Here is a 221,856-nt window from a genome sequence, read left to right on the forward strand (position 1 = left end):
CCGGACCGCCACAAGGTTCGGATGAAGGACATGTGGGAGTACCAGAAGGACCACATGCAGCTGGTGTCCCCGCTGAACCGTCGCAAGTTTAAGGTGCTCGTTGTTGGTACTGGCTTGGCTGCCGGTGCTTCTGCCGCCGCGTTGGGCGAGCTGGGCTACCAGGTACAGGTCTTCACGTACCATGACGCTCCTCGTCGTGCACACTCCATTGCAGCGCAGGGTGGCGTCAACGCTGCTCGCGGCAAGAAGGTTGATAACGACGGCGCGTACCGCCACGTGAAGGACACTGTCAAGGGTGGCGACTACCGCTGCCGTGAGGCTGACTGCTGGCGCCTGGCCGTCGAGTCGGTCCGCGTGATTGACCACATGAACGCGATTGGTGCTCCGTTCGCGCGTGAGTACGGTGGCTCCCTGGCTACCCGTTCCTTCGGTGGTGTGCAGGTCTCCCGTACCTACTACACCCGTGGCCAAACGGGCCAGCAGCTGCAGCTGTCCACCGCTTCGGCGCTGCAGCGTCAGATCCACCTGGGCAACGTTGAGATCTTCACGCACAACGACCTGATCGATCTGATCATTACTGAGGAAGACGGCAAGAAGCGTTGCCGCGGTATTGTTACCCGCAACCTGATTGACGGCTCCCTGACCCCGTTCACCGGCCATGCTGTTGTGCTGGGTACCGGTGGTTACGGCAACGTGTACCACAAGACCACGTTGGCGAAGAACTCGAACTCCTCCGCGATGATGCGTGCGCACGAGCTTGGTGCGTACTTGGCGTCGCCGGCGTTCATTCAGTTCCACCCGACCGGCCTGCCGCTGAACGCGAGCTGGCAGTCGAAGACGACGCTGATGTCCGAGTCCCTGCGTAACGACGGCCGCATTTGGACCCCGAAGGAAAAGGGTGACGACCGCGACCCGAACACCATTCCAGAGGACGAGCGCGATTACTTCCTGGAGCGTCGTTACCCGGCGTTCGGTAACCTCGTGCCGCGTGACGTTGCGTCTCGTGCTATTTCGCAGCAGCTTAACGCCGGTTTCGGTGTTGGCCCGCTGCACAACTCGGCGTACCTGGACTTCAAGGATTCCATCGAGCGCCTTGGTGAGGACACTATCCGCGAGCGTTACGGCAACCTCTTCGAGATGTACGAAGACTCCACCGGCGAGAACCCATACAAGGCCCCGATGCGTATTGCGCCGACGGTGCACTTCTCCATGGGTGGCCTGTGGACCGACTTCAACGAGATGACGTCTATCGACGGCCTCTTCGCAGCCGGCGAGTGCTCCTGGACCTACCACGGTGCGAACCGCCTGGGCGCGAACTCGCTGCTGTCCGCATCGGTTGACGGCTGGTTCACCATTCCGTTCACGGTGCCGAACTACCTGGCAGACCACCTGAACGAGCCGGTGTACGCAGAGGATGCACCTGCATCCGTTGAGGCTGTACAGCGTGCGCAGCAGCGCATCGACAGCCTGATGAACATCAAGGGCTCCGACCCGCACGGCCCGGAGTACTTCCACATCAAGCTTGGCGAGATCCTCTACCTGCACTGTGGCGTGGCACGTACCGCCGACAGCCTGCGCGAGGGCATCGACAAGATCCGTGCCCTGCGTGATGACTTCTGGGCGAACCTCCACATCCCAGGCCGCGCTGATGAGATGAACCAGGTGCTCGAGGCTGCGCTTCGACTGGTTGACTACATCAACCTCGGCGAGCTGATGTGCATTGACGCACTTGACCGCGACGAGTCCTGTGGCGCTCACTACCGCATGGACCACCTCACCGAAGACGGCGAGGCCCGCCGTGACGACGAGAACTGGTGCTTCGTCTCCGCATGGGAGACCGTGGGCAACGACCAGTTCGTGCGTCACGCCGAGCCACTGTACTTCGATTCGATCCCACTGATGACGAGGAACTACAAGTAATGAAACTGACACTTGAGATCTGGCGTCAGGCCGGACCCGAAACTGAAGGCCACTTCGAAACCGTCGAGGTGCCGGACGCAGTTGAGCAGATGTCTATCCTGGAGCTGCTTGACCACGTCAACAACCAATTTGTTGAGGAAGGCAAGGAGCCTTTCACCTACGCTTCTGACTGCCGCGAGGGCATCTGCGGTACCTGTGGCCTGACCATCAACGGTCGCCCGCACGGTGCGGACCAGAACGTCCCTGCATGCCTGCAGCGCCTGGTGAACTACAACGACGGCGACACCCTCAAGATCGAGCCGTTCCGTTCCGCTGTGTTCCCGGTCATCAAGGACCTCGTGGTTGACCGCTCCGCGCTCGACCGCGTGATGCAGCAGGGCGGCTACATCTCCGTCTTCCCGGGTACCGCCCCAGACGCAGACACCCTGTCCGTCAACCACCACGACTCCGAGCTTGCGCTCGACTACGCAGCCTGCATCGGCTGTGGCGCTTGTGTGGCTGCGTGCCCGAATGGCGCCGCGCACCTGTTCACTGGTGCTAAGCTGAAGCACTTGAAGCTGCTGCCACTGGGCAAGCTGGAGCGTAGCCGTCGTGCACGCAAGATGATCGACGAGTTGGAAACCAACTTCGGTCCTTGCTCCCTGTACGGCGAGTGCGCAGACGTCTGCCCTGCAGGCATCCCGCTGGACGCGGTTGGCGCGATTAACGCCGAGCGTGTCCGCGCGGCCGCCCGCGGCGGCGACGACTAAACAGAGAATAAAACGAGGAAGGAAACAACGATGGCGTCCCAACATGCTGTAGCTGATATCCGCAGTGAATCGTTCCCTGAGTATGAGGGCAAGATTCAGGACCTGTACGTCGAAGGCTACGACCCGGTGTCGTACTCCGCGCCGCACTCTTCGCTGCTGCGCTACTCCACGTGGGTAGCGATGGGCCTGATCTTGGCGTCACTGTTCGGTATGGGGCTTGCCATCTGGGGCGCAACTGTTGGCACGTACGGGTATGGTGCGTCTGCTGAGGTCAGCAGCCAGCTCATCCTGTACGGCCTCGTAGAGGCGGTTGTGACGTTAGTGCTCGGCGCGTTCCTTATCGTGAAGGGTCGCGCGGCCTACCGTCAGTACCGCGAGCAAACCGGTCGCGTCAACTAGCGGCTACCTCCAGGTCTCCCCGTCACCACGCTCAATATGGTGGCGGGGAGATTTTTGCTTTAATCAAGTGCATGGCTACACACGCGTTAATGGAGCTCACCGAGGCGGACGAACAGCGCCGCAGGACACTGCGGAAGTACAAGATCGGGGTGACGGCCCTGCTGGGGCTGATGGCCGTGATCTTCCTGACGTGTTCGTGGTGGCAGTCGCAGGGCACCGCGCCGTTGTGGGTGGGGTACGTGCGCGCGGCGGCGGAGGCCGGGATGGTTGGCGGGCTGGCGGACTGGTTCGCGGTCGCGGCGATCTTTAAGCACCCGATGGGGCTGCCTATCCCGCACACGGCGCTGGTGCCGAACAAGAAGGACCAGGTGGCTGACGCGCTGAGTGACTTCGTGAGTGAGAACTTCCTCAACGCGGAGACCATCACCGAGAAGGTGATGGCGGCGGGCATCCCGGAGCGTGCCGGAAGGTGGTTGTCGCTTGAGAAGAACGCGAAGCGGGTGTCGGAGGAGGTCGGCAAGTTTACGGTCAAAGCCGTCGAGGCGGTCGACCCTGCGGAGGCTGAGGAGTTCCTCAACTCGCAGGTCATTGACCGGTTCGCGGAGCCGATCTGGGGCCCGCCGATCGGGCGCGCGCTGGAGGGCTTCATCGCGGACGGCAAGATCGAGCCGGTGGTCGACGACATCGTCGCCTGGGGCAACGAGCGCCTCGCCGGCATGGAGGACGCTATCGTCCGCACCATCGATGAGCGCATGCCCGCTTGGGCGCCGAAGTTCGCCAAGGACCTGGTCGGTGCGAAGGTCTATAACGAGCTGGTGGCGTTCATGGCGGACGTCGATAAGGACAAGGACCACGAGGCTCGCCGAGCTATTCGACGCCAAATCAACCAGTTCGCGCAGGACCTGCAGTTCGACGGTGCCATGATTACGCGAGTGGAGGAGCTGAAGGCGGATGTGATGGCGTCGAATGCGGTGCAGAACGCGGCCGCGGGGCTGTGGGGGCAGGTGTCGGCGGCGATTATTGAGTCGGCGTCGGATCCGGAGAGTTTGGTGCGTCGAAAGATAGCCCTGACGGTGCACGAGTGGGGCGAGAAGCTAGTCAACGAGCCGGCGACGCGTGAGGCGGCCGAGCGCAACCTGCAGAAGTGGACGCACTTCGCTGCGGAGAACGGTGCGGGGCAGATCGTCGGCATTATTTCGGAGACTATTCAGAAGTGGGACGGGCAGGAAGCCGCCGACAAGATCGAGCTGATGGTGGGCAAGGACCTGCAGTACATCCGCGTGAACGGCACGATCGTGGGTGCATTGGCCGGACTTGTTATATACGCTGTGTCACAGTTGCTGTTTTTCTAAAAGGAGAATGATGATGTCTGAGAACAATTCTGGTTTGCGCGATATTGCGGATGCGTTGCTGGTTGCTGGGCAGTCGGTCGGGGAGGCCGTCGGCAAGCTTGGTGGCGATGTGACTGAGCAGCTGAAGCAGGCTGTGGACAACGCTCGTAGCACGTTTGACGGTGCGGGCGACGACAAGGAGCTGAAGGACGCTGTGTCCTCCTTTGCGAGCGACGCCGAGTCCATCGTGCGCAACATCGGCGACTCCGCCGAGGCCGGCGAGGCGAAGGATGCGTTCAAGCTGGTCGCTGAGGAGATCCGCGACGCGTTCGGCAACATTGACGCTGATGACGCGAAGCAGCGCATCGAGTCCGTGGTTGCGCGTGTGCAGGAGCGCATCGCTGACCTGGGCGGCAAGAAGTAATGTCCCTCACTGCTGAGCAGCTGATCATGTCGCTGCCCGTGATGGCGAACGCGCTGCTGTTTTGGGTGCTGGCCATCGCGGGCATTGTGGCGGCGGTGATGGCGGCGTCGACGCGCCCGGACGCGTTTGAGGCGGCGGGGCGTCAGTCGAAGGGCACGTGGGTGGCCATTCTGGCTGGTTCCGCGTTCGCTTGCATGCTGTCGTTGCCGTTCGTGGCGTGGATTGGCGCGGTCGCCATCGGTGTGTACTACTTCGATGTGCGGCCGCAGATCAACAACATTTTGCGGGGGAATTACGGCTGGTAAGCAGGCCTACTGCTGGTAGGCCTGGAGTTCGGCGAAGTCCACGTTGTGGCCCTGCATGGTAACGCGGAGGCCGCCAGGGACGACGTCGAAGCCGGTGATGCGCATCGTCTGGTCGGTGTACTCGGCCACGCCGTTGGTGAGTGCCTCGGTAATCGCGGAGGAGATCTCATCCGGCAGCGTGTTGCCGAACAGCGAGGTGTCGACGGCCTGGACGGAGAATCCGCCGGCGTCGTCAATTTCGGGGCGAAGTGAAACCGCAGCGGCGCCACCGCTGAACTCGACGGTGAAGGTGCCGTCCTCGGGGGAGGTGGTCACCTCGGACACGTTGATGAGCGCGGAGAGGAAATCGCTGCCGATGTTCTGCTGCAGCTGCGTGTTCAGCATCGCGCGCACGAACTCGCTCGGAACCTCGGTGGTGGCGGTCAGGGTGTCCGCGACGGACTTGCCGCTGGCGTCGACCTTGATGGAGTCCATCTCCACGGTGGAAGCCGGCTGGCCGGTGGTTTCGTCGCCGTTCACCACCAGCGTGGAAGGCGTGGTCACCGTGATGTGGGGGATGGTGCCACTCAACATGCCGAGCGTCAGTGGGGAAGCGCCGAAGGAAACCTCGGTGCCCTCCGGGGCTTGGTCACGCATCTGGCTGCCGATGTAGGCGCGTGAGCCGGCTTCGGCGGCGATGAACAGGACCAGGATGGCGGCGAGGATGCCGATCAGGACTTTCCAGACGGTTTTCATGCGCACTAGTGTAGCGACTCACCTTTGGGCGCCACAGCCGCCCAGTCGACGGTGACGGTGTTGTCGCTGAGCCGACGGCGCACCGGGGCGATCGGCCAGTCGCGGGCAAGGGCCTCGCGGGCGTGGCGCCACCGCACCCGGGGGCCGTGCGGCTCCCACCCGGCGGCGTGTTCCCAGGCGGAGTCGGCGTCGCGAAGAAAGTCGTGGATGGGCTCGCCCGGAACGTTGCGGTGGATGAGCGCCTTCGGCAGGCGTTCGGCCAGATCGCTTGGCGTGGCAACGTCGAATGGGTCCCAGGACAGGGTGAGGGTTTGGGGGCCGGTGGCGTCGAGAAGCACCCAGGTGCTGCGGCGGCCGAGCTCGTCGCAGGTGCCCTCGATGAAGAGACCTCCGGGGGCGAGCTTGGAGGTGACGGTGCGCCACACGTCGGGGACTTCCGCGACGTCGTACTGGCGCAGCACGTTGAACGCGCGCACAAGCTGCGGCTGGTAGCCGGCGAGCTCAAACCCGCCGAGCTCGAAGCGGACGCCGTCGCGCGGCGGGAGGACCCGCTCGGGGTTGATCTCGAGGCCCACGACCTCGACGTCGGGGTTGATGCGCCGCAGCCAGCCCGCCCACTCGCAGGTGGTGGTGTGGGAGGCGCCGTAGCCGACGTCGAGTGCTAGTGGGGTTCCTTCGCGCAAAAGCGAAATGACCCGCGCGTTGTGGCGGGTCCATCGATCGCAGCGCCGCAGCCGGTTGATGCCAGTCGTCCCCCGGGTGATGACCCCGTAGGGCTGCCCGTGGCCCGCCTGCGAGCGCAGATTGTGGTGGTGCTTAGAGATTGTTGGAGATCCATTCCTCGGTGAGCTTCGCCTCGTTCTCGACGATCTCCTCGAGCGCCTCAGCAACCTTCGGCTCCAGCGCAGCGCCCATGAACGGGATGTCTACCTTGGCCTCGTTGTCGTAGGCCAGGGAGGTGGTGTCGCCGTTGTCGGTCAGCGTGATCTCGCCGCCGAAATCGACCGGAGTGCCCTTGACGTCACCGGTGAAGGTGATCGGGTCCGTGCCGGTGTTGACGGTGCGCTTCAGCTTCAGGTCCTGCGAAATCATGGCCTGCGCTGCCTCAGGCAGGATGGACTTCGGCAGGATCTCGAAGAGGACGGCAGTGGAGCCGTCGAACTCGTGGAGCTCGCCCGGTTCGGGGGAGAGCTTCTCCGCGATGAACGCCCAGTAATCCTTGCTTGCAAAGGCGTCGCGCACCTTCTGGGCAGGATGGTTGATGGTTACGGTGATTTCACTACGTGCAGTCATAGTGAACAGACTACCGTTGATGGGGTGTCTGATACATCTTTTGCCTCAATGACAACTCTGCGCGTCGGCGGCACCCCCGCTGATGTGATCCGCTGCGACACCGCAGAGGACCTCGCTGCGACGGTCGCGCGTCTCGACGCCGCAGGCGCGCCGCTGCTCGTCGTGGGCGGCGGCTCCAACTTGGTGGTCGCCGACGGCCCGCAGGCAGTCACTGCTGTGCTCGTGCGCAACGCCGGCATCGAACTTATCGACGCCACCACCCTCCGCGTCGGCGCCGGCACCGTGTGGGACGACGTGGTTGCCTACGCCGTGGAGCACGGCCTGGCGGGCATTGAGGCCCTGTCCGGCATCCCCGGCTCCGCTGGGGCCACCCCGGTGCAGAACGTGGGGGCCTACGGCGCCGAGATCGCTGACGTGCTGCACCGCGTCCGCCTGTGGAACCGAGAGACCGGCGTGGACGAGTGGGTCACCCCGGAGTCGTTGGAGCTGGCGTACCGCTACTCCAACCTGAAGTTCACCCACCGTGCTGTGGTCCTCGAGATCGAGCTGAAGCTGACCGAGTCGGACCTGTCGGCGCCGCTGCGCCACCTCGGCGGAAAGCGGGTCCCACTCGCGGAGGCACGCGCATCCGTCCTGGAGACGCGCCGGTCAAAGGGCATGGTGCTCGACCCGGCCGACCACGACACCTGGTCCGCGGGCTCCTTCTTCACCAACCCGGTGGTGGACGCCTCGGTGGCGGACGCAATCGGTATTGAGGGGATGCCGCGCTACCCACAGGAGGACGGCCGCGTGAAGCTCTCCGCCGCCTGGCTCATCGAGCGCGCCGGGTTCCCACGCGGCTACCCCGGCGAGCACGCCCCGGCCCGCCTGTCCACCAAGCACACCCTGGCGCTGACGAACCGGGGCAACGCCAAGGCCGACGACATCGTGGCCCTGGCCCGCGACGTGCAAGCCGGTGTGGAGCGCGCATTCGGCGTCCGGCTGGTGCCGGAGCCGGTGTGGGTCGGGATGTCGATCTAATCACCTACAGGCGGGACAGGAGCTCCTCCTGCACCTTGCGGCGCGACAGCTTGCCCAGCTGGTCCTTCGGCAGTTCCTCGAAGTGGTAGAAGGTGCGCGGCACCTTGTAGCGGGTGAGGTTCTTGCGGGCGAAGTCCTTCAGGCCCTCCGGGTCGAGTGGGGCGCCGTCGCGAAGCGTGACGCAGGCAACGACGTCCTCGGAGCCGTCCTCGCGTGGGCGGCCGACGACGGCGACGTCGACAACATCGGGATGGGTGCGCATGACCGTTTCCACCTCGGCGGGGTAGACGTTGAAGCCGCCGGTGATGATGAGCTCCTTGAGGCGGGAAACGAGCTTGATGAAGCCGTCCTCCTCCATGACGCCGAGGTCGCCGGTGCAGAACCAGCCGTCGTGGAAGGCCTGCTCGGTGGCTTCAGGGTTGTTGAGGTAGCCCGCGAAGACCTGGGGGCCGCGGGCGAGGATTTCGCCGGGCTCGCCATAGGGCATGTCCTCGTCCAGGTTGTCGGGGTTGACGATGCGGATCTCGGTGTCGGGGAAGGGGATGCCGATGTAGCCCGCGCGGCGGTCCGCGGTGCCCGGGTTACCGATCAGGATCGGGGAGGTCTCGGTCAGGCCGTAGCCTTCGACGAGGTGGCCGTGGGTGACGCGCTCCCACGCCTCGATCGTCTCGACGGGCAGGGAGGCCGCGCCCGAAAACCCGGTGTTGACGCCGTCGATGTTGAGGCCTTCGTTGTTGGCGGCGTCGATAATTCGCTCGAACACGGTGGGCACGCCGGGGATGAAGGTGGGCTTGAACTTCTTGATGGAGCTCATGATGAGGTCCATCTTTGGTGCGGGCAGCAGGTCAACCTCGGAGCCGATGAGCACCGTGAGCGTGAGCGAGAACGTCAGGCCGTAGGCGTGGAAGAACGGCAGGGTGGCCAGCATGCGCTGCTGCGAATCGGACTGCAGATCCTTGACCCAGGCGACGCCCTGCCACGCGTTGGCGTGCAGGTTCTTGTGCGTGAGCACCGCGCCCTTGGGCTCGCCGGTGGTGCCGGAGGTGTAGAGGATGAGTGCTGGGTCGTCGGGGGTAATGTCCGCCTCGGTGGCCAGGTCGTTGCCCTCGCCGCCGATCGCGGAGCCGAGCAGCGTCTCCCACGGCACCGTCTTGAGTACGGTGTTGGAGCTTTGCACAGTGAGCTGCTCACGCGCCTTGCGGATCTTCGCGATCGGGATGCGCAGCGCGAGCTGCTGCAGCTTCGGCATCGCCTTGGTCATGTCGACGGAGATGACCGTCTCCAAGTCCGTGGTGGTGCGCAGCGCCTCGAGGGTGTCGGCCGCCTTGTCCCAGGCGATGGCCACGCGGGCGCCGTGGTTTTTAAACTGCGGGCGAAGCTCGTTCGCGGTGTAGAGCGGGTTGTGCTCGACGACGACGCCCCCAAGCTTCTGCACCGCGAAGAACGCGATGACGTGCTGCGGGCAGTTCGGCAGCAGGATGGCTACGCGGTCACCCTTGCGTACGCCGAAGGCCTTGAGCCCGGCGGCGGCGCGGCGGACTTCCTTGTCCAGCTCGGCGTAGGTCATGGAACGGCCGAAGAACCTGGTCGCTGGCTTGTCGGCGTTGCGTTCCAGGTTGTCGTCGTAGATGCCTGGCAGCGTGGTGAACCCGTACTCGAGCGAGTGCGCGGTCCACTCCGGGTAGTACTGCAGCCATGGCTTTGTGGTGTTTGCGTCCAAGGTCATGGCCCTACCCTACGCTACCGTAACCTATTGTGTGGACTGCAGCATGGCGACCAGTTCCTGCTGGACCGCGCGGCGTCGGATCTTGCCGGTCTGGTCCCGGTTCAAGTCCTCGAAATGGTAGAAGGTGCGCGGCACCTTGTAGCGGGTCAGGCGCTGGCGAGCGTGCTCCTTCAACCCTTCCGGGTCGAGCGGGGCGCCGTCGCGAAGTGTGACGCACGCGACGACGTCCTCGGAGCCGTCCTCGCGCGGGCGGCCGACGACGGCGACGTCCTCGACGTCTGGGTGCGTGCGCACCGCCTCCTCGACCTCGTCCGGGTAGACGTTGAATCCGCCGGTGATGATGATTTCCTTGATGCGCGCCACCAGGCGGATGAAGCCGTCGGGCTCCATGACGGCCATGTCGCCGGTGCGGAACCAGCCGTCGTGGAAGGCCTGCTCGGTGGCCTCTGGGTTGTTGAGGTAGCCGGAGAACACCTGCGGGCCGCGCGCGAGCAGCTCGCCGGGTTCGCCGTCGGGCATGGTCTCGCTGGGGTTGTCCGGGTTGGCGATGCGGATCTCGGTGTTCGGGAATGGTACACCGATGTAGCCGGGGCGCCGGTTGCCGTCGAGCGGGTTGCCGCACAGGATCGGGGAGGTTTCGGTGAGGCCGTAGCCTTCGATGAGCTGCCCGCCGGTCACGCGTTCCCACAGCTCAATGGTGCTTTGCGGCAGCGTTGCGGCGCCGGAGATCGCGCTGTGGAAGGAGGAGAGGTCCACATGCTTTTCGACGGCCCACTGCGCAATCCGCTCGTACAGCAGCGGCACGCCGGGCAGCAGGGTCGGGCGAGTCTTCAGGATGGCCTGCTGGTAGAGCTTCGGCTTCGGTGCCGGGACGAACACCATCTGGCCTGCGACGGTCAGGGGGAACCCGTAGTTCAGGGCCAGACCGTAGATGTGGAACATCGGCAAGATGGCGAGCACCTTCTCGTTGACGGCGCCCCAGTCCTTGACCCACTGTGCGCCGGCGACCAGGACGGAGAGCACGTTGGCGTGCGTCAGCGGCACGCCCTTGGGGGTGCCGGTGGTGCCGGAGGTGTACAGGATGAACGCGGTGTCGGACTGCGCGATGGTCGGCAGGTTCGTTGGTGTGGCGGGCTTCGCCACGAGGGATTCCCACGAGATCGCCTTTGGTGCGGGCTTGTGCAGTTCCTCGCGCTGGCTGCGCACCGACCCGAGCGGCACCTGCAGGGCGAGCTGCAGGTGGCGGGGCATGGCGTCGATAAGGTTGACGGCGATGACGGTCTCGAGCGCCGTCGTTTCCTGCAGCGTGTGGAAGGTGTCGGCCTCCCGGTCGAACACGATGGCCACGCGCGCGCCGTGGTCCAGGAACTGTTTCTCCAGCTCGTAGGCGGTGTAGAGCGGGTTGTGCTCGATGGCGACGGCCCCGATGCGCAGGATCGCGGTGATGGCGATGACGTGCTGCGGGCAGTTCGGCAGCGCGATGACAACGCGGTCGCCTGGTGCGACGCCGAGTCGCTGCAGGGCGGCAGCGAGGCGGTTGACCTGCTCGTTGAGGGCTTGGTAGGTGAGTGTTTTGCCCATGAACCAGGTGGCGGTGCGGCCCGGGTGGGTGGTTGCGGCGGTATTGAACAGGCTGACGAGGGTGTCGCTGCCGACGATCGGGTGCGGGTCGGTCCATTCGGGGTAGTGCGTAAGCCAGGCTTTGGTTTCGTAGGCTCCCATAAACACTCCTTTTGTTAGCTAGTCGAAAGTAGGTGAGGGAAAGTATAACCTACGGTTTGGTAGGTTTTGCTAGTTTTCCACATCAGGTACGCTCGTGAGCCACTGGGGAAACACAAGGGGGGATTCCATTGACCACATTTTTCGACGCCACCACCGACCTCACACCGCCAACCGGCCTCGACCAAAGCAACTTGGTCGATCCCGTGAAAGCGCCGCCAAAACAGGGCTGGCGCAAACTCGTCCACAGCGCCAGCCGCGGCCGCATCAACCCTGGGCGCTCCCGCGCCCAAGCCGAACGCGACGAACTCATCGACGCCATCCGCGCACCCCTGCGCGGCGACTACCGGATTGCCGTCATGTCGCTGAAAGGGGGCGTCGGCAAGACAACAACAACCATTGCTCTCGGCGGTGTCTTCGCCGAAACCCGTGGCGACCGCGTCATCGCCATCGACGCCAACCCGGACCTCGGCACGCTCGCGCAACGCGCCACCGCCAACTCACCCGCCACCATCCGCGACCTCCTGCTCGCGCAGGACACCTCGCGGTACCCGCAGGTCCGGGCATTTACCAACCAGGCCAGCTCCCGCCTCGAAGTCATCGGCTCCGAACGCGACCCGGCCGTCAGCGAAGCCTTCTCCGAACTCGACTACCGCAAAGCCATCGACATCCTGCAACACCACTACAACGTCATCCTCACCGACTGCGGCACCGGACTCATGCACTCCGCCATGGCCGGCGTCCTCGACCTGGCCAACGCGCTCGTCCTGGTCACCTCGCCAGCCCTCGACGGCGCCCAATCAGCCGCAGCCACCCTCGACTGGCTCAGCCTCCACGGCTACGACCAGCTCGCCTCCAACGCGGTCGTCGTCATTAGCGCGGGCGCGCCGGGCAAACCCACCATCGATATGGAGCGGCTCACCGAGCACTTCGCTGCCCGCACCCGCGCCGTCCACGCCATCCCATACGACCGCCACCTGGCCGAAGGTGCCGTCGTCGATATGGACCGCCTCGCACCCGACACCCTGCGCGCCTACCAGCAACTCGCCGCGACCGTCGCAGCCGACTTCGGGTCGTGGCACCGCCACGCCGTGATGTAATACGCTGGCGAGCATGCGCGTCGCCATGATTTCAATGCACACCTCGCCCCTCGAGCAGCCCGGCATCGGGGACGCCGGGGGGATGAACGTGTACATCCTCAACATCGCCCAACAGCTCGCGCGCCAAGGCATCGAAGTCGACGTGTTCACCCGCGCCACCCGCCCCAGCCAGCCACAAATCGTTGAAGTCGAGCCGGGCTTCCGGGTCATCCACATCGTCGCCGGCCCCTACGAAGGACTGCCCAAAGAGGAACTGCCCACGCAGCTCGCCACGTTCGCCGGCGGCATCGTGCAATTCTGCCGAATTTACGACGCCCACTACGACATCATCCACGCCCACTACTGGCTCTCCGGCCAGGTTGGCTGGCTGCTTGCCGAATTGAGCGACGTCCCCCTCATCTACACCGGCCACACCTGGGCCGCCGTCAAAAACGCCTACGCGTCCGGCGCCGAAAGCTCCGAAAGCGAAGCCCGCCGCATCTGCGAACAACAACTCGTGGACAACGCCGACCGCCTCGTCGTCAACACCAACGACGAAATCACCGAACTGTCCCGCCACTACGACGTCGACGCGGACAAAATCGCCGTGGTCACCCCCGGCGCCGACACCGAGCTCTACACCCCCGGCACCAACCGCAACACCGAAATGTCACGCCGCCACCTCGGCATCCCCGTCCACGCCAAAGTGGTCGCCTTCGTCGGCCGCCTCCAAGAATTCAAAGGTCCGCAGGTGCTCATCCGGGCCATCGGCCAACTCGTTCGCGACGGCGTCGACTACCCCCTGCGCGTCCTTATCTGCGGCGGCGCCTCCGGTGGCGGAGTGAGCGTCGATACGTATCAGCGCCTCGCCGAAGAGGAAGGCGTGGGCCACATCGTGCGTTTCCTCGGGCCGCGGCCGCCCCAAGAACTCGTGAACGTCTACCAAGCCGCCGACATCGTCGCCGTGCCCAGCTACAACGAATCCTTCGGCCTCGTCGCCGTCGAAGCCCAAGCCACCGGCACTCCTGTCGTCGCGGCAGCCGTCGGCGGCCTGCCGATCGTCATCGCCGATGGCGAAACCGGCACCCTCGTCCCCAGCCACGACCCCGCCGACTGGGCCAACGCCATCGGTGAGCTCCTCGGTGACGACGACACCCGCATCGCCATGGGCCAAGCCGCCGTCGCGCAAGCCAGCAAGTTCAGCTGGCGCGAAAGCGCCCACGACCTGACCGGCATCTACCAGGACACCCTCGACCACTTCGACCGCGGCCTCTGCGACCGGAAAGCCATCGGGAGCTAGTCGCGTGTTTTTTGGGGGGGTGCGCACCAAATTCGATGTTTTCGTTCTAGTGCTGGCGCGTTTCCCCAGTTCACCGGCGCTGCGTGAAGGAATGTGGTGTCACCCCAGCAGACCCGAGTGCCAAAGGACGCAACCCACTTTTCGCGACCTGGGCGTTTGCCGGAATCGGCGGACAGGATTGCGTCCTTTGGCACTGGCTCCCCAATCTATGCACCAAATTCGATGTTTTCGTTTTAGCGTTGGTGCGTTGTCCCAGGTCGCCGACGTTGCGTGAAGGAATGTGGTGTCCCCCAGCCGCCCCGGATTACCGCCCGATCGCCTCCACTGCCGCGGCCGCGCCCCACTTGCCGAGCTGCTGCGCGTGGTGGTCGACCGCACCTGAGACGTCGGCGGCGAGGCGTTGCGCCTGCTCAACGGTGCGGACCTGGCCGGCGCGCTGGGCGGCAACTTCGGCGTCACGTTGGGCGGCGGCGACGGCCTCGTCGAAGCCCTGCTTGCCGGTCTTGCTCGGTTTCAGTTCGGGGTTGTCCTGCATGATCTGGCCCATCAATGCCCCTTGCTCCTGGTTGAGTGGGGTGAAGTTGCCGTGGGGCGCGGTGGAGTCGGGGAGGGTGAAGGCTTCGTTGACTTTGCCGTCGGGGACGTTGAAGGCGTCTTCGATGATGCGGTCGGCACGCTGGGCTTTGCCGAGGGGTCCTATGCCCATGGAGCTGACGCCGAGGACGGCGCCGTCGCGGGGGTCGTAGTTGATGCCGCCGGAGTCGCCGTGTTCGTAGCGCAGGCCCCAGGAGTAGATGCTGTTGCGGGAACGCGCGAGTTGGTGGCCGCAGGTGCGGCCGGTGGTGGCGCCGTCTTTGCAGATGGGCTGGCCGAAGTTGGAGGTGTCGAAATAGTTGTAGGGCAGGTTGCGGGTGTCCTGGATGTAGCGCAGTTCGCGGGGTGCGCCGTGGGCGTGGCCGTTGGCGTCGCGGGAAAAGGACATGCGGGTGGCTGGGGTGTCGGGGGCGGCGGTGACGACGCCCCAATCCGGGGTGTTGACGGTGTCCCAGAAGAACTGTGAGGGGAGGTAGACGTCGGCGTAGTCGGTGGAGGGTTTGAGGTTGGTTGGGGTGCCGATGGGGCGGTAGCTGGCGTCGATAGGCACTTCGACGCGGTGGGTGCGCATGACGTCGGTGGGCTCGTTGTCGACACCCTCGGAGAGATCGAAGCAGTGGCCGGCGGTGAGCATGACGAGCTGGCCGTTGATGGTGCCGCTGAAGCCTTGGGAGCAGGACGCGGCGCTGGCGTGTTCGGGGATGGAAATTGTGTGATTGCCCACTCGCATTGTGGTCGGCGGCTGCTCCGGGAGGACGCGAAATGGCGCTCCAGGTGCGAGAAGTGCGGCAGTGAGCGCGGCGGCGACGGCGTTGGCGTAGATCATGAGACCCAACCTTAAAGAAAAATCATACGATTCGTGGCATGATTGGTGCCATGACGAATGGAAAGTTGATTCTTGTCCGTCACGGACAAAGTGAATGGAACAAGTCCAACCAGTTCACCGGCTGGGTCGATGTCAATCTGACCGAGCAGGGTGAGCAGGAAGCCGTCAACGCCGGTAAGTTGATGGCAGAAAAGGGCGTGCTGCCGGACATCGTGTTCACGTCGCTGCTGCGTCGTGCGATCCGCACCGCGAACATCGCGTTGAACGCTGCGGACCGTCACTGGATCCCAGTTGTGCGTAACTGGCGCCTCAACGAGCGTCACTACGGCAAACTGCAGGGCCTGAACAAGGCAGAGATCCGTGAGAAGTACGGCGAGGACCAGTTCATGAGCTGGCGCCGTTCCTACGACACTCCGCCACCAGAAATCGACGCCGACAACGAGTACTCCCAGACCGACGACGTGCGTTACGCGTTCCTCCCAGAGGTGCCACGCACGGAGTGCCTGAAGGACGTTGTGGAGCGCTTCCTGCCGTACTACATCGACGTCATCCTGCCTGAGGTTCTCGACGGCAAGACGGTCATGCTGGCTGCGCACGGTAACTCGCTGCGCGCCCTGGTGAAGTACCTGGACAACATCTCCGACGATGACATCGCTGCCCTGAACATCCCGACCGGCATGCCGCTGGTCTACGAGATTGACAGCAAGGGCAAGGTGCTCAACCCAGGCGGCACGTACCTCGATCCGGAGGCGGCTGCGGCAGGTGCTGCTGCGGTTGCGAACCAGGGCCAGAAGTAAGTAGTCGCATTGTCCCCGCTACTGGCGTTTTTAGGGGGCGTAGTTCTCGCAGCGCTTGCTGCACCGTTGGTGCGGCGGGCGCTGCGTTGGCGTTTACGCAACCGGGTTGATGGCGGTTCGGATTCCCGCAGGGCGGCCACGATTAGTGAGGTGCTGCAGTTGGCGGTGCAGGGCTCGCCGACGGGGATTGCGGTGATGAACCAGGAGGGCAAGGTGCTGCTCTCGAATGCGAGGGCGCACGATATGTCGCTGGTGTATGACCGCACGGTGCAGCCGGAGGTGTGGGACACCGCACAGCAGGTCTTTGAGGATCAGGAGACGCACGTCCTTGACCTTGACCTGCCGATTCGCGCGACGGGGTCCCGCATTCGGAACGTGCGCGTGGTGGTCAAACCGCTGACGCTGACGGAGAACTCCTACGTGATTGCGTACAGCACGGACGAGTCGGAGAACGTGCGGATGGAGCATGCGCGCCGCGACTTCGTGGCGAACGTCTCGCACGAGCTGAAGACGCCGGTGGGCGGGATGGCGCTGCTCGCGGAGGCGCTGCTGCAGGACCCGGATGACCCGGAGATGGTGGACTACTTCGGCACGAAGGTGCTGAAGGAGGCCCACCGGATGGGCGACATGATCACGGACCTGATTTCGCTGTCGAAGCTGCAGGGTGCGGAGGCTTTGCCTGAAATGTCACCGGTGAGCCTCGACGAGGTGATTGACGACGCCATCACCCGCAACCACGTCACCGCCGAGGGCCGCAACATCGACCTGATCCGTGGGGAACCCACCGGGATTACGGTGATGGGGGACCAGTCGCTGCTGACGTCCGCGGTGAGCAACCTGGTGTCGAACGCCATTAACTACTCGCCGGACGGCCAGCCGGTGAGTATTACGCAGCAGGTGCGTATGTCCGGGAAGCAGAAGGTGGCGCTTGTGCGCGTCACTGATCGCGGGATCGGGATTGCGCTGGAGGATCAGAAGCGCGTGTTTGAGCGTTTTTACCGCGTCGATAAGGCGAGGTCCCGCTCGACTGGGGGGACTGGCTTGGGTTTGGCCATCGTGAAGCACGTGGCGCAAAATCACGGGGGTACTATCAGAGTGTGGTCGCGCCCGGGGACCGGGTCGACTTTCACGCTCGAGTTGCCGATGTAGCTTTTGCAGGAGGGTTTCCCTAACCGTGTCTACGAAGATCCTGATCGTTGAAGATGAAGAGTCCCTGGCGGATCCGCTGTCGTATCTGCTGGAAAAGGAGGGCTTTTCCACGGTGTGGGCGGCCGACGGCCCCGCGGCGCTTGAGGCGTTCGAGGCCAACGACGTCGACCTTGTCCTGTTGGACCTGATGCTGCCGGGCATGAGCGGCACGGATGTGTGCCGGAAGCTGCGCGCGAGTTCGTCGGTGCCGATCATTATGGTCACGGCGCGCGATTCGGAGATCGATAAGGTGGTGGGCCTCGAGCTCGGCGCGGATGACTACGTGACCAAGCCGTACTCTACCCGCGAGCTCATCGCGCGCATCCGGGCGGTGCTGCGCCGCGGCGGGGAGTCGGCGGCGGAGGAAAAGGACGAGCCGAGCCGCGACGTACTCATCGGCGGCCGCGTCACCATGGACGTCGAGCGCCACAGCGTGCTTGTCGACGGCCAACCAGTCCGCATGCCGCTCAAGGAGTTCGACCTCCTGGAGTACCTGATGCGCAACGCCGGCCGGGTGCTTACGCGTTCCCAGCTCATCGACATGATCTGGGGCGCGGACTACGTCGGCGACACCAAGACCCTGGACGTGCACGTCAAACGGTTGCGTTCGAAGATTGAGGAGGAGCCGTCGAAGCCGAAGCAGCTGGTGACGGTGCGCGGCCTGGGCTACAAGTTCGAGGCCTGATCGCTAGCCGGGTGCGTGGTCTTCGCCTCACGCGGGAGTTTCGCGCGGGCGGCGCAGTGCGCGGCGAGGACCTCGTAGGGCTTCTCGCCAATGAGCTGCTGTAGCTCCTGCTTCATCGACTGCCACACGGGTGTACCGCCGGTGTGGCAGGCGGGCGCGTCGGTGCACCACCAGTCGAAGTCTTCGCCGCCGCCACCCCACTGGCGCCGGTCGTACTCGCCGATGGTGGTGCGCAGGATCTCTTGGCCGTCGGCGCGTTCCTCCCAGGAGTCCTCCCGGGAAAACGGCACTTGCCAGCACACTTCCGGCTTGGAGCCGATGATGTTGCGGCCCTCCGCCATCGCCCACTGGTGCAGGGAGCAGCCCGGGCCGGTCTCGGCGCCGTTGCGGTTGGCGAAGATGCAGGCGCCATCCACCACGCGCGTCTTGATGTGTGGGCCGTCGTCCTCTTCTTCGGTGTCGTCCCATTCCAGCCAGGGCTCCAGGATGGTGGGGTCGGCGGCCGCGATGTAGGAATCGACGTCGCGGGGGCGCAGCTGCCAGTACTTCGCAGGCATCTCGGCGACCGCATTATAGAGGTCATCCCGGTCCGTTTCGTCGGAGAGGTACGCGCCGTGGATGCAGCAGCCGACAACGGAGAAGTCCTCATCAATCCCGTGGCACTGCGGGGTGCCAAACCGGCAGGACCAGGTGGATTCCACCCACGTCAGGTCGATGCTGAAGTAGTGCAGCGGGTCCTCCGGGTGCATGAACACGAACCATTCGCGGGGGAAGTCGGTGGGCACTTCGCGTCCCGCGAGGATCGAGCGGCCGGCGGGGGATTCGGCGGGGAATCCGAGAAAAACTGGTTGATTCACACCAACACACCGTAGACGCACTACGCTGAGGGTGTGCGATTAGGTGTATTAGACGTAGGCAGTAATACGGTGCATCTCGTGGGGGTAGATGCCCGCAGCGGTGGCCGCCCCACCCCGATGAGTGACTGGAAGCAGCCGCTCCGGCTCGTCGAACTCCTCGACGACGAGGGCAATATTGAACCTCGGGGCGTCGACAAGCTTGTCGACGCCGTGGGGGAAGCCGCAGGTCTAAGCAGCAAGCTGAAGTGCGAAGAGTTCCTCGCCTTTGCGACGTCCGCCGTGCGCTCGGCAACGAACTCCGAGGAAGTGCTCAAGAAGGTTGAGAAGAAAACCGGCGTGCGCCTCGAAGTCCTCTCCGGCGAGGAGGAGGCGCGGCTGACGTTCCTCGCGGTGCGCCGCTGGTACGGGTGGTCCGCCGGGCGCATCACCAACCTGGACATCGGCGGCGGCTCCCTGGAGATGTCCACCGGCACCGAAGAAAGCCCCGACCTGGCCGTGTCCCTCGACCTGGGCGCCGGGCGGCTCACCCACGAGTGGTTCGAATCCGACCCGCCCGAGCGCAAAAAGATCAACCTTTTGCGCGACTACATCGACGCTGAACTCGCCGGGCCCGCCCGCGAGTTCCACGCGCTGGGGGAGGCGGGGCTGGCCGTCGGCACCTCGAAGACGTTCCGCTCCCTCGCTCGGCTAACCGGCGCTGCACCCTCCTCAGCTGGGCCTTTCGTGAAGCGAACCCTCACCGCGCCGGGCCTGCGCCAGCTCATCGCGTTCATCTCCCGCATGACCGCAGCCGACCGTGCGGAGCTCGAAGGCATCAGCGCCGACCGCTCCCACCAGATCGTTGCGGGTGCCCTAGTTGCAGAGGCTGCCATGCGAGCGCTTAAGCTTGATAAGTTAGAGATCTGTCCATGGGCGCTACGAGAAGGCGTGATCCTCCGTTGGATCGACCAAGGGCATGACTTAGGAGATGACGAAGGAGACAACGACTGATGTCTGAGGACAAGCAGCTGACGGTTGCGGAGCTCCTCGCCCGGGCCCAGAAAACCAACCCGGACGTGGGTAAGCGTCCCCGCCGACGCCGCAGCTTGGAGGAAGGCGGCGTCTCGGTCGCGGAGCTGACCGGCTCCTTCAAGGCTGTCGACGCCCGCCCGGCCGAAGCGAAGCACTCCAGCGTGCCACTCGACGCACCAGCCGAACCCGCACCGGCGAAGCCTGAGCCTGCTGCAGAGAAGCCTGCTGCCGAGAAACCTGCGGCTGCAAAGCCTGCGGCCGAGAAGCCGGTTGACCCGCCCGCGCCTGCGCCTGCCGCGCAGAAGGCCAGCCCTTCCGAGGACGAAACGACGCAGATCCGCGTCGTCGAGGACACCAAGGAGCCAGCGCAGCGCACCAAGGCTGAGCCTGCTGAGAAACCCGCCGAGGAAGACAGCCTCGACCTCTTCGACGATGAGCATGCTGAGGATGTGGACGTCGAAAAGGCTGAAGCCGCCGAGGTCGCCGAAATCGATGACGACGGCGCCGTCAACCCCATCATGCTGGTGCTCTTCGTGTTCATCGGCGTGGTTCTGGGCGTGCTCGGGTTCATGCTGTTCAGCTGGATCTGGGCGAACCTGGCAACCGCACTCGCAGCCATCCTGGGCGCCGCCGCTGTTGCGGGCGTCGTCTTCGGTGTGCGCGCGATGCACACTGGCCGCGATGGTCTGACCATGACGCTCGCGGGCGTTGCCGCCCTGGTCATGGCGTTCGGCCCGGCCCTGCTCTAAGGGCGTTTTCCACCACAGTGCCCCCGTGGCGCTAGTGTGTGGTGCATGGAAAAAATCGCAATCATTGGCGTTGGCAATATCGGCGAGGCCCTGCTGCAGGGGCTGATCGCCTCCCAGGTCGAACCGCACCACCTCATTGCCACCTGCCGCTCCGAAGAGCGCGTGGCGGCGCTCGCCGAGCGCTACGCCATCCAGGCCACGACGGACAACGTCGAGGCCGCCGCCGACGCCGACGTTGTCTTCCTGTGCGTCAAACCCAACCAGATCATTGACGTGATCGGGGAGATCGCGGAGACCGTCGCGAGCAACTCGGTGCCCACCGTGCTCGTCTCGATGGCAGCCGGCGTCGACATCGCCGACATGGAAGAGGCCATCTCGTCCGCGGGCACCCCCATCATGCGCGTGATGCCCAATACCCCGATGCTCGTGGGCAAGGGCGTGCTCGCCGTCTCCGCCGGCCGCTATGTGGAAGACGAGCAGCGGGAGGCCGTCGAAAAGCTGTTGACGTCCGCGGGCCGCGTCGTCGCCGTCCCCGAAAAGGCAATGCACGCTGTCACCGCGCTCTCGGGCTCGGGGCCCGCCTACTACTTCCTGCTCACCGAAGCACTTATCGACGCCGGCGTTGCCCTCGGACTGCCCCGGGACCTCGCTACGGAACTGGCCACCCAAACCTGCGCCGGCGCCGGAGCGCTCCTGGACCAGCACCCCGACCCCGTTGGCCTGCGTGCCGCCGTCTCCTCACCGGGCGGCACCACCGTCGCCGCAATCCGGGAACTCGAGGAGTCCGGCCTGCGCGCCGCGATCTACCGCGCCACCGACGCCTGCGCGACGCGCTCCGAAGCCTACTGAGCCGGTTGCGTTGATTGTGCCGGTTGTGCCACAGCAGTCACCGCTTTCACACCAGATACGGGGTGTTTCTCCAGGCACTTTGAAAAATTATCGGCACATGAGTCGCATTAGGCCCAGTGTTCACGATAAGGTTGTTTGAAGCACGTGCGTGTTTCGTCCTGCAGGAGGGGAAGCCTGCAGCGCGACCGTGCTGAAGGGTTTATGAATTAATGGCAAATGAAGATAAAGGCAAGTTCTTAACCGTCGCTGAAGTCGCCGAAATTATGCGCGTCTCCAAGATGACGGTCTACCGCTTGTTGCACTCGGGTGAGCTGCCGGCAGTACGCGTCGGCCGTTCCTTCCGCGTCAACGAAACGGCGGTCAGTGAGTACCTTGAATCCTCCGTGTACGACGTCGGATAAATAGCACTCACCTTGCCCGAACCTTTTTGAGTGCCAAACACCTTGGTTGTATGCTTACACCCATTGCGTGCACCCCGGGTGGATGCCGGCACGTCAAGAACGTACTACGAAGAAACGAGGAAGCCTTATGGGTTCAGTGATTAAGAAGCGCCGCAAGCGTATGTCCAAGAAGAAGCACCGCAAGATGCTTCGCCGCACGCGTGTTCAGCGTCGTAAGCTTGGCAAGTAAGCCTTTGCAGCGCCCGCACCACATGGTTGGAGCGGGCGTTTTTTCATGCGTGTGGCTCGCGCTCCATACCGGTGAGCGAGCGAATTAGCCTGGGGAAATGCGGTTGTGGGCGTGGCTAAAACCCAAATGGTAGTAACAGGATTGTAGTAATCCCCGTTTTGGCCCCCTTTTCGAGGATTACTACATTCCTGTTACTACACTTTGCAGGTCAGGCGGGTGTTCGGGCGGGTGGAGTACCCCGAAATTGCGAAAAGTTCCTCGGATTTCTGTGATCGCGGGAACTTTTTGATGTGGGTGGAGGTTGGGGCACGAAACACCTGAACGGTGTTCAATTGCGGTCTACACTGATGCGTACTTACAACACGTCCCCGCACTGAACGGAGCGCATTACCATGACCGACATCCTCGACATCGCACGCGAAAAAGCCCTTGAGCGGGGCGAAGGCCTGAACAAGGAAGAGCTCCTGCAGATCCTCACCATCGAGGACGATCGCCTGACGGAACTGCTCGACCTTGCCCATCAGGTTCGCATCAAGCACTGTGGTGTCGACGTCTCCCTTGAGGGCATCATCTCCCTGAAGACTGGCGGCTGCCCCGAGGACTGCCACTTCTGCTCCCAGTCCGGCCTGTTTGAGTCCCCGGTCCGTGCCGTCACCCTGAATATCGACGAGCTCGTGGAGGCCGCGAAGCAGTCCGAGAAGATGGGCGCCTCCGAGTTCTGCATCGTCGCCGCCGTGAAGGGCCCGACGCAGGACCTGCTGGACCAGGTCGCGGCGGCAGTGACTGCTATTCGGGAGGAGGTGGACATCTCTATTTCTGCCTCGCTTGGCATTCTGACCCGTGAACAGGCGCGCCAACTCGCGCAGATGGGCGTGTCCCGCTATAACCACAACTTCGAAACCGCTGAATCCTTCTTCCCGAACGTGGTCACCACCCACACCTGGCAGGAACGCAAGGACACTCTCGAGCACGTGCTCGCTGAGGGGATGGAGACCTGCTGTGGCGGGATCATTGGTCTGGGGGAGACGATTGAGCAGCGGGCTGAGTTCGCCACGCAGCTTGCCGAGATCCAGCCACACGAAGTGCCGATGAACTTCCTCGACCCACGTCCCGGCACCCCGTTCGCCGACCGGCCACTCGTCCCGCAGGGGGAGGCGCTTCGTGCCGTTGCGGCGTTCCGCCTGGCCATGCCCACAACCCAGCTCCGTTTTGCCGGTGGCACGGAGCTCGCGCTTGGCGACGACGGCACCGAAGCCGGCCTGATGGGCGGCGCGAACGCCATCATCGGCGGTAATTACCTGACCACGTTTGGCCGTCCGATAGAGGAGGACCGCGACGCCGTGGACCGCGTCCTCGACGGGAGCTCCCGGCCGCGCATCAACCTGGGCATTACACCCGTCGGCCAGAAGGTGAACTCCGGCCACGGCATCCTCTACGACACGATCAAGTCACTCTGATGCGCATTCCAGACAACACCGATCTTGCCGACGCCATCCTCTCTGGCGACATCGCCTGGCCTCTCGACCCGGCCCGCCCCTACGACGCGCCACGTATCTGCCCGCTGTGTCAGCGGCGGATGGTGGTGAAGATTTCGCCGATGGCGTGGTCGGCGGCGTGTTCCCGCCACGGATTGCTGCGTTCGGAGTGGCTTGAGCGGTGATGCCCGCACCAAAAAACTATCGACGACGCAGCGCCACCACGCCAGCCGCGACACCGGCAGCGAGCGCGCCGCCCGCCAGAGCGCCGAGGGCCGGGAGCATGTACCGGCGTAGGGAGCGGTAGTCCTCGATGGTCCAGCCTTGGCCGGTCGCGTAGCGGCGCAGCGCACGGTCAGGGTTGATGGCGACGGGGTTGCCGACCATGGACAGCATCGGCAGGTCGTTGATGCTGTCGGAGTAGGCGGTGCACTTTTCCAGGTCGAGCTTCTGAATCGCGGCCAGTGCCGCCACGGCGTGCTGCTTGCCGGGGCCGTGGAGGATGTCGCCGACGAGGCGACCGGTGAACTTGCCGTCTTCCTCTTCGGCGACGGTGCCGAGTGCACCGGTGAAGCCGAGGCGTTCCGCGAGCGCCTGGCCGATTTGGACCGGGGTGGCGGAGACCAGCCAGACTTGTTGGCCTTGGGCGATGTGGCGGGACGCGGCGTCGATAGTTGATTGGTAGGTCTTGTCGAGCATTTGGCGGTCGACGATTTCGGCGCAGAGCTCTTTGAGCTGCGAAACGTTCTTGCCCTTGACTAACTGGAGGGCCTGCTCGCGGCCTTTGGCGATGTCTTTGGCGCTTTCGGAGCCGGAGACGCGGTAGCGGATTTGCTTGGTCAGGGCGGGCAGGAGCTCGCGAAGGGTGATGAAGCGCTGCTTGGCCAAGCCTTTGGCCAGCAGGATGAGCGAGGAGCCCTGGATGAGGGTGTTGTCGATGTCGAAGAACGCGGCCGCCTCGGTGTCTTGGGGGACGTCGGGGTCGGGCTGGGTGATTTTCTCCCGGCCGGCGGTTTTGAAGGCGCCGCCGACGGAGTCGACGCCGGTGGCGAATTCTTCGATGCTGATGCCGAAGGTTTCTTCGATGGCGGCGGCTGCGGCGGCGTTACCAGCGGTGCGCTGGGATTCGGCGTCGAGAGGTGGGAGGGCAACTTCTTCGAGGAAGCGGCGAAGGTTGCCTTGGGTGAGTGACCATTGGGCCAGGAGTTCTTTGTGGTCGGACATTGCCAGCGAGCCTTTCACCGTGTGGCAGACGTGATAGTTTGTATCGTAAACAAGATTGGCGGAGAGATGAAACAGGTTGAACTGATGGTGCGCGCGACCTGCGGGTCGTGCGAGCGGGTGGCTGCGCAGATCGCCCCGGTGGTCGAGCAGTGCGGCGCGCAGCTCACGCTTGTAGATGTCGACGCCTCTCCGTCGCTCAACGCCGAGTTCGGGGATCGTGTCCCGGTTGTAGTGATTGATGGGGACGAGTTCGCGTGTTGGGAAGTGGATAACGCGGACCTGGCCGAGGCGCTGTCAGAGTGACGCGCTATCCTTTGGTTTGATTCACGGCTGACTGGAGGGATTGAGTGAGTGTTCTCGTTGTAGGGATGTCGCACCGCTCGGCGCCCGTTGCGTTGTTGGAACGCTTGAGTATGGATGATGCGGTGCAGCATTCGGCGGCGTCGGCGCTGGTGGAGCGCCCGTCGTTGTCTGAGGCGATGATCATTTCGACGTGTAACCGGCTGGAGGTGTACACGGTTGCCAACGCGTTCCATGCGGGTGTGCAGGATGTGTTGGCGGTGCTGGCGGAGGTCTCCGGGGTGAGTGAGGCGGAGCTGCGCGGCTACCTGTACGTGCGGTATTCGGACGCGGCTGCGGAGCACTTGTTGACGGTCGCCTCCGGCCTGGATTCCATGGTGGTGGGGGAGCAGCAGATCATTGGGCAGGTGCGGACTGCGTATACGCACGCGGCGGAGCAGGGCACGGTGGGCCCGGCGTTGCATTCGTTGGCGCAGTCGGCGTTGCATACGGGCAAGCGTGTGCATACGGAGACGTCGATTGATGATGCCGGCGGCTCGATGGTGACTTTCGCGCTGGATACGGCGATGGAGACGATGGGGGTAGACACGCTGGAGGGCCAGACTGCGCTGGTGTTGGGGGCTGGTGCGATGAGCTCGTTGGCGGCGACGCATTTGGGCAAGAGGGGCGTCGATAAGTTGATTATTGCGAACCGCACTCGCTCGCGCGCGGAGCGGTTGGCGGAGCATGCCCGGGAGGCCGGGGTGGCTGCGGAGGTCGTGGACTTTAATGCGCGCGCGGGGGCGTTGGGGCGTGTGGATATTACGGTGTCGGCGACGGCGTCAGATGGGTTCACCATTTCGGGCGAGGACATCTCGGGGCCGACGATGCTGATTGATTTGTCGCTGCCGCGCGATATTGACAATTCGGTACTGGAGCACGAGGGCGTGCACTTGATCAACATCGAGTACCTGCACGAGCAGCTGCACAACGCGGACTCGGAGGACTCGAAGGCGCTGCAGGCCGCGGAGGCGATCGTGGCCGAGGAGGTGCAGGCGTTTAGCTCCGAGCAGCGGATGCGTGATGTGGGGCCGGCGGTGGCGCAGCTGCGCCGGGTTGGCGCGGAGATTTCGCAGGAGGAGCTGGCGCGGTTGCGCAAGCGCCTTCCCGACATGGATGAGCAGGATTTTGAGCAGGTTGCCCGTTCGGTGAAGCGTGTGGTGGATAAGCTGCTGCATAAGCCGACAGTGAAGATTAAGGAGCTGGCGGCGAGCTCGGACTCGATTAGCCTGGAGACCGCCGTTGAGGAGCTGTTTGGGGTGCGCCCCGTGTCGGCTGCTACTGATATGGACCGGTTGCCGAGTCCCGACGAGTTGAAGTTGAAGGAGTCGTAATTTACATGCTGAAAATTGGTACGCGGGGTTCGCACTTGGCCACGACGCAGGCGGGGCATATGCGTGACGCGCTGATTGCGCACGGTTACCCGTCTGAGCTGCATATTGTGAAGACTGCCGGGGATGTCTCCCACGCGCCGGTGGAGCGCATTGGCGTGGGCGTGTTCACGTCTGCGCTTCGCGACGCCCTCTTCGACGGCGAGGTGGACGTCGCCGTGCACTCCTTCAAAGACTTGCCGACGGCCCCAGAGCCCCGCACCTACCTGATCGTTCCGGAGCGCGAAGATCACCGCGAGGCACTCATCGCCCGCGACGGCCTGACGCTGGACACGCTGCCGAAGGGCGCGAAGGTGGGCACCTCGGCGCCGCGCCGTGTTTCCCAGCTGCGCGCGCTGCGCCCTGACCTTGAGATCCTCCCGCTGCGAGGCAACATTGAGACGCGCATGGGCCGGGTGGAAAGCGGCGAGATGGACGCGATTGTCCTGGCGTATGCGGGCTTGGTCCGTGGTGGGTTCGCGGACCGCGCCACCCAAGTCTTCGATGCTGAGGTGTTCATGCCCGCCCCGGCGCAGGGTGCGCTGGCGGTGGAGTGCCGCGTCGACGACACCGCGCTGCGTGAGGGCCTGGACAAGCTGTTGGACGCGGATTCTTTTGCGTGCGCGGCGGCGGAGCGTCAGGTGCTGGCGACTTTGGAGGCAGGCTGCACGGCCCCGGTTGCGGCGCACGCGACCATCGCTGACGGCACCATTACCTTGCGGGCGGGGGTATTCGCCCTGGATGGCTCCAAGCAGCTGATTGAGGAGGCTTCTGGTAAGGACGCCCGTGAGCTGGGAACACAGCTTGCGCAGACGCTGATTGGGCGCGGGGCGGCAGAGATTATGCAGTAAGTTTTCAGACTGGTTTTGAAACAGGTTTTGAAACACGGCGTATGCAAATTAAGGTGTAACTACCATACGTCCAATCGTCTCGGTGTATAGGGGTCCCTTTGGGGCTCGCTGTACGCCGGGACACTTCTTTACGCCTTATACAAGACCAGAAAAGACCATTTTGATGACACTGCCCTCAATCACGCCCCAGCCGGGGAAGGTGATCTTCGTCGGTGCCGGACCTGGCAATCCCGATTTGCTGACGATTCGCGCTCGCCAGGTGATGGAACGCAATTCTATCGCGTTGGTGGAACCGGATGTTCTTGAGGGTGTCCGAAATGTTCTTGCCGCAGCGTGCGCGGTGCCGCAGGAGAAGATCGACGCTGCTGAGGCGCAGTACGAGGCGATGTGTGCGGAGGCGAAGGCCTCGGGGGCGCGGCGCCGCCCGCCGAAGCCTGCGGACCCGACCGCGGCTGAGGTTGAAGAGGTGCCGCTTGGCACGGACGATATTGTTGCGCGGTTGCGCTCGGCGCTGCAGGCGGCGGCCGAGGTGATCCGCAAGGGGGATGACGGTGACGGGGATGTGATCCGTCTGGTCAGCGGGAACCCGCTGACGCGCGATGCCGTGCGGGAGGAGATCGCCGCGGTGGCGGCCGCCGGCCTGGAGTTCCAGATTGTGCCGGGGATGTCGCTGCCGTCGACGGTGCCGTCCTTTGCGGGTATCGCGCTTGGTTCAACGTATACGGAAGCAGATCTGGCGAACGGGCCGGTGGACTGGGACCAGTTGTCGCAGGCGCCGCAGCCGTTGGTGTTGCAGGCGGTGCGCGAGCAGCTGCCGGAGATGGCGTCGCAGTTGATGCAGCGCGGGTTCCCGGGTGAGCTGGCGTGCAGCGTCACGGCCAACGGAACGACGCGGCTGCAGCGCACTGTCGATGCGACCCTGGAGACCCTGGCAACCATGGACTCGGTGACGGCGGATCTGCCTGGTTCTTTGGTGGTGACGCTCGGTACTGTGAATGATGATCGATCGAAGTTTTCGTGGTGGGAAAACCGTCCTTTGTACGGGTGGCGAGTGCTGGTGCCGCGTGCGAAGGAGCAGGCGGAGGCGATGAGCAGCCGCCTGGCGTCGTACGGGGCGATCCCGCAGTCGGTGCCGACGATTTCTCTGGAGCCGCCGCGCAACCCGGCGCAGATGGACCGCGCGATTAAGGGGATCGTGGAGGGTCGCTACCAGTGGGTGGTGTTCACCTCGACGAACGCTGTGCACGCGGTGTGGAAGAAGTTCGAGCAGCTTGGCTTGGACGCCCGCGCGTTCGCGGGTGTGCACCTGGCGGCGGTCGGCCGCAAGACGGCGGAGGCGCTGCGCGCGCTAGGGATGAGCCCGGAGCTGCTGCCGCACCGCACGAAACAGAACGCCGCTGGCCTGGTGGAGGTGTTCCCCGAGTACGTCGAGGACATCGACCCGGTCTCGCGGGTGCTGCTGCCGCGGGCGGACATCGGAACGAACGTGCTGGTGGATGGCCTGATTGAGAAGGGCTGGGATGTCGAGGACGTCGTGGCCTACCGCACGGTGCGCGCGGCCCCGCCAGCTCCTGAGGTGCGCGACATGATCAAGACCGGCGGGTTTGACGCAGTCTGCTTCACGTCCGGCTCGACGGTGCGCAATCTGGTTGGCATCGCGGGTAAGCCGCACCAGCGCACGATCATCGCGTGCATCGGCCCAATGGCGGCTGAGGCAGCGCGCGAGCAGGGGCTGCGTGTCGACGTCGTACCAGAGGTTGCGGACGTGCCGTCGCTGGTGGACGCGCTTGCCGAGCACGTCGCTGCCCTGCGGGCAGCTGGGGAGCTGCCGCCGCCGCGGAAGAAGCGGAGGGCGCGTCGGAAACCGGCGTTATGATGTAGCACATGACTACATATCATCTTCCACGCCGTCCACGTCGCCTCCGCCAGAATCCTGCGATTCGGCAGCTCACCGCGGAGACGCGACTGGCTCCGGCCGATTTTATTTTGCCGTTGTTCGTGGCTGATGGCATCACCGAACGCCGAGAGATTGCCTCCATGCCGGGGGTGTACCAGCACACCACGGACACCCTGAAGGCGATCTGCCACGAGGCACTCGAGGAAGGCGTCCGCTGCGTTGACCTCTTCGGCGTGCCACTCGACGAGGATAAGGACGCCACGGGTTCCGTCGCGTGGGACCCGGAGGGCATCCTGAACCGGAACGTGCGCGCACTGCGCGAGGAGTTCGGCGAGGATCTGCTGATTATGGCCGACACCTGCCTGGATGAGTTCACGGACCACGGGCACTGTGGCGTAGTGGGCGTCGATAAGTATGGCAACCAGGTGGTGGATAACGATGCCACCTTGGACCTCTACCGCGATATGGCGCTGTCGCAGGCTGCCGCGGGCGCGCACATCGTGAGCCCGTCGGGGATGATGGACGGGCAGATCGGTGTGATCCGCGAGGCACTCGACGCCGAGGGCTACCAGGACGTGGCCATCATGGCGTACTCGGCGAAGTACGCGTCGAAGTTCTTCGGGCCGTTCCGCGACGCGGTCGGCTCCTCCCTGAAGGGCGACCGCCGCACGTACCAGCAGGACCCGGCGAACGTGCGCGAGTCCCTGCTCGAGACCGAGCTCGATATTGAGGAAGGCGCGGACTTCGTCATGGTCAAGCCTGCGCTGCCGTACCTGGATGTGCTCAGCCGCGTGGCGGACATGTCGCCGGTGCCGGTGGCGGCGTACCAGGTTTCGGGCGAGTACGCGATGATGGTGGCCGCTGGTCAAAACGGTTGGATCGACTTCGAGGCGACCATGATGGAGTCGCTGACCTCTATCAAGCGTGCTGGCGCGGACCAGATTTTGACGTACTACGCAATCGAGGGCGCGCGTGCGCTGAAGGAGCTTCATGGCTAACACACCTCCCGCGGCGCAGGCTCCGGCCCCGACGACGCACCGGAAGGACGAGCCGCCCACCAAACACCCCGAGGCGGTGCGCTACCTCCTCGGCGCGTGGGCAGTGATGATCCTCGGTGAGCTGCTGCACCAAATCCTCTCGGTGGTGGTGACGGTGCTGGACCCGGCCGCGCTGCGTGAGGCGGCGAACCAGGCCGCGAAGAACCAGTCGGAGGCGATCCCGGAGAACATGATGCAGGCGAGCATGTACGCCACGGTTGTGCTGATGGCGCTGCTGCAGCTGGGTATCATCGTGGTGTTTGTCCTGGCGCTGCGCTCGGTGCAGCGCCACGGGAAGTGGATGCTCAACGCCACGCGGGTGCTGCAGGTCTTCTCTGTCTTCTTCGCGGTGCGCGTGCTCACGCTCTTCTTGATGACGCCCGCTGCGACTAAAGTGCCGGTCGCGCTGTTCGCCGTCGACGGTGCGGTGCAGATCGTGGTCGGTGTGGCGGGAGCATTGGGGCTGTTCTATGCTTCCCGGAAGGAATCGCAGGACTACCTGCGTCCGGCTGAGCAGTAGCAGCAGTAGGGAAGAAGTGGAGTAACGGCGCATGGCTGATAATGTGACGCGCTCAATTGACGACGCCCGCCTGGCGGCCAAGGACGCCGGCTTCGACCCGGATTCGAGCCACTCCGAGGACGGCAACGGCAATCCGCTGCGCCCCCACGCTTCCTACGCGTTCGAGCTCGAGGGCCTGGAGGACGGCGCGCAGCTGCGCGACATCGAGGAGGCCCTGGAGGAGCTGCCGGGCGTGCAGGCACGCCTGGTGTACCCGACGAAGATGGCGTGGGTGACCGCGCCGGACACCACGGCCCCGCACACGATCGCCGAGGTGATGCAGCGCTTCGGGGTGGAGGTGCAGCTGACGGATTCGACGCTGCGCCGCCGCGCCCAGGGGCATTCGGTGGTGGATCACACGCTGCCGCGGCGCGGCACGCGCGGCATGTCCGGCCGGATGCGCCGGATGAAGGAACACGAGCAGCGCTCCCTGCGCACGGCGCGCGCGAGCGGGTTCGTGCGCACTGCCCGACGGCGCCGCGGCATGATGCGTGGCCAGGACGTACTGTTTACCGCCCGCGACTTGGTCACGCCGCTTCGCATGTGGATCGCTATTGTGCTGAGCATCCCGGTCGTCCTGATGGCGTACGTGCCGCAGTTCCAGTTCCCGGGCTGGCAGTGGTGTTCGTTGGCGTTGTCCACGCCGGTCGCACTGTGGTGCGCGTTCCCGTTCCACCGCGCGATGCTCGGCGGCGTGCGCCGCGGGATTTCCGCGCTGGACGGCGCGAGCTCGATCGCGATTTTGGCCGCTTGGCTGTGGTCGCTGGTCGCGGTGGTGCTGACGTCCGCTGGGCAGATCGGCTGGACTACCAGTAGTGGCTGGGTGCCGCACCAGATGGGCCACGACGTTGAGATCTTCTTCGAGGTCTCCTGCGCCGTGACCACGTTGTTGCTGGTGGGACGCTACTTCACCATGCGCGCTCGCCCCCGCCTCATGGAGGATTTGCAGGCCCGCAACCCTGATCCGGACGCGGTGTACAAGGTGGTGCGTCGTTCGCGGGCGGGCAACGTGACGGAGGAAGACTTCCCGGCAGTCGAGCTGAACAAGGGGGATGACGTCTACGTCCACGCCGGCGAGATCATCCCTGCCGACGGCGAGGTGGTTGGCGGCTCTGGCGTGTTGAACCCCCAGATTATCGACGCCCGCGAGCCCTCCGAGGTGAAAGTCGGCTCAACGGTGCGCGCCGGGTCGGTGCTGCGCAGCGGCAAGATCAAGATGCGCGTGGAACGCGTCGGACACACCACCCGCCTGGGCGCGGTGGAGCGCTGGGTGGACGCGGTGCTGCGCCACCAGAACGAGGCCACGTTGATGTCCACGCGCGCGGCGGGCCTGCTCATCCCGGCGGCCTATGCGCTGGCTATCTTAGATTTTGGGCTGTGGGTGCTGCTGACCGGCAACTACAATGCTGGCTTTTCCACGGCGTTGGCCATCTTGGTGGTGGTGGCGCCGGTGGCGCTGGCGATTTCGCCTTCGCTGGCGATCCGCCTCGGCATTGAGTCGGCGGTGCGAAACGGCATCCTGATCCGCGACGGCGAAACCTTCCGCGCGCTGGAGTCGACGGACACGGCTGTGTTCAACCGCGTGGGCACCCTTGTCAAGCCGCAGATGACGGTGGAGACCGTCACCGCGGAGCGCGGCGAAAGCCCGGAGATGGTGATGCGCGTGGCGGGTGCGCTGTCGGTGGAGTCCAACCACCCGTCGGCACGCGCAATGGTGAAGGCGGCGCGTGAGGCGCGCGATGGGCGCACGAAGAGCGCCGATGTGCCGTCGTGGATCGAGATGAGCAACGAGGAAATCACGCCCGGCGGCGAGTTCCGCGGCCGCCTCACCTTGACCTACGGCGACGAGGACGAGGACCGCACCGAGTCCTTCGACGCCTGCCTGTGGCGCCCCACGAACCTGTCCCAGCTGCACGGCCGCCTCGCGATGGCCGCGACCGCCGGAGGCACCCCTGTAGTGGTGCGCTGGCGCGGCAAGGACCGCGGCGTGATCACCCTCTACGACCCCGCGAAGGACGACGCCCACGAGGCCATCAACCGCCTGGAACAGATGGGCGTAGAGACGGTGATGCTCACCCGCGATACCTACCCGGTTGCCCGCCGCTTTGCCGACTTTTTGGGTATGTCCAACGTGCTCGCCGGCATTACCGCGCCGGACAAGCCGGGGGCGGTTCGTGCCATCCACACGAAGGGCGCCACGGTGGCCATGATCGGCGACGCCACCGCGCTTCCCACTATCAAGGTGGCGGACGTCGGCCTGCTCTACGCCACCGACGACCTTATCGACGCCCAGTCCTCCACCATCGCCCGTGCCTGCAACGCCGTGCTGATCCGCGACGACGTCTCTGCCGTCCCGCAGCTCATCGCGCACGCGCGCCGGGTGTGCCACATCATTGACTACAACATGATCTTCGCCTGGGCGTACAACTCCACCGCGATTGTGCTTGCCGCGATCGGCGTGCTGCCACCGGTGGGGGCCACGCTGCTCATGCTGGGCAGCTCGCTCGTGATTGAGGCGCACTCCTCGCGGGCAAATCATTTTCCCTCCTAAACCGCAACGGCGGTAGGGTGGGGGACTATGACCAGACGCGACCTTTCTTCTGCCCCGCTCATTGAGGCCGCCAACGGCCGCACGCCCTCACGCACCCCGGTGTGGTTTATGCGCCAGGCCGGGCGCTCGCTGCCGGAATACCGCAAAGTCCGTGAAGGCATCTCCATGCTGGACTCCTGCTTCATGCCGGAGCTCCTCGCGGAGATCACGATGCAGCCGGTGCGCCGCCACGACATGGATGCGGCGATCCTCTTTTCCGATATCGTTGTGCCGCTGAAGGCAGCGGGCATCGGCGTGGAGATCGTGCCGGGCCGCGGCCCAGTGATGGAGAAAGCGATTAGGACGCGAGAAGACGTCGATAATTTGCCGGTGCTGGACCACAACGTTGAGGAAGTGGCGAAGGGCATCGAGATTATTCTCGACGAGCTCACCGATACCCAGGCCCTGATCGGCTTTGTCGGCGCACCGTTTACGCTGGCCAGCTACCTCATCGAGGGCGGGCCGAGCAAGAATCACGAGAAGACGAAGGCCATGATGCACGGCGACCCGGACACGTGGCACGCCCTGATGCGCCGCCTCGTGCCGACCATCAGCGCGTTCCTGCGCACGCAGGTCGACGCCGGCATCGACGCCATGCAGCTCTTCGACTCCTGGGCGGGCTTCCTCACAGAGGCCGACTACCGCGAGCACGTCCTGCCGTACTCCGCCGAGATCCTGAAGGAGGTCGAGGGCGTGATCCCGCGCATCCACTTCGGTGTGGCCACGGGTGAGCTGCTCGGCGCGATGTCCGAGGCCGGTTCTGAGGTGATGGGCGTCGATTGGCGCGTGCCGCTCGACGTCGCCGCGAAGCGCTTTGCGTCCCCGCGTGTGCTGCAGGGCAACCTTGACCCGGCGATGCTCTTCGCCGGCCCCGCCGTGGTGCAGGAAGAAGTGCGCCGCATCAAGGCCGAGGCCGCCCGAGCTATCGACGCCGGCACCGCCACCGGCCACATCTTCAACCTCGGGCACGGCGTCTTGCCGACCACCGATGCAGGCGCCATCACCGACGCCGTCGCAATGATCCACGAAGCATAACGAAGGAGATCCCCATTGAATATCGCCATTGTCGGTGCAGGGCTTGCCGGGCTGACCGCAGCGTTTGAGCTGCGCAACTCCGGCCACACCGTCGACGTCTACGAAGGCAACGACCGCATCGGCGGCAAGCTGTACACCGTTGCGTTCGACGGCGGCCCCACCGATATGGGAGCAGAAGCCTTCATTGCGCGCCGCCCGGAAGCAAAGCAGCTCGTCGAAGAGCTGGGCCTGCAAGACTCGCTGGTCTCCCCATCGGGGATGCGCTCCCTGCTGTACGTCGACGGCGAAACCCGCGCTATGCCGGCAGGCGGCATGATGGGGATCCCTTCCACCTCCGAGCCGGTCGCGCACCTGGTCAGTGAGGAGACCGCGCGGCGCATCGACACCGAGGCGGAGCGCGAGGGCTTCGAGTGGACCGTCGGCGGCGACATGAGCGTCGGCGCCCTGGTTCGCGAGCGCTACGGCGACGACGTCGTGGACAACATCGTTTCCTCCCTGCTTGGCGGGGTGTACTCCTGCACCGCCGATGAACTGGGCGTTCGTGCTACCGTGCCGCAGCTCGCCGCCGAGTTCGACCGCCTGGCCGCCGACGGCCCGGTGCACCTGTCCACCGCGGTCGCGAACCTGGAGGCGGCTCGGAAGAAGCCCTCGAAGCCTTCGAAACCGGCACCCATTTTCGCGTCCTTCCGCGAGGGCTACCAGGAGCTCTACGAGGCGCTCGCCGAGCAGTCCGGAGCGAACATCTACGTCGACGCGTTCATCCCGTCCATCAGCCGCGAGGGCGAGGGGTTCCGCCTCAAGGGGGGCGAGGACACCGTCTACGACCGCGTGCTGTTGGCCACCCCGGCGCCGACGACCGCGCTGCTGCTTCGCGGCATCGCCCCCGAGGCCTCCGAGGCGCTTCGCTCTGTTGAGCTGGCAAACTCCGCCGTGGTGGGTCTGCGCTTCGCCACCGATGAGGGCCTGCCAGAGAACTCCGGCGTGCTGGTCAGTACCGATGCGAAGGACGTGCACGCCAAGGCGTTCACGCTTTCGTCGCGTAAGTGGCCGCACCTCGCCGAGCGCGGCGGCGCCCTTGTACGCGCCAGCTTCGGCCGCTACGGCGACAACGTCGCCTTGACCGCCAGCGAGGACGACCTCGTGGACTGGGCCCTCGACGACCTGCAGACCATCACCGGCTTCGACGGCCGCGCCGCCGGCGTCGAGGAGATCTTCGTCCAGCGCTGGCTCGGTGGCCTCCCGCGTTACGACGCCACCCACCTCGCCACCGTGGCCAAGGTCCAGGACGCCCTTGCCGGTATCGACGGCGTTGGTGTGACCGGCGCCTGGGTTGCCGGGGTTGGGGTCCCGGCCGTGATCGGCAACGCGCGTCAGGCCGCGAAAGACCTGCTTTAAGTGGAAACGCGCACCAAATTCCGAGAAAACTTTTGGTGACCTGGGGAAACACGCCGGGTTATTTTCAAAAAGAGGGAATTTGGTGCGCGTGTCCAGTTAAAGGAGCACTTTGCCCTTCTGTTCCGGCAGGACGAACGCCGCCACGGCGGCCACGGTGAACGCTACCGCGAAGACCGCGAACACGCTGGCGTGGCCGCCGAAGGCCAAAACCGGCGGCACAATGAGCGGTGCCAGGATGGAGCCGACACGCCCGAAGGCGGCCGCGGCGCCGGTGCCGGTGGCGCGGATCTGGGTGGGGTAGAGCTCGGGGCCGATGGCGTAGAGGGCACCCCAGGCGCCCAGGTTGAACAGGGAGAGCAGGCAGCCTGCGGCGATGATCTGCCAGGGCGCGGTGGCGAACCCGTAGAGCCCAGCCGACACCGCCGACCCGGCCAGGAAGACGGCGAGGGTGGTGCGGCGCCCCCAGACCTCAATGAGCCAGCCGGCCAGGGCGTACCCGGGCAGCTGGGCCAGCGTGATGATCAGCGTGAAGCTGAAGGAGCGCACGAGGCTGAAGCCTTGGTCCACAAGCAGGGAAGGGATCCAGGTGAACGCGCCGTAGTAGGCGAGGGAGACGCAGAACCAGACTGTCCAGAAGGCGGCGGTGCGGGCGCGCAGTTCGGGGCCCCAGATGTGGGTGCCTTTGCCAGCACTTGCTTCGGGATCGTTGTTGGTGGCGATGGGGGCGTCGATAAGTAGTTCGGGTGGGACTTGCTCCTCGAAGCTGCGGACCACTGCCTCTGCTTCCTCGTCGCGGCCGCGCGCCTCCAGGAAGCGGACCGATTCGGGCAGCTGCATGCGCACATACAGCGCGTAGAGCGCAGGCACGGCGCCGAGCGCAAGCCCCCAACGCCAGCCGTTTTCGCCCTCGGCGACGACGAACGTGCCGATGACCGCCGCCAGAATCCAGCCCGCCGCCCAAAACGCCTCGAGCCAGACCACCATCCGCCCGCGCACCTTCAGCGGCGCGAACTCGCTGACCAGCGTGGACGCGACGGGCAACTCCGCGCCGAGGCCCAGGCCGGTGAGGAACCGGAAGACGAGCAGGACAGCGACCGACCCGGCGAGCGCCGAAGCGCCCGTGGCCACGCCGTAGATCAGGAGCGTGAGGGCGAAGACCTGGCGGCGCCCCAGCTTGTCCGCGAGCAGCCCGCCGAGGGAGGCGCCGACCGCCATCCCGATGAACCCCACGGACGCGATCCAGCTCGTGGTGGTTTTCTCAAGGTCCCAGTGCACGGCCAGCGCCGCGATGACGAAGGAGACCAGCCCGACATCCATCGCGTCGAGCGCCCACCCCACCCCCGATCCGACGAGGAGCTTCTTGTGTTTCGGGGTAACCGGCAGCCTATCGAGGCGCTGCGTGCGGGTCAGTGCTGTTTTCATGGGCAAAACCTTAGAACAATTCTGGCTTTTATTTGGGAAAAGTACGAAAGTTTCCTGCTAATCTGCCGGTATGAAGAAGCAGCTCGGACTCATGCTCGTTACTACCTGCTCAGCGGCCATGTTGGTGGCCCCGCAGGCCATGGCGGAGGACACCGCCCAGCTCACGGAGGCTCGTTGCGTGGCGCTTGTCGACGCGGTCAAGGACGCCACCGCGAAGCAGCGCGATGCGCAGGACCGCGAGCGCGCCACGCAGCAGACGCTCGATGCGGCGCAGCGCGACGTCGCCGCCGCCCAGGAAGAACTCAAGGCAGCAAAGGGCATGGTCGCCGCCGCCCAACGCCTTCTTGACGACGCCACCACCGACCGCACCGCGAAACAGTCCGCAGTGCCCGCCGGCGTGACGGCGGAATCTGCACAGCAGGCGCTCGAGGACTCGAAGGCGCGGGCCGCCGAAGCGGCCGCCGCCCTCGAAGCCAGCAAGGCCGAGGCGCAACAGCAGTTCGACCGCGGCTCCCTCGGCTTCTTCGAAGCCATGGGCGCAACCGACGCCGTCGCCGAACTGAACACCGACTTCCGCTTCAAAGAAGAAGACCCGGTGGCTGGGCAGACGGGCTACCGCATCGCGGACGACACCCACATCGGTGAGACCGACGACGCCACCCACCTGGACAACATGAAGGCAGCCATCGGCTGGCTGCCCGAGGCCAACGAGCTCCGCGAAAGCGACGGCCAGCCCGCCCTGCCCGTCTCCGACTTCCTGATGGCGCAGGCCCAGGTAAACGTGAACTGGTCGCACCAGCTGCCGCGCGGGCACTCCGGCAACGGCTGGGACAACCTGTCCTGGAACTACGAGAACCCGTTCAAGGGCTGGTTCCACGAGGAGCGCGTCGCGTACTTCGAGGCACTCGAGAAGGGCGAGGAGCCATTCGCGGCGGGCGCTGGCCACTACATGGCGATCGTCAATCCGGACATGCGCGCCACCGGCTTCGCCGTGAACACCAAAGCCTTCCGGTACCAGGGGTACCCGTGGCGTGTCGCGCACGCGCAGACCTTCGCCACCCACTGGATGAAGCAGGGCACGCCACTGTTCACCGTCGACGAGTACACCGAGCGCTTCAATACCTACTACGACGGCCTCAAGCACGCCATCGAGTTTGGCGACGCCACCAAGCGTCAAACGCTCGAGGAGCGCGAAGGGGACGTCGACAAGGCGGAGCGGACCCTGGAAGCCGCACGCGCGCTGCAGGCCGCGGAGGAGCTCGTGGCAAAGCGTGAGCAGGAGCTTTCCGCCGCCAAGGAGGCGCAGCCTGCCCGACAGGCCGCAGCCGAGGAAGCGCTGAAGGCCGCGAAGCAAGCGCAGGAGGATGCGGCTGCTGCCGCTGCGGCCGCCAAGGCAGCCGCAGCCGAGGCCCGCGCAAACACCGAGCGCGCCGAAGCCGAATACCAACCCGTCAAAGCCGACTGCGACAAGCTGACCGGCGCCGACAAGGAAGGCTCCTCCACCGGCGGCATCATCGCCGGCGTAGTACTCGGGCTGCTGGCAATCATCGGAATCGTGGTGGCCACCAACCCGGGAATCTTAAATATGTTCTAGCTAGGTACACTCTCTGCTTATGCAAAGCGAGGAGCAGATCACACCCGAACCAGAATGGTGGGAGCAACCAGGCATGCCCTGGAACAGCAAACCAACCAAGGCCGACTACTGGTGCCTTGGCTGGTTCGGCTTCGTAGGCCTCTTCGGCCTTGCGATGATCCCACTTCGCGCCTGGCTGCTTGGGCTGCACCCGCCCATCATGCTGGCCATTACCGGTTCCCGGATTGGAGCGGCGTCGACGGGCGCGCTCGCCGCCGTCGGCGAGGTGCAGCACTGGCTGGGCTACCTGCTCATCGGCACGCTGATGGCCATCAAGTTCGACTGGATCTACTGGTGGGCCGGCAAACTGTGGGGGCGCGGAATCCTTGACGTGCAGGCGCAGAACTCCAAGCGCAGCGCCCGCAACATCGAACGCGTGGAAAAGTGGGCCCTCAAACTCGGCTGGCTGGGAATCTTCCTCGCCTACGTACCGATCCCACTTCCCATCGCCTTCGTCGTCTTCGTCCTGATGGGCATGACCGGCATGCCGCTGTGGAAGTTCATGGTGCTGGACTTCATCTCGAAAACCCTGTGGTCACTTGGGTACTTCGCCCTCGGATGGTGGATCGGGGAGCCCGTGGTGTACGTGCTGGAGCAGTACGCGAAGGTGGCCAACTGGATCGCCATCGGCCTGATCGTGGTCATCATGTTCGGCGCGTTTAGGAGGCAAGCGAAGAAAGCGTAGGCGGGTGCGCGCACCAAATTCCCTCACGCAGTTTGCGCGACCTGGGCTTTTCCAAACCGCCGCGCGAAAATCCAGGAAATTGGTGCCGTCTCAACCGTGCCAGTGCCAAAGGACGCAACCCCCTTTTCACGACCTGGGCTTTTTCGTCCTCCCCGAACAAGAATTGCGTCCTTTGGCACTCGCTCCCCAGAAAATTAGCGGTACACCACCACTGAGGAGAAGTCCTCGTCCCCGTGGCCCTTCTTCTGCTGCTCCTGCAGGGAGGCAACCGCGGCTGCCACGGCGGGCAGCTCCTTGCCGGCGGCCTCGGCGGTGGCGAGCATCAAACGCGCGTCCTTCTCGATGGCGTCGGTGGAGAAGTCGCCGGGGTTGGTGTCGCGTTCGCCGAGGAGGAAGGGGGACTTCATGTTCACGATGAACTCGAGGCCGGTGGAGGCGAGCATGTCGACGATGGTGGCGTCATCAAGTCCTTGGGCGTTGCCGATGTGCAGTGCTTCCTTGAAACCCTGCATGGTCACCGCGAGGGCGAGGTTGGCGATGAGCTTGCCCGTCGCGGCCTGGGCGGCGGTGTCGACGACCTTGAGGCGTTCCGGGTTCGCGGCGGACCACGGTGCGACGACCTCGGCGACTTCATTGCGGCGCTGCTCGGTGGCGCCGCCGACGTAGACGCCGAGCTTTCCGGCGCGCGCCGGGATGAGTGAGCCGACTACGGGGGTGTGGACGAAGGTGGGGACGGCGGCGGCGAAGGAGTCGGCGTCGGCGGGGGAGATGGTGGTGGCGTCGGCCCAGGTGACGCCGTCGGGGATGAGGCCGGGTTCGATGACGACTTCGCGGACGGTGTCGGGGCCGAACAGGGAGGTGATGACCATGTCGGCGCCTTTGACGGCGTCTGCGGGGGTGTCGGCGGCGGTGGCGCCGCGCTCCACGAGCGGGGCGGGTTTTTGCTGCGGTGCGGTTCCAGACCGTGAGGTCGTGGTCACTGACAAGCTTGAGTGCTAATTCGGTACCCATACGGCCGAGGCCTAAAAATGCAATCTTCATATCGCCTAGGATAGGCAACTATGACGAAGACGAACCTGACTTCAGAAAATACTGCTCGTTCTGCTGAGTTGTTTGCGCGCGCTCAGCGGGTCACGCCGGGTGGGGTGAACTCGCCGGTGCGCGCGTTTGGCTCGGTGGGTGGGCAGACGCGCTTTATTGAGAAGGCGTTCGGCAGCACGCTTGTAGATGTCGACGGCAACTCCTACGTGGACCTGGTGGATTCGTGGGGTCCGATGATCCACGGGAATGCGCACCCGGCGATCCTGGAGGCCGTCGAGAAGGCGCTGGTGAACGGGTTGAGCTTCGGCGCGCCGACTGAGGCCGAGGTGGAGATCGCGGAGATGATCACGCAGCGTACGTCCGTGGAGGAGGTGCGCATGGTCAACTCGGGTACTGAGGCGACGATGTCGGCGGTGCGCCTGGCGCGCGGGTATACGCAGCGCCCGAAGATTATTAAGTTTGATGGCTGCTACCACGGCCATGTGGACGCTCTGTTGGCGTCGGCAGGCTCCGGCATTGCGACGTTCTCGCTGCCGGATTCGCCAGGGGTGACCGGCGCGCAGGCGGCGGACACGATCGTGGTGCCGTACAACGACATCGAGGCTGTGAAGCGCGCGTTCGCGGAGAACGAGGGCCAGATTGCCGCCGTGATCGCGGAGGCGGCCGCCGGCAATATGGGCACGGTGGCGCCGCAGGACAACTTCAACGCGAAGCTGAAGGAGGTCTGCCACGCTAACGGTGCCCTGCTCATCCTGGACGAGGTGATGACGGGCTTCCGCACCTCCTACTCCGGCTGGTACGGGGTTGACGGTGTTGCGGGTGATCTGACGACCTTCGGCAAGGTCATCTCGGGTGGGTTGCCGGCGGCGGCCTTTGGTGGGCGTCGAGAAGTGATGGAGAAGCTGGCGCCGAACGGGCCGGTGTACCAGGCGGGCACCCTGTCCGGAAACCCGGTGGCGATGGCGGCTGGCATGGCGTCGTTGCGCCTGGCCAGCGAGGATATTTACCCGGTGCTGCACCGCAACGCGGACAGGCTGGAAGATTTGGTCAGCTCAGCGTTGACGCGTGAGGGCGTGGCGCACCACATCCAGCGCGCGTCGACGATGCTGTCGGTGCGCTTCGCGGAGGGCGAAGGCCACAACTTCGACGACATGAAGGCGGCGGACACGTTCCGCTACGCGCCGTTCTTCCACGCGCTGCTGGACCACGGCGTGCACGCGTCCCCGAGCCCGTTCGAGACCTGGTTCGTCTCCACGGCGCTGACTGACGACGACTTCGCCACCATCGAGGCCGCGCTCGTCCCGGCTGCGAAGGCCGCAGCCGCCGCGACCCCGGAGGGCCAGTAAATGACGCGAACTGTTGTCCACCTGGTGCGCCACGGTGAAGTGTTCAACCCGAAGAAGATCCTTTACGGGCGTCTGCCGGGCTACCACTTGAGCTCCCGTGGCTACTCGATGGCGGCTGCGACCTCGAAGTTTTTCGAGGGCCGCGACGTCACCTACCTGGCGGCCAGCCCGCTGCTGCGCGCGCAGGAGACCGCGCAGCCTATTGCGGAGGTCACCGGTCTGGAGATCGATACGCGGGAGGAGATCCTGGAGGCCGGCAACACCTTTGAGGGGCTGCGCACCAAGGGGTGGCGCTCTCAGCTGTGGAATCCGATCCGGTGGCGCCACATGCTCAAGCCCTGGGAGCCGAGCTGGGGCGAGTCCTACGAGGACATCTTTGCTCGCATGGACGTCGCGATTGAGGATGCCCGCCAGCGCGCCGAGGGCCACGAGGCCGTGTTGGTGAGCCACCAGCTGCCGATCGTGACGGTGCAGCGCTACGTGCAGGGCAAGCCCTTCGCGCACGCGAGCCGTCGCTGCGAGCTGGCCAGCGTGACGTCACTTGTGTTCGACGACGACGTTGTTGTTGACTGGTCATACTCAACCCCCGCATCCGCGATCTAACCTGGAAGGACCCTATGACCGTGCGCCGCAGCCTTGTCCCATTCGTTGCCGCAGCCGTGCTGCTGAGCGGGTGCTCGAGCGCCAGCGACAACGGTGGGTCCTTCGCGTTCCACTCGCCGGGCGGGCAGGTGGAACTGTTCTACCCGCAGGAGGAGCGTAAGCCGCTTCCGGACTTTTCCGGCGATTCCCTCATGGAGCCGGGCAGCGAGATCTCGCTCAGCGACTTCGACGGCAAGGTCGTGGTGCTCAACGCGTGGGGCCAGTGGTGCGCGCCGTGCCGTGCGGAGGTCGACGACCTCCAGGAGGTGCAGGAGTCCATCGAGGGCTTCGGCACCGTGCTGGGCATTAACGTGCGTGACCACAACGCGGACATTGCGCGCGACTTCATGAAGGACAACGGGGTGACCTACCCATCCATCTACGACCCGCCGTTTAAGACCGCCGCGTTCTTGGGCGGCGTGCCCAGCTCCGTGATCCCGACGACGATCGTGCTGGACACCCAGCACCGCCCGGCGGCGGTGTTCCTGCGGGAGGTCAACGCCCAGGAGATCATTGACCTGGCGAAGACGCTGCACCAGGAGGCGGAGGCCTAAGTGGGGGAGGCGTTATCGGAGCTGGTCTCCCAGGGGCCGCTGCTGCTGGGAATGCTGGCGGCTGCGCTGGCCGGGTTGGCGTCCTTCGCCTCGCCGTGCGTGGTGCCGCTGGTGCCGGGCTACATGTCGTACCTGACGGGCATCGTGGGCGGGGAGCTCAACGTGGATGAGCACGGGGTATCTGTGACGCGGCGCCGCTGGGCCGTCGCCGGCGCGGCGGGCCTGTTCATCCTCGGGTTCACCGTGGTGTTCCTGCTGGCCACCGTGACCGTCTTCGGCGCGGTGAGCGCGGTGGCGCTCAACGCGGAGACCCTCATGCGTGCGGGTGGGGTGGTCACGATTGCGATGGGCCTGGTGTTCGCCGGTTGGGTGCCGGCGCTGCAAAACGACACGCGGCTGCAGCCAAAGAAGTGGACCACGCTGTTGGGCGCGCCGCTGCTCGGCGGGGTGTTCGCGCTCGGGTGGACGCCGTGCTTGGGGCCGACGCTCGCCGCGATTGTCTCCGTCTCTGTGGGGACGGCAGGCATGACCGCGGCGCGCGGCGTGCTGCTGGTCATCGCGTACTGCCTCGGGCTGGGGCTGCCGTTCTTGCTGGTGGCGCTTGGCTCGGCGAAAGCGGTGCGTAGCATCGAGGTGCTGCGAAAGCACTCGCGCACCATCCAGGTGATCGGCGGGGTAGCGATGGTCATCGTCGGCCTGCTGCTGCTGACCGGGGCCTGGAACGTGTTTATCGGCTGGACGCGCCAGCTCGTCTTCGGATATGGAGCAACGGTGATTTAAATGAGCACTGCATGGACGTGGCTACGCAGGTCGTGGCACTGGCTGACCAGTATGCGCACCGCGCTGCTGCTCCTGTTCTTACTTTCGCTCGCCTCCATACCGGGCGCGCTGTTGCCACAGCGCACGGTCTCCGCGACGCTGGTAGACGACTACCTGCGCGCCAACCCAACCATGGGGCCCATCTACGACAAGCTGCAGCTTTTCGACGTCTTCGATTCCACCTGGTTCGTCGCCATCGTCACGCTGCTGATGGTGTCGCTGGTCGGGTGCATCATCCCGCGCTCGATTGACCACTGGCGCGCGTACCGGGCCACGCCGACCCGGGCACCGAAGTACCTGTCCAGGATGCCGCTGCATGCGGAAGGGGACGTCGATACGCCGAAGGAAGAGCTGGAGGCGAAGGCGCGCGCAGTGCTGCGCAAGTGGCACGTGGCTTCCTACCAGCCGGAGGAGGACCGCGCCGGGGTGTTCTCCATCTCGGCGGAGCGCGGCTACTCCCGCGAGCTGATGAACCTGCTGTTCCACATCGGGCTGGTGGGCATGATTGTGGCGTTCGCGGCGGGCCGCATGGTCTTCTACGAGGGCCAGGTCATCATGGTGACCGAGTCCGAGTCGCAGTACGCGGTGCCTGTGGAGCAGCCGCGCCAGTTCTGTAATACGTCGCCTGCGAACTTCGACGTCTTCCGCGCCGGCCCGCTTTTCGACGGCACTGGCCTGCACCCGTTCTGCATCGAGTCGAAGAACTTCCGCGCCGAGTACCTCAACACTGGACAGGCGAACGGGTTCTGGTCGGACGTGGCCTACACCCCGGACGTGGCCGCCCCGCGCGAGCAGTGGCAGGACTTCACGCTGCAGGTCAACCACCCGCTGCGCGTGGACGGCAACCGCGTCTACCTGCAGGGGCACGGCTTTGCCCCCCAGGTGACCATCACCTGGCCGAACGGGGAGTCGCGCACCCAGATGGTGCAGTTTAGGCCCACGGACGTGCAGAACTTCCTGTCCGCCGGCGTGATGCGCTTCGACCCGCCGGCCGGCATGTACCCGGACCTCACCGAGCGCCGCGAGCACCAGATCGCCATCGAGGGCAACTTCGCGCCCACCGCCCAGTGGACCGGCGTGAACGGCGACATGCTGCAGTCCGGCTTCCCTGCGATGCAGGACCCGGCGATGGCAGTAGACATCTACGTCGGCGACGCCGGCCTGGACACCGGCCGCCCGCAGAACATCTTCGTGCTGGACCAGAACCTGATCGCCGAGGGGCGCCTGCAGAAGGTGGAGCGCGTCAACCTGGTGCCGGGGGAGGAAACCACCCTTGAGGGCGGCATCCGCGTGCGCTTCGATGGCGCAGCCGAGTACGCCAACTACCAAATCTCCCACGACCCGACCCAGGGCTGGATGCTGGCCACCTCGGTGCTCATGCTGGCCGCGCTGGCCGGCTCGCTGACCATCAAGCGCCGCCGCCTGTGGATCCGCCTGACCCCGACGGCCACCGGCACTCACGTGGAGCTCGCCGGCCTGGCGCGCACGGACCGCGCCGGGTGGGGCGCCGAGTTCGACGAAATCGTGGAGGAAATCCTGGGCGTTTCGGAGGAGGAGAACCCCTCCTTCGAGGTTGATGACCTTGGCTAACCTGCGATGACGCGGTAGATTGTTCCCCATGCTTGTCGATTCCACGATGGCGGACCTTTCAGACCTCACGTTCCGCACCGCGTTCATCCTGTACCTGGCTGCGCTGATCATGTCCTGTATCTACTACGGGCGCATGTTCGGCGTGCTCGACATGCGCCGCGAGCGCGCCCGCATGGATCAAAAAGTCGCCGTGGGGGCCGGGGGCGGCTCCGAGCTTATCGACGCCCCCTCCGACTCCTTCGACCAGGCAGAGTACGACCGCCGCGTCGCCGGCGCTCGCAAGTGGGCGAACATGACGCAGGCGCTGATCTGGTTCGGCATCGTGCTGCACGTGGCGTCCTTCATTACGCGCGGGCTGGCGGCGAAGCGCTTCCCGCTCGGCAACCTGTACGAGTACATCCTGGCCATGACGGCCGTCGTGATGGTCGCAGCCGCGATCGTGGTGCAGCGCAAGAACTGGCACACCATCTGGCCGTGGCTGCTCGCCCCGATGGCGATCGCGATGTTCTTGAACTCCACGGTGTTCCACATGCACGTGGCGCCGGTGGTGCCGGCGCTGCAGTCCTACTGGCTGCCGGTGCACGTTTCGTCGGTGTCGGTGGGGGCGTCGATAGGTATTGTGTCGGGCATCTTTGCGCTGCTGTACTTGCTGCGCATGTGGCAGCCGCGCGGCGAGGAGCATGGGTTTTTCGGCGCGATTGCGAAGCCACTGCCGAGCGCGAAGACGCTCGACCAGATCACCTACAAGACGGCGATTATTACGCTGCCGCTGTTCGGAATCGGCATTGTGTTTGGCGCGATCTGGGCTGAGGTCGCCTGGGGTCGCCCGTGGGGCTGGGACGCGAAGGAAACCGTGTCCATGATCACGTGGATTCTGTACGCCGCCTACCTCCACGCGCGCGCCACCGCCGGCTGGAAGAACTCGAAGGCCGCGTGGATCAACGTTTTTGCCTTGGCCATGACCATCTTTAACATGACCTATGTAAATACTGTCATTGCTGGACTTCACTCGTACGCAGGATTGAACTAATGAAAACACTGATTACAGGAGGGGCCGGCTACATCGGCTCCACAATTGCATCGTGCTGCTCCGACGCAGGCATCACCCCGGTCATCTTGGATGACTACTCCACTGGCCTGCGCGTCTTCGCAGAGCGCTTCGACCACTACGAGGGCGACATCGCCGACACCGAGCTGCTCAACAAAATTTTCGACGACCACCCCGACATCGAAGCCGTCATCCACTGCGCGGCCAAGATCATCGTGCCGGAGTCCGTCGCGCAGCCGCTCGAGTACTACGACGTCAACGTCGGCCGCGCAACCAAGATGCTGCAGGTCCTTCGCGACCGCGGCGTCAAGCGCGTCATGCTCAGCTCGACCGCCGCAATGTACCAGGCGGACGAGGACTTCACCGTCAACGAGTCCTCCGTTGTGGCGCCAACCAGCCCGTACGCCGCGTCGAAGTGGATGCTGGAGCGCGTCATGGCTGACGCCGCTGCCGCCGGCCAGATCCAGGCTGTGGCCCTGCGCTACTTCAACCCGATCGGCGCCGACCCACAGCTGCGCACCGGCCTGCAGAACCCGCTGCCGTCCCACGCGCTGGGCAAGATGATCACCGCCCACCAGAGGGGTGAGGCGTTCACGGTCACCGGCGTCGACTGGCCAACCCGCGACGGCTCCGGCCTGCGCGACTACGTCCACGTTTGGGACCTGGCCCGCGCCCACGTCGCCGCCCTCAAGGCCGACCTCGCCCCATACGAGGTCATCAACCTAGGCACCGGCACCGGCACCACCGTCTTCGAGCTCGCGGAGGCGTTCAAGTCCGCCAGCGGCTCCGACATGGAGGTCACCACCGCACCACCACGCGAGGGCGACGTCGCCGGTTGCGCACCGCGCATCGACAAGGCGCGCGAGGTACTCGGCTGGTCCCCAGAACTCACCATCGAGCAGGGCGTCCGCGACTCCCTGGCCTGGGCAGAGAAGCTGCCCGAGGTCCTCGCCGAGGAAGCAACGCGCAGCTAGTCTTCGCCGCGCTTCCTCCGACGCTCCTCCTCTTCACGACGCCGGCGCTCCGCCTCCTCGCGGGCCCGGCGTTCTTTAAACCTATTCTTCTCGATCTCCCACAGGAACTCCTCATCATCATCCGGCCCCTTAATAACCGGTGGCTGTTCCTGCTGCTGCACCCCGTACCCTCCATACCGTGCATTCGACCCCGGGCCGAACGCGCGCCACATCAAGTACACAGCCAGAATGATCAGAGCGATGAGTAGAAGCCTTCCCATGCCCTCTAACATACTGGTCCACCTTTGCGTTAGGCTAAGTCCCCATGGCCCCCATGAGTGAAGCACCCGAAGTTGACCCGAGCGCGAAGCGTCGCGCAAACAAAGCCGCCGCCATCTACGGGTTGTACCGGCTCCTCCTCTTCATCGTCCTCACCGTGGTGATCCAGCTGCTAGCCGTCGCGGTTGGGGCGCCCGTCCCGCTGATCATGTCGGCCCTGCTGGCCCTCATCGTGGCGTTCCCGCTGTCCATGCTGGTGTTCAAGAAGCAGCGCATTGAGGCCGTCCAGGCGCTTGCACATTGGAAGGAGCAGCGCCAGGCCCGCAAGGCGTGGATCGAGGCCGAGCTGGCCGAGCGTTAGTTCTCTCGTGGGACGGTGTGCACCACATTCCTGCATTTTGGCGTCGTGGGTTCGCAAAGCCCAGGTCGCCTGTTCTGCGCGAGGGAATTTGGTGTCAGGCAGGTCGGTTCGAGTGCCAAAAGACGCAATCGAATAAGGTCTATTGCTTCAAAGTTGCTGGCAAAAAATGTGCTAGACAACAAACGATGTCAGATTTGGCACTGGTGCCCACTCCACAGCCACTCAGGGACAAGAAAACCCTTGCCACCCGCACCCCGCTGGCGTAATGTTCCGCTGGTGCCTGCTGACATTCGGCACCGCCAGCTCAATAGCGCGGCGGTGATCTTGTTCGGCTTCCTGGTAGCCCTGTTCGTGGGCACCGTGTTGCTGATGCTTCCGGCTTCCACTGTGAATCCGGGTGGGTTGCCGCTGTTGCCGGCGTTGTTTACGGCGACGTCCGCGCTGTGTGTAACCGGCCTAGCCATTGTGGATACGGCGACGTATTGGACTACGTTCGGCAAGGTGGTCATTGCCGTGTTGATCCAGGTTGGCGGGTTCGGGGTGATGAGCTTCGCGACGATTCTGGGTCAGGCGGTGGTCCGCAAAGCGAATTTGAGTGCGAATGTGATTTCGGCGGTGGAGCGTCGTACGGCGGTGGGCGGGATCGCGCCGCTGTTGAGGCGGGTCTTGCTGGTGAGCATCGTGGTGGAGGCGTTGGTCGCGCTGGCGTTGACGGCGCGGTTCGTGGCGTTGGGCTACCCATTGCCGCGCGCGTTGGGGCATGGGGTGTTTCATGCGGTGTCGGCGTTTAACAATGCGGGGTTCGCGCTCTATTCGGACAACATGACCAGTTTCGTGGGGGACTGGTGGGTCTGCGTGCCCATCATGGCGGCGATCATTATTGGTGGTTTGGGGTTTCCGGTGCTGTTTCAGTTTCGGCGGGACGTGTTTCACCTGCACCGCTGGACGTTGAATACGCGCATGGTGGTTGCCGGTACGCTCTTCCTTCTTTGCTTTTCGACGGCCACCATCCTCGCCATGGAGTGGAACAACCTGCGCACGCTGGGTGGGTTGCCGTCGTCGGATGCGGTGTTGGCGGGGCTGTTCCAGGCGGTGCAGACCCGCACGAGCGGGTTCAACTCTGTCGATATTGGCGGGATGCACGAGCCGACGCTGTTTGCGATGGACCTGTTCATGTTCGTGGGGGCGGGCCCGGCTGGCACGGCGGGTGGCGTGAAGATTACGACGGTGTTGGTGCTGGTGGCGGCGGTGTCGGCGGTGGTGCGGGGACGCACGCAGCCGGTCATGCTGGGCAAGGGCGTCCCGGTGGAGGTGGTGCACCAGGCGATCACGGTGGTGATGCTCAGTGGCGCGCTGGTGGTGGCGGCGACGTTCGCGTTGTTGGCACTGACGCCGTTTCACCTGTCGGAGGTGTTGTTTGAGGTGCTGTCGGCGTTTGGCACGGTGGGGTTGTCCACGGGTATTACGCCTCATCTGGATGCGCCTTCGTTGTTGGTCATTATTTTTATGATGATTGTTGGCAGGTTGGGTCCGATAACTGTGGCGACGGCGTTCGCGTTTGCGGAGCCGGCGTCGAAAATTTTGCTTCCTTATGAAAGGCCGATCATTGGTTAAGTTTGCAACGCCCACGTACGCGGTACTTGGGCTGGGTAGGTTCGGCTCGGCGGTGGGCAGGGAGCTCATGTTTGACGACGCCACCGTCGTTGGCGTCGATCTGGAAGAGGCTGCCGTGAAGCGCAATAACGGGCTGCTGTCGAAGGTGGTGCAGGCGGACTGCACGGACGTGGCCACGATTGATGAGCTGGGCATTTCGGAGTTCGACGGCGTCGTGGTGGCGATCGGCGGGGCGCACGTGGAGGCGTCGATTTTGACGTGTTCGTTGTTGGTGGATGTGGGCGTCGAGAATTTGTGGGCGAAGTCTTCCGGCAATGCACACGGGCGCATCCTGGACCAGATTGGGGTGCCGCATACGGTGCACCCGGAGGAGGCGATGGGGCGGCGTGTGGCGCACCTGGTGCGTGGCGCGAACCTCGACTATGTGGAGTTGTCCTCGGGCACGGCGATTGTGCACACGGTGGTGCCGACGCACATGGCGGGCCCGCTCGACGAGCAGGCGTTGTGGCAGAGCCACGGCGTGAAGGTGATTGCCGTGCGCCGGGAGGACCGCTGGCAGCCCGTCCTCGGGCACATGGCTTTGGAGGCTGGCGAGCAGGTGCAGATCTATGGGGATTCGCGCCGGGTGGAAAAGTTCAGCCGCATGGCGGCACGGCGGCGCTAACCTGGGCTGCATGTCAGTACAGCACGCTTTCGACACTGCACGCGCGGCACAGCGCGCCTGGGCGACGACACCTCTTCGCCAGCGCAGCCGCATCTTTCTCCGCTACCACGACCTGGTGTTGGCGCACCGCGATGAATTGGTGGACCTGATCCAGCAGGAGACAGGTAAGGCGAAACACAACGCGTTCGACGAGGTCATGGACGTTGCGATTACCGCCCGCCACTACGCGTACCGTGCGAAGGCGCTGCTGACGCCAGCCCGAGTGCGGGGCGCTATGCCGGTGGTAACACGGACCGAGGTGCACCGGGCACCGAAAGGCGTGGTGGGAGTGATTGCACCTTGGAACTACCCGCTCTCGTTGGCGGTGTCGGATGCGGTGGTGGCACTGATTGCGGGCAACGCCGTGGTACTGAAGCCGGATACGCAAACCCCGCGCACCGCGCAGCGCGCCCACCAGCTGTTGGTGCAGGCTGGGCTGCCAGCCGACCTGTTCCAGGTTGTGGAAGGAAGTGGGCGGACGGTGGGGCAGGAGATCGTGAAGCGATGCGATTTCCTCATGTTCACAGGGTCCACCGCCACCGGCAGGAAGCTTGCCGCGCAGGCCGGGGAGCGTCTGATTGGGTTCTCCGCCGAGCTGGGCGGGAAGAACCCGCTGCTGGTTCTGGCTAGCGCGGACCCCGAGACGGCGGCGCGCGGCGCCGTTGACGCCTGCTTCAGCAATACCGGTCAGCTGTGCATCTCCGTGGAGCGGATCTACGTGGACCGCGCCGTGGCGGACGAGTTCCTTGCGTGCTTTGTGGCGTTGACGAAACGCCTGCGCATCGGGTACGGGTGGGGTGATGATGTTGGCTCGTTGATTTCTGCGGAGCACCTCTCACGCATCGACGCCTACGTCCACGACGCCGTGGACAAAGGCGCCACCGTCCTGGCTGGTGGGGAGGCGTTACCCCAGCTCGGGGATACGTTCTACGCACCGACCATCCTCGTGGACGTCCCGGAGGACGCCGATCTGTACCGCGAGGAAGTGTTCGGGCCGGTCGTCTACGTGGAGGTGGTGGATGGGCCGGAGGTGGGCGTCGAGAAGATGAATGACACCGACTACGGGCTCAACGCCTCGATTTGGGGCGCGGAGGACGAGGCGCGCGTGGTCGCGGGGCACGTGCACGCCGGGACCGTGAACATTAATGAGGGGTACGCGGCCGCATGGGCATCGATGGACGCGCCGATGGGCGGGTGGAAACAGTCAGGCGTGGGGCGACGCCACGGTGATGAGGGCCTGCTGAAGTACACCGAGGCGAGAACGGTGGCGGCGCAGCGCTATGTGCCGCTCGGCGGGGTCGGCGCTGGCGGTGGGAAGCCGGTCGCGGACGCGATGGCGCTCGCGCTGCGGTTGGGCAAGCGTCTGCTGCGCTAGGCCCGGCTAGGACGAGCTCTCGTCGCCGTGGCCGGTGGCGTGCGCGATGGCATCGGCGAGCCACTGTGCCAGGCCAGGTTGGCGTTCTTCGTAGTAGCGCTTGAAGCGTTCATCGGCGATGTAGCCTCGCGAGATCTGAAACTGCATCTCCGGGGTGACGTCGAAGAACTGCGCGATCACCTTCCGGTGTTCCTCGACGAGTTCGGCTGCCTCCGCGCTGTCAGTGGGCACGTCGCGGCGAACAGCGTCGGCGAGTTTGGCATCGATGGCGTCGAAACGCTGCTTGCTGTCCTCCCAGTCGCTCGCGCCCCAGTTATCGGTGCGGTCCTGGTACTGCGCCCAGCCAGCTGTGTCGCCGTAGGCTTCTTGCGCCTCGGCTTGGTGTTCGGTGTGGTTCGGGTCGCCGAGGATCTCGCCGATTTCTTCAAGGGTTGGCTTGTGATTGTTCATCGCTTGCTCCAATAACTTTTCGACGGCCACCACCATCCCATCGATCCGCGAGCGCTCCTCAAGCAGGCGTTCGTGTTGCCTGCGCAGGTGCTCCCGGTTCGAGGTGGGGTGGGAGAGTACTTTTTTGATTTCAGACAGTTTCATACCGGTGGTCCGGTAGACCAGGATGTGCTGGATGCGCTCCAGGTCATCTGGCGTGTACAGCCTGTAGTTTGACCAGCTACGATACACAGGTTCGACGAGGCCGGCCTGCTCCCAGTGGTGCAGGGTTCGCACCGTGATCCCGAATGCGTTGGCCACTTCGCCGACTGTGTAAAGCTCTTCGTTGTTGGTCATGGCAGTCATTGTGCAGCCTGACGTTACGTCAGAGTCAAGCCTTGCTCTCGTCGATCTTGGAAAGCAGCTCGTCCGGGCCATACAGCGCGGTGATGTCGGCGGGAATGAAGAAGTCTTCGGTGAAGAACTGACCCTTGGATGCGAATTCTCTGTTCACCCACGCGCCGAATGCATCCACTGGGATGAGTGGTAAGCCGTACTGGCTGGCGGTCAGGTCGTCGGTGATGAGGGCGTCGCAAAGTGAGATGGGGATTTCCGGGCTGTACACGAGGCCGAGCTCGTCGCACAGGAGCGCCATGCGTGCACCGTCGGTGATGTGGATCCCGTTGATGACGATCGATCCGAGGAACGCCACCTGGTGGCCTTCCTCGAGGATGTCCGCGAGGAAGGTCTCGTAGGGCGAACCCGTGTAGTACCTATGCCAGTCCTCAAAATCGGCGAACGAGACGATCGGGATGCCCAGCTCCCTGGCGGTTCTTGCCTTGCGTGACATGGATGCCGGGTCCCACGCTACGAGGACATCGCACGTGATCTCAGAGACGCTGTCTTCGAAGATGAGCCCGCACGACTCGCAGGCGGAGATGAGCTGTTCTTCGCCGTCGTAAAAGCTGATGGCTTCGCGGCAGCCCGTAAACACCACCCTCATGCCTGGGGAGAGCAGCGCAGCAATGTCGATGTTTTGCTCTTCGCCTTCCGGGAGGGACACCTGCGTCAGCCCTGTCATGATGGCGCGTTTGCGCACCTCCTCTTCGGCCCGCTTCGTCCAAACACCGCGAGACATCCCCCAGGAAGAAAGCCGCAGGGCAGTCTGTTGGAGCATGCGCTGGTCGCCGACTTCCACGCCGGAGCCGGAGAAGGCTGCCCAGGCATTATCGGAGTCGGTCGCGCGGGTCTGATCGAGCTTGAGCGGGACAGCGGGTGCCCAAAACGGCTGGAAGAGCGCGCCTTCTTGCGTATCGGATGCGTCGGGTACCGGCCGCACGTAGGGGATCTCGACGTCCCCTGAGAGGAAATCGAGCGCCATGGAGTGCGCGCGCTCGACGACGGTGCTCCCCTCAACAACGATGTCGAGTGCTTCGGCGTCGATACCGTCCCCGAGCTCCATGTCGAGGCCTCGTGCCTGGTAGCGGCCGGCGTCCTGGGCCCTCTCGAGCCGATCGCCGACGACAATGCCACCCGCAGCCTGCCGTAGCAGCAGCGGCCAAAAGTCCTCGAGCTGCGGCGCGATAGCAACCCCACCCGGAGGAACTTCGTTGTCGAGGCCGAACTGCCCCAAGTCAGACATCGGGTTGAGCCACGTGCCAAAGTCCGCAACGACCTGGCCACGCTCCACAACCACCGCGTGAACGCGAACCACGTGGTAGCTCACATTAAAACTGACACCGTCAAAGGAGAGGAACACGTAACGCTCGGGATCCTGCCTTGCCTCCTCCAGCATCATCTCCAGCGGTGAGTCGGGCCCAGCCAATTCTCCCGCAGCGATGAGTTGCACGCCCCCAAACGGTTCGTTGTTCTTTCGCACGCGCTGCAGGGCGACGCTCATCATCAACAGGAGCTCGGTGTTGAGGTTGTGGGCGTCGTCGATAATTAATGTCTCAGCCAAGCTGAGCAGCAGCTTGGCATCGTTGATGTCCCAGGAACCGCCAGGCAGGACGTCGTCGAGCGTCATGAAGGGATCGAAATTGAATGCAGAGTCGATCGTCAGCCCGCTGATGCCGTTCGCCGCGCCCTCGAGCAGCGCGACGGGCAGCACCCGTTTGCGCTGGCTATCGGGTAGTGCGTCGTTCACCTCCATGAACGTGCGCAGCAGCGTGGACTTGCCGGTGCCGGGCGCGCCGTCGATCACAACGCTCTCGCCGTTGAGCATCGACGCGAGCGCATGCTCGAAGTCCTGCGGCATCGAAATCGCCATGACCTGCACCTTTCACATCAACTATCACTTGTTGACTTCATTGAAGCATGCAGCCCCGACATTGCACGGGCGATGTTCGAACGGGGGTTCGCGGTGCTATTACGTGGTGCAGGGGCGTGCAGCGATTAGCCTGGGAACATCGCTGTTTTCTGCTAGCCAGGCGGCCAACTTCGGGTCAAGCATCCTGGCAAGCTTCAGGGTCTCCTCGTGTGCCTCCGTGCAGGTCATACGGTGAGGCTGTCCAGGCATCGGGAAACCTCTGATGAGCGGTTCATGGTGGGCTACACGGTTTCGAATGCTATTGACTCGCTTGCAAATCCCGTGCACCCAATCTCTGGTGAAACCAGCATGTTGCTGTCTTGCTACGTTTCTTCCTTCAGGGAAAGCATGACGTAGGGCGGCTTCCCAGTTGTGCTCGTAATTGACGCGGACCCGTCTGGGAGACTTGCCTGTATGTCCTCCTTTGTCAAAGAGGTTCGTCCAAAAACCAAATGTACAGTTAGCGAAAAGACGCCCGGGAACATCACCATCGTTTGGACGCTCACGTACCCTCCTGGAAAGTTGCGACCAAGCCACCGCAAGATTCTGCTCTGACCGTTCATCCAACGGGATATCGAGGTACCAGTGGCTGCCCCATTTTGCAGCTGCCGCTTTATTGATCGATTCCCGTAGTGCAACTTCCAAAATGGCAATATCCGCTAGAAATGCAGTAGATAGCTTGATGTTCCATATATAGAGCTCGAGGGCTTCGTCTATGTTGCCGTTCGGCGATTCGCTAAGAAAACTGGCTAAACGAGCGGGCGGGAGAGAACCCCAAAGCAAGGCTGCATTTGTCGAAGGCAGTTGTGTAGGAAACGTCATTGCTATAGGCTAGCCAATGTAGTCCCCCGGATCCGGACCATAGTTAAATGTCTATGGTTCCCGGGGGTTTATTATTCTGAAACGCTTATCGGGTGGTAGCCGGGATGATGACGTTGCGCGGGGTCGCGGTGCCGAAATAATACGAGAGCCCCGGGTGCATGCTTTCGCAGAGGCGCCTCGGGGCGTTCGGGAGTATCCTATCGCGTAAACATGAATGGGGAAAGCATGAATGTAAACGATGAGGTGTTGCGGGGATTTCCGATACCTCGACTGCGGCCATTTTTTGAAGCAGACCGTGGGAATGAAACAGTGGCGTTAGAGCTATACCACCCAACAAGCCTGGATCAGGGTGTTCGCTTGCTGCCCGTGGCGGGGGGTGATGGTGCAAGATTCCCGCGGATTCATCCTTCGCGGCAGCCCCGAATGCTTGCTGCTCGAAGTGGCCATTACCGCGACGAAGCCCTAGAGGCCTCTGTCTATCGATGGGCCTTCGGCGGTTCACGCTAGGCTCATGGCTCGAAATGTGACGGTCGAGGTCTCGGGCTGTAGGCGGGTTTCCAGTCAGAGTGCCAGCAGTGTTCCAAGCTAATCGACATACTCGGGGCGCTTACCTGTTCGATCGTTTCCCTGAGGATTGTCGGTTCGGATTCTATGCTCAGATATGTCGAATCAAGAAATGAGCTGAAAGGAACACCATGGGTTTTCAAACTCCCATGTACACGCTGGAGAAGTACCTCGAACGTACGACGACTGGCGAGATTCAATTGCCGGATTTCCAGCGCGGCTACAAGTGGGATGAGGAACGTGTCCGTCAGCTTTTGGTCACAGTGCTGCGTGGCCATCCGATGGGGGTAGTCATGCTCTTGGAAACGGGCAATGACCAAGTCCGCTTTAAGCCGCGTCCGGTTGAGGGCACACAGGTGAAGGATAAGGAACCGAGCTTTTTGCTTCTCGATGGACAGCAGCGCCTTACCTCGCTTACTCAGGCGTTGACAGGGGCGGGAATCGTGCACACGAAGGACTCTCGTGGCAAGTTGCTTGACCGTAAGTTCTTCATCAACGTCGAAGCTGCGCTGGCAGATCCGGATCGGGTGGAGGAGTCTGTGATTTCGGTCCCGGCTGACGGGAAACTGAAGGCGAACTTCAACCGTGATGTCGTGCTGGACCTCAGTACCACGGAAGCACAGTATGAGAATGGGTATTTCCCTGTAGCTCTGCTGTACAACCCGAATGAATCGTTTCAGTGGATGATGGGCTATCCAGATAGCACAGTATCCATGCAGTTCCACAAAACATATGTGCAGCCTGCCTCTCAGTACCAGCTTCCTGCGATCGAACTAGATAAGGAAACTGACAAGGCGGCAGTGGCCACCGTGTTTGAGAAGGTCAATATCGGCGGCCTTCCTCTTAACGTCTTCGAGCTTCTCACTGCAGTATTCGCTGGGGATGGCTCCTATTACGCGAAAACAGGACAGGACTTCCGGCTTAATGATGATTGGTTGGAGACCAAAAAATTTTGGGAGGACTATCCGGTTCTCACTTCTGTGGAGAACACGGACTTCCTCCAGGCAATTACGATGCTTGCCAGTCTGAAGAAACAGCAGTCGGCGACAGGGGAGGGACGAAAGGGGGCTGTGACCGCGAAACGCGAAGACGTGCTTCGCCTGACTCTCGACGATTATCTCGAGTGGCGCGATCCGCTGCGTGATGCTTTTGTTTGGGCCTCGCAATTTCTCGCAGATTTGCATGTGTTCACTGCCCGAGACATCCCGTACCAGAAACAACTGGTGCCGTTGGCGGCGATCAAGGTGATCCTTGGGAAGGACGCAGACCTGTATTCAATCAAGGCTCGGCTTACTCGCTGGTACTGGTCAGGTGTGTTCGGTGAGCTTTATGGGAGCGCGATCGAGACGCGGTTCGCCCGCGACCTCGAACAGGTGCCAGTGTGGTGCAAAGATGAAACCGCGACTGTGCCACGTACTGTTGTGGACGCAAACTTTGTTGAGTCCCGCCTGCACTCCATGCGTACCCGAAACTCCGCTGCGTACAAGGGCGTGATGGCCTTGCTTATGGCTAATAATTCGAAGGACTGGATGGAAAACAAGACCTTCGGTGCAGTGCAGTACAAAGACATGAATGTCGATATCCACCACATTTTCCCGCAAGCGTGGTGCCACAAGAACGGCATTGACGATGAACATCGTGAGTCCATCGTGAACAAAACCATGCTCAGTGCACGAACTAACCGCGTGATTGGAGGGGTGGCACCTTCGAACTACGTTGGCAAGATCGAACGCAACGCGCAGATCTCTCCGGAGGACCTCAACGCGTTGGTGCGCCCACACCTCGTAGATCCGGAAGCAATGCGGACCGACGACTTCGATGCGTTTTTCACTGCACGCCGTGAAGCTCTGTGTCAGTTGGTCGAGGGGGTCATCGGAAAACCGGTGCAGCGCGACATCTCTGCAGGTCAGGGAGAAGAAGACTCGTCCCACTTTGACCAGGAGGAGATGTAAATGACTGGAAGAAAGCTTCCGACTTTTGACGATTACTTCATCCCTGTCCTGCGAGTGTTGGCTGACGGTGAGGTACGGAAGCGCCGTGACATTGTGGAAGCAGCAACGAGAGCGTTTGGACTTTCGGAGGAACAGCGTGGACAAACAATTCCTTCCGGTGAGCCGGTGTATCTCAACCGAGGAAATTGGGCGATTACTCACTTGAACAAAGCTGGCGCGATCGAGTCTCCGAAACGGGCTCACTGGGTAATCACCGAAGTCGGGAGTGCTTTGCTGGAACGTCACCCGGACGGTATCAATTTCGGTGATTTTAAGCGTCAGATGAGCGGTGGGCAGTATCAAGCGTTTCTCGCGCCGGCCGCTGGTGACGTTTTGCCTGAAGAACATTCTTTGCCCGAGGAGCTAGCCACCCTGACCCCATTTGAGCTGGTGGAGGCTGGTCAACAGCGCCACGAGGCGATGGTTCGAGAGCAGCTTTTAACGCGGCTCCGTCAGAACGACCCGGCGTTCTTCGAAGATGCTGTTCTCGAGCTGCTCATTGCTATGGGGTATGGCGGTTCGTTGGGCAAAGCGACCCGCACTCAGCTTTCCAATGATGGCGGTATCGACGGCGTTATCGACCAAGATGCACTCGGACTCTCAAGGATTTATGTACAGGCGAAGAGATACGCTTCTGGCAATTCTGTCGGTCGCCCTGAGATACAAGCATTCGTCGGTGCGCTACACGGTGCTCAGGCAAATCAGGGCGTTTTTCTGACGACCTCCTCGTATACGCCAAATGCGATAGCCTATGCGGCTTCTGTACCGACTCGGGTCGTGCTTATTGACGGCCCGCTGCTGACCCAACTCATGATTAAGCATGGCGTCGGCGTACAGGTGAAGCGAACAGTCCAGATGGTCGAGATCGATGAGGACTTCTTTGAATAATGACCAGAATGCAGCTGCCAAAGGGAAGAACCATCGATGTGCGCGATCTCGATTCGCTCCGCCCAGCGTTTAAGAAGGGGGAGTCCACATGTGGGGTCTACCGGCTGCATTTTGAAAACGGGGAAGCGTATCCGGGCAAGTCCAAGGATGTGGTGAGGCGCTTTGCGAGTCACCGGCGACGCTGGCCAGACATCGTTGCCGTCGATTTCTTCCCGATGCCGGAAGACCAAATCACGGCCGCGGAGCAATTTTTGATCACCGAGACTGAAGCTCAATACTCGGTGCGAAACATCATGCTTACGAACCGTCCGCGTGGAAATGATCCTGCTGAGATCGTGACTTCAACCGGATCAACCATCACGCTGCCGTGGGAGCGAGAACGAGCGAAAACCGCAACCCAGTCCTATACAGATGAAGTGGACAAAAAGGTGCCAAAGTTGTTGAGACACCCACTTTTCCCGGAGGTACGAGACCTCCTCGGCTGGTACATTTCTACCACCGTGCAAGATCCTGCACGGACTGCGAAGCAGCTGTGGACAGTGTCCTGCATGCCCTCCACGAACCGCACCAAAACCGAGCACCGCCTGCTCACATTGTCCTGTGGCAACTTGGAAACGTTGTTTATTGTCGCGAGCACATCTCACGATTATGCGAACGACCCCAACGCGTTTGTCTACGTAAACATGAACACCGCGCTACTCGACGATGAATCGCGTTTTCGGGATCCTGCGGGAAGATGGGCGGTCGGCCGTCTCGGCTACCGGGGTGAGACCGTTTCGAGTCTCCAGCTCGACCTCGGCACCTTCCTCGCGGTCATTTACGGGCATATTGATTTTCCACACTTCGATGAGCTGGTTGATGCCGCGTTCAATCTGAATACTCGCCTCATGCGCCGTGGCTCCACGATGTACTCGCGCTTCCATAACGAGAAGCTCGCGGACCTGCTTCTCGCGGAAGCAGTGGTTTGGGAGGAGTAGGACCTATCCCTCCACACAACACAATTCTTGGATGGAGGGTTTCTCATGCCCCAGAAGTCAACGGTTAACCGATGGGCATCACGGCTTTGGCAGCTACCACCAACAAAAACGTCTACGGAAAAACCAAACAACACGTCAATACGGAGAAATGGGCCGATTTTTTGATGCAGCAGAAGCATCATTTTTAAATCTTTAGTCCGACGATTCCCCGTCCCCGGCGATACCGTCGTCTGATTCTCCAGTTCGGTCATAAAGCGATATAGCCAGCTCAGACAAGGTAAGTTACGCTGTAGGTTTATCGCTCACGCCGGGAGGTGGACAACATGAAAAGTCTTCAGCTGAAGCTTGACGGTCAACCAGGTGAAATTGATGCCGCAGCTCTGGCAAAGGCACTCGACCATACCGTCAGACTGCTTCGATCGGTGTCAGAAGACCCTATCGACTGCAAAATTGGGGAGCTGCGGGTGGGCAGCGCCTGCGTGGGGGTGTTGGCTTCAGAGAGCAAAGTTGACTCGGTGCTTGATGGACTTAAACAGTTAGAGAATGGTGGCGCTCTTCCCGACGAGTGGGACAGCTCCTCGATAGAAGCCGTGCTCGAAATAGGTAAAATCGCGCGGGACCAGGGGGGGTAACCGATGTCAGCCTCGGCGCGAAGGGTGGCAGGATGTACGTCCTCGAACACCGACTCCTCGACAACGCGCGCGCGACTCTTCGAGAACGCGACGATGCAATGGCCTCATATGGTTCTGTGTCAGGCCGTCTGTATTCTTACTCGCGCAGAAACGAAGAAGTGAAGGCCAGACTTGAAGATGCTCGAACCAGAGCGTCTGTGCAGCTGGATGTGCCGCTTGAACTGCAGGAGCAGTCACGAGTTCACGTCGATCGAAACGTCACGATTTGGGGGCGTGTCAGCAGATCCTCGGACACAAACGCCGTCGTTCGGGTCGAAGTGCTTGAAATTGAATCGGTGGAGCATGCATCGCCGGGGAAAGATCCGAGTCGTTTTATGGGGGTATTGAAAGACTATTGGCCCAGTGCTCTTGATCCCGTTGAGGCGGTGAGGGAGTTCCGTGGCTAAAGCAGAACCACCGTTTATTGTCTTAGATATCTGCCTTGCTTATATGCACAAAGCGTGTCAAGCGTGAGAGTGAGTAGAGCTTCCGGCTCGAGTGCACTCCAGTAGAAGGAACCTCGCCCGAGTACAGACGAGGCGTCGAAGCGTCAGGAGGGGTTCCTTCGTTTATGTCCGGTCAAAGCCTCTGCTCACAACCCCTCGACCGCCCCGAGGAACCCCGCGATGATCTCGCGGTACGTACCGTGCAGGTCTACGGTGGCGAAGCGGAACGGGTGGCCCTGGATCACGACAGTTTCGTTCACCGCCTTGCCGATGACCGGGTGCAACAGCACACCCCGGGTGTGTGGCCCGAAGCCTGGGTTGGCCTGCTGACTCATCACGTAGGAGTAAATCTGATACAGGTAGCCCGAGCGGAACTTGCCGGCGTGGTATTGGGTGGGCTGCAGGATCTCGTTGAACTTGGTGTCGAGAATGATTGGGGGCGCGCCGGGCGGGCGCAGGATGATGTCGGTGATCATGCCGGGCAGCAGGGTAGTGCCTTCGCCGCCAGTGGAAGAAAGGTCCCACCGAAGATGTTTGCCGCCCTTGATATCCCAGGTTGGGAGGTTGGCGGTGTAGGCGCCGAGGGCGGCAGCCTCGAAGAGGAGGCGCATCTGGGGGTCGCTAATGTCGGAAGATAACGTGCGCAGCGATCCAGCTTGGGTGGTCGGCACGGCGAGGTCGTGGATGAGTTTCGCGGCGGCGATCATGCGCAGGTCGGCGGAGGCGTTGCGGTCATGCTCGAGGGCGGCGACGGCACGGCCATCCGGCTTCTGACCGCCAACACCGGCGGCGCCGAACTGATCGGCAAGGTGGTGGCAGCGGGGGTCCGCGTCGGGGAAGCGGGTCGCACGAATGAGCGCGGAGCGGACCAGCCTGTTGGTCGGAGTATCGAGGGAGAGCTCGTCGAAGTGGCAGCGGATGCGGCCACGTGTGAGGAGCTGGTCGCGCGCGGTGCCAAGCAGGTCGATCTTGCTTCGTACACGGCGGATGTCCGCGGTGTGACGCTCGAATCCGACGCGCAGTCCGTTGCGGAGGCGGTGCTGGGTGGCGTCGGCAAGGATGGTTGAGACCAGCTCAATAACATCCTTATCGACGAGCTCCGCGCCGGACAACGCGATCCCACCATCGCGGTACAACTTCGACGCCAGCAGCTGTAGCAGCCAGACGTTGCGGACAGGGATGGGCGTCACGCTTGCGTGCTTCCCGTGTGTAGTGCAGCCGAAAGCTGGGACTCCGCTTTCGCTACTTTGTCGCGATCATCAAACCAGTATTCCTCGAGTAGTGGCAGGATCTCGGTGTCGGTGACTACCTGCAGCCAGGCGCGGGTTTTCGCGAGGGCGTCCACCTTGGCTTGGGTGTCGATGCGTTCGGTGGGCACGACGTAGCTGTGGCCGATTTGGTACTCGGGGCCCAGCAGCTGGTCGTCGTGGATGTCCTGGTTCAGGTCGGCGAGGGCAGCGCGGTAGGCGTCGGCGATACTCGCGTCGTAGCCGAGCTGCGTGACGTACTCCAACCAGCGGTTGTTGATCTGGGGGTAGAGGTTGGTGAAGGCGAAGCGGCGTCGAAAAGCCATGTCGACGAGTGCGAGCGAGCGATCCGCGAGGTTCATCGTGCCAATGATGTAGAGATTCGGCGGGAGGTAGAACTGCTCGTCGGTCCGCGGGTAGATGAGCTGCATCGCGGCGGCGGGGACACGCTTAGTGTTCTCCATGAGGGTGAGCATCTCGCCGAAGATCTGGGCGGGGTTGCCGCGGTTGATCTCCTCGATGATCATGACATAGCGGGTGTCCTGGTCTGCGCGGGCCCGTTCGGCGAGGGTGAGGAGGGGGCCGTCGATAAGCTCGAGGCTGCCGGTCGGCGATGGGCGGTACCCGCGGACGAAATCCTCGTAGCTCATGGAGGGGTGGAACTGCATGACCGTGAGCGAATCCGTGTTTTTCTCCCCGATGAGCGCGTACGCGAGGCGGCGGGCGAGCCAGGTTTTGCCCGTGCCGGGAGGGCCCTGGAGGATGAGGTTCTTTTTCGTTTCCAGGCTGTGCAACATGCTGGTTAGCTGGGCTTCTTCGAGGAAGCAGCCGTCGTCGATGATTTGGCTGACGTCGTAGCTGTTGTCGGTGGACTCGGCAGCGGGCTCGTCCTCGATGATGGTGGCTGGCTCCACGCGGTGCACGAACGCCTCGTGGGAAAGCTCCACGATGGTGCTTGGGCTTTCGGCACTCTCGCTGATCCAGTCGGTGACGCTGTCGAGCGTTGCGACGTACTCGTCGCCAGTCATTGCACGGTTGAGGTTGAGCGTTTCTGGGTTGGGGTACTGCTGGTTGAGGTAGCGCACATTCTGCGAATCGACGGCCACGAACTTTCGTGGGCGCAGGTAGAACAAGCCCATCGTGGTTTTGACGACGGAGTTGCGCCGGGCCGCATCAAACGTAGCGACGAAAGCCTCTTCGGCCGCGTCTGTCCCCGAGTCCGCGTAGCGGACAGCCGCCTCGGCGAGATCCCACAACTGCTCCACGTTGCTTTCGGAATCATCGGCGTTTTCGGCAGGGAAGTGCATGAACCACGAGTTGAGGTTGTTCAGGAGCGGGACGCCGCTAAACCCAGTCGGCGCCGGGGCCTCGATGCCAAAGACCTGCTTGTATGCCTCCGCGATGCGGAGGCGGTTGGCATCGATGATGCTCCGGTTGAACGGGGCAAAGACCGTAAACGGATCAATATCGCGGACCCGAGTGCCGTCGCTGTAGCGCTCGTTGGAGGGAAGTAGGAACTTGAACAGGTCGGGCTTGCCGCTGACCGTCCCGCACTCCAGCACCTTATCCAGCAGTTCAGTGCGGCTAGTTCTGTACGTGAGCACGGTATTGGCGAGCTCTTCGTAGAACGGCACCCAATCAAACACCGGTTGCTTGGTCGCAGGGTTGACGCCTCTGAGCAGATCAAGGATTTCCTGCCTGCCGTTTCGCACTTCAAAGAAGGACATCCCAGACCCGAGCGTGTTCAGCGTTGACTGGGACAGGTTGGCACGCGGGATGTCGATGTGCTTCCACTCCACAGGCAACCGGTGCGGCGCTGTCGGGCCCTGTTCCTCGAAGTAGTACGGCCCGGTAACCACGCCGATGCTCAGCGTTTTGTTTTCCCGGTTGCTCAGTACAACCACGTCACCGACCTGTGCCTGGCGTGAAAAGCGGTAAAGTACTCCGACGACCTGACCACTTTCGAAGGCAGTCTTGTCGGGGAACCATTCACTGTAGGCGTCCCTGAGCGCGTCTTTGGAGGCGAAGCTTCGCAGGTCAACCGGAAATCTGTAACTGACGCCGACGCAGCCATGTGCAATCGGATCAAAATCCGTCTTGTTATTGTGGGCTCCCCACACGTGCTGGGCCATAGCTCTCCTTCGACGTCCGCTGAAGCGTGTTGCCTTTACATTAGCGGGCCGGGCGCCCCAGGTGCGGGGTGCAAGGTTCCGGTCGACCTGCTCGCGTCGACCAACCCTGGTCAGTACGAAATCGGCAAAATCGCACCAAAAAGGCCCAAAACGTCGTGACCTGCGTTGGTCGACCGGAAGAGGTCGACGGGAACGGAAGCGACGGGAACGAACGCCCCAGAAACGCCTCAAAATCTGCCCGGAAACCTTTACTCCAAACCATATATTGCACTAAGGTAAGGCAAGCCTAATATTTCTACGAGGAGGGTGAACCTTATGAAGAAGTCCCAACGCAGGATCTACGCCACGCTGCCAGTGCTGCCCGCGGTTGTGCTCGCGGCAAGTCTCGCCGTCGCGCCGCTGGCCGTCCCTGCCCAAGCACAGGAGGCTGACACTACGGCCGCCGCGTCCGTCGCCGCGGCTCAGCCAGCTGGGTCAACACCGCTTGCTGACGCCCAATCCCAAACCCTGGAGTGGGAACTGAGCAAACGCGCCCTGCTGTGGGACGCCGCAGTGGAAGGGGAGGGAGTCTCCGTCGTCCCGGTGGACGAGTCCGAGCCGAACAATGGGAGCCTGAAGCTGACGAAGGCGACCGGCTGGGTCGACGAGGACACCAAAGCGCTGTCGGTGCAGTGGACCGGCCAGGTGACCTACACGATTAACGGCGCGCAAACGATCACGTTCAAGGACTTCGCACTCGAAGTCGATGTGGAGGGTGCAGGTAAGATTACGGCGGTCGTGAGTTCGGCGGACCCGAACCAGGCAGCAAATAATAAGGAAGCGAAGCGGGTCACCGTCGCGACGTTCAAGGGTGCCAACGTTGCCGTCGATGGCAAGACAGTGACGGTGGGGGCGACGCCGGAGTACGAAGGGGTCGTCTATAAGCGGGATGAGGACATTTCCTACCCGGATGCATGGCCGACTGAGCTGGTGAACAACGTGACGGACTCGGTGCGGTCGTGGTTCTACAACTCCGGGAGCAGGTGGGAGGACCAGAAGAAGCCGGCGCCGTTTGCTGTGACGCTGGAGCTCGGCGAGAAGCCCGAGAAGCCTGCCGAGCCGGAACCGGCACCAGTGCCAGGGCAGCAGCCAGAAGGCGGCATCCGCGATGCCTCGATTAACCGTGACGGCCACCTGATCCTGACCTTCACCAACGGCACGACCAAGGACCTCGGCAAAGTGGTGGGGAAGGACGGCAAGGACGGCCGCAACGGTGCTGATGGTAAGGACGGTCACGATGGTCGTGACGGCCGCGACGCGCCTGCCGGTCGAGACGGTAAGGATGGACGCGACGGTACCGCAGGAAAAGACGGCGCCCCAGGCAAGGAAGGCGCCGCAGGCACAAATGGCAACAACGGCAAGGACGGTCGCGGTATCGCGTCGGTGAAGACGGATAAGGACGGCAAGCTCGTCGTGACGCTGACGGATGGGACGGTGCTGCCGCCGGTCGAGATGCCGTCGGTGCAGCAGCAGGGCATGGCCCCGGAGTCGATTGTGGCGATTGTGCTGGGGGTCATCGCCACGCTGTTGGGTGGGTTCGCCGCGTTGCATACGCTCGCGGCGAGCATCCTGCCGAAGATCTAACGCTGCAGGTGCTTCAGTAGCGCCGCGATCACGGGGGACTGGGTAGCCAGGCCAGCAACGACGGCGAGTAGGGCCACCCCGCCCGCGATCAGCACCGCGCCCCAAGCCGGGAACTTGGTAGGGGCAGCAGGGGTAGTGGGCTCTGCAGGCTCAGCAGGTACGGTAGGCGCTGCAGGCGCAGTGGTCGTCGAAGTTGGGGTGGTCGGAGTGGTCGTCGGCGCCTCCTTGGCCTCTGCAACTTCGACCTGCACGGGGTTGGTCGGCATGGTGAAGCGCAGCGCCTGCGTCGCGGGGTCGACTGTGTAGTCCTTCACCCCGGTCACCGACCATTTCGCCTTCGTGTTCAGGGGGCTCGCCAGGGTGACATCGGTGCCGGGCGCCACGTATTCGCCGTACTCGTGCGCGATGCCCGCCGCGTACAGTCGCTGGCTGATTGGTTTATCGACGTCCCCTACGACAAAGCGCGTCGACGTCCCGAAGTCCGTGGTGACGAATGTGCCGTTGACCCATCGGCTGGCGTTGACGGAGGCTTGGTAGACGCCGGGGTCGGCGTCGTCGAACTTGGCGGTGCGGGCGTTGGGGTCGGAAAGGTCGAGGCTGCGTAGGGTTTTGGCGCTGGTGCAGTGTTCGACGCACTCGATCTGGGCGCGCCACGCGGTGCCGGGGACGGACTCGTAGTAGTCCCACGCGACGGTGACGTTGTGCTGCTGGTCGATCTCGCCGCGGACGTTGGATGGCGTCGCTACGTGGTCTGTTGTTACCGACGGCACCTTGAACGTGACGCCGCGATCGAAGTAGCGCTCGCTGAGTGCCAGGGCGTGCGCCGCCATGATCCCGACCGTGTAGGTTTGCCCCGGTTGCAGCGTGTTTGCCTCCACAAGCAGGTCGAGGTCCAGCTTCCCGCCGTTGTCTTCCATCACGGCGGCGGGGATCCAGCGAGCGACGAGCGCGTCGCCGTCGCCGGTCATGGTGGAGCAGTGGTTGAGGCGCCACACCCGCGTCGGCGTGAGCACGACGTAGACGCCGTTGGACGCCCCAGGCGTCGACGCCGGGTTGATCCCCGACCCCTTCAACTTGAACGTGATGTCCTTGGTTGGGTCGATGGTGTCGGGGCCGGTGACGTCGAACTGCACGCCGAGGTTCGGGTGCCGCGTGTCGAGTTCGCCGGTGCAGCCGGGGGCGGTGGCGGCGTCGATAGTTGGGAAGGCGTGCGCGACCGCAACGTTGGGGCTGAGCAGGGCGAATAGTGCAGCGCCCGTTGTGGCGCGGCGCCGTGTGGATACGTTCAAGATGAGACTCCCCTCATTGGTTAACTTAGGTTAGCCTTATCTTAAATGTCTATCGCTATTGTGTGCAACGGTTTGCACGCTTTTCGACGCCCACTCCTGCGCTGGAGCCGCTTCTAGAACGGCAGCGCCTGCGCAACCTGCGGGGGCAGTACGCCGACGGCCTTCGCGCCGTAGCCGATGGCTCCCAGGTCCGCTGTAGCAACGGCGATCCAGGTTAGGATCCAACCGACCTGCGTGGCCCGGTAGGCCTCCTCGGCGGAGGAACCGTTCTCCACGGAACCGTACACCCAGTCGCGGGTGGCCTGGGTATCTGGTGCGGCGCCGGTGCCCTTTTCTTGCAGGATCTCCCGGAGCTCGAAGCGCTCGGCTTTCGTGCGGATCTTCTTTTCGACCTCCTGCACCTTGCCATCAAACTTATCCAGCGTGTCGAGGATGTCTGGGTTCTCTTCTGCCTGCGTGGTCGGGGCGACGGCGAGGGAAAGTGCGGTAGCGCCAGCCAGGGCTGCGGCTGTAATGCGACGCTTCATGGGAACGCCTTCAAACGTATAAACAAAAGGTATGGGAATCGGCATACGATTAGATGGTTCCGAGCGTAGCAGCCATGTTGGGTTGGCGCGAGAATAGCTGGATCCTCCGCGATTTTTGCAAATGGGAGTAACAGGATGGTAGTAATCCCCATTTAGCAAGCATTTTCGAGGATTACTACCATCCTGTTACTACAATCTAGGTTTTAGTAGCGTGAAATCGCGCAGAATATCGCAAACCTCAGTGAATTCCAGCCCTACGCGTACGGCACGACCATCCCGCCGAACGCCAGCGCAACAGCCGTGAGCACGGCCCAGGCCAGCATGGCCTTGCCGTTGAGTCCAAGGACCGGGATGAGGGCGGTGCCGGTCGCGCCGCTGCGAACCTTCAAGATGGCGGCGATCGCCAGGGGGAGCGCCACCAGTCCGACCAGGGCCGGCGCGTACACCAGGGCCAACAGCACGCTGACTACGAACGGGACGCAGGTCAGGACGGTGAACAGGGTGCGGGCGCGGCTGTCGCCGAGGCGGACCGCGATGGTCTGCTTGCCGGAGGCGGAGTCGGTGGGGATGTCGCGGATGTTGTTGACTAGGTTCACGGAGGCGGAGATCGCGCCCACCGCCACCGCGACCAGCAGGCCTTCCCAGGACAGGAACCCGGTCTGGACGAACTCGGTGCCCATCACGGCGACGAGGCCGAAGAAGATGAAGACGCTGACCTCGCCAAGTCCGATGTAGCCGTAGGGGTTGTTGCCGCCGGTGTAGAACCAGGCGGCCGCGATGCAGGCCGCGCCGACCAGGATTAGCCACCACGCCCCGGCCAACGCGGACAGGATGATGCCGAGCAGCCCGGCGACTCCGAACGCGACGAAGGCGGCCAGCTTCACATCTTTCGGCTCGGCAAGTCCGCTGGCGGTGATGCGTGTGGGGCCGGAGCGGTCGTCGTCGGTGCCGCGGATGCCGTCGGAGTAGTCGTTGGCAAAGTTCACGCCGATGATCAGCGCCCACGCCACGAGCAGCGCAAGCAGGGCGCGGCCCAGGTGGGCCTGCGCGGTAAAGGCGGCGACGCCGGTGCCGGCGATGACGGGCGCGAATGCGTTCGGCCAGGTATGCGGGCGGGAGGCTTCCCACCACGCGTGCAGGTTGGGTTGTGCGTTCATGGTTTCCATCATGCCCCGTGTCGGGCCTGTCGGCTAAAGTGGTGCGCCATGTGGGTCGATTATGCGGCGCGGCAGGCGGTGGCGTCGATAGGCGCGGTGGCGCGTTTGCCCTCGTTACGGTTGGCGGTGCGCTCTGGGCGTCTGGAGTTTCCCGCCGCGGGGCATACCGTGATCAGCCTGACCTCGCACGGCACCCGCTTATCGACGGTCCACCACACCCTCGCATCGCTGTTGGTGGGGACTCGCCGCGTGCCCACCATCCTGTGGCTCGACGCCGTCGACTACCACGCGCCCTGGCCCGAGCCGCTGCAGGAGCTGGTGCAGTGCGGCCTGCAGGTGCGGCGTTCCGACGGACACTACGGCCCGCACACCAAGTACTACGGTACGTTCCGGCAGCTCGCGGGTACGGGGACGAGCGTGATCACGGTGGATGATGACGTGTTGTACCCGAGGTGGTTCGTCGAGAAGCTGGTGGTGGACCCGTTGGCGGTGACAGCTTACCGTGCCCACGAGATCGCGCTGGTGGGCGAGGGGTTTGCGCCGTATACGCAGTGGCGCAGTGTGCGCACTACCGCGCCGAGCCCGCGGCACTTCGCCACCGGCGTGTCCGGGGTGGCGTACCCGCCCGCGATGGTGGACTTCGTGGCCGCCCAGGGTGACGCCTTCCTGCGCGCAGCCCCCAGCGCCGACGACGTCTGGCTCAACATGTGCGCGGTGCGCTCGGGACACTATGTGCGCCAGGTCTTCGACAAACCGAAGGAGTTTCCGCTGGTGCCGGGCTCGCAGTCGGTGGCGCTGGTGCGCAAAAACCTGCGCGGGGGCAACGACGCCCAGCTCGCCGCGAGCTACAGCGCCGAGGACATCCGCGCCGTGGTCGGTGCGCGCTAGAACAACTCGCGCACTGCAGCCCGGTCGACCTTGCCCGGCCCCAGCAACGGCAGCGCCGCGACGCGCTTGAGCTCCTTCGGCACCTGCCAACGCGGCACATCCTGCAGCGCATCCATCACGTCCGGCACCTGCGCCTCACCCGCGAACGCGGCGCAGATCCGCTGCCCGAAACGCTCGTCCGGCACGCCGACCACGCACACATCCGCAACGCCGGGCACACCCAGCAAGAACCGTTCCAGCACCTCCGGTTGCAGCTTCAACCCGCCCGAGTCAATCACATTATCGACGCGCCCTTCGACCGTCAGGTGGCCGTCGTGAAGCTGGCCTGCATCTGAGGTGCGGAACCACCCCGGTTCGGCGAAGTCGGGGTGCGCGGGCTGGTTGCGGTAGCCGCGCGCCACCATGGGCCCGCCCAACCAGATGCGGCCGTCCCGGATGCGCACATTCGCCCCGGCGATGGGAGTGCCGTCGTAGACGCAGCCGCCGGAGGTCTCCGAGGAACCGTAGGTCGTGACAACGTTGATGCGCAGCTTCGCCGCCGAATCCAGCAGCGTCGGGTTCGTCGCCGCCCCGCCGACGAGCACCGCGTCAAAACTGCGCAGCGCGTCAATCCCGGTGAGCGTGGACATCGCCTTATCCAGCTGCAGCGGGGTCAGCGCGGTGTAGCAGCGGTCCCCGGTCGTCGCGATTTCCGCGGTGCGCGCCGCGAACTCATCAACGTGGAACCCGTGGGTTAGGTCCACGAAGGCGGGTTCGACACCCGCGACCATGCTGCGCACCAACACCTGGATGCCCGCGATGAACGCGGCCGGCATCGCCAACAGCCACTGGCCCGGCCCGCCCAACGCCTGGTGGGTGGCGTCCGCGCTGGCAATCAGGTTCGTCGGGGTCAGCAGCGCACCCTTCGGGGTGCCCGTAGACCCGGAGGTTGCTACCACGAGGGCGACGTCGTCGTCGATCGGCTCACCCACACCCTGTGCGTTGCGCAGCAGGTTGGCGCGCGCCGGGTCGTTCGTCGGCACCGGCAGCAGGGCGCGCTGGCCGGTCAGGGCCTCCTCGAGGGCAGGCAGGATCGCCAACGGATCGGCAGGGTTAACGGGCAGGAGTTCCAGCAGCTTCGTCACGAAGCGTTAGTCTAGCGCCCCGCCCGCAAGCACCTCGATGGCGTCGCGCCACATGACGTTGCCGGTGTCGGGGGCGAAGCGATCCGTCGTTACAAGGATGCAGCGGGATCCGGCGGGCAGTGTGTCGAACGGCGCGAGTTCGCGCGCGAGCGTTGTGGGTTCGGTAACCGTGAGCGCCACCTGGATGTAGAGTGTGCGCTGTCCATCATTGGCGATGAAATCGATCTCCCCACCGGGCACCTTGCCGGTGGAAACCTGGTAGCCGCGGCGGCGAAGCTCCAGGTAGAACATATTTTCCAAGTCGTGGCCGAAGTTAAAAGCGCGAGAGCCCAGCAGGGCTGTGCGCAGACCTGGATCGACGAAGTAGAACTTACCGTTCGTACTCAGCCATCGCTTGCCCTTCGTGTCGTAGTCCCGGCACTGATAAATAAGGTGCGCGTCCGACATCAGGCCGAGGTAGCGGTCGACCGTCTCGCTCGACGCCTTGAGCCCCTCGTGCTTGAGGTGGCCCACGATGCGATTCGTAGACACCGGGTTACCTGCATTATCGAAGAGGAAACGGGCCACACGTAGGAAAGCGTCGGTGTCGCGGATCTGGCCGCGCAGCGAAATGTCGCGGGTAAAGATGGAATCGAAGAGGGAGGAGTTCGCCTGACGAATCACCACCGGGTCCGCGAGCTGCACCGTGGCGGGGAAGCCGCCGATAGTGACCCACTCCTGAAATGCGTGATCAAGCCCAGGGCGTGCGTCCGCTGGGTAGCGGAACTCCATGAATTCCGCCAGGGAAAGTGGCAGCATCGGGATCTCGATGTAGCGCCCCGCTAGATAGGTCAGCGACTCGCCAACGAACAGGGAGGCGTTGGAGCCGGTGACGCAGATCTCCAGCTGCTCGTTGAGCCGCAGTGAGTTGATCACGCGCGCCCAGTCCTTCAGCTCCTGCACCTCGTCAACGTGGAGGTAGCGCAGCCCCTGTGCGAGCCGTTGCGTAACGGTGTCGTGGAAGGTGGTCGGGTTCCGCAGTGTGGCGTTGGCCTGATCCTCGAAGTTGACCACCATGATGGCGTCTTCCGGGGTGCCGTGCTCGCGCAGGTGGCGGCGGTACAACTCCAGGAGGGTCGACTTCCCGCAGCGGCGCACGCCGGTGATGATGCGTACGAAATCGTTATCGGTGACTGCCAGCAGGTTATCCAGGTACTGCTGCCTCGGGTGCAGGACTCTCATGAGTTTCGAGTATACCGGAAACTATCTCCAAAACAGGCAAGAGTTTCAGATATACTTGAAACCGCGCAGCTGCCCGCGCAGCTACCGGCCCAGTTCGTGGCTCAGCGCCTCGAGCTCCCCGCCGCCAGCGATGGCGCCTCCGCCTGTCGGCGAGCATTCGCCCAACACCGCCACAACAAGGCATAACACCGAAACGACCGCCTTCCTGGACTTCTTCATTGCCAAAGTGTGAACCACCGCATTCGGGTGCGTCAAGCGGACTAGACGTATTGACCGGAGGTTGTAATTAATTTGTCGGGATCCGCCACGCTGGGTAAGCTCTGCCTCATGTATTCAGGCATCGCTTCCATGAAGCTGCGTTCCGCCCGCTGACGGCGGCGGGACCCCTTCTGACCTCTCGTCTGCCGTCCTGGCCATCTGCCGGGCGGTCATTTAGTGCTGCCCGGCTCCATGACGAGCTGAGAGTACGAAATGCCAATTACACCAACCTTGCGGTCATGTGTGTGGAATGGAACGCCCCGCGGGCCAGTCGCACACATCCGTGCCGAATCAATCCACATCACCTTGGGAGACAGGCACCTCCTGAACGGGCTGGATGTCACCGTCTCCGCCGGCTCACGCCTGGCGATCGTCGGCGACAACGGCCGTGGTAAGACCACCTTGCTCCATATCTTGGCGGGGCTCCTGACCCCTGACTCGGGAGTAGTGACCCAGATGGGTTCCCTCGTCCTGGTCAAGCAGGACATGCCCACTGAGGGCAACCGCACCGTCGGCGATCTCATCGCCGAAGCGACAGCTCCCTCCAGGGCTGCACTTGAGGCACTCGACGTGGCGAGCGCAGCACTCGCCGCAGGAAACGACGCGGCCGATGCCTATTCCGCAGCGCTCGAGACCGCCACGCTATTGGATGCCTGGGATGCAGAAAGGCGCGTGGACATCGCACTTGCAGGCTTTGACGCTTGCAGCGACCGCGCCCGCAAACTGTCGACCTTGTCGGTCGGGCAACGGTACCGGGTCCGGCTTGCCGTCGCACTTGGATCGACCCCTGACCTGCTCCTGCTGGACGAGCCCACGAACCACCTCGACGCTGCAGGACTGTCCTTCCTAACCGAACGACTGCGTGATCACCCCGGTGGTCTGGCTCTGGTCAGTCACGACCGCGCCCTGCTGTGTGATGTGGCGACCACCTTCCTGGATCTCGACCCGACCCGAGATGCCGTGCCGCGAACCTACTCGGGTGGCTACCAAGGCTGGATTGAAGGTCGCCGACGAGAACGCCTCGTGTGGGAACAGGACCACGCCGCCCAGGTCGCCCGGCACAAGGAACTGACACGCGCTGCAGCCGAGGCACGCTCCCGCCTGTCTCAGGGGGGATGGAGACCTGACAAGGGCACAGGCAAGCACCAACGCGCCACACGCGCTGCTGGAGTGGTTCAAGCCTTCAACCGACGTATAGAAGACCTGGAACGTCATGAGATCGACGTGCCGGCACCGCCACTGCGTCTAGCGTGGCCCGCCTCGACAACTCGTGCCGGACAGAGCATCATGAACGCCACCGAAGTTACTGTGAAGGACCGGTTGGACACTCCGGTGTCGGTTGACGTGGACGGCGGTGACCGGTTGGTGGTCACCGGACCAAACGGCGCGGGAAAGTCCACCTTGTTGGCAGTTCTTGCACAGCGTCTGGCCCCCACCACGGGACATGTGCGAGTGAACCCGACAGCGCGCATCGCTCTGCTGTCTCAAGAGGTCTCCGACTGGGATCACTCCAGCTCCGCACACGAGGTCTACGAGGCGTACCTAACAAAGCTGGGCCGCCGATCTCAGGCGCCTACTCTCGGCTCGCTCGGGCTGCTCGAGGCCTCTGCAACCAACACGCCCGTGGGGCGCCTGTCGCAAGGACAGCAACGCCGACTTCACCTGGCCATGTGTCTGGCCCAGGACCCAGACCTGCTGCTCCTGGACGAACCCACCAATCATCTGTCATCGAACCTCGTCGACGACATCACCACCGAGCTTCAACAGGCCTCCTGCGCGGTGATCGTCGCCACCCATGACCGGCAGATGCTCCGCGACTTTACCGACTGGCCCCATCTGAACCTTGACTTGAAGGAGATGCTATGAACCCGCTTCACCCCTTGACCATCCCCACGTACCGCCAGTTGTTCGTAGCGATGGTGCTGACCATCTTCGCCCAGGGCGCCTGGGCCCTCTACCTGACCATGCAGACCCTCGACCTGGGCGCCACGCCCGCCACCCTGTCGGGTGTCGTGGCCTGGAGCGGCATCGGCCTGCTTGTGGGATCCCTCCCAGCTGGCGTAATTGCCGACCGGATCCCCAACAAGTCCGTCATCGTGGGTGTGTTCGCCCTGAACCTCGCCATCGCGACCGCGACGTCCACAGCAGCAATCCTCGACTTTGTCACCTTCTGGATGCTCGCGGTCTCCGCATTCATCATTGGCGCTTCAACCGCCTTCTTCTTCCCCGCCTACACGGCACTGGTGCCAGTCCTGGTGGATAGCGACGACCTCATGGCCGTCAACGGCCTCGAAGGCGCCACCCGTCCCTTGGTCGGACAGGCACTTGCGCCCGCCGTCGTCGGAGCGGTCATCGGCGCAAGCATGCCCGCCGCTGGCGGGTACCTCATCGCAGCAGCAATCGGACTTGGCCTGCTCGCGGCCCTGCGGCTTCCCACCCCCACCCGTGCCGAAACGGAGGCCGATGCTGACGCTGCGGCCGACTCACCGATCACCGACCTGCTCGATGGCTTCCGCTACGTTTCCCGCACACGCTGGGTCCGCTCCAGTGTCCTGTTCGCGGCCGTTATGGGACTGGTCGTGACCGGACCACTCGAAGTCCTCCTACCCGCTCTTATGCGCTCCTCGCATGACAATGGACCTGCTCTCTACGGGGCCGTCCTGGCTGCCCTCGGCGCGGGCGGGTTGGTGGGCTCCCTGCTGGCGGGGTCGTGGCGCACACCGGAACGCTTCCTGCCCGCAATGGTCGGCGTTTGGGCGCTCGGATGTCTGTTCTTGTCCATTCCGGCGCTCACCAGCAATCCATGGGCCATCGGTGCAGGACTCGCGTTCTACGGGGCGCTGATCGGGATCGGGATGGTCATCTGGGGAACAGTGCTCCAAGAGCACGTCCCCTTGGAGATGCTCGGCAGGGTCGCCAGCCTCGACTTCTTCATTTCCATCGCCTTCATGCCTTTGTCCATCGCTCTCACCGGACTCTTCAGCCGCTTCATCGACTCCAGGACTCTGTTCATCACCGCCGGCCTGGTGCCACTGGCCATGGCAGCACTGCTCCTAGCCCTGGGTCAACTCAAGATGCCGCAGAAGACGCTGGCCGAGGCATGAGAGACCTAAGACACACGAACATCATCCTCACACCTCTCCACCGCTTTGCTACCGCGGCGAGCTCGGCGGCTGGTTGCACTGGGTTTTCACGATTGACCAACGTTTGAGGTCAGTACAGCTAGAACACCTCGGCGATCAGCAGCATGGCCGGCAGCGCCAGGAAGATGGTCAAAAACACGGTGTCGCGGTAGTGGGTGGCGGAGGGGGAGGTTGCTTGGCGACGATCCTTCGGCCTGCGCCAGCAACCCACAAATAAACACGTCCACGAGCCATGCCCGGCTACGGGCGAACACCTCCTCTGCCATGTCTGGCAGCAGGGTGCGCTGGCCCGCAAGCACCCCGATGGCGTCGCGCCACGTGACGTTGCCGATGTCGGGGGCGAAGCGATCCGTGTCAGAAAAAGTCGTTACCGCTACCGGCCCAGCTCGTGGCTCAGCGCCTCGAGCTCCCCGCCGCCAGCCATCTGGTGCGTCAACTCCTCCAAGGTGACCTCGGCCCGTGGGGCGTCGAGCTCCTGGCGGCCCAGCTTCAAAATGGTGAAGTGGTCACCGACCAGGAACGCGTGGTGCGGGTTGTGGGTGACCAGGACGACGGCGATGCCGCGGTCGCGGGCGGCGGCGACAAAGCGCAGCACCACGCCGGACTGCTTCACGCCAAGCGCCGCGGTCGGCTCGTCCAGGATGAGCACGCGGGCGCCGAAGTACACCGCGCGTGCGATGGCCACGACCTGGCGCTGGCCGCCGGAAAGGTTCCCGGCGTCCACCTCGACGTCGGGGATGTCGATGCCCATCTCGCGCAGCTGCTCGGCGCAGATGCGTTTCATCTCGGCGTCGCGGAGGACGCCGAAGCGGCCGGTGAGCTCCTGGCCGAGGAAGAAGTTGCGCCACACGCTGAGCTCATCCACGATCGCCAGCGTCTGGTGCACCGTTGCGATGCCGGTATCGATCGAATCTCGGGGGGAGGTGAAGGTGGTTGGCTGGCCGTCGATAAGCACTTCGCCCGAGGTCGGCTGGTGCAGGCCAGCGAGAATCTTGATCAACGTGGACTTGCCGGCGCCGTTGTCGCCGAGCACGCAAGTGACCTCCCCTTCACACACTGCGAGGTTCACCCCGCGCAGCGCATCGAAGCTGCCGTAGGACTTGGTGATGTTCTTCAGTTCAATGACAGCCACTTAGCGCCCCTTGGTGTACTTAGCGAAGGACATATTCGTAAACACGGCGACCAGCAGTGTTGCGCCGAGGAAGAACTTGAACCAGTCAGGGTTCCAGCCGGCGTAGACGATGCCCTGGTTCGTCAGGCCGAAAATCAGCGCGCCGATCGCGGTACCCACCGCGGTGCCGCGCCCGCCCGTCATAGCGCAGCCGCCGATGACGGCAGCGATGATGTAGAGAAACTCGTTGCCCACGCCCTGGCCTGCCTGGATGGAGTCGAAGGCGAACAGGGTGTGCATGCCCACGAACCAGGCCGCGAAGCCCACGCCCATGAACAGCAGAATCTTCACCCGACGCACCGGCACGCCCACGGCACGCGCGGCGTTTTGGTCCCCGCCGACCGCCGTGATCCAGTTGCCGAACTTCGTGCGGAACAGCACAAACGAGGCAATCGCGACGAGCAGCAACCACCACAGCACCGTCACATTCAAGGTGACGCCGCCAATGTCGAAGGTGCCCGCGAACACCACGTGCGCCGACGGGAAACCCTCCATGTCGGAGATGATCGGTGTCGCCACCTGGCCGGTCACCAGCTTGGTCACCGCTAGGTTGAGGCCCTGCAGCATCAAAAACGCCGCCAGCGTAATCAGGAAGCTATCGATGCCCGTGCGGGTGACCAGGTAGCCGTTCAGCGCGCCGATCGCCAGCGAGATCCCGAGCGCCATGAACGCGCCAACCCACGAGTTGAGGTGCAGGTTGTAATTCAGCATCGTCGCGGCCAACGCGGCCGTGGTCACGGCGACGCCGGAGGAAAGATCGAACTCGCCGCCGATCATCAGCAGCCCCACCGCGAGCGCCACGATGCCCAGCGTCGAGGACGCGTACAAGGTGGTCGCGAGCGCCTCAAAGGAGCGGAACGCGGGGGCGACGGTCAGGAAGAACGCAAAGATCGCGATGAAGCCCAGCATCGAAGCGAACTCGGGGCGCCGGATGAGCTTGGAAAAGCCAGTGTGCGTTCGTAGCCGGTCATCGCTTGTCGACGCCCCTTCGCTCACTGCCGCGCTCATCGCATGCCCGCCTTCGCTGCCTCGGCGACCTTGTCCACGTTGTCCTTATCTACGAAGCTCGGGCCTGTGTAGACGGGGCGGCCGCCGCCTAGGGTGCCGCCGTTGCGCTTCGCGATCCACAGTGAGTCGACGGCCAGGTAGCCCTGCAGGTACGGCTGCTGGTCGACGGCGAAGGCGACACGGCCGTCGGCGATGGCGTCGACAAGCTCGGCGTTGGTGTCAAACGTGGCGACCTGCGCCTTGGACCCGGACTGCTTCACGGACTCCGTCGCGCGCATCGCCACCGGCGCCTGGAGGGCGAAGACGGTGTCGAAGCTCTTGTCCTGCGACAGTTTCGAGGTGATGGTGGACTGCACGGACGTCAGATCCTGGCCGTTGACGTAGAGCAGTTCGACGTTGCCATCGAGGCCCTTGCGGACGCCGTCGCAGCGCGCTTCCTGGGAGGAGTTGCCCTGCTCGTGGATGACGCACAGGACGTTCGACTTGCCTTCCTCCTTGAGGCGCTCGCCAGCGGCGTTGCCCGCCACCGACTCGTCCTGGCCGAAGAAGCCGGTCATCCCGTAGTCCTGGTACTTGCCCATACCGGCGTTCAGGCCGACGACGGGGATGCCGCGGTCGACAGCGTTGCGCGCCGCAGGGCCGATTGCCTCGGCGTTCGGCATGGTCACGGCGATGCCGTCGACGCCAGCGTCCACCGCCGAGCGCACCAGGTTCGCCTGGTTCGGCGCCTGCGGGTCGGAGGAGTAGCGCAGCTCGATGTTGTCCTTCTTCGCCGCGTCCTCCGCGCCCTTGCGCACGAGGTCCCAGTAGGTGTCGCCCGGCGCACCGTGCGTGACCATGGCCACCACGTACCTCGGCGTATCGACGCCACCAGCGGTCCCTTCAGTGTTCTCGGAGCGGGGTGCGCCGCCTGTTGAAGAGCACCCAACAAGCAGCGCCGCAGCCATCAGTGCTGCGGCAAAAAATGTAGTCCGTGTCTTAGCCATTGTACGAGTGTGATCCACCGCACCATGTTTGTCAAGGCTAGAACACCCCCGCGATCAATAACATCGCAGGCAGTGACAGGAACGTGGTGAGGAAGACGGTGTCCCGGCAGATCACCTCCCCCGAGCGGTACGTCGCCGCGTAGTTGTACACGTTCTGCGCCGTCGGCAGCGCGCACAGGATGAGGGCCGCGTACATATCGGAGCCGGTCAGGCCCAGAAGCGACGCCACTACCCACGCTACGGCCGGCATGCCGATCAGCTTGAGGATGGTAGCGGTGGTCGTCGCTAAGCGCTGGCTCTGCAGCACCTTCTCCCCGGTGAGCGAGGCGCCGAAGCTCATGAGGATCATCGGGATGGACGCGCCACCCAGAATCTGCAGCGGGGCGAGCACCGGCTCCGGCACCGTCCACGACGACGCCGACACCGCAAACCCCGCAAACGCCGCAACCACCACCGGCGCCTTCAACCCCGCAATCACTGACTTCAGCACCCCCGACGCCCCACGGTCCAGGCCAGCGATCACGATGGGGGAGAGCACCGCCATCTGCAACACCAGCGCCGGAATCACGTACGTCGGATCCCCCAGCACATAGGTGGCGATGGGCAATCCGATATTGACCGAGTTGTAATAACTCGACGACGCCGCCCCCGCCATCGTCTCCGCAGCATCCTGCTTGAACCACACCGCACTGATCGCCCAATAAATCAGCATCGTGGTCACCGTCGCGATCGCGATCACCAGGATCACCGGGGAGAAGAACGCATCCGTGTCCGAGACCGCCACCGACGAAAAAATCAACGACGGCGTTGCCACATGAAACGCGATGCGGTTGAGCTGCAGCCGCTGCTCACCCGGGCCGATCACCTTCTTCTGGGCAAGCCACCAGCCCGCCGCGATCACGGTGAAGATGATGGCGAAACCAGTCAGAACGTCAAGCATGCCGACTGAGTGTAGTGGCTACGCGCCTGTGAAACTGGCGCCTAGTCCATCTGAAGGACGGTGCGCAGTTCCGCGAAGGGAGCCGGGCAGATTTCGTGCGTGACGGTTCGGCCTGTTCGGGACTTTTTGAGTAGTCCGGCTTCGGCAAGCTTCTTGAGGTGGTGGGAGACCGTCGGTTGGCTGAGCCCGGAATACTCGGTAAGCGCGGTCACGCTCATCGGCTCGCACCCTTCTGCGGCGAGGCGGGAGAGGAGGCGCAGCCGGGCGGGATCTGCCAGCACTTTGAACAGGGCCGCGTAGCGCTCGGCGTCTTCTGGGGGGAGTGGGCCGGAGCCGAGTGAGCAGCAGTCTGGGGCGGGGGATTGTTCGTGCATGACTTCTACCTTCTCATATTGACAGCGGTCTATGCGGCCCTCTGTTTTCACATATTGATAATTATCGATATGTGAGGTGATTAGATGACCAACCCAGAGCCGACCCCCGTTCGAATGTCGTTCCTCGACAGATTCCTACCAGTGTGGATCATCTTGGCGATGGCATTCGGTCTGCTGCTGGGCCGCGCCGTTCCAGGACTCCGCAGCACGCTTGAGCGTTTTGAAGTCGGCGGTATTTCGCTGCCGATCGCGCTGGGCCTTTTGGTGATGATGTACCCGCCGCTGGCCAAAGTCCGCTACGACAAGACCCGCGAGATCGCCACCGACAAACGGCTCATGACCGTCTCCATCATCTTGAACTGGATCGTCGGCCCCGCGTTCATGTTCGCCCTGGCCTGGCTGTTTCTGCCGGACCAGCCAGAGCTACGCACAGGCCTCATCATCGTCGGACTGGCGCGCTGCATCGCCATGGTGCTGGTGTGGTCCGACCTGTCCTGCGCCGACCGGGAAGCCACGGCCGTCCTGGTCGCCATCAACTCAGTATTCCAGGTGCTCATGTTCGGCGTGCTCGGATGGTTCTACCTGCAGATCCTGCCGAGCTGGCTGGGCCTGGAGACCACCTCTGTGGAGTTCTCCTTCTTCTCCATCGTCACCGCAGTACTGGTGTTTCTCGGTATCCCGCTACTTGCCGGAGTGCTCTCCCGCATCATCGGTGAGCGAGTGAAGGGCCGTGCGTGGTACGAAGAGACCTTCCTGCCCGCGGTTTCCCCGCTTGCGCTCGTGGGGTTGCTGTACACGATCGTGCTGCTGTTCTCCCTGCAAGGCGAGCAGATTACATCTCAACCGTGGACCGTTGCCCGAGTCGCCCTGCCACTGCTGGGGTACTTCGTGGGCATGTTCCTGATCGCCCTGGTGGTGTCGAAGGCGTCGGGGATGGGCTACGCCCAATCCGCCTCCGTGTCCTTTACCGCCGCGGGCAACAACTTCGAGTTGGCCATCGCGGTGGCGATCGGCACGTTCGGCGCTACCTCGGCCCAAGCGCTGGCCGGTACGATCGGTCCGCTCATCGAAATCCCCGTCCTCGTCGGACTTGTCTACCTCATGCGCGGCATCGGGCAGAGACTCTTCCCAGGCGATCCCACCCTGCCAGCTGCAAGGAGCCGTTAATGAACCCCAGTGTCTTGTTCGTCTGCGTCAGCAACGGCGGTAAATCACAAATGGCGGCGGCGCTTGCGCGACACTACGCAGGCGACCAGGTCAGCGTCTTCTCCGCTGGCACGAAACCGGGCACGAAGCTGAACCAAGAATCCGTCGCCGCAATTGCAGAACTCGGTGCCGACATGTCGCGCGGCACACCAAAACCCATCGACCCAGAACTGCTGCGCACAGTCGACCGAGTAGTAATAATTGGCGACGCCGCCCAGCTCAACATGCCAGCCGACGCCGCCGGCACCCTGGAACGCTGGCACACCGACGAGCCGTCCACCCGTGGCATCGAAGGCATGGAACGGATGCGCCTCGTACGCGACGATATCGACGCCCGCGTGCGCGCCCTCCTGCGCGAGCTGCATCGCACGCTTTGAATCCCACGCTTTGAGCGGTTTGGGGCGCTACGCGCGGGCCCGGCGGGCGAGTGTGTTGCCCAATGATTGGATGGCTTGCACCACGATAATCAGGATGATCACGGTGGTGAGCATTGCTACGGAGTCGAACTGCTGGTAGCCGTAGGCAATCGCAAGGTCGCCCACGCCGCCACCGCCAATCGTTCCGGCCATCGCGGTCGCGGAGATAAGACCCACGGTTGCCGTCGTGATCGCGAGGATGATGGAGGATTTCGCCTCCGGCAGGAGGAAGTGGCGGATGGTCTGCCACATGTTCGCCCCCATCGATTCGGCGGCCTCGGTGATACCGGGGTTGACCTCGAGCAGGGACTGCTCGATGAGGCGGGCGATGAACGGGGCGATGTACAGGGTGAGCGGTACCAGCGCGGCCGTCGTGCCTATTGAGGTGCCCACAATAGAGCGGGTGAACGGCGAAATCGCGACGAGCAAGATGATGAACGGCAGGGAACGGATGATGTTGACCACCACGTTGAGCACCCCGTACACCAGCCGGTTCGGGCGCAGACCGCCCGGGCGGGTGATTACCAGCGCCAGCGCCAGCGGAATGCCAACCAGAGCGCCAATGAACAGCGCGCCCCCCACCATGTACACGGTCTCCCCGAAGGAATCGAGGTACATCGACGGAGTCACGCGCGAGCCCGTCAGGTCGCGCCACCAAGAGTTCAGCGGTTCCATTTACGCCTCCACCTCATTCACAGTTACGCCTTCCAGGGAGGACAGCCACGCCACCGCGCCGTCCGCCTCGCCGCCATGCAGGCCGACGATGGTGGTGCCCACGGTGGTCTTCGCAAGCTCAGTACTTGACGACGCCAGCAGCCGCGCATCCACACCAAACTTGCCAACGAGCTGCGTGAACACCTCTTGAGCAGCCCCTCCCGTGTGGACGAGCTGCACCGCGCGGTCAAACCTTCCTTCGCGGATGGTCTCGCGCACGTGCTCAGGGACCTTGCGCTGGATGACCGTCTCCACGAACCGCTGCGTCAACGGGTGCTGCGGATCGGCGAACACCTCGGCGACGGGGCCCGACTCCACCAGGTGCCCCTCGGACAGCACCGCGACCTCGTCCGCGAGGCGTGCCACTACGTCCATCTGGTGTGTGATCAGCAAAATGGTCACGCCGAGCTCCGCATTGATCTTTCGGAGTAGCTCCAGGATTTGTGTTGTGGTGAGCGGATCCAGGGCGGATGTGGGCTCGTCGCAAAGCAAGATGCTCGGATTGGTCACGAGCGCACGAGCGATGCCGACGCGCTGCCGCTGACCGCCCGAAAGCTGGCGTGGCTTGTGACTTGCGCGGTCGGCCAGCCCCACCATTTCGAGGGCCTCCGCGACACGGCGCTGGATCTCCGCCTTCGGCGTCTTCGACAACAGCAGGGGCGTGGCCACATTCTCCGCAACCGTCTTGGTCTCTAGCAAGTTGTAGTTCTGGAACACCATCGACACCTTGCGCCGCAGGTCACGCAGCTGCTTCGCGTTCAGCTTCGCGGGCTCCTCGCCGAGTACCGACACCGAGCCCGACGTCGGCACCTCCAGCCCATTGACGGTACGAATCAGCGTGGACTTGCCAGCACCAGACGTCCCCACCACGCCGGAAATCCCGCCCGCGGGTACCGCGAACGAGATGTCCTCGAGTGCAGTAAAGCTTGTGTCCCCGGTGTCGAACACCTTGGTCACACCGTCGAATATGACGGCGTTGCCGCTGCCGGTTGCGATGGTCATGCGAGCCTTTCTAGCGCTTTGTCTCCTTCAGAGAATCCGGAAGGAACCAGTAGTTGTTCTCGTTGTGCTCGTCGAAGTACTGCTTGAACTCCTCCGAGCGGTACGCGTCCGCGACCGCCTTCGCCCACGGCTGATCCTTCTTGTCCTCGGTGGTCACCGCTACAAGAATCAGCTCCGGACGCAGCGTCTCCTGGAACACCTGCAACTTCGGGTCCAACCCGGCGGAATACGACATGGAGCCAGGGATCACCGCCCAGTCAAAGTCCGGCAGCGTACGTGACAGGTTGCCCGAATCAATGGAGACGATCTCCAGGTTGTGGGGGTTGTCCTTAATATCTGACTCCGCGACCAGCGTCGCATCCGGGTCCTGCAACGTGATCCAGCCAGCATCTACCAGCAGGTGCAGCGCGCGGGACTTATTCGACCCATCCAGCGGGATACCAACCTTGTGGCCGTCAGCAACCTCGGTGAGCTGCGTGTACTTATCGGAGTACAACCCAGCCGGCACCGTCGGCACCTCAGTAATGGAAGCGAGGTTGCCGCCCTTCTCCTCATTAAAGACGTTCAGCCAGGCAGTGTGCTGGTCAACGTTCAAGTCCGCGGACCCCTCGTTGAGTGCTGTATCTGCCTGGGTCAGGTCAGTAAACGACTGGTACTCCACCTCGTAACCCTGCCCCTCCAGGATGGGGCCAACCGCATCCGTGAACAGCTCCGAGTACGGGCCAGGCGAAGTAGCGACGCGGATCGTCTGCAAGTCGCCGTCCGGGGTAGCGGTGGCGTCGGTGGAATCGCCGGAGCAAGCGGTGAGGCCAAGCGTTAACGCGGCAGCCGCGGTGATGGCAGTGAGTTTCTTCAGCACGATGTTTCCTTTCAAGTTTTTTCAAGCTGTACCGAAGATTAAACCACTCGGTTTGTTATTGCAAGACTGATCGGTCTAGTTTGTTGGGGCGCGAGGTGGTCGGGGCGGTCTGGTTTGGGCTTGTGCTGGGTTGGGGTGGGGCTGGGGTTGGGTGGCCGGGGGCTAGGGGTGATCGCCTAAAAGTGAGTAAAAGGATTGTAGTATTCCGCTTTTCGCAAAGAATTTCGAGGATTACTACAATCCACCTACTACAGTTTGGAATTTTTTGGGGCTCGCGCCGCTGTTTTCGGGCGCGCGGCATGGTGGCGAGTGTGTTCCTAGAGCTGCGGTAAACGTGCAGCTCACGGGTGGCGTACCCGTTTCTGCAACGATTTCGCACCCGCTTTTGCAACGGTTTTATACCCGCTTTTGCAATTTGCGGACTGTGAGTGGCGGCGCGGACGCGCTTCTTTGTGGAAGCGGCTGGTCTCGACCGTAAGGAAGGGGGTGAGATGAATGCCTCAAGCTGATTCCGGTAACCAGCCGGACAAACCCAACTGAATATCAGACACGCACAAGGCCTGGCGCTCTATCTCCGCAACTTGCCGATCAATGCCATCACGCCCGAGACCCCCGCTGTCAGCATTCCGGCCAACGTGGCCAGAGCGAGCATCCCGGCGATGAAGGACTCGGCCTCCGGGTCGAACGTTTCCAGGCACAGACCGAAGAGCACAAACGACACCACGGTGATGATCACCGACCGCTTGAATACCTTCCCGGACTTGGAGCGTCGCTTCGGGGCAGTAGCAGGCGTGACCAGCGCGGGATCGTACGGTGTCGATTGGGCAGGAACCGGTGCGTGCAGCGGGGCATACGCTGCGGCAAGCAGCTCCTCAGGTGTCAGTTCATTGGTGGCAGGTCGGGGCTTTGTGGCTGCAGGGCGTGGCGCTGGAGCAGGCTGCGCCTCCGCAACAATCTCCGGAGCGACCTCCTCAACAACCGCCGCCTCCACCTCGGCCGTCTCCTCGACGCCGTCGACGGCGAGGTCCACCACCATCTCCACGAGCTGGCTGCACCGCTTCGGGCCGACGCCGTGCAGGTCAAGTAGGTCGTCGGCGCTGGCGTTGAGCATCTCCGGGTGCTCGAGGCTCCACATGGCGAGGTAACGATCGATGCCGCGTCCGGTCGCTTCGGGGACGTGGTGGGGTTTGAGGTTGTCGGCGATCTCGTGCAGTGGGCGGTCCGGGTGTTGCTCGATCCACGCGGCGGCGATGCGCGCACTCGACGCGCCAACAGCGTGCGACTGCTCGGCGGTCAGCCAAGAGAACTGCTCCGGAGCTGAAACAGGCGCAGCGGCATCAGGGGCAACAACCGGTGCGTCCTCGGTCGAATCCTCCACGGCCTTCAGTAGTTGGGCGAAGTGGGTCTCGCTGATGATCGGCACGTTGTTCTCGCGTGCTTGCTTCGCTTTCCCGCTCATCGAGTCCGGGTTCGCCGCAACAAGGACGGCGCACGTGCGGGTCACGCCACCGACGTCGAGGCCTGCGGCGGTGGCGCGGTCGGTCCAGACATCGCGAGGGATGTCGAGGGCTCCGGTGAACGCGACGCGGTCGCCCGGGCGCAGGGCGAAGGTGGCGGGGGTGGGGCCGGAGGTGGGCTCGTCGAGAAGCGAGCGGACGAGCTGCGCATCGACGTTGAGCGCCTCGGCGATGTCGAGCAGCGGGGCGCGCTCCTCATCGGTGATGACGCCATCGGCCCAGGCTTCGACAGCGAGCTGGCGCGTGAACTCCTCGTTGATGGCGTCGACGTCGTCGGCGCTGAGGCCCGCGGCGATGGCGGTGGATTCGAGGCGGCGCATCTCGGTGCGGGAGATGGCGCGGTCCACAAGTGCGCAGGTCAGCTCGGCGCGGTAGTCGGCTTCGTTCTTGGTGGTGGCCGTCGGCAAGGTGCGCGAAAGCTGTCCCGCCCAGGAGGGCTCGCCGCCGCGGGGGAGGCACGGGGCCTCGGCTGCGGGGGCGGTGAACGTCGCCGTCGGATACTTCTCGACGTCCACTCCGTTGCCCACGCACAAGTAACGGAGGAGCTCGGCGGTCGCCTCCGCGTCCGCGAGCGCCGAGTGCGCAAACCGGTTCCGAATCCTCGCGATATCCAGCGCTTCACTTAACTTGCCTACGCCCATGTACTGTTTCGTCAACCGCATCGTGTCCAGCCACTCGCACAAGCCGTCCTCCGCGCCGGCGCGCGCGAACTCGTTGGTCAGGAAGCGGTGCTCAAACGACGCATTGTGCGCCACCAGCGTGCGGCCATTGAGCAGCGAGCCCAGGTACGGAGCGACGTCGCAAAATAATGGTGCATCCACCACATCGGTCGCCGTGATCTTATGGATGTAACTATTCGGAATGTCGCGTTCCGGCTGGATCAGTGTCTCCCACGTGCGCTCCACCGTGAAATCGGGGCGCAGCAGCACCACGCCGATCTCCACAATGCGGTCCTGGTTGCTCAGCCCTGTCGTCTCCAAATCGATGACCGCAAACCCATTCCGGCCCATTCCTGCTCCTTTGTTCATCCGTGTTGGGGGCGTCAACAAATATATGACACTCCCCCGACACACCAGGGACGGAGTCGGTCGGATGTTCGATGGAACCGGCGGGGGAGTTGTGGTCGCCGCGTAACGCCCGGCACCGTCTGTGCCGATTACATGGGCATGAAGAAGATCATCGCATCGGCCGTCGCTGCGGCGACCGCCTTTACCGCCCTCGCCACGACCCCGGCCCACGCCGCCCACCTGGACCGCACCGACAGCGGCCAGTGCCGCGTCGTTCTCAACGACGCCGAGCGCGGCCCCGCCTGGCAGGCCGAACGCATCGCAAAAACGCTCACGCACGGCATGTACGCCACCGCCGTCGCCGAAGCATTCGAGGCAACCTTCGAGGGGCTCAAACCACTTGGCGACGCCCACCTCGACCAACCAGCCATCATCTCCTACCAGCAACTCCGCCTGGAAGGGCAGGAGCCCGGCGAGCGTCCCGACTACGACGCCGCCCGCGCCGCCACTAAGGAAAAACTGGCCAAGCTAGGCCTGGTTTCCACCGACGCCGACTTCTACCTGGACATGAAGCAGGGCGCCCAGATCCCGCTTTCGCCAGCGGGCAAGGCGCTGCAGGGATCGGCGCGCTGGTACATCGGTATCGACGGCTCCGTGCCGGAGGTGGCCAGCCTCGGGGAGAACTACGTGTTTGGCCGTACCGGCGACAACACTGCTCGGTTCCTGAACCACGTCCAGGACTGGAAGCGCGCCGCGTTTGCCTCGAACATGTCCGATACTTACTTTGCCAAGGCCACCGACTCGCTCGAGTCCCGGTACTACTACCTGCTTAAGCAGGCGCAACAGTGCAGTGACAATCCACCGCTGATCTTCAGCACCCAGAACGCAGACCTGCCAGCCCCGCCGGTACTGAAGAACGCCCTGCCGGGCCAATCAGCAGACCCTTCCACACCCGAAGCGCCGACCCCGGAGCAGCCCACGCCGGAGCCGGAGCAGCCGCAGAACTTCGATGCAAAGCTCGGCCAGATCATCGGCATCATTGCCGCGGTCCTGGCAGCGCTGGGCGGGTTGTTCGCGCTGCTCAAGAACGCCGGCATCAACGTGCCGGAGCTTCCGAAGATTCCGGGGCTGAACAAGTAGATCTCCTCCCCTGGGAGGAGGCGCGTGTTCGGTGTTGCCGATAGGCTTACGCCCATGCGCTACAAACCGGGTGACCTTGCGCTCGCGGTCGCTGTTGCCATCTTGGCGGCGGTGTACACCGCGAGCGCATGTACCCAACCCACACATGCCGCAGGCTGGGGACAGGCCGCCCTGTCGTGGGGGTTCGTCGTGGTGTGCGCGGTGCTCACGAGCAAACCGAAGTGCTCCTCGATTGCGCTTATCGTGCTGAATGTTGCCTGGTCTGCGTTGTGGCTGGCAGCGCCGATCAACCTTGGCTTTTCGCCGTGGGTGTTGGCGGTCCCGGTGGCCACCTTTATCGCCGGGCGGTTCACCGAGAAGCGCTTCGCGTTGGGCGTCCTCACCGCCGCGTGCGGGTGGGCGCTGCTGTCGCCGTTCATGTGGACGTGGGACGACAACTTCGTGTTGTTCTACCGGAACGGGGCTGATCTGGGGATCACGCTTGCACTGCATTGGGGCGCGTGCGCGGTGGGGTACTTGCTCGGGGCGAATTTGGCGGCTGAGGAGGCGGAGTGGCGTCGAGAAGCGAACGCGAAAGAGCAGCGCCTCGCGGCAGCGCGCGAGGAGGAACGCCGCGCCATTGCCCGCGATATCCATGACCTGCTCGGTCACTCCCTGACCCTGATCAAGGCGCAGGCCAATGCCGGGTTGGCGGCCGGGCAGGAGCGGGAGGCGCTGCAGCAGATCAACGAGGCCGCCGGGCAGTCGTTGTCGGAAATTCGCCTTCTTGTGCGCGGCCTGCGTGAGAGCGATCATGCGTTTTCGCCGGCGGCGGGGATCCCTGACCTGCCGTCGTTGGTGCAGCGCTACCGCGACGCCGGTCTGGAAGTGTCGCTGGAAGCACCAGCAGTGGATGTCTCCCCGGTGACTTCGCTTGCTACTTATCGCATCGTGGCGGAGGCGTTGGCAAACGCGGCACGCCACCAAGTCGATCCCGCTGTGATGGTTCGGATCGCACCGGGCGAGACCGTAGTGGTAGAAGTCGTTTCTACCGGCCAGATTCGACCCCAACCAGGCACTGGCGTTGGGCTGGAGGGGCTGCGCGAACGCGCGGCAAGCGCCGGTGGCACGCTGAAGACATGGCAGTCAGGGGAGACATTTACCGTGCGGGCGGAGTTGGCCGCATGATCCGCCTGCTCCTTGCCGACGACCAGCCGCTCCTCCTCAGCGCCCTCCGCACCATCTTGGACGCGCAGGATGACATCACCGTCGTCGCCACCGCCGCCGACGGCGCCGAGGCCGTCGAGAAAACGCGCGCCCACCGCATCAACGTCGCAGTGCTGGATATTCGCATGCCGGTGCTCGACGGGATCACCGCAGCCCGCACGATCATGGAGATGGGGCCACGCGTGATCATGCTGACCACCTTCGACGACGACACCTTGATCCATGCGGCTATCGACGCCGGCGTGCACGGCTTTCTTCTCAAAGACGCCGAACCCGACGTCCTGGCCAACGCCGTGCGCGCTGTCGCCCGCGGCGAATCGGTTCTGGCCCCCGGGGTCACAGGCCGCGTGATGGAATGGGTCCGCGACGGTGCGGGCACCCAAGAATCCGCCGCCGCGCTGGAGGCGCTGACGCAACGCGAACGCGACGTGCTCGCAGAAATTGGCCGCGGCGCCACGAACGCTGAAATCGCCGCCACACTGTTTATTGCAGAGACCACGGTGAAAACGCACGTCTCTAATCTGCTTGCCAAACTTGGCGCGCGCGACAGGGTGGCGCTCGCCTTGATTGCGCAGCGCGCCGGGATCTCCTCCTAGAGGAGGAGGCGGTGTGGTCCCACCGACCGATGTGGTGGCTTTGCTGGGTGACGACCATGAATGCCATGACTGATACGCAACTTGCTTGCCACAACGTGGCCGTGTCCTTCGGGGACCACCACGTACTTCGCGACGTGTCGTTGACCACCACCCCGGGCCGAGTCCACGCACTGTTGGGCCCCAACGGCGCGGGTAAGTCGACGTTGATGTCGGTGCTGCTCGGCCTGATCGAACCCGATGTCGGCGAGGTAACACTGATGGGGCAGCCGTTTGACCGCTCGGCACTGCGCCATGTCGGCGCCTCCATCAACGACCCCGCCTTTTACAGCCACCTCAGCGCCCGCAACAACCTCCGCGTCCACACCACGCTGCTGGGCCTTCCCGACAGCGAAGCCGACCGGGTCCTCGAACTGGTTGGCCTCCAAACCGCGGGCAAGAAGAAAGCCGGCAGTTTCTCCACCGGCATGAAAGGCCGCCTCGCTCTCGCTCAGGCGCTGCTCGGCGAGCCAGAGGTGCTTATTCTCGACGAACCACAAAACGGCCTCGACCCCGAAGGCATCGCCCACCTACGCGACTACCTTCGCGAATACGCGCGAGCTGGGCGCACCGTCCTGGTCAGTTCCCACCAACTCGGCGAAGTACTCCACATGGCCGACGGCGCCACCGTGATCGCAGGCGGCGGCGTCCGCTTCGCAGGCGAGCTCGCGGAACTGGGCCCCAACCTAGAAGAGTCATTCTTCCGGCTCACCTCCGGTGGTGAACGATGACCCTCCTACACGCCGAATGGATCCGTGCGCGCGGCTCCATGCTGTGGTGGCTCGCTGGGGCAGGTTTGCTGGTCGGTGTGCTGCTGACGTTGTTCGCCCTGGCCGGAAACGTCGAAACCGCGTCGAACCTGCTCTACCCGCAAGGACTGTTGGTCACCGGCATGGCTGCTCCCGCCGCCGCGCTGTTCGCCGGTTTGGCCGAAACCCGCGAACGTGACGCCCGTGGCGGCGGCACATTGTGGCGGCCGGTCCCACCTATGCGCACTCGCGCTGCCCGTATCGTCGTGGTGTGGCTGGCGCTGGCCGCGTTCGTCGCCTTCGACTTTGTCGTGCCGTTTGCCGCCGGCCTCGTATTCAACCTGGACAACACGGCCTCGATCGCACTCGTAGGTCTTTTTGCGTGGCTGGGCATGCTCGGACCGGCAGGTCTCGCCGCCGCCTCCACGCGACGCATCGGGATCCTGCAAACCATCATCCTCGGCTTCGCATTCACCATCGGCCTCGGCTACTTCGCCGAGCGCGACTGGTGGAGGATGAACCCCGGCGCCTGGCCAGCCCGGCTGGCGCTGCCGACCATGGGCCTGCACTTCAACCTGCTACCCCTCGACGCCACCGACCCGATGGCGGGGGAATCTCCCATTCCCGCCCTCGTCCTGACCTTGGTATTGGCAGCGGTTGGCTTTGTCGCAGCCGCCCTCGTACCACCACGTACCCGCCCCATCTTCAGGCGCAGCAGGGTCCACCGCGTCACCGCACCGATGGCCGCAGGGCCGGCGACGCCGCGCCCCGAAACCACCGGATACGTGGCTGCGGTGAAGGGGGTTGCGATGGCGGCGAGGGTGTCGTCGATAAGCGTCTTGCTCCTGCTCACCGCCCTGGTGCTGCTGTTCTCGCTGGCATATCCGGTGGATGTGCGTGAGGCGATGTTCACCTACATCATCCTGCCGATAGGGGCGGGCGTGCTTCCCACACTGGTGTGGCCGAAACTGCGTCCCGCCTGGGCGCTCATGCAGGTCGAACACCCACGCGTCCGCGCCGCATTGGCCACGTGGTGCTTTGGAGTCGTCGCCCTCGTGTGCGCGTTCGGAGCGGCCGTGGTTGGCGACGCACGCTTCGGACTCCTCGCGTTTCTCGCAGGCAGCGTATTGACGCTCACCGCACTTGCCATCACCGTCCGCTTCGGCGTGGCGTGGACGCTGGCCACGACGATCCTGGTCACAATCGTCTCCGCCACGATCGGCGGGGATGTCCTCGCGCAATCTGCGTTATGGATCCTCGCCGTCCCCGCATGGCCAGCTACGGCCACCGGTGCACGAGTGTGGGTTGCGGCTGCGGTGGGGCTGGTGCTGCTGGCGGTGGTTGTAATGCTGCTGATGCGGACGCTGCGCGGGATGCGCCCAGTACGACGCTAACCCGCCGGGGTGAGGCGTCCGTCCGCCGTGTAGCGACCATCGGGGGAGTTGTAGAAGGCGTGGGCGTGGTTGTCGTCGATAAGTAAGTGCCACGTGCCGCCGTTATCGCAGGTGCCCTCGGTGATCGTCTCGCGGAAGCCATCATTGGTCCTGGTCAGGTGGCCCGCACAGCCGAGCTCAGGGTAGGTCACTGCGATACCGTCCGCGGTTGGCTCGAACCGGACACGGAACTGCTGCCCCTGTAGGTGCTCGACCTCGGATACCTGACCCATCGTGCCCTCCATTGGACCTTTGAGTTCTGGAGGTTTGATTGTGCCCAGCGCCGCCGCGTCCGTCGTCGGGTGCCAGGTGATACGGGTGAACTCGCTGAGCGGATTGCCGACGACCGTCTCCTCCGGACCCCACACCTTCTCCAAACGCTGACCCCGCAGCTCGAAGTGCGTCACGTGCAAGAGAGGGCTTTCGGCTTCGTACTGGTCCAAGCCTGGCTGCGTGCCGTTGGTGAACACAGTCGGGTACGGGTCGTCCGAGTCGATGAGGTAGTCCTTCGTCCAGCTCAGCGTGCCGTCCTGGGCCCGCAACACGCGAATTGGAGAAGGGCCGTCAGCACCAGCGCGCAGCAGCAGTTCCGGCTCAAGATCGCCGTTGATATCTAAGACGTCGTAGGCGAACGTGCCGTCCAAGCCGTCGAGATCTGCGAAGAACCGCGCCGGGTCCGCGATGGCGTCGGCGTACAGATCACGGGTGGAGGGCGCCGGTGCTTCAGTCGCGGGCGTGCCCAGTGTTGTTTCCGGCACGGGCGCTTCCGGCACAGGCGCCGTGCCGCAGGAAGCCAGCAGGAGAGTGGCGGTGATGAGAGGCAGATAGCGCTTCATGGCACCACGCTACAGAAAACTAGAAACCCGAAGAAAGTTCCCAACCTATTCGTGATCGCCGGAACCATTTTCGTGGACAGCCGTTGTGACCTAGGGAAATGTAACCGTTGGTCGACCGGAACCGGCCCCAAACGCAAAATAGTTCCCCGGCGGCGGGAACTATTTCAAAGGGGCACGAAGGGGAGAAAACCGCTAGGTCACATACCTACCTAGTAGTAGAACGGGAACTCGTCCCAGCGGGGCTCGCGTTTTTCCAGGAAGGAGTCGCGGCCTTCCACGGCCTCGTCCGTCATGTAGGCGAGGCGGGTTGCTTCACCGGCGAAGACTTGTTGGCCCATGAGGCCGTCGTCGACAAGGTTGAAGGCGAATTTGAGCATGCGCTGTGCGGTGGGGGACTTGCCGTTGATTTCGCGGGCGATCTGGATGGCCTCCTCTTCCAAGGAAGCGTGCGGGGCGACGATGTTGACGGCGCCCATGCGCTGCATCTCCTCGGCAGAGTAGGTGCGGCCGAGGAAGAAGATCTCGCGGGCGAACTTTTGACCCACCATCTTGGCCAGGTAGGCGGAGCCGTAGCCGGCGTCGAAGGAGCCGACGTCGGCGTCGGTTTGTTTGAATCTGGCCTCCTCCTTCGAGGCGATGGTCAGGTCGCACACGACGTGGAGTGAGTGGCCGCCGCCGGCTGCCCAGCCGTTCACCACCGCGATGACCACCTTGGGCATGGTGCGGATCAGGCGCTGCACTTCCAGGATGTGCAGGCGTCCGCCCTCGGCTTTCACACGTGCGGTATCGACGGTGTCGGCGGTGTCGCCGCCCGCGTACTGGTAGCCGGAGCGGCCGCGAATGCGCTGGTCGCCGCCGGAGCAGAACGCCCAGCCGCCGTCCTTCTCAGAAGGCCCGTTGCCGGTCAGCAACACCACGCCGACAGAAGGGTCGCGCCGGGAGTGGTCGAGTGCCCGGTAGAGTTCGTCGACGGTGTGGGGGCGGAACGCGTTGCGTACTTCGGGGCGGTCGAAGGCGATGCGGACGATGCCGTCGGCGCGCGTGGTCCCTACGTGTCGGTGATAGGTGATGTCGGTGAAGTCAAAACCTTCGACCTCGCGCCATTGGGTTGGGTCGAATGGTTGCGCAGTGGAATAGCTCATGGCTTTGTAGTCTACGGTGCCGACGGCAGCTCGGGGCACCCCCACAGGGAGGCAACCGCTGTATAAGGCATTGCTTACCTAATGGGCTCGGAGTTAAATCAAACGTATGAGTCTGATAACGAAAACTGCCGAGGGCACCCTTGCCCGCATCCCCGTCGGCGACAGCGCCGTTATCGCGGCGCTTGACACTACCCCTACCGTCGCGCGTCGCCTGCAGGAGCTTGGTCTTCGCCCAGGCCAGCGCGTCAGCATTATGCAGTCCACGGCTGGTGGTGGCCGCGTGATCAAGGTGGCAACCTCCCGCTACGCCCTCAGCGCTGACGCGCTGCGTGGCATCAAGGTGAGCGTGGCATAGCCATGGCCGATTTCACCCAGGTTCCGTCGTGTTGCGGGCCGCACGCAGATACCGCCGTCAAGGGCGAGCCCACCATCGCGCTGATCGGAGCTCCGAACGCCGGCAAGTCCACCTTGTTTAATGCGCTGACTGGCGCGAACGTGAAGATGGGCAACTGGCCTGGCACCTCCGTGGAGATTTCTCGCGGCGTGTGGGCGGGTTCCTATAACGTGATTGATTTTCCTGGCGCCTACTCGCTGGATCCGCAGAGCCCTGACGAGGAGCTCACTCGCGAGCTGCTGCTGGAGCGTTGCCCGGCGGAGCGTCCGGATGCGGTGGTGGTCGTCGTTGATGCGGCGAACCTTGCGCGTGGTTTGTATATGGTGGCGCAGCTCGCGGAGACGCCGTACCGCATCGTGGTTGCGTTGACCAAGATGGATGTGGCCCGCGCGGAGGGCATTGCGGTGGATGCGGCGGCGCTGCAGAACGCGCTTGGGTTGCCCGTGGTCGCGGTCGATCCGCGTAAGAGGGATGTGCGCGGTCTGCGCGAAGTTATCGACGCCCAGCTCGCCGAGCCCGCCGTCACCCTGCGCCCAGTGGCCACTTCAGACGACTTCGAGCTTGCCGACGCCCGCTTCGCCTGGGTCGACGCCGCCGTCGAGCGCGCCGCGAGCGACACCGGCCACCAGCAGACTTTCACCGAGCGCCTGGACCGTTTCGCGCTGCACCCGGTGATTGGCCCGCTGATGTTCCTGGTGGCGATGTGGATGGTCTTCGAGATCACCACCACTGTGGCGAAGCCGTTGCAGGATGGTTTGGAGAACTTCTTCGGCGGCCCGGTCTCTGACGCGGCGCTCGCGGTGCTGCCGGATATCGGCTGGCTGCGCGGCCTGGTTGTCGACGGCCTGATTAACGGCGTGGGCATGGTGCTTACGTTCGCCCCGCTGATGGCGCTGATGTTCCTGTGCCTCGCCGTGCTGGAGGACTCCGGGTATATGGCGCGCGCGGCCGTCGTCGCGGACCGTGTGATGCGCGCGATGGGCTTGCCGGGCAAGGCGTTCATCCCGCTCATCGTTGGCTTCGGCTGCAATGTGCCGGCGATTTCGGCGACGCGCGTGATGGGGGACCCGCGCCACCGCCTGATGACGGCCCTCTTGGTGCCGTTCACCTCCTGCAGCGCGCGTTTGACGGTGTACGTCATGCTGGGCGCGACGTTCTTCCCAGACCACGCGGGCACCGTCGTTTTCGCGATGTACGTCATTTCTATCCTCCTGGTCGTGCTGACTGGCCTGGCGTTACGCAAGGCGCTGTGGTCCACGATGGGCACCGAACCCCTGGTCATCGACCTGCCGGTGTACCAGCTGCCGGGTGTGCGCCTGGCGCTGTCGGTGATGTGGGCTCGCCTGCGCGGCTTCCTGGAGACCGCCGGCAAGATCATCGTCGCGACTGTCGTCGTGGTGTGGGCGCTGCAGTCCACCCCGGTGACCTCCGAAGCAGAGTTCGGCGAGGTGGCCCCGCAGGAGTCGGTGTACGGCACTGTCTCTGACGCGATCGCCCCCGTCTTCGCGCCCGCCGGTTTCGACTCCTGGTCCCTCGCTGGTCCGCTGATTACCGGCTTCGTGGCCAAGGAGGCCGTCATCTCGAGCTGGGCCCAGACCTACGCGCTGGAGGAGCCCGAGGAGGGCGACGGCAACTCGCCGCTGAGCCAGGCAATCCGCGAAGACTTCAACCAGGCCTCCGGCGGGCACGCGATACCTGCAGTGTGGGCGTACATGCTCTTCCTGCTGGCATACACCCCGTGCGTGGCTACACTTGCCGCGCAGCGCCGGGAGATCGGCCTGAAGTGGACGTTGTTCGGCGTCGCGCTGCAGATGGTGATGGCGTGGGGCCTGGCCGTCGGCGCGTTCCAGCTGCTGAAGGTGTTCTTCTGATGAGTAGCGGACCGATGTCGGCGGTGCTCGGCGCACTGCGCGAGGGCTGCGTGAGCCGCGAGGAAATCGCGCGCCGCACCAACCTGTCACCCATGACTATCGACGCCGTCATGGCCCACCTCGAGGCCACCGGCGAAGTGCAGCGCCGCGCCCTCAACGACTCCTGCGCGGGCGGCTGCGGTGGCTGCCCCTCGCGCGGGGCGTGCACGTCGGGCCCTGTCGCGTTGGTGCTCGGCCGGCGCTAGCCTGGCCCTATGCCTTCTTTATTGCCTTCCGTTGACGAGATCCTTGAGCGCTCCCACGTTGTAGCCCTGCCTATGGCAGTGAAGTTCCGCGGGATCACCACCCGTGAGGCCCTGCTTATCGACGGCCCCTCCGGCTGGGGCGAGTTTTCTCCCTTTGTGGAGTACGGCCCTGAGGAGTCCGCGCAGTGGCTGCGCTCCGGTTTGGAGGCTGCGTTCGAGGGTCTGCCCGAGGCTTCCGGCCCGGTGCCGGTGAACGGCACGGTGCCCGCGGTGGACGCTGCCCAGGTGGAGGAGGTGTTGGAGCGTTTCCCGGGGATCGGGACGTTCAAGATCAAGGTGGCCGAGGCTGGCCAGACGCTCGCCGACGATGTTGCGCGCGTCGAGCGTGTGCGCGAGCTGCGCCCCGACGCCACCCTGCGCGTGGACGCGAACCGGGGGTGGAGCGTCGAAGAGGCGGTGCGCGCCGCCGAAGCGTTGGGGGAGCTGGAGTACATCGAGCAGCCCTGCGGGAGCGCGGAGGAGCTCGCGGAGGTGCGTGCGCGGGTGCGTACGCCGATCGCGGCGGACGAATCGATACGCCGGGCGGCTGACCCGCTGCGTGTCGCCGAGCTGGGCGCGGCGGATGTTGCCGTGTTGAAGGTTGCGCCGCTCGGGGGAGTGCGCCGCCTGCTGGCGCTGAAGCGGGACCTGGGGATGGATGTGACGGTGGCCAGCGCCCTGGACACCGCGGTGGGGATGTACGCGGGGCTGGTAGCGGCGCGGTGCGCGGATTCGCGTGCAGCGGGATTGGCTACGCAGCGGCTGTTCGTAGAGGACGTCGCGAAGCCGCGGCCGCTCATCGACGGCTGCCTCGAAGCCACCCCTGTTACCCCCGATCCAGCGCGTCTCCACGAATTGCGGGCTCCCGCGGAACGTCGCGACTGGTGGTTTCAGCGCGTTCGGGACTGCATGGACACCATGCGGGGGTAAAAACGTGCCCGGGCGGGGGTGGAAATGTTTGATTAATCTGTGCATTCTTGCGACATTTGATGTGTGAGGGCGTAACGTCTCCCACGCGAGGGTGTGAAAGATCACCTTTTTAGCTGTTGTGTGAATCCTGTTCGAAAGGATCGAAAATGTCGACTCCCGTGATGCACGAATCGTCCGCGCTCTCCGACGGCGAGCTTGCCAAGTCGCCCGAACCGGGTGAGTGGCGCCGCCAACTCATCGGCCTGATCGCAGGTGTGCTGCTTGCGCTGCTGGTGTACTACATCTTCCCGGGCAGCGCTGCCGAAACAGTGCAACAGTCCTCGGGCGCCGACCCTGAAACGACCTACGATGCCGACGTAATGCGCGTCGTCGCCGCGACCACGGTGCTCATGGCGGCGTGGTGGATGACGGAGGCGATCCCGCTGGCGGCAACCGCCTTGCTACCGATAGCGATCTTCCCGGTGATGGGCGTGGCAAAGTTCAGCGCGGTCTCCGGGCCGTACGCGTCGTCCACGATTTTCCTCTTCATGGGCGGCTTCCTGATGGCCCTCGGGTTGCAGCGCTGGAACCTGCACCGCAGGCTCGCGCTGGTGGTCGTGCGCATTGTGGGTACCAGCCCGAAGCGCATCATCTTGGGCTTCATGCTGGCCACTGGCTTCATGTCCATGTGGGTGTCCAACACCGCAACCGCGGTGGTCATGCTCCCGATTGGTGTTTCTGTGCTGACCCTGACCGCTGACTCCGTGGGTGGTATGCAGAACCAGAAGAAGTTCGCTACCTCGCTCATGCTGGCAATCGCGTACTCCGCCTCCACCGGTTCGCTCGGCACCCTGATTGGTACACCACCGAACGCGCTGCTGGCCGGCTACATGAAGGAAGCACACGACATCACGATCGGCTTCGGCCAGTGGATGCTCGTCGGTATGCCGATGGCGATCCTGCTGACCGTGATCGCCTGGTTTGTCCTGATTAACGTGTTCAAGCCTGAGATCGACCGGATCCCTGGTGGCAAGGAGCTTATCGATGCCGAGTACCGCAAGCTGGGCGCATGGACCTTCCCGCAGGTGGCCGTCGGCATCATCTTCCTGATCGCGGCACTCGCCTGGATCTTCATTCCGCTTGGCATCAAGCAGTTCGGTTGGGAGTTCCCGTACAACGACGCCATCGTCGGCATCATTGCCGGCCTGCTGATGTTCATCGTGCCGGGCACGAAGCAGGGCAAGCGCCTGATGGACTGGGAGACCGCGAACGAGATGCCGTGGGACGTCCTGCTGCTGTTCGGTGGTGGCCTGTCCCTGTCCGCGATGTTCACCTCCACCGGCCTGTCCCTCTGGATCGGTGAAGCTGCAAAGGGCCTCGCTGTGCTGCCGACGATCCTGCTCATCATGGCTGTCGCCGCACTGGTGCTGGGCCTGACCGAGCTGACCTCGAACACGGCAACCGCCGCAACCTTCCTCCCGATCATGGGTGGTGTCGCGGTTGGTATCGGCCTGACCGAGGCGACCGAGATGAATATCCTGCTGCTGGCCATCCCGGTGGCGCTGTCCGCAACCTGTGCGTTCATGCTCCCGGTGGCAACGCCGCCGAACGCGATCGCGTACTCCTCGGGCTACGTCACCATGGGCGAGATGCTCAAGGGTGGCCTGTGGCTGAACATCATCTCCCTCGGCCTGATCACCGTGGTGACCTACTTCCTGGCGGTGCCGGTGTTTGGTTTGGTGCTCTAGCGGTACGCTAGCAGCATGGATAACCAGCAACGTCCAAAGCAATACTTCCCGGACCCGGAGCACCAAACGCAGTACTACGAGCCGGAAGCCTATTACGAACCCCAGTCCTATTACGAGCCGGAGCCGCAGCGCTCCAACGGGCTCGCAATTGGGCTGGGGATTGCCCTTGCTATCGCACTGTGCGCCGGCACGGTGCTGTTCTTCCTGTGGCGCAGCGCCGCAGCCGAGGCGGACAAGCCGCCGGTGACCTCCACGGTGACCGAGACTGCTGTGTCCACGGAGACGGTCACGGAGACCACGACGAAGCGGCCGAAGTTGCTGCCGGACCGGGGGCGCGGGGAGAGCGGGGAGACCGTGGCACCGACCGAGCCAGCCGTCGAGGTGCCGACCGAGCTGCGCGGCCTGTTCGACGACATCGTCTCCGGTGCAGAGAGCGCCCTGCAAGGACAGTAAGGTAGGTGGCCATGAACTCGATGGATATTGCCCACCAGGTCGCCGAGTCGCTCTCGCAGCACGTCACGGACGTGGTGATGTGCCCAGGTTCGCGCAACTCGCCGCTGGCGTACGCGCTGCTCGCACGCAGGGACATCACCGTCCACATGCGTATCGACGAACGCTCCGCCTCCTTCACCGCCCTCGGCCTGGCGCGCGTGCAGCGCCGCCACGTTGGCGTAGTGATGACGTCCGGCACCGCGGTTGCCAACACGCTTCCGGCCATGGTGGAGGCGCACATGGCGCACGTGCCGTTGGCCGTTATCAGCGCCGACCGGCCCGAGTGGATGGTCGGCACTGGGGCCTCCCAGACGATTTGGCAGCAGGGCATCTTCGGCCACTACGCCAAGACCCAGCAGGTCACTAGCGTCGAGGAGGCCCGCGCGCTGGACTTCGGCGCAGCCCAGGTGCACGTCAACGTGGCCCTGGACACCCCGCTGGTGCCCGACGCCCTGCCGGAGCCGGTGGGGAAGTCGCGCCGGGTTGGGCCGGGCCGCCTGGCCACGAAGCCCGCGTGGAGTGACCACGGCGCCGTCGACGTCGACTTGACGAAGGACACGCTGGTCATCGCCGGCGACGAGGCCTGGGACGTTCCCGGACTGGAGCACGTGCCCACCATCGCCGAGCCCACCGCGCCGACGCCGTTCCACCAGGTGCACCCGCTGGCCGCGCGATTCTTCGCGCAGAGCGAGGTCTCGATTAGCCACGACGGCGGCGATTTCGCAGCGTCGACGAAGCCGGAGCAGGTCATCGTGGTGGGACACCCAACCCTGCACCGCGACGTGATGGCGTTGCTCGCCGACCCGGACATCACCGTGATCGGCATTTCGCGCACGGAGACGTTCACGGGCAACCCGCAGCTGCGCGGTTCGCGAGTCAACGCGACCGGCCAGCCGCGCCAGCAGTGGATCACTATCTGCGAGGCCGCGGGCGGCGTCGGCGCGAACACGGTACGCGACGCCCTCGCCGACGCCGACTACGGGTTTACCGGCATGCACGTCGCCGCCGCCGTGTGCGACACCCTCGGGGTCGGGGACACGCTGGTGTTGGGGGCCTCCAACCCGGTTCGCGACGCCTCCTTCGTCGGTATGCCTTTTGACGGCGTGCCGACCTTCTCCCCGCGCGGCGCCGCGGGCATCGACGGCACGGTCTCCCAGGCAATCGGCATTGCCCTTGCCACGCAGCGTCTGCACCCGGACGAGATCCGCGCCCCGCGCACCGTCGCGCTCATGGGGGACCTCACCTTCCTCCACGACGCTGGCGGGCTGCTCATCGGCCCCGACGAACCCCACCCTGGCAACCTCACCATCGTGGTCGCCAACGACGACGGCGGTGGCATCTTCGAAACGCTCGAGGTCGGGGCGGAGTCCGTCCGGGACGACTTTGAGAAGGCGTTTGGTACGAGGCACGAAGTGGACGTCGAAAAGCTGGCGGAGGCCTACGGAGCCGACTACCGCCGTGCCGAAACCCTCGCCGAGCTGCACGAGGTGCTCCTCGAGCTGGAGGCGCAGCCCAGCCCGATCACCGTCGTGGAAGCGCGCACCACACGGGCCACCCGGCGAGCGCTCGCGCAGCGGCTGCAAAAGTGATCCGCTGGAAGCGTCGAGCCCAGCAGCTCGTGCTGGCGCTGTATACGTGTGCGATGCTCGGCAGCCTCGCGATGGTCGCAGGGCCAGCCATCAACGACTGGCGCATCGCCCGCGATCCCGGACGAGGCCTCGCCACCGTGACTGGTGTGAGCAAGATCCGCACCGCCGTGGAGTATCAGGATGACCGCGGGCGCACACATTCGCCGGCGACCGGTCTGCTGTACCCGACTGGGCTCAGCGAAGGCCAACAGGTGTGGGTGACGTACTCGCGCACCGACCCCGACCTGGTCAAGGTTGAGGGCCGCGGTTGGACGCTGTCGCTGATCCCTGCGCTGTCCGTCGCCGTGGTGGCAACGCTTGTGGCTGCCGCGGCCTGGAAGGGCGTGGGGCGCTTCGTGCGCGAGGACAGCGAGGGGGTGGCGTAGCGGATGCGCGTGGCCATCGTTGCCGAGTCCTTCCTGCCGAACGTCAACGGGGTGACCAATTCCGTGTTGCGCGTGCTCGACCACCTTCGCGAGTACGGCCACGACGCCCTCGTGATCGCCCCCGGGGCGCGCGAACACCAGGAGGAAATCCCCGACTACCGGGGCTTCCGCGTGGTGCGCGTGCCTACCGTGCGCGTGCCGATGGTCAACTCGCTGCCCATCGGGGTTCCCACCAGTGCCGTGCGTGCCGCGCTCACTTCCTTTCAGCCGGATGTGGTGCACCTGGCCAGCCCGTTCGTGCTCGGGGCGGCCGGCGCGTTCGCCGCGCGCCAGCTGAAGGTACCCGCGGTAGCGCTCTACCAAACCGATGTGGCTGGGTTCGCCACGAAGTACCACCTCCCGGCGCTGGCGAAGCTTTCGTGGGACTGGACGCGGCGCCTCCACAACGCCTGCCAGCTCACGCTCGCGCCGTCGTCGGCAGCGGTGGAGCAGCTGCGCAGGCACGGCATCGAGCGCGTCCACACGTGGGGCCGAGGTGTCGACGCCACCCTCTACCACCCCCGCCGCCGCAGCGAGGAGCTGCGCCGCACTTGGGACCCGAGCGGGCGCAAACGCATCGTCGGGTTCGTCGGCCGCCTCGCCGCCGAGAAGAGCGTGCACCGCCTCGCACCACTCTGTGGCCGCGAGGACCTGCAAGTGGTGATCGTCGGCGGCGGCCCCGAGGCCGACGAGCTGCGCGCCGTATTGCCGGGCACGGTGTTCTGCGGCCCGCTCACCGGCGAGGAGCTCGCCCGCGCCTACGCCAGCTTCGACGTCTTCGTACACCCCGGCGAGTTTGAAACCTTCTGCCAAACCATCCAAGAAGCTCAGGCCAGCGGCGTGCCCACCATCGCGCCGCGCGCCGGCGGGCCCATCGATCTCATCGCCGAGGGCACCAACGGCCTCCTTCTCGACGTCCCCACGTTCACCACCGAACTCCCGCACGCCGTCGCGTGGTGTCTCGACGAGACCAGGTGGCAGGACCTTCGGGTCGCGGCCCGCGAGTCCACTTCCGGCAAAACGTGGGAGGCACTGTGCCAGCAACTCGTCGAGTATTACGAACAGGCACAGCGCGCGCTACAGTAGAGCGTTATGGCCAAGGCAGATCTGGAGAAGAAGCCCTTCGACGTAGCGGGCATGTTTGACGGCGTCGGCGAGAAGTACGACATCACCAACACCGTGTTGTCCTTCGGGCTGGACAAGTACTGGCGCAGGCGCGCCCGCGAGCGCCTCAACCTGAAGCCGGGGGAGAAGGTGCTCGACCTCGCCGCAGGCACCGCCGTGTCCACCGTGGAGTTGGCGAAGTCCGGCGCGTGGGTCGTCGCCTGCGACTTCTCCCAGGGAATGCTGGCCGCCGGCCGCGACCGCGACGTGCCCAAGGTCGTTGGCGACGCGATGCACCTGCCGTTCGCCGACAACACCTTCGACGCCGTGACCATCTCCTACGGCCTGCGCAACGTCTACGACTTCGAGGCGGGCCTGCGCGAAATGGCGCGCGTGACCAAGCCCGGCGGGCGCCTTCTGGTCAACGAATTTTCGACGCCCATCGTCCCCGGCTTCCGCACCCTGTACAAGCAGTACCTGCCGGTGGCGCTGCCGCTGCTGGCGAAGGTGTTCTCCTCCAACGCAGAAGCCTACGAGTACCTCGCCGAGTCCATCCGGGCGTGGCCGCACCAAGAAGAGCTGGCCGCCGCCATCAACCACAACGGGTGGGCAGGCGCCGGCTGGCAGGACCTCTCGCTCGGCATTGTGGCGCTGCACAGCGCCGTGAAACCTACAGAGTAGCGTCCCATAGCGGCGCGTTGACCGGCACCACGCGCCCAGCGGCGCGCCACGCACGCGAAATCAGGTCCGTGTCTTCTTCGGTGACCAGGTTGCCCATCAGGCGTGCCGCCGCCGGCATCAGGTGGCGTCCTGCCACCCCGCGCAGCGCCAGCGGGCCCGCCACCGGCAAGAACTGCGGGTAGGTAAGCAGGCGGGCCGCCGTGCGCGCCAGCGCGAACGCCTGGCCGTAGGCCTCCCGCAGGATGAGCGGCCACGCCAGCGTGCAGTCCTTGCCCTCCTGCAGCAGTTCCACCGCCATGACGGCGGTTTCCATGCCGTAGTCGATACCCTCGCCGTTGAGCGGGTTCACGCACGCCGCCGCATCCCCGGTGAGCACCCAGTTCGGACCCGCCACGTTCGAGACTGCCCCGCCCATCGGGAGCAGGGCGCTGGTGACCTGCTGCGGCTCGCCCAAGGCCCAGGTGTCACGCTGCTGGTCCGCGTACTGGTGGAGCAGCTTCTTCGTGTTCACGCGCGCCGGGCGGGCGTCCGTGGACAAGGCGCCGCAGCCGAGGTTCACCGTGCCGTCGCCGAGCGGAAAGATCCAGCCGTAGCCGGGCTGGATAGTGCCGGTCTCGTCGCGAAGCTCCACGTGCGAGTGCATCCACGGCTCCCCGGACAGGGGGGAGGTGCAGTAGGAACGCGCCGCGATACCGAAGACCTCGCCCTTGTGCCACGTGCGGCCTAACAGCTTGCCGAAGGTCGAGCGCACCCCATCAGCCACGATCACCCAGCGGGTGCGCACCTCGCCGCGCGCGGTGTGCACCGCCTCGATCAAGCCGTCAGCGCCGAACGTGACGTCCGTTGCGGGGCAGTCCTGCCACACAGTGGCACCCGCGGCCTCAGCCTCCGCGACCAGCGCGGCATCGAAGGTTGCGCGCGGGCTCGCGGAGCCCTCCGTGCCGTAGACCCCGTCCGGCCACGGCGCCGTCACGTCACCCCCGTACCCGTGCAGTCGAAGGCCCTTGTTGCGGTAGGCGGGCAGCACGTGCTCCAGGCCCAGGCGGCGCAGCGTATGCACGGCGCGGGGGGTCAGGCCGTCGCCGCAGGTTTTGTCGCGGCCGGGCGAAGCGGCGTCGAGAAGCAGGGTAGAAAACCCAGCTCTCTGGGCGGCAATGGCCGCCGTGGCCCCCGACGGGCCCGCGCCCACAACTACGCAATCAACAAACTCAGTCACGAGTCCACATTGTGCCAGATAGCGCAGGCACACCCCATTACTGCAAAAAATAGAGGGTGTGGACTACGGTTAGTGATGTTAACCGCGCGCAGCACATGCCCCGGGCATGGCGCAATGAGTACTTTAACCTGCAAGGACATCATCGATGACCAACGGCATAACACCGTCACCACGCCATGGATTTCGCATGGACCTAGGCGACGACGCCCTCACCGAGCGTGTTACGAAGGGCATGGGCGACGTTGAAACGCTGCTCAGGGAACGCCTCCAACAAGGTGAAGCGTTCATTACCGACAAAGTGATGCACCTAGCAGTCGCTGGCGGCAAACGCTTCCGTCCACTCGTGGCGCTGCTCTGCAGCGAGTTCGGCCCCAACCCGGGCGCCACCAACGTCATCAAAGGCGCCACCACCACCGAGATGGTGCACCTGGCCACCCTCTACCACGACGACGTCATGGACGAAGCCGAGAAGCGCCGCGGCGTCGACTCCGCCAACATGCGGTGGAACAACACCGTCGCCATCCTTGCTGGCGACATCCTGTTCGCACACGCCTCCCGCCTCATGAGCGAAATCGACACCGACACCGTCGCCCACTTCGCCGACACCTTCCAGGGCCTGGTCACCGGCCAAATGCGCGAGACAGTCGGCGCCCAGGGGGAGGACCCAGTCGAGCACTACCTCAAAGTTATCGACGGCAAAACCGCCGTCCTCATCGCGTCCGCGGCCTACCTCGGCTCGCTGCACTCCGGGGCGTCGCGCGACATCGTCGAGAGCTGCTCCCGAATGGGCAGCGCCATCGGCATGATCTTCCAGATCGTCGACGACATCATCGACATCTACTCCGACAGCGCCCAGTCCGGGAAAACTCCAGGCACCGACCTCCGCGAAGGCGTGTTTACCCTGCCCGTGCTGTACGCGCTCGAAGAGGACTCGCCCGCGGCAGAGGAGCTTCGTAGCCTCCTCACTGGCCCACTCGAAAACGACGCCGACGTCGAACGGGCCATCACTCTGCTCGGCCAGACGCAAGGGCGTCAGCGCTCCCTCGCCACCGTGCGCGAGTACCTCGACATCGTCGAGCGCGAACTCGACTTCCTTCCCGACGGCCCCGCAAACCAAGCACTGCGGCAGGTCTCCGTGTACGCTATCGAACGCGTCGGATAGCGGTGGGATATGCCCTCTGTGCACGCGATTTGCCTTATCGCGGGTGCGTTGATGTAAAGTAGTCCACGCACTTACGGTGCATGCCAGGTTGTCCGAGTGGCCAAAGGAAGCGGACTGTAAATCCGCCGGCGTACGCCTTCAGAAGTTCGAATCTTCTACCTGGCACCGCAAGCCCGTCTCTCACAGAACGTGAGGGGCGGGCATTTTTCATGTTGTAGTGACGCGTTATAGCGTGCACGAAGAAGGCGTCGAAAAGCTATTGCTACCTGGCGATTTGCGTTCAATGATAGAACCGGGTTAGTCTTTCAAAGGCTTCAACGGAGCGGACACACCAAAACGGTGAGTTCACAACATAGAGGCTGTGCCCCCTTAGCTCAGTCGGCAGAGCGTTTCCATGGTAAGGAAAAGGTCGTCAGTTCGATTCTGACAGGGGGCTCTGTTGTTTGTACAGTCCTTGTGGCGGCAAGCACATGGCGGTGTAGCTCAGTGGTAGAGCAAGCGACTCATAATCGCTGTGTCGCGAGTTCAATTCTCGCCATCGCTACTCACCTCAAAACGGGAAACGCGTTTCCCGTGGTAGGGTTAGGAGCACTGTTCACAGTGTCCTAGGGGCGTGGCGCAATTGGTAGCGCAACGGTCTCCAAAACCGTAGGTTGCAGGTTCGAGTCCTGTCGCCCCTGCCAAAACTTGTAGTTAGAGGAGTTCTTTTGACTAATCCGCAAGAACACAACCCAGCACAGCCCACCGGCAAGCGCCAGCTGCGCGGGGTTTCCTCTGTTTCATCCGCTTCCTACGAAGCGAAGCACACCCCCGCAAAGCCTGAAGAGGACCGCGAAGAGTCCCTCGGCGGCGGCCCAGGCGCGTTCCCGGGCGAAGTCGTCCAGGAAATGCGCAAAGTCATCTGGCCAACCGGAAACCAGATGCTCAACTACACCCTCGTGGTATTCGCGTTCCTCATCGTGCTCACCGCACTCGTGTGGGGGACCGACCGCCTCGGCACCATGTTGATGCAATGGGTATTCATCCGCTAACATGAACAACAAGTGATTGTCCCGCCACCTCAACCTCGAGGTAAGGCGGGATTAGTTTTTGCCACACCAAGGAGAAACACCATGACCACCGAGCCGGAAAACCTGGAAAACCTGGAAAACGCCGACATCGAAGCAACTGAGCAGGAAACCGAACTGCAAGCCGAAGAGGAAATGGTCGCCGAAGGCGGCGCCGTCACCGAGGCCACCGATCCGGAGATAGAAGAGGCCGCTGCAGAGGCAGACGAGGCCGTTGAGGCTGTCGAGGAGCCGGTGCAGGAGGGCGACCTCACCGCGGCCGAGTCGCCGCTCGCTGAGGGCGCTGAGGCTTCGGGTGCTTCGGAGGCTGACGATGACTCCGAGTACCGCGCGCGCCTGCGCAAGTACGTCCGTGAGCTGAAGAAGCTGCCGGGCCAGTGGTACATCATCCAGTCCTACTCCGGCTACGAAAACAAAGTGAAGACCAACCTCGACATGCGTATCCAGACGCTCGAGGTGGAGGACTCCATTTACGATGTCGTCGTGCCGATCGAGCAGGCCATCGAGAACAAGGACGGCAAGAAGAAGCTCGTCAAGCGCAAGCTGCTGCCGGGCTACGTCCTGGTCCGTATGGACATGAACGACGCCGCGTGGTCCGTCGTACGCGAGACCCCGGGCGTAACCAGCTTCGTGGGCAACGAGGGCAACGCTACCCCGGTCAAGCACCGCGACGTGGCGAAGTTCCTGATGCCGAAGGCTGAGCCAGCCACCGGCGAGGACACCAAGCCGAACGCCGAAGGCGAGACCGTCGTCGCGATGCCGGAAGAAGCAGCGCCGAAGAAGATCGACCATGACTACAAGGTCGGCGAAGCCGTCACCATCCTGTCCGGTGCCCTGGCGTCCGTGTCCGCCACCATTTCAGAGATCGACGAGGAGACCGGCAAGATCCAGGCGCTCGTGTCCATCTTCGGCCGCGAAACACCAGTCGAGCTCACCGCTGACCAGATCGAACGCATCATGTAACCGTTTGCGTTTGAGCCTAGTGGGGGCGTAAGGTTGAACGTCGCGTGTGCCGTAAGGCCCGCGACGTTTTTTCGTTCTCCCCGGTGGCTCCGTCAAGCGGGGCATCCGGAAGTGTTCCTGCCGTCATCGTGGCAGGCGGCACTGTACCAAGGAATTGAGGTAATTCGATGGCTAAGAAGAAGGTCACTGGCCTGATCAAACTGCAGATCGAGGCTGGCATGGCAAACCCGGCTCCGCCGGTTGGTCCTGCGCTGGGTGCACACGGCGTGAACATCGTTGAGTTCACCAAGGCATACAACGCTGCAACCGAGTCCATGCGCGGCAACATCATCCCGGTTGAAATCACCGTGTATGAAGACCGCTCCTTTGACTTCATCCTGAAGTCCCCACCGGCTGCATCCCTGCTGTTGAAGGCAGCTGGTCTGAAGAAGGGCTCCGGCGTCCCGCACACCCAGAAGGTTGGCTCTGTCACCTGGGATCAGTGCAAGGAAATCGCCGAGACCAAGAAGAAGGATCTCAACGCCCGCGACATCGAGGCTGGCGCCGCGATCATCGCTGGTACCGCCCGCTCGATGGGCATCACGGTCGAGAAGTAATTCTCACCGTCTGTGGGAGCGCCGGCCAGGCGCGTACCACATTTCCTGACAACACCATTTTCTGAAAGGAAATCAACATGGCTAAGAAGTCCAAGCGCTACAACGAGACGCTGGCAAAGGTCGACCGCGACGCGTTCTACCACCCGCTCGACGCCGTCAAGCTGGCACAGGAGACCTCCTCCAAGAACTACGACGCCACCATCGACGTCGCAATGCGTCTGTCCGTCGACCCTCGCAAGGCTGACCAGCTGGTCCGCGGCACTGTCAACCTGCCACACGGCACCGGTAAGACCGTCCGCGTCGCTGTGTTCGCAGAGGGCGAGAACGCAACCAAGGCTGAGGCTGCAGGCGCTGACATCGTCGGCACCGACGCACTGATCGAGCAGATCAACGCCGGCAACATCGACTTCGACGTCGCAATCGCGACCCCGGACCAGATGGCGAAGGTTGGCCGCGTCGCTCGCGTCCTGGGCCCACGTGGCCTCATGCCGAACCCGAAGACCGGCACCGTCACCACCGACGTCGCGAAGGCGATCGAAGAGACCAAGGGCGGCAAGATCGCGTTCCGCGTGGACAAGGCTTCGAACCTGCACGCGCTGATCGGTAAGGCTTCCTTCACCGCTGAGCAGCTGGCCGAGAACTACGGCGCTCTGCTCGACGAGGTGCTGCGCCTCAAGCCGGCATCTGCGAAGGGCGTGTACTTGAAGAAGGTCACCGTCTCCGCAACGCAGGGCCCTGGCGTCCCAGTGGACACCAACGTTGTGAAGAACTTCGCTAAGAAGGCGTAAGCTTCGGCGTTTTACTACGCAAAACACCCCAGTCGATTCGTCGACTGGGGTGTTTTCTACTCTTGCGTCTTGGTTACTGTTTGGGGCGCGGCACCGAGTAGGTGAAGGTGAACTTCGACAGAATGGCGCCTGTGACCTCAGAGTGTGTCTCCACGTCCGCAACGATGATGGTGCGACCCGCCCTCACGATGGAGGCGGTAGCGATGGCGTCACCCTCCTTGGTGTTGGACACCACGTTGCCAGCTACCGAGACAGCGAGCGGGAATACGCCTTCTGGTACCTGCTGCATCGCCAGCCAGGTGCCGCACAAGTCGGCTTGGCCGAACAGCGCCGGGGCAGAGAACATGCCGGCCGGCTGGGCGATTGCCTTGTGCAGCGGCATACCGAGCTTGACCTGGTCCTTGTTGCCGTCGATGGCGTAAACGCGCAAGGTCTGTGCCACGTCTTGGACGCCGCCGTCCTCGCGGTAGAAGTGCGCCCAGCGCTTCTGGAACTCGTTAAGTTCGGCCATTTATTTCAACTCCAGTCCGTCGATATCCATGGATTGGTTGGTGACCCAGTCGGGTTCAGCAACCAGGAGAGAGAACTCTTGGCCATCACGCTGGGTGACGTCCAAGACGTACCGCAGCCCGGCCTCCTCCGCAGCGATGACGCCGTCGGTGTCGCCGACAGGCACAGGCACAATGACGCGCCGGCACTCCGGCTGCTGTTTGAACACCTCAGCCACGGTCTCCTTGATTTCCGCGGTAGTCCCAAGGTCCACCACGGTGTCCGTGGTGCCGTACGGGTACGTGTGCTTCAGCGGCGATTTGGTGATGTTGCGGTAGTCGAGCATCGTTTCCGCCTCCTTACTTCTGCGCGTCGGGCTGATTTTGCGATGATACGACGGACTGGCTGGCAGTCTCGGGATTCTCGCCGAACATCGCGCGCACTTCCTGGCGTAGCTGGATCTTGTTGATCTTGCCTGCCGGGTTGCGTGGGATTTCGTCCACGTGCACAACGCGCGTTGGTAGCTTGTAACGTGCCAGGTAGTTCGCACAGTGGTTGCGGACTTCTTCCAAGGTGAGTTCCTTGCCGTTCTTGACTTGCAAGACGGCGACGACGGCTTCGCCCCAGCGCTCGTCGGGGATACCGATGACGGAGTTGGCCAGGATGTCGTCGTGTTCGGCGAGGACGCGCTCCACCTCGGCGGGGTAGACGTTCTCTCCGCCGGAAATGATCAGGTCCTTGAGGCGGTCGACGATGAAGAAGTATCCGTCCTCGTCGAAGTAGCCAATGTCACCGGAGTGGAACCAGCCACCGGTGTACGCCTTCTGGGTTGCTTCAGGGTTGTTCCAGTAGCCGACGGCCACGTTTGGGCCCTTCACCCACATCTCGCCGGGAACGCCTGGTTCCTTGATGTGCTGCCCGGTTTCGGTGTCCATCAGTTTGACTTCGGTGTGCGCCATGGGGATGCCGCAGGAGCCGAGCTTCTCCATGGTCCTGGCCGGTGGGAGGTAGGTGGCGAATGGGGAGGTCTCGGTGAGGCCCCACGCCTGCTGGACGACGGAGTCCTTCTGCTCCCAGTACGTGCGGATCAGCCGCGGTGGCACCGGGGCGCCTGCGCAGATGATGACGCGGAGGCTAGAAAGGTCGGAGTCAGCGAACTCGTCGTGCTGTGCCATTGCCTCGAGCTGTGCCGGCACGAGGAACGCCGAACCGATCTTGTACTGGGCGACGTCCTTGAAGATGCGGGCTGGGTCGAAGGTACGGTGCACCACAACCGAGTTGCCGCGGCCGAAGGCGCGCACCGCGAAGGAGTTCAGCGCGCCGACGTGGAACAGCGGGGCGGACGCGAGCGTCGCGTCGCCGATGCGGCTGTCGATCGCTGTGTCCACGTTGATCTGGTTCCACCACAGGTTGCCGAACGTGATCTGGGCGCCCTTCGGCAGGCCAGTCGTGCCGGATGTGAACAGCAGCAGCGCCAAGTCAGACATGGTGCGTGGCGTCGGCTTTTCCACCGCCACGGTTTCGTACTCGGAGCTTTGCGAGGTCCGCGACCAGTACAGCGGGATGTCGCTCTCTGGTGGGGCGGCCTCGTCGTCATCGACAACGAGGACATGGTGGCGCTCCACGCCGTAGATGCGCTTTGCCTCGTCGAGGAACGTGCCCTCCACGATGATGCTGTTCGGGCTGCCCATCGCCAGCAGCTGCGAGACTTCGCCCGCAGCCAGGCGGAAGTTCACAGGCATGAACACTGCGCCGATCCACCAGGACGCGAACATGCCATACATGAAGGAGCTGGAGTTCATACCGAAGTAAGCGACGCGATCGCCCGGATTCACGCCAGCTTCCTTCAGCTGGGCCGCCCAGCGGACTACGGTGTCACGGAACTCACCGTAATTGATTTCTTGGCCTTCGTAGGCCATCGCCAAGCGTTCTGGCTGCCAGTCAGCGTGGCGCTGTACTTGGAAGCAAGGGCTGACGTCGAGAGTGTTTGCGTCGTGCTCAACACCGCGAATTAACATAGGTTGTCGCCTCCGGCAGTCTTAGCGAAACCGCGAGCCGCGATTCCGCCATCAATCTTGATCACTTCGCCGGTGATGTTCGCGCCGTCTTTCCTGGACGCCAACAGCACGTACGGCCCGGTGAATGCATAGGGGTCAGTAGAAATGTCGTGGAGCGGTAGGTATGGGTTGCCGCCGTCGCCGCGCTTGTCCATGATGTCGGAGAACTTCCGGTCATCCAGGCCAGCGGACGCGGGGCCGGATAGGTTCGTGCGCATGCCGCCAACGCCGACACCGTTGACACGGATCTTCGGGGCGAGCTCGTACGCCAGCTCAAGCATCATGCCTTCGGCACCGTGCTTGCTTGCGGTGTAGACCGGCCCGCCGCCGGCCGCGTAGGTCGATGCGTTGGACAGCGTGAAGATCAGCGAACCGTTCGACGCTAGCAAGTGACGCCACGTAGCTTCCGCGGTGAGCAGGTAGCCCTTGAGGTTGACGTTCATGACGTCGTCAAAAATGGCGCTCATCTCTTCGCCGTTGAGACGGGTGATGGAACGGTTGTAGTCCCAGATGCCAGCGTTTGCGATGACGGTGTCCAGGGATCCGAACTCCGCCACGGCAGCGTCGACGGCTTTGTGCAGCGAGTGTGTGTCGGTCACGTCCGCCTCGAGCGGCAGGACGTGCTCGCGGCCGATCTCGTCGGCGACACTTTCGCATCGCTCGAGCGAGATGTCCACAACTGCTACGCGCGCACCTTCTTCAACGAAGCGCTTCGCCAGCGCTGCCCCAAGTCCGGAGCCACCACCAGTAATAAGTACGTGTTGTCCTTGTAGCATGTCGGCCCTTAGAAGAAGGTAGAGATGTTCTTGGAGTTCAGAACGTTGATGTCGAGCAGGATGCGGCGGTCAAAGACCTTCCACTTCGGGCCGTCCTCACCGTCCTTCGCGGGGCGAAGCAGGTCGGTGCGGGTGCCCACAAACTGGTCCTGCTCGCGCTCGAGGCGAGTGCGCCAGACGTAGAAGTTGGTGCGGACCTCGAGCGCCTCGACGGCGTCGGCGCCTTCACCGACGGTGACGTGCCGTGCGATCAGGTTCGTGATCAGGTGGCGCGTACGCGACGGCGGGTCTTCAGCCCACGCCATGCCGGAGTCGAAGCGGCGGATGCGCCACGCTAGCGAGTCGTAGGTTTCGTCGTAGAAGGCCGGGCCGCCCTCGTCCGAAATGGAGAGGGCCTGCTCGCGGCGGAGGCGGTTCGTGCGGGTTGGTGCCCAGTAGAAGAGGTCTTCGTCGAAGTGGGTCAGCCAGTCGACGTAGCGTCCCTCATCGAGGAGGGCGGCTTCGTCGTAGTACATGTTTTGGAGATCGAAGTAGGTGGTTTGGTCCACTCGCTCCCCGGGGGTCACGTCGTCGCGACGTAGAAAGTCAGTCACGAGTCCATTCCTTTCTTGTAGCTATCGAGCAAGTTTCTTCAGAGGAATCGATGCGTCAGCCAGCTTGTCCTTATCGACGGCAATACCGCGGTCGATGATGCGACGTGCCGCACGAACAGCCATCGAATCTTCGATTGCTGCCGCGCCAACCAAGGCGCCGTTCTCGTCGAGGCGCAACGCGACGGCCGGGCGACCCTCCGCGTCATTGCGGATGATGGTTTCGCCAGGGATAGTCATGTCGCCGGTGCCCTCAACGTGGATGCCGTAGCGGTCGGACCAGAACCAGGACGCGGAAAGTTTCGGAGATGGGCCGTCGATAATTGAGGCGGCGGCTGTCTTTGCTTCCTGGATTGCGGAGTCCCAGTGCTCGTGGCGGCGAAGTAGCGTGCCATCCTCGAGGCGGGTGCGGGCGCAGTCGCCCACAGCCCAGATGGAGGAGTTCGACGTGCGCTGCTGCTCATCCACCAGGATGCCGTTATCGGTCTCCAGACCAGCGGATTCGGCGAGGACCGTCTCCGGGATGATGCCGATACACAGCAACACAGCGTCAACCGTGACGGCGTCGTGGCCGTCGAGGCCGATGTGGAACCTGCCGTCAGACTCCTCGATGCTAGAGGTCATCGCGTTGATGAACTCCACGCCGTTTTCCGCGTGCATGTCGTGGAGGCGCTGCGCCAGCTCAGGGCCGACAGCAGGGACCAGGGATACCGGTGCAGGGTCGATGAGTACCACGTCCGCGCCCAGCTTGCGTGCAGAGGACGCGACCTCTGCACCAACAAGGCCAGCGCCAATGATGCCAAGCTTCTTGCCTGGGCCGATCAGCGAGCGCAGCTTGTCAGCGTCCTCAGTAGTGCGCAGCACCACGACGTTGTCGCTGTCGAAGCCCGGCGCACTGCCGCGACGAGCAGTACCACCAGTGGCGATCACGAGGTTGTCGTACGCAACCTCCTCACCGCCCTCCAGCACCAGCTTCTTCGATTGCGCCTCAACGCGCTCAACGGTGGCTTGCTTCAGCACAATGCTGTTTTCCTCGAGCCACTCCGCCGGGCGGAACTCAATCTCAGCGCGCGTCTTCTCGTTGGTCAGGTAGTCCTTGGACAGCGGTGGGCGGTCGTACGGAACACCAAGCGGATCAATGATCGTGATCTCACCGGTGTAACCGTTCCTGCGCAGCTCATCAGCGACGGTAAAGCCGCCGATTCCGCCGCCTACGATTGTCGTGCTGCTCACTTGTCGGCTCCTTCAGCAGGCACGCCTGGGTAGAGCCAGACTTCTTCGCCACGCAGCTCAACCTTGTGCGTGTTGGTGTCCTCGGTCGCTGGCATGCACTGCACCGCGCCAGTCTTCATGCAGAACTGGCTGGAGTGCACCGGGCACTCAACCATTGTGCCGTCGACCCAGCCGTCAGACAGGTGGGCGATTTCGTGGGTGCAAATATCGTCGAGGGCGTACACCTCATCGTCTTCGGTGCGGAAGAGTGCAATCGGCTTGTCGTATCCCGACATTTCCTCCGTGACCAGGAAGCCTTCCTCCTGCTCGAGATCGTCCAGGTCAGCAACTTTTACTGGTTCAGCCATGGTAATTCGGTTCCTTTCGAGGGTGTGTTTGGTTTACTTCTCGTGCCAAGCTGGGGTCGACATCAGTTCGCGCCAACGGCGGTACAGCGCACGACCAGCAGCGTCTGAATACAGTTCGGATGTAGTGCCGGGGAACCCTTCACGTTCGCCGACCGTGGCCATACCCATCTGGTAGTTCAGCGGGGTGTTGCCAACCATGAAGCCATGCGCGATGGACTGGCACTCAGACCAGTTCTCGCCGTCGTCCTGCTCGAAGATGCCCGACGGGCCAAAAGTGCGCAGGTTGTACAGGCGCTGCGCGCGAGCCACATCCTCCGGCATCGAACGGTCCAGGACAGTCCATGCCCAAACTTCCATCTTGTTCGGGCCCTTCGGGTGCCAGACGCGGATCGAGCCATTCACCGGAAGGTAGGAGAAGTTCGGGAACACGGTTGCGTGGCCGTTCGTCATCGGGCCCATCACCTGCTCAGGGGAGAGCCGCTCGCGCAAGAAGTCGTAGTCGTAGTACTCGTGGACCGGCTGGGCGTCGAAACGGTTCTTCGGGTGGACTGGGAAGCCCGCGCCGTTGCCGTGGTCGTCGTGGTACTGCACACCGGTGCGCTCCGCGATCTCCTTCTTCGGGCCCTTGCCCGACGGGGACATCACCATCAGCGCAGAGGCATGCGACATGTTGACGTGGTACCAGTCAGTAGCGAACTGCTCCGCTGCCAACTTCCAGTTGCCGTCGAGCACCCACTTAGTGACGCCACCAACGACGTAGGTGCCTTCAGGGTCTCGGTCCATGAATGCGTCGATGTACCAGCGCATATCACCAAGCGCATCCTCGAGCGGCTCGGCGTTCTCGTCCCAGTTCGCGAAGATGAGGCCCTTGTAGGACTCCACGCGTGGCACCGTGACCAGCGGCCAGTCGTCCTGGGAGAAGTTCTCGTCGTACTGCTCCTTGCCAGGAAGGTTGACGAGGTTACCGTCGAGGTCGTACGCCCAGCCGTGGTACGTACAGGTAAACATCTTCGTGCGGCCCTGGTCGGCGCGGCACACGCGGGCACCGCGGTGACGGCAGCTGTTGAGCAGCACGCGGATTTCGCGCTTCTTGTTCATCGTCGCGATGACCGGGTCCTCGCCCATGTACGTCTGGAAGAAATCGCCCGGCTTCTGGAACTGCGACTCGTGGGCGATAAACAGCCAGGAACGGGCAAAAATACGCGACATTTCCTGCTTGTAGACGGCCTCGTCCGTAAAGACTCGACGATCTACCAGGCCACCTTCAGGGTCGACCATGCCACTGACGTCGATGCACTGATCCAATTCTGCCGGCCGCTGTAAGCCGGACTTTGGTGGCGTTGCCATAGGTAACTCCTTCGCACCTAGTGATAGAAAGCACAATTACTTCTGAAGCGTTCTTTGCTTCACACAATTCTTAAGCTACATGGGGGCAGTTATGTTCGCGTAAGTGTTCCAGTGAATAGAACAGAATCTGTGGAACGGGGGTAGGGAACGAGGGTAGTCCAGGCATTCTTGCTTTTGAGTATGTGGTTTAGTGTTCCAAAACCCGGAACGAGGGTGCGGAGTGTGATGCGCTACTTCTACAGTCAGATGTGACAGCTGATAAACCCAGCCCCGGAGGAGGCCACCATGAGCGTAAAACTTATTGCGCTGTCCCACAGCCCGCTGCTCGGCATCAACGAGCCAAAACCAGAGGTGAACGAGGCGCTGCAAGACGCATTCGCAAAAGCCCGCAAAGCCGCGGAAGAATATGACCCAGATCTGGTCATCGTCTTCACGCCGGACCACTTCAACGGGTTCTTCTACACCCTGATGCCCCCGTTCTGTGTAGGCCTACAAGCAGAATCGATGGGTGACTACCTCACTACGCCTGGCCCATTCGACGTGCCCGAGTCAGCCGCAGAAGAGCTCGCGCAATTCGTTATCGACCAGGACGTCGACATGGCAATCTCCCGCCAGATGGTTCTCGACCACGGCGGCGCACAGCCTGTCGAGCTGCTCTTCGGCTCCCTGACCGCCAAGCCAGTCATCCCGATCTTCGTCAACGGAGTCGCCCGACCGTTCACCGCGATGCAGCGCATCCGTGTGATGGGGGAGGCCGTCGGCAAGTGGGCGAAGGCCCAGGATAAGAAGGTGCTGATGGTTGCCTCCGGTGGTCTGTCCCACGACCCGCCGCTTCCACGCTGGGCATCCGCAACCGACGCGCAGAAGCACTTCATGCTCCACGGCCACCCGGACCAGGCCGACCGCGACGCTCGTGAAGCTCGCGTCATCGCCGCCGGCAAAGAAGGTGCCGCAAACGCAGGAATCATCGACATCAACCCAGAGTGGGACGAAAAGTTCATGGCGGACTGCATCTCCGGCGAATCGACGCGATTCGACGCCTACGACGCCGACACCATGGACGACGAAGCCGGTCACTCCTCGCACGAGGTGCGTACCTGGGTTGCGGCGTTTTCCGCGCTGACCGCCGCCAACGGTGGAGTCAACGCCGAGTTCACGTTCTACCGCCCAATCCCAGAGTTCGTCGCAGGCTTCGGCCTGGTCATCGCATCATAGGAGAGACAGATAGATGAGTAGCCGTGAGGACTCCCTGCGTACCATCGCAAACGACCTGCTCGCCGCGTACCCGTCCTGCGAGCCGATCGCGCCACCGCGCACCGTCGTCGCCGACCTTGACATCGCCGACGCCTACGCAATCCAACAGATCCAGGAAAAAGACTTCGTTGCCCGCGGACACAAAGTTATCGGGCGCAAGGTTGGTCTGACCTCACTCGCAATGCAGCAGCAGCTGGGGGTCGATAGCCCAGACTTCGGGTTCTTTACCGACGCCGACCTCTACGAAGTCGGCACCGACATTGCAGTCGACCGCTTCATCTCCCCGAAGGTCGAACCGGAACTCGCGTTCGTGCTCGGGAAGGACCTTGAACCGGGCGCGACACTCGAAGAGGCCCGCAAGGCTGTCAAGTCCGCGCACCTTGCCGTCGAAATCATCGACTCACGAGTCCGTGACTGGGACATCCGCCTTGTCGACACCATCGCCGACAACGCTTCGTTCGGCGCCATCGTGTGGGACCCGACCCCGCTCGATCTCGACCTGGAGGAAGCTGCAACAGTCCACGCAACGATGACGCTCGACGGCGAAGTTGTCGGAGAGGGCGTCGGCAAGGATGTGATGGGCGACCCGCTGCTCCCGCTGCCGTGGCTCGCAGGCATTCTCGACGAGCAAGGCACCGCCCTGCGCGCCGGTGACATCGTGCTTACCGGTAGCTTCTGCGGCGCAGTCGCTTTCAAAGCAGGCCAACACCTCGCAGTATCCTACGGCCCATACGGGGCCATCGACGTCCGGTTTAAATAGGTTTGGAGCACCACAATGCAAAAGAAAATGACAGCAGCCATCGTCGGATCGGGCAACATCGGCTCCGACCTGATGATGAAGCTTTTGAACAACGAATCCAACATTGATCTGCGCTACATGGTCGGCGTCGATCCAGAATCGGAAGGCCTCAAGCGTGCGCGCGAAAACGGCATCGCGGCCTCCCACGAAGGCGTCGACTGGCTCCTGCAACAGGATCCGCTTCCAGACCTCGTCTTTGAAGCAACCTCGGCGGGCGCACACGCGGCAAACGCACCGCGCTACCGCGAAGCAGGCATCCGCGCCATCGACCTCACCCCGGCGGCCGTCGGCCCATTCTTCTGCCCATCGGTCAACCTGGATGAGCTCGAAACCGTCGACAATGTGAACATGATTACCTGTGGCGGTCAGGCCACCACCCCGATTGTCGCGGCAGTATCCCGCATCGTAGACGTCGAATACGCGGAGATCGTTGCGTCGATCTCCTCGAAGTCCGCGGGTCCTGGCACCCGCGCTAACGTCGACGAGTTCCTCGAAACCACTGCCGCCGCCCTCGAACAACTCGCTGGCGCGAAACACGCAAAAGCCATCATCATCCTCAACCCCGTCGAGCCACCAATGATGATGCGCAACACTGTCTACTGTGCCCTTCCTCCAGAAGCCGCGGCTCCTGGCGAACTGCAAGACCAGATCGCCGCGTCCATCAAAGAAATGGCAGCGAAGGTGCAGCAGTACGTACCGGGCTACCGCCTCACCGCGGATCCACAGTTCGAAGAAGCCCGCGACGACTGGAACGGACTCGGTCGTGTTTCCGTCCTCATCGAAGTAGAAGGGGCAGGCGACTTCTTGCCGGACTACGCCGGCAACCTCGACATCATCACATCGGCAGCAATTGCCACCGCAAACAAGTACGCCGAGCTCGTGTCGGCGCAGAAGCAAGGAGCATAGTATGAACACGGTTGCGAGCGATGTCATCGATGGCATCCCGACACACAAAATCCGCCTCAACGACACGACCCTGCGTGACGGATCCCACGCCGTACGCCACCAGTACACCAAAGACCAGGTGAAAAAGATCGCCCGCGCGCTTGACGACGCCGGCGTCGAAATGATCGAGGTCACTCACGGCGACGGGCTTGGCGGGTCTTCCTTCAACTACGGCTTCTCCCACACCCGCGACATCGAACTCATCGAAGCCGCAGTCGAAGAAGTCAAGAATGCGAAGATTGCCGCACTGATGCTTCCAGGCCTGGGTACCGTAAAGGACCTCAAAGAAGCAAAGAGTGCGGGCGCATCCATCGTGCGCGTTGCCACTCACTGCACCGAGGCAGATATTTCGATCCAGCACTTCCAGGCAGCACGGGAGCTTGGTTTTGAGACCGGTGGCTTCCTGATGCTTTCACACCGCATCCCACCAGCAGAGCTTGCGAAGCAGGCCCGCATCATGGTCGATGCCGGCTGTCAGTGCGTCTTCGTGGTCGACTCCGCCGGCTACCTAGTGATGAACCAGGCCGCGGACCGCGTCAAGGCAGTCGTTGAAGAGATTGGCGACGACGCACAGGTCGGCTTCCACGGACACCAGAACCTCGGTTTCGGGGTTGCAAACTCGTTGCTCGCTGTAGTCAATGGTGCTCGCCAAATTGACGGCACCCTGTATGGGCTTGGTGCTGGCGCCGGTAACGCACCGATCGAGGTGTTAGCCACGGTGTTCAACCGCACCGGCATTGACATCGGCAATGTTGATCAAGCCAAGCTTCGTGACGCCGCTGAAGACATCCTGAAGCCAATGGTCGAGCGTCTCCCAATGATGGACCGTGGCTCCATCGTCCAGGGTGAGTTTGGCGTTTACAACTCCTTCTTGCTCCACGCGCAGCGCGCCGCGGAACGCTATGGTGTGCCTGCAGCGACCATCCTGGAAGAAGTCGGTCGCCGTGGTTACGTCGGTGGTCAGGAAGACATGATTATCGACGTCGCAATCGACCTGGCAAAGCAGAAGTAGCGAAGTAGAGCGCGTATGCGGGTTTATCCCGCGTGCTTCGCTCTCCACGCACGAGTCCCGGATCCACAAATCTTTTTGAGGACCGGGATTACTGTTTTGGGCTGAAAGTCTTCTGCGGGAAAGGAAACGCTCATCGCGGCAATCGGTACGCCCTCGGTGCCGAAAATCGGGCAGGCGACGCAGCATAGACCTTCCGAAATTTCCTCAAGGTCGTAGGCGATACTTTCATCGCGGATCTTTTTCAACGTTTCACGCAGCTCATCCGGGTCTGAGATCGTGTGCGGAGTCCATGGTGCGAGCCCCTCACGGATGATGCGCTCGGTCAGCGTTTCGTCGTACGCCATAATTGCTTTGCCAATGCCAGTCGCGTAAGCGGGAATGAGGCCGCCAATGCGCGACGGCGCTGTCACACCACGGACGGAAAAGAGCTTGTTCGCGTAACGAACGTTCGTCCCTTCAACATGTCCAAGGTGGACGGTGTGTCGAGTGCGCTCAAAAAGCGCTGCCAAAAATGGTGTGAGCAACTCTGATACCTGAGCGGTTTGCTCGGAATACACCTCCGGTGTTGACGCCATTCCGAGCGCCGGGTTGAGCCGATAGAGCTCGTTCGCTTTGAGGACGGCATCATTTTCCACCAGCTTGTTAAGAAGGCGGTGCGTCGTCGACTTTGGAAGATCGACGCGCCGGGCTAACTCTGAAACGCCAACCCCGTTGACGTCCTCGCTCTTGAACGCTTTCAGAATGCCGAACGCCTTGTCGATGGAGTTTGGTTTTGCGTCTTGAACCATAGGCTCAGTGTAACCGGATAGTGTCTATCGTGTGCCACGGACTGGAACACTCCGGCGTGTGCGTGGGTTCGTCGCTATGTTGGCTGTATGACTGAAATTTCCATTCCTGATTACAAGACTGACGAATTCTTCGGGCTCGAGGACAAGTGGCTGGAGACGGCACCCGGCGAGCTCACTCACTACCACGATCTCGGCGAGGGTGAACCAGTACTGTTCCTCCACGGCTCCGGCACGGGCGTGACTGCAGCCGCGAACTGGTGGCTGAACCTTCCGACCATCTCCGAGAACGCACGATGCATCGCGATTGACTCCATTGGTTACGGCCAGACTGTCGTAGCTGAGGGCACCAAGTACGGTATCCGCGAGTGGGTTGAGCACGCAATCCGTGTGCTGGATGCCCTGGGAATTGAAAAGACCTGGATTGTTGGTAACTCGCTCGGTGGCTGGGTTGGCTTTCAGATGATCATCGACCACCCGGAGCGTGTGAAGGGCATCATCTCCATGGGCACCGGTGGGGCGAAGTTGACCGGCGCGCTGAAGGGTCATTCGAACCCGAAGCTGACCGAAGAAGGTATCCGCAACACGCTCGAGCAGTTCGTGGTGGATAAGTCGCTGATCACCGATGAGCTCGTGTCGCTGCGCTACCAGTCCGCGCTGAACGATACGGCGTCTGATCGCCTACAGGAGGTTGTGCAGGCGCGTGACCGTGACCGTACCGAGCTTCCACTCGACTTCGACGTGCTGTCGAAGGTCGAGATCCCGGTTCTGCTAGTGCACGGCATGCAAGACGTCGTGATTACGCCGCAGCGCACGTGGGACCTGGTGAACACAATTCCGTCCGCTGACGCTCACCTTTTCGCACAGTGTGGCCACTGGTCGCAGGTTGAGAAGGCTGATGAGTTCAATGAGGTCATCGTGAACTGGATGAAGCGTCAGTTCTAGTCAGCAGCTTTTCGACGCCCACTTCGGCCCCGTCGTGGTGGGCGTTTTGCTATGTGTACAACATTTTCATCGCACCAGGTCGGTGGACTGGGTTTGGGGCGGAGTAGCCGCGTGGTGAGTGCCAGAGCGGTTGTGCGTCCACAATTTCGATGCGACCTCGGCGTGCTCGTTGGGGGTCATCGTCGTTGACGCGATTGTGGTAGCGGCACAATGGCGACAGGTTGTTGATGTTCGTTTCCCCGCCGTGTTGCCATGCAGTGATGTGGTGGATTTCGCAGGCGTCGGCTGCATGGCGGCATCCAGGCACTGGGCAGCCGGGGGTAACGGCGCGGGCCAGAGCGCGCTGCTTGTCATTTGCGAGGCGTTGTGTCCGGTAGAGGTTGACTGCCCCGTGCTGTGGGTGGAAGACGGCGGCTTCGAGCTCGTTCTCGGTGGTGGCGACGTGGCTGTTTAGGTATTCGGCGCCTGTCATGGTGGTGCCATCGGTCAGGGTGAGGGTGGTCTCGTCGCCGTGGCCGCGCTGTATTTGGATCCACTGGGGGAGTGGAATGAGCAAGAGAGGTCGGGGGACTGCGTGGGGGACGGAACGGCCGTCGCCACGTATGATGTCGAGGAATCTGCGCAGCATGTGTTTCGTGGGTGGCGTCTTGGGGTCCATGTCTTGGGTGAGGGCGTGTTCAAGGTCGGCGAGGTCGCGCTCGTTGGTGGTGAGCGTCATGGTGCGGCGCCCATTGCGGGAAGGCGAAAATGTGAGGCGGTCGTTTTGGTGCTTGGTGTTGTTCGGAAGAAGTGCTTTTGCGCGTTCGCTGAGCTTTTTGTATGTGCCCTTGGTATCGAGGAGTACGAGGCGCAGTTTGGTGCGTGTTCGCGCGGACTTGATGGGGCGTAAGCGCCGTTCGATCATAGCGAGTTGGTCGAGTGAGAAGCCGTAGCGTCGAGCCTTTTCGGTAGCGAGTCGCTGTTTTTGTCGGGATTTTGTGGGCCCGAAGTAGATGTCGTGGAGCTGGCGCCAGGCGCGGGCTCGTGTTGGATCGACGCCTGCTTCGATGGCGGCTTCGTAATCGAAGCCGTCCAGTACGTCGAGTGCCTGCGTGGACATGGATTCTAGGAATGTCTTGAAGTTCATAACCTGAACATATGTGGTTGCAGAACGCCTGGGAAAGGCTTTTCACGCTACCTGTGGATAACTTCTTCTTGTGTGGCGTTTTCTGAAGTGCCCTGTGGATAACGTATGACTTGCATGCGAACGCTAATGAAAATAATGTTCATTAGGTGAAATTTTCTGTCATCAAGATTCTGCGAGCGCTCGCCGCGACATTACTGCTCCTTTCCATGTCGACGCCTGCTTTCGCGGCGGAATGCCACCCGACACTGCACCCGATGGTGAAAGACGACCGCACTGTTCCGGCCGAGTGGCGCGATCCCGCAGAGCTCGTTTTTGGGCTGGGTGATGCAGCAAAGCAGCAGCTCTCCAATCCAGTTGGGCCAATTCCGGCCGGTACCGCGTGGATGATCGGTGCAACTCAGCAAGCCGGTGTGCCATGGCTTGGAGCGAATACGCAGCATCCGTCGCTGCTTGAGCACACTTCTGGGGATGTGGCCTGGGAGATTACAAATTTTGATGGACCTGGTGCCATGTTTGTGTTCACGCAGGGTGGGCTCGGTCAGGTCGTGGGCGAGGAGTGGTTCCGTGGCGTGGATGGGCAGGCGCAGGGCAGCCATACCATTCCTGCGAATTCACATGTGCATCCAAACTGGATGTTCAGTGCTCCGGGGACTTACACGGTGACAGTTCGTCAAAGCGCGACGACGAGTAATGGCGAGCCGGTGAGCGGGGAGGCGACGCTCACCTTTGACATTGGCGGCGCCGGTAACGCGAACGATGGTCACTTCGACTTTGGCTCCGTCTTTGACGGGGAGGGCGAGTGCGCGCAGCCAGTGGCGGCGAGCAACGCGAATCTAGCGCCTGATCAGGGAGAGACTCAGTTGCAATCACAAGATCACCAGCAGCAGGATGTTGCTCCCGCGCAACGCGGTGGGGCCCTTGCAGAAACGGGTACGACAGTGATGACGTTGCCGGTGGCTGTGCTCGGCTTGGGCGTGTTTGTCTTTGGTGCGGGTTGGTTGTGTTTGGATGCGTCGTTGCGCCGTCGTGTCGCCGCAGCGTGGGGTTTCGGTGGCCACCGGTGATCCAGTTTTTTCAACGAGCCGCTGTGCTGATGTGCGTGGCGCTGCTCGGGGCGTGTAGCGCACCGGAAGGGCAGTCGGTGGGAGAGGGGAAGGCGTCGGTGGTGGCGTCGACACCTGTTTTGGCGGATGCGGTTCAAAACGTTGCAGGTGATGTGGCTGATGTGCACACGCTGATGGCGCGTGGGGTTGATCCGCACAGCTACGAACCGAGCTTGCATGCCACACGCGACATCGCGTATGCGGATGCCATTTTTACCAACGGACTGTTGTTGGAGCCACAGTCTTTAACGAATACGATTGCGGCGACCGTGCGTGACACGACTCCGGTCGTGGCACTTGCGCAGGAGGCGCAACGGTACGGGTTTGCGCCGATTCCGCTTGTGGAGGACGCGAGCCTAGATGCGGTGTGGCTCGGGTTGCGGGTGGATACGGGCCAACAGCTCCCGACGACGGGAGTCGCGGACTTACACCTTGTAGATGTTGACGGCCCCGGTGCCACTTTCGCGTTCATCCTGGGAACCTTCGGCACCCCGGAGGTGGTGTTCAACTCTCACGACGGGCTGGATAGCCGTGACGTAAAGACCCTGCCGGTTGACGCGCATACTCACTTGAGCTGGGCATTTTCCAAGCCAGGCGTGTACAAGCTGAGGTTTGAATCGCATATTCGCGATGCCGTCGGTGCACCTGAGCGCGCAAGTGTGGAGTCGACGGTGACGGTCGTTGTGGGGCAGGATCCCGCGCGGGTAACGCCGGGGTTGCACGCGGTGGAGAAGGGGCACGTCGACATTACAACAGAGCTTGATGGGCAAGGTGCGGCTCACCTCGTGCTCAACTCGGATGACGATGGCCGCATGGATCCAGTGAACGTAGCCGTCACAGTGCCGAATACAACCCTGCAGCCGATCCCTCCGGAGCGCCCCTTCCGATTCCTCGGTACGCCGGGGGAGGAAACCTACCTGCTCCCGCAGGCGGTGCTGGGCAATCACGTGCATGGTGAGCTGGACCCGCATGTGTGGCACGACGTTCGGGCGATGAAAGCGATCGTTCAGGTAATCCGTGACGAGTTGGCTGCGGTGGATCCGCGCCACGCGGAAATCTACCAGGCAAACGCCCGCGACTACCTGCAAAAACTGGACGCAGCGGATGAAATGATGCACGAGTCTGTCTCCGCGGTTCCGGAGGAACAACGCAACCTGGTGACTACACACCATGGATACGCCTACCTCGCGCGGGCATATGGAATGCGAGTTGCAGGTTTTGTCACGCCAAACCCCAGCGTGGAGCCGAGCCCGCGTGATGTCATCGCGTTCACCCGCACACTGGAGAATCTGCACGTGCCCGCGGTCTTCCTGGAACCACAGTTGGCGGGGCGCAGCACAGTGCTGACAGAAACCGCCGCCCGGCTTGGCATAGAGGTATGCCCAATCTGGGGCGACACATTGGATCCTCCGGGGTCTGGGCCAGCCGATACCTATATACACCTTGTGGAGGCGAATGCTGCGTCGATACGCAGGTGCCTCGCACGAAATGAGAAATGAGCGAACAATTAAACTTCGAATTACCCCACTGATGGTTGCCGCGGTGATCGTGGCAACTCCTGCGATCGCGAATGCGCAGGCCGCCAACAACGATCCTGCGTTACAACAGGTGGTCAGCGCAGATGAGGCGATTGTGCCAGCCGGTGAGCACACAGTTATTGACGCCGGTCACGTCGACCTAGGTGCGACATTCAACGGGGATACCCTTGAATTTCTCGCTCGCGACGACACACAGCAACCGCCCGTATGGCGTCACCTCGACGACGTGGTGTTCCGCGTGACCGATGCCGCGAAGCAAACCCTCCCCGACGGCGACGACTTCGCCTTCACCGGCGCAAAGCCAGGTGCGGACGTCTGGGTGATCCCACAGACTGAGGTTGCCGGGGTGCCGTGGCTGGGGTGGAACACGCAGGCCGCGAGCCTGCTCGAACACTCCGGAAACGGCGTGAGCCTGGAGTTCGGCGGACACGAAGGGCCAGGCGAGTTCTCCCTGTTCCTGCAACCGGGCGGGTTCCACGCACCACAGTTGCTGTGGACGACTACTGAGCCGGGTGTGCAGCCAATGTGGGTGGAGCCGAACACGCATACCCACGCCAATTGGGTCTTCACCGAGCCGGGAGTGCACCTGGTCGGGGTGCGAGCAGTGGTGAAGGATGACGCTGGCACCGTTCACACGGACGAGCAGTTGGTGCGCGTGGCTGTAGGCGACGGGACGGACGTAGCGGCGGCGCAGTCCGCGCAGTTCAACGGGCCGTGGCGCGAGGGTGCTGCGTCGGAAGAACAGGCAGATAGCCAGAGCACGCTGAATGCGGGGCTGATCGCTGGTGGGGTGATCGGTGTGTTGGTGCTCGCGCTGGTGGCGCTTCTAGTGGCGCGTTCTCGGAAGGAGCGTCGCGCGTGAGCACGCAACCGCTTATAGAGGTGCGAGGCTTGCGCGCCGGGTACCCGGGCCGCCCGGTGTTTGAGGGCGTTGATCTTCTTGTGCCTGCGGGGCAGTTCGTCGCGCTGCTCGGCCCGAACGGGGCGGGGAAGACCACGCTGATGCGTGCAACGCTCGGCCTGATTCCCGGCGCAGCCGGAACGGTGCGGGTAGGGGAGTGTACGGGCCACGCGGTGCGCAAAGTGGTGGGGTACGTCCCGCAGCGTCACGACGTCGCCTGGGATTTCCCGATCGATGTCGCGTCCGCTGTCATGAACGCCACGCTTGACCTGCGCCCGTGGTACGCGCGGCCTAAGGCGGAGCACCACGAAGCTGTGGCGGAAGCACTCGAAGCTGTGAACCTCCAAGACCTGGCACACCGGCCGATCGCGGCGCTTTCCGGAGGGCAGCGCCAACGCGTATTGGTGGCGCGCGCCCTGGTGCGTCGTCCAGGCGCGCTGTTCCTCGACGAGCCGTTCACCGGCCTCGATATCCCGTCTACTGAGCAGCTGCTAGCGCTGTTTCGTCAGCTGGCTTCCCGCGGAATCGCGATCGTGATGTCCACGCACAACATCGTGGAGGCTGTTGACTCTTGTGATCGCCTCCTGCTGTTCCGCGGTGGCATCGGCGCGGACGGGGCTCCCGCTGATCTTGACGACGCCCGCCCCTGGATGGACACGTTCGACGTCGGCCCGGATTCGCCATGGCTGGCGGCGCTGCAAACACATGTGAAAGAGGTATCCCGTGCTTGAGATCGGGTTTCTGCAATTCTTGGCTGACGTGGCCAACCCACACCTGGCGTTCTTGCCGCGCGCGTTGACGGCGGCGGTGTTGGCGTCCGTGTTGTGCGCGGTCGTTGGGTGTTTTGTGGTGCTGCGCGGTATGGCGTTTATCGGGGATGCGGTGGCACACGCCGTGTTTCCGGGCGTTGCGTTGGCGTTCGCGCTGCAGGTGTCGGTGCTGCTCGGTGGGGCCGTTGCCGGGTTGATCGTGGCGGTGTTGATTGCAGTGCTATCGCAACGGCGTGCGCTGAAAGAGGACGCGGTGATTGGCATTGTGTTTGCGGCCGCGTTCGCGCTTGGCCTGGTGATTATTTCGCGTGTTGAGGGCTACACAGCGTCGCTGAGTTCGTTCTTGTTTGGTTCGCTGACAGGTGTGAGTGAGCGCGACCTTATAGTCAGTGCTGCGACGTGTGCTGTCATTGTGTCGCTGGTGGTGGTGTTACGGCCGTGGCTGACCGCGGTGGCGCTCGACCGAGAGACGGCGCGCGCGATGAACGTGCGCGTCGCGCTCCTGGACTTGGTGTTGTACCTGTGTGTGACGGCCGCGGTGGTGGTTTCGGTGCAGACGATCGGCAACATTCTGGTGTTGGCACTGTTGGTTACCCCGGCGTCCGCCGCGCGACTGTTTACAGACAACCTGGAGACCATGATGATCCTCGCCGCGCTGATTGGCGTGGTAGGCAGCGTGGTTGGTGTATGGCTGGCGTGGTCGTTTGACTCGCCGACCGGCGCAACGATTGTACTGTGTGTGACTACCATCTTCGGTGCGAGTTGGCTCTTCGCTAGGAAAGGGGTGCGGGCATGATCCGCAGACTCATCCTTGTGGTTGCGCTGATCGCGTTTACTGTCACCCCGGCGCACGCGACCACGCCTGCCGGGCATCAACCCGGTGACCCGGGGCATGGCGTCGTCCTCCCGGAGGACCTTGACCACCCCTGTGCCGGGCGTAAGTTGCTCTACCACTCCCACAATGACGCGCTGTACGGCACCCGGTTCGACGGCCAGCTGTCCATTGGTGCGGTTGACGGTCAGCAGGTCACCGACCAGCGCGACGTCTGCTTCCGTCTGCCTCTCGACGCTGACGCCGACGGCAATGACGTCTCCCGCCTCACCATCCCGGATGATGGTTCCCTCGATTTTCTGGGCGCTCCGGGCAGTCAGGTGTGGCTCGCGCCCCAGCACGCGGATTTTACCGATGATTGGCGCCCCATCTGGTCCGGCATCGGTGCATTTGACCCGGCGCACGAGCTGCCGGGTGCTGTGCCAAGCAACTTCAAAGACGACATGATGTACTTCGACCTGCTGGGCATCGATGGTCCGGGTGATGTGCAGATCTTCTTTAAGAACGCCGCCTCGCCGGCCGAGCGCCTCTTCAATAGCGCTGACGAACAGATGCGCACCGTCGAGTATGAGGTTGGCGCGCACGGCCATTTCAACTGGACGTTTACGAAGCCCGGCGTTTATAAGCTGCGTTGGCAGGGTCGCGCCGAGCTGACCAACGGTGAGACCGAGTACACCGGCTGGACCGACCAGTACTGGCTGGTTGGCACCGACGCGGACGTCGGTTTGCCGGAGGGCACCACGACGGGACTTCGCACCCCCGCACTATCGACGCCCACTCCGTCACCGACGCAACCGCCAACACCAACACCAACAGCACCAGTGACAACCGCGGCACCGGCACCCGCACCCGCACCCGCTGCGAAGCACTGCGCCGCGCTGCGCACCCGCCCGGAGGCGTTCATCGCGAACGGGCATATGGACATGGGGCCCGTCGATACGGGGGAGGCCGCGCTCATCGACGACCGCGACCCCAACAACCCCGCGCGACACTCCAGCGGCACCTTCCTCTTCGAGGTTCCCGACCGCGCGCGCCAGGACATCCCTGCGACGCTGCGCGACACGTTCCCCAACCGTCCCGAGCGCATGTGGGTGTTGCCGCAGTCGCAGAAGGCGGACCTGCCATGGCTCGGGTTCTCGACAACCCACCACCCAGCCCCCGCCACCGTCCGCATTACTGCTGTCGCCGGACCCGGCCGTATGTACACCTGGCACGAGGGTCTGCAGGGCGCGAAGCTCGAGCTGGACTCCGGCGACAAGTCCCGCACGCTGAGCTACCCGGCGAACGCCCATGACCACCAGGCATTCGGATTCATCGAGCCTGGACTTTACGCCGTGACTTTCGCGTTTGACTCCGCGGAGCTCGTTGCGGTCTTCGCGGTCGGCGACGCCGCCATCGCGACGGCCCGCGAACAGCACGCGAGCGGGTATCGTGAGCTGGACTCGTGCGGCTCCAATGCAGCGACCAGCGACACGTGGATGGGTGCATTGGCGAAGGGGATCCGCTCAATCGACGAGGAGTTGAGCAAGTTCGGCCACAAGCTACGGCCAGTAGCAACGACTGCGCCGTCAAAGCCAGTGCCACCGCGCACTGTAATAAGTACTGTGCGTGCGACGGAAGCGAAGGCCGCGACCAAGCAGGCGCCACCAAAGCAGGCGACAGCGCAGAAACCGGCGCAGAAGTCCACAACAACGTCGGCACCGAAGCAGAAGGCGGCAACGGCGACAGGGGCGAAGCCGACGTCGACAAGAAGGGCGATCCCGGATGCTCCGATACAGGCTGGTGGCGGTGGCATCGTCTCATCTTTCGACCAGGGAGCAGCGCAGGAGGAACCCGCAACGGGCGTGACTGCCAGCGGTTTCTGGGGCGGGCTCATCCTCGGTGTTGGCTTGATGGCGCTGCTGGGGGGCATTGCGTTGTTCGTGGTGGCGGCGCGGATGTTGCGCGGAGTTGCGCGCACGCAAGAAGACGTGTAAGGTTCCACAACGAAGTTTGAACGGGTAATACCCGAGCTCAAGTTTCACCGAAGACCGTCGGTCGCCCTTCGGGGCCGAAGGTACCCCTCTCCAGGGGTCGACCCACGCAGGAGGAACGTGGCCTACCTTTCTAATGGTGCCTCGTGCTTCTGCACGGGGCACTTTTTGTGTCCCGGGCGGATTGAAGGACATGAAGTTATTGGAAGGAGGCGTGTGTAATGGCAAATCCGAAGAATGAGCGCGAGCTTGCTGTGTTGAAGGAGAAGTTTGACGCTGCTAGCTCCATCGTGCTGACGGAGTACCGTGGCCTGACCGTTGGTCAGCTGCAGACTCTTCGTGGCGATCTCGGCTTCGATGTCGAATACCACGTCGCCAAGAACACCCTCATCAAGATCGCTGCGAACGAGCACGGCATCGAGGGTCTCGACGAGCTTCTGACCGGCCCGACCGCTATCGCTTTCATTAAGGGCGAGGCTGTCGACGCTGCTAAGGTCATGAAGAAGTTCTCCAAGGATCACGACGCGTTCGTGATCAAGGGTGGCTACATGGATGGCGCTGCCATCGACGCCGCTCAGGTTGATGCCATCGCTGAGATGGACAACCGCGAGACCACGCTTGCAAAGCTCGCTGGCGCATTCCAGGGTTCTTTGGCAAAGGCTGCTGGGCTGTTCGAGGCTCCGGCATCCAAGACGGCTCGCCTTGTCGCTGCGCTGCAGGACAAGCAGAACGACGCCGCATAACACACTTACAAACTTGGGCTAACCGCCCACCAATAGAAAGGAAGCCACCATGGCTAAGCTGTCTAAGGACGAGCTCATTGAGCAGTTCAAGGAAATGACCCTCATCGAGCTTTCCGAGTTCCTGAAGGAATTCGAGGAGGTCTTCGACGTTACCGCTGCTGCACCAGTTGCTGTTGCTGCTGCTCCGGGCGCTGCTGGCGGCGACGCTGCTGCTGCAGAGGAGAAGGACGAGTTCGACGTTGTTCTCGAGGACGCTGGCGCCAAGAAGATCGGTGTCATCAAGGTTGTCCGCGAGCTCGTTCCGGGCCTGGGCCTGAAGGACGCCAAGGAAATGGTCGAGGGTGCTCCAAAGGCTATCCTCGAGGGCGCAAACAAGGACGATGCAGAGGCTGCAAAGGCCAAGCTGGAAGAGGCTGGCGCAAAGGTTACCCTCAAGTAATCTCGCAGGCTGCATAGCTTTTCGACGAACACCCCGTTGCCACGTACTGTGACTGGCGGGGTGTTTCGCGTTGTGTGCTAAGATTTCGCACCATGCTGCCCAAATCCAGGATCATTGCTTCGTTGTTGGCGGGCCTCGGCATTGCGTTGTTGGTTGGTGGTCTGCTGGCCCCGCGTGTGCTGAACTCGGGCGCGAAGCTACCGCTGGACCTTGGGGCGGTAACGTTGACGATGGCCGATCCCGATGGCACCCGCGAGGGCGAGCCGGCCCCGGTGGTGCACCAGCTGCACATGGAGGTGCAGAATCCGGCGGGCAAGGACTCTGCCAGCGTGCGCGTGGGGGACACGTTGCGTGCGGGGGACGCGGGTACGGACTTTGAAAACCTTGTCGGCGCGAGCACGTGGACGTATACCTTGAACCGTGAAACCGGTGAGGCGCAGGGACCGGCAAAGGTCCAGCTTGTGATGGCGATGCCGGCCGTCGATGTCCCGATGGAGGGGTCGTGGCTGAAGTTGCCATCGCCGGTGAAGCAGGAGACGTACCAGGTGTTCGACCCGGTGTTGCGTGGGGCTGCTCCCGCGGAGTTCGTCGCAGAGGAATCGGTTGCTGGGCGCACGGTGCTGCGGTTCCGGCAGGTCATTGCGCCAACGAACGTGGCGCAGCGGTACGCGGATATGCGAAACACGTTGACCGTCGAAGGGGAAGAAGGTGAGCCGGTCCGCACGTTCTATACGCATAGCGCGCAGCGCGAGTTGTTGGTTGATCAGATCACCGGCGTGGTCGTGGGGATGCAGGAGCGCGTCAACGACTATTATGCTGACGTGGACGGCAATGAGGTCCAGGGCATTGTTTCCTACGACGCCGCGATGGACGAGCAGCAGACGGCCGAGCTCATCTCGCTTCTCGACGGCGCCTACGGGCCTTCCACGCAGCAAGCCTTCACGTGGAGCGTGCTCGGTTTGGGTGGTGCGCTGACCTTGATTGGTCTGGTTGGCGCGTTGTGGCCGCGTCGGCGTTAGCGTCGCGCCTGCGTTTAGTGCTAAGCTTCCCCGCGACGGCATTGAATCGGGGGATTGTTGCTGCCCTTTACAACATTGGGTGCATTGTGTAAACTCATTCGGTGCACTGGAAGCCGTCTCCAGTCCGCTATGTCAACCTTGCTTTGTTGGCGTCGAGAATTTTCGAAGCGCTGACTTGACAAGGTGATTTTGCTGTCTCTGGGGGCGGGTATTCCGAAGCAGACCGAATGCTAATCTACCCAGCGGAAACGCCGATTTTTACAGAGCCAGAGTAGAGATCGGCGTCCGCCTTAGGTGCTGGAAGGACCCAACTTGGCAGTCTCAAACCAGACCATGTCAATGGCTGAAATTCCCGGGGCTCCCGAACGTTATTCGTTCGCGAAGATCGCAGAGCCGATCGCTGTCCCGGGTCTTCTTGATGTACAGCTTGAATCTTTCGCGTGGCTTGTTGGTACGCAGGAGTGGCGTGAGCGTGAGCAGGAAGCTCGCGGCGCCGACGCGCGTATCACGAGTGGCTTGGAGGACATTCTCGAAGAGATTTCTCCAATCCAGGACTACTCGGGCAACATGAGCCTGACGCTGTCCGAGCCGCGCTTCGAAGATGTCAAGGACACGATCGACGAGTGTAAAGAAAAAGATATTAACTACTCCGCGCCGTTGTATGTGACGGCGGAGTTCATCAACAATGAAACCCAGGAGATTAAGTCTCAGACGGTGTTCATTGGTGATTTCCCGCTGATGACGGACAAGGGCACCTTCATCGTCAACGGCACTGAGCGTGTTGTTGTTTCGCAGTTGGTGCGTTCGCCGGGCGTGTACTTCGACGAGACGATTGATAAGTCGACGGAGCGGCCGCTGCACGCGGTGAAGGTGATCCCTTCGCGCGGTGCGTGGTTGGAGTTTGACGTCGATAAGCGTGACACGGTTGGTGTGCGTATTGACCGTAAGCGTCGTCAGCCAGTGACGGTGCTGCTGAAGGCGCTTGGTTGGACGACGGAGCAGATCACGGAGCGCTTCGGCTTCTCCGAGATCATGATGTCCACCCTCGAGAATGACGGTGTGGCGAACACCGACGAGGCGCTGCTGGAGATTTACCGCAAGCAGCGCCCGGGCGAGCAGCCGACGCGCGACCTCGCGCAGTCCCTGCTGGAGAACTCGTTCTTCAAGGCGAAGCGCTACGACCTGGCACGAGTTGGCCGTTACAAGATCAACCGCAAGCTCGGTCTTGGCGGCGACCACGACGGCCTGATGACGCTGACCGAGGAAGACATCGCGACGACCCTCGAGTACCTGGTGCGCCTGCACGCAGGTGAGACCGAAATGACTTCCCCGGAGGGCGAGGTCATCGCGATTAATACGGACGACATTGACCACTTCGGTAACCGTCGTCTGCGCACGGTGGGCGAACTGATCCAGAACCAGGTTCGTGTTGGCCTGTCCCGTATGGAGCGTGTTGTGCGCGAGCGCATGACGACGCAGGACGCGGAGTCCATCACGCCGACCTCGCTGATTAATGTCCGCCCGGTTTCCGCGGCGATCCGCGAGTTCTTCGGCACCTCGCAGCTGTCGCAGTTCATGGACCAGAACAACTCTCTGTCTGGTCTGACGCACAAGCGTCGTCTGTCGGCGCTGGGCCCTGGTGGTCTGTCGCGTGAGCGCGCCGGCATTGAAGTCCGAGACGTGCACCCGTCGCACTACGGCCGCATGTGTCCGATTGAGACGCCGGAAGGCCCGAACATTGGTCTGATCGGTGCGTTGGCTTCCTACGCACGCGTCAACGCGTTCGGCTTCATTGAGACGCCGTACCAGAAGGTCGAAGACGGCAAGCTGACTGATACGGTCCACTACCTGACCGCGGACGAAGAGGACCGCTACGCAATTGCGCAGGCGGCCACCCCGATGGATAAGGACGGCAACCTAACTGGTGAGCGTATTGAGGTCCGCCTGAAGGACGGCGACATCGGCGTCGTTGGCCCGAAGGGCGTGGATTACCTCGACATTTCCCCGCGCCAGATGGTGTCCGTGGCAACGGCGATGATTCCGTTCCTCGAGCACGATGACGCGAACCGTGCCCTCATGGGTGCGAACATGCAGAAGCAGGCGGTGCCGCTGCTGCGTTCTGAGGCCGCGTACGTGGCCACCGGTATGGAACAGCGCGCTGCGTACGATGCTGGTGACACGATTATTTCGGCGAAGGCTGGCGTCGTCACGAATGTGACGGGCGACTTCATCACCGTCATGGACGATGAAGGCATCCAGGATACCTACATGCTGCGCACGTTCGAGCGCACGAACCAGGGTACCTGCTACAACCAGGTCCCGATCGTTGACCACGGTCAGCGTGTTGAGGCTGGCCAGGTGCTGGCTGACGGCCCAGGCACCAAGAACGGTGAGATGGCGCTCGGCCGCAACCTCCTGGTTGCGTTCATGCCGTGGGAAGGCCACAACTACGAGGACGCGATCATCCTGAACCAGCGCGTGGTTGAGGACGACATTCTGACCTCCGTGCACATCGAAGAGCACGAGATCGACGCCCGCGACACCAAACTGGGTGCAGAGGAAATTACCCGCGAGATCCCGAACGTGTCCGAGGACGTGCTGAAGGACCTCGACGAGCGTGGCATTATCCGCATCGGTGCGGACGTGCGTGACGGTGACATCCTGGTCGGTAAGGTCACCCCGAAGGGTGAGACCGAGCTGACTCCGGAGGAGCGTCTGCTGCGCGCCATCTTCGGCGAGAAGGCCCGCGAGGTCCGCGACACCTCCCTGAAGGTGCCGCACGGTGAGACCGGTAAGGTCATCGCGGTTCGTCGCTTCTCCCGCGAGGACGACGACGATCTGTCCCCAGGCGTCAACGAGATGATTCGCGTCTATGTTGCGCAGAAGCGCAAGATCCAGGACGGCGACAAGATGGCTGGCCGCCACGGCAACAAGGGTGTCGTGGGCAAGATTCTGCCGCAGGAAGATATGCCGTTCATGGAAGATGGCACCCCGGTGGACATCATTCTGAACACCCACGGTGTGCCGCGTCGTATGAACATTGGCCAGGTCCTCGAGGTGCATCTCGGCTGGTTGGCGAAGGCTGGTTGGACGGTCAACCCGGACGATCCTGCGAACGCCAAGTTGCTCGAGACGCTGCCTGAGCATCTGTACGACGTCCCGCCGGAGTCGCTCACCGCGACCCCAGTGTTTGACGGCGCGACGAACGAGGAGATCGCTGGTCTGCTGGCGAATTCCAAGCCGAACCGCGACGGTGACGTCATGGTCGATGAGAACGGCAAGACCACGCTGTTCGACGGCCGCTCCGGCGAGCCATTCAAGTACCCGATTTCCGTCGGCTACATGTACATGCTCAAGCTGCACCACCTGGTTGACGAGAAGATTCACGCTCGCTCCACTGGTCCGTACTCCATGATTACCCAGCAGCCGCTCGGCGGTAAGGCCCAGTTCGGTGGCCAGCGCTTCGGTGAGATGGAGGTGTGGGCGATGCAGGCATACGGTGCCGCCTACACGCTGCAGGAACTGCTGACGATTAAGTCGGATGACGTGGTTGGCCGCGTGAAGGTGTACGAGGCCATTGTGAAGGGCGAGAACATCCCTGACCCGGGTATTCCGGAGTCGTTCAAGGTGTTGCTCAAGGAGCTGCAGTCGCTGTGCCTGAACGTTGAAGTCCTTTCGACGGACGGCACCCCGATGGAGCTCGACGGCGATGATGACGACTTTGATCAGGCCGGTTCCTCCCTTGGCATCAACCTGTCACGTGACGAGGGCTCCGCGGCGGATACCGCCTAAGCCAGGAACGAACGAAAGAATCTATCCAACTGCAATCCTCCCCGTCGTTGGGGAGGTGAAAGGGAATTTACGTGTTTGACGTAAACCTCTTCGACGAGCTTCGCATCGGCCTGGCTACTGCTGACGACATCCGTCGTTGGTCGCATGGTGAGGTCAAGAAGCCCGAAACGATTAACTACCGCACGTTGAAGCCGGAAAAGGACGGCCTGTTCTGCGAACGCATCTTCGGTCCTACCCGTGACTGGGAGTGTGCGTGTGGCAAGTACAAGCGTGTCCGCTACAAGGGCATCATTTGTGAGCGTTGTGGCGTCGAGGTCACTAAGTCGAAGGTTCGCCGTGAGCGCATGGGCCACATTGAGCTGGCCGCACCGGTGACCCACATTTGGTACTTCAAGGGCGTCCCATCGCGCCTGGGCTACCTGCTGGATCTTGCTCCGAAGGATCTGGAGCGCATCATTTACTTCGCCGCGAACATCATCACCAGTGTTGATGAGGAGGCGCGTCACAACGACATGTCGACGCTCGAGGCGGAGATGCTGCTCGAGAAGAAGGAAGTCGAGCAGGACGCGAATGCCGAGATTGCGGAGCGTGCGCAGAAGCTGGAGGAGGACCTCGCTGAGCTCGAGGCTGCCGGTGCGACTGCTGCTGCCCGCAAGAAGGTGCAGAACGCTGCTGACAAGGAGATGCAGCACATCCGCGAGGCCGGCGAGCGCGAGGTTGAGCGCCTCGACGAAATTTGGTCCACCTTCCAGAAGCTTGCTCCGAAGCAGATGATTATCGACGAGTTCCTCTACGAAGAGCTCGTGGACCGCTACGAGGACTACTTCACTGGCGGCATGGGTGCTGAGGCGATCCAGACGCTGATCCGCAACTTCGACCTCGAAGCTGAGGCGGAGGAGCTGCGCACCATCATCGCTGAGGGCAAGGGCCAGAAGAAGGTCCGCGCACTGAAGCGCCTGAAGGTCGTGGCTGCGTTCCAGCGTTCCGGCAATGATCCTGCCGGCATGATCCTGGACGCGATCCCGGTGATCCCACCGGAGCTGCGTCCAATGGTGCAGCTGGACGGCGGCCGTTTCGCCACCTCGGACCTGAATGACCTGTACCGTCGCGTGATTAACCGCAACAACCGTTTGAAGCGCATGATTGACCTGGGTGCCCCAGAGATCATCGTGAACAACGAGAAGCGCATGCTGCAAGAGTCTGTCGACGCCCTCTTCGACAACGGCCGTCGAGGCCGCCCTGTCACGGGCCCAGGCAACCGTCCGCTGAAGTCCCTGTCTGACCTGCTGAAGGGTAAGCAGGGTCGCTTCCGCCAGAACCTGCTGGGTAAGCGTGTGGACTACTCTGGCCGTTCGGTCATTATTGTTGGTCCGCAGCTGAAGATGCACGAGTGTGGTCTGCCGAAGCTGATGGCGCTCGAGCTGTTCAAGCCGTTCGTGATGAAGCGCCTCGTGGACAATGAGTACGCGCAGAACATTAAGTCGGCGAAGCGCATGGTGGAGCGCCAGCGCCCTGAGGTGTGGGACGTCCTCGAAGAGGCGATTTCCGAGCACCCGGTGCTGCTGAACCGTGCGCCAACCCTGCACCGTCTTGGCATTCAGGCGTTCGAGCCGAAGCTGGTCGAGGGTAAAGCAATCCAGCTGCACCCGCTGGCCTGTGAGGCGTTCAACGCTGACTTCGACGGTGACCAGATGGCAGTCCACCTGCCACTGTCCGCGGAGGCGCAGGCAGAGGCCCGCATCCTGATGCTGTCCTCGAACAACATCCTGTCCCCGGCATCCGGCAAGCCACTGGCGATGCCTCGCCTGGACATGGTGACCGGCCTGTACTTCCTGACCATGGAAAAGGGCGAGGACGAGATCGGCGGCGAGGGTCGTTTCACCCCAGCCGACGAGAACGGCCCAGCCAAGGGCGTGTACTCCTCCTACCGTGAGGCCATCATGGCCTACGACCTGGGCGTACTTGGCCTGCAGGCACCGATCAAGGTGCGCATCGACCACCTGCGTCCGACGATTGAGATTGAAGCTGAGCAGTTCCCAGACGGCTGGTCGAAGGGCCAGGCTTGGATGATGGAGACCACCCTTGGTCGCATCATGTTCAACGAGCTGCTTCCGTTCAACTTCCCGTACCAGGAAGGCGCGATGGTCCGTAAGGGCGGCGGCGCTGGCAAGGTGCTGTTGGGCGACATCATCCAGTCGATGGTGGAGAAGTACCCAATGATTACCGTTGCCCAGACGCTGGACAAGCTGAAGGACGCCGGTTTCTACTGGGCGACCCGTTCCGGCGTGACCATCTCCATGTCCGACGTGTTGGTGCTTCCGAACAAGACGGAAATCCTCGAGCAGTACGAGCAGCGCGCCGAAGAGATCGAGCGCAAGTACTGGGAGAAGGGTGCCCTGACCGAGGAGAACCGCTACGACCGTCTCGTGGAGCTGTGGCAGGACGCCACCAACCAGGTCGGTGAAGCAGTTGAGGCGCTGTACCCGGATGACAACCCGATTCCGATGATCGTGAAGTCTGGTGCTGCCGGTAACATGCGTCAGATCTGGACCCTGGCCGGCATGAAGGGCATGGTCGTGAACTCGCGCGGTGAGTACATCACCCGCCCGATCAAGACCTCCTTCCGCGAAGGCCTGACAGTGATGGAGTACTTCAACAACTCCCACGGTTCCCGAAAGGGCCTGGCGGATACGGCACTGCGTACCGCAGACTCCGGCTACCTGACCCGCCGTCTTGTCGACGTCGCCCAGGACGTCATCGTCCGCGAGCACGACTGCGGCACCCGCCAGGGAGTCAAGGTTCCAGTTGCGCAGCTTGCCGGTGAGAAGTTCGTCCGCGACGAGTTCGTCGAGACCTCCGTCGCTGGCCGAGTACTGGCATCCGACGCGAAGGACGCCGAGGGCAACGTTGTGCTCGAAGCCGACGCTGAGCTTTCGGAAGAGCGTATCGACGCCCTCGTCGCCGCCGGTGTCGAAGAAGTCAAGGTCCGCTCCGTCCTGACCTGCCAGACCCCAACCGGCGTCTGCGCGAAGTGCTACGGCAAGTCCATGGCATCCGGCAAGCTTGTCGACATCGGTGAAGCCGTCGGTATCGTGGCTGCACAGTCGATTGGTGAGCCTGGTACCCAGCTGACCATGCGTACCTTCCACCAGGGTGGTGTCGGTGGCGACATTACCGGTGGTTTGCCACGTGTTCAGGAGCTGTTCGAGGCCCGCGTGCCGAAGAACTGCGCCCCGATCGCATCCGTGGCCGGCACCGTCACCCTCGAGGACGAAGGCAACTTCTGGACGCTCACCATCCACCCGGATGACGGCTCCGACGTTGTGGTCTACGAGAAGCTGTCGAAGCGCCAGGGCCTCGCACAGGTCCGCCGCCCGATGGAGTCCAACCCGAACGCGATGATCGAGCGCTCCCTGCGTGAAGGCGACCACGTTAACGTGGGCGACCGCCTCCTGCGCGGCGCTGCTGACCCGCACGACGTGCTCGAGGTCCTCGGCCGCCGTGGTGTGGAGAAGCACCTCATCGACGAAGTGCAGGCCGTGTACCGCACCCAGGGTGTGTCCATCCACGACAAGCACATCGAGATCATCATCCGCCAGATGCTGCGACGCGGCACCGTCATCGACTCGGGTACCACCGAGTTCCTGCCGGGTACACTTGTGGATCTGTCGGAGGCACGCCAAGTCAACGCTGCAGCTGTTGCAGATGGTGGCGAGCCAGCAGAGATGCGCTCCGAGATCATGGGTATCACCAAGGCCTCCCTGGCAACCGAGTCCTGGCTGTCCGCCGCTTCGTTCCAGGAGACCACGCGTGTGCTCACGGACGCTGCTATTAACAAGCGTTCTGACCAGCTGATCGGTCTGAAGGAGAACGTGATCATCGGTAAGTTGATCCCGGCTGGTACCGGTATCTCGCGCTACCGCAACATCACGGTCAAGCCGACGGAAGCCGCCCGCTCCGCCGCCTACTCGATCCCGTCCTTCGGCGACGGCATCTACGGCGACGAGGCATACGGCGACTACACCGGCGCCTCCGTCCCACTGGAGGAATACGGGTACGACCAGATCTAGTGACTCTGGCTTATAGCTAGGTCTGCTACCCCAGCACCAGCGCCCCGCCCCCTGAACCCAGGGAGGCGGGGCGCTTTGCCTTAGTCGCTGTACACGCCGTGGGCGTCAACTCCGCGAGCCCACTGCAATACCAGCGCGTGGCCCCGCTGTGCGGCGGCGTCCTGCAGCTGGTCGATGTTTTGCTCGATGACGGACCCCGGCCACAACGTAGTACGCAGCTGCAGTTCCATGCCATGTTCGCGGGCCGCGGCGCACACGATGTCGAGGCTTTCCCACATCCGTGCGGCCACCACGCTGGTGACACCAGCGACCGAGGGTAAGTGCGCGGGAAGCGCCTTGACGTCGAACCCGATCCAGTCGGGGCGGGTAGTCGAGTCAGCGAGAATGGAACCCAGCCTCGCGGGGACATAGCCACTCGTGTGTAGCCCGACGGGAAACCCGATCTCATGAGCCGCGGCAATCGCTTCGCCGAGACCTGCGCATGCGAGTGGTTCGCCGCCGGAAATGACGAGGGCGTCAATAAGTCCGTGTCGAGCCCGCAGTAAGTCGAGCACTTCCGAGAAATCGTGGGGAGCAGGAGTAAATTCCTGCAAGCTAGGGTTGTGGCAGTAGCTGCAGCGCAGTGGGCAGCCTTGTGTGAATGCCGTGACCGTGAGACGGCCGGGCCAGTCGGTGGCGGAGAACGGAATGATCCCCGCCACCGGCAGGTTAGGCGAAGGCTTCTGCGAAGTAGTGACGCTCAGCGAACTCACCCTTCTTCCCAGTGTTGAAGCTTTGCACGGGCCGGAAGTAGCCCATTACGCGCGTCCACATTTCGGTGGCGCTTCCGCAGTGCGGGCATTCGGGGTGCTCGCCGGAGATGTAGCCGTGGTTTGCGCAGATGGAGAACGTCGGCGTGATAGTGATGTACGGCAGGCGGAAGGTTTCTAGGCTGCGTCGTACGAGCTTGGCGGTTGCTTCGCCACTGGACATTGCTGCGCCCATGTACAGGTGAAGCACCGTGCCGCCGGTGTACTTCGTTTGCAGGTCCTCCTGGGCGGCGAGCGCCGCGAACGGATCTGGAGTGTGCGCAACAGGCAGCTGGGAGGAGTTGGTGTAGTACGGCTGCTCCTCGGTACCTGCCTGGATGATGCCGGGATAGCGGGCACGGTCCTCGCGTGCGAAGCGGTACGTTGCGCCTTCCGCGGGGGACGCTTCTAGGTTGTAGAGGTGCCCTGTACGTTCCTGAGCTTCCGTGATGCGGGCATTGATGTGGTCGAGCAGGCGCGCCACAAGTGCATGGCCTTGGGGGTCGGTGATGTCGTAGGCGTCGTGCGTGAAGTTACGTACCATTTCGTTGCAACCATTGACCCCGATGGTGGTGAAGTGGTTGTCAAACCCCGGTAACCACCGTTTCGTGTACGGGTATAGCCCCTTATCGAAGCAATCTTGCACAAACGCGCGACGCCGCTCCAGCGTATCGACAGCCACCTCGATCAACTCGTCAACCCTGCGCAGTAGCGCAGCCTCATCGTTGGGGAAGAGGTACCCGAGGCGTGCGCAGTTCAGGGTGACTACGCCAATGGAGCCAGTGAGCTCCGCGGAACCGAACAGGCCGTTTCCGCGCTTGAGTAGCTCACGCAGGTCGAGTTGGAGGCGGCAGCACATCGAGCGGATCATGCCTGGGTCCAAATCCGAGTTGAGGAAATTTTGGAAGTAGGGGAGGCCGTACTTGCCAGTCATGTCGAACACGGCTTTCGCGTTTGGCGAGCCCCAGTCGAAGTCCTTGGTGATGTTGTACGTCGGGATGGGGAAGGTAAATGGTCGGCCGTCGGCGTCGCCTTGGGACATAACCTCAATGAACGCGCGGTTGATCATGTCCATCTCTTCTTGGAGCTCGCCGTAAGTGAAGTCGACAGGGTCTCCACCGATGAACGGAGTCTGCTCAGCGAGGTCCTGAGGGCACGTCCAGTCAAAAGTAAGGTTCGTGAACGGAGTCTGCGTCCCCCAACGCGAGGGAACGTTGAGGTTGAAGACGAACTCCTGCATGTGTTGCAAGACGTCCTCGTAGGTGAGCGAGTCCAGCCGTACGAATGGTGCCATGTAGGTATCGAAGCTGGAGAACGCCTGCGCGCCAGCCCATTCGTTCTGCAGTGTGCCGAGGAAGTTCACTACTTGTCCGCACGCGGAGGAGAAATGTTTTGGTGGCAGAGAAGATATCGTGCCAGGTACCCCTCCGAACCCTTCTTCAAGGAGCTGCCTCAATGACCACCCTGCGCAGTACCCGGAGAGCATGTCGAGATCGTGGATGTGGAGGTCGCCGTTGCGGTGGGCATTGCCGGCGACGTTGGAAAACACTTCGTCCAGCCAGTAGTTGGCGGTGATTTTGCCGGCGGAGTTGAGAATCATTCCGCCGAGCGAGTAGTCCTGGTTGGCGTTTGCGTTGATGCGCCAGTCAGCGCGGTGGAGGTATTCGTTGATGGTGGCTTGGGGGTCGACGTTGTTGGCGGCCATGCTGCTTCCTTTCTCTCGGTTCGTAACTAACGTAGCTGTAATTCCATTGGTCGTATTTAGTAGATATGGACACAAAGAATCACTGAGGTACAACATGTGGTAGCTGTGGAGATGTGCACCCTTGGTGGACGTCGGGCGATAGGTGTAGGTGTAGTAGCGCCTCTATAAACCCTCAGTACACCCTCGAACGGGGGCATCTACTGTGGAGGAAGTTTCGATTTTGCGAAGGTGGGGTAGCTCGTGATACTCTGTCGGACGGTTCACCACCTCAAGGTGAAGTGTCTGATCGTTTTCGCATAAACGTGGCGGAGCGTTCTGGACGTGCGGCAGGGCCCCGGGAAAGAGCCCTCATTTTTGCATGTTCAGGCGATTGTCCGCCTCAGCGTAAAAATTAGAAGGAAAATCTATGCCAACTATCCAGCAGCTGGTCCGCAAGGGCCGCCACGACAAGCGTGGCAAGGTAGCAACTGCAGCGCTGAAGGGTTCCCCGCAGCGTCGTGGCGTGTGCACCCGCGTGTACACCACCACGCCGAAGAAGCCGAACTCGGCGCTTCGTAAGGTTGCTCGTGTTCGTCTGACCTCCGGTATTGAGGTCTCCGCATACATCCCAGGTGAGGGCCACAACCTCCAGGAGCACTCCATGGTGCTTGTCCGTGGTGGTCGTGTGAAGGACCTCCCGGGTGTTCGCTACAAGATTATTCGTGGTTCCTTGGATACCCAGGGTGTCAAGGATCGTAAGCAGGCTCGTTCCCGCTACGGCGCAAAGAAGGGACAGTAATCAGAAATGCGTAAGCAGCAAGCTCCGAAGCGTCCCATCGTTAAGGACCCGGTATACAACTCTGAACTCGTGACCCAGCTGGTCAACAAGGTGCTTCTCGACGGCAAGAAGTCCACCGCTGAGCGCATCGTCTACGGTGCACTCGAGATCTGCCGTGAAAAGACCGGCACCGATCCGGTTGGCACCTTGGAAAAGGCACTCGGCAACATCCGTCCTGACCTTGAGGTTCGCTCCCGTCGTGTCGGTGGCGCTACCTACCAGGTTCCAGTCGAGGTGAAGCCAGTTCGTGCAACCACTCTGGCTCTGCGCTGGATGGTCACCTTCACGCGCCAGCGTCGTGAGAACTCGATGATCGAGCGTCTCGCTAACGAGATCCTGGACGCGTCCAACGGCTTGGGTGCATCCGTGAAGCGTCGCGAGGACGTCCACAAGATGGCCGAGGCAAACCGCGCGTTTGCTCACTACCGCTGGTAGTCGCCGGTAGGTCATATATGAAACAAAGCGCCCGGACCATGCTGACACGGACAACGTGTGCACAATTGCATACGTGGTTACCCACCAATGTGGGTGCACGTGCGGCGTCCGGGTTTTTGTTTTGAAGTGACTTACAGGCTGGCTCTGCCCATCTTGGGCAAACAGTGGCACAATGAACTAGGTAAATATTCGCCAAGACGTGTGCAGCACGTCGACGACTTTTAAGTTGGGGTAAATAACGTGGCACAAGAAGTGCTTAAGGATCTGCACAAGGTCCGCAACATCGGCATCATGGCGCACATCGATGCTGGTAAGACCACCACGACAGAGCGCATTCTGTTCTACACCGGTATTAACCGCAAGGTCGGCGAGACCCACGACGGTGGCGCAACCACCGACTGGATGGAGCAGGAGAAAGAGCGCGGCATCACCATTACGTCCGCAGCAGTGACCTGCTTCTGGAATAACAACCAGATCAACATCATCGATACGCCGGGTCACGTGGACTTCACCGTTGAGGTTGAGCGTTCCCTGCGCGTGCTCGATGGTGCAGTTGCTGTGTTCGACGGCAAGGAAGGCGTTGAGCCGCAGTCCGAGCAGGTCTGGCGTCAGGCTGCAAAGTACGACGTTCCGCGTATCTGCTTCGTCAACAAGATGGACAAGCTGGGCGCTGACTTCTACTACACCGTTGGCACGATCGTCGATCGTCTCGGCGCGAAGCCGTTGGTAATGCAGCTTCCGATCGGTGCTGAGGATGACTTTGACGGCGTCGTTGACCTTCTTGAGATGAAGGCAATGCTGTGGCCGGGCAAGGTCGAGACCGGCACCCCTGCGCAGATCACCGAGATCCCGGACGATCTGAAGGAAAAGGCTGAGGAGTACCGTGAGAAGCTCGTCGAGACCGTTGCTGAGTCCGACGAAGAGCTCATGGAGAAGTACTTCGGCGGCGAAGAGCTCACGATCGAGGAGCTCAAGGCTGGCATCCGTAAGCTGACCGTTAATTCGGAAGTTTACCCAGTGTTCTGTGGTACTGCGTACCGCAACAAGGGTGTCGAGCCTGTGCTGGACGCCATCGTCGATTACCTGCCTTCTCCGCTGGATATCGGCGAGGTTCACGGCACCTCCGTCGACGGTGAGGAAGACCTCACGCGTAAGCCTTCCGTTGATGAGCCGTTCTCTGCACTGGCGTTCAAGATTGCTGTGCACCCGTTCTTCGGCAAGCTGACTTACGTGCGCGTGTACTCGGGCCAGGCTATCCCGGGCGAGAACATGATGAACTCCACCAAGCAGCAGCGTGAGCGCGTGGGCAAGCTCTTCCAGATGCACGCGAACAAGGAGAACCCGGTTGAGCACGCTGACGCCGGCAACATCTACGCGTTCATTGGCTTGAAGCACACCACTACTGGTGACACCCTGTGCAACCCTGATCATCCGATCATCCTCGAGTCCATGGACTTCCCGGATCCGGTTATTCAGGTTGCTATTGAGCCGAAGACCAAGGCTGACCAGGAGAAGCTGGGCACCGCTATTCAGAAGCTTGCTGAAGAGGACCCAACCTTCACCGTTCACCTGGATGAGGAGACCGGCCAGACCGTTATCGGCGGCATGGGCGAGCTCCACCTCGACGTCCTCGTTGACCGCATGAAGCGCGAGTTCAAGGTCGAGGCGAACATTGGTTCTCCACAGGTTGCGTACCGCGAGACCATCCGCAAGAAGGTGCAGTCCCTGGACTACACCCACAAGAAGCAGACTGGTGGTTCCGGTCAGTTCGCAAAGGTTATCGTTTCCATCGAGCCTTACAACCCGGATCCAGAGACCCTGGAAGAGGGCGAGAGCGCAACCTACCTGTTCGTCAACGAGGTCACCGGTGGTCGCGTGCCGAAGGAGTACATCCCTTCCGTGGATGCCGGTATCCAGGACGCGATGCAGTACGGCTACCTCGCTGGCTACCCGCTGGTCAACATCAAGGCAACCCTCGAAGACGGCGCTTACCACGAGGTTGACTCCTCCGAAATGGCCTTCAAGATGGCCGGTTCGCAGGTGCTCAAGGAGGCCGTCGCTAAGGCGAAGCCAGTGCTGCTCGAGCCGCTGATGGCTGTTGAGGTTGTCACGCCTGAGGAGTACATGGGTGACGTCATCGGTGACCTGAACTCCCGTCGTGGCCAGGTCAACTCGATGGACGACCGCTCTGGCGCCAAGGTTGTCAAGGCTGTTGTTCCGCTGTCGCAGATGTTCGGCTACGTTGGTGACCTGCGCTCCAAGACGCAGGGTCGCGCGAACTACACCATGGTGTTTGACTCCTACGGTGAAGTTCCGTCCAACGTCGCTCAGGAAATCATCGACGCCCGCAACGGCAACTAATCGCTGCTCCCTGCTTCTCGACGGCCTACTCACGTGCCAGTGAGTGTGACCGGTAGAAGGAAGCAGGGATGGCCGCTAGTAGCGGTCGCGCTGGAATCGCCACAAGATTGAAGTGGTGGTTTGAGCCGGCCGTTACTCGCGACGAATGATCCCGGAACTTTCGGTCTGACGGTTTGAAAATCAGACTGGGAATCTCTAGGATCAGGTAACTGGCACATTGTGAATGAGCCGACGCCTTTTCGAAGGCAAAGGCAAATGTAAACCACGTGGCTGCGAAGGTCGTAGCCACCATGAAGTCCTAGGAGGACATACAGTGGCAAAGGCAAAGTTCGAACGTACAAAGCCGCACGTCAACATCGGTACCATTGGTCACGTCGACCACGGTAAGACGACCACCACGGCTGCTATCACCAAGGTGCTCGCTGACAAGTACCCGGAGGAGAACAAGTCCTTCGCGTACGACGCGATTGACAAGGCGCCGGAAGAGCGCGAGCGCGGCATTACCATTAACATTTCCCACGTCGAGTACAACACTCCTAAGCGTCACTACGCACACGTGGATGCTCCAGGCCACGCTGACTACATCAAGAACATGATCACCGGTGCTGCTCAGATGGACGGCGCAATCCTCGTGGTTGCTGCTACCGACGGCCCGATGCCTCAGACCCGCGAGCACGTTCTGCTTGCTCGCCAGGTTGGCGTTCCTTACATCCTCGTTGCCCTGAACAAGTGCGACATGGTCGACGATGAGGAAATCATCGAGCTCGTCGAGATGGAAGTTCGTGAGCTTCTCGCAGAGCAGGATTACGACGAAGAGGCTCCAATCGTTCACATCTCCGCTCTGAAGGCTCTTGAGGGCGAGGAGAAGTGGGTTGACTCCATCGTTGAGCTCATGGAAGCTTGCGACAACTCCATTCCGGACCCAGTTCGCGAGACCGACCGTGACTTCCTGATGCCGATCGAGGACATCTTCACCATTTCCGGCCGCGGTACCGTTGTTACCGGCCGTGTTGAGCGTGGCGTCCTGAACCTCAACGACGAAGTTGAGATCATCGGTATCCGCGAGAAGTCCACGAAGACCACCGTCACCTCCATCGAGATGTTCAACAAGCTTCTCGACACCGCTGAGGCTGGCGACAACGCAGCTCTGCTGCTTCGTGGCCTGAAGCGTGAGGACGTTGAGCGTGGTCAGGTTGTCATCAAGCCGGGCGCTTACACCCCTCACTCCAAGTTCGAGGGCTCCGTCTACGTCCTGTCCAAGGACGAGGGTGGCCGTCACACGCCATTCTTCGACAACTACCGTCCTCAGTTCTACTTCCGCACCACCGACGTTACCGGTGTTGTGCACCTGCCTGAGGGCACCGAGATGGTCATGCCTGGCGACAACGTCGACATGTCCGTCGAGCTGATCCACCCAGTCGCTATGGACGAGGGCCTGCGCTTCGCTATCCGCGAGGGCTCCCGTACCGTCGGCGCTGGCCGCGTCACCAAGATCCTCGGCTAATTCAGTCCGATAACGTGACGTAAAGGTCACTCCCCATCGGGGAGTGACCTTTTTTCATGCCTACAGTGCGTTGGGAAGGCAACGGTTCTAGGACCACTATGTCCTGCAGCTGGTCACCGTGCTGTTACTTCAGTGCATTGGGCACCGCCGACTTAAGGGACATTTTGTGTGTAACTAGCCGCGTCCAGCCCACCCCTTTCTCACTGCTAGACCGGGGTTGCATTGACGATCATTGCCAGTATTGAATTCTTTCAGCCGCCCATTCAGTGCACCGCTGTGTGCAAGATCGTCTCTCGCCCCGCAGGCTGTATGGCAGCTCAGTTAGCGGCATACCCCACTTGCTTCCCGGTCATGTTCGTGCCCTGGCCAGTATCGTGCACGCCAGGGCTTTGCTCGTCCCCCTGGCAGTATGCGATCGCCCAACGCGTAGAGAGACCGGTTCTTGTTCTCTAGAGCCACCAATCTCGCTGCGCTACCCGCAGACTCGATACATCCCACACGTCAGACGTCATCCGGCGTTCAATTCTCAAGACCGGCGAATGGAACTGTTTTGAAAACCATATCGGCAGTCCGGGAAACCGAATAGATATATACACACAAAATGTCCCTTAAGCCGCACCGTCTGGACACGAAAAGCTCCCCACCTGTTGGTGGGGAGCATTCGCGTGAGTACTTTTAGGCGCTAACCTGGTCGAAGTGCAGCTTCCACAGGGTATCCACGTTCATTGTGTGGTTTGCCATTCGGAAGTCCTGATCGGCGCGTTCGAGAACGTCAACGACTTCGTCAAGCGAGAATGCTGGGTTGGCAATCGCAACGAATTCAACGGTCGGCCTGGTCTCGACCATCGCAACTTTGGCGTCGGCAGAGTTGATGATGGGGTCCATAGCCAAGTGGTGGCACGCCGCTTCGGCGACGCGTTTGACGTTGATTTCGGTTGTGCCATGCTCGGCGTCGGCCGCGGTGATTGCTCGGGTCGAGAATCCGCGGCTGCGAATATTTGCGATGACAGCCCACAGTCCAAGAAGTACCAGCACGACAGCACCGACGATCAGCGCTGTGTTGTACCAGGAACGGTAGGGAAGATTGCTGATCACGACTGGATCGACCTGCTGGATCCATTCGCTCACGTAGGGGATGTCCCAGAAGTACGTGAGTGGGATAAACCCGACGCAGAGCAGGAGAACGCCAATGATGAACACGAGCAGGCGGTCAAAGAACGCAAGTGTCTTGGTCATTTACTTCGCCTCCTGTTCAGCAACTGGTGCTGGCGCTTCGGTCTTGATGGTGATGGCGGGTACCTGCTCCAGACGCTGGAACTCACCAACGAGAGTTTCGTGCGCTTGCTGCTCGACATCGGGCCGCTGGACGTCGGTCTGCATTGTGAGCGTCAATTTGTTCCGGTCCGCTTTGGTACGCGCATGGTTTGCGCCAAACTGAGACGTTGCAAGGAACGTCGACTTCCGCGCAATATCCACGGGTCGCGTCCAGATCGAAACCGGTGACTGCACGCGTAGATGAGTTTTCTGGCGTGGCTTCAACGACGCAATCACGAGCGCAAGCCCCACCAACATCACAACGATGCCGACGGCGACGGCTACCCACGTAATGTCAATGAGATTCAACGTCAACTGGTCGTAGAGCTCGGGGAGCCATTCGGTTTGGCCATCTGCTTCTTGGAGGCGGACCCAAACGTCGTGCCCGATAACAACGGCGCCCCCGAGGAACGCCAGGCCGGCGAGCACGGTGATCCAGCGTGCAACTGGGCTAGCTTTCGGTGCGGCAGCCGGGTGCGGGCCTACTGGGGCGACGGGCGTATTAGGTTCGGTCATAGTACTTCACCGCCGGTTTGATCGTAATTTCACGAAGCGGCTGAGGTTGCGGTGCCGATACCGTCGTCGGTGCCGCAGTGCGCTTCACGCGAATGGGCTTGAGCGGCGCAGGTTGCGGAACGCTCGGGCTATATACGCGCTGTTTGCGTGTTTGCACGCCAAGCAGTCGGGCAGGCTCCGGCGTTTGTGGACGGAAAACCCGCGTGGGCTGTGCTTCGAAGCCCTTGGTACGCACGGGGTACGGAGTCGGAGCGGCAATGGATTTCACAGAGACTGGCTCTGGAACGTGGGTGTCCGTCAGGTCGTCGACAAGCGAGCGAGCGACGATATCGTGCAACGGTTCCGGCTCCTTCGTCGTCGGGGACTCTACGTCCAAAGGCTTGACCTTCAGCGGAGTCGGGATGATGAACGACTGGTGGTTTGCAACGTCGTCCCACGAGACGGGTTCACCGGCGTTCGCGGTGACGTTTGCCACCTCGATATTGACGCTGGAGACGTCAAGCCCAGTCAAGGTCCGGATGTGCGAGATGATCGTTGAACGCACCGCGTCCGTGATGGCAGCAATGGGGGCAGGGTAAGTAGTAGCGATCTCGGCTTCGACGGCCGCGGTGCCTGAAACTCGGTCCAGGCGGACATCGATTTGGGGAAAGCTGCGGCCTGCCAAACCTGCAAGCTTTGCGTCCATTTCGATCGTGCCGGGCACTGACGAAGCCGCCACCTCAGCAATCTGCGCGATGACGCGCTCACTGAGATGGAATTGGTTCGACGCCATTAGCTACGACCCTTGCCCGAGCTGGTGCTCAGGATTTCTGCGAGGTCCAGCTTGCCATCAAGCTGGGCGCCGACGACACCACCAATGACGGAGAAGAGAACGAGCCACAGTAGCCCGAGTCCGCCGCCAAAGGTGACGAAGAAAGCAACGATAATGCCGATAATGACACCGGTTAACGCTTTGTTAGATAAAAGATTCATTGTTCACCACTTACTTGTAGTTGTGGGTACGCAACGCGGACGCCCTAACGGGCGTTCCTATTCGGCGTCGGCGACAACAACGTCGACGAAATCGACATCGGTGGCGCGCAGGGTAGCGGTGCGTACGTCGTCGGCGACGGAGTGAATGTCCCGTTCGCTCGAAACGTCGTAAATAAAGTTGACTTCAAGGCCGCGGAGGTTGGGGTCTGAGGATCGCGTCGCGGGTTTGAGCCCTTCGATCCGCTCGCCGGGTAGCAGGAGGGCAACTTCACCGAAGAACCCGCCGTGCATACCCGCAACGCCAGGGACAGCCAAAATGGCGTCCCGGGCGGCTTCGGCCACCTCGCGGCTAACGGAGGTGTACGCCATAACTACTGAGCCAGCGCCTGGTTAGCGTTGTAGGCGGCCTCGTTGGACTCCTCGTTGTCCTGCTCCGGCAGGTGGACGTCGTGAACAGTGACGTCGACGCGGTCAACGATAAGGCCGGTCATGCGGGTAACAGCAACAGTGATGTTCTCGCGGATGGCGTTTGCGAGCTCGTGGATGGCGACGCCGTACTCCGCAATAATTGCAACAGCGACGGAAGCGTGGCCGTCCTCGACAACGACATCGACGCCCTGCTGAACATTGGTGGAGGAGGTCAGCGACTCGCGAACAGCACCCCACATGCGTGCAGCGCCACCGCCCAGGTTGTAAACTCCGGAAACTTCGCGGGCGGCGATGCCGGCGATCTTGCCGACGACGTTGTCGTCGATCATCGTGGTGCCGTGCTCAGTCTCAAGGTTGGAGTTGCGGGTGCGAACCTGCTCTGTCTCCTTTGCCTCGGTGGTGGCAGGAGTGTTCTCGGTTGCATTGTGGTCGGCCATGGAAAATCCCTTCGTCTATATATTGGGTAAAGAAAAGTACGACGGACAGACGCCCGTGTAAACACCCAGGGTACACAGCAACCAGCTAGCTTGCCTGAATCGATGCAAAAATTTCCGAATGGATATCACTCTGCAACCAAACTGAAATGTTCGGAGAAGGGGTTGCACTTCTTGCAAGAACGTGTTTTAATACTCGGGTTGCCTCGACATGATGGCCGCAAGGTTGTGATGGTGGGGTAAACATGACACCTTCCAAAGAAGGTTTTTATCTAGGTTAACTAGGTGAGAAACCGGAGAAGGGACATGGCAAATAAACAGCGGCAGTACGCAAGGGTCACGCACCCTTCCGAGTCTGACACCCCGATGCACGTGTGCACCGAGGCGGAAGCACTGAAGTAAGCGCGCAGTTTATTGTCGCGTTACTCACCTTCCGGAAGTGTCAAACAGTCAATGAAAACGACACTGGCGTTGAGCCATGGGCCCAGCCCGGACAACGTTATAGAGAAACTAGAAGCTACAACCCCACCGCTTCGTTCAGAATGTGGGGATGCGAGGAAGAGGTAAGCGTGGCGGGACAGAAGATCCGCATCAGGCTGAAGGCCTACGACCACGAAGCGATCGACGCATCTGCGAAGAAGATCGTTGAGACGGTCACCCGCACGGGTGCCCGCGTCGTTGGACCGGTGCCGTTGCCCACAGAGAAGAACGTGTACGCCGTTATTCGTTCTCCCCACAAGTACAAGGACTCTCGCGAGCACTTTGAGATGCGCACGCACAAGCGTCTCATCGACATTCTCGATCCGACGCCGAAGACGGTTGACGCGCTCATGCGTATCGACCTTCCTGCAAGCGTTGACGTGAACATCCAGTAATCACTAGAGATCCGACAACCTGTAAGTAGTGGAGAACTAATACATGTCTGATAACCAGATCAAGGGCATTCTGGGCACCAAGCTCGGCATGACCCAGATCTTCGACGACGAGAACCGTGTTATCCCGGTTACCGTCGTTGAGGCTGGGCCGTGCGTGGTCACCCAGATCCGTACACCAGAGACTGATGGCTACTCCGCCATCCAGATTGCTTACGGCGACATCGATCCCCGTAAGACGAACAAGCCAGAGGCTGGCCACTTCAAGAAGGCTGGCGTCACCCCACGTCGCTACGTAGCTGAAATCCGCATGGATGACACCTCTGCGTACGAACTCGGCCAAGAGATCACCGTCAATCTGTTTGACGGCGACGTCTTCGTCGACGTTGCTGGCACCACCAAGGGCCACGGCTTCGCTGGCGCAATGAAGCGTCACGGCTTCGCGGGCCAGGGTGCAGCACACGGTAACCAGGCTGCTCACCGTCGCGTTGGTGGCATTGGTGGCGCGTCTACGCCGGGTCGCGTGTTCAAGGGCAAGCGCATGGCTGGCCGTATGGGCGGTAACCGCGTTACTACCCAGAACCTGAAGATTCAACGCATCGACGGCGACAACAACCTCCTCCTCATCAAGGGTGCTATCCCTGGTGCGAAGGGTTCTGTTGTTACCGTCAAGACCGCAGTGAAGGGCGGTGCTCACGCATGACGAACCTGACGTTGAACGTCCACACCGCAGACGGAAAGACCAACGGTTCCGTTGAGCTTCCGGCAGAACTTTTTGACCGTGAAGCTTCCATTCCCCTGATGCACCAGGTTGTGACAGCTCAGCTGGCAGCCGCTCGTCAGGGCACTCACGCCACCAAGACCCGCGGCATGGTCCGCGGTGGTGGTAAGAAGCCATTCCGCCAGAAGGGCACCGGTCGCGCTCGTCAGGGCTCGATCCGCGCGCCACACTTCACCGGCGGTGGCATTGTCCACGGTCCGCAGCCGCGTTCTTACGCGCAGCGCACCCCAAAGAAGATGATCAAGGCTGCACTTGCTGGTGCACTCACTGATCGTGTTCGCAACGAGCGCATCCACCTCATTGAGGAGCTTGTTCCGGGCCAGAAGCCTTCGACCAAGTCTGCTCGTGCGTTCATTGAGCGTCTGACAGACCGTAAGTCGGTGCTGCTCGTGATCGGCCGTGAGGATGTTAACTCCCGTCTGTCCGCAAGGAACCTGCCGGGCGTCACCATTCTTGAGCCGGCGCAGCTGAACACCTACGACGTGCTGAACGCCGATGACGTTGTGTTCTCGGTTGAGGCGCTGCACACCTTCATCAACCGTGGCAAGGCTGAAGCTGCGGAGGAGGAGAAGTAAATGGCTAAGATCGTGAATTCCCGCGACATCATCATCGCGCCGGTCCTCTCTGAGAAGACCTACGCGCTGATGGAGCAGAACACCTACACGTTTTTTGTAGCGAAGTCTGCTAACAAGACCCAGATCAAGATTGCCGTGGAAGAGATTTTCGGCGTCGACGTCGCTTCGGTGAACACCGTGAACCGTGAGGGCAAGCGCAAGCGTTCCCGCACTGGTTTCGGTAAGCGCAAGGACACCAAGCGCGCCTACGTTACTCTCCGCGAGGGCAGCGATCCCATCGACATCTTCGGCGGCGCAGCCGTCTAAGTGACTCGATAGAAAAGGACAAAATATGGCTATTCGTAAGTACAAGCCGACAACCCCGGGTCGCCGTGCCAGCTCTGTTTCGGAGTTCGAGGAGCTTACCCGCTCCACTCCGGAAAAGTCGCTGCTGCGCCCGCTCCCGAAGAAGGGTGGCCGCAACACGCACGGCCACATCACCACTCGTCACCGTGGTGGCGGCCACAAGCGTCGTTACCGCGTGATTGACTTCCGTCGTTCGGACAAAGACGGCGTGCTGGCAAAGGTTGCTCACATCGAGTACGACCCGAACCGCACCGCTAACATTGCTTTGCTCCACTACTACGACGGTGAGAAGCGCTACATCATCGCTCCGAAGGGCCTGAAGCAGGGTGCTGTCGTTGAGGCTGGTCCTAACGCCGACATCAAGGTTGGTAACAACCTCCCACTGCGCAACATCCCGACCGGTACGACGATCCACGCTGTTGAGCTCAAGCCTGGTGCAGGTGCCAAGCTTGCTCGTTCCGCAGGTGCTTCTATCCAGCTGCTCGGTAAGGAAGGTTCCTACGCAGTGCTGCGTATGCCGTCCTCCGAAATTCGCCGCGTGGACATCCGCTGCCGCGCAACCGTTGGTGAGGTCGGCAACGCTGACCAGATCAACATCCGCTGGGGCAAGGCTGGCCGTATGCGTTGGAAGGGCTGGCGCCCAACGGTCCGCGGTGTTGTCATGAACCCTGTGGATCACCCACACGGTGGTGGTGAAGGTAAGACTTCCGGTGGTCGTCACCCAGTGTCCCCATGGGGCAAGAAGGAAGTTCGCACCCGCAACCCAAACCGTTACTCAAACAACATGATCGTGCGACGCCGTCGCTCGAAGAACAAGAAGCGTTAAGAGGAGGTAGTAAGACATGCCACGTAGCCTAAAGAAAGGCCCGTTCGTCGATGAGCACCTCCTCAACAAGGTGGACGCTCAGAACGATGCAGGCACCAAGCAGGTAATCAAGACCTGGTCTCGCCGTTCGACCATTCTCCCAGATTTCATCGGACACACTTTCGCCGTCCACGACGGCCGCAAGCACGTCCCGGTGTTTGTCGACGAGTCCATGGTCGGCCACAAGCTCGGCGAGTTTGCACCAACCAAGACCTTTAAGGGTCACGTCAAGGAACAGAAGGGACGTCGATAAGCAATGGCTGACACCATCACCACTGCATCCGCGACGGCCAAGTTCGTTCGTGTTTCCCCGATGAAGGCGCGCCGCGTGCTCGCCCTCGTCCGTGGGAAGTCCGTCTCCGAGGCTCTCGCAGTCCTGAAGTACGCACCACAGGGTGCTGCGAAGGACGTCGCCAAGGTTGTTGCATCTGCAGCCGCCAACGCTGAAAACAACTTCGGTTTGGACCCGCGTACGCTGGTCGTCTCCGAGTGCTGGGCAAACGAAGGTCCGACCATGCGTCGCTTCCAGCCACGCGCTCAGGGTCGCGCATTCCAGATCCGGAAGCGCACCTCGCACATCACCGTAGTTGTCGAGTCCAAGGAAGGGGCGAAGTAATGGGCCAGAAGATTCACCCACACGGCCTGCGCCTGGGTATCACGTCCGACTGGAAGTCCCACTGGTACGCCGACAAGAACTACGCTGATTACGTCGCAGAAGACATCAAGATCCGCGAGTTCCTGTCCAAGGGCCTCGAGCGCGCCGGTATCTCCGACGTTGTCATCGAGCGCACCCGTGACCGCGTCCGCGTCGACATTCACACTGCCCGCCCGGGCATCGTGATTGGCCGTCGTGGCGCTGAGGCTGACCGCATCCGCCGTGAGCTCGAGAAGCTCACCGGCAAGATGGTTGCGCTGAACATCCTCGAGGTCAAGAACGTCGACGCCGACGCGACGCTCGTTGCTCAGTCCATCGCTGAACAGCTGGTCAACCGCGTTGCGTTCCGTCGTGCGATGCGCAAGGCAATCCAGTCCGCTATGCGTAACCCACAGGTCAAGGGCATCAAGGTCATGACCTCGGGTCGTCTCGGCGGCGCTGAAATGTCCCGCGTTGAGCGCTACCACGAAGGCCGTGTGCCACTGCACACCCTTCGTGCTGAGATCGACTACGGCATCGCAGAAGCACACACGACCTTCGGCGTCATCGGCGTCAAGGTTTGGATCTACAAGGGCGACGTCGTCGGTGGCGTGCGCGAGTCCGAGCTCAACGCTCCGTCGAACGAGCGTCGTGGCCGTGGCGATCGCCGCCCACGCCGTGGTGGCCAGCGCCGCCAGCGTGCAGAGCAGAAGCAGGAGGGCTAATCAATGCTTATTCCTAAGCGTGTGAAGTACCGCCGCCAGCACCGCCCGACTCGTTCTGGCGTGTCCAAGGGTGGCAACACGATCAACTTCGGTGACTACGCTCTGCAGGCTCTCGAGCCGGCGTACATCACCAACCGTCAGATTGAGGCGGCTCGTATTGCGATCAACCGCCACGTCAAGCGTGGTGGCAAGGTCTGGATCAACATCTTCCCGGACCGTCCGTTGACGCAGAAGCCGCTCGGTGTTCGTATGGGCTCCGGTAAGGGCCCTGTCGAGAAGTGGGTCGCTAACGTAAAGCCGGGACGTATTCTCTTTGAGATGTCCTACCCGAACGACGCAACCGCTATCGAGGCACTGCGCCGCGCAGGCGCGAAGCTGCCTTGCAAGGTTCGCATCATCAAGAAGGAGGACCAGTTCTAATGGCAAACGGTACCCCCGCATCCGAGTTCCGCGAGCTCAACGACGAAGAGCTGCGCGCTCGTCTGTCCGAGGCAAAGGAAGAGCTGTTTAACCTGCGCTTCCAGCTTGCTACCGGCCAGCTGACCAACAACCGCCGCATCTCCACCGTGAAGCGCGACATCGCACGTATCTACACCGTGCTGCGCGAGCGCGAGCTCGGCCTGTCCGTTGTTCCGGGAGCTGAGGCTTAATCATGAGTGAGGCAAACGTGAACGAACAGACCAACGAGAAGCGTGTTCAGAAGAACCGCCGCGGCTACGTCGTCTCCGACAAGATGGACAAGACCATCGTTGTCGAGGTCGAGGACCGCAAGTCCCACGCCCTGTACGGCAAGATCGTCCGTACCACCAAGCGCGTGAAGGCACACGACGAGGAGAACACCGCCGGTGTTGGCGACCTCGTCCGCATCCAGGAGACGCGTCCGCTGTCCAAGGACAAGCACTTCCGTCTCGTGGAGATCATTGAGAAGGCACGCTAAACCCATCCGGTAGAGGCGTCCGACTCAAGGACAAGAGAGCACCACCCCCAAGTTTCGTTACGACGGGGTGGTGCTTTTTCTATTTCGGTAGACTTTCTGGTGCTCGTAACGTTCAATGAAAAGGAGTTCACTATGGGTACTGGCAAGTTTTGCGTCACTGTTGCACACGCGAAGGACAATGAGGACCTTGCGACGCTCGGTTTCGTCGTCGCCAACGCTGCTGTAGGTTCCGCGCAGGACACGATGGTCTTCCTGTCTTCCGAGGGCGCTCGCCTCGCTGCGAAGGGCTACGCGGACGACATCCATGAGGAGGGCTTCGCTCCAATCAAGGAGTTGATTGAGAACTTCGTTGCCGCAGAGGGCAAGCTGTACGTGTGCGCGCCTTGTGCCAAGAAGCGCGGCTTCGGGGAAGAGGATCTTATCGACGGCGCCACCATCGTCGGCGGCGCAAAGCTGGTTGAGTTCCTGGCAGACGGCACCCCAAGCGTTTCCTACTAAGGCAACGATGTCTCAGTCCGAGAATCTGCACCCGTACGCCCCAGACGCCAGCTTCGACGGTGGCGATCTGGACTGCGGTAACGGGTTGCTGTTATTGATCCGAAAGAACATCGATCCGCTCGAGTCTGGCCAGCTGCTGGAGATTATCTCCTACGACCCCACAGTCAAGGTGGACCTGCCTTCCTGGTGTAACTTGACTGGCAACGACCTGGTCAACGTGGTTGAGGAGCCAGAGCACAAGCGGTGGCGCTTCCTTGTGTCGAAGGGGGCGTTCACGAAGCCCGTGGAGGTTGCTGACATCCCGGCCGCTCCCGAGGCTGTGCGCCCGAAAAAGAAGAAGGGGCCGCGCAAGCGCCCGCAGATGCCGGTGACGCAGGAGGTCGTGGAGCCGACGATCGCCAAGGAACTGCCTGAGCCAGCTCCCGCGCCGGAGATTCCGGCGGGATCTGTGCTGACGATGGGCTCTTGGCCACGGTCTCCGTGGTTGTTGGATGCGCTGCACCGCCACCTCGAAGAGCGGATGGATGAGGGCACGTTCCAGGCCACAGCCGACGACGCAGTGCGCCTTGTGCTTGCGGCGCAGGAGCGGGCCGGAATGGACGTCGTCACGGATGGTGAAATGCGACGCGACAACTACTCGAGCTTCGTCGCGGGGCGTCTGCAGAACTGCCAGCTCATCCCGATTACGGACCTGCTGCCGTACGTGGATGACCCGGAGGAGTTCGAGCGCGAGCTTCGCGCGTTGGACGTCCCGGCGGGCGAGGTGCGCCACCCGGCGGTCTTTGGCTCGCTTGGTCGCGATAAGCCGCTGGTTGCGCACGAGGTTGAGTTCGTGCAGCAGCTCACCGACCGCCCGGTGAAGGTGTGCCTGCCGGGGCCGTATCTGCTCACGCGCACGATGTGGATGGAGTGTGTCTCCGACCGCGCGTACGAGAACCGCGAGGAGATGTCGAAGGATATCGTCCGCGTGCTACGCGAGGAGCTCCACGAATTGCTGGCGAAGGGAACGTCGCTGGTGCAGATCGATGAGCCGGTGCTTACTGAAGTCGTGTACGGGCAGGCAGGCGGGGGTGGCCGCACGTTTATGTGTGGCGCGCTCGACGGCCTGGAGGGCACGGTGGATGAGGAGCTGGAGTTCGCGAAGTCGTTGCTCGATGAGCTCACTGAGGGGCTGCCGAAGGACAGGTTGGCGCTGCACGTGTGCCGCGGCAACTGGACCACGGACGAGTCGGCGGCGCTGACGGGCGATTACGCCCCGTTTGTTGAGCTGTTCGCCTCGCTGAACGTGGGTATGTTGTCCATGGAGTTGGCGACGCCACGCGCCGGCGATATCCGAGCCCTCGAGGGAATCCGCGACGACCAGCGCATCTGCGTTGGCGTGCTGAACCAAAAGCTCCAGGAGCTGGAGCCGGTCGAGGCAGTGGAGGCGCGCATCGAGCGAGCCCTGGACACGTTCGGGGCTGACCGGGTGGTCTTCTCCACGGACTGCGGTTTTGCAACGTTTGCGGATAACCCAATCGTGGCCGCGAACTTGGCTGAGCAGCAGCTCGCGCTCATTGTGCAGGCCCGCGACAATGTGATGGCGCGCCGCAATGCATGAGGATCACTACTGGGACGCCCAGGACATCGCGTGCGGTGATGTCCTGGTGCGCCTCTTCCTCTTGTTCCGCGACCAGATCAAGGATGGGGAAGTGCTGCACTTGCGGTCCACGAACGAGGCGATCGATATCGATATTCGTGCCTGGTGCGGCCTGACTGGCAACACGTTGCTGCGCGCGGATCACCCGGAGTTTTATATCCGTAAAACTTCTGATTGATGTGAAACTTCGGCTATCCTTAGCGCTGTGAATAAAGGACTGCGCCGAACGAACCGTGTCGTTTCCCGAGCCCTCGCAACCGTTGGGCTCGGGCTTTGTATTCTTGCCTCTACCGCCGCCTGCGGGTTTGGGGGCGGTCAGCCGGTCATGGCAGCTGATACGACAGAGCTCGCTCCTCGTGATGTTGCTGCCAAAGTGCCGGTCACCGCGACGGTGGAGGCTGCCACGGTGACCGCGTTGACGACGCACCTGACCGGCCCGGTCACAGCCCTGAACGTGAAGGTGGGACAGCGTGTCGAGGCGGGCCAGGTCGTCGCGGTCCTGGATACGTCGGGGGTCCAGCGTGAGATTGATGCGCAGCGCGCGCAGCAGATTTCGGCGGATGTCGCGGCGCAGAATCAGCTTGAGCAGGCCCAGCAGGCTTACCAGCAGTCGAGCGACGCGATGCAGCGTGGCCTGAACCCGCAGGTGACGCAGGCGGAGGCGGCCCTTCGCCAGGCTGATGGCCAGTTGCAGGAGGCTACCGCAGTTTTCGAGCAGCGAAAGAAAGCAGTCGCTGCGGGCCTGGACAGCACGCTGCTTACGCAGGCGCAGGGCGTGGACTCGGCGCGTCGTGACGCGCTGACGGCGGCCCTGGAGTCTGTGCGCGGCAACCACGGCATCTTCCAATCCGGGATGGCGCAAGACGATGCTGTGCAGCCGTTGCTGAGCAAACTGGAGGCCGACGAGCGTTTCCGCGGCGCGAAGCACAACCTTTCTGCGGCGCAAAAGGCGTACGACGCTGCCCTCAACGACACCGACGCGGATCTTGCGGCGAAGCAGCGCGCCGTAGCTCAGGCGTTTGATGCGAAGGCGGAGGCAGCGGTCGGGCTCGAGGTAGCAAAGCTTGCGGCCCAGCAGCAGCTCGACTCCCAGGCGGCAGCGGTGCAGCAGGCACAGCGTGGGGTGCAGGCGGCGCAGGCCGCGGCGGGCCAGTCAATCGCGCAGCTTGAGGTCGACGTGGCGTCGGGCCAGGTGCGAGCCCCGATCGCGGGTGTGGTCGCGGAGGTCGCGGTGAAGCAGGGGCAGACGCCGACGGGCTATCTGCTCTCTGTGGCGGACCCGAACCGGCTGGTGCTGCGCGCGAGCGTCAAGGAGCTGGACTCGGCGAAGATGAAGCCGGGCGACGCCGTCTCGTTCACCACGCCTGGCACCGGCGCGAAGAAGTTTAAGGGCCGTGTGCTGGATGTTTCATCGGTTGCGGAAACGCAGCCCGCGGCGGATGGGGCGTCGGCGCAGGCGGCGCGCCCGGAGTTCCCCGTGGAGATCGAGGTTCTGGGTGATACCGAGGGCCTCAAGATCGGCGGCACGGCCAAGGCGCAGATCACCACGGAGTCCGCGAAGGACGCGCTCGCTGTGCCGCGGGAGGCCGTCGTCGATGAGAACGGTAGCTACTCGGTGTACGCGCTGCGCCCGAAGGATGACGGGGACAAGTTCGAGGTAGTGAAGACGCCTGTCAAGGTTGGGCTGGTGTCGGATTCGGATGTGGTCGTAGAGGGCGTCGAGAAGGGGACGCGGGTGCTGAACAAGCCTGCCGAGTATCGCGAACGCGTCGGTGCCACCGTGACCTTGGTTGAGGAGCAGGAGTGAACCCGCGCGAATCTGTCAGGCTCGCCACGGTGAGCCTGCGGGCGAACAAGATGCGCTCGGCGCTGACGCTGCTCGGGGTGATCATTGGCATCGCCTCGGTGATTGCGATTATGACGCTGGGTAAGGCGATGCAGAAGCAGACGCTGGATAGCCTGGAGCAGTTCGGCATTCACGACGTCCACCTCGAAGTCAAGCCCCGCCAGGAGGATGACAGCGAGGCCGCCCGCTACATGTTCCAAGAAATTGACGACGCCTCGAAGCTCACCCCCGACATGATCGAGGACCTGCGCGCCGAACTCGGGACGCGGGCGAAGGGTATCGCGTTTGAGTTGGATAGCTCGACAGCTCAGGCGACACGCGGGCTGGCGCACGGCACCACGATGGTGAGTTTTGTCAACGCTGACCAGCTGGAGATGCAGAACCTGCCGCTGACCGCCGGGCGATTTCTGACCCAAGACGACATTGAGGCGAACCGCGCCGTGGCGGTGGTCTCGCCGGAGGTTGTGGAGCAGCTGTTCAATAACGACCCTGATTCGGCGATCGGGCAGGAAGTCGAGCTGGACATCGGCGGGCAGTACGCTTCGGTGCAGGTGGTCGGCGCGTACGGGCACTTTGAGAAGCAAGGCGTGCTGGTCGGGGACTTTTCGCAGTCGATGATGGCGGTGCCGTACACGGTGCAGCCGGACATGATGCGCACACCGGTGCCTGGCGTAGACAACGTGAGTGTGCGCGTCGCCGATGGCGCCGACACCGATCAAGTGGCCAAGGACGTCCAGGCGTGGGCGGACCGTGCCTATGAGGACGACCCCGATTACAAGGGGAAAGTGGCCGACATGAAGCGTGACATCGATCAGCTCAACCAGACGTTGACCATGATGAGCGTGGTGGTCTCCGCAATCGGCGGGATCTCGCTGCTGGTGGGCGGCATCGGCGTGATGAACATCATGCTAATCACCGTGACGGAACGCACCCGCGAGATCGGCGTGCGTATGGCGCTCGGGGCGACGAGGCGGATGATCCGCATGCAGTTCGTCACTGAGGCGATGATCGTCTGCCTGATCGGCGGCGTGTTCGGCGTGGTCGTGGGCGCGGGCTTCGGCATGCTCGGTGCGCTCCTGCTCAACGCCTTCGTGCTGCCACCGATCACGGCAGTGCTACTCTCACTGGTATTCGCGCTGCTGATTGGCCTGTTCTTCGGCTACTACCCGGCAAACCGCGCATCGAGAATGAACCCGATCGAAGCCCTGCGCTACGAATAGCAACAACGTTTGGAGTGACACATATGGCAGCCACCGTGCTGACCACGGAAAACACGCGCCGGTACAAGCCCGAGCCGTCAGTGGCGACAGCGCTGAAGACACCGCGCATCCTGACGAAAGAGGTCCTCGCCGGGCTAGTTGTGGCGCTGGCGCTGATCCCGGAGGCGATCAGCTTCTCCATCATCGCCGGGGTGGACCCGAAGATCGGGCTGTACTCCTCCTTCATCATGGCGATGGTGATCGCGATTACGGGCGGGCGACCCGCCATGATTGCGGCCGCCACGGGTGCGGTCGCGCTGGTCATCGCGCCGCTGGTGCGGGACTACGGCTACGACTACATGGTGGCGGCCATCATGCTCGCCGGGGTGTTTCAGATTCTGTTGGCGGTTGCTGGCGTCGCAACGCTGATGCGGTTCTTGCCGCGAAGCGTGATGATTGGCTTCGTCAACGCGCTGGCGATTCTCATCTTTGTGGCGCAGCTGCCCGAAATCATCGGCATTCACTGGGCGGTGTACCCGCTGCTGGCGCTGGCCATCGTGATCATGGTGGTGATGCCGAAGTTCACGCAGGCGATCCCGGCGCCGCTTGTGGCGATCCTCGTGGTGACGCTCATCGCGGTCGCAACGAATGCGCCGGTCCCGACGGTCGGGGACCGCGGCGAGCTGCCGAGCAGCCTGCCCGAATTCTTCATCCCGCACGTGCCGCTGACCTGGGAGACGCTTCGGATCATCGCACCGTACTCGCTCGGCGTGGCGCTTGTCGGGCTGATGGAGTCGCTGATGACCGCGAAGCTGATCGACGAAGTCACGGACACGCACTCCAACAAGACTCGCGAGAGCTGGGGGCAGGGCGTCGCGAACATTGTCACCGGCCTGTTCGGCGGGATGGGTGGCTGCGCCATGATCGGCCAGTCCATGATCAACGTGAAGGTCTCGGGGGCTCGCACCCGTATTTCCACCTTCCTGGCGGGCGCGTTCCTGCTGATTTTGATGCTCGCGTTCGGCGAGTACGTCGCCATGATCCCGATGGCTGCGCTGGTTGCCGTGATGGTGATGGTGTCGGTGGGCACGTTCGACTGGCACTCGGTGATGCCGAGCACGCTGCGCAAGCTGCCGGCTTCGGAAACCGTCACGATGCTGATCACGGTTGCAGTGGTGCTGGCGACGAACAACCTGGCTATCGGCGTCGTGGTGGGTGTGCTTGTGGCGTCGGTAATCTTTGTGCGAAACGTCGCCCACCTGGTGGAAGTGACCCGCGAAGTTGTCGACGGCGTGGCTCACTACGTGGTGTCCGGCCAGCTGCTGTTTGCCTCCTCCAACGACCTGACCACTCTGTTCATGTACTCGGAGGACCCCGACGAAGTGGTCGTGGACCTGCACCGCGCGCACGTGTGGGACGCGTCGACGGTCGCGGCGCTCGACAGCATTGAACAAAAATACGAGGAGCGCGGCAAGCACGTGCGCTTCATCGGCATGAACCCGAGTACCACGGAGTTTCACGGCAAGCTCACGGGCTCGCTGGGATAGGGTTCGGCGGCGTCACTTTTTCAGGAACTACGCCGCGTGTAAAATTCGCCCCATGTGTGGAATCGTTGGATACATAGGTGGCGAGCGTGCACGCGAGCACGACGCCCTCACCGTCATTATTGATGGGCTTCGCAGGCTCGAATACCGCGGTTATGACTCGGCCGGGGTAGCAGTCATGCAGGGCGACACCATCGCGTGCAGGAAGAAGGCAGGCAAGGTCGCGGACCTAGAGCAGGCCATCACAGAGGCGCCGCTTGCGCCTTCCAACCTGGGCATCGGGCACACCCGGTGGGCAACCCACGGCGGGCCTACCGACGCCAACGCCCACCCCCACGTCGTCGGCGACGGCGCACTGGCCGTGGTGCACAACGGCATCATCGAGAACTTCGCGGCACTTCGTGCTGAGCTGAGCGAGAAGGGCTACACGTTCCGCTCCGAAACTGACACCGAGGTGGCAGCCACGCTGCTGCTGGACATCTTCAATACTGAGGCGAACAAGGACCTCACCGAGGCAATGCGCCTGACCGCCCTGCGACTCGAGGGCGCGTTCACGCTGCTGGCCATCGAGCAGGAATTCCCGGACCGTATCGTTGCGGCGCGCTGGAACTCACCGCTGGTGATCGGCCTGGGCGAGGGTGAGAACTTCCTCAGCTCTGACGTCTCCGGCTTCATCGAGTTCACCCGCGACGCGGTGGAGATGGACAACGGGCAGATCGTCACCCTGACCGCTGACAACTACGACATCATTGACTTCGAAGGCAACCACGCCGAGGGCAGCCCGTTCCGCGTCGAGTGGGACGTCACCGCCGCAGAAAAGGGTGGGTTTGATTCCTTCATGGCGAAGGAGATCCACGACCAACCGGCTGCCGTTCGCGACACGCTGTACGGCCGCTTCGACGCCGAGGGCAAGCTCACGCTCGACGAACTACGTATCGACGAGTCCGTGCTGCGCAGCGTCGACAAGATCATCATCGTGGCCTGCGGTACCGCTGCGTACGCGGGGCACGTGGCGAAGTACGCGATTGAGCACTGGTGCCGCATCCCGACGGAGGTCGAGCTGGCGCACGAGTTCCGCTACCGCGACCCGATCGTCACCCCGAACACCCTGGTCGTAGCAATTTCGCAGTCCGGCGAGACCATGGACACCCTCATGGCTGTACGCCACGCGCGCGAGCAGGGCGCGAAGGTCATCGCGATCTGCAACACGGTCGGCTCCTCCATCCCGCGTGAGGCCGACGCCTCCCTGTACACCTACGCCGGCCCAGAGATCGCAGTGGCGTCGACGAAGGCGTTCATCTCCCAGATCGTGGCGTCCTACCTGTTGGCGCTGTACCTGGCGCAGGTTCGCGGCAACAAGTTCACCGACGAAATCCAGACCATCATTGCTGAGCTGGAGGAGATGCCGGAGAAGATCCAGTGGATCCTGGACAACGAGGCAGAAATCCAGGAACTTGGCCGCGAGCTCGCCGACGCGAAGTCGGTGCTCTTCCTCGGCCGCCACGTCGGCTTCCCAGTCGCGCTCGAGGGTGCACTGAAGCTCAAGGAGGTCGCCTACCTGCACTCCGAGGGCTTCGCCGCAGGCGAGCTCAAGCACGGCCCGATCGCGCTGGTTGAGGAAGGGCAGCCGGTGTTCGTCATCGTGCCGTCGAAGCGTTCGCGCCACAACCTGCACGCCAAGGTTGTCTCCAACATCCAGGAAGTCCGCGCGCGTGGTGCCGTCACCATCGTGATCGCGGAGGAGGGCGACGAAGACGTGAACCGCTTCGCCAACCACGTGATCCGCATCCCGCAGTCGGCCGGCCTCATGCAGCCCCTCTTGTCGACGATCCCGCTGCAGATCTTCGCCTGCACCGTTGCGCAAGCACGTGGCTTGAACGTGGACCAGCCACGCAACCTGGCGAAGTCCGTCACGGTGGAGTAGCGCGCTAGAGTGGCCGCATGAAGAAGTTTGGGTTCCTTTCATTCGGCCACCACGCACCACCCGGGCGCCAGGGGATGACCGCGCGCGAGGCGCTACAGGACACCGTGGAGCTCGCGCGCCAGGCGGACGCGATTGGTGTCAACGGCGCCTACGTGCGAGTGCACCACTTCGCGCCGCAGTTCGCGTCTCCGATTGCCCTGCTTGGCGCGATGGCGTCGGCGACGAAGCACATTGAGGTGGGCACCGGCGTCGTCGATATGCGCTACGCCAACCCGCTGCAGCTCGCGGAGGACGTCGCCGCGCTCGATTTGCTAAGCGACGGCCGCCTCGCCTTCGGCGTCTCCCGCGGGTCACCGGAGCCTGCCGATAGAGGGTGGCGCGCTTTCGGCTACGAGTCAGAGGCCGCGAACGGTTCTGACCTGGCGCGTGCACATTTCCAGCGTTTCATTTCCGCGCTGCGCGGGGACCCGATGGCGCTCGCCGCATCCCTTGAGGAGCAGTACCCGCAGATGTACCCGCCTGCCAGCCCGCTCTCGGTGATGCCACACTCCGAGGATGCGGCGCGCCGGGTGTGGTGGGGAGCAGGTACGTTCGCCAGCGCCGAGCAGGCTGCCCGCGACGGCGTGAACCTGATGAGCTCCACGCTGATTTCGGAAGCCGACGGCCGCAGCCTCGGCGAGCTGCAGGCGGAACAGATTCAGCACTACCGGAAGGCGTGGGCGGCCGCGGGCCACGACTGGGAGCCGCGCGTTTCTGTTTCTCGTTCTATCTTTCCGATCGTGGACGAGGACACCGAGCGGCTCTTCGGACTGCTGGATACCGAGGAACAGATCGGTCAGATTGAGCGTGGTGTGTACACCACGTTCGGCAAGACGTACGCCGCAGAGGCCGATCAGCTTATCGAGGAGCTCGGTAATGACCCAGCAATCCAGGCCGCGGACACGCTGATGCTCACCGTTCCGAACCAGGCCGGGGTGGACGTGTGCATGCAGATCCTGCGCGGGTTCGCCGAGCACGTCGCGCCGGCGCTTGGGTGGGAGCCAGCGAACGCGGCTTCCTAATCCAGCTCGTGGGCGAAGGGGGTGTCTGCGCCGGTGCGCGACACCGTGATCGCGGCCGCGCGGGTGGCGAACGTGAGGATGTCGCACCATTCCTCCTCGCCGAGGGCGAGCAGGCCGTCGCGGTCCAGGCCGCGGGCGTCGAACTGGTGGACCAGCGCCGCCATCACCGTGTCGCCGGCGCCGATCGTGTCCGCGACCGTGACCTTCGGTGACGGGACCGTGACCGTGCCGAACGGCGCGCGTACCCGCAGGCCGTCGGCGCCGAGCGTGGTCACCACGACTGGCACGTGGGAGGTGTCACCGAGGAACTCGACTTCCTCGTCGGAGAGTTTGAGCACCGTTACGGAATCGAGCAGCCCCCGCAGGAACAGGCGGTGTTTCTCGGAAGCGAACGCCGGGCGGATATTCGGGTCCAGGCAGACGATTGCGCCGTGCTTCGCCGACTCAGAGGCGGCCTCCGCGTAGCGCAGCGACGCGGGCTCTAGCGCCAGGGACAGGGTCCCGAACACCGCGTAGCCCTCCTGCACCGGGACTGGCTGTGCAAAGCGGTCGGCGGTGCCGTCAACGTAGAAGGTGTAGGTCGCCGAGCCGTTCTCCGCCAGCGCGGTGACGGCCAGGGTAGTGGGCTCGTCGCCGCGGCCGCAGTTGGTGAGGTCCACGTGGGCGTCGAGAAGCGATTGGGCGAGTGCCTCCCCGAAGTTGTCACGAGACAACCGTGACTGGAAGGAGACGTCTGCGCCGAGTCGGCCCAGAGCTCGGGCCACATTGAACGGGCCGCCACCGAGCGCGGGCACCAGCGGCGCGAGCGGGGAACGGTCCTGGGGGACAAGGTCAACGAGGGCTTCGCCGTACACAGTGATCATGGTTCCACCGTAGACTAAGTCGCATGACGTACCGGCCAACATTTCACCTGTCCCCGCCGCAAGGGCGCCTCAACGACCCGAACGGCGTCACGTTCATCGGCGACCAACTCCACGTGTTTTACCAGCATGATCCGTGCTTTCCGCACGCTGCGAAGCGCACCGGTTGGGGCCACGCCGTCACCACAATTGGGGGTGAGGAGGGCCTGGGCCAGTGGCGCCACCTTCCGGACGCGCTGTATCCGGACTTCCCGTACGACACGCACGGGTGCTACTCCGGGTCCTCCGTGGTCCACGACGGTGAGGTCATGCTGTTTTACACCGGCAACGTGAAGGAGGATGGGCGCCGCCTGACCACGCAGAACCTGGTCCGCGTTGAGGACTTGGAGGGCCCGATGGGCGGTGTGTACCACCGTGCGCCGGAGAATCCGCTCATTGACGGCCCAGCCCTCGGCTTTACCGCCCACTACCGGGACCCGCACGTCACTCAGAATGAGGACGGCTCCTGGCGCATGGTGCTCGGTGCGCAGCGTGAGGAGGAGCGCGGCGCGGTGGTGCTCTACGAGTCACCGGACCTGGTGAACTGGTCGTTTGCTGGCGCGCTGCAGTTCGAGGGGCTGGACCCGCGCGTTGAGGCCGCCTACATGTGGGAGTGCCCGAACCTGCTGCGGATGCGTGACCACGCGACGGGGCAGTGGCGCGAGGTGCTGGTGCTGTGCCCGCAGTACCCGGGCTCGGACGAGTGCGGCTACGTCGTCGGTTCGCTTGATGGCCTGTGGTTTCGCGTGGAGTCGCAGTTCCGGGCGTTGGACTTTGGGCATCAGTTTTACGCGCCGCAGATGGTCGCCGAGGACGATGGCGATGCGCTGTTGCTCGGTTGGATGGGACTGCCTGCCCGCGATGACACCCCAACGCTTCAGGCAGAGGGCTGGGTGCATCAGCTGACGTTGCCTCGCAGGCTCCAACTTGTCGACGGCCAGCTTCGCACCGAACTCCTTCTCCCAACCGATCCCGCGGGGATGGTCGTGCACCGCGAAGTTCTCAGGGGACAGCCGTGGGAGGCCGACCTGGTCGACGATGCCGGTGGCGTTGGTGCTCACGTGGCGTGGCGGCCTGGCGAGGCCGGGCGTGGAACGCTGAGCGTGACGGTCGGCGGTGACGAGCGCCGCGCCGAGTGCGCGCAGGGCGAACTCGTGGTGTGCGCTGACGGGGCGGCGCTCGAAGTTGTTGCCGGAGACGGGGAAGTGGCGTTCTCCTCGGCGGTCTTCGGTACTGAGGGAGCCCCATGGGTCGCTGTGGAAGTACGTGAAATCGGCCACAACCGGGGGTAATCGGACGCAAGTAAGCTGATTTATGCCCGTATAGATGTTTGACTGTGTGGGAAGAGAAAGGATTCCCACATGGACCACAAAGAAGTAGCCCGGCGGGTCCTCGCCGGGGTAGGGGGCGAGGAAAACATCGTTGGCGTCGCCCACTGCGCGACGCGACTGCGTTTCGTGCTTAAGGACGTCGACAAGGTTGCGCAGGATACGCTGGAGAACGACCCTGATTTGAAGGGCACGTTCGCAACCGGCGGCATGTTCCAGATCATCGTCGGCCCCGGTGACGTGGACATTGTCTTTGATCAGCTCAACGGCATGACCAGCAAGAGCATTGCTGTCTCCACGGAAGACCTGAAGGAAGTAGCGGCGAACCAGGGCAACTGGTTTACGCGCTTCATTAAGGTCTTTTCTGACATCTTCGTGCCGCTGATCCCAATCCTGGTTGGCGGCGGTCTGCTCATGGCGCTCAACAACGTCCTGACCGCCGAGGGGTTGTTCGGGGAGAACTCCCTGGTGGGGATGTTCCCGCAGATCCAGGGTCTGACGGAGATCATCAATGTGCTGGCCTCCGCACCGTTCGCGTTCCTGCCGGTGCTGGTGGGGTACTCCGCGACGAAGCGCTTCGGTGGCAACGAATACCTCGGCGCCGGCATGGGCATGGCGATGGTGCACCCGGCGTTGGTCAACGGCTACGACGTGGCGAACTCCGTAGCCGACGGCACGATGCCGTTCTGGGACCTGTTCGGCCTGCCTGTCGCGCAGGCGGGTTACCAGGGTGCGGTGCTGCCGGTGCTGGCGGTCGCGTGGATCTTGGCAACGATCGAGAAGTGGTTCCACAAGCGTCTGAAGGGTACGGCGGACTTCCTGATTACTCCGCTGGCAACCCTGCTGATTACGGGCTTCATTACCTTCATCGCCGTCGGCCCGTTTGTCCGCTGGCTCGGTGACCTGCTGATTGTCGGCCTCTCCAGCCTGTACGACTTCGGTGGCCCAATCGGTGGCCTGCTCTTCGGTCTGGTGTACTCGCCGATCGTGATCACTGGCCTGCACCAGTCCTTCCCGCCAATCGAGCTCGAGCTGTTTAATCAGGGCGGCTCCTTCATCTTCCCGACGGCCTCCATGGCGAACATCGCGCAAGGCGCAGTGGCCCTTGCCGTGTACTTCCTGGCGCGCAACGCAAAGCTCAAAGGTCTAGCTGGTTCCTCGGGCATCTCGGCCGTATTTGGTATCACGGAACCCGCCATCTTCGGCGTCAACCTGCGCCTCCGCTGGCCCTTCTTTATCGGCCTCGGCGCGGCCGGTATTGGTGCAATGCTGATTGCGATCTTTGATGTCAAGGCAGTTGCGCTTGGTGCGGCGGGCTTTATCGGCGTGGTCTCCATCCGCGCGAATGACATGGTGACCTTCCTGATCCTCGGCGTCATTACGTTCGTGATCGCCTTCGTGGCGGCCTACGGGTACGGGCGCTACCTGGTGGGCAAGCATGGCAGCATCGATCCGGACGCAACCGAGGATCCAGCCGCCGATGCCGCGGCCGAGCAAGCGCTGCTCGAGGCGTCCGACGAGGCGCTCCACGTCGTGGCGCCTCTCGAGGGCAACGCCGTGCCGCTTGCGACGGTCAGTGACCCGATGTTTGCCCAGGGCAAGCTGGGGAACGGCGTGGCAATCGTGCCGACGGTTGGGGAGCTGCGCGCACCCGTCGCCGGTACGGTTGCGGTCACGTTCCCGTCCGGCCACGCCTACGCAATCCGCGCCAAGGGGACCGATGGCAAGAACGTGGACATTCTCATGCACATCGGCTTCGACACCGTGAACCTCAAGGGCGAGCACTTCACTGCACACGTGAAGAAAGGTGACGTCGTAGAAGCAGGCCAGCTCCTCGCGACGTTCGATATCGATGCCATCCGCGACGCAGGATACGAAGTGACGACTCCGGTCGTTGTCTCGAATACGAAGCGGGTAGGGGAGATTGGGGCGTCGAGAAGCCTTCCTGCAGACACGAAGTTTGGCGATGCCCTCTTCTTTGTCGAGCCGAAAAAGATAGCTGAAGAAGCAAAATAAAAGTTTTTTAGAAAACTGGCAACAACCTTAAATTGGTCTGTTAATCTGTTGGTGTCTTGTTCAGCGCGCTAGCTCACAAGGGTCTAGCGGACATCACAGGAGGAAAACTATGAAACTTCGTCGCATTCTCGCCGCAGGCCTCGTGGCTTCCGCTCTTGCAGTGGGCGCACCGGTCGCACAGGCAGCACAGCCAGCGCCAGAACCGCTGGCAGGTGTCCTGCACGAGCTGAAGCGCCTCGGTGGCTACCAGGCACAGAACCTGATCCTCGTGCCTGCACTGCTGTCCTCTTTGGGCTTCCTGACGAACATCGCGACGTCTTCGCAGCGCGTCTAAATCCCACCCATTCACCCGAGACCATAGAGAGAGAACGTAAGAATGAAACTTCGTAACGCAATTGCAGTTGCCGCTTCTGTTGTTGTCCTGTCTGGCGTTGTTGCTACCGATGCAAGTGCTGCACAGTACCCAGAGCCGCTGAACAACGTCATGAACGAGCTGCGCAACTTCGCTGGCCCGCAGGGTCCGAACCTGCTGCTGGTTCCGGCTGTGCTTTCGTCCATCGGTGTCGTCAACATGGCCGTTGTGGTCATCCTGTCGATCGTTGCTGCGGCAACCGGCGTGGGCATCGCTGCTTCGAGCTAAGTGCTCACCGAGCAATAACGAACGCCCCCTTCCCTTCGCGGGAACGGGGCGTTTTCTTTCTGCTTGGGGGTTAGCGGCGTGTCGCCAGCGGGGTTGCCGGGGTGCCGCCCTTGTTTAGCCAAGCATAGACGCCGCCCATGATGAGGCCACCACCGATGTAGTTGCCGACCCACACGATGAGCCAGTTCATCAGGCCATTCGTCAGTGTGAACCCGGCGAAGTGCTCGGCGCCGATGCCGTAGCCCGCCAGGGAGAAGACGACGAAGCTGGCGATGGAGTGCTCGTACCCCATTGCGGCGAATGCGGGAACGATCAGCATGATGGCGAGGAACTTCGCGGTGAAGTCCTTGCCAGCCTGGATGGCGAGCAGCACGCCGATGTTGACCACGATGTTGGCGAAAATGCCTTCCATGAACAGCAAGCTGTCCGGCTTCGCGAGCTTGGTCTCAACGGTCGCGGCGAGGAAGCTGTCCATCCCGATCGGCTGGAACGCCGTGGCGTGGACCAGGAATACCGCGGTGATGAGGACGCCGAGCAGGTTGAAGATGGTGCAGGTGGAGACCATCAGGAAGCCCTTGAGCCAGGGGAGGCGCCCGGAGGCGCTGCCGTAGGTCATGAACATCATGTTGCCGGTTGCGAGTTCCGCACCCAGGACAACGATGACGTACAGCGAGAGGCAGAAGATAGCTGCGAACACGAAGCGGCCGTAGCCGGGGGCGCTGCTTTCTACTTGGGTGGAGGCGACGGTGGCGAAGGCCGTCATGATCGTCAAAAACATGCCGGCGAGCATGGAGCGTACCGCGAACTTGGGGAGTTCGTAGGTGTAGAGGTACGACTTGAAGCCGATTGAATCCGCAAGTGTGCCATCGAAGTTCATAGGTATGACCATACCAAAGGTCAGAACCGGGCACGAATCCACACAACCAAAAGTCATGGTTTGCGGGCGCGCATGTTCCGTGCTTTAATGTTCCAGTTGTCCTTTGCTGCGTGTTTGCTCTGCGCGTTTCCGAGCTGAGCATGTACGCCTGCGGTACCGAAGGTGCCGTCGACAAGCGAAAAGACATCGAAGACATTGACCACGTGCGTATAGGACGGAAATCTAACGCACATCGACCCAGGTCAGGAGACCAATAGTGATTCAGAAGGAATCGCGCCTGAAGGTCGCCGACAACACCGGTGCACGTGAAATCCTGTGCATCCGTGTCCTCGGCGGATCCGTTCGGCGCTTCGCCGGCATCGGCGATACGATCGTCGCCACTGTGAAGGAAGCTGCCCCAGGCGGCAACGTTAAGGAAGGCGAAGTCGTTAAGGCTGTCATCGTTCGCGCGAAGAAGGAGACCCGTCGTCCGGACGGCTCCTACATCGCGTTCGACGAGAACGCTGCAGTGCTGATCAAGAACGACACCGAGCCACGCGGCACCCGTATCTTCGGCCCAGTTGCTCGCGAGCTGCGCGACAAGAAGTTCATGAAGATCGTTTCTCTCGCACCGGAGGTGATCTAGGGATGAAAATCAAAAAGGGCGATATGGTCCAGGTCATCTCTGGCAAGGATAAGGGCGCGCAGGGCAAGGTTATCGAGGCATACCCGAAGCGTCAGCGCGTTCTCGTTGAAGGCGTGAACCGCATGAAGAAGCACGTCGCGAACTCCTACAACGAGCGCGGCGCAGAGTCCGGCGGCATTGTCACCCAGGAAGCTCCGATCCACGTCTCCAACGTGATGGTCCTGGATTCCGACGGCAAGCCGACGCGCGTGGGCTACCGTTTCGACGAAAACGGCAAGAAGGTCCGCGTTGCAAAGTCGAACGGGAAGGACATCTAAGCATGGCTGAGAACTACACCCCTCGTCTGAAGACCCAGTACAAAGAGGACATCCGTACCAAGCTCAACGATGAGTTCAAGTACGACAACGTCATGCAGATCCCAGGTCTGACCAAGATTGTTGTCAACATGGGTGTCGGCGACGCTGCACGTGACTCCAAGGTCATCAACGGCGCACTCGAGGACCTCGCCGCGATCACCGGCCAGAAGCCACAGCTTCGCCGCGCGAAGAAGTCCATCGCTAACTTCAAGCTCCGTGAAGGCATGCCGATCGGCGCGAAGGTCACCCTCCGCGGCGACCGCATGTGGGAGTTCCTGGACCGCCTGCTGACGGTTGCTCTGCCACGTATTCGTGACTTCCGTGGCCTCAGCGACAAGCAGTTCGACGGTGCAGGCAACTACACCTTCGGCCTGACCGAACAGACGATGTTCTACGAAATCGACATCGACAAGATCGATCGCGTCCGCGGTATGGACATCACTGTCGTCACCACCGCAACGAACGACGACGAGGGCCGCGCACTCCTGCGCCACCTCGGCTTCCCGTTCGCTGACAAGGATGGCAAGATGCAGCGCGCATAACGCGTCACTGCTTTTCGACGAACACCCCTGCGACCCAACCGGGTTGCGGGGGTGTACGTCTTTTGGGGGAACCTGCAGAGCACACCCGAATAGTACGCATGTACTGTTTTTGGGAAACGTTCGATAGACTGACTCCTTGCAACAATCTCTCAGGTGAATTTGAGGAGGCCACGATGGCTTTGCAGGAAATGGTCCACGCAGGGGCCAAAAAGAAAGAGCAGCTTCTCGATAATGAGATGCCACGGTTTTTCGTCCGCGCGATTCTCGCCGGCATTTACCTGACCGCTGGTACGGCGTTCGCCGCGGTGGCGGGAAATGCGGTCAATGAATACGCACCGGGGCTCGGCTCGGTTGTGTTCGCCTTGCTGTTCGGGCTTGGCCTGTTCGCGATCGTCATCCTGAACGCGGAGCTTGCAACGGGCGACATGATGTTTGCGTCCTGGGCGGCGACGGACAAGGTGTTCAGCTGGGGCAAGGGTATTTGGCTCGTCGTTGTGGTGACGGTGGCGAACCTGATCGGTGCGATCATTTTCGCGGCTGTGATGAGCCAGTCGGCTAAGTTCGGCTCGATGGATAACAGCCACCTGATTGTCACTCTGGTTGAGGGCAAGTTGGCGAAGCCGTTCTTCGGCGCGCTGCTTGAGGCGATCTTCGCGAACTTCATTGTCAACATGGCGATTGTTGGTGCGCTGCTGGCGAAGGAGTTCATCTCCAAGTTTGTCGTGATCCTGCCACTGATCGCTATCTTCGTTGGCCTGGGCCTCGAGCACGTTATTGCGAACTTCTCGCTGTTCTCCCTGGCGTTCCTGTCCAGCACGCCACCTGAGGGATTCACCGCCGCTGCAATCCTGAGCAACTGGGTTGCTGTGTGGATCGGCAACTTCATCGGCGGTGGCCTGTGCATCGGCGGTGTCTACGCTTGGTTGAACAAGACGAAGACGGTGTACAAGGACTAGTCGCTGAGCTCTCCGGAGTACAGATTGAAGCGCTCGCCGCGCACAAAGCCGGCGAGCGCCATTTTTGTTTCGCGGGCCAGTTCGACGGCAAGGGAGGATGCCGCAGAGACCGCAACCATTGCCGGGAAGCCCGCCATCGCGGCCTTTTGCACAAGCTCGAATGACGCACGTGAGCTGACAACTAGGATCAGGTCGCTGGCTGGCAGGAGCCCCTCGAGTAGTAGGTGGCCAACGACTTTGTCGGTCGCGTTGTGTCGACCGATGTCCTCGCGGATGACCACAGGTTCGCCGTCCAAGGTAAACGCACCGGCTGCGTGGATGCCGCCTGTCTTACGGAACTGCTTTTGGCCGGTTGCAAGGGCGTCAGGCAATCGCATCACCAGGTCCGGGTCTAAGCGGACGGGAGTGATTGGCGCGGGCACCTTGCCCATGATGTCGTCGATCGACTGCGTGCCGCACACCCCGCATGCGCTCGTGGTCGTGGTCAGGCGAATGAACTGCGGTGCAGCGGGGGAGGCCGCGGGCCCGAGGTCGATGTCGAGCGTGTTGTACGTGTTTTCGCCGTTCGGCCCGACCGCACCCGCGCAGTAGCGCGCGGAACGAACGTCCTCTGCGCTGCTGATCAGTCCCTCCGCGAACATCCAACCGTGTGCCAGCTCGATGTCGTGTCCGGGGGTGCGCATCGTGGTGGTCAGCGTGTCGCCGGTGGCGCGGATCGCCAGCGGCTCTTCCACGGTGACGGTATCGGCGCGAGTATCGCGCGCGAAACCGCTGTCGGTGCGGGTGACTTTCGTGACGGCGAAGCGTCGATTAATCCTGCTCATACGTTTCCAGGAGCTTCGCTACCTTGGCAAGCGCCTCGCGCGTCGTTGCTGAGTCCGCATCAGTATCGCCCTGGAGCGCCGCACCGGTTGCGACGCCTACGACGAACGCCGTCGTTGGAGCCGCCGGGCGCGACGGGCCGTTGTGCGCGACGTCCGCTGTCATCTTCAGAATGTCGCCGACCAGCGAGCGCGTGAGATCCGGGGAAACGCCGAGCGTTCGGGAGACCTCTTCGAGCCACTCGTGTGTTGATTGCAAACCTTCGTTGTTAGCCATGTGTGCCACCTTAGTCGTCGTTCTTGTTGATGAGCCACGCGCTCGCAGCCGTGACCATCGCTTCGGCGCCGCGGTCGAGTGTCGGCTGGAGGTCGGGTGCGAACGCTGCGTTGTGATTGCCCGGTGCATGCGGGTAGCTGGCGAAGCCGCCGAGGCCCCAGAACGTGTACGGCACGCCGAGCGCGTCCGGGATGATCGAGAAGTCCTCGCTGGCAGGGACCCGTGCCAGCGTCTGTGCTTGGTCACCGAATTGCGCCTCGAAGGCGTCGCGTACCCGCTGTGTTACTGTGGCATCGTTGCTGGTGAGCGGGTAGGCGTCGTAGTACTCGAACTCGGGCAGCTGCGGGCTACGCGCTGCCTCGCACTCAGCGCGCACGATGCGTTCGATGGCCTCCTTGAGGTGCGCGCTCGTCGCCTCCGAATAGGCGCGGGTATTGATCAGCAGCTCCGCGCTATCCGGGATGACGTTGGATTTCGCTCCCGAATGGATCGCGCCGACCGTCAGCACCGCGGTTTCGGAAGCAGCAATCTCTCGGGAGACTACGGTGTGCAGCCTCGTCACAATTGTCGACGCCAACAAGACCGCATCGACGCCCATCTCAGGCATGGATCCGTGCGAACCCACTCCGTGTACTGTGACCTTCACCGAGAACGCCTGGGAGAGCACCGGGCCCGGCCGGGTCCCCACATGGCCCAATGGCAGCGTGCTGAGCACGTGTTGGCCCAAGTACACGTCGGGGTGGGGGATCGCGTCGGCGATACCGTGCTCAACCATCGAACGTGCACCGGAGGCAGTTTCCTCGCCGGGCTGAAATACGCCTACCAGCGTGCCAGACCAGGCGTCGCGGCAAGTGTTGAACGCGACGAGGGCCGCGAGCACCGAGCAAATGTGGAAGTCGTGCCCACACGCGTGGGATACAGGCACTTCTTGCCCCGTCGCAGCATCGACTTGGGTTTGCGTGCAGGCGTAGTCCTTGCCGGAATCCTCCTTGACTGGGAGGCCGTCAGTATCGCCGCGCAGGGCGACGACGGGCCCGAGGCCGTTTTCGATGGTGGCGACGACGCCAGTTTCGCCCAATACCGAATATGGGATCCCGGCTGCCTCGAGTTCCTGAACGATGCGCTGTGAGGTCTGGGTTTCCTGCATCGAGAGTTCAGCGTGTTGGTGGAACCAGTGGTAGAGCTCCTCGCGGTGCGTGCGGGTGGCGGAGAGGGCGTCGAAAAGTTCGTCGAGGTGCTTCATAGCACCGACTATACGACGCAGCGATCGGGCCAACGTGACTTGTTTCTTGTATAGAAGGAGTGTAATGTGGCCAAACGGACTTGTGCACAGATAGTTGTCTGCGCGCAAAATCCGAGAAAACATTGTACATCCAACTTTGTTGCAGGCCCCCCGCCGAGAAGCGGACCGCGTGCAAGGGAGGCGGCGAGCGCCCCGCGTTATTGAGCGTGGGGAGCGTGAAGTAGCCCCCGACAGATCATGCGGAAAACGCGACCTGGCACGACATAGTTTTGCTGGTCAGGTGGGTAGGGAACCGCAACGAGAAAGGTAAACGGTCACATCTTATGACGATGACTGATCCAATCGCAGACATGCTGTCTCGCGTGCGCAACGCGTCGCACGCACAGCACGAGAGCGTGACAATGCCTTCCTCCAAGATCAAGGCAAACATCGCCGAGATCCTGAAGCAGGAAGGCTACATTGCTGATTACAAGGTTGAGGACGCCAAGGTTGGCAAGCAGCTGACCCTGGACCTCAAGTACGGCCCGACCCGTGAGGCTGCCATCGCTGGCCTGCGTCGCGTGTCCAAGCCTGGTCTGCGCGTGTACGCAAAGTCCAACGACCTGCCGCAGGTGCTGGGTGGTCTGGGTGTGGCGATCATCTCCACGTCCCAGGGTCTCCTCACTGACCGTCAGGCCCAGGAGAAGGGTGTAGGCGGAGAAGTTCTCGCCTACGTCTGGTAAAGGGAGGTTGAAAAGACTATGTCGCGTGTAGGTAATGCACCCATCGCCATCCCGAATGGTGTCGAAGTTAAAATTAACGGTCAGGTCGTAGAGGTCAAGGGCCCTAAGGGTTCCCTCAACTTCGAGCTGCCTGAGCCAATCACCGCTGCGGTTGAGGACAACGAGATTGTCGTCTCCCGTCCGGACGATCACCGTAAGCACCGTGCGCTGCACGGTCTGTCCCGTTCCATGGTCAACAACCTCGTTGTTGGCGTGACCGAGGGCTACAAGATCAACATGGAGATCTTCGGTGTCGGCTACCGTGTCCAGGCCAAGGGCAAGAACCTCGAGTTCTCGCTCGGCTACTCCCACCCGATCCTCATTGAGGCTCCGGAAGGGATCAGCTTCGCAGTCGATGGCAACACCAAGTTCTCCATCGAGGGCATTGACAAGCAGCAGGTTGGCCAGATCGCGGCTAACATCCGCCGCCTCCGTAAGGATGACCCATACAAGGGTAAGGGCATCCGCTACGAAGGTGAGCAGATTCGCCGCAAGGTCGGAAAGACGGGTAAGTAATCATGAGCAATTCTGCAGAGAACACCAAGCGCACCCCGGTCGGCAAGGATATTTCCTCCCGCCGCCGCGAGGCTCGTGCACGTCGCCACTTCCGTATCCGCAAGACGCTGCGCGGCACCCCGGAGACCCCACGTCTCGTTGTGCACCGCTCTTCGCGTCACATCCACGTCCAGCTGATCGACGATCTCGCTGGCCACACGCTCGCAGCGGCATCCTCCATCGAGGCTGACGTGCGCGCAATGGAAGGTGACAAGAAGGCAAAGGCAGCCAAGGTTGGCCAGCTGATCGCTGAGCGCGCCAAGGCTGCAGGCATCGAAGCTATCGTCTTCGACCGCGCAGGTTACAAGTACCACGGTCGCGTCGCAGCTCTTGCCGACGCCGCTCGTGAAGGTGGTCTGAAGTTCTAATGACCACCGCAATCATCACCATCAACGGAAGGATCGCGTAATGGCCGAACGTGAACGGCGTGACGGCGGACGCTCCGCCGACAACCAGAACAAGAAGAATGAGCGCAACAACCGCGGTGGCCGTGGCCGTCGCGATGATCGTCGCAACCAGAATGATGACCGCGACAAGTACATCGAGCGAGTCATCACCATCAACCGTGTCGCAAAGACCGTGAAGGGCGGACGCAACATGTCCTTCACTGCTCTCGTCGTCGTTGGCGACGGCAAGGGCATGGTCGGCGTTGGCTACGGCAAGGCAAAGGAAGTTCCTGCCGCTATCCAGAAGGGTGCAGAAGAAGCACGTAAGAACTTCTTCCGTGTCCCGATGATCGGTGGCACCATTCCTCACCCAGTCCAGGCAGAAGAGGCAGCAGGCATCGTTATGCTGCGCCCGGCTGCACCAGGTACCGGTGTTATCGCCGGTGGCGCAGTTCGCCCAGTGCTCGAGTGCGCTGGCGTCCAGGACATCCTTGCTAAGTCGATCGGTTCTGACAACGCTCTGAACGTTGTTCAGGCAACGGTTGCAGGTCTCAAGCAGCTCGTACGCCCTGAGGAAGTTGCTGCGAAGCGTGGCAAGGACCTCGAGGACGTCGCACCTGCTCGCATGCTGCGCGCACGCGCAGGACAGGAGGCGTAAGAACAATGGCTTTGAAGATCACATTGCACCACGGCAAGGTTGGCGAGAAGCCACTGACCCGTAAGAACCTCGAGGCTCTCGGTCTGCGCAAGATCGGCCAGTCCGTCATTAAGAAGGACAACGCCGCAACCCGTGGACAGATCCTGAAGGTTCGCCACCTCGTTACCGTCGAAGAAGTTGCAGGGGAGTAGAACAACATGGCTGAAATTATCAAGCTCCATGATCTGCGCCCAGCAAAGGGCGCTAACAAACCAAAGTTCCGCGTAGGTCGCGGTGAAGCAGGCAAGGGCGGCAAGACCGCTGGCCGTGGTACCAAGGGCACCAAGGCTCGCAAGCAGGTCTCCGCAGCATTCGAGGGTGGTCAGATGCCACTTCACATGCGCCTGCCGAAGCTCAAGGGCTTCAAGAACCCGAACCGCGTGGAGTACCAGGTAGTCAACGTTCAGGCGCTCGCAGAAGCGTTCCCGAACGGCGGCACCATCACCATCGACGACATCGTCGCAGCTGGCCTGGTTCGCAAGAACCACCCAGTCAAGGTGCTGGGCAACGGCGACATCAACGTCAAGTTGGACGTCACCGCTACCAAGTTCTCCAAGTCTGCGGTTGAGAAGATCGAGGCAGCCGGCGGGTCCACCACCCAGGCATAAGCCTTCATCTTCGCGCCACAGCGCAGAGAAAAGCTCCCCACTCGTCAACGACGAGGTGGGGAGCTTTCGTATTAGAGGGTTTCGACGGCGGCCAGCACGCCCCGCGTAAGCCCAGGCAGCGCCCGGTAGATCACGGTGTTCGCATGCTTTTCGACGCCCCCAAGCACCTGCTCAGCGAAGCGGGCGGGGTGCTCGGCGGTGAAGGAGCGAAGAACCGCCAGCGCTGCGGCTTGATCGGCCTCGGAGGACGCGTTGAGCGCCAGGGCGCACATTTGGCTGATACAGCGGAACTCCAGCCCGATGTGGTCCGGCGGGAGGTTATCGGCGCCGGGGTCAAAGCCGACCTGGTGGTAAACGGCGGCGACGGCCGCGGCGTCCTCATCCATGACGAGTCCGTCCTTGGAAAAGTACGGGGACTCGTACGGCTGGGCAAGCGGGGAGCTTACGCCAATGAACAGGTAGAGGTGGTCTCGCTGCAACGCTTCGGCGGTGTCGCGCTCCGCTTCCAGCAGGGCGTTGATGGCGTGCTGCGAAGCGTCGTCCTCGAGCGGCCATGATTGCAGGAAGGAGGGGTCGGAGAGGGCGTCGAGAAGCGGGCCTTGCGGCTCGTCGAGGAAGAGCTGCCCCACGATGTCTGCTGCGATGTGGCAGCGTTCAACTAACTCTGTGTGCATCAGATTCCGATCCGGTCGACTGCGCCGTAGAACATGAAGCGGCCGAGCAGCTCCGCGATGACCACCAGGCTGTACGCGACGGTGATCCATAGCATTGCGCTCGAGGTGGGGCGGCGGGTGCGGCCGCCAAACGCCAGGATGAGGCCCACGATGAACGCACCGACCAGCAGGAGCCCAATGCGGATGACGAATGCGGTCATGTTGAATTCAAACTGCGCCGGGTTCGGGCCCGCGGGGCGGCCGTAGTTGAACACCATCACGATGAAAATGAGCGGCACGACGACGGTCAGCGCGATGCCGATCCAGCGCAGCGAGGCGTGGATGAGGTCCCAGACCTCTTCCTTCTGGGCGTCGGTCTGGTCTTCGTTGCGCGCGGACGGGATGAGCTTCTTGATCAGCTCGGACTCTTCGAGCCAGTTGTACGCCGTGAGCGCGACCGCAATCGCGAGCAGACCTGTGACCGCGGCGGAGAGGTAGAACGCTGCCGGGGTAGTCCAGTGGTTCCACGATGGGATCGTGGGCAGCATGTAGAGGCGCGCCATGGTGGCGATGAACCCGATGCCGGCAATCGCGGTGATGACCGCGATGGTTGTGCGGGTGCCCACGGAGCCCCAGTCGAAGAACTGACAGGCCGCGAACAAGAACCCGAGCGCCGCGAAGATGCAGCCGCCCACGAGCTCCTGGGTGAGTCCGGAGGAACTGATGTGGCGCATCACGTTCAGCGCGTTGATCGGGTTTCCGAGGTGGAAGAACGCGAGGCAGAAGCCTGCGATCATGATTGGGCCGATTGCGTAGAGCGCCGGCACACAAATGCGGTTAATCGCGTTCGCGGAGTAGCGGGTGCGTCCCACCATTGTGATGACGCCGAGGACGAAGAACGCGCCGACTGCCATCTGCCCGAACGTGGTGAAAAACGTGAGGGGCCATTCGTGCATATTCATGAGTTAGACCTCTTCCGGGTTCATGATCTCGCCGGCGTCCAACGCGTCCCAGCGCTTTGCGTCCTTGTGCGGCTTGATGGTCAGGCGTGGTTCGGTAAACGTTGGGTCCGGCAGCGGCGCGATGCCGGCGACGTCGCCGTGTTCCTTGCGCAGCTCGTCGATAGGCCCCCAGTCGAGCGCGCGCGACGGGCACGCGGCCACGCACGCGGGGTCTTTGCCCTCGGCGCGGTAGTCGGCGCACAGGTCGCACTTCGTCATGACGCCCTTTTCAGGGTTGAACTGTGGCGCGGAGTAGGGGCACGCCCACTCGCAGTAGCGGCAGCCCACGCACTTGTGCGGGTCGACGGAGACGACGCCGTCCTCGCCGATGTGCATCGCGGTGGTCGGGCAAACCTTGGTGCAGATCGGGTTGTCACAGTGGTTGCAGGACACCGATGTGTAGTAGGTGAACGTATTGGTGGTCAGCTCGCCGTCGGCGTTGCGGTTCCAGTCGCCGCCCGAGTACTCGACCACGCGGCGCCAGTTCACGCCGATCGGTGTGTTGTGCTTGTCCTTGCAGGCGATCTGGCAGGCTTTGCAGCCGTTGCACAAGGTCTGGTCGAAGAAGAAACCAAGGCGCTTGCTCGGCTTGTCGTTGTTGTTAGCCATGTTGTTGTTTCACTCCTTGGTGTTGTTATTTCGCTTTTTCAACCTGGCACAGCGCCGTGTGCTGCGCGTTGCCCTTGGCAAGAGGGGAGGGATGCCAGCTGGTCAGCGTATTGACGGATGCCCCTACGTCCACGCCGCCGTCCTTCGGGTTGAACCAGGAACCCTGCGGCACCGAGATGACACCCGGTGCGATTCGCGGGGTGACGCGGGCAATGGAGCGGATCCGGCCACGCTTGTTGTAGGCGTAGACGGGGTCGTCGTTCTTGATGCCGCGTTCCTTGGCGTCGATGGGGTTGATCCAGAGGACCTGCGGGTGGGCGTCGTCGCGCAGCCAATCGACGTTGCCGTAGGAGGAGTGGGTGCGGCCCTTGGTGTGGTGGCCGATGACCTGCAGCGGGTACTCCTTGTTCTCTGCGGCTTCCTCGGCGCCTTCCCAAGTTGCGACCTGCTCCGGCAGCGGTGTCAGCTTGTCGCCTGCGATGTTCGGGTCAAACTCCCACTCCTTCGACATCTCGTAGAGCTCGGAGGAGAAAATCTCGATCTTGCCGCTCGGGGTCTCCAGGGGGTTGGCCACTGGGTCCTCACGGAAGTCTTTCAGGGCGACCGTGGTTTCGCCTTCTCGACGCCACACACCCATCTTCTTGAGCTCCTCAAAGGACGGCAGCTCCGGGATCTCCTTGCGGGATTCGTCGAGGGTGTAGCGCAGCCACTCTTCCTGGGTGCGGCCTTCGGTGAATTTGTCGCGCACACCGAAGCGTTCAGCGAGGTCGGCGACGACGTCGTAAATCGGCCGGCAGTCGTACAGTGGCTTGATCGCGCTGGAGGCCAGGATGGTGTACTCCAGGTTGCCCGCCGAGCCCTGCTGGATGATGTCGGTTTGCTCAGCGGTGGAGCAGTCCGGCAGAACGTAGTCCGCGTAGCGCGCGGACACCGTCATCTGGATGTCGCTGACGACGATGAGTTCGGCCTTGGAGTCGTCGCGAAGCAGCTCGACCGTGCGATTGAGATCGCCGTGCTGGTTCGTGTTGGTGTTGCCGGCGTATTGCCAGATCATCTTGATCGGGACGTCGAGTTTGTCTTTGCCACGCACGCCGTCCTTCGTCTTGGTCATTGCTGGGCCGTGGTCGACGGCCTGTGGCCACATTGCAACCGAGATCGAGGTCTCCACCGGGTTCTCGTACTGTGTGTTGAACGGGTACGTCATCGGCAAGCTTGCCGAGCCCTCGCGAGCGCCGGTGCCTCCACCAGGGATACCGATCTGCCCGAGCAGCGCTGCCAGCGTAAACACCGCGCGCGACTGGTTCTCGCCGTTCGCGTGGCGCTGCGGACCCCAGCCCTGGGTAATTGCGGTTGGTTTTGCGGTGCCCATCTCGCGGGCAAGCTGGCGGATCTTCTGCGCAGGCACCCCACAGATGCGAGCGGCCCACTCAGGAGTCTTTTCGACGCCATCTGGCCCCTTGCCCTCAATGTAGGAGCGGTACGAGCCGTTCTTCGGCGCGCCCTTCGGCATGTGGTCCTCGTCAAAGCCGACACAATACTTGTCCAGGAACGCTTGGTCGTGCAGGTTCTCGGAGAGCAGTACGTGCGCGATACCTGCCACGAGCGCTGCGTCGGTGCCCGGGCGGATCGGAACCCATTCGTCGCCAAGGCCGACTGCGGTCTCGGAGTAGCGCGGGTCGATCACGATGGTCTTCACGCCGTACTTGCGTTTCGTCTGCTGGGTGACGAACGTCTCGCCACCACCGGACATGCGGGTCTCAAGCGGGTTGTTGCCGAACATGACCTGCAGCTTGGAGTTCTTCACGTCGTCGAAGGAGTTCGACGTGACCCAGGAACCGTAGTGGTACGGGTAGGCTGCCGTGATCTGCGCGGTGGAGTAGTCGGCGTAGTGGTTCAGGTAGCCGCCGATGAGGTTCATAAACCGTGCGAAAGGAGTCTCGACAGGCGGCCAGGAGCGCGCGACGGTGCCGCCGATGGTCCCCGTGCCGTACGCGAGGTAGATCGACTCATTGCCGTATTTGTCCAGGATGCCCTTCATCTGGTCGGCGATTTCGTCGAGCGCCTGCTCCCAGGAGATTTCGATCCACTCGCCGTCGCCGCGCTTCGTGCCGGGCTTGCGCTTCAGCGGCGTCTTTAGCCGGTCCGGGTTGTAGATGCGGTGGCGGATTGAGCGGCCGCGCACGCAGGCGCGGATCTGCTGCGAGCCGATGGAGTTGTCGCCGCCATCGTCCGGAAGGACGCGGGTGACGCGCCCGTCCACAACTTGGAGGCGCAGTGGGCAGCGGGAGCCGCAGTTGACGGTGCAGGCGGACCAGACGAACTTCGGGTCGGTGCTCGTGCCTTCTGCGGCCTCTGCGGCGCCGACACCTGGGGTGCCGCGCAGGAGCGTGCCAGAGACGGCCGTCGTCGCTACGGCCGCGCCTCCTACGAGGCCTGACCATTGGAGAAATTTACGCCGACTCACGGGAGTCGGCGTTGGTGTAGGTGCTGTGCTCATCGCTGTCCCTTCGAATGCGAGGATTTTCTACAGAAAAGTCGTGAATAAATGTAATACCAATTACGTATTTTTGAGTGTAGTGATTTTCAATCGAAAGTTGGAAACCCTCGCGGGGGTGCTGGCCGAATCGGGGGTTTGGCCTGCTAACTGGTAGAGTAGTGGGGTCAATCCTGTCTGGAGTGTCCCGTCAGCCCGCTACGGTGGTTGTGACGTGCACTTTTGGCAACCGTACTGTCCACTATCTCCTGCGTGAGTGCTGCAGGAGCCAGGAGGCTTTGTGTCCGCTATATTGCAAGCGTTCAAGGACCCGGATCTTCGGAAGAAGATTCTGATTACCCTTGCGTTGATGATTCTGTACCGCATTGGTGCCCAGATTCCGACGCCTGGTGTCGACTACGCGTTGATTAACTCCCGTCTGGAGGAAGTCGCTCAGGGTGACAACGCCACGATGTTCTCCATCATCGGGCTGTTCTCTGGTGGTGCGTTGCTGCAGTTGTCCATCTTCGCGATTGGCATCATGCCGTACATTACGGCGTCGATTATCGTGCAGCTGCTGACCGTGGTGATTCCGAAGTTCGAGGAGTTGAAGAAGGAAGGGCAGTCGGGCCAAACCAAGATGACGCAGTACACGCGTTACCTCACGGTTGCGCTGGCGCTGCTGCAGTCCGCAGGTATTGTGGCGCTGGCCGACCGTGAGCAGCTCCTCGGCCAGGGGATTCCGGTGCTTATTGAGGACCGCAACATCTGGACGCTCATCATGATGATCATCGTCATGACGTCGGGTGCGGTCCTGATTATGTGGCTCGGCGAGATCATCACTGAAAAGGGCGTTGGCAATGGTATGTCCCTGCTGATCTTCGCTGGTATTGCGACGAAGCTTCCGTCCGAGGGTGCCTACATCCTGAAGAACTCCGGCGCGGTTACCTTCGCCATGGTCGTTGCGGCGATCATTGCGTTGGTCGTCGGCATCATCTTCATCGAGCAGGGCCAGCGTCGTATCCCGGTGCAGTACGCCAAGCGCATGGTTGGGCGCCGTCAGTACGGCGGTTCTTCTACGTACCTGCCGCTCAAGGTCAACCAGGCTGGCGTTATTCCTGTGATTTTCGCCTCCTCGCTGATGTACGTTCCTGTCTTGATCACGCAGATCGTGACCATGAACAACACGACCCCGCCGGACAACTGGTGGATGAACAACGTCATGGCGTGGCTGCAGAACCCAGGCTCCTGGCAGTACATCCTGGCGTACTTCGCCATGATCATCTTCTTCTCCTACTTCTACGTCTCTATCCAGTACGACCCGGTCGACCAGGCAGAGAACATGAAGAAGTACGGTGGCTTCATCCCAGGCATTCGTCCGGGTCGCCCAACCGCCGAGTACCTCGCGTTTGTGATGAACCGTCTCTTGTTCGTTGGCGCGCTCTACCTTGCACTCATCGCGATCCTGCCGAACCTGGCGCTCGACGCCGGCATTGGCGGCGCTGGCCGCGGTGGCATGAGTGCGTTCGGCGGTACGGCTATCCTGATTATGGTGTCCGTAGCATTGACTACGGTCAAGCAAATTGAATCCCAACTTCTCCAATCCAACTACGAAGGACTGTTGCGATAATGCGACTTGTACTACTTGGCCCTCCCGGCGCTGGCAAAGGCACTCAGGCAGCCATTCTCTCCGAGAAGCTCGGCGTTCCGCACATCTCCACCGGTGACCTGTTCCGTGCGAACATCGGCCAGGGCACCCCGCTTGGTGTCGAAGCGAAAAGCTACATCGATGCTGGCAAGCTTGTGCCGACCGATGTCACCGCACGCATGGTGGAAGACCGACTCAGCCAGGAAGATGCTGCGAACGGCTTCCTGCTCGACGGTTTCCCGCGCACCGTTGAGCAAGCAGAGATCCTGAAGGAGCTGCTGAGCAAGCAGGGCCTGAAGCTGGACGGCGTGCTCAACTTTGTTGTCGACGAAGACGTGGTGGTCGAGCGCATGCTCGCGCGTGGCCGCGCGGACGACAATGAGGAAACGATCCGCACCCGCCTCAAGGTCTACCGCGACGAAACCGCGCCGCTGATTGACCACTACGGCGACGAGATCATCTCCATCGACGCCGTTGGTGACGTTGATGAAATCAACGAGCGCGCGATGGCGCAGCTGAAGAAGTAACATACAGCGTCTATATAGGCGCAAGGGCCGGTAGGGACTCGACGAGTGCCTACCGGCCCTTTTACGCAGTAACTCTAGGAAGGAAGCGAATGATGGGGTTCCGGAAGCGCAAGATTGTCGCAAAGACACCTGAGCAGCTCGACGCGATGGAGAAGGCAGGCCGAATCGTCGGCTTGGCGCTGCAGGAGGTGCGGGCGGCGGCCGCCCCCGGCAAGTCGACGCTCGACTTAGACAAGGTCGCCGAGACTGTTATCCGTGATCACGGGGCCACGCCCACATTTTTGGGGTATCAGGGCTTTCCGGGGTCGATCTGTGCGTCAGTCAACGAGGTAGTCGTGCACGGAATTCCGAACAAAGAGACTGTGCTCCGCGAGGGAGACCTGGTCTCCATCGACTGTGGCGCGACCTTGCATGGTTGGGTAGGGGATTCCGCGTGGACGTTCGGTGTGGGTGAGCTCGAAGCGGACGTCGAAAAGTTGAACCAGGCAACAGAATGGGTGCTGCACGAGGGGCTGAAGGCGATGGTGCCGGGCAACCGGTTGACCGACGTGTCGCATGCACTCGAACGCGCGACGTACGCAGCAGAGGAGAAGTTCGGAGTGGAGCTCGGAATTGTGGACGGGTACGGCGGCCACGGGATCGGACGCACGATGCACGAGGATCCATACCTTGCCAACGAGGGAAAACCCGGGCGCGGCCCTGTGATCCAGGAGGGGTCGGTGTTGGCGATTGAGCCGATGCTGATCCTCGGCGGGGAGATCGACACGGAGGTGCTCGGTGACGACTGGACGGTCGTTTCCATCGACGGCGCCCCGGCATCGCACTGGGAGCACACGGTCGCCGCCACGGCTGACGGGCCGCGCATCCTCACTGTCCGCGAAGCGAAGTAGGCTATACTGCCTACATGCGTTATCAACCTCGACATGCGAAGCCATCCCAACTGAGCCGCAAGCTTGCCGGTTTGAGTGTTGGAATCGGCGTCGCCGCCTCCATGCTTGCCCAGCCAGCGATGGCGGAGGCGCAGCAGATGCCAGCGATGTCTTCGAATGGTGGACTGGGTGCCCTGCTTGAGCAGACGCAGTCTCAGCTCTCCAGCATCGGCTCCAGTACGCCCGACGCACGTGAGCGAGCATGGCAGACCCGCAACTCGCTGCGCGCGCAGGCCGACGGATTGGCGGCAATCAACAAGGACCTGCCAGCCCAGGCGAAGGCAAGCATCGATGCTACTGTCGAACGCTTCTACCCAGGCCTGATCGCCGAGAAGACTCCGAAGCCAGCGCCGAAACCAGCTGCACGCCCGGCGCCACCTGCACAACCCGCGTTCGATTACGGCCCATGTCCGAAGGATGCGAAGGTGTGTGTGGACACCGGCGGACGCCGTTCCTGGCTGCAGAATAACGGCCAGATGTACTACACGGCTGACCTGATCGGTCCGGGCAGGCCTGGCCTTGATACGCCGAAGGGTACGTTCTACGTCAACCGCAAGGTGAAGGATGAGATCTCGTGGGAGTTCGGCAATGCGCCGATGCCGTACGCGACGTACTTCACCAACAACGGTATCGCGTTCCACCAGGGGGATCCGTCGATTCTCTCGCACGGCTGCGTTCGCATGTACCGCGCGGACGCCCAGCGCTACTTCCAGGATCTCGCTATCGGGGACAAGGTCTTCGTCTTCTAGCTGCTCCATTCTTTTCGACGCCCACCTGCGGACTTAGCTTCGCAGGTGGGCTTGTGTTTGCGCTGGTGACGGGATATAGTTGACCACTGGTGTTTATGCACCACGTAGTACAAGTATGTTTTACGTCAGCTACCAGCGGAAACACTGCGCATCAATGAGGATCGCTGTGTTCCGTGAGCTATAGGAAGTGGAGTGTATGGCAAAAGAAGGCGCCATTGAGGTAGAGGGTCGCATCGTCGAACCTTTGAAGAATGCTATGTTCCGTGTCGAGCTCGACAACGGGCATGAGGTCCTTGCTCACATCAGTGGCAAGATGCGCCAGCACTACATCCGCATCCTTCCTGAAGACCGGGTCATTGTGGAGCTGTCTCCATATGACCTGGACCGTGGGCGTATCACGTACCGCTACAAGTAATTTCGTTTGAAGCCTCCTTACCCAGACGCGTGGCGTTGCTGCGCGTCGCTTACCTTTGGCTACGGTGGCCAAAGCCACGTGTATCACGGCCCATCCTCCGGTACGGTCCGGATAAAGAGTCGGTTGGCGTGGGCGGATAGGGAGAAAACCGCCGTAACAACCCGAAAGGTACGTTCCACATGGCACGTCTAGCTGGTGTTGATCTTCCGCGCAATAAGCGCATGGAGATCGCACTTACTTACATTTATGGCATCGGCGCAACCCGCGCCAAGGAGCTGCTCGAGAAGACGGGCATTTCTCCAGACCTGCGTACGGACAACCTGAGCGACGATCAGCTGTCCGCACTGCGTGACGCAATCGAGTCCTCCTACACCGTAGAGGGCGACCTGCGTCGTGAGGTGCAGGCAGACATCCGCCGCAAGATTGAAATCGGCTCCTACCAGGGCCTTCGTCACCGTCGTGGCCTGCCTGTTCGCGGGCAGCGCACCAAGACGAACGCTCGCACTCGTAAGGGCCCGAAGAAGACCATCGCAGGAAAGAAGAAGTAATCCATGCCTCCTAAGACTCGTTCCGGTGCGCGCCGTGGTGGCCGTCGCATCGTAAAGAAGAACGTGGCTGCTGGCCACGCATACATCAAGTCGACCTTTAACAACACCATCGTCTCGATCACGGATCAGACCGGTGCTGTTATCTCCTGGGCTTCCTCCGGCCACGTTGGCTTCAAGGGATCCCGCAAGTCCACGCCGTTCGCTGCTCAGATGGCAGCTGAGAACGCTGCTCGCAAGGCGATGGACCACGGTATGAAGAAGGTTGACGTTTTCGTCAAGGGTCCAGGCTCCGGCCGTGAGACCGCAATCCGTTCGCTCCAGGCTGCTGGCCTGGAGGTGTCCTCGATCTCTGACGTGACCCCACAGCCGTTCAACGGCTGCCGTCCGGCGAAGCGTCGTCGCGTTTAAGGCAGAAAGGAAAAGAGGTAATACATCATGGCTCGTTATACCGGCCCTGCTACCCGTAAGTCCCGTCGCCTCCGCGTCGATCTCGTCGGCGGTGACATGTCCTTTGAGCGTCGCCCGTACCCTCCGGGGCAGGCTGGCCGCGCTCGCATCAAGGAATCTGAGTACCTGCTCCAGCTCCAGGAGAAGCAGAAGGCTCGCTTCACCTACGGAGTGATGGAGAAGCAGTTCCGTCGCTACTACGAGGAGGCCAACCGCCTCCCAGGCAAGACCGGCGACAACCTGCTGATCCTGCTTGAGTCCCGTCTGGACAACGTTGTATACCGTGCAGGTCTGGCGCGCACGCGCCGCCAGGCACGTCAGCTTGTTTCCCACGGTCACTTCACCGTGAACGGCAAGCGTATCGACGTTCCTTCTTACAAGGTCACGCAGTACGACATCATCGATGTTCGTGACAAGTCCCGCAAGATGCTCTGGTTCGAAGAGGCCCAGGACAACTTGCTGGACGCCGTTGTTCCGGCATGGCTCCAGGTCGTTCCGGACACCCTGCGCATTCTCGTGCACCAGTTGCCGGAGCGCGCTCAGATCGAGGTGCCGCTGCAGGAGCAGCTCATCGTCGAGCTCTACTCGAAGTAAGCCCGCTTACTTCACCCCGCACTGCGTCGATACGTACGTATACAAGTGGTGCGATATCTTTCCGAAAGTCCATATTCTCGCGGCTTCATATAGTGGTAGCCGGAAAAGGAGAAGTTCATGCTCATCTCACAGCGTCCGCAGCTGACCGAGGAGTACATCGATACCAACCGCTCGAAGTTCATCATTGAGCCACTCGAGCCAGGTTTTGGTTACACGCTGGGTAACTCCCTGCGCCGTACGCTGCTGTCGTCCATTCCGGGCGCAGCGGTTACCTCGATCAAGATTGATGGTGTGCTCCATGAGTTCACCACCATCAACGGTGTGAAGGAAAACGTTTCCGAGATCATCCTCAACATCAAGGACATCGTGCTGTCGTCGGAGTCCGACGAGCCAGTCGTGATGTACCTGTCCGTTGAAGGCCCAGGAGTCGTTACCGCCGGCGACATTGAGACGCCAGCTGATGTTCAGATCCACAACCCGGATCTGCACATCGCTTCGCTCAATGAGCAGGCACGCCTTGAGATGGAGCTTGTCGTGGAGCGTGGCCGTGGCTACGTCCCAGCGATGCCGAACTCTGGTGGGGAAGCCGGCCGCATTCCGGTCGACCAGATCTACTCGCCAGTGACCCGTGTTGCCTACAAGGTTGAGGCAACCCGTGTTGAGCAGCGCACCGACTTCGACAAGCTGATCATCGACGTGGAGACGAAGAACTCCATGTCCGCTCGCGACGCGTTGGCTTCGGCCGGTTCCACCCTGGTGGAGCTGTTCGGCCTGGCACGTGAGCTGAACACGGCAGCAGAAGGCATCGAGATCGGCCCGTCCCCACAGGAGACGGAGTACATCGCGGCTTACAACCTGCCGATTGAGGATCTCAACTTCTCCGTCCGGTCCTACAACTGCTTGAAGCGCGAGGGCATCAACACCGTCGGCCAGCTGGCTGAGTGCTCTGAAACCGACCTGATGGATATCCGCAACTTTGGCGAGAAGTCCATCAATGAGGTCAAGATCAAGCTCGCCTCCATGAGCCTGACGCTGAAGGACGCTCCGGAAGATTTCGACCCGACCCAGATCGAAGGCTACGACGCCGAGACTGGTGACTACGTCGACGACACCGCGGAAGAAACCGAGTAAACCAAGAGCACGCGCTCACAATCCCATACGAGGAGTACGAAAATGCCTACCCCGAAGAAGGGTGCCCGTCTCGGAGGGTCCGCCGCCCACCAGAAGCACATTCTGTCTAACCTGGCGCAGTCCCTGTTCGAGCACGGCGCCATCACGACGACCGATGCAAAGGCGAAAGCACTTCGCCCATACGCTGAGAAGCTGATCACCAAGGCGAAGGGCGGTTCCCTGCAGGAACGCCGCGCTGTTGCTGCGAAGCTTCCGAACAAGCAGATCGTTGCATACCTGTTCAACGAGCTTGCACCGAAGTTCGAAAACCGCAACGGCGGCTACACCCGCCTGATCAAGGTTGCACCTCGCTCCGGCGACAACGCTCCAATGACCCAGATTTCCCTGGTTCTGGAGCCAGCTGAGGCGAAGGCTTCCAAGGAGGACTAATCCTCCGCTGAGTGAGCTTTCCTAGCTCAACCACATGAGACCCCGCGTCCACCTTCACGGTGTCGCGGGGTTTTCGCATTCCAAGAGCACGCGACCAGTTTGCTAGCCTGTAACGAATGAACACGATGCGGCTGCGTTTCGACATCGCCTATGACGGCACCGACTTTCACGGCTGGGCCCGGCAGAAAGGCGACCTGCGGACCGTCCAAGGAACCGTTGAAGACGCGCTCGCGCTTGTGCTGCGCCACCCCGTCGCCCTGACGGTCGCGGGCCGTACGGATGCGGGGGTGCACGCCCGCGGTCAGGTTGCGCACGCGGACATTGCTCCGGAGTCATTGCAGCAGCGCTCTCTTGACGGTGATCCTGCGCGCCTGGTGCGTCGCCTTGCCAAACTGCTACCGGACGACATCCGAGTGCAACAAGTCCGGGAGGTTGCCCCTGAGTTCGACGCTCGCTTCTCGGCGATGGCGCGTCACTACATCTACCGCGTTACTACCAACCCAGCGGGGGCGCTGCCGACACGGACGCGTGACACTGCAGTGTGGGCTCGCCCGGTCGACGTGCAGCTAATGCAGCAGGCCGCCGACGTGCTGCTCGGGCTGCACGACTTCGCGGCGTTCTGCAAGCCGCGACCGCACGCGACGACGATCCGCGACGTGCACAGCTTTCGCTGGGTGGACGCTTCCACGGAGGCGGAGCCGCAGCTCTACGAGGCACACATCAGTGCCGACGCGTTCTGTTGGAACATGGTGCGCGCACTGACCGCGACGTGCCTCACGGTCGGGCAGGGCAAGCGCGACCTGGCGTGGGCCACTGGACTGCTCGACGCCACTGAGCGGCGCGCCGACGTACCGTTAGCCCCCGCGAAGGGACTGACATTCGACCATGTTGTGTACCCACCAGAGCAGGAGTGGGAGGCACGAGCCAACACAACTCGTGATCGGCGTTCGCTCTGAGAGCGCAAAGCGATAAGATTTCACCAGTCTCAACGTCTTAGGTCTCGAAGGAGTACGCGTGGTCACTGCCGGGATGTTCATAGCAGCGGTACTTGTGTTTGTGCTGCCAGGATTCCTGGTCAACGTCATCTCCGGCATGCGTGTGCCGGCGTCGGTGGTGGCGTCGATACCCGTGAGCTTCGGCATTATTGGCTTCAGCGCCTGGTCTTGGGGCCTGACGTCGGCGAGATTTTCGCCGTGGACGTTCTCTGTGAGCGTGGTGTTTGTGATGTTGTGTGCTGCGGGGTGGCGCTACGTGTTTGCGCGCCGAGCCCGCGAGCGCTGGACTGGCACTGGGCAACTGTCGTGGCGTCGGGCGCTGCTGCCGGGGACTCCGCAGGAGCGGCGCGAAGGAAGCGTGGTTGACCCCGTCTGGGTGCTGCCGCTGCTTGGTGTGATTGCGGGGTCGGCGATGCTGATCAGTGACAAGCTGCGGTGGCTGCAGGGAACTCCGCTGGGTTTGGCCAATATCGTGCAGGGTTGGGATTCCCAGTGGCACGCCAATACTGTGCGCTTCATCATGGATGAGGGGATTGCGTCGCCAACGCGCATGGGGGAGCTGATGTACCAGGAGACGCACAGTTCGCTGTTGTATCCCTCGGGGTACCACGCGGGGGTTGCGTTGTTTGCCAAGACCGCTGGGATGGCACCGATCCCCGCGCTGAACGTGGCGCAGGCGATTGTGCCCTCGGTGGCGGCTTGCGTGTCCGTGGCGTGCCTGGTGTTTGCGTTTCTGCGGTCACGGGGGCTGACGGCGCAGATCGCGGCGGGGTTCGCGCCGCTGCTGGTGTACGGTGCGCCGCAGCTGATGTGGGTGTCGGATTTTGTTGGCATGTGGCCGTACATGATGGCAGTTGCGCTCACGGGCATTGTGATTTGGCAGTTCCTGGAGGTGCCACGGCATCACAACTCGGCGTTTGCGGCGGCCATCGGGTTCTTCGGGGTGGTGGCGGTGCACCCGTCGCCGGTGACCACGATTGCGCTGGCGGTGGCCTTCGCTTGGTGCTTTTCGACGCTTCTTCGTCCCGTCCGTTCACGCCTCGTGGACACTGTCTGGTTAGCGGCCCCGGCGCTTGCCGGTGCGGTGCTGTTCCTGCCACAGATGTTTGCTGGTTCCGAGCAGGCGCAGGAGGTCGCGGGGTGGTCTACTCCGGAGGATGGCACGGCGCCAAATCCGTGGGCGCTCGCGATCACGATGGATACGCGCCACGTCACTGAGTACTTCCCGAACTACAACCCGACTGTGCTGCTGTGGCTCGCGCTCGTGGGGGCGGTGGCGCTTGTGGCGTGGCGTCGCCAGGTGTGGCCGGTGGCGTTCTACGTCCTGTCACTTGCGACGGTGGTGCAGGCAACCGCACCGCTTCCGCCGGTGCTGGACGTGGTGCCTTCGCTGGTTTCGGGGCTGCACTACAACACGGCGCACCGCCTGGTGTTGCCGGTGGTGATGTGCGTCATCGTCGCGGCGGCCATAGGGGCCTCGGTGATGATTCGGATGCTGACGTTGGCGCCGGTTGCCGCGCGTGAGGGCACGGTGGTGGCGAAGGGGGCGTCGACAATTGGGGCGGTGCTCGTGTCCCTCGTGGTGGCTGCGAGTACTGCGACCGCCGTGCACGCGAATGCGGCTCAATCGGCGGAGGGCATTTACACCGCTCCGCGCGTTGGTGGGCGGATGGTGAATAACAATGACTTGGCGGCGTTCGACTGGCTCGCGACGCAGCCTGCGGCGTGGGAAGGTGTGACCTACGGCGAGCCCGCAGACGGTCATTCGTGGATCTACGCCTACAACGGCGTGCCGACGCTTTCACGACACTACCTGTGGCCGGCGAAGACTCGCGGCGACGACACCGCAACTGCGCTGTTCGACGTAGAGATGCTCGGGCGTGGTGTACTCGGTGACGCGACGGCAAAGAATGCAGTAGACCGGGCCGTTGAGCGGCTGAATATCAAGTTCTACATCGCATCGCCGCCGTCGTTCTGGGCGCAGCAGCCACCTCGCGTGAACCTGAATAATGGCACCGCCAACAGCGCCCTGACCCCGGTGTACGTGAAGGGAGACACGGTGATCTTCGCGGTGAACGAGGCGTTTACGCGCGCCGAGCTCGCGGAGATGCAGCACGACGCCGTCAAGCACGGCTCGGAACCGCTGGAGCTTTGGTAGTGTAAGGCAGCGTTATTGGTTATCGGGGGGATACAACATCGGGGGTATACATGTCGCAGCGATTGTTGCCAACAACGCGACCGCAGGTGTCGGGGCACAGGTTCATGCAGCGCCGTGTGGAGCACGGCCTGATCTACGGCGATATCCGGATGATCCATGACCCGCTGGCGGCGCGGCGCCGCGCGGGGATCTTCGGGGCGGTCGGGGTGGTGCTGATCGCCGCGGTGATGGGGCTATTCGCCTGGATGAGCCCGAACCCGCACCCCGGCGAAGCCCCGATCGTGCGAGCTACTGACGGCGGCCTGTTCGTGCGTGTCGACGGCACCTTGCACCCTGTGACGAACTTGACTTCCGCTCGCCTCATCGCCGGGGAGGCCGCCGAGCCTGCCCGCGCCGGTGGGGACTACTTGGCCACGGTGCCGCGCGGCCTGCCAGTGGGCATCGTCGCGGCTCCTGGGATGTTTGCCCCTGAGGCCACGGAGGCGCATGCCTGGTCCGCGTGCCACACCGAGGGCAAGGTCACGGTGGTCGCGGGTCAGGCGCCTGCGCCGCTACCGAGGGGTACGGCGGTGCTGGCGGTGGCGGATCACCGTGAGTGGGTCGTCGATGCGCACGGTCGCAGGCAGCTGCCGCCATCCACCACGCCGGAGGGGCGCATCATGCGCCGTGCCCTGGGGATCGACGCCACGACGCCGCGCTGGTCGCCGCCGAACGCGGTGCTCGGCGCTCTGCGCGAGGGACCGGCGTTCACGCTGCCACCGCGCCTCCCTGAGGTACTGCGCACCCCGGAGGCCACCTGGGTGCTTACGGAGCACGGCGGTGTGCAGCAAGTCTCTGACACGGCCGCCCAAGTGCTTCTCGACGCCGGCGCCGCCTCCCGCGACGTCAACCGCGCAGACATCGCGCATTACCCGGACGCGCAGCCGCCACTGGACCTGCGCATCCCGCACGAGGCTCCGCGCTGGGTGCAACCCACACAGGACACGGTGTGCGTGAACGACAAACGTGGCGCAGCCACCTGGCCGAAGGATGCCGGTGGCGTGCTTGAAGGGGCGATTGCGCTGGCGGGGACGGGCACCGCGACCCACTTCGCGGGACTACGCGAGGGCGCCGTCGGCGTGGATACAGGGCAAGGCCTACTCGTGGTGTCGCCGGAGGGTGCCCGCCACGAGGTCGCCGGGCAGGCCACCCTCGAGCTGATCGGTGTGCGCCACACCGAGGAAGCGCCGTGGCAGATCGTTGCGCTTCTCCCAGCCGGAGCTCCGCTCGAGCGGTCGGTGGCGCTGAAACCGGTGGCGTCTTAGAGCCCGCGGCGTCCGCGGCCCCCACGGAGGGAGCGCGCCACGATCGTCAGCGCGATGCATGCCAAGAGCCCACCGAGTGCCAGCCCGGCGCGCCGGGCCGCAAGGGATGCGGTGGGCAACGGTGCGTCGATGGTGGTGACGGTTGCCTCGCGCGGTGGCGTGGGTGGGAGCTGCGTGACGATGTCTTCTGGGCGCAGCGCCCCGCCGGTGGGTTCCGCGGCGGCGTAGACGATCTCACGCACTTGTTGCGGTGAGAGGTGTGGATAGCGCTCGAGGAGGAGGGCGATGGCGCCACTGACGACGGGTGCGGCGAAGCTGGTGCCCACGTAGGGCTGCACGGTTGGTGTGCCGTCGGGTTGGAGCTCGCCGGTGATGCCGGTGGCGAACCCTGCGCCGTCGGACGCGAGGACCACGGGTGTGGTGCCGCGGGCGGAGAGCGGCGGCTTTGGGGATGCGATGGAGTAGTCGGCGACAGTGTGGGCGTCCTCGCGTGCGCCGACGGCAAGGACCGTGGGCATGTGCGCGGGGAAGACGGCGAAGCCGTGGGCGCATTCGTTGGTGGCGTTGCCGGCGGCGGCCACGACGACGGCGCCGGAGGTTTCGGCGCGGTGGAGTGCGGCCTCCAGCTCGCGGGTGTCCAGGCTTGTGGCGAGGTAAGGCGGCATGCAGGAGACGACTGAGATGTTGATGACGCGTGCGCGCTCGTCGACGGCGTTGTTGATGGCGTCAGTGAGGGTGGCGAGTGATCCTGTGGCCTGCTCTTCGCGGTAGTGCGCGGAGGTTTGCCGGATGGAGATGAGGTGCGCTGCGGGCGCGATGCCGAGGTCGCGGCTGGCGATGATGCCGGCGACGATGGTGCCGTGGCTGTCGCAGTCGAAGAATGGATCGGGGTCGTCGGGTGTGACGAAGTCCCGGCCGGGTGTGACCGGCGGCAGTTGCGGGTGCCGCGCGATGCCGGTGTCGATGACGGCGACGCGTACTCCGCGCCCGCTTGAGTGTCGGCGTGCGGCGAGGATGGCGGGGTCCGGTTCCGGCGGCGTGTTTCGGTCTTGTTTCAGGTGGGCGGGGCGGGCGCAGGCGTAGTCCTGGGCCAGCGCAGCCGGAGCCGCGATGGGCAGGGTCGTGCTCATGATGAGTGAGGCGCAGAGGGTGACGAAGAGGCGTCGAGAAGCAGTGGTGCGCATGGGCTTACAGCCCCCTGATGAGGTCAAACAGACCGGTGAGGTGCACCGCGAGCGGGATGACTGCGATGATGGCGGCGGCTTCGGCGCGCTCGAACCACACCACCGTGGTTGGCTCGAGGTCAGGCACGCGGCGCGACCAGATGACGGCGGTAGCGCACACAATGGCGATGCAGCCTGCGGCCACGAGGAACGCTGGGTGCGGGCTTGGCTCGTATACGGTGGCGAGCACCACAGCACCGAGCGCGCCGAGGGCCAGCGCCGTCAGTGCTATTCGCGGGGTGGGGTAGTGGTGGCGCACCGCGTGGATGAGTAGCGCGCCAGCCATGCAACCGGCGAGTGCGACGCGCCAGCCCAGTGCGGCGTCCATCGTGGCAATGCCGTAGAGCGCTGGTAAGCAGCAGGTGGTCACGGCACATGCAATCGCGGCAGATACGGTCAGCGCGGTGAGGCTGCGTGTATCGACGTCATGCTGGTACACATCCGAGCGATCAAATTCCTCGCCAGCGGTGGGGATGCGTGGCACCTTCAAGCCCGCGGCGGCCGTGGCGATATGGGGCGTGAGCATGACCAGCAGCAACCCGAGCAGTAGGACCACCGCCGCCCCCGCGTGGTGCTGCGGCAACCACGCACCGAGCGAGGCCGCGGCAAGGAGCAGCGCGCACACCGCCGCGAAGGTCGCGACCGCCGCACCGCACAGCCTGAGCATCGCGCCGATGACCACGCAGGCCAAGGCGGTGATCGCGGCAGCCAGCATCCCGATTGCTGTATCGCTCGACCCGTCCCACGTAGCCGGAGGCCCAGCCACCCAGGCGCCGACTGCGAAGGGGGCCGCGCACAGAAGCGCCACGTAAACCGCGCTGCTTCGCGCCGCGAGCGACAGCACCAGCGCCGCCGCAGCCGCAAGGCCCGCACCGAACGCCACTCCGCCGACCGTGCTCGCCACCGCTGCAATGCACAGCAGCCCCAACATGGTCGCGCCTATGTGCAGGCCGCGCACATCGCGGGCAGAAGCCGCCGCGGCGCTGAGCGAGTGGGCCGCGTCGCGGATCACAGGAGGTGCCGCCTGCTCCTGTGGGCGCATCACCACCGTCGCACCGTTTCGCATCTTGAGCTGGTACAACGGCACGTGTCCGTCCAGTGGGATGCCGGCCACGTTGGTGAACTCCCAAGGGCGGTGCAGCTGCGGCAGTTCCACGAAGCGCGCGATCTCGGGTATCAGCTCGTAGAGCGACGAGGACGTCGGCAAACTGAGATCGATATCGCGGTGAAGCGAAGCGACGTCGATACGAATGGTGACGTGCACGATGTGATGCGTTGCAGAAACTGCCACGATGAATCCCCCCGGAAAACAAACAAATGCGCGACTTGGCGCTTAACTTGAACAATGTAGCGCACCATCGCCTAGAATGCATGCAGACGTTGCGCGAGGGGGAATGCGCAACCGGGGAAATGCATGAGGGGGAATGCATGCTAGGTCTTGACCACGAACCAGTCGTGACACCATCGACGGCGCACACACTCGCGCCGCCACCACCACTGCCGACCGGCCAACTCCGCGCCGAAGCGGTTCCGCAGGCGCACAAGGACCAGCCGATGCCACTGTTGAAAGTGCTGCTCCCGGTGGTCATGGTGGTCGCCATCGGCGCGGTGATGGCGCTGATGGTGATGTCGGGGCGCACCGTGAGCCCAATGATGCTCATCTTCCCGGTCATGATGCTCTTCGGCATGGTCACCATGTTTTCGCCACAGGAGCGCCAGGGCGACATCGACGAGACGCGCCGGGTCTACCTACGCCACTTGGACGCCCTCGCTCACCGGGCACGCAGCAACGCTGAGGTCCAGCGCGAGCACGCCGAATACCTTCACCCGGCGCCGAACGCACTGCTCACGGCGGTGCCTGCGGAGCGCGTCTGGGAACAGTACGCCGCCTCGCCGTACGCGCTGCAGGTGCGCATTGGTGTTGGCGCGGTGGCACTGCATACCCCAATCGAGGTCGACGACCCTGGCTCGCCCGAGGACCTCGACCCGGTGTGCGCAGTGAGCCTGCGCAGGACGGTCGCCGCGGTGAACACGATCCAAGAGATGCCGATCGTGGTGGCGCTCAATGCGTTTCCCGTGATCACGATGGTGGGGCCGCGTGCGGCGGAGGTCGCGCGCTCGATCGTTGCCCAGCTGGCGTTTTTCCACGGCCCGGAGCTCGTCGGCATCGACGCCGCCCAGGCACCGAGCGAATTCGAGTGGGTGAAGTGGCTGCCGCACTCCGCCACGCCGGAGGCGGCCGAGTTCCAAGTCATACTTCTCGACGCCACCACCCACCCCTCAGTGATCTCCTTCAGCACCAGTGCCTCCAGCAGCGAGAACGCGTGCGTGCTGGTTATCCACCCGGACCCGGACTGGTTGGTGGATGAGGACGCGTTCCACCTTGTCTGCGACGACGAACTCCACGCGCTGACCGGGATGGGCTTGGAGTTTCTGGGCAGGCCCGACAGGATCGGTGTTGCGGAGGCGGAGCTCATCGCACGTCAGCTGGCGTTCTACCGCCGCCCCGAACAGCTCAGCGCCGAAAGCGCCTCCCACGGCGGCAAGCTGCTGCCGATGCTCGGCATCAGTGACATCGCTGAACTGGACGAGCACACCATGTGGACCGGGCGCGAGGGCACCCGCCAGCGCCTCATGGTCCCGATCGGCTCGACTGCCCAGGGCCAGGCCCTCTACCTGGACCTGAAAGAGTCCGCCCAGGGCGGGATGGGCCCACACGGGTTGTGCATCGGTGCGACGGGGTCCGGAAAATCGGAACTTCTCAGGACGCTCGTGGTGGCGCTTGCCGCCACGCACTCGCCGGAGGAGCTCAACCTTGTCCTCGTGGACTTCAAAGGCGGCGCAACGTTTCTCGGCTGCGAGTCCTTGCCTCACACCTCGGCGGTCATTACCAACCTGGAGGACGAATCCATCCTGGTTGAGCGCATGTACGACGCCATCTCCGGTGAGATGAACCGTCGCCAGGAGCTGCTGCGCAAGGCTGGGAACTACGCCAATATCACCGACTACACCGCGGCCCGGCTCGCGGGCGAGGATCTCGCGCCGCTGCCGGCGCTGGTGATCATCCTGGACGAGTTTTCTGAGTTGCTCAGCCAACACCCGCACTTCGCTGACCTGTTCGTGGCCGTCGGCCGACTTGGCCGCTCGCTGGGCGTGCACCTGCTACTTGCCTCCCAGCGCTTGGAGGAGGGCAAGCTGCGCGGGCTGGACTCGCACCTTTCCTACCGAATTGGTCTCAAGACGTTCTCCGCGGCCGAATCCCGCCAGGTGCTCGGTGTGCCGGACGCCTACGAGCTACCCAGCGAGCCCGGCGCGGGCTTCTTGTCCACGGGCTCAGGCGACTTGGAGCGTTTCCGCGCGGCGTACGTGTCGGGGCCGCTGGAGCGCGCCCGCGGCGTGACCAGGCGCGAGGCGGCCGCGGAGGTTCGCCTGTTTCACGGGTGGGAGCCTCCGCCGGTGGAGGACGCGAAGGAGAGTGCCGGCGTCGATACTGATGTGACCACGACGTTGCTGGCGGCGGTCGTCGAGAAGTCGAGGGAGGTGGCGGATGCACTGAGCATGCGGGCGCACCAGGTGTGGCTGCCGCCGCTGCCTGCACAGATTGAGCTTTCGCAGGTCTACGGTGGCAGCGAGACGCTGCCGAAGCTGCAGGCGATCATCGGGGTCATTGACGAGCCGCTCAAGCAGCGCCAGGTGCCGCTCGTGCTGGACCTGTCGGTGGCGGGTGGTCACGTGGCGCTCGCGGGCGGGCCACAGACAGGCAAGTCGATGGCGGTGCGCACGATGGTGGCGTCGCTCGCGCTGCGCCACTCCACTGACGAGCTGTGCTTCTACATTATCGACGCCGGCTCCGGCGACTTCAGCGATCTCGCCGAACTACCGCATGTGGCGGGTGTCGCGCAGCGCACGGACGAGGAGCGCGTGCGCCGCGTCGTCGACGAGCTGGTCGAGATGCTCGACGACCCGCAGCGGCGCACGAAGCGCCACACCGTGTTGATCGTGGACGGCTGGCACACGTTGCTCGCACCGGATGCGAAGACGGAAGACTTGTGTGAACCGCTGACTCGTCTTGCTGCGGAAGGCCCGGCTGTGGGCATTCACCTGGTTGCGACTACGCAGCGTTGGAACGCGATCCGCGCGAACGTCCGCGACGTGATTGGCACGAGGATTGAGCTGCATCTTACCGAACCGATGGACTCGGTGATTGATAGGAAGGTGCAGGCGAAACTTCCCGCGCTGCCGGGCCGCGGCATTACCGAAGAAGGGGCGTTCATGCTGGTCGCGCACACCTCCGCGCAGGACGTGGCACACGTCCGCGCAGCGACGCAGGGTCAGCCTCCGGTGCCACGCCTAAGGGTGCTGCCGAGTCACGTGGAGGTTGCGGACCTGCTCACCTCGGGAGGCCAACGTCTGCCACTCGGCGTCGGTGGACCCCGACTTGCACCGCTGTGGAGCGAGTCTGGCCACCTGCTGGTCATCGGTGCGAGCGGTGCTGGCAAGTCCACAGCGATTGCCTCGGCCATCACCGCGATTGAGGCGATGGGCCGTGAGCAGGCCCGCATGGTGATTCTGGATGTGCGCCGCGCGCACCTCGGGCGGGCGAACCCAGACATGGTGGCGGCCTACGCAGCCTCTACCAGCGCCGTCGACGAGGCGGTCAGTGCGCTGATCACCACGCTGCGCGGCAGGCTACCCGGGTCGGATGTGACCCCGCAGCAGCTCGCGCAGCGTTCCTGGTGGGAAGGCCCGGAGCTCTATCTCGTCATCGACGACCTCGAGCTCGTCCCGGAGGACACCCTGCGCGAGCTGGCCACGCTGTTCCCGCACGCCCGCGACATTGGCCTGCACGTGGTGGCCGCCCGCAAGTTCGGCGGAGTATCGCGCGCCATGTTCGGCAGCTTCCTGTCCTCGCTGAAGGACCTGTTGCCCGACGTCGTCATCCTCGACGGAACCAGGGACGAAGGCGCGCTCTTCGGGGTGCGTCCAGTCCCACAGCCGCCCGGCCGAGGCCTGCTCGTCCAGTCAGGTGAGGCCCGTGGCCTGGTCCAAGTCGCAGCACCCTACCCAGAAGGAGGCACTCTATGAAACCCGATCTTCGCATCACCATGACGTCCACGAACACCGTGTTCACCGGCGCCGCCAACGTCCACCGTTTTGACGGCCCCGGCCCGCGGGAAGTCGCGCAGTACGTGCGCGGGCTCTTCGGGCCCGACCCGGGCGGCGCCGTGATTCAGATCGCCGCGAGCCCCGAGGACCTCGATCAGTTTGAGCAGGCCATGAGCGGCTACGACGTCACCATCACCGGCGAGCCCCTCGAAGTGGAAGTCGATCCACCGACTGAGGAGCAGCCCGCCATCACCGCCGAAGACCTTTCGCCACGCCGCGCGTGGTGGCCGTTCGCCGCGCTTGGCGCCGCAGTGGTTGTGGTCGCAGCAATCTGCGGGTTCGTGCTCTTTCGTTTCTTATCGACGCCCTCTTCGCCCACGTCCGCCCAGGCTTCAGAAGGTGCGACATCGACCACTGTGCTGCACAGTCAACCGACGGCCTCGCGGGCGTCAACAAGCCCCTCTCCTTCTGTTGCGAGCGAGCCTACCGCCGTGCGAATCGCGCAGGACGGACTTGCGATTGAGCTGCCTCCCGGGTTCCAACTCGCGCAGCACGAGCAGGGCTGGATGGCAACAGGCGCCGACCCCGACATGCGCGTACTGATCTCCGCAGAGAACCGCTACACGCTGCCGCCCGAGCAGTTCGTAGCGCAGCTGCTCGGGGGTATCGAGCGCGACCCCGAGCTCACGCTCGTGGATCACAACCTCCACGCCGTGACGTACCGCGAGACCGCCCCCGGAGGCGCCGAAACGCTGTGGCGAACTTGGGCGCAGGATTCTTACCAGCTTTTCGTGGCATGCCAGACGCGGCAGGCGCCCAGCAGGGTGCAGCAGGCGACGTGTCAGATGGCCTTCGACACCGCCGAATTCACGCCACCGACAGGGGAGGGGTGAGACAAACTCGCAGCATACACGTGGTGGGAGGGCGGGGAGAAAAGTTTCTTCAACATTGAGGGAACCGGAGCACCAAAACGTGCGTCCAACTATATGAACAGCTTGGAAGGCTGTCGTTACAACCAAGACACAGTACCTAGTAGGGGGATTGAACATGGAACAGTTCAGAACAGAAGCCGACGTCATGCGCGCAACTGCCGACCGGGCAGATGACACCAACGCAAACGTCAACCGAGAAATCGACCGCGTGCAGCAGGTCGCGGAGTCCACGCGCAGCTACTGGGTGGGCAATGCGCAGCGCAGCTTCGATGACCTGATGGTCCGCTACGACGACGCGCAGCGACGCCTCTCTGAGGCGCTGCGTGACATCGCGAACAACATCCGCGACAACGCCAAGAACTACGAGAACACCGACGCTACGAACACCGACAACTTCCGTTCGCTGTCCGGTTCCGCGGGCTTGGCTCTCTAAAACGCTCCCAGCGGTTCTCAGCAGACACAACGACCATCTTCCGAATGTAAAGGGACATACTCATCATGCAAATCAAGTACGACTTCGCCCAGATCGCCAACGCAGCTGAAGACATGCGCTCGTCGGCGACCCGCATCACCAGCCAGCTCAACGAGCTGAAGCAGATCATCCAGCCGATGGCGCAGACCTGGGAAGGTACCGCAGCGTCCGCGTACCAGGCGCACCAGGCGAAGTGGGACCAGGCCGCAGAGGATCTGAACACCATTTTGAACCAGATCGCCAGCACCGTTGAAGACGGCAACTCCACCATGCTCGCGGTAAACAACGCCGCGGCAAACAGCTGGGGATAACAACACAGAAGCTTGCTGAACAGCAAGGCGCCAGGGGGAGCGTCTTGCTGTTCAGTGCTTTGTGCTGTAAAGTTTGCAGCTTGTGTGCCGTGCTGCTTGTCGGGTCTCCACCGGCCGCCGTCTGAGCGGGATACAGCGCACAGTTTTATACGTTATGGCCGGCAGCCAACTAGACAGACTTGAAGGAGTCATGCATGTCTACTTACCACCCAAAGAGCGGTGACATTACCCGTAAGTGGTACGTCATCGACGCCACGGACGTGGTCTTGGGCAAGCTTGCGTCGACTGCAGCGGATATCCTGCGCGGCAAGCATAAGCCACAGTTCGCACCGAACGTTGACACCGGCGATCACATTATCGTGATCAACGCCGAGAAGGTCCACATCTCCTCGAACAAGCGCGATCGCGAGATGCGCTACCGCCACTCCGGCTACCCGGGTGGTCTGACTGCTATGACGCTTGGTCGTGCGCTCGATGAGCGTCCGGACCGCGTTATCGAGGAAGCTGTCAAGGGCATGATGCCGCACAACAAGCTTTCCCGCGAGTCCATCAAGAAGCTTCACGTCTTCGTCGGCTCCGAGCACCCATACGAGGCTCAGAAGCCGGAAACCTACGAGTTTAAGCAGGTGGCACAGTAATGGCTGATCAGAACAACATTGCAGCTGAGACCGACATCGACGCGGCAACCGCGGCGACGGAAGAGTTCAACTACACCATCGGTGACGCTATTGCTCCAGAGGTCGAGGAGACCCAGGACACCGTTGAGGTTGCACCGCTGCACGAGGGCCCAATCCAGACCGTTGGTCGTCGTAAGCGCGCAATCGCTCGCGTGACCGTCGTTGAGGGCGAAGGCAAGATCACGGTCAACGGCCGTGAGTTCGAGGACTACTTCCCGAACAAGCTGCACCAGCAGGACATCCTGCTGCCGCTGACCCTGCTCGAGCGCGAGGGCCAGTTCGACATCAAGGCAAACATCAAGGGCGGCGGCCCAACCGGTCAGTCCGGTGCGCTGCGTCTGGCGATTGCCCGTGCGCTGAACATCTACAACCCGGCTGAGCGCCCAACCCTGAAGAAGGCTGGTCTGCTTACCCGTGACGCTCGTGCGGTCGAGCGTAAGAAGGCTGGTCTGCACAAGGCCCGTCGTGCACCGCAGTACTCCAAGCGTTAATCACTACGCTGGTTGTATCACCAACCGCCCCCTGGCATTGGCCGGGTGGGCGGTTGTTGTTTTTGTATAGCTGTCGGTAGTGCATAATAAACAGCATGACTCGATTGTTTGGAACTGATGGTGTCCGAGGTCTCGCCAATGAGCGACTGACGGCGTCGTTGGCACTGAAGCTCGGTGCCGCCGCCGCGACCGTACTAACGAAGGACCGTGAGTCCTCGAAGCGCCGCCCGACGGCGCTGATTGGCCGCGACCCACGCGTGTCCGGCGAAATGCTTGCGGCAGCGATGGCTGCGGGCATGGCGTCGAAAGGCGTGGATGTCCTGCGTGTCGGCGTGATTCCTACTCCCGGCTTGGCGTACCTCACTGATGACTACGGTGCGGACATCGGTGTGATGATCTCCGCGTCCCACAACCCCATGCCGGATAACGGCATCAAGTTTTTCTCCGCGGGTGGCCACAAACTGCCTGATGAGGTCGAGGACGAAATTGAGCGGGCTCTCGACACGCTTGAAGAAGGCGGGCCAACCGGCACCCGTATCGGCCGCGTGATCGAGGAGGCGCCGGACGCGCAGGATCGTTACCTGGCGCACCTCAAAGAGGCGATGAGCACCAGCCTGAAGGGCATCAAGGTCGTTGTAGACTGTGCGAACGGTGCGGCGTCCGAGGTTGCCCCGAAGGCGTACGAGGCCGCCGGTGCCGAGGTTGTGGCGATCTACAACGAGCCGAACGCTTTCAACATTAACGATGGCTCCGGTTCCACTCATATGGACAAGATCCAGGCGGCCGTCGTCGAATACGGTGCTGATCTTGGCGTGGCACACGACGGTGATGCGGACCGCTGCCTCGCCGTCGACGCTGAAGGCAACATCATCGACGGTGACCAGATTATGGCGATCTTGGCCTGCGGCATGAAGGCCGAGAACAACCTGCGCGACAACACGCTCGTAGCCACGGTCATGAGCAATCTGGGACTTACCCTCGCCATGGAGCGCGAAGGCATTGCACTGAAGCAGACCGCGGTGGGCGACCGTTACGTTCTCGAGGAGCTCAACCGTGGGGACTTCTCGCTTGGTGGCGAGCAGTCCGGCCACATCGTTGTCCCGGAGCACGCCACGACTGGCGACGGCACGCTGTCCGCGCTGCTGCTGATGGAACAGATGGCGGAAACCGGCAAGAGCCTCAAGGAACTCGCACAGGTGATGCAGGTGCTGCCACAGGTACTCATCAACGTGCCGGTGTCGGAGAAGTCCAAGATTATGAGCTCGCAGGAGGTGCTGGCTGCGATCGATGAGGTCGAGGAAGAGCTCGGGCACTCGGGTCGCGTGCTGCTTCGTCCTTCCGGTACTGAGGAGCTGTTCCGCGTCATGGTGGAGGCCGCCGAGGAAGAACAAGCCCGAAAGGTGGCGGGTCGCCTCGCAGCAGTCGTTGCGGCAGTGTAGAGTCCGTTGGTAAGAAATTTGGCCTCGCGGGGAACCGCGGGGCCGTTGGGGGAGTCTAACTAAGAGAAGTAGTTAGAACTGTCGGTGGTGAGCCGACGTGGATTTTGGGGGAAATTTTGAACATGGTGAACACGGTAAACACTGTGCACAACAAGGGCGTCAGCCTCAACGTTGACGCGGTGCGGTCATATTTTGCCGACGCCATCTCCGCCTACGAAGACACCGCCACGGACTTTGCCCGCCAGCAACCAGACCTGGGTGCGGACGACTTCGGTGCCGGTTTTGCCTTGCAGGGCCAGCGCATCACGGCGGCGATGCAAGCGGTCTATGCGGACTCGCTCCGGTTGTTGCAGGAGCGAACGCAGCAGTGGGAGGGGATTCGCAGCCTTGCACAGGAGGTCCGCGACGCTGACGAGGACGCCACCGATGGCATTTCGGGGGTGGGTTCCGCATGGTAACCAGCGACGTTGTCGAACAAGGGGTGCAGCGCTTCTCTCAGTCAGTTGCGACGGCCCCAGCCCTGGAGGGGCCTGAGCGCGACCAATTGCAGGCACTAGCGAAGGAAGTCATTCGGGAGCTGCAGGCCACCCGCTGCCAGGACCTACGCGGCTTCCACCAGGTCGGTGTCTCGCTGTCACAGTTCAATTGTGACGCCGTGGGCTACAGGTTTTCGTTGAAGGCGCCTTGCCAGGATACGCCGGGCAGTAAAGAGTGGTTTGAGCAGATCGGCGTGGGGTCGCGGGAGCGATGCTCGGCAGATTCGGAGACGCAGCACTTTACACGCCTAAATGAGCTGGGAAGCTCGATTACCTCGTGCTGCAGCGCTATAGATGATGTCAAGAAGACGTCCAACCTGGCGGTGGAACAGTTCGTGGTCCTTGCGCACTCGCACCTTGAGATACTTGCGAAGCTTGGAATCGCCACTCTGATTCGCCCATTGGTGCAGGTCGTAATTGATGCGATGCGGCAGGCGAGCCAGACAGCGAAAGAATGCAACGTGGCTGTCGCTGAGTGCCTCGATGCGATCGCGGTGTGCGTGGAGGAAGCACAACAGCCTTGCAGTCAGGCGCCCGGCGGAAAGCCAGTTGGAAGTGCGCCTGCTGCGGCGCCAGCGACGGCTGCGCACGCAGCCGGAAGCAGCTCGACCGCCAGTGCGAGTGTTGCCGCGCCGCCTGCTGCACCAGCGCCAGCACCAGTGCCTGCCCCTGCCCCTGCTCCTGTGCCGCCGACACCGCCGCAGCCGTGCGAGCGCCTTGTTTCTCTGGAGAGCGTCGGCACGCAGTCCGCGTCAGCGGCGCTGGCAGGTGCGGCAGGGATCAACGTGGCCTTTAACTTCGACGTCGATGTGCATGTTAACGCGCCCATCGAGGCCGTGACACGCGACGCAGCGGCGTTGTTCGCACCGGTACAGGAGCAGTGCGACGCTGCGCAGGCGTTCACGGGCGCGTTTGCACAAACGGGCGCGGCCGTCGTCATTGAAAGCATCAACGTCTTTGCAGCAAATATCGACGCGGCCTGGCAGTGCGCGACGGAGGCTGTGGAGGTGCCGTGTGACGTCGCGGAACCAACACCACCGGCACCGCCGGCACCCGAGCCCGCTCCTGCGCCGGAGCCTGCACCGGCAGTCGACGAAAACGGTGTGTTCGTGCCACCTGAGCAACTCGGCGAGGTGGAGCAGCCACCAGTGCCGGCCGAAAAGCAAGCGATGACGGCACCGGCGGCAGCAGAGACGTCATCAGAACAACACGCTGAGCAGCAGCAAGTCGATACAGACCCGGCTGATGCTTGGGGCGTCAAGAAATTGGGGGAATGGTAAATGGATTTTTCAAGGTTTGCAGCAGAGTACCGTCAGCGCACGGCGATGCGGATGGAGAACTTTGAAAAGATGATCGCTGAGCACCATCGCCAAATGGAGATGATGCTTACCGAGCAGCGAAGGGCCGCCGCGCTTGGCTACAAACGCCAACCTGTTGTCATTCCACAGGGTGGCGAGCGGTTGTTCCCGTTTCGCCGCCCGCCGCAGGGCGGAATCGCGTCTATCCGTACCGAGGCACGCCCCAACGCCCCGGAGGCACAGGGGGAGATGAAGCGTGCTGGTCAGCCCGGCACGTTAGAAGAATGAGAAGAGGCTGTCATCCTTGGTGAGGCCCGCCAGCTCAGCGAGGTCCTCACCGGTATAGGACGTGACGTTCTTTCCTTCGGCGTCCGGCTCGGAGTAGGAGGAGTACTTCTTCTCCCCGGCTAGCTGGTGCAGGAGGAACCCGGTGAGCAGGCCGCGCACTGTGGTCTGCAGGGAGGCGCTCGACTTGCCCAGGCCGAGCAGGCGCTTGGTCAGTGAGTCCTCCGAGAAGCTCTGCTGCTCGCCTTTCTTGACGCTGCGGTAGGCCACCTCGCCTGCCCAGTTGTATGCGAGCTTGGCGGGGTTGCCTGGATCGAAGAGCGAGTCACCGTCCTCGCCGGGGCCGATGATGAGCCCTGGGCGAAGCGCGCGCCGGGCCGCCTCTACTGCGGAGGGCGCCACGTTCGCCGGGTAAATTGCGGCGACTGCCTGCACCTTCGGGTTTTCTGCCGCGGTGAGTACGGCAGCGCCGCCACCCATGCCGTGGCCAACGACGCCGAGGCGCTGTGGGTGGATGCTAATCTTGCCGTTCCCGAGGCGCACCCCAGTCAGGATTTGCAGGGCGGTTTCTAAATCGGCGGCGAAGCCAGCGTGGTCGGGGCGCCACCCCTTTTCTGTATCTGGCGCAGCGACCGCAATGCCCCAACTGGCCAGGTGGCGAAGTGTACCGTGGTAGTCGTCGACACTCTGGCGCCAGTCGTGGCCGAAGGCGACGGCAGGGAGGTTCTTGCCCTCTGCAGGCGTGTACACCTTGCCCGGCAACCCGGTGTACCCGAGATCGCCCTCTAGCACCTTGTGTGGGCCTCGTTTGGACAGTTCAGCTAACTTCTTCAATTTCGCAGACACGCAACCTACCCTACTTGAATTCTGCAGTACTGAAATAGCGCTTCAGCGTTTTTGTGGTTTAGGGTTAGGGGCCAGATCGAGACAGGGCCGAGATTCAGCCTGATGGAGCCGCGCGGAAGGAGCAAGACATGCTTGGAGCGTTGTCCTTTGCGTTTATTGATTCCATCAACGTGTTGTTGATCGGGGTCATCGTGGCAGTCGGCGTGGTCGCCTCCCAGGCGCAGCGGCAGTACGCGAAGATTACGGCGCTGCTCATTGCTGGCGACTGGCTTGGGGTGGCGAGTCTCGCGGCGGTGATGTTGTTCGTATTCGATGGCCTCGGTCCGGTGGTGCAAACGTTTGTCGAAGGCCCCATTTTCGGGTGGCTCCTCATCGCTACTGGTCTCCTGACCGCGGTGCTCGCGCTTCGCGGGGGAGACAACCACGCGTTGATTGAACGGGTGATGCGCCCGCTGCGAGCACCCAACGCGCTGACGGTGCTGACGGGGTTTGTGCTGGGGATCGTCCAATCGGCGACGTCGATGCCGTTCTTCGGCGGGCTTGCGGTGTTGTCTGCGACGGGTCTTGATACCGCGACGAAGTACAGCTTCCTGGTGCTCTACGCGACGGTCGCGCTGTCCCTACCCACGCTGTGCGCCCTGCTGGTCGGTTGGGTGCGGGCGAAGCCGGACTCGGTTGCTGGACGAGGTTTCGCGTGGGCGCGCTCACACCCGGATACGGTTGGTTTGACCGCGACGTGGGTGGTATCGCTGCTGCTAGGTGTAGTCGGCGTGGCGCATTTGCTGTGATCGTTGTTCAATAGATGCCCATGAACGCTTTAAAACTTCGCATTGACCTGGCGGCGATTGCCCACAACACGAGGCAGATGCGCCGTCAGGCTGGTGGCGCGCGCTTGATGTGCGTGGTGAAGGCGGATGCCTATAACCACGGCGCGGCGAAGTGCGTCCCCATCATGGAGGCGAACGGTGCGGATGCGTTCGGCTGCGCGACGATCGCGGAGGCGGCTAGTGTGGCGAAGCTGACGTCGAAACCCGTGATGGCGTGGCTGTGGGCTCCGGGGGAGGAGCTGGTGGAGGGCATTGAGATGGGTGTGCCGAGTCTTGCGCACCTGCGCGCGCTTATTGACGCCCCCTTCGTCCCCACCGTGCATCTGATGATCGACACGGGGATGAACCGCTCGGGCGTAGATGAGGAACAGTGGCCGGAGCTGTTCGCGATGGCCGCCGAGGCGCAACAGGCCGGTCAGATCCGTGTGGCCGGGCTGATGAGCCATTTTGCGTGCGCGGATAACCCAGCGGACCCGTACACGGACCGGCAGCTGGCGACGTTCCGTGAAGCGCTCAACCAGGCGCACGAGGCGGGGCTAGAGGACCTGGTGAACCACGTGGCGAACTCGCCGGCGACGTGGACGAGGGACGACGCCCGCTTTGAACAGATCCGTCCCGGGATTGGCCTGTACGGGTTGGAAGCAATCGACGGCACCGACAACGGGCTGCGGCCCGCGATGAGCTGGGTCGCAACAGTGACCGCGGTCAAACCGATCCGCGCGGGGGATCCGGTGAGCTACTCAGGGACATGGACTGCGCCCGAGGACGGGTTTACCGCCGTGGTGCCCGCCGGCTACGCGGACGGCGTGATGCGCATCTGGCAGGACCGGATGGACGTCACCATTGACGGAGCCCGCTACCCCCAGGTGGGTCGGGTGTGCATGGATCAGATTGTGGTGTGGCTGGGCGCAAACGAAGCCGGTGTCGCGCCGGGCGATGAAGCGGTACTTTTTGGCGCCGGCGGCGTGAGTGCGGACGAGTTCGCGCTGCGGGCGAACACCATTCACTACGAGGTGCTGTGTGCACCGAAAGGACGGACAGTGCGGGAGTACGGTGGCAGGCGCGTATGCGAGACGCGCGAGGAAACGCAAGCGTTGGGGCGTGAGCTGGGGGAGACTTTGCGCGCCGGGGACGTGGTGATTCTCGACGGCCCGCTCGGCGCCGGGAAAACCACGCTGACGCAGGGCATTGCCGAAGGGATGCAGGTCAAGGGGCGTGTGACGAGCCCAACCTTCACCATCGCCAGGGAACACCGCGCGAAGGAGGCGGAGGGGGCGTCGTTAATTCATGTCGATGCCTACCGCCTGTTGGGGGAGGGCAGCTCTGGCGACCCGCTGGGTGAGCTCGATGCTCTCGACCTTGAGTCGGAGCTCGACCGCAGCGTCGTGGTGGCCGAGTGGGGTGGTGATCTCGCAGCTCACATCGCCAGTGAATACCTTTTGGTCACCATTGACCGCACCACGCTCGTGGAGCAAGACGAAGACAGTGAGGGCCGCATCATCACATGGCGGTGGGTGCACACAGAATAGGAAGATGTAGGCTGTAGGCCATGCTGAAGCTGAACAATACTAGCCGTGGTTGGGTCGCTATTGCGTGTGCACTGTGGGTGATTGTGCTCGTTGCTCTCATTTTCATCCCACTGACCAAGCCGTCCCCAATGGCGGCTGCGACGCCAACGAATTCTCTTTCCCGCTCCCTTGAAGAGGTCAAGCCTGGTGGTGAAGCCGTTGCGGGCCAGCTCATCGACCTGACTCGCGTCTACGACAAGGACTACATCGGGTTCACCACGCTGTGCCCGAACGAGCCGGACCAGCTGCTGCTGAGCAAGCTGCAGGCGCTGAACCTTGACCAGGACCGCTTCGATTTCTCCGGCGACTGGGGTTACATGCTGCTGTTCGACGAGGACCAGAACGCGGAGATCGACCTGGACAAGGTGGAGCTTTCCAAGGTGAACATCTGCTCCATCCCGCAGTCGGAGATGTTCCCAATGAATACGCCGCTGCCGTTCCACAAGGACGGTAACGGCTGGGTCATGGGAGTAGCGGCTTAATGCTGACGCTGGCGCTCGATACAGCCACGCACGACCTCGTTGTCGGCGTGGGCGAGCAACAGTCGCGCCGCGTGGATGCACAGCGGGTAATCAGAACCCGCTCGCATAACGAACTTTTGGTCCCCACTGTCAACGAACTACTGGCGGAAGCGGGCTGCACCTACGGTGCGCTCGAAGCCGTCGTCGTTGGCGTGGGGCCTGGCCCGTTTACGGGGCTTCGCGTAGGCATGGCCACCGCGTCCGCCTTCGGGCAGGCGCTGGGTGTGCCGGTGTACGGGGTCTGCACCCACGACGCCATCGCCGCGGAAGCCGGGGACACCACCGGGAAAAGCGTGCTAGTGGTCACTGATGCGCGCCGCCGCGAGGTGTACTGGAGCCTCTACCGTGACGGACAGCGCGTCGACGGCCCACACGTCAGCGCAGCCAGAGCGATCGACGTTGAGGGTGACGCCGTTGACATGCTCGTCGTCCCGGAAGCGCTGCGTGAGACTGTGACTGTCGCGGCTGGTGAGGTACACGATCTCGCGCCGGGGGTGCGCGGTCTGCTGGCTGCGTGCGATCCATCGGATACGCCGGAGCCACTCACACCGCTGTACTTGCGCCGCCCGGACGCAGTCCCGCCGAAGCCGCGCCCGCGCTCTGCTGCGCTGCCGGACATCAAACTGTGAATATCCGGGAGCTCACGCCCAGCGACGCGGACGCAGTCGCGGCGCTGGAAGCGGTGCTGTTCGCTGGCGAGACCCCGTGGTCGCGGGAGGTGCTGCTGACGCAGTTCGCGCAGCCGTACACGTTTTACATCGGTGCTTTCGACGACAAGGGCGCACTGCTGGGGTATGCGGGCCTTGCGATGCTGGGGCCGCGCAACGACCCGGAGTTCGAAATTCACACCATCGGCGTCGCGCCCGAGGTGCAGCGCCGCGGGGTGGGCAGGGAGCTGATGGACCAGCTCGTCCACACCGCCGACCTTCTCGACGGCCCGATGTTCCTCGAGGTGCGCACCGACAACTCCGCGGCGCTTGGCATGTACGAGCGCTACGGCTTTTCCGTGGTTGGCACCCGAAAGAATTACTATCAACCTTCTGGCGCGGACGCGTTTTCCATGATGCGTCCGCGGAAGATCGAAAGGGAGCAGGCATGATTGTTGCCGGGATTGAGTCCTCATGCGACGAGACGGCCGTTGGCATTGTCGACGTCCACTCCGACGGCACCATGGAGATCCTTGCGAACCAGGTGGCGTCTTCGATGGAGCAGCACGCACGCTTCGGTGGCGTGGTGCCCGAGATCGCGTCGCGTGCCCACCTTGAGGCGATGCCGCAAGTGATGGCCGCGGCACTGGAAGAGGCCGGTATCGATGCCCCGGACGTGGTCGCGGCGACGATCGGGCCTGGTCTTGCCGGTGCGCTGCTCGTTGGCGCGTCCGCTGCGAAGGCCTACGCGGTGGCGTGGGGTGTGCCGTTTTACGCCGTGAACCACTTGGGTGGGCACGTGGCGGTGGCGAACCTGGAAGGCCAGGAGCGGCTTCCGCACTCGGTGGCACTGCTGGTCTCTGGTGGGCATACGCAGTTGTTGGAGGTTGAGGCCGTTGGCAAGCCGATGCGCGAGCTTGGCTCCACCCTTGATGACGCCGCCGGCGAGGCCTACGACAAGGTCTCGCGCCTGCTTGGGCTTGGCTACCCGGGCGGCCCGGTCATCGACCGCTTGGCGGCGAAGGGTAACCCGGATGCGATTCCGTTCCCGCGCGCGCTCAGTAAGGCCGACGATCTGCGGGGCGAGCACCGCTTCGACTTCTCGTTCTCCGGCTTGAAGACTGCCGTGGCGCGCTACGTGGAAAAGGCGGAGCGCGAAGGCTGGGTGGTCAACGTGGAGGACGTGTGCGCGTCGTTCCAGGAGGCGGTGTGTGACGTGCTCGTGCGCAAGGCGCTGCTGGCACTGGAGGAGACCGGTGCGAAGACGCTGTTGCTCGGCGGCGGGGTGGCGGCGAACAGTCGCCTGCGAGGACTTGCCCAAGAACGTTGCGAGAAGGCTGGCGTGGAGCTGCGTGTACCGCGCTTCGGGCTGTGCACCGATAACGGCGTGATGATCGCGGCGTTGGCGGGCCAGCTCATCCATGAGGGGGCCAAGCCTTCGGAGCTGTCCGTGGCGACGGATACGTCGTTGGAAGTGGAGATCCCGCTCGTTCACCAGTAAAGATTGGTGAGTGTCGTCACAATGTTGAGTGTTAGCACTCGCAGGGGTAGAGTGCTAACAAGGTTGTGGAGAGCGCAGTTGTACACCCGCGACGACGGCTGGGCCTTCAAATAACCGCAAAACTACTGAACTGATAGATACAACATTGAAGGAAGGCGTTCAGATCATGGCAAACGTCAACATCAAGCCACTGGAAGACAAGGTTCTGGTACAGATCGCTGAGGCGGAGACCACGACGGCATCCGGCCTGGTTATCCCTGATTCCGCTGCTGAGAAGCCACAGGAGGCAGTTGTTATCGCTGTCGGCCCTGGCCGCTTGGATGAGCAGGGCAAGCGCATTGCTGTCGACGTCAACGAGGGCGACACCGTGATCTTCTCCAAGTACGGCGGCACCGAGCTGAAGTACAACGGTGAAGAGTACTTGCTGCTTTCCGCTCGCGACCTGCTGGCCGTCGTCGAAAAGTAATTGAAGGGGGCGTAGCCACCAATGGCAAAACTTATTGCATTTCATCAGGAGGCCCGCGAAGGCATCAAGAAGGGCGTTGACACTTTGGCGGATACCGTCAAGGTCACTCTTGGCCCGCGTGGCCGAAACGTTGTGCTTTCGAAGTCGTGGGGTGGCCCGACCGTTACCAACGACGGTGTGACGATCGCCCGCGACATCGACCTCGAGGAGCCGTTTGAGAACCTCGGTGCGCAGCTGGTGAAATCCGTCGCAGTGAAGACGAACGACATCGCCGGTGACGGCACCACGACCGCGACGCTGCTCGCGCAGGCGCTGGTCACCGAGGGGCTGCGCAACGTCGCTGCTGGTGCGAACCCGATCCAGCTCAACAAGGGCATCCAGGCTGCGGCCGAGAAGGTCATCGAGGAGCTGAAGTCGCGTGCGACGGAGGTTTCTTCGTCCGCCGAGATCGCCAACGTTGCCACCGTTTCCTCCCGCGACCCTGAGGTCGGCGAGATGGTTGCCGGTGCGATGGACAAGGTCGGCAAGGACGGCGTCGTCACCGTCGAGGAGTCCCAGACGATCGACTCGTTCGTCGACGTCACCGAGGGTGTCTCCTTCGACAAGGGCTTCCTCTCGCCGTACTTTATGACGGACCCTGACGCCGGCCAGGCGGTGCTGGAAAACGCCCGCGTGCTGCTGGTCCGTAACAAGATTTCCTCGCTGCCGGACTTCCTTCCGCTGCTGGAAAAGGTTGCGGAGGCATCCGTCCCGCTGCTGATCATCGCCGAGGACGTCGACGGTGAGCCGCTGCAGACGCTCGTGGTGAACACGCTGCGCAAGTCCCTGAAGGTTGTCGCCGTGAAGTCGCCGTACTTCGGCGAGCGCCGCAAGGCCTTTATGGATGATTTGGCTGTAGTGACCAATGCGACGGTCATCGACCCTGAGGTTGGCATGGCGCTCAAGGACGCCACGCTGGATGACCTTGGCTCGGTGCGCCGCGTCACCGTGACCAAGGACGACACCGTGCTTGTCGACGGCGCCGGTTCCGCTGAGGACGTCGAGGAGCGTCGCAACCAGATCCGCCGCGACATCGAGGCGACGGACTCCACCTGGGACAAGGAGAAGATGGAGGAGCGCCTGGCGAAGCTGTCGGGTGGCGTCGCCGTCATCCGCGTCGGTGCCGCGACTGAGACCGAGGTCAACGAGCGCAAGCTGCGCGTCGAGGACGCCATCAACGCTGCCCGCGCGGCAGTCGAAGAGGGCATCATCGCCGGTGGCGGTTCCGCACTGGTCCAGATCGCACGCGACCTGGAGGAATACGCGGAGACCTTCGAGGGCGAGCAGAAGACTGGCGTGTTGGCGGTTGCCCGCGCGCTGGTGAAGCCGGCGTTCTGGATTGCGGACAACGCTGGGCTGGACGGCTCAGTTGTTGTGTCGAAGATCGCAGACATGGCGAACGACGAAGGCTTCAACGCCGCAACGATGGAGTACGGCAACCTGGTTGAGCAGGGCATCATTGACCCTGTGAAGGTGACACACTCCGCTGTTGTCAACGCTTGCTCGGTAGCCCGCATGGTGCTGACCACGGAGGTTTCTGTGGTGAACAAGCCGGAAGAAGTTGAGGAACACGCACACGGTCACGCGCACTAATTAGTGTTTGTGACGAGGGGAGCCCGGACGGATACATGCCGTTCGGGCTTTTGCGTGCCTGATGGGTCAGGCTTTGGGAATGGCATGCTCGGCGCTGTACCCTTAGGCGATACTGGAAAGGAGTCGGGCGTCGCGTATGAGCGGTATAGATACTGATGACGTGAATGCGCAGCTTGCGCAACTGCTGCCTGCTGCACAGTCCGGTGATGATCGGGCGACGCAGCGCGTCGTGGCGCTCATTTATCCATTTGTGCTGCGCTACGCCCGCGCCCGCATTGGCGGTGGGCGCACCCCGACCCCGGAAGACGTCACTCAGGACGTGTGCTTTGCGGTAGTCAAGGCGCTCAGTACCTATAAGGACCAGGGCAAGCCATTCATGGCATTCGTGTACGGGATTGCATTTAATAAGGTGACGGATGCGCACCGCAGCTATGCGCGAGACCGAATGCTGCCCACCGAAGATATCCCCGATGGGGTATCGCAAGAGGCGGATCCAGAGGGATATGCGCTGGATGTCGACGCGAGTAACAAAATGCGCGAGCTGCTCGATGTACTCAATGAGAAAGCGCGAAATATCATTATTCTTCGCGTATTTGTTGGCCTTTCGGCGGAAGAAACAGCAGAGATTGTTGGCGGGACAGCTGGGTCGGTTCGTGTCTCACAGCACCGTGCCCTGGCTCGCCTGCGTGAGGCCCTTGAAGAAGAGGAGTCTGCGAAATGACACGTGATGCTCACCGTATCCCGCAGTTTGATGAGCTGTTGGCGGATGACGCCCTGTTGACCAAAGCGTCACGTGGAGAGGACCCTAGCGACGGCACCGATCCGCTTTTGGGCCTGATGGGTGCGCTGCGCGAGGACGTCGAGCGTCCGATGCCGGAGCCGCCATACATAGCGCCCGTGGCGGCGCCTGCGCGCAAGCAGATGAACCCGTGGCTCAGTGGGCTTGTGGGCGCGGCAGCAGCCACCGCAATCGTTGCTGGAAGTGGGGCAGTGTTGTACAACGCGACTCCTGATTCCCCTCTGTGGCCAGTAGCCTCAACCGTGTTTGGGGAGCGTGCGTCGGTCATGGAGCTTGCGAGCACGCTCGACGAGATGGAAGTAGCCAGCGATGAGGGTAACGGCGACGCTGTGCGTGCCCTGGTGCTGCAGGCCAAGGCGTTGCTTGACTCCATGGATGCGAAGAAGACGCAAGGGTCTGAGCCCACGGTGGCGTCGACAATCCCTGAGGTGACGGTGACGCGCACCGTGACTGTGACGGTGACACCTGAGCCGCGCGAACCGGTGACGGTGACGCAGGTGGTCACGGAGCAGCCTGCCGTCGAGCAGCATTCCTCCGCGCAGCCGACAGTGAGTGCGGAACCGAGCGGTGCGCACGTGTCGGCTACTACAGGCAAGGACGCCGCGCCGGAATCGCCAGTGGCGACGACCTCCCCCAAGCCGGTTGAGCCCTCGGCGTCAGCCTCGCCGCAGCACTAGCGCCCGGCGGACTCGATGCCGTCCATGTACCCCAGCGCGTAATCCCACGTGACATAGGCGTTGACGTCCGGGTTAGCGCTTGGTTCGTGGACGGGCGGCAGCGCGTTGTTGAGCGTGGAGATCATGTTTTGCTCCATGATGTCCCAGTCGTAGTAGTGCGTCTGCTCGCAGTCTTCACACATGAAGAAGATCCCAAGGATGCCGCGGGGGCGCAGGATACGTTGTGCGTCGCGGACGTGGGCGAGGTCGTGAATGATCGCCTGCCGCTCCTCGCTGCTTAAGGGCTCCGGCTGTTCGTCGTCCTCGATGAACGATGCCGGGTCGTTCGGGTCGTTTGCGAACGGGTCGAGTGGCATCATGTCGTCGTAATTCACACCGATCAGCCTATTGTGTGGGGAGTAGCAAGGCCAATTAGCCATGTGCGTTGGGATTTTTCGACGCCGCTGTGTGTCGTGTCGCGCGACGTTATATCATGGCTGAAAACCAATGTCGGGTACACCGCGCGCGGAAGGAGAAGTTGTCAATGGCAAACGAGCGAGTTCTTACAGGTGGGGATGACCCGCACAAGGTTGCACTGCGGGGCTTGACCTTTGATGATGTGCTGCTGCTGCCAGCCGAGTCTCACATTGTGCCGGCCGAAGTGAGCACGAGCTCGCAGTTCAGCCGCAACATCAAGCTGGGTATCCCGATCGCATCGGCTGCGATGGATACGGTCACGGAGTCGCGGATGGCGATCGCGATGGCGCGCCAGGGTGGCATTGGCGTGCTCCACCGTAACCTGAGCGCTCAGGACCAGGCGGAGCAGGTTGACATCGTAAAGCGTTCTGAGTCCGGCATGGTCACCAACCCGGTGACCGCCACACCAGACATGACGATTCGTGACGTCGACGCGCTGTGCGGCCGTTTCCACATCTCGGGCCTGCCGGTGATCGACGCCGACGAGCGCCTGGTGGGCATCATCACCAACCGCGATATGCGCTTCGAGCCGGACTACGACCGCAAGGTCGCAGAGGTGATGACACCGATGCCGCTGGTTGTGGCGGATGAGGGCGTCGATAAGCAGGAGGCACTTGCGCTGCTGTCGGCGAACAAGGTGGAGAAGCTGCCGATCGTGGACAAGGCAGGCAAGCTGGTTGGCCTGATCACGGTGAAGGACTTCGTGAAGAGCGAGCAGTACCCGAACGCGTCGAAGGACTCGAACGGCCGTCTGCTTGTTGCCGCTGGTATCGGCACTGGTGAAGAGTCCTACGAGCGTGCCGCGCTGCTCGTTGAGGCGGGTGTCGACGCCCTCGTCGTCGACTCTGCGCACGCACATAACAACCGCGTGCTGGAGATGGTGTCCCGTGTGAAGAAGGACTTCGGCGACCGCGTTGACGTCGTCGGCGGCAACCTGGCAACGCGCGAGGCTGCACAGGCGATGATTGACGCCGGCGCGGACGCGATCAAGGTTGGCATCGGTCCTGGCTCCATTTGTACCACCCGCGTTGTTGCGGGCGTCGGCGCACCACAGATCACCTCCATCCTGGAGGCTTCCGTACCTGCGCACAAGGCCGGGGTACCGATCATCGCAGACGGTGGCATGCAGTTCTCCGGCGACGTTGCTAAGGCGCTCGCGGCTGGCGCATCGACCGTCATGCTCGGCTCCATGCTCGCAGGCACCACTGAGGCACCCGGTGACGTTGTGGTTGTTGGGGGTAAGCAGTATAAGCGCTACCGCGGCATGGGCTCGATGGGCGCAATGCAGGGCCGTGGCCTGACCGGCGAGAAGCGTTCCTTCTCCAAGGACCGCTACTTCCAGGCAGACGTCACCAGCGAAGACAAGCTGGTGCCGGAGGGCGTCGAGGGCCGCGTTCCGTTCCGCGGAGATATCGACGCCATCACCCACCAGATCGTCGGTGGTCTGCGCGCCGCGATGGGCTACACCGGCTCCGCCTCGATCGCAGAACTGCAGACGAAGCAGTTCGTCCAAATCACCACGGCTGGCTTGCGCGAATCGCACCCGCATGACATCACGCAAACGGTTGCAGCGCCGAACTACCACAACTAATCCTTTCTGACTGGCTCCTGAAGGAGAGAACCTGACATGCGTGAATATGTAGAAATTGGCATCGGACGCGAAGCCCGCAAGGCCTACGACCTTGACGATCTGACCCTGGTTCCGACGCGGCGCACCCGCTCGTCGAAGGACGTCAACACGGAGTGGCACATCGACGCCTACTCCTTTGACATGCCGCTCGTATCCCACCCGACCGATGCCCTGGCGAGCCCCGAGTTCGCCATCGAGATGGGTAAGCAGGGTGGACTTGCGGTGCTCAACGCCGAGGGCATCCTGGGCCGCCACGCGAACTTCGAAGAGGCGATCAACGAGGTCTGCGGACAGGCGCCAAATCCCAAGGACCTCGAGCA

Annotated in this window: 224 protein-coding genes, 4 tRNA genes and 2 pseudogenes (2 of these 230 only partly in view); 164 read left to right on the forward strand and 66 right to left on the reverse strand. The window is 62.8% G+C overall.

From position 1 onward, the window contains the following. From HMPREF3170_RS01775 to HMPREF3170_RS01800, 6 genes are all read left to right on the forward strand, one after another. On the forward strand, positions 1 to 1,920 hold the 3' portion of the coding sequence (locus tag HMPREF3170_RS01775; protein ID WP_070363222.1) for a fumarate reductase/succinate dehydrogenase flavoprotein subunit. 99 nt of this gene lie to the left of the window's left edge; 1,920 of the gene's 2,019 nt are visible here — the last part of the coding sequence; its start codon lies beyond the left edge, outside the window; the stop codon is at positions 1,918 to 1,920. Next, positions 1,920 to 2,669: a succinate dehydrogenase/fumarate reductase iron-sulfur subunit gene (locus HMPREF3170_RS01780; protein ID WP_070477350.1), complete on the forward strand. Its 750-nt coding sequence runs from the start codon at positions 1,920 to 1,922 to the stop codon at positions 2,667 to 2,669. The genes HMPREF3170_RS01775 and HMPREF3170_RS01780 overlap by 1 nt, the downstream gene beginning before the upstream one ends. 30 nt (positions 2,670 to 2,699) lie before the next feature. Next, positions 2,700 to 3,068: a hypothetical protein gene (locus HMPREF3170_RS01785; RefSeq protein ID WP_070363220.1), complete on the forward strand. Its 369-nt coding sequence runs from the start codon at positions 2,700 to 2,702 to the stop codon at positions 3,066 to 3,068. 71 nt (positions 3,069 to 3,139) lie between these two features. Continuing rightward, positions 3,140 to 4,420: a DUF445 domain-containing protein gene (locus tag HMPREF3170_RS01790; protein ID WP_070363219.1), complete on the forward strand. Its 1,281-nt coding sequence runs from the start codon at positions 3,140 to 3,142 to the stop codon at positions 4,418 to 4,420. Between the two features lie 13 nt (positions 4,421 to 4,433). Beyond that, the gene (locus HMPREF3170_RS01795) at positions 4,434 to 4,823 is read left to right on the forward strand and encodes a CGLAU_01105 family protein (protein ID WP_141742157.1); all 390 of its coding nucleotides are present in this window, start codon (positions 4,434 to 4,436) and stop codon (positions 4,821 to 4,823) included. Then, positions 4,823 to 5,128, forward strand: coding sequence for a DUF2516 family protein (locus HMPREF3170_RS01800; protein WP_256472911.1), 306 nt, complete (start codon positions 4,823 to 4,825; stop codon positions 5,126 to 5,128). The genes HMPREF3170_RS01795 and HMPREF3170_RS01800 overlap by 1 nt, the downstream gene beginning before the upstream one ends. 6 nt (positions 5,129 to 5,134) lie before the next feature. On the opposite strand, the gene HMPREF3170_RS01805 is transcribed toward HMPREF3170_RS01800, so the two are convergent. From HMPREF3170_RS01805 to HMPREF3170_RS01815, 3 genes are read right to left on the reverse strand one after another with little or no spacing between them, the layout of a single operon-like run. Then, positions 5,135 to 5,863, reverse strand: coding sequence for an LmeA family phospholipid-binding protein (locus tag HMPREF3170_RS01805; protein ID WP_141742158.1), 729 nt, complete (start codon positions 5,861 to 5,863; stop codon positions 5,135 to 5,137). Positions 5,864 to 5,868: 5 nt separating this feature from the next. Continuing rightward, entirely contained in the window at positions 5,869 to 6,687 is an 819-nt protein-coding gene (locus HMPREF3170_RS01810; protein ID WP_070477761.1) for a class I SAM-dependent methyltransferase, read from the reverse strand. Then, the gene (locus HMPREF3170_RS01815) at positions 6,680 to 7,156 is read right to left on the reverse strand and encodes a DUF2505 domain-containing protein (RefSeq protein ID WP_070477357.1); all 477 of its coding nucleotides are present in this window, start codon (positions 7,154 to 7,156) and stop codon (positions 6,680 to 6,682) included. Before HMPREF3170_RS01815 ends, HMPREF3170_RS01810 begins: the two co-directional genes overlap by 8 nt. Here HMPREF3170_RS01815 and HMPREF3170_RS01820 point away from each other — a divergent pair. Next, a complete protein-coding gene (locus HMPREF3170_RS01820) occupies positions 7,118 to 8,176 on the forward strand; it encodes a UDP-N-acetylmuramate dehydrogenase (protein WP_070477359.1) in 1,059 nt (352 codons plus the stop codon). The two genes, HMPREF3170_RS01815 and HMPREF3170_RS01820, sit on opposite strands and share 39 nt — an antisense overlap. A gap of 4 nt (positions 8,177 to 8,180) precedes the next feature. On the opposite strand, the gene HMPREF3170_RS01825 is transcribed toward HMPREF3170_RS01820, so the two are convergent. Continuing rightward, positions 8,181 to 9,896, reverse strand: coding sequence for a long-chain-fatty-acid--CoA ligase (locus HMPREF3170_RS01825; RefSeq protein ID WP_070477763.1), 1,716 nt, complete (start codon positions 9,894 to 9,896; stop codon positions 8,181 to 8,183). A gap of 30 nt (positions 9,897 to 9,926) precedes the next feature. Then, the gene (locus HMPREF3170_RS01830) at positions 9,927 to 11,624 is read right to left on the reverse strand and encodes a long-chain-fatty-acid--CoA ligase (protein WP_070477361.1); all 1,698 of its coding nucleotides are present in this window, start codon (positions 11,622 to 11,624) and stop codon (positions 9,927 to 9,929) included. Between the two features lie 128 nt (positions 11,625 to 11,752). On the opposite strand from HMPREF3170_RS01830, the gene HMPREF3170_RS01835 reads away from it, so the two are divergent. Both HMPREF3170_RS01835 and mshA read left to right on the forward strand, forming a co-directional pair. Beyond that, positions 11,753 to 12,721, forward strand: coding sequence for a MinD/ParA family ATP-binding protein (locus tag HMPREF3170_RS01835; protein ID WP_070363214.1), 969 nt, complete (start codon positions 11,753 to 11,755; stop codon positions 12,719 to 12,721). 13 nt (positions 12,722 to 12,734) lie between these two features. Further along, a complete protein-coding gene (gene mshA / locus HMPREF3170_RS01840) occupies positions 12,735 to 14,000 on the forward strand; it encodes a D-inositol-3-phosphate glycosyltransferase (RefSeq protein ID WP_070477363.1) in 1,266 nt (421 codons plus the stop codon). A gap of 304 nt (positions 14,001 to 14,304) precedes the next feature. Here mshA and HMPREF3170_RS01845 read toward each other — a convergent pair whose 3' ends face one another. Further along, positions 14,305 to 15,420, reverse strand: coding sequence for a chymotrypsin family serine protease (locus HMPREF3170_RS01845; protein WP_070477365.1), 1,116 nt, complete (start codon positions 15,418 to 15,420; stop codon positions 14,305 to 14,307). A 50-nt stretch (positions 15,421 to 15,470) separates the two neighbouring features. Here HMPREF3170_RS01845 and HMPREF3170_RS01850 point away from each other — a divergent pair, with 50 nt between their 5' ends. The 3 genes from HMPREF3170_RS01850 to HMPREF3170_RS01860 are packed head-to-tail and all read left to right on the forward strand — an operon-like array spanning position 15,471 to position 18,090. Continuing rightward, complete coding sequence (locus tag HMPREF3170_RS01850) at positions 15,471 to 16,217, forward strand: phosphoglyceromutase (protein WP_070363602.1); 747 nt, start codon at positions 15,471 to 15,473, stop codon at positions 16,215 to 16,217. A gap of 9 nt (positions 16,218 to 16,226) precedes the next feature. After that, positions 16,227 to 17,366, forward strand: a complete 1,140-nt coding sequence (locus HMPREF3170_RS01855; protein WP_083290798.1) for a sensor histidine kinase — start codon at positions 16,227 to 16,229, stop codon at positions 17,364 to 17,366. 25 nt (positions 17,367 to 17,391) lie between these two features. Continuing rightward, entirely contained in the window at positions 17,392 to 18,090 is a 699-nt protein-coding gene (locus tag HMPREF3170_RS01860; protein ID WP_070477372.1) for a response regulator transcription factor, read from the forward strand. Here the strand turns inward: HMPREF3170_RS01860 and HMPREF3170_RS01865 are convergent. Next, the gene (locus tag HMPREF3170_RS01865; protein ID WP_070363207.1) at positions 18,072 to 18,947 is read right to left on the reverse strand and encodes a DUF3109 family protein; all 876 of its coding nucleotides are present in this window, start codon (positions 18,945 to 18,947) and stop codon (positions 18,072 to 18,074) included. The genes HMPREF3170_RS01860 and HMPREF3170_RS01865 overlap by 19 nt on opposite strands. A 33-nt stretch (positions 18,948 to 18,980) precedes the next feature. Between HMPREF3170_RS01865 and HMPREF3170_RS01870 the strand changes: the two genes are divergently transcribed. The 7 genes from HMPREF3170_RS01870 (at position 18,981) to HMPREF3170_RS01895 (ending at position 23,846) form a co-directional block, all read left to right on the forward strand. Next, on the forward strand, positions 18,981 to 19,937 hold the full coding sequence (locus HMPREF3170_RS01870; protein WP_070477374.1) for a Ppx/GppA family phosphatase: 957 nt from the start codon (positions 18,981 to 18,983) through the stop codon (positions 19,935 to 19,937). Further along, entirely contained in the window at positions 19,937 to 20,707 is a 771-nt protein-coding gene (locus HMPREF3170_RS01875; RefSeq protein WP_070477376.1) for a hypothetical protein, read from the forward strand. Before HMPREF3170_RS01870 ends, HMPREF3170_RS01875 begins: the two co-directional genes overlap by 1 nt. Positions 20,708 to 20,752: 45 nt before the next feature. Further along, positions 20,753 to 21,556, forward strand: coding sequence for a pyrroline-5-carboxylate reductase (proC, locus tag HMPREF3170_RS01880; RefSeq protein WP_070477378.1), 804 nt, complete (start codon positions 20,753 to 20,755; stop codon positions 21,554 to 21,556). 209 nt (positions 21,557 to 21,765) lie between these two features. Further along, on the forward strand, positions 21,766 to 21,957 hold the full coding sequence (locus HMPREF3170_RS01885) for a helix-turn-helix domain-containing protein (protein WP_070363204.1): 192 nt from the start codon (positions 21,766 to 21,768) through the stop codon (positions 21,955 to 21,957). A gap of 127 nt (positions 21,958 to 22,084) precedes the next feature. Further along, the gene (locus HMPREF3170_RS11225; protein WP_003855542.1) at positions 22,085 to 22,186 is read left to right on the forward strand and encodes a 30S ribosomal protein bS22; all 102 of its coding nucleotides are present in this window, start codon (positions 22,085 to 22,087) and stop codon (positions 22,184 to 22,186) included. Positions 22,187 to 22,578: 392 nt separating this feature from the next. Further along, the gene (bioB, locus tag HMPREF3170_RS01890; protein ID WP_070477380.1) at positions 22,579 to 23,643 is read left to right on the forward strand and encodes a biotin synthase BioB; all 1,065 of its coding nucleotides are present in this window, start codon (positions 22,579 to 22,581) and stop codon (positions 23,641 to 23,643) included. Continuing rightward, entirely contained in the window at positions 23,643 to 23,846 is a 204-nt protein-coding gene (locus HMPREF3170_RS01895; RefSeq protein WP_070363202.1) for a biotin synthase auxiliary protein BsaP, read from the forward strand. The genes bioB and HMPREF3170_RS01895 overlap by 1 nt, the downstream gene beginning before the upstream one ends. Before the next feature lie 16 nt (positions 23,847 to 23,862). On the opposite strand, the gene HMPREF3170_RS01900 is transcribed toward HMPREF3170_RS01895, so the two are convergent. Beyond that, positions 23,863 to 24,885 (reverse strand): HAD family hydrolase, encoded by a 1,023-nt coding sequence (locus tag HMPREF3170_RS01900; RefSeq protein ID WP_070477382.1) that lies wholly within the window; start codon positions 24,883 to 24,885, stop codon positions 23,863 to 23,865. Positions 24,886 to 24,951: 66 nt separating this feature from the next. Here HMPREF3170_RS01900 and HMPREF3170_RS01905 point away from each other — a divergent pair, with 66 nt between their 5' ends. The 9 genes from HMPREF3170_RS01905 (at position 24,952) to HMPREF3170_RS01945 (ending at position 35,958) form a co-directional block, all read left to right on the forward strand. After that, positions 24,952 to 25,188 carry a glutaredoxin family protein gene (locus HMPREF3170_RS01905; protein ID WP_070363200.1) on the forward strand — a complete coding sequence of 79 codons (237 nt, stop codon included), beginning with the start codon at positions 24,952 to 24,954 and terminating at the stop codon, positions 25,186 to 25,188. 44 nt (positions 25,189 to 25,232) lie between these two features. Beyond that, positions 25,233 to 26,558 carry a glutamyl-tRNA reductase gene (locus HMPREF3170_RS01910; protein WP_083290799.1) on the forward strand — a complete coding sequence of 442 codons (1,326 nt, stop codon included), beginning with the start codon at positions 25,233 to 25,235 and terminating at the stop codon, positions 26,556 to 26,558. A 5-nt stretch (positions 26,559 to 26,563) separates the two neighbouring features. Beyond that, the gene (gene hemC, locus HMPREF3170_RS01915) at positions 26,564 to 27,445 is read left to right on the forward strand and encodes a hydroxymethylbilane synthase (protein WP_070477387.1); all 882 of its coding nucleotides are present in this window, start codon (positions 26,564 to 26,566) and stop codon (positions 27,443 to 27,445) included. A 163-nt stretch (positions 27,446 to 27,608) separates the two neighbouring features. After that, positions 27,609 to 29,321 carry a bifunctional uroporphyrinogen-III C-methyltransferase/uroporphyrinogen-III synthase gene (locus HMPREF3170_RS01920; protein WP_070363197.1) on the forward strand — a complete coding sequence of 571 codons (1,713 nt, stop codon included), beginning with the start codon at positions 27,609 to 27,611 and terminating at the stop codon, positions 29,319 to 29,321. A gap of 8 nt (positions 29,322 to 29,329) precedes the next feature. Beyond that, positions 29,330 to 30,340, forward strand: a complete 1,011-nt coding sequence (gene hemB, locus HMPREF3170_RS01925) for a porphobilinogen synthase (RefSeq protein ID WP_070363196.1) — start codon at positions 29,330 to 29,332, stop codon at positions 30,338 to 30,340. Further along, positions 30,333 to 30,899 (forward strand): hypothetical protein, encoded by a 567-nt coding sequence (locus HMPREF3170_RS01930; RefSeq protein ID WP_083290800.1) that lies wholly within the window; start codon positions 30,333 to 30,335, stop codon positions 30,897 to 30,899. Before hemB ends, HMPREF3170_RS01930 begins: the two co-directional genes overlap by 8 nt. 31 nt (positions 30,900 to 30,930) lie before the next feature. Beyond that, positions 30,931 to 33,489 carry a heavy metal translocating P-type ATPase gene (locus tag HMPREF3170_RS01935; protein ID WP_070477388.1) on the forward strand — a complete coding sequence of 853 codons (2,559 nt, stop codon included), beginning with the start codon at positions 30,931 to 30,933 and terminating at the stop codon, positions 33,487 to 33,489. 27 nt (positions 33,490 to 33,516) lie between these two features. After that, positions 33,517 to 34,563, forward strand: a complete 1,047-nt coding sequence (hemE, locus tag HMPREF3170_RS01940) for a uroporphyrinogen decarboxylase (protein ID WP_070477389.1) — start codon at positions 33,517 to 33,519, stop codon at positions 34,561 to 34,563. 15 nt (positions 34,564 to 34,578) lie between these two features. After that, positions 34,579 to 35,958 carry a protoporphyrinogen oxidase gene (locus tag HMPREF3170_RS01945; RefSeq protein ID WP_070477390.1) on the forward strand — a complete coding sequence of 460 codons (1,380 nt, stop codon included), beginning with the start codon at positions 34,579 to 34,581 and terminating at the stop codon, positions 35,956 to 35,958. A 96-nt stretch (positions 35,959 to 36,054) separates the two neighbouring features. Here HMPREF3170_RS01945 and HMPREF3170_RS01950 read toward each other — a convergent pair whose 3' ends face one another. Further along, on the reverse strand, positions 36,055 to 37,380 hold the full coding sequence (locus HMPREF3170_RS01950; protein WP_070477392.1) for an MFS transporter: 1,326 nt from the start codon (positions 37,378 to 37,380) through the stop codon (positions 36,055 to 36,057). A gap of 70 nt (positions 37,381 to 37,450) precedes the next feature. Between HMPREF3170_RS01950 and HMPREF3170_RS01955 the strand changes: the two genes are divergently transcribed. Next, positions 37,451 to 38,974: a CAP domain-containing protein gene (locus tag HMPREF3170_RS01955; RefSeq protein ID WP_070477394.1), complete on the forward strand. Its 1,524-nt coding sequence runs from the start codon at positions 37,451 to 37,453 to the stop codon at positions 38,972 to 38,974. A gap of 19 nt (positions 38,975 to 38,993) precedes the next feature. Further along, positions 38,994 to 39,698 carry a DedA family protein gene (locus HMPREF3170_RS01960; protein ID WP_070477395.1) on the forward strand — a complete coding sequence of 235 codons (705 nt, stop codon included), beginning with the start codon at positions 38,994 to 38,996 and terminating at the stop codon, positions 39,696 to 39,698. Between the two features lie 194 nt (positions 39,699 to 39,892). Here the strand turns inward: HMPREF3170_RS01960 and HMPREF3170_RS01965 are convergent. Then, positions 39,893 to 40,739, reverse strand: a pseudogene (locus tag HMPREF3170_RS01965) (NAD(P)-dependent oxidoreductase). A 20-nt stretch (positions 40,740 to 40,759) separates the two neighbouring features. Between HMPREF3170_RS01965 and hemL the strand changes: the two are divergent. The 7 genes from hemL to galE are packed head-to-tail and all read left to right on the forward strand — an operon-like array spanning position 40,760 to position 47,712. Next, the gene (hemL, locus tag HMPREF3170_RS01970) at positions 40,760 to 42,085 is read left to right on the forward strand and encodes a glutamate-1-semialdehyde 2,1-aminomutase (protein WP_070477397.1); all 1,326 of its coding nucleotides are present in this window, start codon (positions 40,760 to 40,762) and stop codon (positions 42,083 to 42,085) included. Next, positions 42,086 to 42,688 carry a histidine phosphatase family protein gene (locus HMPREF3170_RS01975; protein WP_070363187.1) on the forward strand — a complete coding sequence of 201 codons (603 nt, stop codon included), beginning with the start codon at positions 42,086 to 42,088 and terminating at the stop codon, positions 42,686 to 42,688. Positions 42,689 to 42,702: 14 nt separating this feature from the next. Next, positions 42,703 to 43,281, forward strand: coding sequence for a TlpA family protein disulfide reductase (locus HMPREF3170_RS01980; RefSeq protein WP_070477398.1), 579 nt, complete (start codon positions 42,703 to 42,705; stop codon positions 43,279 to 43,281). Positions 43,282 to 43,332: 51 nt separating this feature from the next. Next, positions 43,333 to 44,061 (forward strand): cytochrome c biogenesis CcdA family protein, encoded by a 729-nt coding sequence (locus HMPREF3170_RS01985; protein WP_141742175.1) that lies wholly within the window; start codon positions 43,333 to 43,335, stop codon positions 44,059 to 44,061. Beyond that, entirely contained in the window at positions 44,062 to 45,690 is a 1,629-nt protein-coding gene (locus HMPREF3170_RS01990) for a cytochrome c biogenesis protein ResB (protein WP_070477401.1), read from the forward strand. Between the two features lie 28 nt (positions 45,691 to 45,718). Beyond that, entirely contained in the window at positions 45,719 to 46,720 is a 1,002-nt protein-coding gene (gene ccsB / locus HMPREF3170_RS01995; RefSeq protein WP_070477403.1) for a c-type cytochrome biogenesis protein CcsB, read from the forward strand. Further along, positions 46,720 to 47,712: a UDP-glucose 4-epimerase GalE gene (gene galE / locus HMPREF3170_RS02000; RefSeq protein ID WP_070477405.1), complete on the forward strand. Its 993-nt coding sequence runs from the start codon at positions 46,720 to 46,722 to the stop codon at positions 47,710 to 47,712. Before ccsB ends, galE begins: the two co-directional genes overlap by 1 nt. Here the strand turns inward: galE and HMPREF3170_RS02005 are convergent. Beyond that, positions 47,709 to 47,972: a hypothetical protein gene (locus HMPREF3170_RS02005; protein ID WP_070477766.1), complete on the reverse strand. Its 264-nt coding sequence runs from the start codon at positions 47,970 to 47,972 to the stop codon at positions 47,709 to 47,711. The two genes, galE and HMPREF3170_RS02005, sit on opposite strands and share 4 nt — an antisense overlap. Positions 47,973 to 48,016: 44 nt before the next feature. Here HMPREF3170_RS02005 and HMPREF3170_RS02010 point away from each other — a divergent pair, with 44 nt between their 5' ends. The 4 genes from HMPREF3170_RS02010 (at position 48,017) to HMPREF3170_RS02025 (ending at position 52,023) form a co-directional block, all read left to right on the forward strand. Further along, complete coding sequence (locus tag HMPREF3170_RS02010) at positions 48,017 to 48,331, forward strand: DUF4229 domain-containing protein (protein WP_369822028.1); 315 nt, start codon at positions 48,017 to 48,019, stop codon at positions 48,329 to 48,331. Between the two features lie 276 nt (positions 48,332 to 48,607). After that, on the forward strand, positions 48,608 to 49,945 hold the full coding sequence (locus HMPREF3170_RS02015) for a TrkH family potassium uptake protein (protein ID WP_246814889.1): 1,338 nt from the start codon (positions 48,608 to 48,610) through the stop codon (positions 49,943 to 49,945). Continuing rightward, the gene (locus HMPREF3170_RS02020; RefSeq protein ID WP_168161605.1) at positions 49,938 to 50,609 is read left to right on the forward strand and encodes a potassium channel family protein; all 672 of its coding nucleotides are present in this window, start codon (positions 49,938 to 49,940) and stop codon (positions 50,607 to 50,609) included. The genes HMPREF3170_RS02015 and HMPREF3170_RS02020 overlap by 8 nt, the downstream gene beginning before the upstream one ends. 10 nt (positions 50,610 to 50,619) lie before the next feature. Next, the gene (locus HMPREF3170_RS02025; RefSeq protein ID WP_070477411.1) at positions 50,620 to 52,023 is read left to right on the forward strand and encodes a succinic semialdehyde dehydrogenase; all 1,404 of its coding nucleotides are present in this window, start codon (positions 50,620 to 50,622) and stop codon (positions 52,021 to 52,023) included. 6 nt (positions 52,024 to 52,029) lie between these two features. On the opposite strand, the gene HMPREF3170_RS02030 is transcribed toward HMPREF3170_RS02025, so the two are convergent. The 3 genes from HMPREF3170_RS02030 to HMPREF3170_RS11230 form a co-directional block, all read right to left on the reverse strand. Continuing rightward, positions 52,030 to 52,809: a MerR family transcriptional regulator gene (locus HMPREF3170_RS02030; protein WP_070477769.1), complete on the reverse strand. Its 780-nt coding sequence runs from the start codon at positions 52,807 to 52,809 to the stop codon at positions 52,030 to 52,032. A 34-nt stretch (positions 52,810 to 52,843) separates the two neighbouring features. Next, entirely contained in the window at positions 52,844 to 54,721 is a 1,878-nt protein-coding gene (locus HMPREF3170_RS02035) for an AAA family ATPase (protein ID WP_070477413.1), read from the reverse strand. A 99-nt stretch (positions 54,722 to 54,820) separates the two neighbouring features. Then, positions 54,821 to 55,582: an Abi family protein gene (locus tag HMPREF3170_RS11230; protein ID WP_083290803.1), complete on the reverse strand. Its 762-nt coding sequence runs from the start codon at positions 55,580 to 55,582 to the stop codon at positions 54,821 to 54,823. A 695-nt stretch (positions 55,583 to 56,277) separates the two neighbouring features. Here HMPREF3170_RS11230 and HMPREF3170_RS02045 point away from each other — a divergent pair. The 5 genes from HMPREF3170_RS02045 to HMPREF3170_RS11495 all read left to right on the forward strand — a co-directional run bounded on the left by HMPREF3170_RS02045 (position 56,278) and on the right by HMPREF3170_RS11495 (position 61,080). Then, entirely contained in the window at positions 56,278 to 58,098 is a 1,821-nt protein-coding gene (locus HMPREF3170_RS02045) for a GmrSD restriction endonuclease domain-containing protein (RefSeq protein WP_070477417.1), read from the forward strand. Further along, positions 58,099 to 59,025, forward strand: a complete 927-nt coding sequence (locus HMPREF3170_RS02050; RefSeq protein ID WP_070477419.1) for a restriction endonuclease — start codon at positions 58,099 to 58,101, stop codon at positions 59,023 to 59,025. It begins immediately after the preceding gene. After that, complete coding sequence (locus tag HMPREF3170_RS02055; protein ID WP_246814890.1) at positions 59,025 to 60,002, forward strand: GIY-YIG nuclease family protein; 978 nt, start codon at positions 59,025 to 59,027, stop codon at positions 60,000 to 60,002. The genes HMPREF3170_RS02050 and HMPREF3170_RS02055 overlap by 1 nt, the downstream gene beginning before the upstream one ends. A 323-nt stretch (positions 60,003 to 60,325) precedes the next feature. Then, positions 60,326 to 60,634 (forward strand): hypothetical protein, encoded by a 309-nt coding sequence (locus tag HMPREF3170_RS02060; RefSeq protein WP_141742159.1) that lies wholly within the window; start codon positions 60,326 to 60,328, stop codon positions 60,632 to 60,634. Between the two features lie 32 nt (positions 60,635 to 60,666). Beyond that, the gene (locus HMPREF3170_RS11495) at positions 60,667 to 61,080 is read left to right on the forward strand and encodes a hypothetical protein (RefSeq protein ID WP_141742160.1); all 414 of its coding nucleotides are present in this window, start codon (positions 60,667 to 60,669) and stop codon (positions 61,078 to 61,080) included. Between the two features lie 185 nt (positions 61,081 to 61,265). On the opposite strand, the gene HMPREF3170_RS02065 is transcribed toward HMPREF3170_RS11495, so the two are convergent. Together HMPREF3170_RS02065 and HMPREF3170_RS02070 are read right to left on the reverse strand one after the other, a co-directional pair. Continuing rightward, the gene (locus HMPREF3170_RS02065; RefSeq protein WP_070477424.1) at positions 61,266 to 62,309 is read right to left on the reverse strand and encodes a 5-methylcytosine restriction system specificity protein McrC; all 1,044 of its coding nucleotides are present in this window, start codon (positions 62,307 to 62,309) and stop codon (positions 61,266 to 61,268) included. After that, positions 62,306 to 64,498 (reverse strand): AAA family ATPase, encoded by a 2,193-nt coding sequence (locus HMPREF3170_RS02070; protein ID WP_070477427.1) that lies wholly within the window; start codon positions 64,496 to 64,498, stop codon positions 62,306 to 62,308. Before HMPREF3170_RS02070 ends, HMPREF3170_RS02065 begins: the two co-directional genes overlap by 4 nt. A gap of 315 nt (positions 64,499 to 64,813) precedes the next feature. On the opposite strand from HMPREF3170_RS02070, the gene HMPREF3170_RS02075 reads away from it, so the two are divergent. Further along, the gene (locus tag HMPREF3170_RS02075; RefSeq protein ID WP_070477429.1) at positions 64,814 to 66,121 is read left to right on the forward strand and encodes an HtaA domain-containing protein; all 1,308 of its coding nucleotides are present in this window, start codon (positions 64,814 to 64,816) and stop codon (positions 66,119 to 66,121) included. Here HMPREF3170_RS02075 and HMPREF3170_RS02080 read toward each other — a convergent pair. From HMPREF3170_RS02080 to HMPREF3170_RS02090, 3 genes are all read right to left on the reverse strand, one after another. After that, a complete protein-coding gene (locus tag HMPREF3170_RS02080) occupies positions 66,118 to 67,410 on the reverse strand; it encodes a hypothetical protein (protein WP_070477431.1) in 1,293 nt (430 codons plus the stop codon). The genes HMPREF3170_RS02075 and HMPREF3170_RS02080 overlap by 4 nt on opposite strands. A 113-nt stretch (positions 67,411 to 67,523) precedes the next feature. After that, the gene (locus HMPREF3170_RS02085) at positions 67,524 to 67,937 is read right to left on the reverse strand and encodes a hypothetical protein (protein ID WP_070477433.1); all 414 of its coding nucleotides are present in this window, start codon (positions 67,935 to 67,937) and stop codon (positions 67,524 to 67,526) included. A gap of 254 nt (positions 67,938 to 68,191) precedes the next feature. After that, a complete protein-coding gene (locus HMPREF3170_RS02090; protein WP_070477773.1) occupies positions 68,192 to 69,103 on the reverse strand; it encodes a 1,4-dihydroxy-2-naphthoate polyprenyltransferase in 912 nt (303 codons plus the stop codon). A 39-nt stretch (positions 69,104 to 69,142) separates the two neighbouring features. Between HMPREF3170_RS02090 and HMPREF3170_RS02095 the strand changes: the two genes are divergently transcribed. Then, the gene (locus tag HMPREF3170_RS02095) at positions 69,143 to 69,982 is read left to right on the forward strand and encodes a glycosyltransferase (RefSeq protein WP_070477435.1); all 840 of its coding nucleotides are present in this window, start codon (positions 69,143 to 69,145) and stop codon (positions 69,980 to 69,982) included. Here HMPREF3170_RS02095 and menE read toward each other — a convergent pair. The 3 genes from menE to HMPREF3170_RS11650 form a co-directional block, all read right to left on the reverse strand. Next, the gene (menE, locus tag HMPREF3170_RS02100; RefSeq protein WP_070477437.1) at positions 69,979 to 71,106 is read right to left on the reverse strand and encodes an o-succinylbenzoate--CoA ligase; all 1,128 of its coding nucleotides are present in this window, start codon (positions 71,104 to 71,106) and stop codon (positions 69,979 to 69,981) included. The two genes, HMPREF3170_RS02095 and menE, sit on opposite strands and share 4 nt — an antisense overlap. Positions 71,107 to 71,112: 6 nt before the next feature. After that, positions 71,113 to 72,327 (reverse strand): ATP-binding protein, encoded by a 1,215-nt coding sequence (locus HMPREF3170_RS02105; RefSeq protein ID WP_070477439.1) that lies wholly within the window; start codon positions 72,325 to 72,327, stop codon positions 71,113 to 71,115. Between the two features lie 81 nt (positions 72,328 to 72,408). After that, complete coding sequence (locus HMPREF3170_RS11650; RefSeq protein WP_168161606.1) at positions 72,409 to 72,546, reverse strand: hypothetical protein; 138 nt, start codon at positions 72,544 to 72,546, stop codon at positions 72,409 to 72,411. A 282-nt stretch (positions 72,547 to 72,828) separates the two neighbouring features. Here HMPREF3170_RS11650 and HMPREF3170_RS02110 point away from each other — a divergent pair, with 282 nt between their 5' ends. After that, positions 72,829 to 74,451, forward strand: coding sequence for an ABC-F family ATP-binding cassette domain-containing protein (locus HMPREF3170_RS02110; protein ID WP_246814891.1), 1,623 nt, complete (start codon positions 72,829 to 72,831; stop codon positions 74,449 to 74,451). Next, positions 74,448 to 75,689, forward strand: a complete 1,242-nt coding sequence (locus tag HMPREF3170_RS02115; RefSeq protein ID WP_070477443.1) for an MFS transporter — start codon at positions 74,448 to 74,450, stop codon at positions 75,687 to 75,689. Before HMPREF3170_RS02110 ends, HMPREF3170_RS02115 begins: the two co-directional genes overlap by 4 nt. A gap of 118 nt (positions 75,690 to 75,807) precedes the next feature. Here HMPREF3170_RS02115 and HMPREF3170_RS12025 read toward each other — a convergent pair whose 3' ends face one another. The 6 genes from HMPREF3170_RS12025 to HMPREF3170_RS02140 all read right to left on the reverse strand — a co-directional run bounded on the left by HMPREF3170_RS12025 (position 75,808) and on the right by HMPREF3170_RS02140 (position 80,207). Next, a complete protein-coding gene (locus tag HMPREF3170_RS12025; protein ID WP_255365778.1) occupies positions 75,808 to 75,939 on the reverse strand; it encodes a hypothetical protein in 132 nt (43 codons plus the stop codon). A 162-nt stretch (positions 75,940 to 76,101) separates the two neighbouring features. Continuing rightward, positions 76,102 to 76,860, reverse strand: a complete 759-nt coding sequence (locus HMPREF3170_RS02120) for an ATP-binding cassette domain-containing protein (RefSeq protein ID WP_070477445.1) — start codon at positions 76,858 to 76,860, stop codon at positions 76,102 to 76,104. Beyond that, complete coding sequence (locus HMPREF3170_RS02125; protein ID WP_070477446.1) at positions 76,861 to 77,907, reverse strand: ABC transporter permease; 1,047 nt, start codon at positions 77,905 to 77,907, stop codon at positions 76,861 to 76,863. Then, on the reverse strand, positions 77,904 to 78,893 hold the full coding sequence (locus tag HMPREF3170_RS02130; protein ID WP_070477448.1) for a substrate-binding domain-containing protein: 990 nt from the start codon (positions 78,891 to 78,893) through the stop codon (positions 77,904 to 77,906). The genes HMPREF3170_RS02125 and HMPREF3170_RS02130 overlap by 4 nt, the downstream gene beginning before the upstream one ends. A 37-nt stretch (positions 78,894 to 78,930) precedes the next feature. Next, positions 78,931 to 79,833, reverse strand: a complete 903-nt coding sequence (locus tag HMPREF3170_RS02135) for an AEC family transporter (RefSeq protein ID WP_070477450.1) — start codon at positions 79,831 to 79,833, stop codon at positions 78,931 to 78,933. A gap of 41 nt (positions 79,834 to 79,874) precedes the next feature. After that, positions 79,875 to 80,207 carry an ArsR/SmtB family transcription factor gene (locus tag HMPREF3170_RS02140; RefSeq protein WP_070477452.1) on the reverse strand — a complete coding sequence of 111 codons (333 nt, stop codon included), beginning with the start codon at positions 80,205 to 80,207 and terminating at the stop codon, positions 79,875 to 79,877. Between the two features lie 84 nt (positions 80,208 to 80,291). On the opposite strand from HMPREF3170_RS02140, the gene arsB reads away from it, so the two are divergent. Both arsB and HMPREF3170_RS02150 read left to right on the forward strand, forming a co-directional pair. Continuing rightward, the gene (gene arsB, locus HMPREF3170_RS02145) at positions 80,292 to 81,374 is read left to right on the forward strand and encodes an ACR3 family arsenite efflux transporter (RefSeq protein ID WP_070477455.1); all 1,083 of its coding nucleotides are present in this window, start codon (positions 80,292 to 80,294) and stop codon (positions 81,372 to 81,374) included. Beyond that, positions 81,374 to 81,790 carry an arsenate-mycothiol transferase ArsC gene (locus HMPREF3170_RS02150; protein ID WP_070477457.1) on the forward strand — a complete coding sequence of 139 codons (417 nt, stop codon included), beginning with the start codon at positions 81,374 to 81,376 and terminating at the stop codon, positions 81,788 to 81,790. Before arsB ends, HMPREF3170_RS02150 begins: the two co-directional genes overlap by 1 nt. 27 nt (positions 81,791 to 81,817) lie before the next feature. On the opposite strand, the gene HMPREF3170_RS02155 is transcribed toward HMPREF3170_RS02150, so the two are convergent. From HMPREF3170_RS02155 to HMPREF3170_RS02170, 4 genes are all read right to left on the reverse strand, one after another. After that, positions 81,818 to 82,504 carry a methionine ABC transporter permease gene (locus HMPREF3170_RS02155; protein WP_070477459.1) on the reverse strand — a complete coding sequence of 229 codons (687 nt, stop codon included), beginning with the start codon at positions 82,502 to 82,504 and terminating at the stop codon, positions 81,818 to 81,820. After that, a complete protein-coding gene (locus HMPREF3170_RS02160; RefSeq protein WP_070477461.1) occupies positions 82,505 to 83,545 on the reverse strand; it encodes a methionine ABC transporter ATP-binding protein in 1,041 nt (346 codons plus the stop codon). It abuts the gene before it with no gap. A gap of 10 nt (positions 83,546 to 83,555) precedes the next feature. Next, positions 83,556 to 84,404: a MetQ/NlpA family ABC transporter substrate-binding protein gene (locus tag HMPREF3170_RS02165; protein WP_070477463.1), complete on the reverse strand. Its 849-nt coding sequence runs from the start codon at positions 84,402 to 84,404 to the stop codon at positions 83,556 to 83,558. A gap of 568 nt (positions 84,405 to 84,972) precedes the next feature. Beyond that, complete coding sequence (locus tag HMPREF3170_RS02170; RefSeq protein ID WP_070477466.1) at positions 84,973 to 86,931, reverse strand: exonuclease domain-containing protein; 1,959 nt, start codon at positions 86,929 to 86,931, stop codon at positions 84,973 to 84,975. A gap of 156 nt (positions 86,932 to 87,087) precedes the next feature. On the opposite strand from HMPREF3170_RS02170, the gene HMPREF3170_RS02175 reads away from it, so the two are divergent. The 5 genes from HMPREF3170_RS02175 (at position 87,088) to HMPREF3170_RS02195 (ending at position 92,049) form a co-directional block, all read left to right on the forward strand. After that, a complete protein-coding gene (locus HMPREF3170_RS02175) occupies positions 87,088 to 88,068 on the forward strand; it encodes a hypothetical protein (RefSeq protein ID WP_141742162.1) in 981 nt (326 codons plus the stop codon). A 54-nt stretch (positions 88,069 to 88,122) separates the two neighbouring features. Beyond that, positions 88,123 to 89,235 carry a sensor histidine kinase gene (locus HMPREF3170_RS02180; protein WP_070477471.1) on the forward strand — a complete coding sequence of 371 codons (1,113 nt, stop codon included), beginning with the start codon at positions 88,123 to 88,125 and terminating at the stop codon, positions 89,233 to 89,235. After that, the gene (locus tag HMPREF3170_RS02185; RefSeq protein WP_070477474.1) at positions 89,232 to 89,870 is read left to right on the forward strand and encodes a response regulator; all 639 of its coding nucleotides are present in this window, start codon (positions 89,232 to 89,234) and stop codon (positions 89,868 to 89,870) included. The genes HMPREF3170_RS02180 and HMPREF3170_RS02185 overlap by 4 nt, the downstream gene beginning before the upstream one ends. Positions 89,871 to 89,935: 65 nt before the next feature. After that, positions 89,936 to 90,637: an ATP-binding cassette domain-containing protein gene (locus HMPREF3170_RS02190; protein ID WP_070477775.1), complete on the forward strand. Its 702-nt coding sequence runs from the start codon at positions 89,936 to 89,938 to the stop codon at positions 90,635 to 90,637. Beyond that, a complete protein-coding gene (locus tag HMPREF3170_RS02195; RefSeq protein WP_070477476.1) occupies positions 90,634 to 92,049 on the forward strand; it encodes an ABC-2 family transporter permease in 1,416 nt (471 codons plus the stop codon). The genes HMPREF3170_RS02190 and HMPREF3170_RS02195 overlap by 4 nt, the downstream gene beginning before the upstream one ends. On the opposite strand, the gene HMPREF3170_RS02200 is transcribed toward HMPREF3170_RS02195, so the two are convergent. Next, positions 92,046 to 92,924, reverse strand: coding sequence for a hypothetical protein (locus tag HMPREF3170_RS02200; protein ID WP_070477479.1), 879 nt, complete (start codon positions 92,922 to 92,924; stop codon positions 92,046 to 92,048). The two genes, HMPREF3170_RS02195 and HMPREF3170_RS02200, sit on opposite strands and share 4 nt — an antisense overlap. A 209-nt stretch (positions 92,925 to 93,133) precedes the next feature. Beyond that, positions 93,134 to 94,066 carry a 1,4-dihydroxy-2-naphthoyl-CoA synthase gene (locus tag HMPREF3170_RS02205; RefSeq protein ID WP_070477778.1) on the reverse strand — a complete coding sequence of 311 codons (933 nt, stop codon included), beginning with the start codon at positions 94,064 to 94,066 and terminating at the stop codon, positions 93,134 to 93,136. 106 nt (positions 94,067 to 94,172) lie between these two features. Between HMPREF3170_RS02205 and HMPREF3170_RS02210 the strand changes: the two genes are divergently transcribed. The 10 genes from HMPREF3170_RS02210 to HMPREF3170_RS02255 all read left to right on the forward strand — a co-directional run bounded on the left by HMPREF3170_RS02210 (position 94,173) and on the right by HMPREF3170_RS02255 (position 103,602). Next, positions 94,173 to 94,421, forward strand: a complete 249-nt coding sequence (locus HMPREF3170_RS02210) for a FeoA family protein (RefSeq protein ID WP_083290805.1) — start codon at positions 94,173 to 94,175, stop codon at positions 94,419 to 94,421. A gap of 2 nt (positions 94,422 to 94,423) precedes the next feature. Further along, the gene (gene feoB / locus HMPREF3170_RS02215) at positions 94,424 to 96,331 is read left to right on the forward strand and encodes a ferrous iron transport protein B (RefSeq protein ID WP_070477481.1); all 1,908 of its coding nucleotides are present in this window, start codon (positions 94,424 to 94,426) and stop codon (positions 96,329 to 96,331) included. Then, positions 96,244 to 96,576, forward strand: coding sequence for a FeoC-like transcriptional regulator (locus HMPREF3170_RS02220; RefSeq protein ID WP_141742163.1), 333 nt, complete (start codon positions 96,244 to 96,246; stop codon positions 96,574 to 96,576). The genes feoB and HMPREF3170_RS02220 overlap by 88 nt, the downstream gene beginning before the upstream one ends. 9 nt (positions 96,577 to 96,585) lie before the next feature. Beyond that, entirely contained in the window at positions 96,586 to 97,545 is a 960-nt protein-coding gene (locus tag HMPREF3170_RS02225; RefSeq protein ID WP_070477485.1) for an o-succinylbenzoate synthase, read from the forward strand. Between the two features lie 146 nt (positions 97,546 to 97,691). Further along, on the forward strand, positions 97,692 to 99,272 hold the full coding sequence (locus HMPREF3170_RS02230; protein WP_070477487.1) for an SLC13 family permease: 1,581 nt from the start codon (positions 97,692 to 97,694) through the stop codon (positions 99,270 to 99,272). Positions 99,273 to 99,287: 15 nt separating this feature from the next. Next, positions 99,288 to 99,725: a hypothetical protein gene (locus tag HMPREF3170_RS02235; RefSeq protein ID WP_070477489.1), complete on the forward strand. Its 438-nt coding sequence runs from the start codon at positions 99,288 to 99,290 to the stop codon at positions 99,723 to 99,725. A gap of 11 nt (positions 99,726 to 99,736) precedes the next feature. Further along, positions 99,737 to 101,353, forward strand: coding sequence for a 2-succinyl-5-enolpyruvyl-6-hydroxy-3-cyclohexene-1-carboxylic-acid synthase (menD, locus tag HMPREF3170_RS02240; RefSeq protein WP_070477490.1), 1,617 nt, complete (start codon positions 99,737 to 99,739; stop codon positions 101,351 to 101,353). Continuing rightward, positions 101,353 to 101,778, forward strand: a complete 426-nt coding sequence (locus HMPREF3170_RS02245) for a DUF3592 domain-containing protein (protein ID WP_371327487.1) — start codon at positions 101,353 to 101,355, stop codon at positions 101,776 to 101,778. Before menD ends, HMPREF3170_RS02245 begins: the two co-directional genes overlap by 1 nt. Positions 101,779 to 101,781: 3 nt before the next feature. Then, entirely contained in the window at positions 101,782 to 102,903 is a 1,122-nt protein-coding gene (locus tag HMPREF3170_RS02250; protein ID WP_083290806.1) for a glycosyltransferase family 4 protein, read from the forward strand. A gap of 6 nt (positions 102,904 to 102,909) precedes the next feature. Beyond that, entirely contained in the window at positions 102,910 to 103,602 is a 693-nt protein-coding gene (locus HMPREF3170_RS02255) for a demethylmenaquinone methyltransferase (RefSeq protein WP_070477494.1), read from the forward strand. On the opposite strand, the gene HMPREF3170_RS02260 is transcribed toward HMPREF3170_RS02255, so the two are convergent. After that, on the reverse strand, positions 103,592 to 104,818 hold the full coding sequence (locus HMPREF3170_RS02260) for a geranylgeranyl reductase family protein (RefSeq protein WP_070477496.1): 1,227 nt from the start codon (positions 104,816 to 104,818) through the stop codon (positions 103,592 to 103,594). The two genes, HMPREF3170_RS02255 and HMPREF3170_RS02260, sit on opposite strands and share 11 nt — an antisense overlap. Positions 104,819 to 104,963: 145 nt before the next feature. Between HMPREF3170_RS02260 and HMPREF3170_RS02265 the strand changes: the two genes are divergently transcribed. The 9 genes from HMPREF3170_RS02265 to rplA all read left to right on the forward strand — a co-directional run bounded on the left by HMPREF3170_RS02265 (position 104,964) and on the right by rplA (position 109,394). Further along, complete coding sequence (locus tag HMPREF3170_RS02265) at positions 104,964 to 105,980, forward strand: polyprenyl synthetase family protein (RefSeq protein WP_070363146.1); 1,017 nt, start codon at positions 104,964 to 104,966, stop codon at positions 105,978 to 105,980. Positions 105,981 to 106,062: 82 nt separating this feature from the next. After that, positions 106,063 to 106,145, forward strand: a tRNA-Tyr gene (locus HMPREF3170_RS02270). Between the two features lie 198 nt (positions 106,146 to 106,343). After that, a tRNA-Thr gene (locus tag HMPREF3170_RS02275) sits at positions 106,344 to 106,416 on the forward strand. A gap of 36 nt (positions 106,417 to 106,452) precedes the next feature. Next, positions 106,453 to 106,524: transfer RNA gene (locus HMPREF3170_RS02280), tRNA-Met, on the forward strand. 63 nt (positions 106,525 to 106,587) lie between these two features. Beyond that, positions 106,588 to 106,663 (forward strand) — tRNA-Trp (locus HMPREF3170_RS02285). A gap of 24 nt (positions 106,664 to 106,687) precedes the next feature. Further along, positions 106,688 to 107,011 carry a preprotein translocase subunit SecE gene (gene secE / locus HMPREF3170_RS02290; RefSeq protein ID WP_070477497.1) on the forward strand — a complete coding sequence of 108 codons (324 nt, stop codon included), beginning with the start codon at positions 106,688 to 106,690 and terminating at the stop codon, positions 107,009 to 107,011. An 81-nt stretch (positions 107,012 to 107,092) separates the two neighbouring features. Beyond that, positions 107,093 to 108,010, forward strand: a complete 918-nt coding sequence (nusG, locus tag HMPREF3170_RS02295) for a transcription termination/antitermination protein NusG (RefSeq protein ID WP_083290807.1) — start codon at positions 107,093 to 107,095, stop codon at positions 108,008 to 108,010. A 167-nt stretch (positions 108,011 to 108,177) separates the two neighbouring features. Next, complete coding sequence (gene rplK / locus HMPREF3170_RS02300; RefSeq protein ID WP_070363143.1) at positions 108,178 to 108,606, forward strand: 50S ribosomal protein L11; 429 nt, start codon at positions 108,178 to 108,180, stop codon at positions 108,604 to 108,606. A gap of 77 nt (positions 108,607 to 108,683) precedes the next feature. Then, entirely contained in the window at positions 108,684 to 109,394 is a 711-nt protein-coding gene (rplA, locus tag HMPREF3170_RS02305; RefSeq protein WP_070477499.1) for a 50S ribosomal protein L1, read from the forward strand. 73 nt (positions 109,395 to 109,467) lie between these two features. On the opposite strand, the gene HMPREF3170_RS02310 is transcribed toward rplA, so the two are convergent. Genes HMPREF3170_RS02310 through HMPREF3170_RS02345 form a run of 8 tightly spaced genes read right to left on the reverse strand, consistent with a single transcriptional unit; the run spans position 109,468 to position 116,233 of the window. Further along, a complete protein-coding gene (locus HMPREF3170_RS02310) occupies positions 109,468 to 109,905 on the reverse strand; it encodes a PaaI family thioesterase (RefSeq protein ID WP_070363141.1) in 438 nt (145 codons plus the stop codon). Next, positions 109,906 to 110,229 (reverse strand): hypothetical protein, encoded by a 324-nt coding sequence (locus HMPREF3170_RS02315; RefSeq protein WP_070363140.1) that lies wholly within the window; start codon positions 110,227 to 110,229, stop codon positions 109,906 to 109,908. Positions 110,230 to 110,242: 13 nt separating this feature from the next. Next, positions 110,243 to 111,901 (reverse strand): acyl-CoA synthetase, encoded by a 1,659-nt coding sequence (locus tag HMPREF3170_RS02320; RefSeq protein WP_070477501.1) that lies wholly within the window; start codon positions 111,899 to 111,901, stop codon positions 110,243 to 110,245. Continuing rightward, positions 111,895 to 112,716 carry an SDR family NAD(P)-dependent oxidoreductase gene (locus HMPREF3170_RS02325; RefSeq protein WP_070477503.1) on the reverse strand — a complete coding sequence of 274 codons (822 nt, stop codon included), beginning with the start codon at positions 112,714 to 112,716 and terminating at the stop codon, positions 111,895 to 111,897. Before HMPREF3170_RS02325 ends, HMPREF3170_RS02320 begins: the two co-directional genes overlap by 7 nt. 8 nt (positions 112,717 to 112,724) lie before the next feature. Continuing rightward, on the reverse strand, positions 112,725 to 113,309 hold the full coding sequence (locus HMPREF3170_RS02330) for an aromatic-ring-hydroxylating dioxygenase subunit beta (protein ID WP_070477505.1): 585 nt from the start codon (positions 113,307 to 113,309) through the stop codon (positions 112,725 to 112,727). A 21-nt stretch (positions 113,310 to 113,330) separates the two neighbouring features. Further along, a complete protein-coding gene (locus HMPREF3170_RS02335) occupies positions 113,331 to 114,539 on the reverse strand; it encodes an NAD(P)/FAD-dependent oxidoreductase (protein WP_070477507.1) in 1,209 nt (402 codons plus the stop codon). Beyond that, positions 114,536 to 114,886 carry a non-heme iron oxygenase ferredoxin subunit gene (locus HMPREF3170_RS02340; RefSeq protein ID WP_070363135.1) on the reverse strand — a complete coding sequence of 117 codons (351 nt, stop codon included), beginning with the start codon at positions 114,884 to 114,886 and terminating at the stop codon, positions 114,536 to 114,538. Before HMPREF3170_RS02340 ends, HMPREF3170_RS02335 begins: the two co-directional genes overlap by 4 nt. A gap of 33 nt (positions 114,887 to 114,919) precedes the next feature. Then, a complete protein-coding gene (locus HMPREF3170_RS02345; protein ID WP_070477508.1) occupies positions 114,920 to 116,233 on the reverse strand; it encodes an aromatic ring-hydroxylating dioxygenase subunit alpha in 1,314 nt (437 codons plus the stop codon). A gap of 285 nt (positions 116,234 to 116,518) precedes the next feature. Between HMPREF3170_RS02345 and HMPREF3170_RS02350 the strand changes: the two genes are divergently transcribed. From HMPREF3170_RS02350 to dmpG, 4 genes are read left to right on the forward strand one after another with little or no spacing between them, the layout of a single operon-like run. Continuing rightward, positions 116,519 to 117,448 (forward strand): 3-carboxyethylcatechol 2,3-dioxygenase, encoded by a 930-nt coding sequence (locus HMPREF3170_RS02350; RefSeq protein WP_070363133.1) that lies wholly within the window; start codon positions 116,519 to 116,521, stop codon positions 117,446 to 117,448. 13 nt (positions 117,449 to 117,461) lie between these two features. After that, on the forward strand, positions 117,462 to 118,247 hold the full coding sequence (locus tag HMPREF3170_RS02355) for a 2-keto-4-pentenoate hydratase (protein ID WP_070363132.1): 786 nt from the start codon (positions 117,462 to 117,464) through the stop codon (positions 118,245 to 118,247). 15 nt (positions 118,248 to 118,262) lie between these two features. Then, positions 118,263 to 119,192: an acetaldehyde dehydrogenase (acetylating) gene (locus tag HMPREF3170_RS02360; RefSeq protein ID WP_070363131.1), complete on the forward strand. Its 930-nt coding sequence runs from the start codon at positions 118,263 to 118,265 to the stop codon at positions 119,190 to 119,192. Position 119,193: 1 nt separating this feature from the next. Beyond that, positions 119,194 to 120,243, forward strand: a complete 1,050-nt coding sequence (gene dmpG, locus HMPREF3170_RS02365; RefSeq protein ID WP_070477510.1) for a 4-hydroxy-2-oxovalerate aldolase — start codon at positions 119,194 to 119,196, stop codon at positions 120,241 to 120,243. Between the two features lie 23 nt (positions 120,244 to 120,266). On the opposite strand, the gene HMPREF3170_RS02370 is transcribed toward dmpG, so the two are convergent. Further along, on the reverse strand, positions 120,267 to 121,031 hold the full coding sequence (locus tag HMPREF3170_RS02370; RefSeq protein WP_070477512.1) for an IclR family transcriptional regulator: 765 nt from the start codon (positions 121,029 to 121,031) through the stop codon (positions 120,267 to 120,269). A gap of 87 nt (positions 121,032 to 121,118) precedes the next feature. Here HMPREF3170_RS02370 and HMPREF3170_RS02375 point away from each other — a divergent pair, with 87 nt between their 5' ends. Next, the gene (locus HMPREF3170_RS02375) at positions 121,119 to 121,973 is read left to right on the forward strand and encodes an alpha/beta fold hydrolase (protein WP_070363590.1); all 855 of its coding nucleotides are present in this window, start codon (positions 121,119 to 121,121) and stop codon (positions 121,971 to 121,973) included. Positions 121,974 to 122,022: 49 nt separating this feature from the next. Here HMPREF3170_RS02375 and HMPREF3170_RS02380 read toward each other — a convergent pair whose 3' ends face one another. Continuing rightward, positions 122,023 to 123,099 (reverse strand): HNH endonuclease signature motif containing protein, encoded by a 1,077-nt coding sequence (locus tag HMPREF3170_RS02380; RefSeq protein ID WP_070477514.1) that lies wholly within the window; start codon positions 123,097 to 123,099, stop codon positions 122,023 to 122,025. 146 nt (positions 123,100 to 123,245) lie between these two features. Between HMPREF3170_RS02380 and HMPREF3170_RS02385 the strand changes: the two genes are divergently transcribed. The 11 genes from HMPREF3170_RS02385 to HMPREF3170_RS02435 all read left to right on the forward strand — a co-directional run bounded on the left by HMPREF3170_RS02385 (position 123,246) and on the right by HMPREF3170_RS02435 (position 140,279). Beyond that, complete coding sequence (locus tag HMPREF3170_RS02385; protein WP_070477516.1) at positions 123,246 to 124,163, forward strand: TIGR03773 family transporter-associated surface protein; 918 nt, start codon at positions 123,246 to 123,248, stop codon at positions 124,161 to 124,163. Further along, positions 124,160 to 125,701 carry an anchored repeat ABC transporter, substrate-binding protein gene (locus HMPREF3170_RS02390; RefSeq protein WP_246814892.1) on the forward strand — a complete coding sequence of 514 codons (1,542 nt, stop codon included), beginning with the start codon at positions 124,160 to 124,162 and terminating at the stop codon, positions 125,699 to 125,701. Before HMPREF3170_RS02385 ends, HMPREF3170_RS02390 begins: the two co-directional genes overlap by 4 nt. Beyond that, a complete protein-coding gene (locus HMPREF3170_RS02395; RefSeq protein ID WP_141742164.1) occupies positions 125,691 to 126,602 on the forward strand; it encodes a choice-of-anchor M domain-containing protein in 912 nt (303 codons plus the stop codon). Before HMPREF3170_RS02390 ends, HMPREF3170_RS02395 begins: the two co-directional genes overlap by 11 nt. After that, positions 126,599 to 127,372: an anchored repeat-type ABC transporter ATP-binding subunit gene (locus HMPREF3170_RS02400; RefSeq protein ID WP_070477520.1), complete on the forward strand. Its 774-nt coding sequence runs from the start codon at positions 126,599 to 126,601 to the stop codon at positions 127,370 to 127,372. The genes HMPREF3170_RS02395 and HMPREF3170_RS02400 overlap by 4 nt, the downstream gene beginning before the upstream one ends. Next, positions 127,365 to 128,207 carry an anchored repeat-type ABC transporter permease subunit gene (locus HMPREF3170_RS02405; RefSeq protein ID WP_070477522.1) on the forward strand — a complete coding sequence of 281 codons (843 nt, stop codon included), beginning with the start codon at positions 127,365 to 127,367 and terminating at the stop codon, positions 128,205 to 128,207. Before HMPREF3170_RS02400 ends, HMPREF3170_RS02405 begins: the two co-directional genes overlap by 8 nt. Then, complete coding sequence (locus HMPREF3170_RS02410) at positions 128,204 to 130,219, forward strand: choice-of-anchor M domain-containing protein (RefSeq protein WP_070477523.1); 2,016 nt, start codon at positions 128,204 to 128,206, stop codon at positions 130,217 to 130,219. Before HMPREF3170_RS02405 ends, HMPREF3170_RS02410 begins: the two co-directional genes overlap by 4 nt. A gap of 218 nt (positions 130,220 to 130,437) precedes the next feature. Continuing rightward, positions 130,438 to 130,959: a 50S ribosomal protein L10 gene (rplJ, locus tag HMPREF3170_RS02415; protein ID WP_070363122.1), complete on the forward strand. Its 522-nt coding sequence runs from the start codon at positions 130,438 to 130,440 to the stop codon at positions 130,957 to 130,959. Between the two features lie 49 nt (positions 130,960 to 131,008). Further along, positions 131,009 to 131,398: a 50S ribosomal protein L7/L12 gene (rplL, locus tag HMPREF3170_RS02420; RefSeq protein ID WP_070363121.1), complete on the forward strand. Its 390-nt coding sequence runs from the start codon at positions 131,009 to 131,011 to the stop codon at positions 131,396 to 131,398. 92 nt (positions 131,399 to 131,490) lie between these two features. Beyond that, a complete protein-coding gene (locus HMPREF3170_RS02425) occupies positions 131,491 to 132,417 on the forward strand; it encodes a cell envelope lipid trafficking protein PgfA (protein WP_070477525.1) in 927 nt (308 codons plus the stop codon). Between the two features lie 294 nt (positions 132,418 to 132,711). Beyond that, positions 132,712 to 136,209, forward strand: coding sequence for a DNA-directed RNA polymerase subunit beta (locus tag HMPREF3170_RS02430; RefSeq protein ID WP_070477527.1), 3,498 nt, complete (start codon positions 132,712 to 132,714; stop codon positions 136,207 to 136,209). A gap of 71 nt (positions 136,210 to 136,280) precedes the next feature. Next, positions 136,281 to 140,279 (forward strand): DNA-directed RNA polymerase subunit beta', encoded by a 3,999-nt coding sequence (locus HMPREF3170_RS02435; protein WP_070477529.1) that lies wholly within the window; start codon positions 136,281 to 136,283, stop codon positions 140,277 to 140,279. Positions 140,280 to 140,359: 80 nt separating this feature from the next. Here HMPREF3170_RS02435 and HMPREF3170_RS02440 read toward each other — a convergent pair whose 3' ends face one another. Both HMPREF3170_RS02440 and HMPREF3170_RS02445 read right to left on the reverse strand, forming a co-directional pair. Beyond that, entirely contained in the window at positions 140,360 to 141,022 is a 663-nt protein-coding gene (locus tag HMPREF3170_RS02440) for an anaerobic ribonucleoside-triphosphate reductase activating protein (protein WP_083290831.1), read from the reverse strand. Continuing rightward, positions 140,988 to 142,772, reverse strand: a complete 1,785-nt coding sequence (locus HMPREF3170_RS02445; protein WP_070477530.1) for a ribonucleoside triphosphate reductase — start codon at positions 142,770 to 142,772, stop codon at positions 140,988 to 140,990. The genes HMPREF3170_RS02440 and HMPREF3170_RS02445 overlap by 35 nt, the downstream gene beginning before the upstream one ends. Before the next feature lie 406 nt (positions 142,773 to 143,178). Between HMPREF3170_RS02445 and rpsL the strand changes: the two genes are divergently transcribed. From rpsL to tuf, 4 genes are all read left to right on the forward strand, one after another. After that, the gene (rpsL, locus tag HMPREF3170_RS02450; protein WP_070363116.1) at positions 143,179 to 143,550 is read left to right on the forward strand and encodes a 30S ribosomal protein S12; all 372 of its coding nucleotides are present in this window, start codon (positions 143,179 to 143,181) and stop codon (positions 143,548 to 143,550) included. A gap of 6 nt (positions 143,551 to 143,556) precedes the next feature. Next, complete coding sequence (gene rpsG / locus HMPREF3170_RS02455) at positions 143,557 to 144,024, forward strand: 30S ribosomal protein S7 (protein WP_070363115.1); 468 nt, start codon at positions 143,557 to 143,559, stop codon at positions 144,022 to 144,024. 240 nt (positions 144,025 to 144,264) lie between these two features. Then, positions 144,265 to 146,385, forward strand: coding sequence for an elongation factor G (gene fusA, locus HMPREF3170_RS02460; protein ID WP_070363114.1), 2,121 nt, complete (start codon positions 144,265 to 144,267; stop codon positions 146,383 to 146,385). A 313-nt stretch (positions 146,386 to 146,698) separates the two neighbouring features. Continuing rightward, on the forward strand, positions 146,699 to 147,889 hold the full coding sequence (gene tuf / locus HMPREF3170_RS02465; protein ID WP_070363113.1) for an elongation factor Tu: 1,191 nt from the start codon (positions 146,699 to 146,701) through the stop codon (positions 147,887 to 147,889). Positions 147,890 to 148,564: 675 nt separating this feature from the next. On the opposite strand, the gene HMPREF3170_RS02470 is transcribed toward tuf, so the two are convergent. Genes HMPREF3170_RS02470 through HMPREF3170_RS02495 form a run of 6 tightly spaced genes read right to left on the reverse strand, consistent with a single transcriptional unit; the run spans position 148,565 to position 151,557 of the window. Continuing rightward, the gene (locus HMPREF3170_RS02470) at positions 148,565 to 149,125 is read right to left on the reverse strand and encodes an Asp23/Gls24 family envelope stress response protein (protein WP_070477533.1); all 561 of its coding nucleotides are present in this window, start codon (positions 149,123 to 149,125) and stop codon (positions 148,565 to 148,567) included. Continuing rightward, the gene (locus tag HMPREF3170_RS02475) at positions 149,126 to 149,719 is read right to left on the reverse strand and encodes a hypothetical protein (protein WP_070477535.1); all 594 of its coding nucleotides are present in this window, start codon (positions 149,717 to 149,719) and stop codon (positions 149,126 to 149,128) included. Further along, the gene (locus HMPREF3170_RS02480) at positions 149,706 to 150,491 is read right to left on the reverse strand and encodes an Asp23/Gls24 family envelope stress response protein (protein WP_070477536.1); all 786 of its coding nucleotides are present in this window, start codon (positions 150,489 to 150,491) and stop codon (positions 149,706 to 149,708) included. Before HMPREF3170_RS02480 ends, HMPREF3170_RS02475 begins: the two co-directional genes overlap by 14 nt. Further along, positions 150,491 to 150,691, reverse strand: a complete 201-nt coding sequence (locus HMPREF3170_RS02485) for a hypothetical protein (protein ID WP_070363109.1) — start codon at positions 150,689 to 150,691, stop codon at positions 150,491 to 150,493. Before HMPREF3170_RS02485 ends, HMPREF3170_RS02480 begins: the two co-directional genes overlap by 1 nt. A gap of 57 nt (positions 150,692 to 150,748) precedes the next feature. Beyond that, the gene (locus HMPREF3170_RS02490) at positions 150,749 to 151,060 is read right to left on the reverse strand and encodes a hypothetical protein (RefSeq protein WP_070363108.1); all 312 of its coding nucleotides are present in this window, start codon (positions 151,058 to 151,060) and stop codon (positions 150,749 to 150,751) included. Positions 151,061 to 151,062: 2 nt separating this feature from the next. Next, on the reverse strand, positions 151,063 to 151,557 hold the full coding sequence (locus tag HMPREF3170_RS02495; protein ID WP_070363107.1) for an Asp23/Gls24 family envelope stress response protein: 495 nt from the start codon (positions 151,555 to 151,557) through the stop codon (positions 151,063 to 151,065). A 566-nt stretch (positions 151,558 to 152,123) separates the two neighbouring features. Between HMPREF3170_RS02495 and rpsJ the strand changes: the two genes are divergently transcribed. The 19 genes from rpsJ to HMPREF3170_RS02590 all read left to right on the forward strand — a co-directional run bounded on the left by rpsJ (position 152,124) and on the right by HMPREF3170_RS02590 (position 166,999). Further along, positions 152,124 to 152,429: a 30S ribosomal protein S10 gene (rpsJ, locus tag HMPREF3170_RS02500; RefSeq protein ID WP_003848085.1), complete on the forward strand. Its 306-nt coding sequence runs from the start codon at positions 152,124 to 152,126 to the stop codon at positions 152,427 to 152,429. 43 nt (positions 152,430 to 152,472) lie between these two features. Then, positions 152,473 to 153,129: a 50S ribosomal protein L3 gene (gene rplC, locus HMPREF3170_RS02505; protein ID WP_070363106.1), complete on the forward strand. Its 657-nt coding sequence runs from the start codon at positions 152,473 to 152,475 to the stop codon at positions 153,127 to 153,129. Next, entirely contained in the window at positions 153,126 to 153,782 is a 657-nt protein-coding gene (rplD, locus tag HMPREF3170_RS02510; RefSeq protein ID WP_070363105.1) for a 50S ribosomal protein L4, read from the forward strand. Before rplC ends, rplD begins: the two co-directional genes overlap by 4 nt. Further along, positions 153,783 to 154,088 (forward strand): 50S ribosomal protein L23, encoded by a 306-nt coding sequence (gene rplW, locus HMPREF3170_RS02515; protein ID WP_070363104.1) that lies wholly within the window; start codon positions 153,783 to 153,785, stop codon positions 154,086 to 154,088. Positions 154,089 to 154,113: 25 nt separating this feature from the next. Next, the gene (rplB, locus tag HMPREF3170_RS02520) at positions 154,114 to 154,953 is read left to right on the forward strand and encodes a 50S ribosomal protein L2 (protein WP_070363103.1); all 840 of its coding nucleotides are present in this window, start codon (positions 154,114 to 154,116) and stop codon (positions 154,951 to 154,953) included. Between the two features lie 16 nt (positions 154,954 to 154,969). After that, positions 154,970 to 155,245 carry a 30S ribosomal protein S19 gene (rpsS, locus tag HMPREF3170_RS02525; protein ID WP_070363102.1) on the forward strand — a complete coding sequence of 92 codons (276 nt, stop codon included), beginning with the start codon at positions 154,970 to 154,972 and terminating at the stop codon, positions 155,243 to 155,245. 3 nt (positions 155,246 to 155,248) lie between these two features. Then, positions 155,249 to 155,608, forward strand: a complete 360-nt coding sequence (rplV, locus tag HMPREF3170_RS02530; RefSeq protein WP_070363101.1) for a 50S ribosomal protein L22 — start codon at positions 155,249 to 155,251, stop codon at positions 155,606 to 155,608. After that, on the forward strand, positions 155,608 to 156,351 hold the full coding sequence (rpsC, locus tag HMPREF3170_RS02535) for a 30S ribosomal protein S3 (RefSeq protein ID WP_070363100.1): 744 nt from the start codon (positions 155,608 to 155,610) through the stop codon (positions 156,349 to 156,351). Before rplV ends, rpsC begins: the two co-directional genes overlap by 1 nt. A 3-nt stretch (positions 156,352 to 156,354) precedes the next feature. Continuing rightward, positions 156,355 to 156,771 carry a 50S ribosomal protein L16 gene (rplP, locus tag HMPREF3170_RS02540; protein ID WP_070363099.1) on the forward strand — a complete coding sequence of 139 codons (417 nt, stop codon included), beginning with the start codon at positions 156,355 to 156,357 and terminating at the stop codon, positions 156,769 to 156,771. After that, positions 156,771 to 157,001, forward strand: a complete 231-nt coding sequence (rpmC, locus tag HMPREF3170_RS02545) for a 50S ribosomal protein L29 (protein ID WP_070363098.1) — start codon at positions 156,771 to 156,773, stop codon at positions 156,999 to 157,001. The genes rplP and rpmC overlap by 1 nt, the downstream gene beginning before the upstream one ends. 2 nt (positions 157,002 to 157,003) lie before the next feature. Then, complete coding sequence (rpsQ, locus tag HMPREF3170_RS02550) at positions 157,004 to 157,288, forward strand: 30S ribosomal protein S17 (RefSeq protein ID WP_070363097.1); 285 nt, start codon at positions 157,004 to 157,006, stop codon at positions 157,286 to 157,288. Positions 157,289 to 157,420: 132 nt separating this feature from the next. Continuing rightward, a complete protein-coding gene (locus tag HMPREF3170_RS02555; RefSeq protein WP_070477537.1) occupies positions 157,421 to 157,786 on the forward strand; it encodes a DsrE family protein in 366 nt (121 codons plus the stop codon). Positions 157,787 to 157,793: 7 nt separating this feature from the next. Then, complete coding sequence (locus tag HMPREF3170_RS02560; protein ID WP_070477539.1) at positions 157,794 to 159,386, forward strand: sulfurtransferase TusA family protein; 1,593 nt, start codon at positions 157,794 to 157,796, stop codon at positions 159,384 to 159,386. Beyond that, positions 159,379 to 159,603, forward strand: coding sequence for a sulfurtransferase TusA family protein (locus HMPREF3170_RS02565; RefSeq protein WP_070363094.1), 225 nt, complete (start codon positions 159,379 to 159,381; stop codon positions 159,601 to 159,603). Before HMPREF3170_RS02560 ends, HMPREF3170_RS02565 begins: the two co-directional genes overlap by 8 nt. A gap of 27 nt (positions 159,604 to 159,630) precedes the next feature. Then, positions 159,631 to 161,232, forward strand: a complete 1,602-nt coding sequence (locus HMPREF3170_RS02570; protein WP_141742165.1) for an efflux RND transporter periplasmic adaptor subunit — start codon at positions 159,631 to 159,633, stop codon at positions 161,230 to 161,232. Further along, a complete protein-coding gene (locus HMPREF3170_RS02575) occupies positions 161,229 to 162,491 on the forward strand; it encodes an ABC transporter permease (RefSeq protein ID WP_070477543.1) in 1,263 nt (420 codons plus the stop codon). The genes HMPREF3170_RS02570 and HMPREF3170_RS02575 overlap by 4 nt, the downstream gene beginning before the upstream one ends. Before the next feature lie 23 nt (positions 162,492 to 162,514). After that, positions 162,515 to 164,017: a SulP family inorganic anion transporter gene (locus tag HMPREF3170_RS02580; RefSeq protein WP_070363091.1), complete on the forward strand. Its 1,503-nt coding sequence runs from the start codon at positions 162,515 to 162,517 to the stop codon at positions 164,015 to 164,017. 52 nt (positions 164,018 to 164,069) lie between these two features. After that, complete coding sequence (glmS, locus tag HMPREF3170_RS02585; protein ID WP_070477544.1) at positions 164,070 to 165,938, forward strand: glutamine--fructose-6-phosphate transaminase (isomerizing); 1,869 nt, start codon at positions 164,070 to 164,072, stop codon at positions 165,936 to 165,938. A gap of 17 nt (positions 165,939 to 165,955) precedes the next feature. Next, a complete protein-coding gene (locus HMPREF3170_RS02590; RefSeq protein ID WP_070477546.1) occupies positions 165,956 to 166,999 on the forward strand; it encodes an LLM class flavin-dependent oxidoreductase in 1,044 nt (347 codons plus the stop codon). Here the strand turns inward: HMPREF3170_RS02590 and HMPREF3170_RS02595 are convergent. Then, a complete protein-coding gene (locus HMPREF3170_RS02595; protein ID WP_070477548.1) occupies positions 166,996 to 167,862 on the reverse strand; it encodes a carbohydrate kinase family protein in 867 nt (288 codons plus the stop codon). The genes HMPREF3170_RS02590 and HMPREF3170_RS02595 overlap by 4 nt on opposite strands. Before the next feature lie 23 nt (positions 167,863 to 167,885). Between HMPREF3170_RS02595 and HMPREF3170_RS02600 the strand changes: the two genes are divergently transcribed. The 4 genes from HMPREF3170_RS02600 to HMPREF3170_RS02615 all read left to right on the forward strand — a co-directional run bounded on the left by HMPREF3170_RS02600 (position 167,886) and on the right by HMPREF3170_RS02615 (position 171,882). After that, positions 167,886 to 169,190 carry a glycoside hydrolase family 32 protein gene (locus tag HMPREF3170_RS02600; protein ID WP_070477550.1) on the forward strand — a complete coding sequence of 435 codons (1,305 nt, stop codon included), beginning with the start codon at positions 167,886 to 167,888 and terminating at the stop codon, positions 169,188 to 169,190. 69 nt (positions 169,191 to 169,259) lie between these two features. Next, on the forward strand, positions 169,260 to 171,242 hold the full coding sequence (locus HMPREF3170_RS02605; protein ID WP_070477552.1) for a sucrose-specific PTS transporter subunit IIBC: 1,983 nt from the start codon (positions 169,260 to 169,262) through the stop codon (positions 171,240 to 171,242). Between the two features lie 109 nt (positions 171,243 to 171,351). Next, the gene (locus tag HMPREF3170_RS02610; protein ID WP_070363085.1) at positions 171,352 to 171,576 is read left to right on the forward strand and encodes a hypothetical protein; all 225 of its coding nucleotides are present in this window, start codon (positions 171,352 to 171,354) and stop codon (positions 171,574 to 171,576) included. A 42-nt stretch (positions 171,577 to 171,618) separates the two neighbouring features. Beyond that, positions 171,619 to 171,882 carry a hypothetical protein gene (locus tag HMPREF3170_RS02615; protein ID WP_070363084.1) on the forward strand — a complete coding sequence of 88 codons (264 nt, stop codon included), beginning with the start codon at positions 171,619 to 171,621 and terminating at the stop codon, positions 171,880 to 171,882. 70 nt (positions 171,883 to 171,952) lie between these two features. On the opposite strand, the gene HMPREF3170_RS02620 is transcribed toward HMPREF3170_RS02615, so the two are convergent. Next, positions 171,953 to 172,759 (reverse strand): formate/nitrite transporter family protein, encoded by an 807-nt coding sequence (locus HMPREF3170_RS02620; RefSeq protein ID WP_070363587.1) that lies wholly within the window; start codon positions 172,757 to 172,759, stop codon positions 171,953 to 171,955. A gap of 256 nt (positions 172,760 to 173,015) precedes the next feature. On the opposite strand from HMPREF3170_RS02620, the gene rplN reads away from it, so the two are divergent. The 4 genes from rplN (at position 173,016) to HMPREF3170_RS02640 (ending at position 175,238) form a co-directional block, all read left to right on the forward strand. Then, positions 173,016 to 173,384, forward strand: coding sequence for a 50S ribosomal protein L14 (gene rplN, locus HMPREF3170_RS02625; protein WP_070363083.1), 369 nt, complete (start codon positions 173,016 to 173,018; stop codon positions 173,382 to 173,384). A gap of 2 nt (positions 173,385 to 173,386) precedes the next feature. Then, positions 173,387 to 173,701 (forward strand): 50S ribosomal protein L24, encoded by a 315-nt coding sequence (gene rplX, locus HMPREF3170_RS02630; protein WP_070363082.1) that lies wholly within the window; start codon positions 173,387 to 173,389, stop codon positions 173,699 to 173,701. Between the two features lie 2 nt (positions 173,702 to 173,703). Continuing rightward, on the forward strand, positions 173,704 to 174,282 hold the full coding sequence (gene rplE, locus HMPREF3170_RS02635; RefSeq protein WP_070363081.1) for a 50S ribosomal protein L5: 579 nt from the start codon (positions 173,704 to 173,706) through the stop codon (positions 174,280 to 174,282). A 173-nt stretch (positions 174,283 to 174,455) separates the two neighbouring features. Then, complete coding sequence (locus HMPREF3170_RS02640) at positions 174,456 to 175,238, forward strand: formate/nitrite transporter family protein (RefSeq protein WP_070363080.1); 783 nt, start codon at positions 174,456 to 174,458, stop codon at positions 175,236 to 175,238. Here the strand turns inward: HMPREF3170_RS02640 and fdhD are convergent. Genes fdhD through HMPREF3170_RS02655 form a run of 3 tightly spaced genes read right to left on the reverse strand, consistent with a single transcriptional unit; the run spans position 175,235 to position 177,579 of the window. After that, on the reverse strand, positions 175,235 to 176,062 hold the full coding sequence (gene fdhD, locus HMPREF3170_RS02645) for a formate dehydrogenase accessory sulfurtransferase FdhD (RefSeq protein WP_070477554.1): 828 nt from the start codon (positions 176,060 to 176,062) through the stop codon (positions 175,235 to 175,237). The two genes, HMPREF3170_RS02640 and fdhD, sit on opposite strands and share 4 nt — an antisense overlap. Further along, on the reverse strand, positions 176,049 to 176,336 hold the full coding sequence (locus HMPREF3170_RS02650; protein WP_070477557.1) for a DUF6457 domain-containing protein: 288 nt from the start codon (positions 176,334 to 176,336) through the stop codon (positions 176,049 to 176,051). The genes fdhD and HMPREF3170_RS02650 overlap by 14 nt, the downstream gene beginning before the upstream one ends. Before the next feature lie 10 nt (positions 176,337 to 176,346). Next, positions 176,347 to 177,579 (reverse strand): amidohydrolase, encoded by a 1,233-nt coding sequence (locus HMPREF3170_RS02655; protein WP_070477558.1) that lies wholly within the window; start codon positions 177,577 to 177,579, stop codon positions 176,347 to 176,349. A 323-nt stretch (positions 177,580 to 177,902) separates the two neighbouring features. Here HMPREF3170_RS02655 and rpsH point away from each other — a divergent pair, with 323 nt between their 5' ends. The 6 genes from rpsH to rplO are packed head-to-tail and all read left to right on the forward strand — an operon-like array spanning position 177,903 to position 180,586. Continuing rightward, positions 177,903 to 178,301, forward strand: coding sequence for a 30S ribosomal protein S8 (gene rpsH, locus HMPREF3170_RS02660; protein ID WP_070363078.1), 399 nt, complete (start codon positions 177,903 to 177,905; stop codon positions 178,299 to 178,301). Positions 178,302 to 178,319: 18 nt separating this feature from the next. Continuing rightward, on the forward strand, positions 178,320 to 178,856 hold the full coding sequence (gene rplF / locus HMPREF3170_RS02665; RefSeq protein ID WP_070477559.1) for a 50S ribosomal protein L6: 537 nt from the start codon (positions 178,320 to 178,322) through the stop codon (positions 178,854 to 178,856). Positions 178,857 to 178,858: 2 nt separating this feature from the next. Next, complete coding sequence (gene rplR, locus HMPREF3170_RS02670; protein WP_070363076.1) at positions 178,859 to 179,263, forward strand: 50S ribosomal protein L18; 405 nt, start codon at positions 178,859 to 178,861, stop codon at positions 179,261 to 179,263. A gap of 40 nt (positions 179,264 to 179,303) precedes the next feature. Then, complete coding sequence (rpsE, locus tag HMPREF3170_RS02675; protein ID WP_070363075.1) at positions 179,304 to 179,939, forward strand: 30S ribosomal protein S5; 636 nt, start codon at positions 179,304 to 179,306, stop codon at positions 179,937 to 179,939. 5 nt (positions 179,940 to 179,944) lie between these two features. Continuing rightward, positions 179,945 to 180,130: a 50S ribosomal protein L30 gene (gene rpmD / locus HMPREF3170_RS02680; protein ID WP_070363074.1), complete on the forward strand. Its 186-nt coding sequence runs from the start codon at positions 179,945 to 179,947 to the stop codon at positions 180,128 to 180,130. 6 nt (positions 180,131 to 180,136) lie between these two features. Beyond that, positions 180,137 to 180,586: a 50S ribosomal protein L15 gene (gene rplO / locus HMPREF3170_RS02685; RefSeq protein WP_070363073.1), complete on the forward strand. Its 450-nt coding sequence runs from the start codon at positions 180,137 to 180,139 to the stop codon at positions 180,584 to 180,586. A gap of 71 nt (positions 180,587 to 180,657) precedes the next feature. On the opposite strand, the gene HMPREF3170_RS02690 is transcribed toward rplO, so the two are convergent. The 4 genes from HMPREF3170_RS02690 to HMPREF3170_RS02705 are packed head-to-tail and all read right to left on the reverse strand — an operon-like array spanning position 180,658 to position 185,346. Beyond that, positions 180,658 to 181,260: a TorD/DmsD family molecular chaperone gene (locus HMPREF3170_RS02690; protein WP_070477562.1), complete on the reverse strand. Its 603-nt coding sequence runs from the start codon at positions 181,258 to 181,260 to the stop codon at positions 180,658 to 180,660. Next, a complete protein-coding gene (locus HMPREF3170_RS02695; protein WP_070477564.1) occupies positions 181,260 to 182,201 on the reverse strand; it encodes a dimethyl sulfoxide reductase anchor subunit family protein in 942 nt (313 codons plus the stop codon). The genes HMPREF3170_RS02690 and HMPREF3170_RS02695 overlap by 1 nt, the downstream gene beginning before the upstream one ends. Before the next feature lie 3 nt (positions 182,202 to 182,204). Then, the gene (locus HMPREF3170_RS02700) at positions 182,205 to 182,849 is read right to left on the reverse strand and encodes a DMSO/selenate family reductase complex B subunit (protein WP_070363070.1); all 645 of its coding nucleotides are present in this window, start codon (positions 182,847 to 182,849) and stop codon (positions 182,205 to 182,207) included. Between the two features lie 25 nt (positions 182,850 to 182,874). After that, entirely contained in the window at positions 182,875 to 185,346 is a 2,472-nt protein-coding gene (locus HMPREF3170_RS02705) for a DMSO/selenate family reductase complex A subunit (RefSeq protein WP_070477566.1), read from the reverse strand. A gap of 277 nt (positions 185,347 to 185,623) precedes the next feature. Here HMPREF3170_RS02705 and secY point away from each other — a divergent pair, with 277 nt between their 5' ends. The 13 genes and pseudogenes from secY (at position 185,624) to eccB (ending at position 197,196) form a co-directional block, all read left to right on the forward strand. Beyond that, positions 185,624 to 186,952: a preprotein translocase subunit SecY gene (gene secY, locus HMPREF3170_RS02710; RefSeq protein WP_070477568.1), complete on the forward strand. Its 1,329-nt coding sequence runs from the start codon at positions 185,624 to 185,626 to the stop codon at positions 186,950 to 186,952. Beyond that, positions 186,952 to 187,497 (forward strand): adenylate kinase, encoded by a 546-nt coding sequence (locus tag HMPREF3170_RS02715; RefSeq protein WP_070363068.1) that lies wholly within the window; start codon positions 186,952 to 186,954, stop codon positions 187,495 to 187,497. Before secY ends, HMPREF3170_RS02715 begins: the two co-directional genes overlap by 1 nt. Positions 187,498 to 187,589: 92 nt before the next feature. Beyond that, on the forward strand, positions 187,590 to 188,387 hold the full coding sequence (gene map / locus HMPREF3170_RS02720; protein ID WP_070477786.1) for a type I methionyl aminopeptidase: 798 nt from the start codon (positions 187,590 to 187,592) through the stop codon (positions 188,385 to 188,387). A 14-nt stretch (positions 188,388 to 188,401) separates the two neighbouring features. Continuing rightward, positions 188,402 to 189,175 carry a L,D-transpeptidase gene (locus HMPREF3170_RS02725; protein ID WP_070477570.1) on the forward strand — a complete coding sequence of 258 codons (774 nt, stop codon included), beginning with the start codon at positions 188,402 to 188,404 and terminating at the stop codon, positions 189,173 to 189,175. Positions 189,176 to 189,371: 196 nt separating this feature from the next. Further along, on the forward strand, positions 189,372 to 189,590 hold the full coding sequence (gene infA, locus HMPREF3170_RS02730) for a translation initiation factor IF-1 (RefSeq protein ID WP_018017508.1): 219 nt from the start codon (positions 189,372 to 189,374) through the stop codon (positions 189,588 to 189,590). Positions 189,591 to 189,769: 179 nt separating this feature from the next. Beyond that, entirely contained in the window at positions 189,770 to 190,138 is a 369-nt protein-coding gene (gene rpsM / locus HMPREF3170_RS02735; RefSeq protein WP_070477572.1) for a 30S ribosomal protein S13, read from the forward strand. Positions 190,139 to 190,141: 3 nt separating this feature from the next. Continuing rightward, positions 190,142 to 190,546: a 30S ribosomal protein S11 gene (gene rpsK / locus HMPREF3170_RS02740; protein ID WP_070363064.1), complete on the forward strand. Its 405-nt coding sequence runs from the start codon at positions 190,142 to 190,144 to the stop codon at positions 190,544 to 190,546. Positions 190,547 to 190,573: 27 nt separating this feature from the next. Next, entirely contained in the window at positions 190,574 to 191,179 is a 606-nt protein-coding gene (gene rpsD, locus HMPREF3170_RS02745; protein WP_070363063.1) for a 30S ribosomal protein S4, read from the forward strand. A 117-nt stretch (positions 191,180 to 191,296) separates the two neighbouring features. Then, positions 191,297 to 192,310 carry a DNA-directed RNA polymerase subunit alpha gene (locus HMPREF3170_RS02750; protein WP_070363062.1) on the forward strand — a complete coding sequence of 338 codons (1,014 nt, stop codon included), beginning with the start codon at positions 191,297 to 191,299 and terminating at the stop codon, positions 192,308 to 192,310. Positions 192,311 to 192,352: 42 nt separating this feature from the next. Beyond that, positions 192,353 to 192,733: pseudogene (gene rplQ, locus HMPREF3170_RS02755) on the forward strand (50S ribosomal protein L17); the annotation flags it as partial. A 122-nt stretch (positions 192,734 to 192,855) separates the two neighbouring features. After that, entirely contained in the window at positions 192,856 to 193,695 is an 840-nt protein-coding gene (truA, locus tag HMPREF3170_RS02760; protein ID WP_070477574.1) for a tRNA pseudouridine(38-40) synthase TruA, read from the forward strand. A gap of 58 nt (positions 193,696 to 193,753) precedes the next feature. Next, on the forward strand, positions 193,754 to 195,892 hold the full coding sequence (locus tag HMPREF3170_RS02765; protein WP_246814894.1) for a DUF6541 family protein: 2,139 nt from the start codon (positions 193,754 to 193,756) through the stop codon (positions 195,890 to 195,892). Between the two features lie 50 nt (positions 195,893 to 195,942). Beyond that, the gene (eccB, locus tag HMPREF3170_RS02770; RefSeq protein WP_070477576.1) at positions 195,943 to 197,196 is read left to right on the forward strand and encodes a type VII secretion protein EccB; all 1,254 of its coding nucleotides are present in this window, start codon (positions 195,943 to 195,945) and stop codon (positions 197,194 to 197,196) included. Here eccB and HMPREF3170_RS02775 read toward each other — a convergent pair. Both HMPREF3170_RS02775 and eccD read right to left on the reverse strand, forming a co-directional pair. Next, positions 197,193 to 198,380: a S8 family serine peptidase gene (locus tag HMPREF3170_RS02775; RefSeq protein ID WP_070477578.1), complete on the reverse strand. Its 1,188-nt coding sequence runs from the start codon at positions 198,378 to 198,380 to the stop codon at positions 197,193 to 197,195. The two genes, eccB and HMPREF3170_RS02775, sit on opposite strands and share 4 nt — an antisense overlap. Before the next feature lie 4 nt (positions 198,381 to 198,384). Further along, the gene (eccD, locus tag HMPREF3170_RS02780) at positions 198,385 to 199,710 is read right to left on the reverse strand and encodes a type VII secretion integral membrane protein EccD (RefSeq protein WP_168161607.1); all 1,326 of its coding nucleotides are present in this window, start codon (positions 199,708 to 199,710) and stop codon (positions 198,385 to 198,387) included. A gap of 137 nt (positions 199,711 to 199,847) precedes the next feature. Here eccD and eccCa point away from each other — a divergent pair, with 137 nt between their 5' ends. From eccCa to HMPREF3170_RS02830, 10 genes are all read left to right on the forward strand, one after another. Next, positions 199,848 to 203,504, forward strand: a complete 3,657-nt coding sequence (eccCa, locus tag HMPREF3170_RS02785; protein WP_070477581.1) for a type VII secretion protein EccCa — start codon at positions 199,848 to 199,850, stop codon at positions 203,502 to 203,504. Further along, on the forward strand, positions 203,501 to 204,418 hold the full coding sequence (locus tag HMPREF3170_RS02790) for a type VII secretion-associated protein (RefSeq protein WP_070477583.1): 918 nt from the start codon (positions 203,501 to 203,503) through the stop codon (positions 204,416 to 204,418). Before eccCa ends, HMPREF3170_RS02790 begins: the two co-directional genes overlap by 4 nt. A 154-nt stretch (positions 204,419 to 204,572) precedes the next feature. Further along, positions 204,573 to 204,890, forward strand: coding sequence for a WXG100 family type VII secretion target (locus HMPREF3170_RS02795; protein WP_070477585.1), 318 nt, complete (start codon positions 204,573 to 204,575; stop codon positions 204,888 to 204,890). A 65-nt stretch (positions 204,891 to 204,955) separates the two neighbouring features. Next, the gene (locus HMPREF3170_RS02800) at positions 204,956 to 205,240 is read left to right on the forward strand and encodes a WXG100 family type VII secretion target (RefSeq protein WP_070477587.1); all 285 of its coding nucleotides are present in this window, start codon (positions 204,956 to 204,958) and stop codon (positions 205,238 to 205,240) included. A 194-nt stretch (positions 205,241 to 205,434) separates the two neighbouring features. Continuing rightward, complete coding sequence (gene rplM / locus HMPREF3170_RS02805; RefSeq protein WP_070363053.1) at positions 205,435 to 205,878, forward strand: 50S ribosomal protein L13; 444 nt, start codon at positions 205,435 to 205,437, stop codon at positions 205,876 to 205,878. Then, positions 205,878 to 206,408, forward strand: a complete 531-nt coding sequence (gene rpsI, locus HMPREF3170_RS02810; protein WP_070363052.1) for a 30S ribosomal protein S9 — start codon at positions 205,878 to 205,880, stop codon at positions 206,406 to 206,408. Before rplM ends, rpsI begins: the two co-directional genes overlap by 1 nt. A gap of 95 nt (positions 206,409 to 206,503) precedes the next feature. Next, entirely contained in the window at positions 206,504 to 207,847 is a 1,344-nt protein-coding gene (glmM, locus tag HMPREF3170_RS02815) for a phosphoglucosamine mutase (RefSeq protein ID WP_070477590.1), read from the forward strand. A gap of 122 nt (positions 207,848 to 207,969) precedes the next feature. Next, positions 207,970 to 208,305, forward strand: coding sequence for a hypothetical protein (locus tag HMPREF3170_RS02820; protein ID WP_070477591.1), 336 nt, complete (start codon positions 207,970 to 207,972; stop codon positions 208,303 to 208,305). After that, entirely contained in the window at positions 208,299 to 209,663 is a 1,365-nt protein-coding gene (locus HMPREF3170_RS11655; protein WP_070477593.1) for a hypothetical protein, read from the forward strand. Before HMPREF3170_RS02820 ends, HMPREF3170_RS11655 begins: the two co-directional genes overlap by 7 nt. Then, on the forward strand, positions 209,664 to 209,969 hold the full coding sequence (locus tag HMPREF3170_RS02830; RefSeq protein WP_070363048.1) for a hypothetical protein: 306 nt from the start codon (positions 209,664 to 209,666) through the stop codon (positions 209,967 to 209,969). Here HMPREF3170_RS02830 and HMPREF3170_RS02835 read toward each other — a convergent pair. Further along, positions 209,958 to 210,812 carry a dienelactone hydrolase family protein gene (locus HMPREF3170_RS02835; RefSeq protein WP_070477595.1) on the reverse strand — a complete coding sequence of 285 codons (855 nt, stop codon included), beginning with the start codon at positions 210,810 to 210,812 and terminating at the stop codon, positions 209,958 to 209,960. The two genes, HMPREF3170_RS02830 and HMPREF3170_RS02835, sit on opposite strands and share 12 nt — an antisense overlap. Positions 210,813 to 210,940: 128 nt before the next feature. On the opposite strand from HMPREF3170_RS02835, the gene HMPREF3170_RS02840 reads away from it, so the two are divergent. The 10 genes from HMPREF3170_RS02840 (at position 210,941) to HMPREF3170_RS02885 (ending at position 219,450) form a co-directional block, all read left to right on the forward strand. Then, a complete protein-coding gene (locus HMPREF3170_RS02840) occupies positions 210,941 to 211,600 on the forward strand; it encodes a GAP family protein (protein WP_070363046.1) in 660 nt (219 codons plus the stop codon). Positions 211,601 to 211,620: 20 nt separating this feature from the next. Beyond that, positions 211,621 to 213,168 (forward strand): alanine racemase, encoded by a 1,548-nt coding sequence (alr, locus tag HMPREF3170_RS02845; protein WP_083290813.1) that lies wholly within the window; start codon positions 211,621 to 211,623, stop codon positions 213,166 to 213,168. A 20-nt stretch (positions 213,169 to 213,188) separates the two neighbouring features. Continuing rightward, complete coding sequence (locus HMPREF3170_RS02850; RefSeq protein ID WP_070363044.1) at positions 213,189 to 213,689, forward strand: hypothetical protein; 501 nt, start codon at positions 213,189 to 213,191, stop codon at positions 213,687 to 213,689. Beyond that, positions 213,689 to 214,357, forward strand: coding sequence for a tRNA (adenosine(37)-N6)-threonylcarbamoyltransferase complex dimerization subunit type 1 TsaB (tsaB, locus tag HMPREF3170_RS02855; RefSeq protein ID WP_070477597.1), 669 nt, complete (start codon positions 213,689 to 213,691; stop codon positions 214,355 to 214,357). The genes HMPREF3170_RS02850 and tsaB overlap by 1 nt, the downstream gene beginning before the upstream one ends. Then, complete coding sequence (gene rimI / locus HMPREF3170_RS02860; RefSeq protein WP_070477599.1) at positions 214,354 to 214,827, forward strand: ribosomal protein S18-alanine N-acetyltransferase; 474 nt, start codon at positions 214,354 to 214,356, stop codon at positions 214,825 to 214,827. Before tsaB ends, rimI begins: the two co-directional genes overlap by 4 nt. After that, entirely contained in the window at positions 214,824 to 215,876 is a 1,053-nt protein-coding gene (tsaD, locus tag HMPREF3170_RS02865; protein WP_070477600.1) for a tRNA (adenosine(37)-N6)-threonylcarbamoyltransferase complex transferase subunit TsaD, read from the forward strand. Before rimI ends, tsaD begins: the two co-directional genes overlap by 4 nt. A gap of 166 nt (positions 215,877 to 216,042) precedes the next feature. Next, the gene (gene groES / locus HMPREF3170_RS02870) at positions 216,043 to 216,342 is read left to right on the forward strand and encodes a co-chaperone GroES (protein WP_070363040.1); all 300 of its coding nucleotides are present in this window, start codon (positions 216,043 to 216,045) and stop codon (positions 216,340 to 216,342) included. A 21-nt stretch (positions 216,343 to 216,363) separates the two neighbouring features. Beyond that, the gene (gene groL, locus HMPREF3170_RS02875) at positions 216,364 to 217,974 is read left to right on the forward strand and encodes a chaperonin GroEL (protein WP_070477601.1); all 1,611 of its coding nucleotides are present in this window, start codon (positions 216,364 to 216,366) and stop codon (positions 217,972 to 217,974) included. 136 nt (positions 217,975 to 218,110) lie between these two features. Beyond that, entirely contained in the window at positions 218,111 to 218,695 is a 585-nt protein-coding gene (gene shbA / locus HMPREF3170_RS02880; protein ID WP_070477602.1) for an RNA polymerase sigma factor ShbA, read from the forward strand. After that, a complete protein-coding gene (locus HMPREF3170_RS02885; RefSeq protein WP_070477604.1) occupies positions 218,692 to 219,450 on the forward strand; it encodes a hypothetical protein in 759 nt (252 codons plus the stop codon). Before shbA ends, HMPREF3170_RS02885 begins: the two co-directional genes overlap by 4 nt. Here HMPREF3170_RS02885 and HMPREF3170_RS02890 read toward each other — a convergent pair. Continuing rightward, positions 219,447 to 219,869, reverse strand: coding sequence for a DUF5319 domain-containing protein (locus tag HMPREF3170_RS02890; RefSeq protein WP_070363036.1), 423 nt, complete (start codon positions 219,867 to 219,869; stop codon positions 219,447 to 219,449). The genes HMPREF3170_RS02885 and HMPREF3170_RS02890 overlap by 4 nt on opposite strands. Positions 219,870 to 219,973: 104 nt before the next feature. Between HMPREF3170_RS02890 and guaB the strand changes: the two genes are divergently transcribed. Both guaB and HMPREF3170_RS02900 read left to right on the forward strand, forming a co-directional pair. Further along, positions 219,974 to 221,497, forward strand: coding sequence for an IMP dehydrogenase (guaB, locus tag HMPREF3170_RS02895; RefSeq protein WP_070363035.1), 1,524 nt, complete (start codon positions 219,974 to 219,976; stop codon positions 221,495 to 221,497). Positions 221,498 to 221,533: 36 nt separating this feature from the next. Further along, positions 221,534 to 221,856, forward strand: the 5' end (the start) of a protein-coding gene (locus HMPREF3170_RS02900) for a GuaB3 family IMP dehydrogenase-related protein (RefSeq protein WP_070477608.1). It continues 832 nt past the right edge of the window; the window shows 323 of its 1,155 coding nt (coding positions 1-323); its start codon is at positions 221,534 to 221,536; its stop codon lies beyond the right edge, outside the window.

The sequence above is a fragment of the Corynebacterium sp. HMSC08D02 genome (assembly GCF_001807505.1).
Classification (GTDB): domain Bacteria; phylum Actinomycetota; class Actinomycetes; order Mycobacteriales; family Mycobacteriaceae; genus Corynebacterium; species Corynebacterium pseudogenitalium.

What these genes read in the sequence shown, in the direction of transcription:
- HMPREF3170_RS02490 (WP_070363108.1), bottom strand. Translation starts at nt 151,060, where the DNA reads ATGGCGTACACCTCCGTTAGCCGCGAGGTGGCCGAAGCCGCCCGGGAC.
- HMPREF3170_RS02380 (WP_070477514.1), bottom strand. Translation starts at nt 123,099, where the DNA reads ATGAACTTCAAGACATTCCTAGAATCCATGTCCACGCAGGCACTCGAC.
- HMPREF3170_RS02230 (WP_070477487.1), top strand. Translation starts at nt 97,692, where the DNA reads ATGTCGACTCCCGTGATGCACGAATCGTCCGCGCTCTCCGACGGCGAG.
- bioB (WP_070477380.1), top strand. Translation starts at nt 22,579, where the DNA reads ATGACCGACATCCTCGACATCGCACGCGAAAAAGCCCTTGAGCGGGGC.
- HMPREF3170_RS02480 (WP_070477536.1), bottom strand. Translation starts at nt 150,491, where the DNA reads ATGGCGTCGAACCAATTCCATCTCAGTGAGCGCGTCATCGCGCAGATT.
- HMPREF3170_RS02800 (WP_070477587.1), top strand. Translation starts at nt 204,956, where the DNA reads ATGCAAATCAAGTACGACTTCGCCCAGATCGCCAACGCAGCTGAAGAC.
- HMPREF3170_RS02185 (WP_070477474.1), top strand. Translation starts at nt 89,232, where the DNA reads ATGATCCGCCTGCTCCTTGCCGACGACCAGCCGCTCCTCCTCAGCGCC.
- rpsL (WP_070363116.1), top strand. Translation starts at nt 143,179, where the DNA reads ATGCCAACTATCCAGCAGCTGGTCCGCAAGGGCCGCCACGACAAGCGT.
- rplB (WP_070363103.1), top strand. Translation starts at nt 154,114, where the DNA reads ATGGCTATTCGTAAGTACAAGCCGACAACCCCGGGTCGCCGTGCCAGC.
- HMPREF3170_RS02620 (WP_070363587.1), bottom strand. Translation starts at nt 172,759, where the DNA reads ATGAACTTCGATGGCACACTTGCGGATTCAATCGGCTTCAAGTCGTAC.
- HMPREF3170_RS02615 (WP_070363084.1), top strand. Translation starts at nt 171,619, where the DNA reads ATGAAACTTCGTAACGCAATTGCAGTTGCCGCTTCTGTTGTTGTCCTG.
- HMPREF3170_RS02035 (WP_070477413.1), bottom strand. Translation starts at nt 54,721, where the DNA reads ATGGCGATTTCGATGCCGCAGGACTTCGAGCATGCGCTCGCGTCGATG.
- HMPREF3170_RS01980 (WP_070477398.1), top strand. Translation starts at nt 42,703, where the DNA reads ATGACCGTGCGCCGCAGCCTTGTCCCATTCGTTGCCGCAGCCGTGCTG.
- fdhD (WP_070477554.1), bottom strand. Translation starts at nt 176,062, where the DNA reads ATGAGCAGGATTAATCGACGCTTCGCCGTCACGAAAGTCACCCGCACC.
- HMPREF3170_RS02350 (WP_070363133.1), top strand. Translation starts at nt 116,519, where the DNA reads ATGAGCGTAAAACTTATTGCGCTGTCCCACAGCCCGCTGCTCGGCATC.
- rplX (WP_070363082.1), top strand. Translation starts at nt 173,387, where the DNA reads ATGAAAATCAAAAAGGGCGATATGGTCCAGGTCATCTCTGGCAAGGAT.
- HMPREF3170_RS01795 (WP_141742157.1), top strand. Translation starts at nt 4,434, where the DNA reads ATGTCTGAGAACAATTCTGGTTTGCGCGATATTGCGGATGCGTTGCTG.
- HMPREF3170_RS02105 (WP_070477439.1), bottom strand. Translation starts at nt 72,327, where the DNA reads ATGAGAGTCCTGCACCCGAGGCAGCAGTACCTGGATAACCTGCTGGCA.
- HMPREF3170_RS02590 (WP_070477546.1), top strand. Translation starts at nt 165,956, where the DNA reads ATGAAGAAGTTTGGGTTCCTTTCATTCGGCCACCACGCACCACCCGGG.
- HMPREF3170_RS02790 (WP_070477583.1), top strand. Translation starts at nt 203,501, where the DNA reads ATGAAACCCGATCTTCGCATCACCATGACGTCCACGAACACCGTGTTC.
- HMPREF3170_RS02130 (WP_070477448.1), bottom strand. Translation starts at nt 78,893, where the DNA reads ATGGCTAAGACACGGACTACATTTTTTGCCGCAGCACTGATGGCTGCG.
- HMPREF3170_RS02250 (WP_083290806.1), top strand. Translation starts at nt 101,782, where the DNA reads ATGCGCGTGGCCATCGTTGCCGAGTCCTTCCTGCCGAACGTCAACGGG.
- HMPREF3170_RS01785 (WP_070363220.1), top strand. Translation starts at nt 2,700, where the DNA reads ATGGCGTCCCAACATGCTGTAGCTGATATCCGCAGTGAATCGTTCCCT.
- HMPREF3170_RS02445 (WP_070477530.1), bottom strand. Translation starts at nt 142,772, where the DNA reads ATGGCCGCCAACAACGTCGACCCCCAAGCCACCATCAACGAATACCTC.
- rpsE (WP_070363075.1), top strand. Translation starts at nt 179,304, where the DNA reads ATGGCCGAACGTGAACGGCGTGACGGCGGACGCTCCGCCGACAACCAG.
- HMPREF3170_RS02315 (WP_070363140.1), bottom strand. Translation starts at nt 110,229, where the DNA reads ATGCTCGACTACCGCAACATCACCAAATCGCCGCTGAAGCACACGTAC.
- tsaD (WP_070477600.1), top strand. Translation starts at nt 214,824, where the DNA reads ATGATTGTTGCCGGGATTGAGTCCTCATGCGACGAGACGGCCGTTGGC.
- eccCa (WP_070477581.1), top strand. Translation starts at nt 199,848, where the DNA reads ATGCTAGGTCTTGACCACGAACCAGTCGTGACACCATCGACGGCGCAC.
- HMPREF3170_RS02225 (WP_070477485.1), top strand. Translation starts at nt 96,586, where the DNA reads ATGCCTTCTTTATTGCCTTCCGTTGACGAGATCCTTGAGCGCTCCCAC.
- HMPREF3170_RS01985 (WP_141742175.1), top strand. Translation starts at nt 43,333, where the DNA reads ATGCTGGCGGCTGCGCTGGCCGGGTTGGCGTCCTTCGCCTCGCCGTGC.
- HMPREF3170_RS02340 (WP_070363135.1), bottom strand. Translation starts at nt 114,886, where the DNA reads ATGGCTGAACCAGTAAAAGTTGCTGACCTGGACGATCTCGAGCAGGAG.
- galE (WP_070477405.1), top strand. Translation starts at nt 46,720, where the DNA reads ATGAAAACACTGATTACAGGAGGGGCCGGCTACATCGGCTCCACAATT.
- HMPREF3170_RS02345 (WP_070477508.1), bottom strand. Translation starts at nt 116,233, where the DNA reads ATGGCAACGCCACCAAAGTCCGGCTTACAGCGGCCGGCAGAATTGGAT.
- rplV (WP_070363101.1), top strand. Translation starts at nt 155,249, where the DNA reads ATGGCTGACACCATCACCACTGCATCCGCGACGGCCAAGTTCGTTCGT.
- HMPREF3170_RS02475 (WP_070477535.1), bottom strand. Translation starts at nt 149,719, where the DNA reads ATGACCGAACCTAATACGCCCGTCGCCCCAGTAGGCCCGCACCCGGCT.
- eccB (WP_070477576.1), top strand. Translation starts at nt 195,943, where the DNA reads ATGTCGCAGCGATTGTTGCCAACAACGCGACCGCAGGTGTCGGGGCAC.
- rpsI (WP_070363052.1), top strand. Translation starts at nt 205,878, where the DNA reads ATGGCTGATCAGAACAACATTGCAGCTGAGACCGACATCGACGCGGCA.
- HMPREF3170_RS02470 (WP_070477533.1), bottom strand. Translation starts at nt 149,125, where the DNA reads ATGACCAAGACACTTGCGTTCTTTGACCGCCTGCTCGTGTTCATCATT.
- HMPREF3170_RS02715 (WP_070363068.1), top strand. Translation starts at nt 186,952, where the DNA reads ATGCGACTTGTACTACTTGGCCCTCCCGGCGCTGGCAAAGGCACTCAG.
- rplD (WP_070363105.1), top strand. Translation starts at nt 153,126, where the DNA reads ATGACGAACCTGACGTTGAACGTCCACACCGCAGACGGAAAGACCAAC.
- HMPREF3170_RS11655 (WP_070477593.1), top strand. Translation starts at nt 208,299, where the DNA reads ATGGTAACCAGCGACGTTGTCGAACAAGGGGTGCAGCGCTTCTCTCAG.
- glmS (WP_070477544.1), top strand. Translation starts at nt 164,070, where the DNA reads ATGTGTGGAATCGTTGGATACATAGGTGGCGAGCGTGCACGCGAGCAC.
- HMPREF3170_RS02600 (WP_070477550.1), top strand. Translation starts at nt 167,886, where the DNA reads ATGACGTACCGGCCAACATTTCACCTGTCCCCGCCGCAAGGGCGCCTC.
- HMPREF3170_RS02195 (WP_070477476.1), top strand. Translation starts at nt 90,634, where the DNA reads ATGACCCTCCTACACGCCGAATGGATCCGTGCGCGCGGCTCCATGCTG.
- HMPREF3170_RS01935 (WP_070477388.1), top strand. Translation starts at nt 30,931, where the DNA reads ATGGCTGATAATGTGACGCGCTCAATTGACGACGCCCGCCTGGCGGCC.
- rpsQ (WP_070363097.1), top strand. Translation starts at nt 157,004, where the DNA reads ATGAGTGAGGCAAACGTGAACGAACAGACCAACGAGAAGCGTGTTCAG.
- rpsK (WP_070363064.1), top strand. Translation starts at nt 190,142, where the DNA reads ATGCCTCCTAAGACTCGTTCCGGTGCGCGCCGTGGTGGCCGTCGCATC.
- HMPREF3170_RS01950 (WP_070477392.1), bottom strand. Translation starts at nt 37,380, where the DNA reads ATGAAAACAGCACTGACCCGCACGCAGCGCCTCGATAGGCTGCCGGTT.
- rplF (WP_070477559.1), top strand. Translation starts at nt 178,320, where the DNA reads ATGTCGCGTGTAGGTAATGCACCCATCGCCATCCCGAATGGTGTCGAA.
- rpsH (WP_070363078.1), top strand. Translation starts at nt 177,903, where the DNA reads ATGACGATGACTGATCCAATCGCAGACATGCTGTCTCGCGTGCGCAAC.
- HMPREF3170_RS02705 (WP_070477566.1), bottom strand. Translation starts at nt 185,346, where the DNA reads ATGAGCACAGCACCTACACCAACGCCGACTCCCGTGAGTCGGCGTAAA.
- guaB (WP_070363035.1), top strand. Translation starts at nt 219,974, where the DNA reads ATGGCAAACGAGCGAGTTCTTACAGGTGGGGATGACCCGCACAAGGTT.
- HMPREF3170_RS01900 (WP_070477382.1), bottom strand. Translation starts at nt 24,885, where the DNA reads ATGTCCGACCACAAAGAACTCCTGGCCCAATGGTCACTCACCCAAGGC.
- HMPREF3170_RS02055 (WP_246814890.1), top strand. Translation starts at nt 59,025, where the DNA reads ATGACCAGAATGCAGCTGCCAAAGGGAAGAACCATCGATGTGCGCGAT.
- HMPREF3170_RS02410 (WP_070477523.1), top strand. Translation starts at nt 128,204, where the DNA reads ATGATCCGCAGACTCATCCTTGTGGTTGCGCTGATCGCGTTTACTGTC.
- HMPREF3170_RS02850 (WP_070363044.1), top strand. Translation starts at nt 213,189, where the DNA reads ATGCTGAAGCTGAACAATACTAGCCGTGGTTGGGTCGCTATTGCGTGT.
- arsB (WP_070477455.1), top strand. Translation starts at nt 80,292, where the DNA reads ATGACCAACCCAGAGCCGACCCCCGTTCGAATGTCGTTCCTCGACAGA.
- HMPREF3170_RS02795 (WP_070477585.1), top strand. Translation starts at nt 204,573, where the DNA reads ATGGAACAGTTCAGAACAGAAGCCGACGTCATGCGCGCAACTGCCGAC.
- HMPREF3170_RS02425 (WP_070477525.1), top strand. Translation starts at nt 131,491, where the DNA reads ATGCTGCCCAAATCCAGGATCATTGCTTCGTTGTTGGCGGGCCTCGGC.
- HMPREF3170_RS01990 (WP_070477401.1), top strand. Translation starts at nt 44,062, where the DNA reads ATGAGCACTGCATGGACGTGGCTACGCAGGTCGTGGCACTGGCTGACC.
- HMPREF3170_RS02355 (WP_070363132.1), top strand. Translation starts at nt 117,462, where the DNA reads ATGAGTAGCCGTGAGGACTCCCTGCGTACCATCGCAAACGACCTGCTC.
- HMPREF3170_RS02650 (WP_070477557.1), bottom strand. Translation starts at nt 176,336, where the DNA reads ATGGCTAACAACGAAGGTTTGCAATCAACACACGAGTGGCTCGAAGAG.
- HMPREF3170_RS01805 (WP_141742158.1), bottom strand. Translation starts at nt 5,863, where the DNA reads ATGAAAACCGTCTGGAAAGTCCTGATCGGCATCCTCGCCGCCATCCTG.
- alr (WP_083290813.1), top strand. Translation starts at nt 211,621, where the DNA reads ATGAACGCTTTAAAACTTCGCATTGACCTGGCGGCGATTGCCCACAAC.
- HMPREF3170_RS02640 (WP_070363080.1), top strand. Translation starts at nt 174,456, where the DNA reads ATGGCTTTGCAGGAAATGGTCCACGCAGGGGCCAAAAAGAAAGAGCAG.
- HMPREF3170_RS02560 (WP_070477539.1), top strand. Translation starts at nt 157,794, where the DNA reads ATGTCTCAGTCCGAGAATCTGCACCCGTACGCCCCAGACGCCAGCTTC.
- HMPREF3170_RS02050 (WP_070477419.1), top strand. Translation starts at nt 58,099, where the DNA reads ATGACTGGAAGAAAGCTTCCGACTTTTGACGATTACTTCATCCCTGTC.
- hemL (WP_070477397.1), top strand. Translation starts at nt 40,760, where the DNA reads ATGACGAAGACGAACCTGACTTCAGAAAATACTGCTCGTTCTGCTGAG.
- HMPREF3170_RS02695 (WP_070477564.1), bottom strand. Translation starts at nt 182,201, where the DNA reads ATGAATATGCACGAATGGCCCCTCACGTTTTTCACCACGTTCGGGCAG.
- rplM (WP_070363053.1), top strand. Translation starts at nt 205,435, where the DNA reads ATGTCTACTTACCACCCAAAGAGCGGTGACATTACCCGTAAGTGGTAC.
- HMPREF3170_RS02580 (WP_070363091.1), top strand. Translation starts at nt 162,515, where the DNA reads ATGGCAGCCACCGTGCTGACCACGGAAAACACGCGCCGGTACAAGCCC.
- HMPREF3170_RS11230 (WP_083290803.1), bottom strand. Translation starts at nt 55,582, where the DNA reads ATGACGTTTCCTACACAACTGCCTTCGACAAATGCAGCCTTGCTTTGG.
- feoB (WP_070477481.1), top strand. Translation starts at nt 94,424, where the DNA reads ATGGCCGATTTCACCCAGGTTCCGTCGTGTTGCGGGCCGCACGCAGAT.
- HMPREF3170_RS01830 (WP_070477361.1), bottom strand. Translation starts at nt 11,624, where the DNA reads ATGGGAGCCTACGAAACCAAAGCCTGGCTTACGCACTACCCCGAATGG.
- HMPREF3170_RS01850 (WP_070363602.1), top strand. Translation starts at nt 15,471, where the DNA reads ATGACGAATGGAAAGTTGATTCTTGTCCGTCACGGACAAAGTGAATGG.
- HMPREF3170_RS02125 (WP_070477446.1), bottom strand. Translation starts at nt 77,907, where the DNA reads ATGAGCGCGGCAGTGAGCGAAGGGGCGTCGACAAGCGATGACCGGCTA.
- HMPREF3170_RS02155 (WP_070477459.1), bottom strand. Translation starts at nt 82,504, where the DNA reads ATGGAACCGCTGAACTCTTGGTGGCGCGACCTGACGGGCTCGCGCGTG.
- rplJ (WP_070363122.1), top strand. Translation starts at nt 130,438, where the DNA reads ATGGCAAATCCGAAGAATGAGCGCGAGCTTGCTGTGTTGAAGGAGAAG.
- HMPREF3170_RS01955 (WP_070477394.1), top strand. Translation starts at nt 37,451, where the DNA reads ATGAAGAAGCAGCTCGGACTCATGCTCGTTACTACCTGCTCAGCGGCC.
- HMPREF3170_RS02115 (WP_070477443.1), top strand. Translation starts at nt 74,448, where the DNA reads ATGAACCCGCTTCACCCCTTGACCATCCCCACGTACCGCCAGTTGTTC.
- groES (WP_070363040.1), top strand. Translation starts at nt 216,043, where the DNA reads ATGGCAAACGTCAACATCAAGCCACTGGAAGACAAGGTTCTGGTACAG.
- rplO (WP_070363073.1), top strand. Translation starts at nt 180,137, where the DNA reads ATGGCTGAAATTATCAAGCTCCATGATCTGCGCCCAGCAAAGGGCGCT.
- HMPREF3170_RS02090 (WP_070477773.1), bottom strand. Translation starts at nt 69,103, where the DNA reads ATGGAAACCATGAACGCACAACCCAACCTGCACGCGTGGTGGGAAGCC.
- HMPREF3170_RS02655 (WP_070477558.1), bottom strand. Translation starts at nt 177,579, where the DNA reads ATGAAGCACCTCGACGAACTTTTCGACGCCCTCTCCGCCACCCGCACG.
- HMPREF3170_RS01875 (WP_070477376.1), top strand. Translation starts at nt 19,937, where the DNA reads ATGTCTGAGGACAAGCAGCTGACGGTTGCGGAGCTCCTCGCCCGGGCC.
- HMPREF3170_RS02255 (WP_070477494.1), top strand. Translation starts at nt 102,910, where the DNA reads ATGGCCAAGGCAGATCTGGAGAAGAAGCCCTTCGACGTAGCGGGCATG.
- tsaB (WP_070477597.1), top strand. Translation starts at nt 213,689, where the DNA reads ATGCTGACGCTGGCGCTCGATACAGCCACGCACGACCTCGTTGTCGGC.
- HMPREF3170_RS02200 (WP_070477479.1), bottom strand. Translation starts at nt 92,924, where the DNA reads ATGAAGCGCTATCTGCCTCTCATCACCGCCACTCTCCTGCTGGCTTCC.
- rpmC (WP_070363098.1), top strand. Translation starts at nt 156,771, where the DNA reads ATGGCAAACGGTACCCCCGCATCCGAGTTCCGCGAGCTCAACGACGAA.
- HMPREF3170_RS02135 (WP_070477450.1), bottom strand. Translation starts at nt 79,833, where the DNA reads ATGCTTGACGTTCTGACTGGTTTCGCCATCATCTTCACCGTGATCGCG.
- menD (WP_070477490.1), top strand. Translation starts at nt 99,737, where the DNA reads ATGAACTCGATGGATATTGCCCACCAGGTCGCCGAGTCGCTCTCGCAG.
- rplE (WP_070363081.1), top strand. Translation starts at nt 173,704, where the DNA reads ATGGCTGAGAACTACACCCCTCGTCTGAAGACCCAGTACAAAGAGGAC.
- HMPREF3170_RS02820 (WP_070477591.1), top strand. Translation starts at nt 207,970, where the DNA reads ATGGTGAACACGGTAAACACTGTGCACAACAAGGGCGTCAGCCTCAAC.
- rplK (WP_070363143.1), top strand. Translation starts at nt 108,178, where the DNA reads ATGGCTAAGAAGAAGGTCACTGGCCTGATCAAACTGCAGATCGAGGCT.
- HMPREF3170_RS11495 (WP_141742160.1), top strand. Translation starts at nt 60,667, where the DNA reads ATGTACGTCCTCGAACACCGACTCCTCGACAACGCGCGCGCGACTCTT.
- HMPREF3170_RS01780 (WP_070477350.1), top strand. Translation starts at nt 1,920, where the DNA reads ATGAAACTGACACTTGAGATCTGGCGTCAGGCCGGACCCGAAACTGAA.
- rpsD (WP_070363063.1), top strand. Translation starts at nt 190,574, where the DNA reads ATGGCTCGTTATACCGGCCCTGCTACCCGTAAGTCCCGTCGCCTCCGC.
- HMPREF3170_RS02170 (WP_070477466.1), bottom strand. Translation starts at nt 86,931, where the DNA reads ATGGGCCGGAATGGGTTTGCGGTCATCGATTTGGAGACGACAGGGCTG.
- dmpG (WP_070477510.1), top strand. Translation starts at nt 119,194, where the DNA reads ATGAACACGGTTGCGAGCGATGTCATCGATGGCATCCCGACACACAAA.
- infA (WP_018017508.1), top strand. Translation starts at nt 189,372, where the DNA reads ATGGCAAAAGAAGGCGCCATTGAGGTAGAGGGTCGCATCGTCGAACCT.
- HMPREF3170_RS01960 (WP_070477395.1), top strand. Translation starts at nt 38,994, where the DNA reads ATGCAAAGCGAGGAGCAGATCACACCCGAACCAGAATGGTGGGAGCAA.
- HMPREF3170_RS02160 (WP_070477461.1), bottom strand. Translation starts at nt 83,545, where the DNA reads ATGACCATCGCAACCGGCAGCGGCAACGCCGTCATATTCGACGGTGTG.
- HMPREF3170_RS02205 (WP_070477778.1), bottom strand. Translation starts at nt 94,066, where the DNA reads ATGAGCTATTCCACTGCGCAACCATTCGACCCAACCCAATGGCGCGAG.
- HMPREF3170_RS02840 (WP_070363046.1), top strand. Translation starts at nt 210,941, where the DNA reads ATGCTTGGAGCGTTGTCCTTTGCGTTTATTGATTCCATCAACGTGTTG.
- HMPREF3170_RS02140 (WP_070477452.1), bottom strand. Translation starts at nt 80,207, where the DNA reads ATGCACGAACAATCCCCCGCCCCAGACTGCTGCTCACTCGGCTCCGGC.
- glmM (WP_070477590.1), top strand. Translation starts at nt 206,504, where the DNA reads ATGACTCGATTGTTTGGAACTGATGGTGTCCGAGGTCTCGCCAATGAG.
- HMPREF3170_RS02210 (WP_083290805.1), top strand. Translation starts at nt 94,173, where the DNA reads ATGAGTCTGATAACGAAAACTGCCGAGGGCACCCTTGCCCGCATCCCC.
- HMPREF3170_RS01905 (WP_070363200.1), top strand. Translation starts at nt 24,952, where the DNA reads ATGAAACAGGTTGAACTGATGGTGCGCGCGACCTGCGGGTCGTGCGAG.
- HMPREF3170_RS02310 (WP_070363141.1), bottom strand. Translation starts at nt 109,905, where the DNA reads ATGGCCGAACTTAACGAGTTCCAGAAGCGCTGGGCGCACTTCTACCGC.
- HMPREF3170_RS02890 (WP_070363036.1), bottom strand. Translation starts at nt 219,869, where the DNA reads ATGGCTAATTGGCCTTGCTACTCCCCACACAATAGGCTGATCGGTGTG.
- HMPREF3170_RS02070 (WP_070477427.1), bottom strand. Translation starts at nt 64,498, where the DNA reads ATGGCCCAGCACGTGTGGGGAGCCCACAATAACAAGACGGATTTTGAT.
- HMPREF3170_RS02265 (WP_070363146.1), top strand. Translation starts at nt 104,964, where the DNA reads ATGACCAACGGCATAACACCGTCACCACGCCATGGATTTCGCATGGAC.
- HMPREF3170_RS02085 (WP_070477433.1), bottom strand. Translation starts at nt 67,937, where the DNA reads ATGAAGCGTCGCATTACAGCCGCAGCCCTGGCTGGCGCTACCGCACTT.
- HMPREF3170_RS02180 (WP_070477471.1), top strand. Translation starts at nt 88,123, where the DNA reads ATGCGCTACAAACCGGGTGACCTTGCGCTCGCGGTCGCTGTTGCCATC.
- HMPREF3170_RS01845 (WP_070477365.1), bottom strand. Translation starts at nt 15,420, where the DNA reads ATGATCTACGCCAACGCCGTCGCCGCCGCGCTCACTGCCGCACTTCTC.
- HMPREF3170_RS01800 (WP_256472911.1), top strand. Translation starts at nt 4,823, where the DNA reads ATGTCCCTCACTGCTGAGCAGCTGATCATGTCGCTGCCCGTGATGGCG.
- rplL (WP_070363121.1), top strand. Translation starts at nt 131,009, where the DNA reads ATGGCTAAGCTGTCTAAGGACGAGCTCATTGAGCAGTTCAAGGAAATG.
- nusG (WP_083290807.1), top strand. Translation starts at nt 107,093, where the DNA reads ATGACCACCGAGCCGGAAAACCTGGAAAACCTGGAAAACGCCGACATC.
- HMPREF3170_RS02370 (WP_070477512.1), bottom strand. Translation starts at nt 121,031, where the DNA reads ATGGTTCAAGACGCAAAACCAAACTCCATCGACAAGGCGTTCGGCATT.
- HMPREF3170_RS01975 (WP_070363187.1), top strand. Translation starts at nt 42,086, where the DNA reads ATGACGCGAACTGTTGTCCACCTGGTGCGCCACGGTGAAGTGTTCAAC.
- HMPREF3170_RS11650 (WP_168161606.1), bottom strand. Translation starts at nt 72,546, where the DNA reads ATGAAGAAGTCCAGGAAGGCGGTCGTTTCGGTGTTATGCCTTGTTGTG.
- HMPREF3170_RS02610 (WP_070363085.1), top strand. Translation starts at nt 171,352, where the DNA reads ATGAAACTTCGTCGCATTCTCGCCGCAGGCCTCGTGGCTTCCGCTCTT.
- rpsM (WP_070477572.1), top strand. Translation starts at nt 189,770, where the DNA reads ATGGCACGTCTAGCTGGTGTTGATCTTCCGCGCAATAAGCGCATGGAG.
- HMPREF3170_RS02045 (WP_070477417.1), top strand. Translation starts at nt 56,278, where the DNA reads ATGGGTTTTCAAACTCCCATGTACACGCTGGAGAAGTACCTCGAACGT.
- HMPREF3170_RS02320 (WP_070477501.1), bottom strand. Translation starts at nt 111,901, where the DNA reads ATGTTAATTCGCGGTGTTGAGCACGACGCAAACACTCTCGACGTCAGC.
- HMPREF3170_RS02830 (WP_070363048.1), top strand. Translation starts at nt 209,664, where the DNA reads ATGGATTTTTCAAGGTTTGCAGCAGAGTACCGTCAGCGCACGGCGATG.
- rpmD (WP_070363074.1), top strand. Translation starts at nt 179,945, where the DNA reads ATGGCTTTGAAGATCACATTGCACCACGGCAAGGTTGGCGAGAAGCCA.
- rplA (WP_070477499.1), top strand. Translation starts at nt 108,684, where the DNA reads ATGGCTAAGAAGTCCAAGCGCTACAACGAGACGCTGGCAAAGGTCGAC.
- hemB (WP_070363196.1), top strand. Translation starts at nt 29,330, where the DNA reads ATGACTACATATCATCTTCCACGCCGTCCACGTCGCCTCCGCCAGAAT.
- HMPREF3170_RS02775 (WP_070477578.1), bottom strand. Translation starts at nt 198,380, where the DNA reads ATGCGCACCACTGCTTCTCGACGCCTCTTCGTCACCCTCTGCGCCTCA.
- ccsB (WP_070477403.1), top strand. Translation starts at nt 45,719, where the DNA reads ATGCTTGTCGATTCCACGATGGCGGACCTTTCAGACCTCACGTTCCGC.
- HMPREF3170_RS02190 (WP_070477775.1), top strand. Translation starts at nt 89,936, where the DNA reads ATGACTGATACGCAACTTGCTTGCCACAACGTGGCCGTGTCCTTCGGG.
- HMPREF3170_RS02750 (WP_070363062.1), top strand. Translation starts at nt 191,297, where the DNA reads ATGCTCATCTCACAGCGTCCGCAGCTGACCGAGGAGTACATCGATACC.
- rplW (WP_070363104.1), top strand. Translation starts at nt 153,783, where the DNA reads ATGGCTAAGATCGTGAATTCCCGCGACATCATCATCGCGCCGGTCCTC.
- HMPREF3170_RS02595 (WP_070477548.1), bottom strand. Translation starts at nt 167,862, where the DNA reads ATGATCACTGTGTACGGCGAAGCCCTCGTTGACCTTGTCCCCCAGGAC.
- groL (WP_070477601.1), top strand. Translation starts at nt 216,364, where the DNA reads ATGGCAAAACTTATTGCATTTCATCAGGAGGCCCGCGAAGGCATCAAG.
- proC (WP_070477378.1), top strand. Translation starts at nt 20,753, where the DNA reads ATGGAAAAAATCGCAATCATTGGCGTTGGCAATATCGGCGAGGCCCTG.
- HMPREF3170_RS11225 (WP_003855542.1), top strand. Translation starts at nt 22,085, where the DNA reads ATGGGTTCAGTGATTAAGAAGCGCCGCAAGCGTATGTCCAAGAAGAAG.
- HMPREF3170_RS02605 (WP_070477552.1), top strand. Translation starts at nt 169,260, where the DNA reads ATGGACCACAAAGAAGTAGCCCGGCGGGTCCTCGCCGGGGTAGGGGGC.
- HMPREF3170_RS01790 (WP_070363219.1), top strand. Translation starts at nt 3,140, where the DNA reads ATGGCTACACACGCGTTAATGGAGCTCACCGAGGCGGACGAACAGCGC.
- HMPREF3170_RS02175 (WP_141742162.1), top strand. Translation starts at nt 87,088, where the DNA reads ATGAAGAAGATCATCGCATCGGCCGTCGCTGCGGCGACCGCCTTTACC.
- rplR (WP_070363076.1), top strand. Translation starts at nt 178,859, where the DNA reads ATGAGCAATTCTGCAGAGAACACCAAGCGCACCCCGGTCGGCAAGGAT.
- HMPREF3170_RS02555 (WP_070477537.1), top strand. Translation starts at nt 157,421, where the DNA reads ATGGGTACTGGCAAGTTTTGCGTCACTGTTGCACACGCGAAGGACAAT.
- rpsG (WP_070363115.1), top strand. Translation starts at nt 143,557, where the DNA reads ATGCGTAAGCAGCAAGCTCCGAAGCGTCCCATCGTTAAGGACCCGGTA.
- HMPREF3170_RS01820 (WP_070477359.1), top strand. Translation starts at nt 7,118, where the DNA reads ATGGTTGATGGTTACGGTGATTTCACTACGTGCAGTCATAGTGAACAG.
- HMPREF3170_RS01930 (WP_083290800.1), top strand. Translation starts at nt 30,333, where the DNA reads ATGGCTAACACACCTCCCGCGGCGCAGGCTCCGGCCCCGACGACGCAC.
- HMPREF3170_RS02005 (WP_070477766.1), bottom strand. Translation starts at nt 47,972, where the DNA reads ATGGGAAGGCTTCTACTCATCGCTCTGATCATTCTGGCTGTGTACTTG.
- truA (WP_070477574.1), top strand. Translation starts at nt 192,856, where the DNA reads ATGAACACGATGCGGCTGCGTTTCGACATCGCCTATGACGGCACCGAC.
- HMPREF3170_RS02690 (WP_070477562.1), bottom strand. Translation starts at nt 181,260, where the DNA reads ATGCACACAGAGTTAGTTGAACGCTGCCACATCGCAGCAGACATCGTG.
- HMPREF3170_RS02885 (WP_070477604.1), top strand. Translation starts at nt 218,692, where the DNA reads ATGACACGTGATGCTCACCGTATCCCGCAGTTTGATGAGCTGTTGGCG.
- HMPREF3170_RS02700 (WP_070363070.1), bottom strand. Translation starts at nt 182,849, where the DNA reads ATGGCTAACAACAACGACAAGCCGAGCAAGCGCCTTGGTTTCTTCTTC.
- HMPREF3170_RS02235 (WP_070477489.1), top strand. Translation starts at nt 99,288, where the DNA reads ATGGATAACCAGCAACGTCCAAAGCAATACTTCCCGGACCCGGAGCAC.
- HMPREF3170_RS01815 (WP_070477357.1), bottom strand. Translation starts at nt 7,156, where the DNA reads ATGACTGCACGTAGTGAAATCACCGTAACCATCAACCATCCTGCCCAG.
- map (WP_070477786.1), top strand. Translation starts at nt 187,590, where the DNA reads ATGGGGTTCCGGAAGCGCAAGATTGTCGCAAAGACACCTGAGCAGCTC.
- rplP (WP_070363099.1), top strand. Translation starts at nt 156,355, where the DNA reads ATGCTTATTCCTAAGCGTGTGAAGTACCGCCGCCAGCACCGCCCGACT.
- HMPREF3170_RS02030 (WP_070477769.1), bottom strand. Translation starts at nt 52,809, where the DNA reads ATGACCAACAACGAAGAGCTTTACACAGTCGGCGAAGTGGCCAACGCA.
- HMPREF3170_RS02495 (WP_070363107.1), bottom strand. Translation starts at nt 151,557, where the DNA reads ATGGCCGACCACAATGCAACCGAGAACACTCCTGCCACCACCGAGGCA.
- HMPREF3170_RS02360 (WP_070363131.1), top strand. Translation starts at nt 118,263, where the DNA reads ATGCAAAAGAAAATGACAGCAGCCATCGTCGGATCGGGCAACATCGGC.
- HMPREF3170_RS02325 (WP_070477503.1), bottom strand. Translation starts at nt 112,716, where the DNA reads ATGCTACAAGGACAACACGTACTTATTACTGGTGGTGGCTCCGGACTT.
- HMPREF3170_RS02485 (WP_070363109.1), bottom strand. Translation starts at nt 150,691, where the DNA reads ATGAATCTTTTATCTAACAAAGCGTTAACCGGTGTCATTATCGGCATT.
- rplC (WP_070363106.1), top strand. Translation starts at nt 152,473, where the DNA reads ATGTCTGATAACCAGATCAAGGGCATTCTGGGCACCAAGCTCGGCATG.
- mshA (WP_070477363.1), top strand. Translation starts at nt 12,735, where the DNA reads ATGCGCGTCGCCATGATTTCAATGCACACCTCGCCCCTCGAGCAGCCC.
- HMPREF3170_RS01895 (WP_070363202.1), top strand. Translation starts at nt 23,643, where the DNA reads ATGCGCATTCCAGACAACACCGATCTTGCCGACGCCATCCTCTCTGGC.
- HMPREF3170_RS02150 (WP_070477457.1), top strand. Translation starts at nt 81,374, where the DNA reads ATGAACCCCAGTGTCTTGTTCGTCTGCGTCAGCAACGGCGGTAAATCA.
- HMPREF3170_RS02095 (WP_070477435.1), top strand. Translation starts at nt 69,143, where the DNA reads ATGTGGGTCGATTATGCGGCGCGGCAGGCGGTGGCGTCGATAGGCGCG.
- rpsS (WP_070363102.1), top strand. Translation starts at nt 154,970, where the DNA reads ATGCCACGTAGCCTAAAGAAAGGCCCGTTCGTCGATGAGCACCTCCTC.
- HMPREF3170_RS01920 (WP_070363197.1), top strand. Translation starts at nt 27,609, where the DNA reads ATGACACTGCCCTCAATCACGCCCCAGCCGGGGAAGGTGATCTTCGTC.
- HMPREF3170_RS02565 (WP_070363094.1), top strand. Translation starts at nt 159,379, where the DNA reads ATGCATGAGGATCACTACTGGGACGCCCAGGACATCGCGTGCGGTGAT.
- HMPREF3170_RS02010 (WP_369822028.1), top strand. Translation starts at nt 48,017, where the DNA reads ATGGCCCCCATGAGTGAAGCACCCGAAGTTGACCCGAGCGCGAAGCGT.
- HMPREF3170_RS02060 (WP_141742159.1), top strand. Translation starts at nt 60,326, where the DNA reads ATGAAAAGTCTTCAGCTGAAGCTTGACGGTCAACCAGGTGAAATTGAT.
- HMPREF3170_RS02025 (WP_070477411.1), top strand. Translation starts at nt 50,620, where the DNA reads ATGTCAGTACAGCACGCTTTCGACACTGCACGCGCGGCACAGCGCGCC.
- HMPREF3170_RS02395 (WP_141742164.1), top strand. Translation starts at nt 125,691, where the DNA reads ATGAGAAATGAGCGAACAATTAAACTTCGAATTACCCCACTGATGGTT.
- shbA (WP_070477602.1), top strand. Translation starts at nt 218,111, where the DNA reads ATGAGCGGTATAGATACTGATGACGTGAATGCGCAGCTTGCGCAACTG.
- hemC (WP_070477387.1), top strand. Translation starts at nt 26,564, where the DNA reads ATGCTGAAAATTGGTACGCGGGGTTCGCACTTGGCCACGACGCAGGCG.
- HMPREF3170_RS02075 (WP_070477429.1), top strand. Translation starts at nt 64,814, where the DNA reads ATGAAGAAGTCCCAACGCAGGATCTACGCCACGCTGCCAGTGCTGCCC.
- rpsC (WP_070363100.1), top strand. Translation starts at nt 155,608, where the DNA reads ATGGGCCAGAAGATTCACCCACACGGCCTGCGCCTGGGTATCACGTCC.
- HMPREF3170_RS01885 (WP_070363204.1), top strand. Translation starts at nt 21,766, where the DNA reads ATGGCAAATGAAGATAAAGGCAAGTTCTTAACCGTCGCTGAAGTCGCC.
- HMPREF3170_RS02375 (WP_070363590.1), top strand. Translation starts at nt 121,119, where the DNA reads ATGACTGAAATTTCCATTCCTGATTACAAGACTGACGAATTCTTCGGG.
- hemE (WP_070477389.1), top strand. Translation starts at nt 33,517, where the DNA reads ATGACCAGACGCGACCTTTCTTCTGCCCCGCTCATTGAGGCCGCCAAC.
- HMPREF3170_RS02725 (WP_070477570.1), top strand. Translation starts at nt 188,402, where the DNA reads ATGCGTTATCAACCTCGACATGCGAAGCCATCCCAACTGAGCCGCAAG.